The organism is Peribacillus sp. BM1, assembly GCF_056679975.1.
In genome coordinates, this window is record NZ_CM155259.1 from 2,191,521 (window position 1) to 2,422,206 (window position 230,686).

Annotated in this window: 218 protein-coding genes, 1 tRNA gene, 2 pseudogenes and 2 riboswitches (2 of these 223 only partly in view); of the genes and pseudogenes, 145 read left to right on the plus strand and 76 right to left on the minus strand. The window is 37.6% G+C overall.

Annotated features, from left to right (window positions below; genetic code table 11):
• Positions 1-529: the 3' portion of a 3'-5' exoribonuclease YhaM gene (yhaM, locus tag AC1MGI_RS10555; protein WP_480349654.1), read on the plus strand. Its footprint begins 416 nt before the window's first position; the window shows 529 of its 945 coding nt (coding positions 417-945); its start codon lies off the left edge, out of view; its stop codon occupies positions 527-529.
• Positions 530-774: 245 nt separating this feature from the next.
• Complete coding sequence (locus AC1MGI_RS10560) at positions 775-1,074, plus strand: sporulation YhaL family protein (RefSeq protein ID WP_480349655.1); 300 nt, start codon at positions 775-777, stop codon at positions 1,072-1,074.
• Here the strand turns inward: AC1MGI_RS10560 and AC1MGI_RS10565 are convergent.
• A complete protein-coding gene (locus AC1MGI_RS10565; protein ID WP_480349656.1) occupies positions 1,064-1,936 on the minus strand; it encodes a peptidylprolyl isomerase in 873 nt (290 codons plus the stop codon). The two genes, AC1MGI_RS10560 and AC1MGI_RS10565, sit on opposite strands and share 11 nt — an antisense overlap.
• 254 nt (positions 1,937-2,190) lie before the next feature.
• Here AC1MGI_RS10565 and AC1MGI_RS10570 point away from each other — a divergent pair, with 254 nt between their 5' ends.
• Both AC1MGI_RS10570 and AC1MGI_RS10575 read left to right on the plus strand, forming a co-directional pair.
• Complete coding sequence (locus AC1MGI_RS10570) at positions 2,191-2,277, plus strand: YjcZ family sporulation protein (RefSeq protein ID WP_082675063.1); 87 nt, start codon at positions 2,191-2,193, stop codon at positions 2,275-2,277.
• Between the two features lie 154 nt (positions 2,278-2,431).
• Entirely contained in the window at positions 2,432-2,515 is an 84-nt protein-coding gene (locus AC1MGI_RS10575) for a YjcZ family sporulation protein (protein WP_082190951.1), read from the plus strand.
• 167 nt (positions 2,516-2,682) lie between these two features.
• Here AC1MGI_RS10575 and AC1MGI_RS10580 read toward each other — a convergent pair whose 3' ends face one another.
• Positions 2,683-2,862 carry a hypothetical protein gene (locus tag AC1MGI_RS10580; protein ID WP_082191243.1) on the minus strand — a complete coding sequence of 60 codons (180 nt, stop codon included), beginning with the start codon at positions 2,860-2,862 and terminating at the stop codon, positions 2,683-2,685.
• A 116-nt stretch (positions 2,863-2,978) separates the two neighbouring features.
• On the minus strand, positions 2,979-3,521 hold the full coding sequence (locus tag AC1MGI_RS10585) for a DUF3267 domain-containing protein (RefSeq protein ID WP_480349657.1): 543 nt from the start codon (positions 3,519-3,521) through the stop codon (positions 2,979-2,981).
• A gap of 215 nt (positions 3,522-3,736) precedes the next feature.
• On the opposite strand from AC1MGI_RS10585, the gene AC1MGI_RS10590 reads away from it, so the two are divergent.
• Positions 3,737-4,072 carry a DUF1878 family protein gene (locus tag AC1MGI_RS10590; RefSeq protein ID WP_480349658.1) on the plus strand — a complete coding sequence of 112 codons (336 nt, stop codon included), beginning with the start codon at positions 3,737-3,739 and terminating at the stop codon, positions 4,070-4,072.
• On the opposite strand, the gene AC1MGI_RS10595 is transcribed toward AC1MGI_RS10590, so the two are convergent.
• Positions 4,069-4,647: an HTH-type transcriptional regulator Hpr gene (locus tag AC1MGI_RS10595; RefSeq protein ID WP_480349659.1), complete on the minus strand. Its 579-nt coding sequence runs from the start codon at positions 4,645-4,647 to the stop codon at positions 4,069-4,071. The two genes, AC1MGI_RS10590 and AC1MGI_RS10595, sit on opposite strands and share 4 nt — an antisense overlap.
• Before the next feature lie 247 nt (positions 4,648-4,894).
• Complete coding sequence (locus AC1MGI_RS10600; protein ID WP_480349660.1) at positions 4,895-5,260, minus strand: YtxH domain-containing protein; 366 nt, start codon at positions 5,258-5,260, stop codon at positions 4,895-4,897.
• A 275-nt stretch (positions 5,261-5,535) separates the two neighbouring features.
• Here AC1MGI_RS10600 and yhzF point away from each other — a divergent pair, with 275 nt between their 5' ends.
• Complete coding sequence (gene yhzF, locus AC1MGI_RS10605) at positions 5,536-5,712, plus strand: membrane protein YhzF (protein ID WP_480349661.1); 177 nt, start codon at positions 5,536-5,538, stop codon at positions 5,710-5,712.
• A gap of 214 nt (positions 5,713-5,926) precedes the next feature.
• Here yhzF and AC1MGI_RS10610 read toward each other — a convergent pair whose 3' ends face one another.
• The 3 genes from AC1MGI_RS10610 to AC1MGI_RS10620 form a co-directional block, all read right to left on the minus strand.
• Positions 5,927-6,448, minus strand: a complete 522-nt coding sequence (locus tag AC1MGI_RS10610; RefSeq protein WP_403072624.1) for a tryptophan transporter — start codon at positions 6,446-6,448, stop codon at positions 5,927-5,929.
• A 102-nt stretch (positions 6,449-6,550) separates the two neighbouring features.
• Positions 6,551-7,657, minus strand: a complete 1,107-nt coding sequence (gene serC / locus AC1MGI_RS10615) for a 3-phosphoserine/phosphohydroxythreonine transaminase (RefSeq protein WP_480349662.1) — start codon at positions 7,655-7,657, stop codon at positions 6,551-6,553.
• Between the two features lie 177 nt (positions 7,658-7,834).
• Positions 7,835-8,260 carry an HIT family protein gene (locus tag AC1MGI_RS10620; protein WP_480345241.1) on the minus strand — a complete coding sequence of 142 codons (426 nt, stop codon included), beginning with the start codon at positions 8,258-8,260 and terminating at the stop codon, positions 7,835-7,837.
• A gap of 1,343 nt (positions 8,261-9,603) precedes the next feature.
• On the opposite strand from AC1MGI_RS10620, the gene AC1MGI_RS10625 reads away from it, so the two are divergent.
• The 3 genes from AC1MGI_RS10625 (at position 9,604) to AC1MGI_RS10635 (ending at position 12,463) form a co-directional block, all read left to right on the plus strand.
• Positions 9,604-10,347 carry an ABC transporter ATP-binding protein gene (locus AC1MGI_RS10625; protein WP_480345242.1) on the plus strand — a complete coding sequence of 248 codons (744 nt, stop codon included), beginning with the start codon at positions 9,604-9,606 and terminating at the stop codon, positions 10,345-10,347.
• On the plus strand, positions 10,340-11,545 hold the full coding sequence (locus AC1MGI_RS10630; protein ID WP_480345243.1) for an ABC transporter permease: 1,206 nt from the start codon (positions 10,340-10,342) through the stop codon (positions 11,543-11,545). Before AC1MGI_RS10625 ends, AC1MGI_RS10630 begins: the two co-directional genes overlap by 8 nt.
• Before the next feature lie 204 nt (positions 11,546-11,749).
• Positions 11,750-12,463 carry an EcsC family protein gene (locus AC1MGI_RS10635; protein WP_480349766.1) on the plus strand — a complete coding sequence of 238 codons (714 nt, stop codon included), beginning with the start codon at positions 11,750-11,752 and terminating at the stop codon, positions 12,461-12,463.
• 133 nt (positions 12,464-12,596) lie between these two features.
• Here the strand turns inward: AC1MGI_RS10635 and AC1MGI_RS10640 are convergent, their stop codons facing one another.
• Both AC1MGI_RS10640 and AC1MGI_RS10645 read right to left on the minus strand, forming a co-directional pair.
• A complete protein-coding gene (locus AC1MGI_RS10640; RefSeq protein ID WP_480345244.1) occupies positions 12,597-13,412 on the minus strand; it encodes an ABC transporter ATP-binding protein in 816 nt (271 codons plus the stop codon).
• A gap of 110 nt (positions 13,413-13,522) precedes the next feature.
• Positions 13,523-14,707: a M20 family metallopeptidase gene (locus AC1MGI_RS10645; protein WP_480345245.1), complete on the minus strand. Its 1,185-nt coding sequence runs from the start codon at positions 14,705-14,707 to the stop codon at positions 13,523-13,525.
• Positions 14,708-14,824: 117 nt separating this feature from the next.
• Here AC1MGI_RS10645 and AC1MGI_RS10650 point away from each other — a divergent pair, with 117 nt between their 5' ends.
• The 4 genes from AC1MGI_RS10650 (at position 14,825) to AC1MGI_RS10665 (ending at position 18,417) form a co-directional block, all read left to right on the plus strand.
• On the plus strand, positions 14,825-15,487 hold the full coding sequence (locus AC1MGI_RS10650) for a phosphatase PAP2 family protein (protein WP_480345246.1): 663 nt from the start codon (positions 14,825-14,827) through the stop codon (positions 15,485-15,487).
• A gap of 283 nt (positions 15,488-15,770) precedes the next feature.
• Positions 15,771-16,946: an IS200/IS605 family element RNA-guided endonuclease TnpB gene (gene tnpB, locus AC1MGI_RS10655; RefSeq protein WP_480345247.1), complete on the plus strand. Its 1,176-nt coding sequence runs from the start codon at positions 15,771-15,773 to the stop codon at positions 16,944-16,946.
• 240 nt (positions 16,947-17,186) lie between these two features.
• Positions 17,187-17,441 carry a hypothetical protein gene (locus AC1MGI_RS10660; protein WP_480345248.1) on the plus strand — a complete coding sequence of 85 codons (255 nt, stop codon included), beginning with the start codon at positions 17,187-17,189 and terminating at the stop codon, positions 17,439-17,441.
• A gap of 298 nt (positions 17,442-17,739) precedes the next feature.
• Positions 17,740-18,417, plus strand: coding sequence for a superoxide dismutase family protein (locus tag AC1MGI_RS10665; protein ID WP_480345249.1), 678 nt, complete (start codon positions 17,740-17,742; stop codon positions 18,415-18,417).
• Between the two features lie 139 nt (positions 18,418-18,556).
• On the opposite strand, the gene AC1MGI_RS10670 is transcribed toward AC1MGI_RS10665, so the two are convergent.
• Together AC1MGI_RS10670 and AC1MGI_RS10675 are read right to left on the minus strand one after the other, a co-directional pair.
• A complete protein-coding gene (locus AC1MGI_RS10670; RefSeq protein WP_480345250.1) occupies positions 18,557-19,948 on the minus strand; it encodes a hypothetical protein in 1,392 nt (463 codons plus the stop codon).
• Between the two features lie 219 nt (positions 19,949-20,167).
• Positions 20,168-20,686: an antibiotic biosynthesis monooxygenase family protein gene (locus tag AC1MGI_RS10675; protein WP_480345251.1), complete on the minus strand. Its 519-nt coding sequence runs from the start codon at positions 20,684-20,686 to the stop codon at positions 20,168-20,170.
• Between the two features lie 299 nt (positions 20,687-20,985).
• On the opposite strand from AC1MGI_RS10675, the gene hemE reads away from it, so the two are divergent.
• The 9 genes from hemE (at position 20,986) to AC1MGI_RS10720 (ending at position 32,133) form a co-directional block, all read left to right on the plus strand.
• Positions 20,986-22,023, plus strand: coding sequence for a uroporphyrinogen decarboxylase (hemE, locus tag AC1MGI_RS10680; RefSeq protein WP_480345252.1), 1,038 nt, complete (start codon positions 20,986-20,988; stop codon positions 22,021-22,023).
• A gap of 116 nt (positions 22,024-22,139) precedes the next feature.
• Positions 22,140-23,075, plus strand: a complete 936-nt coding sequence (hemH, locus tag AC1MGI_RS10685; protein ID WP_480345253.1) for a ferrochelatase — start codon at positions 22,140-22,142, stop codon at positions 23,073-23,075.
• Positions 23,076-23,592: 517 nt separating this feature from the next.
• A complete protein-coding gene (locus AC1MGI_RS10690) occupies positions 23,593-24,165 on the plus strand; it encodes a TetR/AcrR family transcriptional regulator (protein ID WP_480345254.1) in 573 nt (190 codons plus the stop codon).
• A gap of 75 nt (positions 24,166-24,240) precedes the next feature.
• Positions 24,241-26,445, plus strand: a complete 2,205-nt coding sequence (locus AC1MGI_RS10695) for a YhgE/Pip family protein (protein WP_480345255.1) — start codon at positions 24,241-24,243, stop codon at positions 26,443-26,445.
• A 297-nt stretch (positions 26,446-26,742) separates the two neighbouring features.
• Positions 26,743-27,477 carry an MBL fold metallo-hydrolase gene (locus AC1MGI_RS10700; RefSeq protein ID WP_480345257.1) on the plus strand — a complete coding sequence of 245 codons (735 nt, stop codon included), beginning with the start codon at positions 26,743-26,745 and terminating at the stop codon, positions 27,475-27,477.
• 31 nt (positions 27,478-27,508) lie between these two features.
• Positions 27,509-28,498, plus strand: coding sequence for a lipoate--protein ligase (gene lplA / locus AC1MGI_RS10705; RefSeq protein WP_480345258.1), 990 nt, complete (start codon positions 27,509-27,511; stop codon positions 28,496-28,498).
• Between the two features lie 437 nt (positions 28,499-28,935).
• Complete coding sequence (locus tag AC1MGI_RS10710) at positions 28,936-29,460, plus strand: HD domain-containing protein (RefSeq protein WP_480345259.1); 525 nt, start codon at positions 28,936-28,938, stop codon at positions 29,458-29,460.
• 141 nt (positions 29,461-29,601) lie between these two features.
• Positions 29,602-30,873, plus strand: a complete 1,272-nt coding sequence (locus AC1MGI_RS10715) for a M48 family metallopeptidase (RefSeq protein WP_480345260.1) — start codon at positions 29,602-29,604, stop codon at positions 30,871-30,873.
• 447 nt (positions 30,874-31,320) lie between these two features.
• Entirely contained in the window at positions 31,321-32,133 is an 813-nt protein-coding gene (locus tag AC1MGI_RS10720) for a YitT family protein (RefSeq protein ID WP_480345261.1), read from the plus strand.
• 252 nt (positions 32,134-32,385) lie between these two features.
• Here AC1MGI_RS10720 and AC1MGI_RS10725 read toward each other — a convergent pair whose 3' ends face one another.
• A complete protein-coding gene (locus tag AC1MGI_RS10725) occupies positions 32,386-32,622 on the minus strand; it encodes an IDEAL domain-containing protein (protein ID WP_480345262.1) in 237 nt (78 codons plus the stop codon).
• Between the two features lie 218 nt (positions 32,623-32,840).
• On the opposite strand from AC1MGI_RS10725, the gene AC1MGI_RS10730 reads away from it, so the two are divergent.
• Entirely contained in the window at positions 32,841-33,416 is a 576-nt protein-coding gene (locus AC1MGI_RS10730; protein ID WP_480345263.1) for a competence protein ComK, read from the plus strand.
• A gap of 70 nt (positions 33,417-33,486) precedes the next feature.
• Here the strand turns inward: AC1MGI_RS10730 and AC1MGI_RS10735 are convergent, their stop codons facing one another.
• Positions 33,487-33,846 carry a YhjD family protein gene (locus AC1MGI_RS10735; RefSeq protein WP_062182220.1) on the minus strand — a complete coding sequence of 120 codons (360 nt, stop codon included), beginning with the start codon at positions 33,844-33,846 and terminating at the stop codon, positions 33,487-33,489.
• A 493-nt stretch (positions 33,847-34,339) separates the two neighbouring features.
• On the opposite strand from AC1MGI_RS10735, the gene AC1MGI_RS10740 reads away from it, so the two are divergent.
• The 3 genes from AC1MGI_RS10740 (at position 34,340) to addA (ending at position 42,435) form a co-directional block, all read left to right on the plus strand.
• Positions 34,340-34,951, plus strand: a complete 612-nt coding sequence (locus tag AC1MGI_RS10740; RefSeq protein WP_480345264.1) for a TVP38/TMEM64 family protein — start codon at positions 34,340-34,342, stop codon at positions 34,949-34,951.
• Between the two features lie 229 nt (positions 34,952-35,180).
• A complete protein-coding gene (gene addB, locus AC1MGI_RS10745) occupies positions 35,181-38,681 on the plus strand; it encodes a helicase-exonuclease AddAB subunit AddB (protein WP_480345265.1) in 3,501 nt (1,166 codons plus the stop codon).
• The gene (gene addA / locus AC1MGI_RS10750; RefSeq protein WP_480345266.1) at positions 38,674-42,435 is read left to right on the plus strand and encodes a helicase-exonuclease AddAB subunit AddA; all 3,762 of its coding nucleotides are present in this window, start codon (positions 38,674-38,676) and stop codon (positions 42,433-42,435) included. The genes addB and addA overlap by 8 nt, the downstream gene beginning before the upstream one ends.
• A 107-nt stretch (positions 42,436-42,542) precedes the next feature.
• Here addA and AC1MGI_RS10755 read toward each other — a convergent pair whose 3' ends face one another.
• From AC1MGI_RS10755 to AC1MGI_RS10780, 6 genes are all read right to left on the minus strand, one after another.
• Positions 42,543-42,764, minus strand: coding sequence for a spore germination protein (locus AC1MGI_RS10755; RefSeq protein ID WP_028393186.1), 222 nt, complete (start codon positions 42,762-42,764; stop codon positions 42,543-42,545).
• 188 nt (positions 42,765-42,952) lie between these two features.
• Positions 42,953-43,390: a spore germination protein GerPE gene (locus AC1MGI_RS10760; RefSeq protein ID WP_480345267.1), complete on the minus strand. Its 438-nt coding sequence runs from the start codon at positions 43,388-43,390 to the stop codon at positions 42,953-42,955.
• Positions 43,391-43,394: 4 nt separating this feature from the next.
• Complete coding sequence (locus tag AC1MGI_RS10765) at positions 43,395-43,577, minus strand: spore gernimation protein GerPD (protein WP_480345268.1); 183 nt, start codon at positions 43,575-43,577, stop codon at positions 43,395-43,397.
• A complete protein-coding gene (gene gerPC, locus AC1MGI_RS10770) occupies positions 43,567-44,181 on the minus strand; it encodes a spore germination protein GerPC (protein ID WP_480345269.1) in 615 nt (204 codons plus the stop codon). Before gerPC ends, AC1MGI_RS10765 begins: the two co-directional genes overlap by 11 nt.
• A gap of 69 nt (positions 44,182-44,250) precedes the next feature.
• Positions 44,251-44,484 (minus strand): spore germination protein GerPB, encoded by a 234-nt coding sequence (locus AC1MGI_RS10775; RefSeq protein WP_480345270.1) that lies wholly within the window; start codon positions 44,482-44,484, stop codon positions 44,251-44,253.
• A gap of 24 nt (positions 44,485-44,508) precedes the next feature.
• The gene (locus tag AC1MGI_RS10780) at positions 44,509-44,730 is read right to left on the minus strand and encodes a spore germination protein (protein WP_480345271.1); all 222 of its coding nucleotides are present in this window, start codon (positions 44,728-44,730) and stop codon (positions 44,509-44,511) included.
• Positions 44,731-44,923: 193 nt separating this feature from the next.
• Here AC1MGI_RS10780 and AC1MGI_RS10785 point away from each other — a divergent pair, with 193 nt between their 5' ends.
• The 3 genes from AC1MGI_RS10785 to AC1MGI_RS10795 all read left to right on the plus strand — a co-directional run bounded on the left by AC1MGI_RS10785 (position 44,924) and on the right by AC1MGI_RS10795 (position 47,477).
• Positions 44,924-46,114: a DUF418 domain-containing protein gene (locus tag AC1MGI_RS10785; protein WP_480345272.1), complete on the plus strand. Its 1,191-nt coding sequence runs from the start codon at positions 44,924-44,926 to the stop codon at positions 46,112-46,114.
• A 23-nt stretch (positions 46,115-46,137) separates the two neighbouring features.
• Positions 46,138-47,031, plus strand: a complete 894-nt coding sequence (locus AC1MGI_RS10790; RefSeq protein WP_480345273.1) for a fumarylacetoacetate hydrolase family protein — start codon at positions 46,138-46,140, stop codon at positions 47,029-47,031.
• A gap of 95 nt (positions 47,032-47,126) precedes the next feature.
• Positions 47,127-47,477, plus strand: a complete 351-nt coding sequence (locus AC1MGI_RS10795; protein ID WP_480345274.1) for a YisL family protein — start codon at positions 47,127-47,129, stop codon at positions 47,475-47,477.
• Between the two features lie 247 nt (positions 47,478-47,724).
• Here AC1MGI_RS10795 and AC1MGI_RS10800 read toward each other — a convergent pair whose 3' ends face one another.
• Positions 47,725-48,297, minus strand: a complete 573-nt coding sequence (locus AC1MGI_RS10800) for a DUF2777 family protein (protein ID WP_480345275.1) — start codon at positions 48,295-48,297, stop codon at positions 47,725-47,727.
• A gap of 417 nt (positions 48,298-48,714) precedes the next feature.
• Between AC1MGI_RS10800 and asnB the strand changes: the two genes are divergently transcribed.
• From asnB to AC1MGI_RS10835, 7 genes are all read left to right on the plus strand, one after another.
• Positions 48,715-50,565 carry an asparagine synthase (glutamine-hydrolyzing) gene (gene asnB, locus AC1MGI_RS10805; protein WP_480349767.1) on the plus strand — a complete coding sequence of 617 codons (1,851 nt, stop codon included), beginning with the start codon at positions 48,715-48,717 and terminating at the stop codon, positions 50,563-50,565.
• A gap of 655 nt (positions 50,566-51,220) precedes the next feature.
• Entirely contained in the window at positions 51,221-52,513 is a 1,293-nt protein-coding gene (locus AC1MGI_RS10810; protein WP_480345276.1) for an extracellular solute-binding protein, read from the plus strand.
• 297 nt (positions 52,514-52,810) lie between these two features.
• Positions 52,811-54,094 (plus strand): carbohydrate ABC transporter permease, encoded by a 1,284-nt coding sequence (locus AC1MGI_RS10815; RefSeq protein WP_480345277.1) that lies wholly within the window; start codon positions 52,811-52,813, stop codon positions 54,092-54,094.
• Positions 54,095-54,096: 2 nt separating this feature from the next.
• A complete protein-coding gene (locus AC1MGI_RS10820; RefSeq protein ID WP_062182177.1) occupies positions 54,097-54,939 on the plus strand; it encodes a sugar ABC transporter permease in 843 nt (280 codons plus the stop codon).
• 40 nt (positions 54,940-54,979) lie between these two features.
• Positions 54,980-56,521, plus strand: coding sequence for an alpha-amylase family glycosyl hydrolase (locus tag AC1MGI_RS10825; RefSeq protein ID WP_480345278.1), 1,542 nt, complete (start codon positions 54,980-54,982; stop codon positions 56,519-56,521).
• A 210-nt stretch (positions 56,522-56,731) separates the two neighbouring features.
• Positions 56,732-58,393 (plus strand): glycoside hydrolase family 13 protein, encoded by a 1,662-nt coding sequence (locus AC1MGI_RS10830; protein WP_480345279.1) that lies wholly within the window; start codon positions 56,732-56,734, stop codon positions 58,391-58,393.
• Between the two features lie 155 nt (positions 58,394-58,548).
• On the plus strand, positions 58,549-59,568 hold the full coding sequence (locus tag AC1MGI_RS10835; RefSeq protein WP_480345280.1) for a LacI family DNA-binding transcriptional regulator: 1,020 nt from the start codon (positions 58,549-58,551) through the stop codon (positions 59,566-59,568).
• Positions 59,569-59,847: 279 nt separating this feature from the next.
• On the opposite strand, the gene AC1MGI_RS10840 is transcribed toward AC1MGI_RS10835, so the two are convergent.
• From AC1MGI_RS10840 to AC1MGI_RS10850, 3 genes are all read right to left on the minus strand, one after another.
• Positions 59,848-60,720 (minus strand): SDR family oxidoreductase, encoded by an 873-nt coding sequence (locus AC1MGI_RS10840; RefSeq protein ID WP_480345281.1) that lies wholly within the window; start codon positions 60,718-60,720, stop codon positions 59,848-59,850.
• A gap of 373 nt (positions 60,721-61,093) precedes the next feature.
• On the minus strand, positions 61,094-61,585 hold the full coding sequence (locus AC1MGI_RS10845) for a YajQ family cyclic di-GMP-binding protein (protein ID WP_480345282.1): 492 nt from the start codon (positions 61,583-61,585) through the stop codon (positions 61,094-61,096).
• A 108-nt stretch (positions 61,586-61,693) separates the two neighbouring features.
• Positions 61,694-62,563 carry a DegV family protein gene (locus AC1MGI_RS10850; protein WP_480345283.1) on the minus strand — a complete coding sequence of 290 codons (870 nt, stop codon included), beginning with the start codon at positions 62,561-62,563 and terminating at the stop codon, positions 61,694-61,696.
• Between the two features lie 138 nt (positions 62,564-62,701).
• Between AC1MGI_RS10850 and AC1MGI_RS10855 the strand changes: the two genes are divergently transcribed.
• The gene (locus AC1MGI_RS10855) at positions 62,702-63,544 is read left to right on the plus strand and encodes a YitT family protein (RefSeq protein ID WP_480345284.1); all 843 of its coding nucleotides are present in this window, start codon (positions 62,702-62,704) and stop codon (positions 63,542-63,544) included.
• A gap of 162 nt (positions 63,545-63,706) precedes the next feature.
• Here AC1MGI_RS10855 and AC1MGI_RS10860 read toward each other — a convergent pair whose 3' ends face one another.
• From AC1MGI_RS10860 to AC1MGI_RS10870, 3 genes are all read right to left on the minus strand, one after another.
• Positions 63,707-63,889 (minus strand): DUF3813 domain-containing protein, encoded by a 183-nt coding sequence (locus AC1MGI_RS10860; protein WP_480345285.1) that lies wholly within the window; start codon positions 63,887-63,889, stop codon positions 63,707-63,709.
• A complete protein-coding gene (locus AC1MGI_RS10865) occupies positions 63,889-64,041 on the minus strand; it encodes a hypothetical protein (protein WP_403072736.1) in 153 nt (50 codons plus the stop codon). The genes AC1MGI_RS10860 and AC1MGI_RS10865 overlap by 1 nt, the downstream gene beginning before the upstream one ends.
• 139 nt (positions 64,042-64,180) lie before the next feature.
• Entirely contained in the window at positions 64,181-64,996 is an 816-nt protein-coding gene (locus AC1MGI_RS10870; protein ID WP_480345286.1) for a Cof-type HAD-IIB family hydrolase, read from the minus strand.
• Positions 64,997-65,200: 204 nt separating this feature from the next.
• On the opposite strand from AC1MGI_RS10870, the gene AC1MGI_RS10875 reads away from it, so the two are divergent.
• From AC1MGI_RS10875 to clpB, 10 genes are all read left to right on the plus strand, one after another.
• Positions 65,201-65,509, plus strand: a complete 309-nt coding sequence (locus tag AC1MGI_RS10875) for a metal-sulfur cluster assembly factor (protein ID WP_062182145.1) — start codon at positions 65,201-65,203, stop codon at positions 65,507-65,509.
• A 412-nt stretch (positions 65,510-65,921) separates the two neighbouring features.
• Positions 65,922-66,953 (plus strand): N-acetyl-gamma-glutamyl-phosphate reductase, encoded by a 1,032-nt coding sequence (gene argC, locus AC1MGI_RS10880; protein ID WP_480345287.1) that lies wholly within the window; start codon positions 65,922-65,924, stop codon positions 66,951-66,953.
• Between the two features lie 17 nt (positions 66,954-66,970).
• Positions 66,971-68,203 carry a bifunctional ornithine acetyltransferase/N-acetylglutamate synthase gene (gene argJ, locus AC1MGI_RS10885; protein ID WP_480345288.1) on the plus strand — a complete coding sequence of 411 codons (1,233 nt, stop codon included), beginning with the start codon at positions 66,971-66,973 and terminating at the stop codon, positions 68,201-68,203.
• A 12-nt stretch (positions 68,204-68,215) separates the two neighbouring features.
• Positions 68,216-68,989 carry an acetylglutamate kinase gene (gene argB, locus AC1MGI_RS10890; protein ID WP_480345289.1) on the plus strand — a complete coding sequence of 258 codons (774 nt, stop codon included), beginning with the start codon at positions 68,216-68,218 and terminating at the stop codon, positions 68,987-68,989.
• On the plus strand, positions 68,986-70,137 hold the full coding sequence (locus AC1MGI_RS10895) for an acetylornithine transaminase (protein WP_480345290.1): 1,152 nt from the start codon (positions 68,986-68,988) through the stop codon (positions 70,135-70,137). The genes argB and AC1MGI_RS10895 overlap by 4 nt, the downstream gene beginning before the upstream one ends.
• An 82-nt stretch (positions 70,138-70,219) precedes the next feature.
• Positions 70,220-71,302, plus strand: coding sequence for a carbamoyl phosphate synthase small subunit (locus AC1MGI_RS10900; protein WP_480345291.1), 1,083 nt, complete (start codon positions 70,220-70,222; stop codon positions 71,300-71,302).
• Complete coding sequence (locus AC1MGI_RS10905) at positions 71,295-74,414, plus strand: carbamoyl phosphate synthase large subunit (protein ID WP_480345292.1); 3,120 nt, start codon at positions 71,295-71,297, stop codon at positions 74,412-74,414. The genes AC1MGI_RS10900 and AC1MGI_RS10905 overlap by 8 nt, the downstream gene beginning before the upstream one ends.
• Positions 74,411-75,364: an ornithine carbamoyltransferase gene (gene argF, locus AC1MGI_RS10910; RefSeq protein ID WP_480345293.1), complete on the plus strand. Its 954-nt coding sequence runs from the start codon at positions 74,411-74,413 to the stop codon at positions 75,362-75,364. Before AC1MGI_RS10905 ends, argF begins: the two co-directional genes overlap by 4 nt.
• 152 nt (positions 75,365-75,516) lie before the next feature.
• Positions 75,517-75,696: a YjzC family protein gene (locus AC1MGI_RS10915; protein WP_062182126.1), complete on the plus strand. Its 180-nt coding sequence runs from the start codon at positions 75,517-75,519 to the stop codon at positions 75,694-75,696.
• A gap of 221 nt (positions 75,697-75,917) precedes the next feature.
• Positions 75,918-78,512, plus strand: a complete 2,595-nt coding sequence (gene clpB, locus AC1MGI_RS10920) for an ATP-dependent chaperone ClpB (protein WP_480345294.1) — start codon at positions 75,918-75,920, stop codon at positions 78,510-78,512.
• A gap of 90 nt (positions 78,513-78,602) precedes the next feature.
• Here the strand turns inward: clpB and AC1MGI_RS10925 are convergent, their stop codons facing one another.
• Positions 78,603-78,791, minus strand: a complete 189-nt coding sequence (locus AC1MGI_RS10925) for a YjzD family protein (protein ID WP_062182120.1) — start codon at positions 78,789-78,791, stop codon at positions 78,603-78,605.
• 212 nt (positions 78,792-79,003) lie between these two features.
• Between AC1MGI_RS10925 and AC1MGI_RS10930 the strand changes: the two genes are divergently transcribed.
• The 3 genes from AC1MGI_RS10930 (at position 79,004) to AC1MGI_RS10940 (ending at position 81,011) form a co-directional block, all read left to right on the plus strand.
• Positions 79,004-79,726, plus strand: a complete 723-nt coding sequence (locus AC1MGI_RS10930) for a hydrolase (protein ID WP_480345295.1) — start codon at positions 79,004-79,006, stop codon at positions 79,724-79,726.
• An 88-nt stretch (positions 79,727-79,814) separates the two neighbouring features.
• Positions 79,815-80,591, plus strand: coding sequence for a hypothetical protein (locus AC1MGI_RS10935; protein WP_480345296.1), 777 nt, complete (start codon positions 79,815-79,817; stop codon positions 80,589-80,591).
• A 234-nt stretch (positions 80,592-80,825) separates the two neighbouring features.
• A complete protein-coding gene (locus AC1MGI_RS10940) occupies positions 80,826-81,011 on the plus strand; it encodes a ComZ family protein (RefSeq protein ID WP_480345297.1) in 186 nt (61 codons plus the stop codon).
• 33 nt (positions 81,012-81,044) lie between these two features.
• Here AC1MGI_RS10940 and AC1MGI_RS10945 read toward each other — a convergent pair whose 3' ends face one another.
• Entirely contained in the window at positions 81,045-81,284 is a 240-nt protein-coding gene (locus AC1MGI_RS10945; protein ID WP_480345298.1) for a hypothetical protein, read from the minus strand.
• A gap of 229 nt (positions 81,285-81,513) precedes the next feature.
• On the opposite strand from AC1MGI_RS10945, the gene AC1MGI_RS10950 reads away from it, so the two are divergent.
• The 4 genes from AC1MGI_RS10950 (at position 81,514) to AC1MGI_RS10965 (ending at position 86,018) form a co-directional block, all read left to right on the plus strand.
• Positions 81,514-82,452, plus strand: coding sequence for a beta-ketoacyl-ACP synthase III (locus tag AC1MGI_RS10950; protein WP_480345299.1), 939 nt, complete (start codon positions 81,514-81,516; stop codon positions 82,450-82,452).
• 49 nt (positions 82,453-82,501) lie between these two features.
• Positions 82,502-83,743 carry a beta-ketoacyl-ACP synthase II gene (gene fabF / locus AC1MGI_RS10955; RefSeq protein WP_480345300.1) on the plus strand — a complete coding sequence of 414 codons (1,242 nt, stop codon included), beginning with the start codon at positions 82,502-82,504 and terminating at the stop codon, positions 83,741-83,743.
• 396 nt (positions 83,744-84,139) lie between these two features.
• The gene (locus AC1MGI_RS10960; RefSeq protein WP_480345301.1) at positions 84,140-84,919 is read left to right on the plus strand and encodes a DUF2268 domain-containing putative Zn-dependent protease; all 780 of its coding nucleotides are present in this window, start codon (positions 84,140-84,142) and stop codon (positions 84,917-84,919) included.
• A gap of 343 nt (positions 84,920-85,262) precedes the next feature.
• The gene (locus tag AC1MGI_RS10965) at positions 85,263-86,018 is read left to right on the plus strand and encodes a DUF3603 family protein (RefSeq protein ID WP_480349768.1); all 756 of its coding nucleotides are present in this window, start codon (positions 85,263-85,265) and stop codon (positions 86,016-86,018) included.
• 229 nt (positions 86,019-86,247) lie between these two features.
• On the opposite strand, the gene trpS is transcribed toward AC1MGI_RS10965, so the two are convergent.
• Together trpS and AC1MGI_RS10975 are read right to left on the minus strand one after the other, a co-directional pair.
• Positions 86,248-87,237, minus strand: a complete 990-nt coding sequence (gene trpS / locus AC1MGI_RS10970) for a tryptophan--tRNA ligase (protein WP_480345302.1) — start codon at positions 87,235-87,237, stop codon at positions 86,248-86,250.
• 119 nt (positions 87,238-87,356) lie between these two features.
• A complete protein-coding gene (locus AC1MGI_RS10975) occupies positions 87,357-87,704 on the minus strand; it encodes a DUF3899 domain-containing protein (protein ID WP_480345303.1) in 348 nt (115 codons plus the stop codon).
• Positions 87,705-88,042: 338 nt separating this feature from the next.
• Here AC1MGI_RS10975 and AC1MGI_RS10980 point away from each other — a divergent pair, with 338 nt between their 5' ends.
• The 9 genes from AC1MGI_RS10980 to pepF all read left to right on the plus strand — a co-directional run bounded on the left by AC1MGI_RS10980 (position 88,043) and on the right by pepF (position 99,151).
• The gene (locus AC1MGI_RS10980; RefSeq protein WP_480345304.1) at positions 88,043-89,725 is read left to right on the plus strand and encodes a peptide ABC transporter substrate-binding protein; all 1,683 of its coding nucleotides are present in this window, start codon (positions 88,043-88,045) and stop codon (positions 89,723-89,725) included.
• A gap of 127 nt (positions 89,726-89,852) precedes the next feature.
• Positions 89,853-90,782 (plus strand): oligopeptide ABC transporter permease, encoded by a 930-nt coding sequence (opp3b, locus tag AC1MGI_RS10985; protein WP_480345305.1) that lies wholly within the window; start codon positions 89,853-89,855, stop codon positions 90,780-90,782.
• Positions 90,782-91,810 carry an oligopeptide ABC transporter permease gene (gene opp3C, locus AC1MGI_RS10990; protein ID WP_480345306.1) on the plus strand — a complete coding sequence of 343 codons (1,029 nt, stop codon included), beginning with the start codon at positions 90,782-90,784 and terminating at the stop codon, positions 91,808-91,810. The genes opp3b and opp3C overlap by 1 nt, the downstream gene beginning before the upstream one ends.
• A gap of 16 nt (positions 91,811-91,826) precedes the next feature.
• The gene (locus AC1MGI_RS10995; RefSeq protein WP_480345307.1) at positions 91,827-92,870 is read left to right on the plus strand and encodes an ABC transporter ATP-binding protein; all 1,044 of its coding nucleotides are present in this window, start codon (positions 91,827-91,829) and stop codon (positions 92,868-92,870) included.
• Complete coding sequence (locus tag AC1MGI_RS11000) at positions 92,870-93,811, plus strand: ABC transporter ATP-binding protein (RefSeq protein WP_480345308.1); 942 nt, start codon at positions 92,870-92,872, stop codon at positions 93,809-93,811. The genes AC1MGI_RS10995 and AC1MGI_RS11000 overlap by 1 nt, the downstream gene beginning before the upstream one ends.
• 423 nt (positions 93,812-94,234) lie before the next feature.
• A complete protein-coding gene (gene spxA / locus AC1MGI_RS11005; RefSeq protein ID WP_049680428.1) occupies positions 94,235-94,630 on the plus strand; it encodes a transcriptional regulator SpxA in 396 nt (131 codons plus the stop codon).
• 486 nt (positions 94,631-95,116) lie between these two features.
• Positions 95,117-95,788, plus strand: a complete 672-nt coding sequence (mecA, locus tag AC1MGI_RS11010) for an adaptor protein MecA (RefSeq protein ID WP_480345309.1) — start codon at positions 95,117-95,119, stop codon at positions 95,786-95,788.
• Positions 95,789-95,931: 143 nt separating this feature from the next.
• Entirely contained in the window at positions 95,932-97,116 is a 1,185-nt protein-coding gene (locus tag AC1MGI_RS11015) for a competence protein CoiA (RefSeq protein ID WP_480345310.1), read from the plus strand.
• 220 nt (positions 97,117-97,336) lie between these two features.
• Entirely contained in the window at positions 97,337-99,151 is a 1,815-nt protein-coding gene (gene pepF, locus AC1MGI_RS11020) for an oligoendopeptidase F (RefSeq protein ID WP_480345311.1), read from the plus strand.
• 1,165 nt (positions 99,152-100,316) lie between these two features.
• On the opposite strand, the gene AC1MGI_RS11025 is transcribed toward pepF, so the two are convergent.
• The 4 genes from AC1MGI_RS11025 to AC1MGI_RS11040 form a co-directional block, all read right to left on the minus strand.
• Positions 100,317-101,222, minus strand: coding sequence for a ClpXP adapter SpxH family protein (locus AC1MGI_RS11025; RefSeq protein WP_480345312.1), 906 nt, complete (start codon positions 101,220-101,222; stop codon positions 100,317-100,319).
• A complete protein-coding gene (locus AC1MGI_RS11030) occupies positions 101,219-101,623 on the minus strand; it encodes a globin domain-containing protein (protein WP_480345313.1) in 405 nt (134 codons plus the stop codon). The genes AC1MGI_RS11025 and AC1MGI_RS11030 overlap by 4 nt, the downstream gene beginning before the upstream one ends.
• A gap of 231 nt (positions 101,624-101,854) precedes the next feature.
• Positions 101,855-102,520, minus strand: coding sequence for a lytic transglycosylase domain-containing protein (locus tag AC1MGI_RS11035; RefSeq protein WP_480345314.1), 666 nt, complete (start codon positions 102,518-102,520; stop codon positions 101,855-101,857).
• A 27-nt stretch (positions 102,521-102,547) separates the two neighbouring features.
• On the minus strand, positions 102,548-103,126 hold the full coding sequence (locus AC1MGI_RS11040; RefSeq protein WP_480345315.1) for a CYTH domain-containing protein: 579 nt from the start codon (positions 103,124-103,126) through the stop codon (positions 102,548-102,550).
• A gap of 285 nt (positions 103,127-103,411) precedes the next feature.
• Here AC1MGI_RS11040 and AC1MGI_RS11045 point away from each other — a divergent pair, with 285 nt between their 5' ends.
• The 4 genes from AC1MGI_RS11045 (at position 103,412) to AC1MGI_RS11060 (ending at position 106,531) form a co-directional block, all read left to right on the plus strand.
• Entirely contained in the window at positions 103,412-103,786 is a 375-nt protein-coding gene (locus tag AC1MGI_RS11045) for a UPF0738 family protein (RefSeq protein WP_480345316.1), read from the plus strand.
• Positions 103,787-104,154: 368 nt separating this feature from the next.
• Positions 104,155-104,784: a GTP diphosphokinase gene (gene yjbM, locus AC1MGI_RS11050; protein ID WP_480345317.1), complete on the plus strand. Its 630-nt coding sequence runs from the start codon at positions 104,155-104,157 to the stop codon at positions 104,782-104,784.
• 28 nt (positions 104,785-104,812) lie between these two features.
• Positions 104,813-105,607, plus strand: a complete 795-nt coding sequence (locus AC1MGI_RS11055) for an NAD kinase (RefSeq protein WP_480345318.1) — start codon at positions 104,813-104,815, stop codon at positions 105,605-105,607.
• Positions 105,608-105,622: 15 nt separating this feature from the next.
• Entirely contained in the window at positions 105,623-106,531 is a 909-nt protein-coding gene (locus AC1MGI_RS11060; RefSeq protein WP_480345319.1) for an RluA family pseudouridine synthase, read from the plus strand.
• A 140-nt stretch (positions 106,532-106,671) separates the two neighbouring features.
• Here AC1MGI_RS11060 and prpE read toward each other — a convergent pair whose 3' ends face one another.
• The gene (prpE, locus tag AC1MGI_RS11065; protein WP_480345320.1) at positions 106,672-107,421 is read right to left on the minus strand and encodes a bis(5'-nucleosyl)-tetraphosphatase PrpE; all 750 of its coding nucleotides are present in this window, start codon (positions 107,419-107,421) and stop codon (positions 106,672-106,674) included.
• Between the two features lie 179 nt (positions 107,422-107,600).
• Between prpE and mgtE the strand changes: the two genes are divergently transcribed.
• Positions 107,601-108,980: a magnesium transporter gene (gene mgtE, locus AC1MGI_RS11070; protein ID WP_480345321.1), complete on the plus strand. Its 1,380-nt coding sequence runs from the start codon at positions 107,601-107,603 to the stop codon at positions 108,978-108,980.
• A 248-nt stretch (positions 108,981-109,228) separates the two neighbouring features.
• Here the strand turns inward: mgtE and AC1MGI_RS11075 are convergent, their stop codons facing one another.
• Positions 109,229-110,122, minus strand: coding sequence for a cation diffusion facilitator family transporter (locus AC1MGI_RS11075; RefSeq protein ID WP_480349769.1), 894 nt, complete (start codon positions 110,120-110,122; stop codon positions 109,229-109,231).
• A 323-nt stretch (positions 110,123-110,445) separates the two neighbouring features.
• Between AC1MGI_RS11075 and fabI the strand changes: the two genes are divergently transcribed.
• From fabI to spoVIF, 10 genes are all read left to right on the plus strand, one after another.
• Positions 110,446-111,219: an enoyl-ACP reductase FabI gene (gene fabI / locus AC1MGI_RS11080; protein ID WP_480345322.1), complete on the plus strand. Its 774-nt coding sequence runs from the start codon at positions 110,446-110,448 to the stop codon at positions 111,217-111,219.
• Positions 111,220-111,756: 537 nt separating this feature from the next.
• Entirely contained in the window at positions 111,757-112,044 is a 288-nt protein-coding gene (locus tag AC1MGI_RS11085; RefSeq protein WP_480345323.1) for a hypothetical protein, read from the plus strand.
• A gap of 14 nt (positions 112,045-112,058) precedes the next feature.
• Positions 112,059-112,628 carry a hypothetical protein gene (locus tag AC1MGI_RS11090; RefSeq protein ID WP_480345324.1) on the plus strand — a complete coding sequence of 190 codons (570 nt, stop codon included), beginning with the start codon at positions 112,059-112,061 and terminating at the stop codon, positions 112,626-112,628.
• Between the two features lie 16 nt (positions 112,629-112,644).
• Complete coding sequence (locus AC1MGI_RS11095; protein WP_480345325.1) at positions 112,645-113,010, plus strand: DUF1360 domain-containing protein; 366 nt, start codon at positions 112,645-112,647, stop codon at positions 113,008-113,010.
• Positions 113,011-113,405: 395 nt separating this feature from the next.
• Positions 113,406-113,885, plus strand: coding sequence for a sporulation protein (locus tag AC1MGI_RS11100; RefSeq protein ID WP_480345326.1), 480 nt, complete (start codon positions 113,406-113,408; stop codon positions 113,883-113,885).
• Positions 113,886-113,901: 16 nt separating this feature from the next.
• A complete protein-coding gene (spoVAC, locus tag AC1MGI_RS11105; RefSeq protein WP_480345327.1) occupies positions 113,902-114,378 on the plus strand; it encodes a stage V sporulation protein AC in 477 nt (158 codons plus the stop codon).
• A gap of 2 nt (positions 114,379-114,380) precedes the next feature.
• The gene (gene spoVAD, locus AC1MGI_RS11110) at positions 114,381-115,409 is read left to right on the plus strand and encodes a stage V sporulation protein AD (RefSeq protein ID WP_480345328.1); all 1,029 of its coding nucleotides are present in this window, start codon (positions 114,381-114,383) and stop codon (positions 115,407-115,409) included.
• Positions 115,410-115,444: 35 nt separating this feature from the next.
• Entirely contained in the window at positions 115,445-115,801 is a 357-nt protein-coding gene (gene spoVAE, locus AC1MGI_RS11115) for a stage V sporulation protein AE (protein ID WP_049680448.1), read from the plus strand.
• A 114-nt stretch (positions 115,802-115,915) separates the two neighbouring features.
• Positions 115,916-116,065: a YjcZ family sporulation protein gene (locus AC1MGI_RS11120; protein ID WP_480345329.1), complete on the plus strand. Its 150-nt coding sequence runs from the start codon at positions 115,916-115,918 to the stop codon at positions 116,063-116,065.
• Between the two features lie 281 nt (positions 116,066-116,346).
• The gene (gene spoVIF, locus AC1MGI_RS11125) at positions 116,347-116,604 is read left to right on the plus strand and encodes a sporulation-specific transcription regulator SpoVIF (RefSeq protein WP_062182011.1); all 258 of its coding nucleotides are present in this window, start codon (positions 116,347-116,349) and stop codon (positions 116,602-116,604) included.
• A 91-nt stretch (positions 116,605-116,695) separates the two neighbouring features.
• Here the strand turns inward: spoVIF and AC1MGI_RS11130 are convergent, their stop codons facing one another.
• Positions 116,696-118,978: a UvrD-helicase domain-containing protein gene (locus tag AC1MGI_RS11130; protein ID WP_480345330.1), complete on the minus strand. Its 2,283-nt coding sequence runs from the start codon at positions 118,976-118,978 to the stop codon at positions 116,696-116,698.
• A 236-nt stretch (positions 118,979-119,214) separates the two neighbouring features.
• Between AC1MGI_RS11130 and AC1MGI_RS11135 the strand changes: the two genes are divergently transcribed.
• Positions 119,215-119,526, plus strand: a complete 312-nt coding sequence (locus AC1MGI_RS11135; RefSeq protein ID WP_480345331.1) for a hypothetical protein — start codon at positions 119,215-119,217, stop codon at positions 119,524-119,526.
• 55 nt (positions 119,527-119,581) lie between these two features.
• Here AC1MGI_RS11135 and AC1MGI_RS11140 read toward each other — a convergent pair whose 3' ends face one another.
• The 5 genes from AC1MGI_RS11140 to AC1MGI_RS11160 form a co-directional block, all read right to left on the minus strand.
• Entirely contained in the window at positions 119,582-120,067 is a 486-nt protein-coding gene (locus AC1MGI_RS11140) for a spore coat protein (protein WP_480345332.1), read from the minus strand.
• A gap of 138 nt (positions 120,068-120,205) precedes the next feature.
• Positions 120,206-120,451: a hypothetical protein gene (locus AC1MGI_RS11145; RefSeq protein ID WP_480345333.1), complete on the minus strand. Its 246-nt coding sequence runs from the start codon at positions 120,449-120,451 to the stop codon at positions 120,206-120,208.
• A gap of 157 nt (positions 120,452-120,608) precedes the next feature.
• Entirely contained in the window at positions 120,609-121,034 is a 426-nt protein-coding gene (locus AC1MGI_RS11150) for a GNAT family N-acetyltransferase (protein ID WP_480345334.1), read from the minus strand.
• Between the two features lie 5 nt (positions 121,035-121,039).
• Positions 121,040-121,558 (minus strand): YjcG family protein, encoded by a 519-nt coding sequence (locus tag AC1MGI_RS11155; protein ID WP_480345335.1) that lies wholly within the window; start codon positions 121,556-121,558, stop codon positions 121,040-121,042.
• 104 nt (positions 121,559-121,662) lie between these two features.
• Positions 121,663-122,388, minus strand: a complete 726-nt coding sequence (locus AC1MGI_RS11160; RefSeq protein WP_062181987.1) for an alpha/beta hydrolase — start codon at positions 122,386-122,388, stop codon at positions 121,663-121,665.
• A 741-nt stretch (positions 122,389-123,129) separates the two neighbouring features.
• On the opposite strand from AC1MGI_RS11160, the gene AC1MGI_RS11165 reads away from it, so the two are divergent.
• Positions 123,130-123,201: transfer RNA gene (locus tag AC1MGI_RS11165), tRNA-Val, on the plus strand.
• Positions 123,202-123,386: 185 nt separating this feature from the next.
• Here the strand turns inward: AC1MGI_RS11165 and AC1MGI_RS11170 are convergent.
• From AC1MGI_RS11170 to nagA, 3 genes are read right to left on the minus strand one after another with little or no spacing between them, the layout of a single operon-like run.
• Positions 123,387-124,112: a GntR family transcriptional regulator gene (locus AC1MGI_RS11170; protein WP_480345336.1), complete on the minus strand. Its 726-nt coding sequence runs from the start codon at positions 124,110-124,112 to the stop codon at positions 123,387-123,389.
• A complete protein-coding gene (gene nagB / locus AC1MGI_RS11175; protein ID WP_480345337.1) occupies positions 124,105-124,860 on the minus strand; it encodes a glucosamine-6-phosphate deaminase in 756 nt (251 codons plus the stop codon). Before nagB ends, AC1MGI_RS11170 begins: the two co-directional genes overlap by 8 nt.
• Entirely contained in the window at positions 124,857-126,047 is a 1,191-nt protein-coding gene (gene nagA / locus AC1MGI_RS11180) for an N-acetylglucosamine-6-phosphate deacetylase (RefSeq protein WP_480345338.1), read from the minus strand. The genes nagB and nagA overlap by 4 nt, the downstream gene beginning before the upstream one ends.
• 260 nt (positions 126,048-126,307) lie before the next feature.
• On the opposite strand from nagA, the gene AC1MGI_RS11185 reads away from it, so the two are divergent.
• The 3 genes from AC1MGI_RS11185 to glpK all read left to right on the plus strand — a co-directional run bounded on the left by AC1MGI_RS11185 (position 126,308) and on the right by glpK (position 130,123).
• Positions 126,308-126,664, plus strand: coding sequence for a hypothetical protein (locus AC1MGI_RS11185; protein WP_480345339.1), 357 nt, complete (start codon positions 126,308-126,310; stop codon positions 126,662-126,664).
• A gap of 430 nt (positions 126,665-127,094) precedes the next feature.
• The gene (locus tag AC1MGI_RS11190) at positions 127,095-128,429 is read left to right on the plus strand and encodes an FAD-dependent oxidoreductase (RefSeq protein WP_480345340.1); all 1,335 of its coding nucleotides are present in this window, start codon (positions 127,095-127,097) and stop codon (positions 128,427-128,429) included.
• Between the two features lie 203 nt (positions 128,430-128,632).
• Positions 128,633-130,123 (plus strand): glycerol kinase GlpK, encoded by a 1,491-nt coding sequence (glpK, locus tag AC1MGI_RS11195; protein WP_480345341.1) that lies wholly within the window; start codon positions 128,633-128,635, stop codon positions 130,121-130,123.
• A gap of 416 nt (positions 130,124-130,539) precedes the next feature.
• Here the strand turns inward: glpK and AC1MGI_RS11200 are convergent, their stop codons facing one another.
• Together AC1MGI_RS11200 and AC1MGI_RS11205 are read right to left on the minus strand one after the other, a co-directional pair.
• A complete protein-coding gene (locus tag AC1MGI_RS11200) occupies positions 130,540-131,502 on the minus strand; it encodes a DMT family transporter (RefSeq protein WP_480345342.1) in 963 nt (320 codons plus the stop codon).
• Positions 131,503-131,722: 220 nt separating this feature from the next.
• The gene (locus AC1MGI_RS11205; RefSeq protein ID WP_480345343.1) at positions 131,723-132,175 is read right to left on the minus strand and encodes an RrF2 family transcriptional regulator; all 453 of its coding nucleotides are present in this window, start codon (positions 132,173-132,175) and stop codon (positions 131,723-131,725) included.
• 172 nt (positions 132,176-132,347) lie between these two features.
• Between AC1MGI_RS11205 and hmpA the strand changes: the two genes are divergently transcribed.
• From hmpA to AC1MGI_RS11220, 3 genes are all read left to right on the plus strand, one after another.
• Positions 132,348-133,562, plus strand: coding sequence for an NO-inducible flavohemoprotein (gene hmpA / locus AC1MGI_RS11210; protein ID WP_480345344.1), 1,215 nt, complete (start codon positions 132,348-132,350; stop codon positions 133,560-133,562).
• A 409-nt stretch (positions 133,563-133,971) separates the two neighbouring features.
• Positions 133,972-135,537 carry an L-glutamate gamma-semialdehyde dehydrogenase gene (pruA, locus tag AC1MGI_RS11215; protein ID WP_480345345.1) on the plus strand — a complete coding sequence of 522 codons (1,566 nt, stop codon included), beginning with the start codon at positions 133,972-133,974 and terminating at the stop codon, positions 135,535-135,537.
• Between the two features lie 222 nt (positions 135,538-135,759).
• Positions 135,760-136,674: a proline dehydrogenase family protein gene (locus tag AC1MGI_RS11220; protein WP_480345346.1), complete on the plus strand. Its 915-nt coding sequence runs from the start codon at positions 135,760-135,762 to the stop codon at positions 136,672-136,674.
• A gap of 101 nt (positions 136,675-136,775) precedes the next feature.
• On the opposite strand, the gene AC1MGI_RS11225 is transcribed toward AC1MGI_RS11220, so the two are convergent.
• Positions 136,776-137,561, minus strand: a complete 786-nt coding sequence (locus AC1MGI_RS11225) for an SDR family oxidoreductase (RefSeq protein ID WP_480345347.1) — start codon at positions 137,559-137,561, stop codon at positions 136,776-136,778.
• A gap of 262 nt (positions 137,562-137,823) precedes the next feature.
• On the opposite strand from AC1MGI_RS11225, the gene AC1MGI_RS11230 reads away from it, so the two are divergent.
• The 5 genes from AC1MGI_RS11230 to AC1MGI_RS11250 all read left to right on the plus strand — a co-directional run bounded on the left by AC1MGI_RS11230 (position 137,824) and on the right by AC1MGI_RS11250 (position 142,363).
• The gene (locus tag AC1MGI_RS11230; protein ID WP_480345348.1) at positions 137,824-138,816 is read left to right on the plus strand and encodes a Gfo/Idh/MocA family protein; all 993 of its coding nucleotides are present in this window, start codon (positions 137,824-137,826) and stop codon (positions 138,814-138,816) included.
• 66 nt (positions 138,817-138,882) lie between these two features.
• Positions 138,883-139,185, plus strand: a complete 303-nt coding sequence (locus AC1MGI_RS11235) for an iron-sulfur cluster assembly accessory protein (RefSeq protein WP_480345349.1) — start codon at positions 138,883-138,885, stop codon at positions 139,183-139,185.
• Between the two features lie 485 nt (positions 139,186-139,670).
• Positions 139,671-141,116, plus strand: a complete 1,446-nt coding sequence (locus tag AC1MGI_RS11240; RefSeq protein ID WP_480345350.1) for a C40 family peptidase — start codon at positions 139,671-139,673, stop codon at positions 141,114-141,116.
• A gap of 528 nt (positions 141,117-141,644) precedes the next feature.
• Positions 141,645-142,085 (plus strand): hypothetical protein, encoded by a 441-nt coding sequence (locus tag AC1MGI_RS11245; RefSeq protein WP_062181943.1) that lies wholly within the window; start codon positions 141,645-141,647, stop codon positions 142,083-142,085.
• On the plus strand, positions 142,073-142,363 hold the full coding sequence (locus tag AC1MGI_RS11250; protein WP_062181941.1) for a YxcD family protein: 291 nt from the start codon (positions 142,073-142,075) through the stop codon (positions 142,361-142,363). Before AC1MGI_RS11245 ends, AC1MGI_RS11250 begins: the two co-directional genes overlap by 13 nt.
• Positions 142,364-142,441: 78 nt before the next feature.
• Here the strand turns inward: AC1MGI_RS11250 and AC1MGI_RS11255 are convergent, their stop codons facing one another.
• Both AC1MGI_RS11255 and AC1MGI_RS11260 read right to left on the minus strand, forming a co-directional pair.
• Positions 142,442-144,118 (minus strand): ABC1 kinase family protein, encoded by a 1,677-nt coding sequence (locus AC1MGI_RS11255; RefSeq protein WP_480345351.1) that lies wholly within the window; start codon positions 144,116-144,118, stop codon positions 142,442-142,444.
• A 21-nt stretch (positions 144,119-144,139) separates the two neighbouring features.
• Positions 144,140-144,409, minus strand: coding sequence for a phasin family protein (locus AC1MGI_RS11260; RefSeq protein ID WP_480345352.1), 270 nt, complete (start codon positions 144,407-144,409; stop codon positions 144,140-144,142).
• 328 nt (positions 144,410-144,737) lie between these two features.
• Between AC1MGI_RS11260 and AC1MGI_RS11265 the strand changes: the two genes are divergently transcribed.
• From AC1MGI_RS11265 to AC1MGI_RS11280, 4 genes are all read left to right on the plus strand, one after another.
• The gene (locus AC1MGI_RS11265; RefSeq protein ID WP_480345353.1) at positions 144,738-146,657 is read left to right on the plus strand and encodes a heavy metal translocating P-type ATPase; all 1,920 of its coding nucleotides are present in this window, start codon (positions 144,738-144,740) and stop codon (positions 146,655-146,657) included.
• A gap of 275 nt (positions 146,658-146,932) precedes the next feature.
• Positions 146,933-148,321 carry a penicillin binding protein PBP4B gene (gene pbp4b, locus AC1MGI_RS11270; RefSeq protein ID WP_480345354.1) on the plus strand — a complete coding sequence of 463 codons (1,389 nt, stop codon included), beginning with the start codon at positions 146,933-146,935 and terminating at the stop codon, positions 148,319-148,321.
• A gap of 173 nt (positions 148,322-148,494) precedes the next feature.
• Entirely contained in the window at positions 148,495-149,967 is a 1,473-nt protein-coding gene (locus AC1MGI_RS11275) for a nicotinate phosphoribosyltransferase (RefSeq protein WP_480345355.1), read from the plus strand.
• A gap of 111 nt (positions 149,968-150,078) precedes the next feature.
• Complete coding sequence (locus AC1MGI_RS11280; protein ID WP_082675057.1) at positions 150,079-150,231, plus strand: YpzG family protein; 153 nt, start codon at positions 150,079-150,081, stop codon at positions 150,229-150,231.
• A 146-nt stretch (positions 150,232-150,377) separates the two neighbouring features.
• On the opposite strand, the gene AC1MGI_RS11285 is transcribed toward AC1MGI_RS11280, so the two are convergent.
• Positions 150,378-150,914, minus strand: a complete 537-nt coding sequence (locus AC1MGI_RS11285) for a hypothetical protein (protein ID WP_480345356.1) — start codon at positions 150,912-150,914, stop codon at positions 150,378-150,380.
• 460 nt (positions 150,915-151,374) lie between these two features.
• Here AC1MGI_RS11285 and AC1MGI_RS11290 point away from each other — a divergent pair, with 460 nt between their 5' ends.
• From AC1MGI_RS11290 to AC1MGI_RS11320, 7 genes are all read left to right on the plus strand, one after another.
• Entirely contained in the window at positions 151,375-151,728 is a 354-nt protein-coding gene (locus AC1MGI_RS11290) for a DUF2294 domain-containing protein (RefSeq protein WP_480345357.1), read from the plus strand.
• 177 nt (positions 151,729-151,905) lie between these two features.
• Positions 151,906-152,949, plus strand: coding sequence for an ABC transporter substrate-binding protein (locus AC1MGI_RS11295; protein WP_480345358.1), 1,044 nt, complete (start codon positions 151,906-151,908; stop codon positions 152,947-152,949).
• An 18-nt stretch (positions 152,950-152,967) separates the two neighbouring features.
• A complete protein-coding gene (locus tag AC1MGI_RS11300) occupies positions 152,968-153,894 on the plus strand; it encodes a nucleoside hydrolase (protein ID WP_480345359.1) in 927 nt (308 codons plus the stop codon).
• Between the two features lie 23 nt (positions 153,895-153,917).
• Positions 153,918-154,739 (plus strand): ABC transporter permease, encoded by an 822-nt coding sequence (locus AC1MGI_RS11305; protein ID WP_480345360.1) that lies wholly within the window; start codon positions 153,918-153,920, stop codon positions 154,737-154,739.
• 7 nt (positions 154,740-154,746) lie between these two features.
• A complete protein-coding gene (locus tag AC1MGI_RS11310) occupies positions 154,747-155,535 on the plus strand; it encodes an ABC transporter permease (RefSeq protein WP_480345361.1) in 789 nt (262 codons plus the stop codon).
• Between the two features lie 15 nt (positions 155,536-155,550).
• The gene (locus AC1MGI_RS11315; RefSeq protein ID WP_480345362.1) at positions 155,551-156,615 is read left to right on the plus strand and encodes an ABC transporter ATP-binding protein; all 1,065 of its coding nucleotides are present in this window, start codon (positions 155,551-155,553) and stop codon (positions 156,613-156,615) included.
• A 17-nt stretch (positions 156,616-156,632) separates the two neighbouring features.
• Positions 156,633-158,345, plus strand: a complete 1,713-nt coding sequence (locus AC1MGI_RS11320) for an adenine deaminase C-terminal domain-containing protein (RefSeq protein WP_480345363.1) — start codon at positions 156,633-156,635, stop codon at positions 158,343-158,345.
• A gap of 471 nt (positions 158,346-158,816) precedes the next feature.
• Here the strand turns inward: AC1MGI_RS11320 and AC1MGI_RS11325 are convergent, their stop codons facing one another.
• A complete protein-coding gene (locus tag AC1MGI_RS11325) occupies positions 158,817-160,208 on the minus strand; it encodes an amino acid permease (protein WP_480345364.1) in 1,392 nt (463 codons plus the stop codon).
• A gap of 456 nt (positions 160,209-160,664) precedes the next feature.
• On the opposite strand from AC1MGI_RS11325, the gene AC1MGI_RS11330 reads away from it, so the two are divergent.
• The 12 genes and pseudogenes from AC1MGI_RS11330 to AC1MGI_RS11385 all read left to right on the plus strand — a co-directional run bounded on the left by AC1MGI_RS11330 (position 160,665) and on the right by AC1MGI_RS11385 (position 171,933).
• Positions 160,665-161,195 (plus strand): GNAT family N-acetyltransferase, encoded by a 531-nt coding sequence (locus AC1MGI_RS11330; protein WP_480345365.1) that lies wholly within the window; start codon positions 160,665-160,667, stop codon positions 161,193-161,195.
• 47 nt (positions 161,196-161,242) lie between these two features.
• A complete protein-coding gene (locus tag AC1MGI_RS11335; protein ID WP_480345366.1) occupies positions 161,243-162,058 on the plus strand; it encodes a transporter substrate-binding domain-containing protein in 816 nt (271 codons plus the stop codon).
• A 29-nt stretch (positions 162,059-162,087) separates the two neighbouring features.
• A complete protein-coding gene (locus tag AC1MGI_RS11340) occupies positions 162,088-162,783 on the plus strand; it encodes an amino acid ABC transporter permease (protein WP_480345367.1) in 696 nt (231 codons plus the stop codon).
• A gap of 17 nt (positions 162,784-162,800) precedes the next feature.
• Positions 162,801-163,511 carry an amino acid ABC transporter permease gene (locus AC1MGI_RS11345; protein ID WP_454215000.1) on the plus strand — a complete coding sequence of 237 codons (711 nt, stop codon included), beginning with the start codon at positions 162,801-162,803 and terminating at the stop codon, positions 163,509-163,511.
• Positions 163,508-164,281, plus strand: a complete 774-nt coding sequence (locus AC1MGI_RS11350; protein WP_480345368.1) for an amino acid ABC transporter ATP-binding protein — start codon at positions 163,508-163,510, stop codon at positions 164,279-164,281. The genes AC1MGI_RS11345 and AC1MGI_RS11350 overlap by 4 nt, the downstream gene beginning before the upstream one ends.
• A gap of 303 nt (positions 164,282-164,584) precedes the next feature.
• A riboswitch (SAM riboswitch) is annotated at positions 164,585-164,684 on the plus strand.
• Between the two features lie 84 nt (positions 164,685-164,768).
• Positions 164,769-164,945 (plus strand): YezD family protein, encoded by a 177-nt coding sequence (locus tag AC1MGI_RS11355; protein WP_172796842.1) that lies wholly within the window; start codon positions 164,769-164,771, stop codon positions 164,943-164,945.
• A gap of 509 nt (positions 164,946-165,454) precedes the next feature.
• The gene (locus tag AC1MGI_RS11360; protein ID WP_480345369.1) at positions 165,455-166,528 is read left to right on the plus strand and encodes a DUF5105 domain-containing protein; all 1,074 of its coding nucleotides are present in this window, start codon (positions 165,455-165,457) and stop codon (positions 166,526-166,528) included.
• A gap of 15 nt (positions 166,529-166,543) precedes the next feature.
• Positions 166,544-167,689: a TcaA second domain-containing protein gene (locus AC1MGI_RS11365; protein ID WP_480345370.1), complete on the plus strand. Its 1,146-nt coding sequence runs from the start codon at positions 166,544-166,546 to the stop codon at positions 167,687-167,689.
• 233 nt (positions 167,690-167,922) lie between these two features.
• On the plus strand, positions 167,923-168,846 hold the full coding sequence (locus AC1MGI_RS11370) for a S66 peptidase family protein (RefSeq protein ID WP_480345371.1): 924 nt from the start codon (positions 167,923-167,925) through the stop codon (positions 168,844-168,846).
• 65 nt (positions 168,847-168,911) lie between these two features.
• Positions 168,912-169,508 (plus strand): YdcF family protein, encoded by a 597-nt coding sequence (locus tag AC1MGI_RS11375; RefSeq protein WP_480345372.1) that lies wholly within the window; start codon positions 168,912-168,914, stop codon positions 169,506-169,508.
• Between the two features lie 130 nt (positions 169,509-169,638).
• Positions 169,639-170,081: pseudogene (locus AC1MGI_RS11380) on the plus strand (IS66 family transposase); the annotation flags it as partial.
• A 295-nt stretch (positions 170,082-170,376) separates the two neighbouring features.
• Positions 170,377-171,933, plus strand: coding sequence for an ABC-F family ATP-binding cassette domain-containing protein (locus AC1MGI_RS11385; RefSeq protein ID WP_480345373.1), 1,557 nt, complete (start codon positions 170,377-170,379; stop codon positions 171,931-171,933).
• 145 nt (positions 171,934-172,078) lie between these two features.
• Here AC1MGI_RS11385 and AC1MGI_RS11390 read toward each other — a convergent pair whose 3' ends face one another.
• The 3 genes from AC1MGI_RS11390 to AC1MGI_RS11400 form a co-directional block, all read right to left on the minus strand.
• Complete coding sequence (locus AC1MGI_RS11390; protein ID WP_480349770.1) at positions 172,079-173,311, minus strand: aminopeptidase; 1,233 nt, start codon at positions 173,309-173,311, stop codon at positions 172,079-172,081.
• Between the two features lie 578 nt (positions 173,312-173,889).
• Positions 173,890-175,383 (minus strand): peptide MFS transporter, encoded by a 1,494-nt coding sequence (locus tag AC1MGI_RS11395; protein WP_480345374.1) that lies wholly within the window; start codon positions 175,381-175,383, stop codon positions 173,890-173,892.
• A 488-nt stretch (positions 175,384-175,871) separates the two neighbouring features.
• The gene (locus AC1MGI_RS11400) at positions 175,872-177,359 is read right to left on the minus strand and encodes an aldehyde dehydrogenase family protein (protein WP_480345375.1); all 1,488 of its coding nucleotides are present in this window, start codon (positions 177,357-177,359) and stop codon (positions 175,872-175,874) included.
• A gap of 523 nt (positions 177,360-177,882) precedes the next feature.
• Between AC1MGI_RS11400 and helD the strand changes: the two genes are divergently transcribed.
• From helD to AC1MGI_RS11420, 4 genes are all read left to right on the plus strand, one after another.
• A complete protein-coding gene (gene helD / locus AC1MGI_RS11405; RefSeq protein ID WP_480345376.1) occupies positions 177,883-180,213 on the plus strand; it encodes an RNA polymerase recycling motor HelD in 2,331 nt (776 codons plus the stop codon).
• A gap of 59 nt (positions 180,214-180,272) precedes the next feature.
• Positions 180,273-181,484: an MFS transporter gene (locus tag AC1MGI_RS11410; RefSeq protein ID WP_480345377.1), complete on the plus strand. Its 1,212-nt coding sequence runs from the start codon at positions 180,273-180,275 to the stop codon at positions 181,482-181,484.
• A gap of 66 nt (positions 181,485-181,550) precedes the next feature.
• A riboswitch (SAM riboswitch) is annotated at positions 181,551-181,656 on the plus strand.
• 299 nt (positions 181,657-181,955) lie between these two features.
• A complete protein-coding gene (fbpA, locus tag AC1MGI_RS11415; protein WP_480345378.1) occupies positions 181,956-182,141 on the plus strand; it encodes a Fur-regulated basic protein FbpA in 186 nt (61 codons plus the stop codon).
• 368 nt (positions 182,142-182,509) lie between these two features.
• Positions 182,510-182,692, plus strand: a complete 183-nt coding sequence (locus AC1MGI_RS11420) for a Spo0E family sporulation regulatory protein-aspartic acid phosphatase (protein WP_403073989.1) — start codon at positions 182,510-182,512, stop codon at positions 182,690-182,692.
• A gap of 156 nt (positions 182,693-182,848) precedes the next feature.
• Here the strand turns inward: AC1MGI_RS11420 and AC1MGI_RS11425 are convergent, their stop codons facing one another.
• Positions 182,849-183,364: an N-acetyltransferase family protein gene (locus tag AC1MGI_RS11425; RefSeq protein ID WP_480345379.1), complete on the minus strand. Its 516-nt coding sequence runs from the start codon at positions 183,362-183,364 to the stop codon at positions 182,849-182,851.
• Positions 183,365-183,761: 397 nt separating this feature from the next.
• On the opposite strand from AC1MGI_RS11425, the gene AC1MGI_RS11430 reads away from it, so the two are divergent.
• From AC1MGI_RS11430 to AC1MGI_RS11450, 5 genes are all read left to right on the plus strand, one after another.
• Positions 183,762-184,271: an acyl-CoA thioesterase gene (locus tag AC1MGI_RS11430; RefSeq protein WP_062181794.1), complete on the plus strand. Its 510-nt coding sequence runs from the start codon at positions 183,762-183,764 to the stop codon at positions 184,269-184,271.
• 446 nt (positions 184,272-184,717) lie between these two features.
• Positions 184,718-185,737, plus strand: a complete 1,020-nt coding sequence (locus AC1MGI_RS11435; RefSeq protein WP_480345380.1) for an ABC transporter ATP-binding protein — start codon at positions 184,718-184,720, stop codon at positions 185,735-185,737.
• A complete protein-coding gene (locus AC1MGI_RS11440; protein WP_480345381.1) occupies positions 185,724-186,650 on the plus strand; it encodes an ABC transporter ATP-binding protein in 927 nt (308 codons plus the stop codon). Before AC1MGI_RS11435 ends, AC1MGI_RS11440 begins: the two co-directional genes overlap by 14 nt.
• 14 nt (positions 186,651-186,664) lie before the next feature.
• Positions 186,665-187,630, plus strand: a complete 966-nt coding sequence (gene opp4B / locus AC1MGI_RS11445) for an oligopeptide ABC transporter permease (protein ID WP_480345382.1) — start codon at positions 186,665-186,667, stop codon at positions 187,628-187,630.
• Between the two features lie 20 nt (positions 187,631-187,650).
• On the plus strand, positions 187,651-188,550 hold the full coding sequence (locus AC1MGI_RS11450; protein ID WP_480349771.1) for an ABC transporter permease: 900 nt from the start codon (positions 187,651-187,653) through the stop codon (positions 188,548-188,550).
• Between the two features lie 181 nt (positions 188,551-188,731).
• On the opposite strand, the gene AC1MGI_RS11455 is transcribed toward AC1MGI_RS11450, so the two are convergent.
• Together AC1MGI_RS11455 and opp4A are read right to left on the minus strand one after the other, a co-directional pair.
• On the minus strand, positions 188,732-189,781 hold the full coding sequence (locus AC1MGI_RS11455; protein WP_480345383.1) for a M42 family metallopeptidase: 1,050 nt from the start codon (positions 189,779-189,781) through the stop codon (positions 188,732-188,734).
• 48 nt (positions 189,782-189,829) lie between these two features.
• A complete protein-coding gene (opp4A, locus tag AC1MGI_RS11460) occupies positions 189,830-191,569 on the minus strand; it encodes an oligopeptide ABC transporter substrate-binding protein (protein ID WP_480349772.1) in 1,740 nt (579 codons plus the stop codon).
• 317 nt (positions 191,570-191,886) lie between these two features.
• Here opp4A and AC1MGI_RS11465 point away from each other — a divergent pair, with 317 nt between their 5' ends.
• A complete protein-coding gene (locus AC1MGI_RS11465) occupies positions 191,887-192,696 on the plus strand; it encodes a cyanophycinase (RefSeq protein WP_480345384.1) in 810 nt (269 codons plus the stop codon).
• A complete protein-coding gene (cphA, locus tag AC1MGI_RS11470) occupies positions 192,693-195,308 on the plus strand; it encodes a cyanophycin synthetase (RefSeq protein ID WP_480345385.1) in 2,616 nt (871 codons plus the stop codon). Before AC1MGI_RS11465 ends, cphA begins: the two co-directional genes overlap by 4 nt.
• A gap of 90 nt (positions 195,309-195,398) precedes the next feature.
• Here the strand turns inward: cphA and yidC are convergent, their stop codons facing one another.
• Both yidC and AC1MGI_RS11480 read right to left on the minus strand, forming a co-directional pair.
• Positions 195,399-196,181: a membrane protein insertase YidC gene (gene yidC / locus AC1MGI_RS11475; RefSeq protein ID WP_480345386.1), complete on the minus strand. Its 783-nt coding sequence runs from the start codon at positions 196,179-196,181 to the stop codon at positions 195,399-195,401.
• A 30-nt stretch (positions 196,182-196,211) separates the two neighbouring features.
• Positions 196,212-196,499, minus strand: a complete 288-nt coding sequence (locus AC1MGI_RS11480) for a hypothetical protein (RefSeq protein WP_480345387.1) — start codon at positions 196,497-196,499, stop codon at positions 196,212-196,214.
• 500 nt (positions 196,500-196,999) lie between these two features.
• Here AC1MGI_RS11480 and AC1MGI_RS11485 point away from each other — a divergent pair, with 500 nt between their 5' ends.
• Positions 197,000-197,413, plus strand: a complete 414-nt coding sequence (locus AC1MGI_RS11485) for a hypothetical protein (protein ID WP_480345388.1) — start codon at positions 197,000-197,002, stop codon at positions 197,411-197,413.
• 11 nt (positions 197,414-197,424) lie between these two features.
• On the plus strand, positions 197,425-197,628 hold the full coding sequence (locus tag AC1MGI_RS11490; protein WP_480345389.1) for a hypothetical protein: 204 nt from the start codon (positions 197,425-197,427) through the stop codon (positions 197,626-197,628).
• Positions 197,629-197,900: 272 nt separating this feature from the next.
• Here the strand turns inward: AC1MGI_RS11490 and AC1MGI_RS11495 are convergent, their stop codons facing one another.
• Positions 197,901-198,722 (minus strand): glycerophosphodiester phosphodiesterase, encoded by an 822-nt coding sequence (locus tag AC1MGI_RS11495; RefSeq protein ID WP_480345390.1) that lies wholly within the window; start codon positions 198,720-198,722, stop codon positions 197,901-197,903.
• Positions 198,723-198,958: 236 nt separating this feature from the next.
• On the opposite strand from AC1MGI_RS11495, the gene AC1MGI_RS11500 reads away from it, so the two are divergent.
• Positions 198,959-199,126 (plus strand): YvrJ family protein, encoded by a 168-nt coding sequence (locus AC1MGI_RS11500; protein WP_062181767.1) that lies wholly within the window; start codon positions 198,959-198,961, stop codon positions 199,124-199,126.
• Between the two features lie 111 nt (positions 199,127-199,237).
• Here AC1MGI_RS11500 and cspD read toward each other — a convergent pair whose 3' ends face one another.
• The gene (gene cspD / locus AC1MGI_RS11505; RefSeq protein WP_480345391.1) at positions 199,238-199,441 is read right to left on the minus strand and encodes a cold-shock protein CspD; all 204 of its coding nucleotides are present in this window, start codon (positions 199,439-199,441) and stop codon (positions 199,238-199,240) included.
• A 999-nt stretch (positions 199,442-200,440) separates the two neighbouring features.
• Here cspD and AC1MGI_RS11510 point away from each other — a divergent pair.
• On the plus strand, positions 200,441-202,018 hold the full coding sequence (locus tag AC1MGI_RS11510; RefSeq protein WP_480345392.1) for a peptide chain release factor 3: 1,578 nt from the start codon (positions 200,441-200,443) through the stop codon (positions 202,016-202,018).
• Between the two features lie 562 nt (positions 202,019-202,580).
• On the plus strand, positions 202,581-203,927 hold the full coding sequence (nhaC, locus tag AC1MGI_RS11515) for a Na+/H+ antiporter NhaC (RefSeq protein WP_480349773.1): 1,347 nt from the start codon (positions 202,581-202,583) through the stop codon (positions 203,925-203,927).
• Positions 203,928-203,965: 38 nt separating this feature from the next.
• Here the strand turns inward: nhaC and AC1MGI_RS11520 are convergent, their stop codons facing one another.
• Together AC1MGI_RS11520 and AC1MGI_RS11525 are read right to left on the minus strand one after the other, a co-directional pair.
• Positions 203,966-205,156 carry an FtsW/RodA/SpoVE family cell cycle protein gene (locus AC1MGI_RS11520; protein WP_480345393.1) on the minus strand — a complete coding sequence of 397 codons (1,191 nt, stop codon included), beginning with the start codon at positions 205,154-205,156 and terminating at the stop codon, positions 203,966-203,968.
• A gap of 435 nt (positions 205,157-205,591) precedes the next feature.
• Positions 205,592-205,783: an alpha/beta-type small acid-soluble spore protein gene (locus tag AC1MGI_RS11525; RefSeq protein ID WP_049680522.1), complete on the minus strand. Its 192-nt coding sequence runs from the start codon at positions 205,781-205,783 to the stop codon at positions 205,592-205,594.
• Positions 205,784-206,328: 545 nt separating this feature from the next.
• Between AC1MGI_RS11525 and AC1MGI_RS11530 the strand changes: the two genes are divergently transcribed.
• The gene (locus AC1MGI_RS11530; protein ID WP_062181754.1) at positions 206,329-206,493 is read left to right on the plus strand and encodes a hypothetical protein; all 165 of its coding nucleotides are present in this window, start codon (positions 206,329-206,331) and stop codon (positions 206,491-206,493) included.
• Positions 206,486-206,629: a hypothetical protein gene (locus AC1MGI_RS11535; protein WP_480345394.1), complete on the plus strand. Its 144-nt coding sequence runs from the start codon at positions 206,486-206,488 to the stop codon at positions 206,627-206,629. The genes AC1MGI_RS11530 and AC1MGI_RS11535 overlap by 8 nt, the downstream gene beginning before the upstream one ends.
• Before the next feature lie 103 nt (positions 206,630-206,732).
• Here the strand turns inward: AC1MGI_RS11535 and AC1MGI_RS11540 are convergent, their stop codons facing one another.
• Entirely contained in the window at positions 206,733-207,776 is a 1,044-nt protein-coding gene (locus AC1MGI_RS11540; RefSeq protein ID WP_480345395.1) for an acyltransferase family protein, read from the minus strand.
• Positions 207,777-208,322: 546 nt separating this feature from the next.
• Between AC1MGI_RS11540 and AC1MGI_RS11545 the strand changes: the two are divergent.
• A pseudogene (locus tag AC1MGI_RS11545) lies at positions 208,323-208,424 on the plus strand (hypothetical protein); the annotation flags it as partial.
• Positions 208,425-208,494: 70 nt separating this feature from the next.
• On the opposite strand, the gene AC1MGI_RS11550 reads toward AC1MGI_RS11545, so the two are convergent.
• On the minus strand, positions 208,495-208,890 hold the full coding sequence (locus AC1MGI_RS11550; protein WP_480345396.1) for a YkvA family protein: 396 nt from the start codon (positions 208,888-208,890) through the stop codon (positions 208,495-208,497).
• Between the two features lie 377 nt (positions 208,891-209,267).
• On the opposite strand from AC1MGI_RS11550, the gene AC1MGI_RS11555 reads away from it, so the two are divergent.
• Positions 209,268-209,531, plus strand: a complete 264-nt coding sequence (locus tag AC1MGI_RS11555; RefSeq protein ID WP_480345397.1) for a Spo0E family sporulation regulatory protein-aspartic acid phosphatase — start codon at positions 209,268-209,270, stop codon at positions 209,529-209,531.
• A gap of 207 nt (positions 209,532-209,738) precedes the next feature.
• Here AC1MGI_RS11555 and AC1MGI_RS11560 read toward each other — a convergent pair whose 3' ends face one another.
• Together AC1MGI_RS11560 and AC1MGI_RS11565 are read right to left on the minus strand one after the other, a co-directional pair.
• On the minus strand, positions 209,739-210,467 hold the full coding sequence (locus tag AC1MGI_RS11560) for a ZIP family metal transporter (protein WP_480345398.1): 729 nt from the start codon (positions 210,465-210,467) through the stop codon (positions 209,739-209,741).
• Between the two features lie 245 nt (positions 210,468-210,712).
• Positions 210,713-211,927, minus strand: coding sequence for an MFS transporter (locus tag AC1MGI_RS11565; RefSeq protein ID WP_480345399.1), 1,215 nt, complete (start codon positions 211,925-211,927; stop codon positions 210,713-210,715).
• Between the two features lie 442 nt (positions 211,928-212,369).
• Between AC1MGI_RS11565 and AC1MGI_RS11570 the strand changes: the two genes are divergently transcribed.
• The 3 genes from AC1MGI_RS11570 (at position 212,370) to AC1MGI_RS11580 (ending at position 216,077) form a co-directional block, all read left to right on the plus strand.
• Entirely contained in the window at positions 212,370-212,807 is a 438-nt protein-coding gene (locus AC1MGI_RS11570; protein WP_480345400.1) for a MarR family winged helix-turn-helix transcriptional regulator, read from the plus strand.
• Between the two features lie 256 nt (positions 212,808-213,063).
• Complete coding sequence (locus tag AC1MGI_RS11575) at positions 213,064-214,758, plus strand: M3 family oligoendopeptidase (RefSeq protein WP_480345401.1); 1,695 nt, start codon at positions 213,064-213,066, stop codon at positions 214,756-214,758.
• A 272-nt stretch (positions 214,759-215,030) separates the two neighbouring features.
• Positions 215,031-216,077, plus strand: a complete 1,047-nt coding sequence (locus tag AC1MGI_RS11580) for a YkvI family membrane protein (protein WP_480345402.1) — start codon at positions 215,031-215,033, stop codon at positions 216,075-216,077.
• A gap of 31 nt (positions 216,078-216,108) precedes the next feature.
• On the opposite strand, the gene AC1MGI_RS11585 is transcribed toward AC1MGI_RS11580, so the two are convergent.
• Both AC1MGI_RS11585 and AC1MGI_RS11590 read right to left on the minus strand, forming a co-directional pair.
• On the minus strand, positions 216,109-216,861 hold the full coding sequence (locus tag AC1MGI_RS11585; protein ID WP_480345403.1) for a hypothetical protein: 753 nt from the start codon (positions 216,859-216,861) through the stop codon (positions 216,109-216,111).
• Between the two features lie 368 nt (positions 216,862-217,229).
• Positions 217,230-217,406, minus strand: coding sequence for a YkvS family protein (locus tag AC1MGI_RS11590; protein ID WP_082190976.1), 177 nt, complete (start codon positions 217,404-217,406; stop codon positions 217,230-217,232).
• Positions 217,407-218,039: 633 nt separating this feature from the next.
• Between AC1MGI_RS11590 and AC1MGI_RS11595 the strand changes: the two genes are divergently transcribed.
• Positions 218,040-218,234, plus strand: coding sequence for a hypothetical protein (locus tag AC1MGI_RS11595; RefSeq protein WP_480345404.1), 195 nt, complete (start codon positions 218,040-218,042; stop codon positions 218,232-218,234).
• Positions 218,235-218,853: 619 nt separating this feature from the next.
• On the opposite strand, the gene AC1MGI_RS11600 is transcribed toward AC1MGI_RS11595, so the two are convergent.
• Positions 218,854-219,603 (minus strand): thermonuclease family protein, encoded by a 750-nt coding sequence (locus AC1MGI_RS11600; RefSeq protein WP_480345405.1) that lies wholly within the window; start codon positions 219,601-219,603, stop codon positions 218,854-218,856.
• Positions 219,604-220,515: 912 nt separating this feature from the next.
• On the opposite strand from AC1MGI_RS11600, the gene AC1MGI_RS11605 reads away from it, so the two are divergent.
• The 5 genes from AC1MGI_RS11605 to AC1MGI_RS11625 all read left to right on the plus strand — a co-directional run bounded on the left by AC1MGI_RS11605 (position 220,516) and on the right by AC1MGI_RS11625 (position 224,950).
• The gene (locus AC1MGI_RS11605; protein ID WP_062181715.1) at positions 220,516-220,782 is read left to right on the plus strand and encodes a phosphocarrier protein HPr; all 267 of its coding nucleotides are present in this window, start codon (positions 220,516-220,518) and stop codon (positions 220,780-220,782) included.
• Positions 220,782-222,503, plus strand: coding sequence for a phosphoenolpyruvate--protein phosphotransferase (gene ptsP / locus AC1MGI_RS11610; protein ID WP_480345406.1), 1,722 nt, complete (start codon positions 220,782-220,784; stop codon positions 222,501-222,503). Before AC1MGI_RS11605 ends, ptsP begins: the two co-directional genes overlap by 1 nt.
• A 293-nt stretch (positions 222,504-222,796) precedes the next feature.
• Complete coding sequence (locus AC1MGI_RS11615) at positions 222,797-223,582, plus strand: SDR family oxidoreductase (RefSeq protein WP_480345407.1); 786 nt, start codon at positions 222,797-222,799, stop codon at positions 223,580-223,582.
• A gap of 45 nt (positions 223,583-223,627) precedes the next feature.
• Positions 223,628-224,503: an NAD(P)-dependent oxidoreductase gene (locus AC1MGI_RS11620; protein WP_480345408.1), complete on the plus strand. Its 876-nt coding sequence runs from the start codon at positions 223,628-223,630 to the stop codon at positions 224,501-224,503.
• Positions 224,504-224,584: 81 nt separating this feature from the next.
• Positions 224,585-224,950 (plus strand): hypothetical protein, encoded by a 366-nt coding sequence (locus AC1MGI_RS11625; protein ID WP_480345409.1) that lies wholly within the window; start codon positions 224,585-224,587, stop codon positions 224,948-224,950.
• 114 nt (positions 224,951-225,064) lie between these two features.
• Here the strand turns inward: AC1MGI_RS11625 and AC1MGI_RS11630 are convergent, their stop codons facing one another.
• Positions 225,065-226,231, minus strand: coding sequence for an aminotransferase A (locus AC1MGI_RS11630; protein WP_480345410.1), 1,167 nt, complete (start codon positions 226,229-226,231; stop codon positions 225,065-225,067).
• A gap of 323 nt (positions 226,232-226,554) precedes the next feature.
• On the opposite strand from AC1MGI_RS11630, the gene corA reads away from it, so the two are divergent.
• Positions 226,555-227,556: a magnesium/cobalt transporter CorA gene (gene corA, locus AC1MGI_RS11635; protein ID WP_480345411.1), complete on the plus strand. Its 1,002-nt coding sequence runs from the start codon at positions 226,555-226,557 to the stop codon at positions 227,554-227,556.
• A gap of 308 nt (positions 227,557-227,864) precedes the next feature.
• Positions 227,865-228,770 carry a chemotaxis protein gene (locus AC1MGI_RS11640; RefSeq protein WP_480345412.1) on the plus strand — a complete coding sequence of 302 codons (906 nt, stop codon included), beginning with the start codon at positions 227,865-227,867 and terminating at the stop codon, positions 228,768-228,770.
• A gap of 133 nt (positions 228,771-228,903) precedes the next feature.
• Here the strand turns inward: AC1MGI_RS11640 and AC1MGI_RS11645 are convergent, their stop codons facing one another.
• From AC1MGI_RS11645 to AC1MGI_RS11655, 3 genes are all read right to left on the minus strand, one after another.
• Positions 228,904-229,407: a YkyB family protein gene (locus AC1MGI_RS11645; protein WP_480345413.1), complete on the minus strand. Its 504-nt coding sequence runs from the start codon at positions 229,405-229,407 to the stop codon at positions 228,904-228,906.
• Between the two features lie 203 nt (positions 229,408-229,610).
• Positions 229,611-229,931, minus strand: a complete 321-nt coding sequence (locus AC1MGI_RS11650) for a hypothetical protein (protein ID WP_454215068.1) — start codon at positions 229,929-229,931, stop codon at positions 229,611-229,613.
• 284 nt (positions 229,932-230,215) lie between these two features.
• Positions 230,216-230,686 carry the 3' portion of a metallophosphoesterase gene (locus AC1MGI_RS11655; protein WP_480345414.1) on the minus strand. Its footprint extends 396 nt past the window's final position, so only the last 471 of its 867 coding nucleotides appear in the window; its start codon lies beyond the right edge, outside the window; the stop codon is at positions 230,216-230,218.

Consider the following 230,686-nt stretch of genomic DNA (forward strand, 5'->3'; position numbering starts at 1 on the left):
CCAAAGTGATTTCTTAACATTTCCGGCTGCAACAAAAAACCATCATGAATTTTATTCAGGACTTGCTTATCATGTGGTTTCCATGCTTGACCTAGCGAAAGGGATCACTGCTTTATATCCGACACTTGATAAAGACCTTTTATATGCAGGAATTATTCTGCATGATCTTGGTAAAGTGAAAGAGCTATCAGGTCCAGTATCAACTGTTTATACAACTGAAGGCAATCTACTAGGCCATATTACGATTATGGTCAATGAGATAGGCAAAGCCGCTGATGAATTGAATATCCAAAGTGAAGAAATCATGATTCTACAACATCTTGTCTTGAGCCATCATGGCAAAGCAGAGTGGGGGAGTGCCAAACCACCTCTAGTTCGTGAAGCAGAGGTTCTTCACTATATTGATAACTTAGATGCGAAGATTAATATGATGAACCGTGCTCTTGAAAAGGCTAAACCAGGCGAATTTACTGAAAAAGTATTTGCTCTTGAAAATCGTTCATTTTACAAACCGACATTTTCTGAATAATGATACATGCACCGTGCGAAGATTTTGCATTGGTGCTTTTTTGTATTCATCAGAAACGGGTCAGAGCTTACACTTTATAGACCGTTAATGTGCCATCTTCACGTCATATCAATGATGTATAGCAGATAGGAGGTTTGACTTTTTCGTTATGGGACAGCTCCAATGAAAAATATGACATATATCTTCACTCCATGCATATTCATTAGTAATACGAGTGGGACAAGATCCCCGAGAGGAGTAAGAGCATGCCGATATGGATCTGGTTTATATTTGCAGGGATTTTAGTCAGTGCTTGGATGAGTGTTTATACGGCGAGGCAGGACCGAAAAAAAGAGCAAGAGTGGATTGAACAGGAAGGGCAGAAGTATATAGAGAGAATGAAGGAAGAACAAGAAGGCCGAGAAAAAGAGCAGGCCAGGAATGGAACATTAGAAAAGGCAGGTCATCAGACCTGCCTTTTTGTTTGCTTAAGATTTGGGAGTTGTGAAGGTTGCTTGTATACATCCAGCTCTTACTCCAAAACGTGTTTCTATTTTATTTCTTAGCCGGTTCTGCAGGTTCTTCTGTTTTAAATGCGTCTTTCAAATCTTTATCGCTCACTTTTACATCTGCATCTTTCACTTCTTTATTAAGGGCTTTTTGAACTGAAGTAGCATCAAGTTTAGAAAGTTTTAATTCTTTTTCTATCTCAGCCTTTGACTCTTCAAAAGCTTTTTTTTCTTTTTTATCTAGAAGTTGAATGATATGGTAACCATACTGGCTTTTAACAGGTTCGCTGATTTCATCTTTTTTCAAAGCATAAGCAGCGTTTTCAAATTCAGGAAGCATTGCTCCTTGACCAAACCATCCAAGGTCTCCGCCATTTTCGGCACTTCCAGTATCTTTTGAAGATTCTTTCGCTAACTTAGCAAAGTCTTCGCCTTTGTTCAGCTTTTCTTTTATTTCTTTAGCAGTCGCTTCATCTTCAACAAGGATGTGTCTTGCGTGAATTTCAGGTTTTTGTTGATCGTAGTATTCTTTCACTTCTTTTTCAGTTACTTTAACACTAGCAAGTGCTGCTTTTTCTTGAAGCATTTGAACTTTAATAGAATCTTTCAAAGCAGCTTCATCCATACCAGACTGAGCAAGTGCCATCTCATAGTTTTCGCCTAGTTGTGTCTTAAGCTCGTCCAATTTTTTGTCTAGCTCTTTATCGGTTACTTTATATTTATCTGAAAGAATCTTTTCGTATACGAGCTCTTGTAAGACTGCATCGCCGTACCTTTCTTTCATTACATCATAAAGTTCTACTTTCGTGATATCTCCAGCTTTGGAAGTTGCCACCGCTTCAGAATCGCCGCCATTGCTACAAGCAGCTAGTCCAAGAAGACCTGCAATTACCGTTATGGATAAAGCCCATTTTTTCATTTAGAACAACTCCTGTTATCTAGATTCGTGGCTGTTGTGTGAATCCACAAATCTTACTATACCATATTTGGAAGTTTTTCGAAAATTAAAGTGCGAATTTTGCATCTTAATTTATAGAAAGTAGGCAAACGCCCATCCGTCTACATGACCAATACATATGATGTAAGGATCGTTCACTCATATCGGTTCTATGCAGATTAGGCAGCTCGTACTTAAACAAAAGGCTGTCAATCAATATAAAGGAGGTAATATATATGGGCAATGGATTTGGCGGAGGGTTTGCTTTGTTGGTGGTTTTGTTTATTTTATTGATCATCGTTGGTGCTTCTTTTTGCAGGTAAACACCACTTCTAATTAAAAACACAAAAAGCCCACGCTTCTTAAAGCTAAGCTGAATAGAATATCGTAGCCGTTAAAGGGGTGGTTGTAAAAAAAGAGCAACTAGTTTTCTGAAAACGGGATTGAATGTATGTACCATTGAGAGGAGGATACACAATGTCTGGAGGAGTCGGCGGAGGTTTCGCTTTGATTGTTGTACTTTTTATCCTTTTGATTATCATCGGAGCTTCATGGTTATAAAATTGGATACTAAAAAAGGTGAACCGTTAATGGGTTCACCTTTTTTCGCTTCGTTTTGATGTCTGACCTTACACTTGCTACCTTGGGTTCAGAAGGCACTCGTGGGTAGCCTTTTTTGCTGTATCAAGGATCGATAACGGTTATTCTGACCGCCGCCTATACATTACTTATGTAAAGGATATTTCAACATACGAGGACAATAGTAAAATCGTAATTAAGATATTAATAGTCCGAAATACTTTCGTCTGGCGGTCTTCAGGAATTTCTTTTTGGATACATAATGAGTTTGTCATTCTGTTAATATTATATAGAATTAAGGCCGAGAAGATGATAAACACGATTATTATCACTCCTGAATCCCTCCCTCTAGAACAAGTCTGTATCATTACGATACCAAATAATTTCATAAAAAGATACTTAAAACTTTGTAATTCGTTGTATTCATCATTTTTAAATTACCTAATTAATCTTTAAAAATAAGAATATCATAACCTTGCTCTGTTTCTTCTACGAAGCTTTGTTCAGGTGATCCGGCCATACATTTAAGCGCAATAAAATCAGAAACGCATAATCCGGTGTGAATGGAAAGCAGTATGGTAAAATAATGCGCGTAATGTGGGAAAGCGTATGCGCCACCGATAAAAACGCTCGTTAATACAAGAAAAGGAAAGAGTAAGGTTAATCTGTACAGTTGTTTTGGAATGGGGTCATCTACCTTAAATGAAATAAGTGGAAGAACACTCCATTTTACATGCAACGCCGGTTTAATTTTTGGATATTCCAAAATACATGGACAGTAGTGCATTAGTTTATGAATCGGATATAAGAGAAGCACTGAAGAAAGTAACACCCAGCCATAGTCATCAGACATGGAGACATTAGGAAAAAACGCGCTCATACTTAAATAAATAACAATAAAAGAAAATAACGTGGTCATCATGGATAGAAATAAGATAAATTGATTCCCAAATTGTCTATCCAAGTTGATCGACTTCCAGCTATTCAAAAAATTCGCCTCCACAAGCGGGATAGTATAGTTAATAAGATAAAGCCCATATGCTTTTCTTATAAAATCCTTCCCATACTTTACGATGATTAAGCAAAAAAATCAATAGAATATTACATGAAATAATCCGTATGCGTTTTCAATCGTGGAGAAGTAAAAGAAATCATGTATAATGGAGAAAAGCGGTAATTGAACAAGATTGGTGGAGGCAGGAAATGCGAGACTTAGAGAGGGAAATTAATAGACTGAAATTTCATCAAACACTCTTATTAAAAGTTATTCGGAACCCGAAAGCGGAATTGGATGTGATCTTTTTTGAAAAAAATCTTTCGGAAACAGAAGCTCATGAGATTTTGAGACTATGTGATACATTGAGCAAGCAATATGAAATAGAAAAAGCGGAAGGGTATATACATTTTCAACCGCTTTTTAACCGCCTTACAATGGAATTGAATCTAAAAGTAACAGTAAAAGAACTTATTGAAGCTTGTTTAAAGCAAGGATTATATGTTTCTTTCATGAAGGATATGGAGAAAATTGCAAAGAATTAAACAGCTTCAGTTTCTTTCTCTGATTTTTTTTTTGCAATTTTACCTTCTTCTTCGGTAAATTCTTGATTGATGCTATCAAATGAACGTTCAAATATCCCCATGAAATCCTCGCCATAAATATTTCGGATAATCGCCATCATCTCCATCATATCAGGGAATTTCCCATAAAGCTCTCGTAGCGGAAGGGTTCCTGAAAGAACAGAATTGCTAGCGGGGTCATACTGTTCCATTAAATCTAATAAAATGCTTTCACCCTCTAAGGTAATTTGAATATACGTATTACGTTTGTCATTTTCTTTCTTTGAAAAACTTAATAAGCCGCGTTCCTCTAACTTTTTGGAGAAGTTAAATGCAGTTGAAACATGCATAACTCCGAATTTAGCTACATCTGAAATGGAGGCACCGTTTAAATGATAAGCAATCCACAAGATGTGATGTTCGTTAATGTTTAAATCAAAGGGCTTAATCCATTGTTGCCAATCCTTTTCCGCAGCCTTCCAAAGTGCTTTACTTAATTGAGCAATTCTCTGGCTGAAGATCATAGCATCTTTCATAGTATAATTTTTTTCCTGCATGAATACACTCACCTACTTATCAGAATTCTCTAGTTTTATTATGACAATAAAGTAAAGATTAATAAAGCTAAATTTGCGAAATTTTTAGAATTTTTCATATAAAAATTTTGTATAAGCTTATACTGCTACGAAAAGGTGAAAGTGCCGGCAATGCTTAATGTTAAAAAAACCTGTTTTTTACTAAAGAAATATGTACACTCTGTCTAAAAAAAGTTATTAGGCAAGCCGGCAGTTGTTTTTTAGTTATTCATGATTCAATTTTAGGAGAAGCAATCATTTCGAGTTCTTGAATCGTAGCCTCGATTTCTTTTATGTTTTTCGATAATTCTTCTGAATTTGGTTCAATATCTTTTTTCCAGCCTTCAATCAATATTTTCACATCTTCTATAAAAGCTTTGATGGTCTCTTTGCTTATTTTTGAAGCGTGTACGGCATCTTCTTTTACATTCATCAACTGGATCTTCAGCTCTTTAATGGAGTTAGAAATTTCAGTTGTATTTGCTTTCACACGGCTGCGAAGCTCTGTTCCAGAACTTGGTGCGGTGAGAAGAGCTGCTGCTGCACCAACAATAGTTCCTGTTATTACTCCAAGAATGACTGATTTTGCCTTCATATGATCACCTCATTTTTCTTCTATATTGATTTCGCCTTATAGTTAAAAAAACCTGCTAGGTAAGAAAATAATAGTTGGTAAACTTTTTATTAAAATATCATAATTTTCTTATTAGTGAAAGAGTTAATTCATATATTCTTTATATCACAAAAATGTTTTTTTAAACATCTTTATTTTTTTCAATATATAAAAATAATTTAAAGATTGAGAATTCATAAAACGTAGAGGCTTGACATATACATGACAAAAAGATTTCGAAAAGGAGGAGATGCGTCTTGTTTTTTTTTATTTTATCGCTCGTGTTTTTAATCGCGGCATTCTTTTATTTGGCTATTTTACAAAGACCAGGCATGTTTCCACCCAAAAAAACTATAAAACAAAGAGTACTGATCTTAGGTGTAGCAAGTATCGCTTTCTTTCTAATTGGCATTCTAATCCAGCTTGTCATATAAGAGGATGTTCAAAAAGTCCGGTAAAAATAGCTGTCGAATTTCTTCGTCGCTCTGTCTCTTCGGTCCTCACGTATTACTCCATACGCTCCGGTCCTCGAGACGATCGCTCCTCGAACTTCTCGGCTCTTTTTATCCTCCTTTTTGAACACTCACTATATATAGATGATTTTAAAAAAACACCGGAAAAACATCCGGTGTTTTGAAAAGTTTAAGGTTATATATTTGCAGGAATGTTTGATCGCTTGACAAGCCCAGTCACAATTGGATAAATGATAGCAACTGCGATTACGTTCAATACGATTGCCGGAAGTACAGCGCCAGCAAACATTAAAAGGAATGCTTCTGGCAGACCCACAATGTAATGAGCTGAAGCAAGGAATACCGTACCGGAAATTAGGGTTCCAATCGCCGTTAGAAATCCAATGCTGATAAACGATTTAGTGAATTTTCGAATAGCCAAAAACATGAAATAAAATAGAAAGGCAGTGATAAATTTATCGATAATGTTCGGGATGAAACCTCCACCTGGGAAGGTTGATGTAAGTCCGGAAATGACTCCGGCTGTTACTGCTACTAAAAAGACATTTTTCTTTTCTGGAAATAAGATAATGGCTAAAAACATCATAGTTAGCATCATATCGGGCTTAACTCCAAAAGCAATTCCAGGGACAACTAGATGCAGAACAGCACCTAACCCCATTAATAAGGATAAGGACACTAGTACTTTCGTATTCATTTCTCATCTCTCCTATTCTCATCTCGTCTAAAGTTTCTCCCCAACAGTGCACTATTGCCTATTGCGAGAGGTTTAAAATAGTATATCATGACTATCCTTTTTTTAGAAGGAGTTTTTTTCTTGATGCTGGTAAGTATCTTTAAATGTATTCATAAAATCAGCAAGTTCTTGGCAATGTTCAAGTGGAACGGCATTATAAATGGATGCACGGCAGCCACCGACAGATCTGTGGCCGTTCAAGCCGATAAACCCAGTTTCTTTCGCTTTTTGCAAAAATTCCTGCTCAATTTCTTTGTTCGGAAGGGTAAACGTAACATTCATATAAGAACGGCTGTTAAGCTCAGCATGTCCTTTATAAAACCCATCGCTTGAATCAATGGCATGATAAAGTAATTCTGCCTTCTTCGCGTTCATTTCTTCAATCTTGGTAATACCACCTAAATCTTTTGCCCAATCAAGTACAAGTGAGAGGAGGTAAATAGCTAAAGTTGGTGGCGTATTATATAGTGAATTGCTAGCTTGATGTGTATGGTAATTCAACATAGTTGGAATTTCAGCCAAAGAATCAGAAATAAGGTCTTTACGAATGATGACAACGGTAATACCAGATGGACCAAGGTTTTTTTGCGCGCCGGCATAGATTAAACCGAATTTGCTGACATCTATTTTTTTACTCAAAATATCACTGGACATATCCGCAACTAAAGGAACATTTTTTGAATCCGGAAATTCATTCCATTGCGTTCCGTAAATGGTATTGTTTGAAGTGATATGTAAATAAGCTGCATCTTGATTGTAGACGATATCAGAAAGTTTCGGGATGAATGTATAATTTGACTCTTTTGTAGAAGCTACAACTCTAGTTGTTCCGATTTTCTTTGCTTCTTGTAAAGCCTTTTCCGACCAACTTCCAGTTAGAACGTAGTCCGCTTGACTATCGGCTTTTAATAAGTTCATTGGAATCATCGAGAATTGAAGGCTAGCACCGCCTTGCAGGAAGAGAACATCATAATTCTCTGGAATATTCATTAGTTCTTTAAGCGTTTGAATGGCGTGATTATGGATCGTTTCAAACGTATCACTGCGATGGCTTAATTCCATCACCGACATCCCTGTGTTATCGATATTTAACCATTCAGATTGCGCTCTTTTTAAAACATCTTCGGGTAAAGCAGCAGGACCTGCATTAAAATTACGTGCTCTTTTCATATTTATTCCTCCTTGTATGTGTGAAAGGACTTGATTGTTTCTATCCTATCAGAAAATGTTTACGAGTTGAAAGAAAAAAAAGAATGTTTAGTGAAATAATCATGGTTTGATCGAAATTTCCTTTAAATCATAAAAAAATTCACCATGAGCTAGGCTCCAAGGTGAATTTTTTTATGGTTAATTTTCCATGTTTTCTGAAATGGATTGTGCCATAGCTTGCAAGTCTTCAGGTGTGTATTGACTCGTATGCGTTTTCCAAACGGCTCCGAATCCGTCACCTTCACCATAGCGTGGAATTAAATGAAGATGGTAATGGAAAACGGACTGTCCTGCAGCTTCACCGTTATTGTTAATCGTATTCAAGCCAATTGGATTGAACGCCTTTTTTAGAGCACGAGCAATTTCTGGCACTACTTCGAAAATGTTTTTTGCCATGTCAGGTGTTAATTCATAGACATTTTCTTTATGTACTTTTGGGATGACTAATGTATGACCTTTCGTTACTTGACTAATGTCAAGAAAGGCAAGTACATGCTCATTTTCAAATACTTTTGTACTCGGGATCTCTCCAGTAATAATTTTACAAAAAATACAATCGCTCATCTTTGACATCCTTTCCTGGTTAATGTTTAGGTAATCTTATCCTATCATAGCTACATGAAAGTCGGAAAGAAAAAGAAACAGGATGCAGCTGATTGCTGCACCCTGCGACTTGAAAAAGGGGCCATACTTCAATACGTTTCATTACATAGACTTTCTTTAACAAACACCTCATTTACTAAAAGTAAGTTTTAGCGTTTAAAAAAGTTTTTGCATACAAAGCAACCATCTCCTATATCTCTAAAGCATTATAACAGTAAAGTATATTGGATCGTGCATGAATGTTTTCTTCGTCTAATGTGTGCAAAGCAACCATCTCCTTGCATAAAACGTTTGGTTCATTGAAGTTTCTGGTTTATTGCAGTTAGTTGTCTTTAACTGACACCTCATTTGACAAAATGATGAAATCATAAGTTTAATGAAGAACCCCTTCTTCACTACTTATGATAGCCACGATTTACATTTTATATACAAGATCCTTTTAAAAAAATGTGTCTATAAAAACAACGAAACTTTTTAAATTGAAACAAATGTATATAGAAGTGCGTACTCAAAAAGGAGGATAAAAGAGCCGAGAAATTCGAGGAGCGCATCTCGAGAACCTTTCACGTATGTAGTAATACGTGAGGACCGGACTTGCACAGAATGTGCTGACTTCTGTGTTGCGCACAGGACGTGCGCGGTTTTAACAGAAGGTCATTCATGAGCTTTGAGGCAATTCGCAAGTTTTTTTACCGGACTTTTTGAACAACCTCTAGAAGGGAAGTAGTGGTGGAAATATTTATATTCTTATGTTAAAAAGAAACAGGATGCAGCTGATCGCTGCACCCTGCCTATGAAAAAGGGGTCACACTTCAAATACGTTTATTTACATAGACTGTCTCCGATAAACACCTCATTTACTAAAAGTAAGTTTTAGCGTTTAAAAAAAGTTTTTGCATTCAAAGCAACCATCTCCTATAACTCTAAAGTTTTGCAACAATAAAGCGTATTGGATCGTGCATGAATGTTTCTTTCGTCTAATGTTTGCAAAGCAACCATCTCCTTGCATAAACGTTTGGTTCATTGAAGTTTCTGGTATATTGCAGTTAGTTGTCTTTAACTGACACCTCATTTGACAAGATGATAAAATCAAAAGTCTAATGAAGAACCCCTTCTTCACTACTTATGATAGCCACGATTTAAGTATTATATACACGGGGATTCCAAATGTTTTTTTCACCATTAAAAAAAGCGCTGTAGTTGGAAAGGAAAATCTGTAAAAAAACTAAAGCTTTCTTAACTCGATAAACAAAACGGAATTTGTTAAAATAGAACTAACGTACATTATGGAAGGGATCGTTGATATGTCCTTATTAGAAATAAACAACTTAGTCGGAGGTTATACAAGAATTCCTGTATTAAAAGGAATCAGCTTTGACATTCGGCCCAATGAGCTTGTTGGACTTATAGGTTTGAATGGTGCGGGGAAGAGTACAACGATTAAGCATATCATTGGATTGATGGAAGAGAAAAGTGGTTCGATTACAATAAATGGAAAAAAATTTACTGAGAACCCAGATGAATATCGAAAGCAGTATACCTATATTCCCGAAACACCTATTCTTTATGATGAGCTTACACTAGAGGAGCATTTAAGGCTTACTGCGATGGCATACGGTCTAGAGGAATCCGTGTTTAAAGATAGGATGGGGAAATTATTAAAGGAATTCCATATGGAGAAACGTTTATCTTGGTTTCCAGCCCATTTTTCAAAAGGGATGCGGCAAAAGGTGATGATTATGTGTGCATTTCTCGTTCAACCATCTTTGTATATTGTGGATGAACCGTTTGTAGGACTAGACCCGCTCGGGATCCAGTCGTTGCTTGACCTTATGCAAAATATGAAAGAAAGTGGTGCAGGGATCTTAATGTCTACTCATATCCTTGCGACAGCAGAAAGATATTGTGATTCTTTCGTCATTCTTCACAATGGAGAAATTCGTGCAAAAGGTGATTTGGAACAGCTTCGAAGTCAATTTGATATGCCAGGGGCAACACTTGATGACTTATATATTCAATTGACAAAGGAAGAAACTAAACATGAATAGCCGAGGGTTATGGAAAGAGCGATTCCTCGGCTACAGCCAAGAAATGCAAAAGTATTTACGATATATTTTTAACGGACATTTAATGTTTGTTATGGTGATTGGTTTAGGTGGACTCGGCTTTTATTACAGCGAATGGGTGAAGACCTTGACCGCTGATTTTCCAGCAGCTTGGATCATGGCTGTCGTTCTTGGTTTTTTCCTAACAAGAAGCCCGATCATGACGTTTTTGAAAGAAGCGGATGTGGTGTTCCTATTGCCGCTAGAAACGAAGCTTAGAATGTATTTTAAAAATTCTATTCTGTTGAGTGCGGTGATGCAGGGCATTATGCTGATAATTGTGTACATTGTCTTCCTGCCGATGTATACAAAGGTAGCAGATTTGAATTCCACTTATCGTCTTATGAATATCATCTTGTTGCTTGCTTTGAAATTTATCAACATACATATTCATTGGTATATGCTGAAGTATACGGAGCCGTCTGCGATCAAAATTGACTTCTTTATCCGTTTATTAGTGAATATTGTTTTACTCTATTTAGTTTTTGCCGATGCGAGTCATTTAGGTGTAATACTACTCGTACTTTTGGGTGGTTTATTCTTTTACTATAGGCATACAACGACGAAGAAGGGCATTAAGTGGGAGCGATTAATCGAACTAGAGGGCAAGCGGATGATGTCGTTTTACCGGATTGCGAACCTATTCACCGATGTACCTAAGCTGAGAGGAAAAGTGGCCAGACGAAAATGGTTAGACTGGTTACTCACTTTAATACCTTATCGTCAAAAATCAACGTACACGTTCTTGTATGCTCGGACGATGCTCCGGGCCAATGACTATGTAGGCTTACTAGTAAGGCTGACTGTTATCGGATCGTTTGTATTACTTACTTTTCCTTCAATGGTTGCGAGTATACTCGTCACGATTTTGTTTCTTTATATGACAGGAATTCAAATTCTTCCTGTTTGGAAACAGCATGAGTTGAAAATATGGGTATCATTATATCCACTGCCTGCTAAGTTACGAGAAACAGCAGTCATACAACTTGTATCTTGCTTTTTACTTTTTGAAGCAATCGTGTTTGCTCTCGTATTACTTATTGCGGGAAATTGGTGGGGTGCTGGGGTGTCATTCTTAGCAGCAATTGTATTTATTTTACTATTTAGAGGCTATTCTGCAAAAAAAGTGAAGAGTTTCTAACATACAAAACGAATATGGCGTTAAACGCCACCATTTACCACATGTAGCACGCGACACTCGCCTAATCACAATTGGTGGCGATGCAGAGCCGGAGTTTTGGATGCTTTCTAAGGTAAAATGGGTATACCTGCTAAGTAGCGGGCTTATTAGTAAGTCGCGAAGTCCCGTCCCCATATCCTTCATACAAAAATGGAGATGATTGCAATCGACACGTATGAACAAATCACCAACCGTGAGCTTATGGCATGGAAAAAGAAAATTTTGCGGAAATCAGGTACCTTTGAGCGGATTTCCAAAACCGCACAAAATAAAATAAATACCTTCATTCCTAAAAAGGTACATGGCGTCATTACCGAGAGCATCCGGAATCTTGTTGAAGCTGTTTTAAAAGGATCCAAATTTGTTTCAAAGGAAAGAGATGTTTCTTGCCTAAGTTTGCAGCAAAAGGATCAATGGGTGAAGGAAACGATTGTAACCTATCGAAAAACGGCGGTAATTGAAGGGGCAGGTACAGGTGCAGGGGGTATTTTACTAGGTCTTGCTGATTTTCCGTTATTATTGACGATTAAAATGAAACTTCTCTTTGAAATTGCTGGATTGTATGGCTTCGACGCGAAGAAATACGAAGAACGACTATTCATCCTTCATATTTTTCAGCTTGCTTTTTCTAGTGAAGACAAGCGACGAGAAACACTGGATATTATTGAGAATTGGGATCATATTGAACATGCTAAGGAATTAGACTGGCAACAGTTTCAGCAAGAGTACAGAGATCAAATTGATTTCGTCAAAATGTTTCAGCTCGTTCCGGGAATTGGTGCAGCGGTAGGGGCCTACGCCAATCATCAATTGTTGGATCAACTAGGGGAAACGGCGATGAATGGGTATCGTCTGCGAATTCTTTCTGAAAAAGCATAATAAATGAGCCGCTTGTGTCAATCTCATCAGATGATGCAAGCGGCTCTTATATATTTTAAAATCTCATTTAATTTATCCCGCATTAACAGGCGGTAATCCACCCACTGAGTGAAGTTTCACTCTATTAAGGAATTTATCCTTTATTCATTGATTTAATTCGAATCCAAGGGCGTTCATCTTCCCATCCCAATGAAATGGGAAGATCAAAAGTCTTTTCTAATAACTTCTCGGTCAAGACTGACTTTTTTTGTCCATTCGCAATAACATTTCCTTTATTTAATAATAAAGCGTGCGAAATAGATGGAACGAGTTCTTCGATATGATGGGTTACATATAATAGAGTAGGACCTTCAGCTGATTGGGTCAACTTCTCGATCGTTGAAAGAAGCTCTTCTTTTGAATAGAGATCTAGACCATTGCATGGTTCATCCAGGATAAGTAAGCTCGGTGAAGACATGAGCGCTCGAGCGATCATTACTTTCCTTTTTTCTCCTTGAGAGAGGGACGAGAAAGCTTGGTCAGTTAAATCACTAATTTTGAACTGTTGAAGAAGCTCACTAGCTTTTTCAACATCATTTTCCGTTATTTCTTCATACAATCCAACCGAAGCGTTTTTTCCACTTAATACGACTTCTATAGCTGTATCACTTGGACGGGAGTGAAATTTTTCATCTAATGAAGTGCTTACCCATCCAATTTTTTTTCGAAGCTCAGGGATATTTGTCTTTCCAAATATGTTTCCCAAAACGGAAACATTCCCTTTAGTTGGCCATTGATAGCCCGTTATGATTTTTAGGAGAGAAGTTTTCCCGGATCCATTTAACCCTAAAATTGCCCAGTGTTCTCCTTTGTTCACCTTCCAGGAAATACAATTCAATATCTTCTTATTATCTCGGTTCCAGATAATTTCGTTCAGTTGAATCACAAGACTATCCATCTCTTGAATCATCTAGACTCCTCCAGTAGTTAAGTTACGAAAGTGTATACTTGCTTATATGAAATTTCAGAGTGATTCGGGAAAATCTTATTAACTTATCCAATAATGGTAGTAGAGTGGCTTTATTTGATTTCACTACTTTGGTGATAGGAAGTCGCCGCACTACCCAATGTTTTAGCTGCAATGAGCATTGCTTTTTCGTCAATATCAAATTTCGGATGGTGATGACCGTAGGGGAAATCAGGATACGGCTTAGCGCCAGTGAAAAAGAATGTTCCCTTCACATTTTGTAAATAATACGAAAAGTCTTCTCCTGTCATATCAGGTAGCGTTTCTTCAATCGTATCTACTTCTGCTACTGTAGCAGCTGCTTCTACGAGTAAATGTGTTTCTGTTTCATGGTTGACAACAGCAGGGTACCCATAATCATACATATATTCATACGTACAATTTCCAGAAAGACAGGTTCCTTTAACAATGCGTTCAATTTCTTCTGCAATAAAGGCACGTACATCTTCATTAAATGTCCGTACAGTGCCGCCAATTGTTGCTTTGTCGGCTATCACATTAAAGGCGTTTTCAGCCACAAAGGATGCAATAGTAACGACAGCAGAATCGAGTGGACTAACACGTCTACTGACAATTTGCTGTAGGTTTGATACGAGTTGAGCGCCAATCACAATGGCATCTTTCGTTTTATGTGGCTGTGCACCGTGTCCACCTTGACCAAAAAGAGTTATTTCGAAGCGGTCAGCTGCCGCCATAAAAGGACCGACTCGATGTTGGATCGTTCCAGTAGGTACAGTTGCCCAAAGATGAGTACCGAAAATGACATCTACCCCATCTAAACAGCCATCTTCAATCATTGGCTTAGCACCGCCTGGGGCGTATTCCTCGGCATGTTGATGAATAAGTACATAATCACCTTCTAGTTCATCTTTCATCGTATGGAGCGCTTTTGCTAGAATCAACAGAGTCGCTGTATGTCCATCATGACCACATGCGTGCATGACACCAGGCACGGTAGACTTATAAGGAACATCCTTTTCATCTTGTATCGGTAATGCATCGAAATCAGCTCGTAGTGCGACGGTTTTACCAGGTTTAGCACCTGATATTCTTGCCACAACTCCATTACCACCGATACCTGATTTTACTTCAATCCCAAGCTGTTGATAAAAATCAGTAATATAGGCAGCCGTTTTCGTTTCCTGAAAAGAAAGCTCAGGGTGTTGGTGTAAATAGCGACGAATGGCGACCATTTCTTCATAAGAATTTTCCAAAAGGGTATGTAACTTAGCAATCATAATTTACCTCCGTAATTAAGTGAATAGTTGTTATATAGGGAATAGTATAGCATACAATGTTTGGAAAGGAGGCCAAGCTGTTTTGGTATGCTCTTAGTCAAATAACTGGAGGGGAAAATGAGAAAAGAGTATAAAAAGAATGTACCGATTATTCTAATTGGTTTTTTTATGTGTTTAGCTGTTTACTTGATTATTACAAAAGCTGTTCAAAGTGGCCAGCCATTGAAGCTGGATCAAGCCTTTTTACCTTTCATTTCAAGTGTCGCAGGTACATGGATGTATGGTTTTTTTTATAAGCTTACAGAAATGGGTTCAACCATTATACTTGGAGTTTGCGCGTTGATTGTAGTTCTTTGGCTGTGGATCAAGAAAAAAGATTATCTCGCGATGGCTGTCGTTTCGATTGGCGTTGCCGGTTCCGATCAGCTGAATCGATTTGTGAAAGGAATCATCGAACGTGAGCGACCGAGTATTAATGCAGCAATTGATGCGGTAGGGTACAGCTTCCCGAGCGGACATGCAATGGTGAGCATTACTTGTTACGGTTTGGCAGTTTATTTTATTGGGAAGCATATAAAGTCCACTTTTTTGAAAAATTTGTTTAGAATCGTTCTCTGTTTACTCGTTCTACTAATCGGTTTAAGCAGAATTGTCTTAAAGGCACATTACCCGACAGATGTATTGGCGGGATATTCACTTGGGGGAGCGATTGTGATCGTATGCGTTCTGTTCTACTCATGGTTTACGAATAAAGGTCGAGGGTATCCCAAAAGGGTTTAATCTACATGCTCTTTAACGGTTATTGTGACATTAGACGTCATTTCAACGTTAAAGTAGATGTGGATCTAACCCTTTCTTTTTTTGCTTTTATCATTTTCCGAAAGAAGACTCCTTCTTCAATCGTGTGAAGGGTGTAACCCAACGATAAGGGGGAGATGAATTTCGGTTAGGCGTTAGCCTAAAGGCTCTTATATTTGCTGTTTTTTCGACTTGAATAGAACAAACGTTTGCATCTGTGTGTGAATAATGGTAAAATGTAAATAGAATATAGGAGGTGAATCGTATGTTGGTGAATAAGGCCTATAAATTTCGCATCTATCCAAACAAAGATCAAGCCATACTCATCAATAAAACGATAGGTTGTTCACGTTTCGTGTTTAACTTCTTTCTTGGTAAACAAAAAGAAACAGATCTCTATTGGTATGTCACAGAAGAAATGAAACAAAATGGCCAACTTCCTTCTAATGATTGGAAAGGTACATACTTGAATAAATACGAAACGGTTAAATACTTTCCTCAATTAAAGCAACACTATCCTTTTTTAAAAGAAGTAGACAGTATTGCCTTGCAAAAATCTGTTGAAAATCTAGGTGATGCCTATGATCGTTATTACAAAAAGCAGAATAAACAACCTCGCTTTAAGTCGAAAAAGAATCAGGTTCAATCTTATACAACCAAGCATACGAACGGAAATATTGTTGTTATTGAAAACAAAATTAAGGTACCTAAACTAGGGCTTGTTCGTTTTGCTAAAAGTCGTGAGGTAGAAGGACGCATTCTTAGTGCTACCATTAGACGAAACCCTTCTGGTAAATACTTTGTGTCTATAGCAACCGAATCAGAAGTATCAGAGTTACCTAAAACAGAGTCAGCAGTAGGGATCGATTTGGGGATCAAAGATTTTGCGATTCTTTCAAATGGAACGATCTATTCGAATCTAAAGTTTTTCCGTACCTTAGAAGAAAAGCTAGCCAAAGCACAAAGAATCATGAGTAGACGTACAATAGGTGGTTCGAATTGGTACAAAGCTAAAATCAACGTAGCACGAATCCACGAAAAAATCACGAATGCAAGAAAAGATTACGTAGATAAAATCTCCACTGAAATTGTCAAAAACCACGACATGATCGGTATGGAAAATTTGTCTGTAAGTAACATGCTTAAAAATGGTAATCTTGCCAAAGCCATTAGTGAAGTATCGTGGTCACAATTCAAAACCATGATTGAATACAAAGCGAAATGGTACGGGAAACAAGTCGTAACGGTTGCAAAAAACTTCCCTTCCAGTCAGCTTTGTTCATGTTGTGGCTATAAAAATGAAGACGTTAAACATCTTGGATTACGTGAATGGGACTGTCCAGAGTGCCATACCGATCATGATCGAGATATAAACGCAGGGAAAAATCTTAAAAATGAAGCTATAAGACTTCGAACCGTAGGGACCACGGGGATCGCCTAACTCATAACTGATCGATAGATTGGTGTTCCTAGGAATCCCCCACTTCAAATTTTCGTTAGAAAATTAAGTGGTGGGTAGTTCAAGAATATGACAGTTGAAGTAACAAAGGTAAATTTTCTATACGTAGATTTTTATCCAATCTTTAACAGGCAGTAAGACTCCCCATTGATTGAAGTTTCACTTTCTCTTGAATAGTGTATTCATTAAATGTCGAATACTTAAAACAAGGAGCGATTATCTATGGAAAATCATGCATTTTCGGAATTGAGGTTATTAAATCCATTACTTCTAGGGGTATTATTAGCTGCTAATTTAGGCTATTATTTACCTCTATCTACAGCTCAGTTTCCTTGGTTAGCGTATATAGGAGCAGCTGTTGGATTGGCAATCATATTGATATTGTGGATTGGTAAGCGTTTGACCTTGTTTATTTTCGGTTTTTTTGTAGCGCCAATTCTTAATACATTACATTATGAGTGGCATCATTTATTTTAATAAATTTAGATGTTTAGCGAAAGAGATACACTTCAAGCAGTATGAAAAGAATCGGAATATTTATCAATTTTTGAGAAAACTACCTTTTCCTAGAGTGTAATAGGGAAGGTAGTTTTTGTTTTAGTTATATAAGTGTATATTCATTTTTTCATGTTCTATTATGTTACTACTGAAAATGTTATGAAGAAAAGAGCAATACAACCTTGTATAGTGTTAAGACTTAGAAATGTTTAAAGATGTTCAATTTTGTAAAGAGTGTATGTAGAAGTAACATAAATAGAGAAAGGATAGATAAAATATGAGGCGTTTCCTTTTTTTAAAGATTTTTATAGGCATAATGTTTGTGCTAGGGGCTTGCGGAAGCGGCAATGACAATAGTGATAATAATGGTAATAGCACTAGTGGTAGCAATACTGAAAAAAGTGACGAGCGGTCAATCTCAGATGAAGGGATGAATCAAGAAGGGAATCCAGCTAATGCAGGTGTAGGGCAAAATAACCCTCAAGAAAAGGTTAAAGGTGGGGGTGAATTGGTAACTGTTGACTTACAGAATACGGAAGGTGTGAAAATTGGGACAGTCAACCTGGAAGAAATTGATACAGGTGTACGCATCAGTTTAGAGGCGTCAAATTTGCCACCAGGAATACATGGTTTTCATATTCATGAAACAGCGTCATGTGTTGCTCCTACTTTTAAAACAGCAGGCGGGCATTTTAATCCTACAAATGCGAGTCACGGTATAGATCATGAAGAGGGACCACATGCAGGTGACCTTCCCAATATTGAAGTTGGAAAAGATGGCATGATTAAAGAAGAAGTTATAGCTAAACACGTTACATTAAAGACCCATCAAGAATATTCATTGTTCGATTCGGATGGCTCGGCACTTGTGATACATGCAAAAGCAGACGACAATAAATCCCAGCCAGCCGGTGATGCAGGAGATCGCATCGCATGCGGTGTGATTGGTGAATGATAATGAAGCTGGATAAGAATGAAGGATGCCTAAAAGAGTGTGACCCTTTTAGGCATCCTTCTTCTAGTTCGTGAGAAAATAGTTATTAATGATTCTGGATATTTTTTCATACTAAGGGAAAATACGAAAGTAACGGTTCTTACATTAAAAACATTGCAACAATGGTCGTAACAACTAATCCAATTGCCACTGGAAATAGATTTCGTCGTGCTAGTTCAAATGGATCTACATTACATATCGCTGCTGCTGGGATTAAAGCCCAAGGAATTAGCGTACCGCCACCGACCCAAATAGCCGAAATTTGACCAAGTGCCGTTAAAGTAGCTGCGCCACCTCCAATTGCTGTAGCAAATAAATTGGCTACTGAACCTGCTAATGAAATGCCAGAAAAACCTGAACCGTCTAAGCCAGTTATTGCACCAGTAATTGTTAATGTAATGGCTGCAACTTCTTTTGATAAAGGCACAAGAGCCGCCAACCCAATCCCAAGATCATTAACAATCCCATGTGATGTTGCTGGCAGGTGACCTCCTAAAATTTTCTGAAAGCCGGAATCTCCTAAATAAAAGAAAGCGGCTATAGGGATGACTGGGCCGAATACTTTAAAACCGAATTGAAAACCTTGAATTAGATACGCCGTAATTTTTTCCAAACCTTGCTGTTTATGTGCAAAAAGTGAAAGAATGATCAAAATGAATACAGCTGTCCCACCTACTAAAGCTGTAGCATCCCCGCCCTGAAGCTTCAGAACACTCATGGCGACAACATCAAGAATAAAGGCGATAGGAATGAAAACGGCAAAGAACTTTTTCTGACTTGAAGATAAAAAATCTTCTGATCGAATATTTTCATTTTCTACATGAATATTGGTGCTGACAGGCAATGATCCACGCATCATGTCTCTGCGAAGAAAAAAATATGCCGTTATCGTAGTGACAAGTCCCATTGTGATAACGAGAGGAATACTTGCACTAATTACTTCTCCAACAGGAAGAGACGCAGCATCAGCTGTTAATTTAGGTGCTGCCTGAATGATAAAATCGCTTGATAGAGCAATGCCGTGACCGAACAAATTCATTGCCATGGCAACGCCGAGAGCTGGTAAGCCCGCACGAATGGCTACTGGTAATAAAACAGCACCAAGTAATGCTACGGCTGGTGATGGCCAGAAAAACCATGAAATGACCATCATTAAGATACCAATTATCCAATAGGCAAGTGCAGGTGATGTAATAAAGCGTGTAAACGGTGAAATCATCGCATCATTAATTCCTGTTTTCGTTAAAACTTGACTCATAGCTACAATGATAGAAATGACAAGAATGGTTGACATTAGCTCGGTAATTGCAAAGATGAAGCTATTAAATATCCCGCTGACTGAAGCAGAGAGACTGCCTGTTGCAATGAGAGCGAGAGAAAATATTCCAAGTATACAGATAAGTGTCGTATCCCGCCTCTTTACCATAAAACCTATAATCAATACGATGAATACAATATAAATCCAATGCAGCGCTGTCCATTCTACGCCCATAAAGAATCCTCCCCTGTATTGGTAAAGAAAGTGATTTTCATACAGAATATGATGGGCGATTAGATTGGTGTTTGACCTGCCTGGATTTTAAGGGTGATGATTTTGGCGGTTAGAAACCTTGCGGAGTTGATACCAAATCGAAAGTAATCTGAGGTTTATCGGTGGATTGGTTCAACTAACCATCAGTAGGAGATACCCCCCACTGATGGAAACTTTACTTTATTGTCCTTCCTCATTTATTAAGGAATATTGTGTCACATAAGCTGGTCCTGAGAAAATCTTTTTATTCAAATCGGGATTATCAAGAGATTTACTATCTTTATTATGAGCGGATTGGAAGGAATTTGAGTTTTTCCAATTCGTGAATGCTTCTTGATCTTCCCACATCGTCAAAATAACATACGTATCTGAGTTCAAAGGTCTGAGAATTCGAAGTGCGGTGAATCCAGGTTCCTTTTCAATCAAGCCTGCTCGATTTTTAAACCGGAATTCAAATCCTGGTCGGCCCTCTTCTGTAACCGGGATGTTATTCATCACGACATACCCTATCTCCTTTAGTTCACCACGTTCATCCACTACTTCAAATTTTCTTGGGGACGAAAAGATGGTTTTACCAGTTGTCTCATGTAGTAAAAGTGCATGTTCCGCGTTTCCCATAAAATAAAGTTTTTCATTTACGTGCTTTTCTTTTACCTTTTGTAGAAATTCTCGTGTTCCAGTCGTTATAAATATGTTCATTAGTTTCCCACCTTTTTTATTTTGGTAACCTTTTCAAGCTTCTTTGGTTAAATCATAGCAAGAATAAACTATCAATACAAAACAATACATGTTTGTTTATTCAGTTTTCTTTTTTATTCAGGTCATTCCTTCAAATAAAAAAGTCGAATTAGTGACAATGTCAGAGGAGTTCTATACTTCTATAAAGGAATAGCATAAAGTAGTAAGCAGTTGCATTTGAAAATAATCTGACTTCTGTTATTCTAATATTAGGAAGACGATGAGCGATAAAATTCGTCATGTTCGAAAGGTGGATATGAATGGTTAAGATTACGAATGATACTTTTTTAAAGGCTGCAAGAGGGGAAAAGACGAGCCATGTTCCAGTTTGGTATATGCGCCAAGCTGGTAGGTCACAGCCGGAGTATCGTAAAATTAAAGAAAAATATTCCTTGTTTGAAATTACTCATCAACCGGAATTATGCGCTTATGTTACACGGCTACCGGTTGAGCAGTATGACGTAGATGCTGCTGTTCTTTATAAAGATATTATGACACCACTGCCAGCACTTGGCGTTAATGTAGAAATTAAATCTGGAATCGGTCCAGTGATTGATAATCCTATTCGTTCGATTGAAGATGTAGGTAGACTGGGTGAATTAAATCCTGAAAAAGATATTGCTTATGTGTTGGATACGATTAAGTTGTTAACGAAAGAACAGTTAACTGTTCCATTAATTGGTTTCTCAGGTGCGCCATTTACGATTGCGTCGTATATGATTGAAGGTGGCCCTTCGAAAAATTACCATAAAACGAAAGCATTTATGTATACGGAGCCTCAAGCTTGGTTTGCTTTAATGGATAAGTTAGGTGAGATGGTCATTACATATGTTAAAGCGCAAATAAATGCGGGTGTAAGCGCAATCCAAATCTTTGATTCCTGGGTAGGTACGTTAAATGTTGAGGACTACCGAAAGTATATTAAACCAGTTATGAATCGAATATTCTCTGCTTTACGTGAAGAAAATGTTCCATTAATCATGCATGGAGTAGGTGCAAGGCACTTGGCATTGGAGTGGAATGACCTTCCGGTTGATGTAGTTGGCTTAGATTGGAGACTACCTATCAGAGAAGCAAGAGAAATGGGCATTAAAAAGGCTGTACAAGGAAATCTTGATCCTTCTTATCTTTTAGCACCATGGGAAGTGATTGAAGATAAAGCGAAACAGATCCTAGATCAAGGCATGGAGCAACCTGGTTTCATCTTTAATCTTGGACATGGTGTTTTCCCAGAAGTTAATCCGGAAACACTGAAGAAGTTGACTGCTTTTATACATGAATATTCTTCATGGAAATAAGAAAAGAGTAAGCTGCTATTAAGGAACTTCGACTAAGGTCCGCTACTGCTTTGTAGTACGTTAAAAATGTAGATTGTGAAGTTAGATAGTTTATTCTAAATGAGGTGTTAACAACAATGGTAAGAAAGAAAATGGGTCTTTTAGTAATGGCTTACGGGACTCCGTACAAAGAGGAAGACATAGAACGGTATTATACGCATATACGTCATGGAAGAAAGCCTTCTGTGGAAGCACTTGAAGACCTTCGCAGGCGTTATAAAGCAATTGGCGGGATATCTCCACTTGCCAAAATTACAGAAGGTCAAGCAATAGGGCTACAAAATATGTTGAACGAATCGCAAAAAGAAATTGAATTTAAAGCATATATCGGCTTAAAACATATTGAACCGTTCATCGAAGATGCAGTCCAACAAATGCATGAAGACGGGATTACAGAAGCTGTAAGCCTTGTTCTTGCTCCTCATTTTTCTACGTTCAGTGTTAAATCTTATAATGAACGTGCGAAGAAAGCAGCCGAGACGCTTGGTGATCTAAAGATTACATGTGTTGAAAGTTGGTATAAAGAACCTAAATTTATTCAATATTGGGTTGATCAATTAAATGAAACATTTGCAAAAATGACACCAGAAGAAAGAGATCATTATATCTTAATCGTATCGGCGCATAGCCTGCCAGAAAAGATCTTGCAAAATGGCGATCCTTATCCAAAACAGCTGGAAGAAACAGCTAAGCTAATTGCAGAAGCAGCGAATGTTAAAAATTACGAAATAGGCTGGCAAAGTGCTGGGCAAACACCAGAGCCTTGGCTAGGGCCAGATGTTCAGGACTTAACGAGAGAACTGTACGCTAAAAATGGCTATAAAGCTTTTATTTACATACCAGTCGGATTCATTGCCGAACACCTGGAAGTTCTTTATGACAATGATTATGAGTGCAAGGTTGTAACCGACGAGGTTGGAGCAAACTACTATCGCCCTAATATGCCGAATGTACATCCTGCGTTTATTGACGCATTGAAAACGATTATTATGAAAAAATTAGATCTACAATAGAAAACAAAACAAGAGGATAATTCCATAGAATTCGATTTCCAAAGAGGCTGTCTTATAACAAAAGGCTTAGATATCACAGCTACTATACACCTTTTAAGACGTGAACATGACACAATAAACGGTGTATAGAGTGTGAGAAGGTTAGACCCTTTTGGGACAACCTCTGTAAAGGGAAGAACGACTTCGTGGAGTGTCCTCTTTTTGTTCGGAAAAACGGTAGGAAAATTATAAGTGCGTGTTAAAAAGGAGGATAAAAAGAGCTGAGAAGTTCGAGGAAAGACAGAGCGAAGAAGAAATTCTACAGCTATTATTACTGGACTTTATGAACAACCTCTATAAGTAGAAAATCTAAGCAAGCTATCTCAAAGAACGTGGAGATTTACTGTTAAATATTATTTTTCTCCTGTAGTAATGATTGATCTTTTGTATTAGGTGTTTGCAATTTCAAAACCAATTTGTTAATATGTTACTGAACTTGATGACCGAAATGTTCATTTGGTCAATTATGAGGTGGAAGATGTCAGTTAATCGAAAAAAATTAATTATCGAGGCCGCCACAAAGTCTTTTTCATTATTTGGGTATAAAGCAACAACGATGGATCAGGTTGCCAAGATTGCGAATGTTGGTAAGGGGACTATTTATACGTTTTATGCAAATAAGGAGGAATTATTTAAAGAAATTGTTGATAACATGATTGTAGAGATGGAGCAAGAAGCGAACGATGCTATTAATCCTGAGCTAACCTTTACGGAGAATCTTCATCTTACACTCTATCGTCTATTAGAATTTAGGCGTGAGCATCAATTGATGATCAAACTATTTCAAGAAGAACAAGAAATAAGAACACCAACTGTATTGGAAATGGTCGAGGAAATTGAAAATGCAATTATTTCTTTTATCGCACAGAAGATTAAGATAGCAATCCAGAAGAAGTATATTAAAGATTGTGACCCTGAATTGACGGCATTTCTTATGCTGAAAATGTATATCACACTTATTGTAGATTGGGAGAGAATAAGGAAGCCTCTAAATAAAGAAGAGATAGCAGAATTGTTCGACCTATATTTATTTAAGGGATTATCACTTTAAAACGGGTAATCCTCATTTTTTGCAGATTAATGACCAAATGAACAAAATGGTCATTGTGAATCAAGGAGGTAGTTTATGTTGAAAAGTGAATGGAAGTCTATTTTTACAAATCGAAAATTGCTTGTTTCTATAGTAGCTATATTATTTATACCAATTATGTACGGTGGCATGTTATTATGGGCATTTTGGGATCCATATAAGCAATTGTACGATTTACCCGTAGCTATCGTTAATAATGATCAGGGCGCAGTGCTTGATGGTAAAACCTATGAAATTGGTGAGGAATTTGTCAAGAATTTAAAGGAAAGTAAGGATTTTAACTTTAAATTTGTCGATCATGAAACCGGATATAAAAATTTAAAAGATCAAAAGTATTATTTGCTTGTTGAGATTCCTAAAAATTTCTCTAAAAATGCAACAACCTTGCTCGATGATACACCGAAAAAGTTGGAATTGAAATATGTACCGAATGAAAGTTTTAACTTTTTATCGGCACAAATCGGTGAAACAGCGATACAAAAAATTCAAATGAATCTTCAAGAAAAAGTGACCGAAACCTATGCCGAAACGATGTTCGACAGCTTAACAAAAATGGCAGGTGGCTACCAAACGGCTGATGAAGCGGCGGGGAAACTGTTAACTGGTGTAGCAGATTTAAATAGTGGTGCTAAAACACTTGAAGAAAAATTAGCGCTATTAGCTGAGAAACAAGTTGAATTTACTGGTGGTGCGAATAAATTGGAAAGCGGCACTAAAGAGCTGCAAACTGGGGTTGAAATCCTTACTAATGGATTAGGTCAGCTTTCCAAAGCTCAAATTCAGCTAGTTGATGGCGCTAAGAAAGCGGAAGATGGAACAAGAAGCTTACAAGTTGGAATTCACCAAGCACATCAAGGAATTAGCACCATTGTGCAGAAAATGGATGAGGCTATTACGGGTACAAGTAAGCTAAATGAAGGCTCTAATCAAGTAACAGATGGACTTAAGCAGCTTCAAGATGGAGCGAATTCGGCTTATCAAGGCGCGACGGACGTTAAGAATGGATTAGCCGTCCTGCAAACTCAATTAGCACCAGTACTTGCATCTCTTCCAGAAGAAGATCAAGTGGGAATTAATCAGCTTTTGGAACAGTTATCTCAAGGAACAGTTGCACTCCAAGCTGGTAACGAGAATATCACTGCTGCAGCAGGGAAACTTGCCGCTGGTTCAGCCAATGTCACTAGCAATCTATCAGCGTTAACCGAAGGACAAAAGGCTCTTCAAAACGGGTTGCAGGATCTAAATAATGGAACAGCTAAATTAGATACGGGTGCAGATCAGTTGCTTAGTGGTCAAAAGCAGTTAAGTTCTGGACTAACGACGTTCTCAAGTAAATTGAATGAAGCCAAAGCAGGCGGAGATAAGCTTGTAGTAGGAGTCAGTAGCTTAACGAGCGGAGTTAGACAATTGGAGGAAGGTTCGAAAGCATTAGCTGACGGATCTACGCAATTAGTAGATGGATCAAAGCAACTTGCTAATGGCACAACAGATCTTAAAGAAGGTTCCCAAACATTTAAAGATGAACTAAATAAAGCAGCGAATGAATCAGAAGGATTGCATCCTACCGAAGATACGTATAACATGGTTGCCAAACCAGTAACGGTAGATAAAGAAGGGATCAACAAAGTGCCGAACTATGGAACAGGTATTGCTCCATATTTCTTATCTCTAGGTTTATTTGTAGGAGCATTAATGCTTTCCATTGTCTTTCCATTAAGAGAACCTGTTGGTATTCCGAAAAATGGATTTACATGGTTCTTTAGTAAATTTGGTGTTATTGCAGCTGTTGGAATTACCCAGGCAATACTTGTTTCTGGATTACTAATCATTCTTTTAGATCTCAAAGTCCAAAGTGTTCCATTATTCATCTTATTTTCAATCATTACAAGCTTAACATTTATGGCACTTATCCAATTATTAGTTACAACAATGGATAACCCAGGCCGTTTTTTAGCAGTTATCATTTTGATTTTGCAATTGACAACAAGTGCTGGTACATTCCCAGTGGAGTTAATCCCGTCACAGCTACAATGGTTAAATCATGTATTGCCTATGGCGTATTCTGTACGAGGGTTTAAGGAAGTCATTTCAAGTGGGAATTTCAGTCTAATGTGGTCGGATAGCTTGGTACTATTAGCATTTATGGTTAGCTTTCTTGTGCTTACCATTCTTTATTTTGTAGTGAAATATAAAAAAAGCTACTCAGAAATGAACGACGCAGTTCAAGAATTAGAAGCGTAAATAAAAGGGTCTAACTTCACACTCTATACATGGTTTAATTGTGTCATTACACTGCATATTAACCGTATATAGTTGGTGTGGGGTTTAGACCTTTTCGTTATGGGACAGCCCATTTGTGTAAAGGTTTAACTTGAATAGGTAAAAGATGAAAAGAACAGGATAATACGATATATTTAATATATAAGTATAGGTTTTGATGTCTAATGTAAGCGACTAATTACGCTAAGGCCTAACCATTGGGGTGAAAAAAGCGTATGCGTTTCTCTTATCGAAATCACCACAGGAGGAGATTGTTGTATGAAAATTACTGTAATAGGTTGCTGGGGCGGCTATCCTGCAAAGAATGAAGCGTCTTCAGGTTATCTTGTGGAATATGGAGATTACAGGGTGCTGCTCGATTGTGGTAGCGGTGTTTTGGCCCAGCTGCAGAACCATATGCAACCGGAAAAATTAGATGCTGTTGTATTAACTCACTATCATCCAGATCATATTGCAGATATCGGTGTACTTCAGCACGCATTGCTAATTGGTAGCTTTTTAGGGAAGCCGAAAAAAACACTGCCAATCTATGGCCATCATTTAAACGAAGGCGAATTTAAAAAGCTAACTTATAAAGATATTACAAAGGGGATTGCATATAAAGAGGACGAGCCTCTTTTAATTGGCCCATTTACTTTTACTTTTTTAAGAACAAAGCATCCTGTTCCTTGCTTTGCCATGAAAATTGAGGTAAATGGCGAATCCATTGTCTATACAGGAGATAGTTCGTATATGGAAGAGCTGTCGATTTTTGCAAAAGATGCGAAAGTGTTATTATGTGAGAGTAGTCTTTACGGACATACAGATGGCTCATCAGCAGGTCATATGACAGCAAGAGAAGCGGGGATGATTGCGCATCTTGCGGATGCCCACTTGCTCATGCTTACTCACTTACCACATTATGGAGATTTACAACAGTTAAAAAAAGAAGCAGGAGAAGTATTTAAACGTGAAACTGCCCTTGCTAGAAGTGGCATGGAATTTCAATTGTGATTTTTTAGGTAAAATAAAGGAGGAAACACGAATGATCTTTGTAGATAATAAAGGGATTCACGATCCGCAAATGAATCTTGCTATTGAAGAATACATATTAAAAAACCTTGACATAAATGAAACGTATTTATTATTTTACATCAATGGTCCGTCCATCATTATCGGTAAAAACCAAAATACGATTGAAGAGATCAATACAGAATATGTCGAGAATAATGGAATTAAAGTGGTTCGAAGACTTTCGGGTGGTGGTGCTGTGTATCATGACCTTGGAAACTTAAACTTTAGTTTCATTACTAAGGATGACGGTCAAAGCTTCCATGACTTTAAGAAATTCACGGAGCCTGTTGTTAAGGCGCTTAGTAAGCTGGGGATTAACGCAGAAATAAGCGGGAGGAATGATATTCTAGCTGAAGGCAGAAAGATCTCCGGTATCGCCCAATTCAGTACGAGAGGCCGCATGTTCACGCATGGTACGCTTTTGTTTAATTCCGAAATGGATCATATTGTCTCAAGTTTAAAAGTGAAAAAGGACAAGATCGAATCGAAAGGAATTAAATCGGTCAGAAGTCGTGTAGCCAATATCGCAGAGTTCCTTGAAGAACCCATGACTATTGAAGAATTCCGTTCTTTGATTCTTAAATATATCTACGAAGAAAACGAAACCATTCCCGAGTATGTTTTAACGGAAGAGGATTGGGCAAAAATCAATGAAATTTCTAAAGAACGTTACCAAAACTGGGATTGGAACTATGGTAAATCACCGAAGTTCAACTTACAGCATTCACACCGCTTTCCAGTCGGGTCAATTGATATTCGCTTAGAAGTGAATAAAGGAAAAATTGAAAACTGTAAAGTATACGGAGATTTCTTTGGTGTCGGCGATGTGAGCGAAATTGAAGAGAAACTTACGGGGATTCGTTATGAACGTACTGAAATTGAGCGCGTCTTAGCAAATGTTGATGTGAAGCATTACTTTGGGAATGTGACAAAAGAAGAAGTTATTAACCTTATTTACTGATAGAAAATTTAAAAGGCCGCCATCTATCGTTTGTTCGATAGATGGGGCTTTTAGTTTTCTTTTATGAAATAGCCGAGAACACTTGTGACTTTAGTCATGAGAGGTTCAGAGATAAATCACTGGCGATTACAAGAACTCTGTCGTGAACTTGTGATTATTAGGCTGAATAGAATAATAAGGCCATATTTTTATAATACTCTTTAAAGTACATGTTCAAAAGGGAGGATAAAAGAGCCGAAAAGTTCGAGGAGCGCATTTCAAGAGGACCGGGAAGACAGAGCTTCGATGCGATTCGCAATCTTTTTACCGGACTTTTTGAACAACCTCTTAAAAAGCATTATGATGTTCCACTTGAAAAATTTCTGCATATTCGATATGATAACATTTAAAAAATTCAGGCTTGATAATAAGCTTACTATAATAGAGGAGGGGATTGAATGAGAGACGTGACCCTACTTGATATATTTCAACATCATATTACACAGAAATATTTAAACCGTTCTGGATTAGTGCACGCTATTGCTGTTGCATACCATGCCTTTCACTTGGCTAAAGAGCAGAATGTGGACGTCGATATAGCTGCCAAAGCCGGTTTGCTTCATGATATGGGACATTTTACATGGTATAAAAATGGGAAGTGGGATTATGACCTTTATAAACAAAATGATATACATGCAATAAAAGGAGCAGAAAGAGCTCATAAGCTACTTATTCGACTTGGAGAAAATCCAATCCAAGCCAAAACCATATCTCTCGCGATTCTATTCCATACTGATTCATTTCTACCTACAAATGACATTATTCGCACGCCACTTCAACAAATTGTAAAATGGGCCGATGAGAAAGACGAAGAAGAAGGTGGTCTCCATCATTATCGAAAGATTGATTTCGAGCGTGCAAAAAAAAGCATTATCCGTCTTGATGAAATGATTGAAAAAGTAAGAAATCAGCTATCATCCTAAAGAGAAAGGGTGATGGCTGATTTGGTTGAAATCATGAAGGATAGTTGCACAAAACTTACAATTTCAATATTAGGAAATGGTTCTAACTTGTCCGTTATGTACTACACTTAAAGTAGGAAGTGATAAGGAAGGGGTTGGATTATGGTAAGGAAATCGGTCTTAACTGCAATCGTTTTATTTGGTTTATATATAGCTGGTATGTATGTGTATATATTTCACGGAGCCCAATCTATTATACCTGAAGCTTTAAAAGGAACGGTTGCAGATCCAGCTGTTTTTTTGAGTGAAAGGGAATGGGTATTGAGTGAAGAGTATTCGAAAATCAGGAATTTTCTGTTTTTTGCGGCGGTTCCATTTGATTGGTTATTTTATTTTCTTATTTTAGCATTTGGCATTTCCCGAGGGTTTGAAAAGTGGTCTTTATCGCAAACGAAGTGGAAAATTGTTCAAAATTCTATTTATTTATTTTGGTTATCTTTGTTGAGTTATGTTGTTGTGTTCCCGCTTAATTATTATCGCTACACCTTAGGCAAGAGCTATGGAATCAGTACTCAATCTTTTACTTCATGGATGAAGGATGGAGTGATTGAGTTTTGGGTCGATTTCGGAACGATGATTCTTATTGTCTCTGTTTTATATTGGCTAATGAAAAAAAGTGCGAAGAAATGGTGGCTGTATGCCTGGATTTTGACGATTCCTTTTTCATTATTTATCATGTTCGTTCAGCCGGTAGTTATTGATCCACTTTATAATGATTTTTATCCGCTTAAAAACAAGGAATTAGAAACAAAGATATTAGATATGGCAGATAAAGCGAATATTCCATCTGAGCATGTATATGAAGTGAATATGGCGGAAAAAACGAATGCCTTGAATGCATATGTCACGGGAATCGGCTCCAATTCCCGAATTGTTTTATGGGATACGACTTTGAGTCGGCTTAATGATCAAGAAATTCTCTTTATCATGGCGCACGAGATGGGGCACTATGTGGAAAAACATATTTATTTTGGAATTGCAGGTTATTTAGTCTTAACGCTTGTTGGCTTATGGTTCACTGCGAAATTGATGAATTATACCATTAGGCGCTGGGGGAAAGTTCTAAACATATCAGAAGTTAGCAGCATTCGTTCATTCCCATTATTTTTATTGATTACATCTATTTTATTGTTCGCTTCCAGTCCTTTATCTAATTATGTGTCAAGGTATCAGGAAAGCCGAGCTGACCACTATGCGATTGAAATGACTCAAGATAAAGATGCTGCAATTAGTTCCTTTCAGGAGTTGACAAGAGCTGGGTTAAGTCAAGTGAATCCTCCTTTGCTTGTGAAATGGTTTCGCTACACACACCCCTCCATGCTCGAGAGAATTTCAACGCTTGATCAATATAATACGAGTAATCAGAATGAATAAGCTGGCTTCGGTCAGTTTATTTTTTTGTAAGAAAAAAAGAATGTATTCTGCATTAATGGGTAATAAAACTTCCGCTTAAAGACTTAGATAGATCGAAGAAGCGTAGGGGGATGAAGAAAACCCCGTTGATTGAAGTTTCATTTTATACATTTTGCAATGAGTTTTAGTGTCTATTCATACACCTGTCATATTCGAGCATAGAATATATATTAGAATAATTATTTTTGTGACCTATAGTAGGTGACAGTTTTTCTTATCGTGTATCCTCTAAGGAATTTCCTATATAATCTGAAAAGACTATTAAATTATTTTTCCTTTATTTCTCTACTATAATAATAATCATTAGTAGAAAAAATATCTAAACCGAACAATTATTTCTGTGGACAGAGAAGTCTTTTGTGGCTTTAAATGATCAGGAAATATCACTGGTTTAAAGGGAGAGTAGTTATGCGTAATATTTTGGTCATAATAATTGGCTCCATCATTGTTGGGGTTGCTTATAATTTATTTTTGATTCCCCATCAAATTTTAAGCAGCGGACTTAGCGGGATTGCGATTATGCTTGGAATCATTACACCCTTCAATACCGGAATCTTGAACTTTCTGCTTAATTTACCTTTATTAATATTCGGAGTTATGAAATTAGGAAAACGTTTTATTGGATATACAATTTTGTCTGTAGTCGTGCTTTCAGTTACTTTGTATGTGATTCCTGTTCAAGCAATCTCAAATGAAGCGATCCTGTCATCGCTATTCGGCGGTGTTATTACGGGAATTGGGATCGGGATTATTTTTCGGGCATCCGGATCTTCGGGTGGCTTTGATATAATTGCGATGCTGCTTACTAAGAAGAGAGACTTTCCGCTGGGAGCGTTAATTTCGGCAATGAATGCTATTGTTGTTATCATCTCTGGCTTTGTGTTTGATTGGGATGCGGCTCTTCATACACTCGTTGCAATTTATGCAACAGGAAAGATCATCGATACGATTCATACGAACCATATTAAATTAACATTAATGATCATTACAAATAAGGGTGATGAGATGAAGGAGAAGCTACTTGCTAACCTTTATCGAGGGATTACAGTAATGGATGGAGAGGGCGCATATACAGGGGAAAGTCGAAAAATTCTTATGACAGTTATTACTCGCTATCAGTTAACGGATGTTAAATTGATGATTAATGAAATCGATTCGAATGCATTTGTTAATATTACGGAAACGACCGAGGTAATGGGGATGTTTGATAGAGGAAAATAGTGGAGAAAGTAAGAGTTTCATAAGGGTCTGACCGCACACTCTTCATACAGCTATCGTGTTATACACGTATTTTATTCTGTGTGAAGAATGGTGGGGTCAGACCTTTTTCTTTTGTAGACAACCGTATTTATTGGGGGCAAGTTGCCTACCTCCTCTTGTCACATCACACTAGCTTAAGAAGTAAAAGAACGATCTCAACCGAATGGACTGCGAGTATTTTCAAGGTTGAACAAGGCGCTTGCGCTTTTGTTCTTAAGTACCAAACATTTTTATCAATTGGTACATTTCGCTGCTTAACTTTAGAAATAAAGGCTTATTCCTCTCATCGAGTGCTTGGTCGATTTGCTGTTCAAGCTGTGTTCTTTTGTTAATGAGTATAGATTCGTGAATAATCATCTCAATGAATGTATCCTGCAGTGAAGCGTCCTGGTTTTTCTTATTGGCCAAATACGACTTTACTAACTCTGAAGGTAATTTTTCATTTTTCATGAAGATCCACTCCTGACCTTTTTTTTATTATATGGAATCATTAGAGGAAAAATCAATAAAAATTTTAAATTTTCAAAAAATATTTTAATTTTTGTGGAAATGTTTAGACTTTGTAAATTTGTTACAGAATTGCTAAATGTACACAAAGTGGGTATATATAACTATTTTATGTGATATTATTGATCCCGAATGATGTGAAAAGGAAGGGGAAAAGAAAAGTGAAAAAATCCAAAAGGTCATTAATTGAAAATTATGAAATTACTCCATTTACGTGTTTCATTAAGTCGATTGTATACGGCAGCAAAATCTATTCGCAAGTTGTTGAAATAAATGATGAATTTATCTCGCCATTCAAGCCCAAGGTAATTATCAATCAAAGCTGTGAATACTTTGGAAGTAGCTATGAGGGAAGAAAAGGTGGAACACGGCGATTAATTGGCGTTACTCATAAAGCGCCAATTATTATCGATCAGACAAACCCTATTTTCTTTTTTCCAACTACTTCACCCATAAACGATGATTGCATTTGGATTGCGCATCATCATGTTATAGAGTATAAACAGAAAGATAATAGAATGGTTCAAGTTTATTTTCGTAACAACATCACGTTAGAGGTGAATATATCAATTGGTTCATTCACAAATCAAATGCAAAGAACTGCAGAACTTGAGTCTAAAATTAGTAAAATAAATAAAGAGACAGGAAAGATGGCTTATGGATTGCACAGAATGCATAACAGTATGGAAGCTTCAGAGACCCCTCGCAATTATTCAGCTAAAAAAACTGAAGAATAAGAAGAGGAACGGAGACATGATGAATTTGTGTGTTTCTTATGTCTCCTCAGATAAGGTATGAAAGGGCCATTTAGGTAAATACTTCTTTGAAATAACTTCGCAATAATTCTTCTACCTTATTTTTTAATCGTGGATTGAAATAATTATGGTGCTCTTCATATCCTTTGTATAAAAAGCAATACATTGTAAATTCCTGGTCTCTCTTTAGTTCGCTAACCTTAATATTTTCTTTTTTTAAGTATTTTCTAACTTGAACCAAATCGGATTGAACTAATTTCAACGCTGCTTCTACCATTTCTAAGTAAGGCCTCTTCATCTTGAAAGAACTGCCCTCAATTATATGTAAATCGCGATTGAAAATTGTAACGATCATAGGAAGATAGAGTGCTTTTTCAATGATATTGCGGTCGTGTTCTGGAATTCGAGTCATTATCATCCCTCTTTCTGACAATATCCAACTGAAATTACAACAAGAACATTTGTTCCTTGTTGTAATAATAATGGAAAATGTATCACTAATCAAGTTAAAATTAAATGAAAATGTGATTATCGGTTGTCGAGTGAGGGAAGTATGAAAATAAGACTAAATTCTAGATAAGTCATAAATTATTTATTTATTTCAAAAAATAGCTTATGATTTTAGTTAAAAGATAGGCGTATAATCGGGAGGCTTTACATTGTTCAAATATAAGGCTGTCCCAAAACGAAAGGGTCAGGATCATATCTACTTTATCTCGTTTATAAACATGCAAATAGCGCAATAAACGGTGTAAAGAGTATGGGGTCAGATGCTTTGGGACACGCCTATGTTTCATATATTGTAAGTGGATCAAAGGGCATAAATGATATACATCTAAGCTGACTACTTCAGAAAATAAGCAAGAGAAGGAGCATTAGATTTTTTTGACATTGAGGAGATTGAAATGGATTTGGAGCATATTCGTGATTGGTTTACATTAGAAAATATATTGGAGTTAATTGAACAGTATCGTTCGTTCGGACCATTACCAGGGATTTTTTTACCAATGTTTGAGTCGTTCCTTCCTTTTCTGCCGCTCTTTGTATTTGTATTTGCAAATGCGAGTGCTTTTGGCCTATGGCTGGGGTTTATGTATTCATGGATTGGGACCGTTACGGGATCTTTGCTTGTCTTCTTCTTATTTCGCCATTATGGGCATCGAAGGCTATTAAAGTTTCTTCAAAAAAATAAACAGATTAAAAAACTTATGAATTGGGTAGAGAGACATGGATTCGGTCCGCTTTTTCTTCTACTTTGTTTTCCGTTTACTCCTTCTGCTCTTGTGAATATTGTAGCTGGTCTTTCGAATATAAGACCGATGCCATATGCACTTGCATTACTAGGTGGGAAGCTGGTCATGATTTTTACGATTAGTTTTATAGGATACGACATAACTTCATTGTTCCATCAGCCGTTACGCACAGTAATCGTTATCATTATAATCTTTGTATTATGGCTTGTTGGGAAACAAATAGAGGCAAGGCTAAATAGAAACACGAGTAGGGAAAATGAGTAATGGCAGTGGGGAAAATGAAACGTAAATAATGATGACATTCTGGTCGGTGTTATATGTATGATGAAAGTTTAACAGGCCACCCTTACCAATCATTGAACAAGAAAAATTATCGATTTAAGAGTATAATAAGTAAAAAAGGCATTGGAGATCCAATGTCTTTTTTTGATTAAATACTTGATATGATGAACGAATAGATAAAGAAGAAAAAGCTAGAAAAGGGGGCAGGGTAATGGCGTTGAGATTTATTACTGGACGATCGGGGTCAGGAAAGACGGCCAAGGTGCTTGATGAGATACGTGCTAGGCTTGTTGAAGACCCAGCTGGAAAACCGATTATTTATTTAGTTCCGGATCAAATGACATTTCTGTCTGAATATAAATTAATTAAAACACCAGGTCTAGAGGGAATGATGCGAGCGCAGGTGTTCAGCTTTAGTCGTTTAGCATGGCGAATCCTTCAAGAAACAGGCGGGGGCAATAGGCGCCATCTTGACAGTGTCGGAGTGAACATGCTCATCCGTAAAATCATGGAAGACAAAAAGAATGAGTTAAAAATGTTTCGTCGTTCAGCGGACAAACCTGGCTTCATCATGCAAATGGAAGAAATGTTATCTGAGTTTAAACGCTATTGTCTTGATCCTAAAGATATCAATGAATTTCGAGAACGTTCTATACAATATTCATCAGATGCCGTTCGTGATAAACTACATGATTTAGAGTTAATTTATCAAGCGTTTGAGGATGAATTGGTAGGCAAGTATTTGGATTCAGAGGATTACTTCCGTTTATTGATTGAAAAATTGGCTCAATCAAGTTATATAACAGAAGCTTCGATTTATTTAGACGGTTTCTATAGCTTAACGCCTCAGGAACTGCAAATTGTAGAAGAATTATTGAAACAATGTAAGGATGTAACTGTTGTATTAACACTTGATCAGCCGTATAGGATATCCCCACCTGATGGGTTAAATCTTTTCAGACAAACGGGTTCGACCTACTTCAATATTTATCAACGAGCATTGGCTTTAGGCGTTAGTGTTGAAAATGATGAACATTTAGAAAGTGCGCCGCGCTTTAAAGGAAATCCAGGAATGTCGCATCTCGAAGCTAATCTTACTGTGCGGCCAGCGCATGAGCTTAATGGGGAAACGAGTGTTACAGTCGTACAGGCGATGAATCGAAGAGCAGAAGTAGAAGGAGTTGCTCGGACAATCTTGCGGTTTGTTCGCGATGGCAATTACCGCTTTCGGGATTTGGCTATATTGGTCCGAAATGGCGAATCCTATCATGATCTGATCAACACGGTTTTTTTGGATTATCAGATCCCTGTTTTTATCGATACAAAAAGAACCATGTTGAATCATCCGGTAATTGAACTCATTCGCTCTACCTTAGAGATTTTGAACACGAATTGGCGTTATGAACCGGTGTTTAGAGCTATAAAAACAGAACTCCTACATCCAATCAACCTGAATTCCGATATCATGCGTGAAAAGGTCGACCGATTGGAGAACTATGTACTTTCTCGTGGAATAAAAGGGAATAGATGGTATCAAAAAGAACCATGGACTTATAGAAGAATAAGAGGATTGGAGCTTTTTGATAGGCGTCAGACTAATCAGGAAAAGCAATTGGAAGATGAACTTAACGAACTGAAGGAACTTTTTAATTCAGCCATTTTACGTTTGTCCAAACGCTTGAAGCGTGCACAAACAGGGCGAGAAATGTGCGAGGCGCTGTATTTATATTTGGAAGAGCTAAACATTCCGGAGAAGTTGGAAAAATTGAAGGTTGAAGCAGAAGAGCGAGATGATCTGATCAGTGCAAGAGAACATGAACAGGCGTGGAATTCAGTTGTTAATTTGCTTGATCAATTCGTAGAATTACTCAGCGAAGAAAAAATGACGTTAAAACAGTTCTCAACCGTAATGGAAAGTGGTTTTGAAACATTAAAGTTCTCCCTCGTTCCACCGGCAATTGACCAAGTGCTTGTCGCAAACCTTGATTTATCAAGGCTAGATGACATTCGTGCCGCATTTGTTATAGGTCTAAATGAAGGTGTTTTACCAGGTAAGGCTGGCAAGGATGGGATTTTATCAGATCAGGACCGTGAAAACCTAGCCGCTAACGGATTTGAGGTTGCACTAAGCTCAAAGCTCCGTTTATTAGATGAAGAGTTTGTCGCTTATAAAGCTTTTACAACACCATCTGAATCCTTGTATTTGACGTATCCGCTCGCAGATGAAGAAGGGAAAGCACTGCTTCCTTCTTCCTATATTAAGCGGGTAAAGGACGTACTTCCGCAAGTGAAAGAAGTAGTGTTCATGAATGACCCGTCTGACTTAGATGCAAGTGAACAGGCAGAATATGCTGCGAATTACGATGTTGCTTTGTCTTATTTAACAGCGCAGCTTCAGCTTAAAAAAAGGAATTATCCAGTTCATCCTGTATGGTGGGATGTTTATAATGCCTATATGGATCATGAATGGATGAGGCCAGAAGCCGTTCGGGTGCTGTCGAGCTTATTTTATCGAAATAAGACGAAAAGAATATCTGAGGAGACTAGTAGAAAAATCTATGGAGAAACCATTTTGGCCAGTGTCTCTCGGATGGAAATGTTCAATAGCTGCGCGTTTGCTCATTATGCTGCCCATGGTTTGAAGCTACAGGAGCGTAAGATTTTTCGTCTGGATGCTCCTGATATTGGTGAAATGTTTCATGGTGCGTTAAAAATCATCTCGGATTATTTATATGAACGGAACATAGCCTGGTCCTCTTTAACAAAGGAACAATGTTTGATGCTTGCAAGAAAGGCTGTTGAACGACTCGCACCGAAGCTACAAAACCAAATTTTATTGAGTAGCAATCGACACCACTATTTAAAGCGAAAGTTAGAGCAGGTAATTGGACGAGCTTCCATCGTCCTAAGCGAACAAGCAAGGCAAAGCGGCTTTGTACCAGTAGGATTAGAGCTAGGCTTTGGGAAAAATGGTCAGTTACCACCGCTTTCATTTGAGTTGAGAGATGGAACAAAGATGGAGTTAGTCGGCCGGATTGACCGCATTGATAAAGCGGAAGAAAACGACAGTGTTTATTTACGGGTCCTAGACTATAAATCCAGTGAAAAGGATTTGAATTTAAGTGAAGTGTATTACGGACTGGCCCTGCAGATGCTCACATATTTAGATATCGTGATTACTCATTCAAGCTCCTTGGTTGGAAAAGAAGCATTGCCTGCCGGTGTACTTTATTTCCATGTCCATAACCCGGTTGTCAAAAGCAAGGGTATGGTCGATCTTTCGGAACTTGAACAAGAAATATTTAAAAGTTTTAAAATGAAGGGTCTGCTATTAGGTGATCCAGACGTTGTTCAATTAATGGATCAATCATTAGAACAAGGGGTTCTTAGTAACTCAAATATGATTCCAGCAGGTTTAAAAAAAGATGGAACATTGCAGGCTAAATCTAAGATTGCAAGTCAGGAAGAGTTTTCGCTCTTGCAAAATCACATCCGTCATTTATATCAAGAAGCGGGTAATGAAATTGTTGGCGGCAACGTAGAGATTAATCCTTATAAACTTAAGGATAAAATTCCTTGTACGTTTTGTGCATTTAAGTCCGTGTGTCAATTTGACCAATCCACGGAGGAAAACGAGTATCGATTATTATCTTCTACTAAACAAGATGAAGTATTGAATGTATTAAGAGGGGAGGCTGCAACACATGAGTAAGACAATCATCCCGGTAAAGCCTGATCATGTTACATGGACTGAAGACCAGTGGAAAGCGATCTGGGCAAAAGATCAGGATATACTCGTGGCGGCGGCGGCTGGATCAGGGAAAACAGCTGTACTTGTGACACGGATTATTGAAAAAATTCTATCAGAAAAAGAGCCAATTAACGTAGATGAGCTATTAGTTGTTACCTTTACGAACGCCTCTGCCGCAGAAATGAAGCATCGAATTGGTGAAGCGCTGGAAAAGGCGATTTCAGACAATCCGAAATCACAGCACTTACGAAAGCAAGTGAGTTTAATCAATCGTGCTTCGATCTCGACCCTCCATTCTTTTTGTTTAGAAGTAATTCGGAAGTATTATTATTTAACAGATATTGATCCTGGATTTCGGATTGCCGATTCAACAGAAGCGGAACTGCTTCGCGATGAAGTGATGGAAGAACTGCTTGAGGAACATTATGGTCAAAGCGATGAGGAATTTTTTAGATTGGTGGATGCATTTACTAGTGATCGAAACGATGCAGCTCTTCAGCAGATTATCCGTTCTCTTCATAATTTTTCCCAATCGTACCCAGACCCTGAATCATGGTTACATCAAGCAGCAGCCATGTATAGTATTGCAGACGATGCAGAGATTGAAGATCTGCCTTTTTGGGATTCATTAAAATTCGATATCTCTATGCAGCTTCAATCGGCTCGGGATTTACTGGAACAAGCGCTTGAGCTGACAAAATTGCCAAGCGGTCCCGCACCAAGGGCGGAGAATTTGTTGGATGATTTATTGATTGTCGAACGATTAGAAAAAGCCAATGCAGATTCATGGAAGAAAATGTATGGAAGTATGCAAACTTGGAAGTTTACAACGGCGAAGAGATGCTCGGGGGATGCCTTCGATAAAGAGCTTATTGAGCTAGCTACAAAGCATCGGAATAAGGCAAAGAAAATTCTTGAAACAGTCAAGAGTGAGTTGTTTTTGCGAAAGCCTGAGCATTATATGCAAGACATCCGAGAATTAAAGGGCTATGTTGAAACATTAGTCATGCTTGTCAATCAGTTTGATGCAAGGTTCAAAACAGCGAAGGCGGAAAAGAACATCGTTGATTTTTCCGATTTGGAGCATTATTGCTTAGCCATTTTAACGGAAAATGTGGAAGGTTATAACCGCACTCCATCACAAGCGGCACTGGAGTACCGTCAGCAGTTTAAGGAAGTATTAGTCGATGAGTACCAGGATGTCAATTTTGTACAGGAATCGATTTTGAAACTGGTTACAGCTGATGGGGAGAATACGGGGAATATGTTCATGGTGGGTGACGTTAAGCAGTCCATCTATCGTTTCCGCTTAGCAGAGCCGAATCTTTTTCTTGGTAAATACAAGCGTTTTGCCCAAGATGGGGATGAATCAGGATTACGAATTGACTTGAATCGTAATTTCAGGAGCCGTAAAGAAGTACTAGATGGAACTAATTACTTATTCAAGCAGCTGATGGGTGTACTCGTTGGTGAAATTGAATATGATGAACAAGCTGAATTGAAAAAAGGGGCAGATTATCCTGAGGATTCCGAATATCCGATTGAATTATATTTAATTGATGGTGCTATGTCAGAGGAATCGAGCTTTAAAGGGGAAGACGGAGATAATGTCGAAGGCTTTGAAGCGGATGAATTGGAAAATGCACAGCTTGAGGCAAGAATGATGGCAAAGCTTATTCAAAAAGCCATTTCTGAAAAACAGCAAATTTACGATAGCAAAACTGGATTATATCGTTCTGCAACGTATCGTGATATTGTTGTCCTGCTGCGTTCTATGCCATGGGCACCGCAAATTATGGAAGAATTTAAGAAACAAGGAATTCCGGTATATGCAAATTTATCAAGTGGTTATTTCGAAGCAACTGAAGTGGCCATTATGCTTTCACTGCTGAAAACGATTGATAATCCACAGCAAGATATTCCGCTCGTATCTGTATTACGCTCGCCAATCGTCGGCTTAAATGAAGAAGAGCTTGCACAGGTGAGACTATTTAATCCAGGCAGCTATTATGATGCATTGGCAGATTTCTACCGGAAAGCCGATCATGATCAATATCCGGATGCATATGAAAAAGTTTCTATGTTTTATCGAAACCTAACCAAATGGCGGAAAATGGCTCAGCAAGTATCTTTGTCAGATTTAATATGGCAGCTTTATGGTGAAACGAGATTTTATGACTTTGTTGGCGGAATGCCGGGCGGGAAGCAGCGTCAGGCAAATTTACGTGCTTTATATGACCGTGCAAGACAATATGAGACTAGTTCCTTTAGGGGATTATTCCGCTTTTTACGATTCATTGATCGAATGCAGGAGCGCGGCGATGATCTCGGGGCAGCTCGTGCACTTGGGGAGCAGGAAGATGTGGTTCGCTTGATGACGATTCATTCATCAAAGGGGCTGGAGTTTCCGCTCGTCTTTATTGCGGGGCTTTCCAAACAATTCAATATGATGGATCTTCGGAAGTCTTATTTGTTAGATAAAGAGTATGGCTTTGCAGCTGACTATGTGAATCCAGAGCTACGTATCACCTATCCATCGCTTCCGCAGATTGCGTTTAAGAAAAAGAAACAACTTGAATTGATCGCAGAGGAAATGCGTGTATTATATGTAGCAATGACTCGCGCTAAAGAAAAGTTATATCTAATCGGAACATTGAAGGATGTCTTGAAAAGTGTTTCTAAATGGATTGGCGATGCAACTGGTTCAGAGTGGTTGCTGAAAGACTATGTTCGTGCAAATGCACGTAGTTATATAGATTGGATAGGACCTGCGTTAATTCGCCACCCTAGCAGTACCGCATTCTTGGAGAGTGTGGGTCTTACAGTCAACTATGATGACAATAAGCTTAAGCATTCATCACAATGGGTCATTAAAACGGTACAAAGAGAACAGCTTCAAATGCAGGAAGATGAAACGGTGAACGAAGCGGAAAGCTGGCTTGAGCATGTTAAGAACGCTGAGAAAATCGATCTAGAGTCTGAGTTTCGTGACAAAATTATGTCTCAACTTGCATGGGCATATCCGGAAAGAGATGCTAGTGTAAACCGTTCGAAACAATCTGTTTCGGAGTTGAAACGTCAGCTTGAATTTCGGGATGAGCAAAGTTCTACGGAACTGTTACGTAAATATAAACGTCCGATATCTAATCGACCTGCTTTTATGCAGGAGAAATCATTAACACCTGCTGAAAAAGGGACAATCACCCACCTTGTGATGCAGCATATTAGCGTAAACGAGCCGATAACGATCGAATCCGTTCGGCAATTACTGAACGAGCTAATCATAAGGGAGCTGTTAACGGAAGAACAGAAGAATGCTGTTAACATCGAGGTAATTGCATCATTCTTTGATTCTGAAATTGGCCAAAGAATGCAAAGAGCGTCAGTGATCCGCAGAGAAGTTCCATTTACATTGGCGGTACCGGCAAGTGAAGCATACTCTCATTGGCATGGAGAAGAAGAAACCGTTCTTGTTCAAGGTGTAATCGACTGTATATTTGAAGATGGAGACGGGCTTGTTTTATTAGACTATAAAACAGATGGTATTACCGGTCGTTTCCATAATGGATTTGAAGGTGCTAAAGAAATATTAGCTGACCGTTATCGAATTCAACTGCAATGGTATACGCGGGCAATTGAAGGGATATTAAAGAAGAAAGTGCATCATCGCTATTTATTTTTCTTTGATGGCGGACATTTGTTAGAAATAGAATAGAGTATTGATTAGAAAAAGGGTCGGACCTCGAACTCTATACACAGTTGTTAAGTTCACGCACTTAATTTGAACTGTATGTAGTAGTTACGAGGTCTGACCCTTCTATTTTAGTTATTCCCGGCAATTGGCTGATCAACACCAGCCAAATCAAGAATATTACTTCCACTTAGTCCATTTGCGTTAAAAATAAAGAGTCCTGTGTTACCAGAACCAGAACCTGTTACGGACTTTGACGAGCTTTTCGGAGAGATGGCAAGCGAGTCGCCAAATTGTACAATTCCCCCGCCGTCAATACTAGTTACTTGAACAGGACCAACAATAGCTGGCATGTGAATCATCCTTTTAAGAAAGTTTAGTATGCAAATATAGATAAAATCTCATAGACTTGTTTTAACAGTTCAATAGAAATGGAAAAAGGTTTAGAAAAAAAGAATTTTTGCCGCCCGCGGACTAATCTGATTAAATCTTTAGTTCATTAAAGTAATCAGGTGAGTTTATGACGGCATTTTTAATTTTTTCATGAACCTACTTGTAGATCTTCGTTTTGGAGCCGAATGGTTCCTTCAGGTGGAGTATTTACACCTGATTGTTTCTTTGGAATATGGCGAATATGCATCACTCGGTCCTGCATTCTAATATGGTCAGTATTCCCGACGCTAGCCACGGATGAAGATGAAATACCCTTAATCTTAATCGACCCTACAGAGATAAACGGTTGAAGCTGGTTCGTATTCATAACCACTGGCTCCACTACAGGTAAAAAGGAAGGATAAGATTGGAACAGCGGATAATCCTTGAAAGCTTCGTCGTCAGCGTGCAAAATATCTGAACGGCGTTGAATGGCTAATACATCATTCCCTCCATCAATAAATTGACAGTCCCCAATCTGAAAAAATGAACTAAAGGAAACGATTTGAATATTAATCTTATCGACCTTTGAAATTCTAGAAAACATCCTATTATCCTTTTGGAGTTAAAGGGGCGAATGAAGTATCGATAATTAATGATTCGGGTGGTGTATCAAAAGCAGAAGAAAGTTGGATCGTTTGCACATCTCCGATCAGTAATAAAGAAGAGCTGGCTACTATACTCACTTCGATATGCCCAACGCATAATTCACCATTGGTAATGTTAAACTCCATGATTTGAATTCCCTCCTGGCTGTTTGTTTGAAGCAATGATAAAATTCCGAATAGCGATGTGAATATCTGTATTGAGTTTTTCAATAATTTTTTGTTTAATTTGTTCGTGAAGATGTGGTGAACGTTCAGTAGATGACGTTTGGTCTAAATATTGTTCAATTCGCGACTGTAGCTGCCTTTCGAGATCATTTCTAATAAATTCATGATATGATGGGTCAACATTAAAGCCAAGTTCACTTTCGGTATCTGTAACCAGAGTATCAAGATTGGTAAGAATGTGATTGTGAATATCACGAATAAGTTCATTTCTTGCTGGAAACATGTACGGCTCAAAAGTTGGAGGATTCGATGAAGGTATCGCTAACTCTTCAATATTACTCAGGTCATTTGGATTTAATCCGATGTTTAAAGTACCTTCAAGTGTTTCCACTTTCAATTGATCAAATTTATATTCAATTCGTTCAACATTGACAGCTGGTTTTGTTTTTAATTGTTCCAACTGTTCCATCAAGGATTGAACCGTGGACTCGAGGTTTTCGATACGCTTATTTTGGCTGGAAAGATATTTTTGCATTTGTATAGTGTAAGAGTAGAATTCATTCATCGTTCCAATCACCTCGCTTTATTCGCCAAATGATACAGGATGCAACTTGCATATAACAATATGCATCAACTAATTTCTATGATGAGTAGGTTGAACGACCGGTGGTATACTTGAAACAGACGAAACGGGTTCGAAAGGCTCTAATTTTAATTCCGGTGCTGGTTCTGTAAATCCCCCCGTATTACTGAGCTGAGAAAGTGGTTTAATAACACCAGCACTGCCAATTTGAAAAACAGAGGAATTCCCAATACTGGTTATTTTAATGCTTTGAATGTGAATGTTTTGCTGAATATTAAAAATCATCAAGATTCCCCTTTCTAAAACGGTTTAAATATTGAATAAGATTGGTTGATCTGTCACATCGGAGTCATACGTATTTGTCGTACTGTTTCCGTTATATAATGAAATGTTATCTCCAGTATTGAATGAACCAGCACCAGCATAAGTTTTCGAAGTAGAAAATGGGACTATTTTATATACATCTCCAATATTGAAAACGCCACTGCTTCCAAGGCTGATGACCTGAACGACCCCAACGATGGCGGGCATAAATAACTCCTCCTAAAAAATTTTACCTGCCATATACTATGTAATTTGTGCAACGTTGTGATTCAATCGCCTAATCAATGCTTTAGAAAATCTTTGAATGAAAGAAGAGGTGTGGCTGAATTTGAAAGAAATATATCGTTATCAACCAATAGAGTGTAAAATATTGGAAAAAAGAAGAAAAATGGGGAGCTGAATGCAAAGAATGATACAAAATAGACAAATCAGCGATGGAAGGCAAAGAATTCAAAGTATTGATAGTTTAAGAGGATTAGCTATATTGGGGATCCTACTCGTAAATATGCCTGATTTCCATTCGCCATTTTTACATGTAAATCCACTTGAGTGGTGGAAGGATAACCCAGATCATACAATCTACATATTGGTTGACTTATTTGCGCAGGCAAGTTTTTATCCGATGTTTGCGTTTTTATTTGGTTTTGGCGCGTGTATTCTTGCCGAGCGGGTCCAAGGTAGAAATCAGTCATTTCCACTTGTATTTTCTAGAAGATTGTTCGTTCTGTTGGTCATTGGTTGTGGTCATGCCTTTCTTATTTGGCATGGAGATATATTAATCAATTATGCGTTGATCGGTTTTTTCTTTCTGTTATTTTATAAAATGAGAGGGACAACTCTCCTATGGATAGGATCCCTTCTCTTTGTCATTCCGGCGTTAATGCTTTGTTTATTGATGATGTTGGTTTCCATTACTATGCCGGAAGAAGCTACTATTATAACCGATTTTGATATGGTTCGGGCGTCTATTGAAGCGTATCAATCAGGTACTTTTACGGAGATCTTTCAGCAACGCTTTGCGGAGTGGTATATGGTTAATCATTTAGGAAATGGCATCATTCTCTTCTTCTCCATATTTCCCTTATTTTTGATTGGTGCAGGATTTGCAAAGCTTAAGTGGTTGGAGAAAACGAAAGACCATCAGCGAAAACTGGCGATTATTGCAATTGTAAGTTTAGTTAGTGGTGGTTTGCTTAAAGCAAGTCCATACATAGCAGACTACAATTATTTTACCGTATCCCTGCAAGACATGATTGGTGGTCCAGTGATATCGATTTTTTATATTACTGCAATTGTATTCCTCCTGCAAAACAAATCTATTGAAAAAATATTATCACCACTAGCCAATGTCGGTAGATTATCGATGAGCAATTATTTGCTACAGTCCATCATTGGCACATTATTATTCTATTCATATGGCTTTGGGTTATATGGTAAAATTTCTTTTACAACAGGAGTCGTATTAGTTGTTGTTATTTACTTCTTACAACTTATACTCAGTACAATTTGGTTGAAGTATTATCATATGGGACCTGTTGAGTATATCTGGCGGTTTGCTACTTATGGCACTCGTCCAATGATGAAAAAATAATCATAGCAAAGGGGACATTGATTATGAAATTTGGAACGGTAAAAGTGAAAGGGAAGAGTCAAGTTGTACTCGTAGAAGCGAATCGTACAAATATATTGCTACTGCAAGCTGCAGCAATACAAATGGGCGAAGTGATACCGGCAACACTACTCGAATGTATTGCAAAGGGTGAGGTCTTTTTACAAAAGGTAAAGGAAATTGAACAATGGGTATCATCAAAAGAGAACAAATCAGAATTTTATGTGGATGAATTCGTTTGGGAAGCTCCAATTCCGCGGCCAACGAAAAATATCTTTTGTGTGGGGAAGAATTATGCCGAACATGCTGTTGAGATGGGAAGTGAAGCAGACATTCCTGAGCATATTATTCTATTTTCAAAAGCACCAACTGCTGTGATTGGCCATGAAGCAGACATTCTCCGTCACGAAGACATAACAGACGAACTAGATTATGAAGGTGAGCTTGCTGTTGTCATTGGCAAAAAGGGTAAAGAGATTAAACGGGAAGAGGCGTTGGATTACGTGTTCGGCTATACGATTGTAAATGATATCACAGCAAGAGACTTGCAAGTAAATCATAAGCAATATTTGCTTGGAAAAAGCTTGGATGGTTCATGCCCAATTGGTCCGGTTATTGTAGAGAAGTCAGTAATCGAAAATCCTAATCAGCTGGACATTGAAACCCGAGTCAACGGTGAAATCAGACAGCAATCCAATACCGAACAATTTATTTTTCCAGTTGAAGAAATCATCGCGATTCTTTCGAAAGGTATGACACTTGAACCAGGTGATATTATTGCCACAGGGACACCAGCTGGAGTTGGCAAAGGATTTAAACCGCCCAAATTTTTGCGAAAAGGGGACGAAATAGCGATAAAAGTCAAGGGAATCGGAACACTTATAAATACTGTTCACTAAATGTTCATTATTTCCTGCAACTGAGGGTATAGTTTTGTTTTTAGATATTTGTCTATGATATGATGAAGGAGAAACTGTTAAGAGGGGGATTTGAAATGACTCATATGCACATTACAACTTGGCTTGTCGCTATTATTCTATTTTTTGTAGCGTTTACTATGTACAAGAAAGGTAATGCGAAAAAAGCCAAAATTCTACATATGATTACAAGACTGTTTTACATCTTAATTTTACTTACTGGTGGAATGTTGATGGGGTCTCAGGTTGGTTACTATATGTGGAAAATGATCGTTGGTCTGATTGTCATTGCTATGATGGAAATGGTCTTGGTTAAAGCGAAAAAAGGCAAGGGTACGGGTTTATACTGGGCTATTTTCATTGTCTCATTTGTTGTTGTATTGTACCTAGGACTAAAACTTCCTCAAGGCTTCCATCCGTTCTTATAAAGTGAAACTAACATCAGTGAGGTTTTTTCATCCCTACTGATGTTAGTTAAACCGGGATAAATCACTTCATAACACTCATAGTTAAAGAGGATGACCGAATTAGAGTTTGCCCAGCTACCAACACACAGTTTATCGTGTTACTTTCATTCCACTTAAACTGGATGTAGGAATTTCGGGTCAGACCCTTATCTATAGGACATTCTCTTTTCTATTTTTATATTCTAGGTCTTCCTTTTAGGTGAAGGTGCTAGGAGTGTTTAGAATTTATTTTTTCAATGATAATCCGTTTTCCCGTATTTATTGTAAATTCAAAGCGGTCATGATTTGTTGAAGTGTAAAAGAAATGATGCTGTACAGAGCATATGGAAACTTCGTTGTCGAAAACTAGGAAATTCACTCCTGTTTTTGGAGATGCTCCTTCTGAGAAGTCAAGCTGATTATAACAGTAAATGCAATCATGAATCGAGAAATCTAGTGAATTTAAACTCGTGATAAACTGGACGAATGACTCAGTCTCTATTTTTTTCAATAATCTTTCTAATGAGCTTAACAATGGTTTGCGAATTTTTACTGTTTCCCCGTCATATAAATGGATCATGTCTTTATGGACTTTTACAAAACCATTTTCTTCAACGATTCCTCTGTACCAATTTTTTCTCCGATAGATATCTATTTCTAATTGTGAATATTCTTCTAAAGAAGTAGCTTCGTCGGTTTCGTTATCAAAGAAAACCCATTGTTGATTAATATTCTCAACTGTTCCTTCTAAAAACGCGCGATTTTGATGATTAATAAGGTTCATTCGTTGCTGATCATTCATAATTTACCTCCAAAAATGGATTACCTCCCCTTCTTTTTAGACAAAATGACTCTATTTTATAACCATTTAAGCGTAGATTTATTCCCCAATTTTAATCTGAAGAAACATAAATACATAAAATGAACAAGAAAGTGATAAGAAATTTAGATTGAAATCATTTATCTTTCATAAACCCCATCTTTATAAACCGCATCCTGTGAGGCTAACTATCACTTATGGAAATTTTACTTTAGCGGACAAATAACCATTTATCACCTTATGCATAGGCTATCTTATATTCTCGCTGCATGGCTCATTTGAAAATGTGTCAATGTAGGGCTTAAATAAGGAGACAGCAGTTGAATCAGAATGATAGCTGGATATAATGCGGCTATAAGAATGGTGAATTCTGGGATGCTGATTGAAAGGATGAAGGCTATGTGCGGTATTACAGGTTGGGTTCACTTTCAACGAGATCTGCGCAAGGAAAGAACGGTTATAGAACAGATGACGAATACACTGGTGAAAAGGGGTCCAGATGAACACAACATTTGGCATGATACCCATGTGTCGTTTGGTCATCGCCGATTGACTGTCGTCGATTCAGAAGGTGGTAAACAGCCAATGGCAAAAGAGAAAGACGGAAATTCTTATATCCTTTGCTACAACGGTGAACTTTATAATACCGAAGATCTTCGCAAAGAACTACTATTAAAAGGATATTCCTTCAAAGGTCATTCTGATACAGAAGTTTTACTAACTTCTTATATAGAATGGAAAGAAAAGTGCGTGGATTTTTTTAATGGCATTTTTGCCTTTGCGATCTGGGATGTGAACGAGCAGAAGCTATTTATTGCGAGAGATCGTTTGGGCGTGAAGCCGCTGTTTTACTTAGAAACAGATGGCGGTTTCGTGTTCGCTTCAGAGCTTAAAGCCATTCTGGCGCATCCTGAAGTGAAGGCTGAAGTAACAAGAGAAGGTTTGGCCGAAATATTTGGGCTAGGGCCATCGCGAACGCCTGGATCAGGGGTATTTCGTGGCATAAAGGAACTGCGGCCTGCACATGCATTAACTTTATCACAGCAAGGTCTTAGAATATGGCGTTATTGGAATGTGTTAAGCATGGAACATCAAGATTCGCTTGAAGAAACATCAGAGAAGGTGAAGTTTCTTGTTTGTGATGCTGTGACTCGCCAGCTCGTTTCCGATGTACCATTATGTACGTTTCTATCAGGTGGTGTTGATTCTAGTGCCATTACAGCAATCGCTGCTGATTCCTATAAAAAGACTGGAAAAGGGAGGCTGCATACTTATTCGATTGATTACGAAGACAATGACAAGTTTTTTCAATCGAATGAATTTCAACCAAACTCTGATACCAAATGGATCAAGCTGATGTCTGATCAATTCGACACAGTGCATCATAACTCAGTCATCACTCAGGAGACATTAATTGATTATTTAACCGAAGCTGTCACAGTTAGAGACCTTCCCGGAATGGCAGATGTAGATTCTTCCCTATTGTGGTTTTGTAAGGAAATCAAACAAGACTTTACAGTGGGTCTATCAGGCGAATGTGCGGACGAAATATTCGGTGGATATCCGTGGTTTCATCGCAGTGAAGATTTGAAACGCTCAGGGTTTCCATGGATGCGTTCCACAACTGAACGAGTTTCTTTGCTAAAAGAAAATTGGCGAAGCAAACTAAGGTTAGAAGAATATGCTGAAGCGAAATACTTGGAGACGATAGCGGAGATGCCAAGACTTGATGGAGAGACAGGAGTAGAAGCAAAAAGGAGAGAGCTATTTTACTTGAATATAGTATGGTTTATGACCACGCTACTTGATCGGAAAGATAGAATGAGTATGGGGGCAAGTCTCGAAGTTAGGGTGCCATTTGCCGATCATCGTCTAGTGGAATATGCATGGAATATCCCTTGGGAATTGAAAATGACAGGAAATCGGGAAAAAGGAATCTTGCGTAAAGCGTTAGAAGGCATGTTACCAGAAGAAATCTTATATCGTAAAAAAAGTCCCTATCCGAAAACACATAATCCGGTATACACAGATGGAGTCCAAAACTGGCTAAAGCATGTACTAGAGGATCGAAACTCGGTTCTTCATGAGTTCTTCGATAAGCAAAAACTTCACGATATTATCGAATCAAAAGGAGCGGCGTTTAAAGAACCATGGTTTGGTCAGCTTATGTCAGGTCCACAGCTTTTAGCGCATCTTGCTCAAATCGATGTGTGGTTTAAGGCATATGGAATTCAAGTTATTGAATCATAAAAGATCTAGAATTTGCCCCGGTTTAACAGGCTGTAATACCCCCACCGCAATTTTTGCAAGAGAATCAAGAAATAAATAGGTGGGGTTCAACAGCCTGTAAATCCCCGATTGGTGAGATACAGTGAAACTTACCTCAAAGGTTTAGTTGAACCAATCGGGTTCGTAGTGTCGCTTTATCGAAGATTTAGCGACAGTAGAACAGGACTAACCATCAGAGGGGATGAAAAAAAACCCTCTGACGGAAGTTTCACTTTATGTGTCACCTTTTAGCGATAAAATTATCTGTTAAGTAGGGTATCATTACCAAGTAGAAATAAATTCTTCTTGGTAATGATTGTTTTTTTGGATGTAATACTCCAGTATTTAAAGCATTTTTTAGTCTGATTTATCAATCAAAATAATAAAATTCTAAAAATTAACTTGTCAAAATCAAGAATAATTGTATAATTAAGTTTATAAAGTAGTGCAATCGGTTTCGCAAATTATTCCTAAACCTTAGAAATCTAGAAGTCTTTATTTTTGAGGAATTTTTAAAGATAAGATGCATAATTTTATTATTAGGATAATTTGGTAGCGTTTACATATTGGGTTTCCAGCAACAAGTGCGCAAACGATTGCTGACTTGTAAAATCAAAACACAAATGGGGGTTAATTCATGAAGAAGCCATTGTCTATTTTTATGATGCTTATGTTGGTACTCGGTATACTTGCTGCATGTGGAGCTCCTGAACGAGAAACAGGAACAAAATCCACGAATGAAACTAAAGATAAAGATAAGGCAGCAGAGGAAGCAAAACCAGAAAAACTAATTGTATGGGAAGACATTGATAAAGCAGTAGCCCTTAAGCCAGCAATTGAATCATTTGAAAAAGAATACGGCATTAAAGTTGAGTTTCAAGAGTTGAATATGGCTGATAAAATGCGCGATCAATTGCGACTAGATGGACCAGCTGGAAACGCTCCAGATGTCGTGACATTGCCTCATGATCAAATCGGTCAAGTGGTAATAGAAGGTTTGATTCAAGAAATCAATGTATCAGATGATGTTCTTCAAACATTTACTGAATCATCTGTAAACGCTCAAATGTATGATGGGAAATTATTTGGTCTGCCAAAAGCGACAGAAACACCTGTATTCATTTATAACAAAGCATTAATGAGCGAAGCGCCGAAAACGATGGATGAATTATATACTCAAGCAAAAGGGCTAACAAAAGGTGACCAATACGGATTCTTAGCGCTATGGGATAACTTCTACTTTGCACATGGTGTAATCGCAGGGATGGGCGGTTATGTATTTAATCAAACGGACAAAGGTCTTGATCCAAAAGATCTAGGTTTGAATAACATCGGTGCGATCAAAGGCGCAGAATACATCCAAAAATGGTACAAAGAAGGACTATTCCCTAAAGGAATCATCGGAGATAACGGGGGTTCAACGAAAGATGGTTTATTCAACCAAGGTAAAGTTGCATCTGTTATGGATGGGCCGTGGGTATTCCAAGGAATGAAGGACGCTGGAATTGATATCGGTATCTCTGAAATGCCTACACTGCCAAATGGAGAGCATATGAAAACATTCATGGGTGTTAAAGGCTGGAATGTCACAGCATTTACGAAAAATCCATACTGGTCAACAAAATTAGTCGAATGGTTGACAAATGAAGAAAACGCGAAAATTCGGTTTGAATTAACACAAGAAATTCCACCGGTGAAAACATTGATTGAAGATCCGATTATTACAGAAAATGAAGGTGCTAAAGCTGTGGCCGTTCAATCACAATACGCAGTTCCAATGCCTAATATTCCAGAAATGGCAGAGGTTTGGGAGCCAGCAGCTTCGGCCCTACAAACGATTGCAACAGGAAAGGCTGAGCCAAAGGCAGCGATGGATGATGCAGTAAAAACAATCGAAACAAACATTACAACAAACCATCCTTCAAAATAACGGATGGAAAAAATAATAAATACAACTAAATAATAGGAAACGTATTAGGTCAGACCTCTACAGACTAAGCTAGCCTGTAGAGGCAGACCCTTATGGGTGATTGATTTGTTTGTGAACATCCTCTAATAGAATAGATACCGGCATTAGGCCGTTTTTTAAACACTCATAAGGCAAGCGATTGCACATTAAAGTAAGCAAAAAGTAAAATTTCTATCCGTAAGGGTTCTCGTGCCCTCATAAATGGGTGGTTAAACCGGGATGAAATTCTATGCTCCTATGAAAGGGAGGTTGATTAAGGTGGATGTTACAATTCCAGCAACTAAACATGGCAGAAATGCTGCACTATTATCCATAATTCCTGGATTTGGGCAGTTTTATAATAAACAATTTGTAAAAGGATTTATCTTCCTTATTCTAACAATCGCCTTTTTCGCCAGTTTCTTAGATACATTGAACTGGGGCTTTTGGGGGTTGTTCACATTAGGAACGATTGCTGGACTTGATCATTCGATTTTCTTGCTGATTGATGGAATTATTGCCTTAATTATTACGGTGATTGGTCTAGCTATCTATGTATTCAATATGTACGATGCGTACAGTACGGGAAAAAAACGGGACCTTGGATTAGCGGCTTCTTCAGTAAAGGAACAATATCATAATTTACTAGATAGTGGCTTTCCTTATTTAATGGTTTCACCAGGTTTTCTGCTATTAATTTTTGTCGTTATTTTTCCATTACTATTCGTTATTTTATTATCATTTACCAACTACGATTTATATCATTCACCACCAGCAAAGCTTGTAGACTGGGTCGGAATCCAAAACTATATTGATATTTTTAAGTTGGATTTATGGCGCAAAACATTTTTCGGTGTACTTGGATGGACGCTTGTTTGGACATTTGTGGCAACAACACTTCAGGTGGCACTTGGTATTTTCCTAGCGATCCTTGTGAATCAAAAGGATTTAAAAGGAAAAGCAATTATTCGTACAGTCTTTATTTTACCTTGGGCAGTTCCAGCTTTTGTTTCGATCCTAATTTTCTCAGGAATGTTTAATGAATCATTCGGTGTTATTAATACAGGTATCCTTCATGCGTTTGGAATTGATCCGGTTCCTTGGATGACAGAAGAAAACTGGACTAGACTTGCATTGATTTTCATTCAAACATGGTTAGGATTTCCGTTTATCTTCGCCATGACGACAGGTGTGCTTCAATCGATTCCAGATGAGTTATATGAAGCAGCAAATGTGGACGGAGCGACCATTTGGCAGAAATTCACCAAGATTACCTTGCCGATGATTTTATTTGCGACAGCACCGATCTTAATCACCCAATATACCTTCAACTTTAATAATTTTAACGTAATCTTCTTATTTAACGGTGGTGGTCCAGCGATTCCAGGCCAAAACGCCGGTGGTTCAGATATATTGATTTCTTGGATTTATAGTCTGACTATGACTTCTGCGCAATATGGGAAAGCGGCTGCCATTACAATGCTTCTTTCAATCGTTGTTGTGACAGTTGCCCTATGGCAATTTAAACGGTCAAAATCGTTTAAAGAGGAGGATATGAACTAATCATGAGTATGAAAAAAAACAAAATCATTCGCTTAACTATTTCGTATCTGATCATCCTTCTGATGTGTGTAGTCGTCATTTATCCATTGCTATGGGTTATTGGCTCCTCCTTTAACCCTGGTCAAAGTTTATCAGGTGCATCAATGTTCCCGAAAAATCCAACAACTGCACATTATACGTATTTATTTGACTCGGAAAAATCAAATTATATTAGTTGGTACATGAATTCTCTAAAGATTAGTATTATCACGATGATCTCGACAGTCATTTTAGTATCATTTACAGCGTATTCATTTTCTAGATATCGTTTTATTGGACGGAAAAATGGACTGCTTACATTTCTAGTTTTACAAATGATTCCTAACTTTGCTGCATTAATCGCAATTTTTGTATTAGCGAACCGCACAGGCTTAATCGATACGCATCTAGGGTTAATCTTGATTTATGTCGGTGGCCAAATTCCGATGAACACATGGTTAATGAAAGGTTATTTAGATACGATCCCTAAAGAGCTTGATGAGTCTGCAAAAATGGACGGAGCAAGTCATATGAGAATATTCGTACAAATCATTATGCCTCTTGCTAAACCAATCATTGCAGTTGTTGCTTTGTTCGCATTTATTGCTCCATTCGGTGATTTTATCCTAGCGAGAATTATGCTACGGAGTAATGAGAAATTTACAATGGGGGTTGGGCTATATGAAATGGTAGCGAAACAATTCGGAAAAGAATTTACAACCTTTGCAGCTGGTTCAGTCTTAATAGCAATTCCGATTGCAATCTTATTCCTCTGTTTCCAAAAATACTTCGTTTCAGGTTTGACGGCAGGTGGCACGAAAGGCTAATCTTAAAGGCGTGAAGAAGTTACATAAGGGGGAAGCAGAAATGAGAAAAAAAGCATTTTCACTCATTTTGCTTTCGTTCTTACTTATTTACGCCCTACCCGCAGGTGCTGTTGAAAAGGAAGAACGAAAATGGCAGAATGAAATCGTTTATTCATTAATGATTGACCGTTTTAATAATGGGGATCCAAAAAATGACAAAGATGTGGATGTGAACGATCCACTTGCTTATCAAGGTGGTGATTTTGCCGGCATAACAGATAAACTTGACTATATTAAAGATATGGGATTTACAGCCATTATGCTGACACCTGTTTTTGATAATGAAGATGGTGGCTACCACGGTTATTGGATCAATGATTTCTATACTACAGATGAGCATTTCGGGACCATTGATGAATTCAAGCAGCTTGTAGCAGAGGCTCATAAGCGTGATATGAAAATTATCCTTGATTTTGTGGTCAATCATGTAGGACCGAATCACCCATGGGTAAACGATCCAGAAAAGAAGGATTGGTTCCATGAAAAGAAAGGAATCACAAACTGGAGTGATCAGAATGAAGTAGAAACAGGCTGGATATATGACCTCCCTGATTTAAATCAAGATAACCCAGAAACACGGAAGTATTTATTGGATGCTGCTAGATGGTGGATTCAAGAAACCGATATTGATGGATATCGCTTAGATACAGTCAAGCATGTGGATAAAGGTTTTTGGAGTGATTTTTCTAAAGTAGTCAAAGAAGAGAAGGAAGATTTCTATTTAGTTGGTGAGATTTGGCTGGATGATCCTACTGCTATTGCCAGCTATCAAGATACAGGCATTGATGGCTTTATGGACTTTCCACAAAATGCAAGTATGCGTGATGCTTTTTCTAAACCTGATCAATCATTGAATTTTCTATTCTCTGCACTGACCCGAAACGAAAAGATGTTCACCCACCCTGAATTGCTTGGGAAATTTATTGATAACCATGATATGACAAGGTTTACCCACGAAGTTGTTGCAAATAAGGAAAATCCGGAAACACGCTGGAAGCTTGCTTTAACGTATATGTATACAACACCGGGAATACCAATCATCTACTATGGTTCAGAAATAGCGATGAACGGTGGAAGTGATCCAGATAACAGACGACTTATGGGATTTAAGGCAGACCCTGTATTAATTGATTATATTACGAAAATAAGTGAAATAAGGCAGCAACATCCGGCGCTAATGAAGGGTGACCTTGAAGTGCTTCATGCTAATGATAGTTCGGCTGTTTTTAAACGAACTTTTAAAGATGAAACGATTGTTGTCGTGATTAACAATTCATCGAAGTCACAAACGTTTGACCTAGACGCTGATAAATTTGGTAATGATAAGGAATTAAGAGGAGTGGTTGAGTATGATTTAGTACGCAATAATGATGGGAAATATTCGATTATTATTGATCGTGAAAAGGCTGAGATATATATGTTATCAGATAAATCAGGCCTGAATATTCCGTATATGGTTGCGATGGGAGTTGTCATTTTTGCATTTGTTATTTTCATTGTCTTCATTTTGAAAAGATCAAAGCGTAATCGATCTTTCAAATAGAAAATAGTAAATTGCCCTCCCTCGCATTCTATTTAAAGGCCAATCACAAGTACATTCTAAATTGGAAGTGGTACTTATAGTGCGAGTTCAAAAAGGAGGATAAAAAGAGCCGAGAAATTCGACAGCTATTTTTACCGGACTTTTTGAACATCCTCTTATAAAAATTCCAACTGAAACAAGCCGATACAATAAGAATCGGGAGGGGATTTAATGAAAAAGCAATGGTGGAAAGAGGCAGTTAGCTATCAGATTTATCCGAGAAGTTTTATGGATAGCAATGGCGATGGTATTGGGGATATTAAGGGGATTATTTCTAAGCTCGATTATCTTAAGGATCTGGGAATCGATGTGATTTGGATTTGTCCATTTTTCAAATCCCCCAATGCGGATAACGGCTATGATATTAGTGATTATCAAGATATATCCGGACAATTCGGTACGATGGAGGAATTCGACGAGTTGTTGGCAGAAATTCATGCACGTGGGATGAAATTAATTCTAGACTTAGTTCTTAATCATACAAGTGATGAGCACTCATGGTTTATCGAGTCAAGGTCTTCGAAAGATCATCCTAAACGTGATTGGTATATATGGAAAGAAGGAAAAGGGGATTCACCGCCAAATAATTGGGAAAGTATCTTCTCTGGAAGCTCGTGGGAATACGATCCTGTCACAGATGAATATTATTTGCATATTTTCGCAACGAAACAGCCTGATTTAAATTGGGAAAACCAAGAGGTTCGTTCGGCTTTGTATACAATGGTAAATTGGTGGCTTGATAAAGGGATTGATGGTTTCCGTGTTGACGCGATTAGTCATATAAAAAAACGGGAAGGATTCCCTGATATGCCTAATCCATACGGGCTTAATTATGTGCCGGCATTTGACATGCATACAAATCAAGAAGGGATTCAAGGTTTTCTCAAAGAATTAAAAGAAGAAACTTTTGCAAAATATGATATTATGACGGTCGGAGAGGCGAATGGGGTCGGAATTCACCAAGCAGATGATTGGGTAGGTGAACAAAATGGCAAGTTCGATATGATTTTCCAATTTGAGCACCTAGGTCTTTGGCGAAAAGGGATTGAAAAAGATGTTGATGTTGTCAATCTAAAGGAAACTCTTTCAAAATGGCAAACAAGTCTACATGAAAAAGGCTGGAATGCTTTGTTCTGGGAAAATCATGATCAGCCCAGAAGCGTGTCAAGCTGGGGGAATGATACCGAATATTGGAAAGAAAGTGCGAAAATGCTCGCAGCGTGTTATTTCTTCATGCAAGGAACACCGTTTATTTACCAAGGGCAGGAAATTGGCATGACGAATGTCCAATTTGAATCGATTCAGGATTATGATGATGTAGGTATGATCAACTTTTATAACATTGAAGTGGCTAAAGGCACTCCACATGATAACGTGATGGAAGTGATCTGGAACAGTGGAAGAGATAACTCAAGAACGCCGATGCAATGGAGTGATCATGAAAATGCTGGATTCACGGATGGAACCCCTTGGATGAAAGTAAATCCAAACTATGAAACGATAAACGTTGAACAACAGAAAAAAGATTCCGATTCGATTTATCATTTTTATAAAAAAATGATTCAGCTTAGAAAGAAGCATGAAGTGTTTGTGTATGGTGAATATAGACTACTTCTGAGGGAACATCCTGCTGTATATGCATATACCAGAACGTTAGAAAGTCAATCGGCGGTTGTGCTTAGCAATTTCAAAAATGCGGAACAAACAATTAGCTTACCTGAAATCAAAGCCGAAGCATCGGAACTCCTGCTAGCGAATTATCCGGATGGTGATAGAAGGATTGCAAAAGAGGTTACCCTTCGTCCTTATGAAACAAGAGTGTACTTGTATTAAAAGAAACGGCGGAGCCGATTAATATGTAGCGCTCCGCTTATTTTTTTAATAAAAAATAGAAATAATGTAGATTCAAGGTGTATGATAGGTACATAATTTTTTTTTGTTTTGTATAACAATACGAATGTAAGCGCTTAGAGAGGAGTAGGTGAATCATGGCAATTACAATAAAAGACGTTGCAAAATTGGCGAGTGTTGCTCCTTCGACAGTTTCGCGCGTCATCGCAAATAATCCTCGAATAAGCGAGAAAACAAAGGTTCGCGTCCGAGAAGCCATGGTAGAGTTAGGGTACCATCCAAATTTTATTGCACGAAGTCTTGCTAGTCAATCTACTCAAGTCATTGGTCTAGTTTTACCGAGCTCATCCGATGTATTTTTTCAAAATCCATTCTTTTCAACGGTCCTTCGCGGATTAAGTGAGGGGGCTCATGAAAAGCAATATGCATTGCAAATGAGTACAGGAAAAACGGAAGAACAAATTTATCAGGATGTTGTCAACATGGTTCAAGGAGGAAGGGTAGATGGCATTATTCTGCTTTATTCCCGAATAGATGATAAAATCTTAAAATATTTGCGTGATCGTCAATTTCCGTTTGTCGTCATTGGCAGACCATACGAGTGGGAAGAAGAAATTACTCATGTGGATAATGATAATTACCGAGCTTCACGGGAAGCAACGGAATATTTAATAAGACTAGGCCACGATAAGATTAGTTTTATCGGGGGTAACATAAACCTAGTTATGACAATGGAGCGCCTGCAAGGATATCAAGAGGCTCTGAAAGGAGCAGGTATTCCAATTGTTCCTCAGTATATTAGACACGATGAATTCTTGCTTGAACGTGGTCAAGAGGCAATCCAGGGATTACTATTGCTAGAAACTCCGCCAACCGCTCTACTTGTAACAGATGAATTGATGGCAATAGGTGTCGTTAACACGTTAACGAAACTAAAAGTAGCCGTACCAGAGAATATGTCCATAGTTAGTTTTAATAACGTCTTTTTTTCTGAATTAGCTAGACCGCAATTGACTTCAATTGATATTAATATTTTTGACTTAGGCTACCAGGCAGCGAAAAGTTTAATACAACTGCTTCTAAATCCTAAAGAACCAGTGAAGCGAATTATCGTTCCTCATCAGCTGATTGAACGGGTTTCCTGTACAAACATATAAAACCTATTAACATGAAGGATCGATCATGAAGCACGCTACACTCGCTAAAATCACAATGGTGGCGGTGCGGAGCCAAAATTTCGGAAGTTTTCTCGATCATATAAGTTTAGCTGCTAAGTAGCGGGCTTACTAGTAAGTCGCGAAGCCCCGTCCCCATATCCTTCAAACGGGAGGTCTCAAGTCAGACATCGCAATAATTACATACAAGATAGATTAGTGTAAAAACAAAATTTACTGTATGTTAAAACGATGTCAGACCGTTTGAGACACCCCTTTTATTCATCCATTTATGACAGTTCCGCCATTTACATGTATCGTTTGCCCGCTAATATAGCTTGCATCATCACTTGCTAGAAACACATAGGCACCTGCAAGCTCTTTGGGCTGTCCAGCTCTGCCCATTGGGGTATCCGCTCCAAAATTGGCGACATCTTTTTCATTGAATGATGCAGGAATTAAAGGTGTCCAAATCGGACCCGGAGCCACATTATTGACACGAATTCCATCTTTGGAAATGGAATTGGATAGTGCTCGAGTAAAGGAAACAATAGCTCCTTTTGTAGAAGAGTAATCAATCAATTTGGGATTCCCTTCGTATGCAGTGATGGAAGCTGTATTGATAATGCTACTGCCTTTCTTTAAATGTGGTATTGCTGCTTTTGTGAGATGAAACATAGAGAAGATATTCGTTCTGAATGTTTTCTCAAGTTGCTCAGCTGTAATATCAAGGAAGTTTTCCTGGACATGCTGCTCGCCAGCATTATTTACGAGGATATCCAATGCACCGAACTCTCCAATTGTTTGCTCAATAACTCCTTTACAAAAAGATTCATCTCCTACATCTCCTGAAAGCAGAAGACATTTCTGTCCTTCCTTTTCGACAAGCTCCTTTGTCGTTTCTGCATCACTTTGTTCATTTAGATAAACAATCACAACATTTGCGCCTTCTTTTGCATAGTAAATCGCGACTGATTTACCAATTCCACTATCGCCCCCTGTAATAACCGCCGTTTTTCCTTGTAATTTACCGCTTCCTTGATACTTTGAACAGACGGATTCTGGCTTTGGATGCATTTCTGATTCAACACCAGGTTGATGATTTTGATGCTGTGGTGGAAATGTTTGCTTATTCTGCTTGTTATTGTTTGCCATATAGAAACCTCCTATTTCGTAATATCTACATCATTCATATTCCTTCGAATTGAAAAATAAAAACGTGGGAAAATATGGGTTAAGCGTGAAAACTAAGGTAGGGAAGGTTTACGAGGAAATAAAGAGAAAGATGCCAAAAAAAGAAAGGGGGAAAACCCACATCTACTACATATCCTTTCGATAATGTGTAAATGGCACGATAAACGGTGTATAGGTGTGAGGACTTACCCTTTTGTGACGTACTCTTATTATTCTACTTTGTTAAAATCGCACATTTTCTTTAATTACAGCCATTCTGAGAACTACCGCTTATATAAGAAAAAAAGAAAGCCTAAGAAGTCAAAGTACGGACTTCCTAGGCTTTCTTTTCACATTAGCGATAATTCATAAATTGTACCTCAATTGATAAGTCTGCGCCACGTATGGCAGAGATAATGCCTTGGAGATCATCGCGGTTCTTACCCGTTACGCGAATTTGATCATCTTGAATTTGGCTTTTCACTTTAAGACCACTATTTTTAATAATGGTATTGATTTTCTTGGCATGTTCCTTATCAATCCCTTGAATCAGCTTTGCACGCTGACGAACGGTACCACCTGAAGCCCCTTCGATTTTGCCGTAATCCAAGTTTTTGATGGGGACATTTCGTTTTACCAATTTGCTGATCAATACGTCTTTTAGCTGATCAAGCTTGTATTCATCATCGGAAACTAAAACAAGCTCTTCCTTGTCAAGTGTAACCGTGCTAGAGCTTCCTTTAAAATCATAGCGAGTTTGAATTTCTTTCATTGCCATTGTTACAGCATTTGTTACTTCTGAAAAATCAACTTGTGAAACAATATCAAATGAACTATCTTTAGCCATTTTTACCTCCCGGAGTACATTGATTTCTATATATTATAGTGAATGTGGCTATGTAACACAACTGAAATGCATGCATGTAGTTGTGTTACATAGATAAAAGGCAACAAATTATGATGACGTTTCTGGTAATTTATTTAAGAAAAATAATGCAATTGTTCCTGGTCCGGCATGAGAACCAATAACTGCCCCTATCGAATTAATTACAAAACTTTCTGTTCCAAATTCTTCTTGTATAGCTTGCTTCCATTCGAGTGCAGTCTCCTCATTATCCGCATGGCTGATTGCGATGGTTTGTTTGTCTAAATTTACCCCACGTTCATGCATAATTTCAATAACACGTTTCAATAATTTTTTCTTACCACGAATTTTTTCAAGGGGAATCAGCTTACCATCTTCAACATGAAGCAGTGGCTTAATATTTAAAAGGCCACCGACTATCGCAGAAGCTTTTGAAATTCGCCCGCCGCGTGCAAGGTATTCAAGATTGTCGACTGTAAATAAATGCTCCATATGTTGGGCTTGGAACGTGATATTTGCTACTAGTTCTTCCTTTGAAGCACCATCATTAGCAGCATTGACCGCAGATTTCACGACAAGTCCATACCCTAGGGAGGCACATTTTGTATCGATAATCTCTAAATCAAGATCGGGGAAATCTTCTTTTACTTGATTTCGGGCCATTACGGCTGTTTGGTATGTACCTGATAACTCAGATGAAAAGGCAATATAAACCCCTTGCTTTTTTTCTTTAGCCAACTCCGTAAATATTTCAAACAAATCTTCGGGAGAAGCCTGAGAGGTTTTAGGCGATTTTCCGTTACGCATGGCTTCATAGACTATATTTGGCTCGATCGTTTGTAGATCTTGATAATTTTGTCCATCAAGTAGAACTTGTAACGGAATAAAACGAAGGTTGTTTTCTTTATAGTAAGACAGTGGCAAATCGCTTGCACTGTCAGCTAGGATGGTGATTGTCATAATTACACCTGCTTTCTAGACTTGAATATATACGACTAATAATAGTGTAGCATGTCAATGAAAAAAAACAATCCACTTAAGCATGGAATAACAGCTAAAGGGTAGTAGGATACTATAGGTAAAGATTGGGGGCAGAATATGTATCTTTTAGAAGGTAAGAAAATCATTATTGTTATTATCGGTGCACTTTTTAATGCGGTCGCTATGAATCTGTTCCTGATACCCGCCAATATTTATGCAAGCGGGTTTACTGGAGTTGCTCAACTAATATCCACATTACTTAGAACGTATGCACCGTTTACCATTTCAACAGGAATTATTTTATTTATTTTAAACGTTCCGATTACGATCATTGCATGGAAAAAAATCGGTCGCGCATTTACTGTATATAGCTTTATTAGTGTCGGATTAATGACTGTATTTATGGAGGTAATTCCTGTTTACAAAATGTCGCCTGATATATTATTAAATGCAGTATTTGGTGGAGTTATAGCGGCAGTTGGGGTTGGAATTACACTGAAATTTGGAGCATCGACTGGAGGGATGGATATCATCGCTATGCTCCTTTCCCGTGTAAAGGATAAGCCGGTAGGTACATACTTATTTCTACTAAATGGAGTGATTATCGTCACTGCTGGAGCGATTTATGGACCAGAAAAGGCGCTTTATACGCTTGTCACTCTCTACACTTCAACAAGAGTCATTGATGCTATCCACACGCGTCATGAGAAGCTTACAGCGATGATCATAACGAAGAAGGGGAATGAGCTTAAGTATGCCATTCACTCAAAGCTTGTCCGTGGCCTAACCACAGTCCCAGTAAAAGGGGGATATACAAATGAAAACAAAGAAATGATATTGATCGTGGTTACTCGGTATGAGCAATATGATTTAGAAAAAATCATCAATGAAGTGGATCCTGAAGCGTTTACGAACATTCTACAGACAACGGGCATAGTAGGGTTGTTTAGAAAGGAATAAAAAAAGAGTCAGACCCCACAACTCCTATATACAGTTCAATTAAGGTGTGTGTAACTTGATAAACTGTATATAGAGTGTGGTGTCAGACCCTTTAAGGATTTAAAATAAGCAAAAATCTCAGACCTAGTTTTAGCTTCTAGTTCTTTGGTGCTTGTCCTTTGCTTATTTTGACTCTAGCTTATTCTGTAGCTCTCGCAACTGAACTTGTTCTGCTTCAGTTGAATTGGCGTAAGCAGAAGAAAGTGCATTTTTGGCGATCTCCATTGTTTCCTCTTGTTGGTTATGATCTCCATTTACTGCTTCTCCGACAAATTTTCTAGCTTGCTGAAATAATTTGTTTGCCATTATAATCCACCATAGCTTTGTTCAGACATAAGTTGAGTTCTTTTTTCTTCAGCTTCAGCGTACGTAGAATGATAAGGGATTCGTTCAGCATGTTGCAAGACCGTATTCTTCCCTTGCTGTACAAAACGTTTGGCTTTGCTACTTTTACCCATTCTTATCGCCTCCGTATTCTAAAGCGTCTAGAGATTGGTTTAGAGGAATTTGTCTCCTTCTTAATCAACCTCACTACTAGTTTGGCTTACGCAGCTAGAATTAAAAGCGGGAATAAATAGAAAATTTCATATGAGTTACTTAAAACTTCAGATTGAACTTATCCTCAAGGAAAACAGCGATTCCATCTTCTTCATTCGTTAGTGTGGTGGCATAGGCAACTGTTTTCAATTCCTTAATGGCATTGCCCATTGCCACACCAGTCCCAGCATATTTAATCATCTCGAAATCATTGTCTTCATCACCGAAAGCAATGATCCGCTCCTTTGGTATATCTAAAGATTTGGAAACGCGGTCAAGACCAACCGCCTTATTTAATCCGGTTCGGACAATTTCAATTACATGGAATGGATCTGCCCAGCGGCGATGGTCGATAACCTCAGCATGAACATCAGACAAATGTTTTCTGATATCATCTACATATTGTTGCTCAGTATGGATTAACATACTTGTGGGAGGCGCGTTAAGAAAATTACGCAAATCACCAGTCGTAATATTCGTACTCCCCATTTGTAAGAGATCAATTAGTTTTTCATCATGATAATGAAAGAACACATCATCACGTACTTCAGCAATAATGTTATGATAAGTAAAATTCTGAACAGCTTGTACGATATCTTTCGCAACTTCAATATCAAGTGGTGAGTGAAAAGCTCCCCAAGCACTGTTTTTAGGATGGTGTACGAATGCTCCGTTGAAATTTACGATTGGGGTGTTTAAATCGAGCTCACGATAATATGGTTCACTGGAACGGTAGGGTCTGCCTGTTGCAATCATAACCTCATGACCGTCATCTTTTAACTTTGCTAATGTTCTTTTTGTCCGATTGGTGATGTTTTTTTCATTTGTAAGTAATGTACCATCAAGGTCTAAGACAATCAGATGTTTTTCAGTCATTTAGTCACCTTCTATTTCTATTTTTTTGATATGCTACTAATATTACCCTTAATTGTAGGCAATGTTAAATCTTTTTAATTTTCGTATTGTTCCTGTATAGTGAAAAGTAATCTTGAAAAAACTTATGCTAAAAAGTATTTGCTTAATTAATGGCATAAGTTTGATAAGATGTAGGTATCGATGCAGATAAAGGAGTGAATAGAAATGGACCAAGATTTAAAAGATAATTTAATGGGTGCATTAGAACAGGTCATTGATCCTGAACTTGGAGTAGATATAGTGAATTTAGGTCTCGTATATGATGTTGATATGGACGAAAACGGGATGGCTACTGTTACAATGACGCTAACAGCTATGGGTTGTCCCCTCGCTGGAACGATTGTGGATAATGTGAAATATGTCCTAGAAGATATTCCGGAAGTAAAGGACTCAGATGTAAACATTGTTTGGAGTCCACCTTGGTCAAAAGACCGTATGTCAAGATATGCGAAAATCGCATTAGGTATTAAATAAATATTTAAGCTAGAAGGAAAGTAAAGCCGTCAGTCAATCTGGCGGCTTTATTTCGTGAGATCTCGGTGTATTATCGAGGAATTTTCCAATAAGACATCCATAAGAGATTGCTCTAAAACTAAAGCGATAAAAAAGGTTCAGGTTCTAAAAGCCGTCTCACTTTATGAAGGTGGCGGTGTGGAGCCGAATTATCGGATGCTTTCTCGATCATAAGTATACCCGCTAAGTAGATTAGCTATATGAGTAAGTCGCGAAGCCCCCTCCTCATGTCCACCATACAAAAATGACAATATTTAAAAATAGTTTAAAAAATTCGCTCATTTTATAAAAATACATTTGATTTTATTTTTATTCAGTCATATAATACTATTATTATAGAATCGTAGGGAAGAATACAATGGAGATGATAAACTTGAACGTTTCAATTGTTGGTGCTACAGGCTATGGCGGATTAGAACTTATTCGTCTTTTGAAAAATCATCCAAACATGAAAATTGCCTCTTTGCATACATCATCTAAATTTGATAGGAAAATAAGTGAAAGTCATACACATTTATTGCATGAAGATTTTGTGTTAGAAGAAATTAATCCTGAAAAAATTGCCGATAAATCGGATATTGTTTTTCTAGCTACACCATCAGGGGTCTCAGCAGAACTTGTCTCCGCTTTTTCTCAGGTGAATGTTAAGGTTATTGATTTATCCGGTGACTTACGCTTAAAAACACCAGGTGAATATGAAAAATGGTATAAAAAAACGGCTGCACCGCAGAAAATCATTGATTCAGCTGTGTACGGTCTTACGGAATGGAATGCCAAGCAAATTAAAGAAGCAAACGTGATCGCAAATCCGGGCTGTTATCCAACTGCAACATTACTTGGCTTAGCGCCATTATTTAAAGAAGGCTTAGTTGCGGGAGACGTTATTGTTGATGCAAAATCAGGCGTATCTGGAGCAGGAAAGTCACCATCAGATATGACCCATTTTAGCGATATGAATGAAAATTTCAAAATATATAAAGTACATGAGCATCAGCATATCCCGGAAATTGAGCAGCAGCTATCTGCGTGGTCACAGAAAATAGAGCCCATTACCTTTACGACGCATCTTGTCCCAATGACGCGAGGAATCATGGCGACCATGTATGTAAAGGTAAACAAACGAATTTCTACACAAGAGCTTTATGATCTATATCAAACGAATTACAATTCACATCCTTTCGTAAGAATCCAAAGAACTGGTCAGTTCCCGGTCACGAAACAAGTATATGGCTCTAATTTCTGCGATATTGGGATGGCGTATGATGAACGAACTGGGAAAGTAACGATTGTATCGGTAATCGACAACCTTGTGAAAGGTGCAGCCGGGCAAGCGATTCAAAATGCAAATATTATGATGGGCTTGGAAGAAACAGCAGGTTTATCCACAATTCCCATTTATCCATAACTATTCGGAGGTAAATCATGAAAACACTACAGCGTGTTGCATCTATAAAGAAAATTGAACAAGGTAATATCGTTACACCACAGGGGTTTAAAACAGCAGGTGTTCACGCTGGATTACGCTATTCGAAGAAAGATCTTGGGATCATCTTATCGGATATTCCTGCGTCAGTTGCGGCTGTTTACACACAAAGTGTGATCCAAGCAGCTCCCCTTGAAGTGACAAAGCAAAGCATTCAAGAGGAAGGGAAGGTACAAGGAATCGTCGTTAATAGCGCTTGCGCCAATGCCTGCACTGGCAAACAAGGACTAAAAGACGCCTATGAAATGAGGGATCTGGCTGCTTCGAAATTCGAATTACCATCACATTATCTTGCGGTTGCTTCAACAGGTGTTATTGGTGAATACATGAAAATGGATAAAATTAAGCGTGGGATTGAACTGTTAGAACCATCATCTGCGGATAAGGATGCTATAGATTTCGAACAAGCAATCTTAACAACAGATACCGTAACGAAGAATTGTGCGTACTCAGTCGAAATAGATGGGGTAACGGTTACGATGGGTGGAGCAGCGAAAGGATCGGGAATGATTCACCCGAATATGGCTACGATGCTCGGATTTATTACGACAGATGCAGCCATTGAGTCTAGCGATTTACAGCTTGCACTTTCAGCCATAACTGATCAGACGTTTAATCAAATTACAGTAGATGGCGATACCTCAACAAATGATATGGTGCTTGTATTAGCAAACGGCAAAGCGGGCAATCAATCTTTATCACCTTCACATCCTGAATGGGATATATTCATTCAATTGTTGAAACAAACAAGTGAAAGCCTGGCTAAACAAATCGCAAAAGATGGCGAAGGAGCAACTAAACTAATCGAGTGCAATGTTTTCGGAATGGCTACGAAGCGTGCGGCACAAATCATTGCTAAAACGATCATTGGTTCTAATTTAGTAAAAACAGCGGCTTATGGAGCGGATGCGAACTGGGGGAGAATCATTGCAGCGATGGGACGTAGTGGAATCGATTTTAACCCGCAACAAGTCACGATTGCCTTTGGAGATATCGTTGTATTAGAAAATGGTGAGCCGGTAGATTTTTCGGAAGAAATCGCTAAAGCTTATTTGGAGCAAGATTTACTCGTGATAAATGTTACGCTTAAAGAAGGATCTGAAACAGGAACAGCGTGGGGATGCGACTTAACCTATGATTATGTGAAAATCAATGCGAGCTATCGATCATAAGGAGTGTGCACAATGAAAACCCTAGTTATTAAATGCGGCGGTAGTATTATTGATGAACTGTCAGAAACTTTTTTTGAAAGCATAAAAGAACTGCAAAGCCATGGCTGGCGAATGGTCTTTGTTCATGGCGGCGGTCCGGATATTAACGCCATGCTTGAACAAAGCAATATCACACCAATCTTTGAAAATGGACTACGTAAGACAACGGCTGAGGTCATGGAAATTGTCGAATTGATGCTTTCAGGTAAATCGAACAGAAGCCTTGTTCATAAGCTTGAATCACATAATATTAAAGCGATTGGCTTAAATGGCTCTGATGGCAAGATGTTGATTGGGAGCTATATTGATGAATCGGCCTTGGGCGCTGTTGGCGAGATTGAGAAAATTGATACAGACCTATTGGAAGTGCTTCTTCAAAAAGGAATATGTCCTGTGCTAACTCCCATCTCAATTACGGAATCAGGACAGAAGCTGAACGTGAATGCTGATATGGCAGCAGGTGCAGTGGCAAAAGCACTTGGTGCACAAATGTGTTTATTTGTTACTGATGTTAAGGGAGTTCTAAAAGAAGGCAGCTTACTCTCACAGCTTACAGCAACGGAAACGAAAGAAATGATTAAAGAAGGTACCATTTATGGCGGAATGATACCTAAGGTTACCACTGCGCTTTCCGTTTTGGAAAAAAGTATACCAGAAGTGATGATTGTCAGCGGAAAGTCTTGTTTCTATGAAAATAATGATTTTATTGGAACGAAATTTGTTACACAGAAAGGGGTATATCAATGAGTTCATTATTTCCAACCTATGAAAGATGGCAGATTGAACCAGATCAGGCGTTAGGATCTTGGTTAACAAGCAAGGATGGCAAGAAATATTTGGATTATACGTCTGGAATCGGTGTGTTGAATCTTGGACATTGTCATGAAAAAGTAAAAACAGCCGTTGAAAAACAATTAGCTTCATTTTGGCACACATCGAATATGTTCGAAAATTCAAAGCAGGAAAAAACCGCTTCACTCATTACGGAAGCATCTGGTCTAGGGTCTGTCTTCTTTTGTAACAGTGGTGCCGAAGCAAATGAAGCCGCGATAAAACTCGCACGGAAAGCATCAGGGAAAAATAAAATTATTACTTGCATTCAATCGTTTCATGGACGTACTTTTGCGACCATGGCAGCAACAGGGCAGGAAAAGGTCAAAGTTGGTTTTGGGAAAATGCTTGAAGAGTTTGCCTATATTCCATTCAATGATGTAGATGCATTGGTAAACAGTGTGGATGTAGACACCGCTGCAATTATGATTGAAATCGTTCAAGGCGAAGGTGGGATTCATAAAATTGAACAGGAATTCCTGGATGCAATAAAATCTGTAAGTGAAAAATTCGGAATCCTATTAATTATCGATGAAATTCAAACGGGAATTGGCCGTACTGGTAAGCCATTTGCTTTTCAACACTATCAGGTTGATCCGGATATCATCACAATCGCTAAAGGGCTAGGAAATGGTCTTCCTATCGGTGCAATGGTAGGAAAGAAAGAGCTTGCCAAGTACTTTGGACCAGGTAGCCATGGATCGACGTTTGGCGGAAATCCAGTCAGTATCGCAGCAGCAGAAGCGACGGTTCAAGAAGTGTTCAAAGATGACTTTCTTTTAGGAGTAGTTGAAAAAGGAAACTATCTTTTCGATCAATTGAACGAAAAACTAAAGGATCTAGAAAACGTGAAAGAGATACGCGGGATGGGGCTGATGATTGGGGTTGAATTAGTGAATGCTGGTCAACCGATTTTACTAGAGCTTCAAAAGCAAGGGATACTTGTCTTGACAGCAGGTCCGAATGTAATTAGACTACTGCCACCATTAACAACGAATAAACATGAATTGGATATGTGCATTGAAAAGATTGCAAATGTAATAGGAAGTAAGCAGCCAGTCTAAAAATGACTGTATTTTTTACAAATCGAATGAATAAAAATACTTTATGATATATAAAAATACAGTCTTTCATAGGAGTGAAATCATGAAAAGCTATTTACATTTATCAAATGGTCAATCTTTTGAGGGGAAATTATTAACTAAAGATATGAACGATGCCATGCAAGGTGAAATTGTCTTTTTTACAGGAATGACAGGCTACCAAGAAGTGTTGACAGACCCTTCATATAAAAATCAAATTGTCGTATTTACGTATCCGTTAATTGGGAATTATGGGATTAACGATGAAGACTTTGAAAGCAGAAAGCCGCATGTGGCTGGTGTAATTGTTTATCAAGGAGATATGAGTTATTCTCATTTTCAAGCTCGTCATTCGCTAAAAGATTATCTCGATAAATGGAATATTCCATTGCTTAGTCAGATCGATACGAGAGCAGTTGTGAAGACGATTCGAAAATTAGGTTCTATGGAAGCTGCGATTACACCTGATCCGAATTATCAAGTGCAAACCAGCTATAATGGAAATACTCAAATAGTATCAGAAGTTTCTTCTAAGGAAATTGCGAGTTATGGAAACGGTACAAAGCATATTGTTCTTCTTGACTTTGGTTACAAGAAATCGATTTTGGACAGTTTAATCAATCAAAATTGTAAAGTAACGACAGTACCTTTCAATACGGATCTTCAAACGATTCAGACCCTGAATCCGGATGGTGTAGTCCTATCTAATGGGCCAGGTGATCCGAAGCAACTAAATCATTTACTTGAAAATATCAAAAGCATACTTACTCATTATCCGACGATGGGCATATGTCTTGGTCACCAACTTACAGCTCTTGCATTTGGTGGAAATACGAAGAAAATGCTTTTCGGTCATCGAGGTGCCAATCAGCCAATTGTTGATTTGAAAACGAAACGGGTGTACATGAGCTCGCAAAATCACAGCTATGAAGTGGCGGAAGAGAGTTTAATGAACACAGGATTACAGGTACGATTCCGCAATGTGAATGATGGCACAGTTGAAGGTTTGGTCCATACTGAACTACCAATTGTCACGACACAATACCATCCGGAAGCTAATCCAGGCCCAGCGGAAAGTGGGGAACACTTTTCAGAGTTTTTACAGATGATAAATGACTATAGCGGGAGAGAAAAAGCATATGCCTAAGAATCATTCCATACAAACTATCCTAGTAATCGGATCAGGTCCGATTATCATCGGGCAAGCAGCAGAATTTGATTATGCCGGCACTCAAGCATGTTTAGCGCTTAAAGAGGAAGGCTATCGGGTCATTTTAGTGAATAACAACCCAGCGACAATTATGACCGACGACATGAATGCAGATGCAGTATATTTTGAGCCATTAACCTGTGATGTACTTGAAAAAATCATCGCAAAGGAAAAACCAGATGGCTTGCTCGCTACATTAGGCGGTCAAACAGGATTAAATCTTGCGTATCAGCTTCATGAAGCAGGAATTTTAGAAAAGTATGGCGTTACATTGCTCGGAACTCCAATTGACTCCATTAAAAAAGGAGAGGACAGGGAGCTTTTTCGACAATTGATGTTTGAAATCAACGAACCAGTTCCTGAAAGCATGATTGTTCATACCTATGATGAAGCGGTTGCTTTTGCAGAAAAAATTGGGTTTCCGATCATTGTTCGGCCAGCGTATACGTTAGGCGGTACTGGTGGCGGTATTGCAGAAGAGATGGACGTATTCAAGGAGCTTGTCAGAGGCGGGCTACAGGAAAGTCCAATTACTCAATGTCTCATTGAGCGAAGCATTGCAGGTTTTAAAGAAATTGAATATGAAGTAATGCGAGACAGCAATCAAACCTGTATCACGATTTGTAATATGGAAAATATTGATCCAGTTGGCATTCATACAGGAGATTCAATTGTCGTGGCTCCATCTCAGACCCTTTCTGATGAAGAATATCAAATGTTGCGCTCGGCATCGATTAAAATTATTTCAGCATTAGGGATTATTGGCGGCTGCAATATCCAATTTGCTCTTGATCCGAATAGTAAAAGCTATTATTTAATTGAGGTGAATCCTCGGGTCAGCCGTTCTTCAGCACTTGCCTCAAAAGCGACGGGCTATCCGATTGCCCGCATTGCAGCAAAATTGGCAGTTGGTTATCATTTGTCAGAACTGATCAATCCCGTTACGAAGAGCACGTATGCAAGCTTTGAACCTGCACTTGATTATGTAGCTGTGAAATTTCCTAGATGGCCATTTGATAAATTTCCAACAGCAATGCGTAAGCTTGGAACACAAATGAAGGCGACCGGTGAAGTAATGGCCTTGCATCGAAGTTTTGAAGGAGCTCTTCAAAAAGCCGTTGACTCACTTGAACTAAAGACATTGGGTTTTCAGCTAAAGTCATTAAAAGAAAAATCTTTATCAGACTTGTGGGATATGCTTTATGCGCAAACAGATGAACGAATTTTTGTGATTTTCGAATTACTTCGCAAAAATGTTACAATAGAGGCGATTCATGAAGCAACTCAAATGGACTATTTTTTCTTAGCGAGTTTTTCAACCATAATAGAAATGGAAAAGAATCTTGCTGACAAAAATCTTTATGATCTAACGAAGGAAGAATTCGTGTTCATAAAGGAAAATGGCTTTTCTGATCGTTACTTGGCATCTATATGGGGCGCATCAGAACTTGACGTGAGAAAGCAGCGGATAACGCTAGGGGTCACAGCGGCGTATAAAACGGTTGATACATGTGCAGCCGAATTCGAATCTCATACGAATTATTATTACTCGACGTATTTCGGTGAAAATGAGCAGAAAAAGTCAGCTAAACAAAAGGTCTTGATTATCGGCAGTGGACCGATCCGAATTGGGCAAGGGATTGAATTTGATTATTGTTCTGTACACAGTGTTTACGCCCTACAACAAGAACATGTAGAAACCATCATGATTAATAATAATCCTGAAACAGTGAGCACAGATTTTGCCACAGCTGATCGCCTTTACTTTGAACCTTTGACACTTGAATATGTTTTAAATGTAATAGAGGCAGAAGGAATTCAAGATGTAATCGTTCAATTTGGCGGTCAAACTGCGATTAATCTTGCACAAGGTCTTGAAGAGCAAGGCATTAATTTATTGGGAACATCCTTTGATATCGTCGACCAATTAGAAGATCGTGATCGTTTCTATACGTTGCTACAAAAGCTTGATATTCCTCATGTTCCTGGTGAGATGGCGAATAACGCACAAGAATTACTGAAGCAAGCTGAACAGATTGGCTTTCCCGTTTTATTACGTCCTTCCTATGTAATTGGCGGTCAGGGAATGGAAATCATTCAAGATCGTAAAAGTCTAAATAATCGTTTGAACAATGGCGAATCTCTTGTTTACCCTGTACTTCTTGACTCTTATATACCTGGTCAAGAAGCTGAGATTGATTTAATTGCCGATGGTAGTGATGTCTATATACCTTTAGTTGCCGAACATATTGAAAAGGCAGGCGTCCATTCTGGAGACAGCCTAGCTATTTTTCCAAGCACAACTATTTCCAATGAAATGAAAGAAAAAATGGTCGAATATGCGAAGGAAATTGTCGCGGAACTTGGATATAAAGGATTAATGAATATCCAATTCGTTATCCAAGGTCAAAAGATTTATGTGCTTGAAGTAAATCCACGTGCAAGTCGAACGATTCCTTTAATCAGTAAAATTAGCGGTGTTCCACTTGTCCAAGTTGCGACAAAAATATTGCTTGGGAAATATACTTTGTCGAATTTACTAGGAAAAACAGGGTTAGAAGATGATTTCTCGTATTCTGCCATTAAATACCCAGTCTTTTCAACATTTGCTTTAAGTGGTCTTGATTCGAAAGTTGGACCAGAAATGAAATCGACTGGAGAAGGTATTGCCATTGCGAATACAATCAATGAAGCATTAGCGAAAGTTTATCATGGTCAAAGAGACGTGCATAAAAACGGTTTATTCATTTCCCCTACGATCCATTTAAGTGAGGGAACGTTAAATCGAGTGCTTGATGCAGGAATGGTTATTGCGGATGGTGATTTTGAATCATGGCTTAAACAAGGAAACGGTGCGGCAGTATTGTCATATGGAAAATCAGAGGAAGATCAACATTTGCGATTATTAGCAGCGAAATATCGTATCCTCGCTTTTTCAGAAGAAGAAACTTTCCTTGCATACTTACAATCGCTTTCTGAAAAAGAGATAAAAATTGCTTCACTACAAACTTGGCTTAGTTTAGATAAAAAGGGAGTGACACAAGTATGAGTACAATAATCAAGAACGGAAAAATCATTCAGCAAAAGGATTTACTTACACTAGCTGATGTTTCTCCTGACTCAATTTTGGAGTTGCTAAAATTAGCTAGTGATATTAAGTCGAAATGGGCAGCTAATGAAGAGTATGCACCATTAAAAGGAAAAACGTTAGGGATGATTTTTGAAAAATCATCAACAAGAACGAGAGTGTCGTTTGAAGTTGGCATGCTGCAACTTGGCGGGCATGGCTTGTTTTTAAGCAGCAATGATATCCAGATTGGTCGTGGAGAAACGGTAGCGGATACGGCAAAAGTCTTATCTCAATTTGTTGACGGAATTATGATTCGAACATTTGGGCATGAAAAGATTGAAGAGTTGGCTGCATCGGCAACCATTCCTGTTATTAATGGCTTAACAGATATGTTCCACCCATGTCAGGCACTAGCCGATTTATTGACGATTCAGGAAGTGAAAGGGAAGCTTGCAGGTCTGAAAATGGCATATATTGGCGATGGGAATAATGTCGTACATTCTTTAATGATTGCCTGTGCAAAAACGGGAATTGACTTTTCCATTGCGTGTCCAGCTGGATATGAGCCGAATAAGGAAATTATTGAATACGCGAAAAAAGAGGCTAAGCAACAGGGATGCGAAATTGTCGTGACAGATTCTCCTACTGAAGCCATAGAAGGTGCTGATATCGTTTATGCAGATGTCTGGACATCAATGGGACAAGAAGCAGAGAATGCCGTTCGATTAGAAGTATTTAAAGAGTATCAAATTAATGCAGAGCTAGTAAAGCATGCGAAAGAAGACTATATTTTCATGCATTGTCTTCCAGCTCACCGTGAGGAAGAGGTAACAGCTGAAATTATTGACGGACCAAATTCTGTCGTTTTTCATCAAGCAGGAAATAGGCTGCATGCTCAAAAAGCGATTTTGGTCGACTTGCTTCAATAAAAATGATTAATGATAATCAAGCTAGTGAGAAAAAAGCATGTTTGTTTAAAAACTCCGCCTGAAAATTGCTGATTTTCGCGAACATACCAGTGATAATCGCACTCGTCTTTGGAAAGACTAAAAGTACAGTCAGCAAAAGGAGAGTGATGATCATGGGTCAAAATCATCAATTTAAATTTGGACAAAAAGCGCCGAATAATGGGGTTTATGTTGAAATAGGTGAAACAGGAAGCACAGTGAATAATCCGAAAAAAGTAAAGCTGAAAGCAGGAGAAGCTTTTCCTGAAAATTCGAATCACAATCGCGTTTGGATGTATCAACGTAAACCATAATCATCAATTCAAATAGAGAACATCAATTGGGTCTGATTTCGTACTCTACATACAGTATCTATATACTGTAGTTCGTAGAGGCGAGATCTGACCCTTTACTTTTGCCCTTATGTAAGCCTTCTTTCTTTAAATTTAGTGAGTTTTATTGTACAATAGATTTAAAGGTCAAAGAAGGTCAAAGTATAGATCATGCCATCTGGCTTAATGTTGGAGGGATACTTATGGATATGGAAAAAATGACAGAAAAATTGCAGGATGCCTTTATAACAAGTCAGGATTATGCTCTTTCCCGAAACAACCAGGAATTGAATGAACTGCATGTTTTACAGGCTCTGTTTGATCAAGATGAAAGCATGTTAATGAGAATTCTTTCAGAAAGTGATCAGCCGATAAATCCATTTGAAGCAATGCTTGAAGAAGAACTAAACAAACTACCGCAAGTAACAGGGAGTACAGAAGGAAAAGGTGTTTATTTAGCAGCATCGCTACGAAACATAATGGAAGTAGCAGAGTCTGAAATGAAACGTTTTTCTGATGAATATTTGTCTGTAGAACACATCCTACTTGCGATGCTTAAAGTGAACAAAACTTATATTAAGAAACTATTTTCACCATTCAATGTAAACTATCAGACCGCGTTAAATATTATCAAGGAGATTAGGGGGAATCAGAGAGTGACTAGCCAAAATCCTGAAAGCACATATGAAGTACTAAAGAAATATGGCAGAGATCTTGTGGCAGAAGTAAGGTCTGGGAAAGTCGATCCTATTATTGGAAGAGATTCAGAAATCCGAAATGTCATTCGAATACTTTCGAGAAAAACAAAAAACAACCCTGTGCTTATCGGGGAACCGGGTGTAGGGAAAACCGCTATAGTGGAAGGTCTTGCACAAAGAATTGTACGAAAAGATGTGCCAGAAGGATTGAAAGACAAAACGATATTCTCGCTCGATATGAGTGCTTTGGTTGCTGGGGCTAAATTCCGCGGCGAATTTGAAGAGCGCTTAAAAGCAGTTCTAAATGAAGTCAAAAAAAGCGATGGGGGAATTTTATTATTTATTGATGAAATCCACACCATTGTAGGTGCAGGCAGAACCGATGGTGCTCTTGATGCGGGGAATATGTTAAAACCAATGCTTGCCCGCGGCGAATTGCATTGTATTGGTGCAACGACGCTTGATGAGTACCGAAAGTATATTGAAAAAGACCCGGCTCTTGAAAGAAGGTTCCAACAGGTCCTTGTATCAGAACCAGACGTTGAGGATACGATATCCATTCTTAGAGGATTGAAAGAACGGTTTGAAATCCATCATGGTGTCAGAATTCATGATCGTGCCATTGTAGCGGCGTCTGTATTGTCTAATCGCTATATTACAGACCGATTTTTACCTGATAAGGCGATTGATCTAGTAGATGAAGCCTGTGCCATGATTCGGACTGAAATCGATTCAATGCCAACTGAACTAGATGAAATTACCCGGAAGGTCATGCAGCTTGAAATTGAAGAAGCGGCACTTCGGAAAGAAAGTGATGAACCGAGCAAAAATAGATTAGCCATTTTGCAAAAAGAACTATCCGAGCAACGTGATCAGGCAAACGCAATGAAGGCACAATGGCAAATGGAGAAATCATCCTTACAGCATGTGTCTGAACAGCGGGAACAATTGGAAAAGCTTCGCCGTGATTTAGAACAGGCGGAAAATGAATATGATTTAAATCGGGCTGCAGAATTGCGACATGGATTAATTCCACAAAAGGAAAAAGAACTAGAAAATCTTGTTGCGAATTTAGAAGAGGATAAACAAGACAACCGTCTATTACGTGAAGAAGTAACGGAAGAGGAAATTGCGTCGATTGTAGCACGCTGGACAGGAATTCCTGTTACAAAGCTAGTGGAAGGAGAAAGAGAAAAGCTTCTCCGGCTCCCTACAATCCTAAGCGAGCGGGTAATTGGTCAAGATGAAGCAATCGAACTTGTTTCAGATGCGGTCCTCAGAGCAAGAGCAGGCATTAAGGACCCGAATAGACCGATTGGTTCTTTTATCTTTTTAGGACCAACAGGTGTAGGGAAAACAGAGCTAGTAAAGGCACTTGCAGAAACTTTATTTGATAGTGAAAACCAAATGATTCGAATCGATATGTCAGAGTATATGGAGAAACATTCAGTTTCCCGGTTAATCGGGGCACCTCCAGGTTATGTGGGATTTGAAGAAGGAGGACAGCTTACCGAAGCGATCCGCCGTAAGCCATACTCCGTTATTTTGCTTGATGAAATTGAAAAAGCACACCCAGACGTATTCAACATCCTCTTGCAAATGCTTGATGATGGTAGAATTACAGATTCCCAAGGCAGAACCATTGATTGTAAAAACACAGTCATCATTATGACATCAAATATCGGCTCCCATTATTTATTACAGTCCGATTATCGTCAGGATGAAATAGAAGAAGCGGTGAAAGAACAAGTGATGAGTGAGTTGCGCAGCCATTTCCGTCCTGAATTCTTAAATCGTGTCGATGATATTATTTTGTTTAAGCCTTTATCGAAATCTGATATTGGAAAAATTGTTGATAAAATGGTCTTTCAACTCCAGGAACGTATTTGGGATCAGCATTTAACACTCACGATCACAGATGAAGCGAAGGAATTCATTGCCGATCAAGGATATGATCCTGTATATGGAGCACGACCGCTTAAACGATTTATCCAAAAGCAAATTGAAACAAAGCTTGCCAGAGAAATTATTGCGGGGAAAGTATCAGATCAACAACAAATTGTATTTGACTATGACGGAGAGAAGATTTTTCTTGTATAAAAACTAACAAGGACTTAACTTTCGCCGGAAAGATGTAGTTTGAAAAGAGGCTGACAATAGTCGGCCTCTTTTACATGCTTCATGATTAAATTAGTGGCTTGTCTTTTCAACCGAATCATTAGGAAGGATTGTAGGCACAATCAGAATTAAGATAGTGCTTACTACTCCTAAAATAGAAGCAGTTGTAAAATTATATGCTACACCAATCATGGAACCGGCAACATATGTTAGCATATGCATCAATATGAATGCCCAGAAAAAAGTCATAAAATAACGCATGGATATTCACCTCATTCTATTGCATTATGTTTATCTTATCATATTTACTATTGCGATAAAATGGGTTTTTATCAATTTTCGAGTAAACTAAAGCTTTTGCCAATAAATATATGACACAACAAGATTTACACGGTATCATAGGTATATAACGTTTCCATTTGAAGGGAAAAAGCATAATATATAACAAGTATTAATTAAAAGGAGTAAGACAAATGGACCAACGTACTTTTCAAATGGACGGACAGTGGAGTATTGTTTATTATCCATTTAGACCGAGTGGGTTTTCCATTCTTCTTATTGGTGACAGCGGTCACTTCGTTTGTGAAGGGGATAGTTATTGGCTGCAACACCCTGGCAGACGAGGTATCCTGAATCACTTAAAAGATTCTGGCTACACGCTTTATTCCTCGCATCTATATGGAGCAAACTGGGGTAGCAAGAAGGCAGTTGAATTAGCGGAAAAACTGTATTTCATGATGATGAAAAGTGAAATCCTCAATGATAAAATCCATATACTAGCAGAAGGGGCTGGTAGCTTAGTAGCATTAAAGCTTCTTGAGTTTATGGATGACAAAATTCGTTCTGTCGTTTTAATTGATCCTTGGTTATCGATAAAGTCACCGTTATTGAGAGAAAGGGAAAACAAGCTGTACTATAAAAAATGGCTTCGAGAGGTAGCGTTCGCCTATGATAGAGGCCTAAATGAGATTGAAGAATATATTGAAACTATGCCGGATCATCCAATTCCAACACATACTCCTCTGAAAATTATTCGCGTTCTGGGCAACAATGATACGGCTCAGGCAAATCATTATAAACAACTCAATGAACAAAAGAGAAAAAATCTAGAAATGGTTTATTTACTCCCAGAAAAAAGATACAAGATTCCTTATCAAATCCAGCAGTTTTTCAAGAAAAATGAAGATACAATTTGAATTTAGAACTATTTACAATAGATTAGGCATACGATACAGCATGTAGTGGAAGGTTCTAGTCATAACCTAGTCCTAGATTAGGGGGGACATGATGGATCAAACGATAATCGTAGGCATGTATCAATTTGTCGGGTTTCACTTAACCAAATATCTGCTAGAACAAGGTAATGATGTAATAGGAGTAGATTGGGAATTAAATGAGGAAAAAGAGCTCGAAATCGGTAGAAACGCAAATTTTTCTTTCCAGAAGCCTAGTAGTTTATCATACATGAACGTATCAAATGAGACGACCATTTATATTTCTTGGTATGACTTCAATAAACGGAGAAGTGTTTTTTCAGTTGAGGAGACAGAGGAAATCCTTCTTGCTCTTCACAGTTGGAGTATGGTCCCAAATGAAAATCGGCCGGCGGTAGTTCTTCTCTATCCACTGGGAGTAGAAAATCAGCAGATTCTTACGATCGTTGAACAAGCCGAATGGATGAAGGTGGTTTATCTACCAACGATTTATGGACCAGGTCAGTCTGAGGAGTCGGCATTTGAGGTAAGTATTCAGAAAAAAAGTAGATCAAAAATTGAAAAGGCGTTAGCATGTGAATACAAAAATGATGCCATCTTTATCGATGATTTATTGGCCAGTTTACCTCAAATTACAACATTGAATGAAAGAATAATTACTGTTAAAAGTAAACAAGAAAATCAATGGTCGCTATGTGCTCAGCTAGTATTTCATCCGGAATTATTAGAAGGACGTAGAGAAAATTCTGAAATTGATTCAAAACATCAAACCTTTGTGTTTGAAATAGAAAACCATACTACACCTGAAGATGGCATTGCATTACAGGTACAGCATCGCAATCATTGATTGGTGAATGAGTTATCTAGTCATTCATAAATAGAATAGGTAAATTCCTTTTCATTTCTCTTATGTATGGGTATTATATTCAATATGAATATCTAATACAGTTTTAAGAATGTAAGTCATCCTTGATACAGACCTTGTTTTCAAAATTTGCTCAAATTGAATGGTTAGATAGGATTTCGAGATGAGGATACTACGATGGTCAAGGAACTTGCTTTTTTTAGAGGAGGATTAATCATGCAAAATGATAAAACAATGGAATTCATGGCGATTGCGATGAAGTATTTTCCAGAAGCTAAAGCAAAGCTTGAAGAATCAGGTGTAGAGGTTTCTATGGAAATGGCAATGCCGTTTCTTGAAATTTTCAAAAGTGTCATGTATGAAGCATATGAATTAGGAAAAAAAGATGCTACAAATCAATAATAAATAAAACAGGGTGGAAAAATCCACCCTGTTTTATTTACCTTTAACTTGGGACAATAGTTGAGCGAAAAGCGGATTGAATTTCTGGAGGGAAGGCTTCGTTTTCTCGTAGAGAGATAGTAAAGTATCGACATTTTCCATCAATTGAATGTAATCGATATCAGATGTAGTTTCTTTCGCAATAGCTTCTTTTTCTGTTTCAGGTTCCTTTCTCTTTGAAAACATCATCCTTGAGAAAAGATCAGTATTAGGGGACTGTTTATGATCCGTCATGTATGAATTCCTCCTTTTTATTTGAGTTGATGATATTAATCTATCATTTAGTGTATTGTATGGGAATGGTTGGCTCCTTGCTTAGGCTCTTGTCCAACTTTTTCCTGAGGTGAATCTTTTACTCTTTTTATTCATGCTCTTGCAACATGAGCTTCTTTAATATAAAATTAGCACCAGGTAATAATAATTGATGATAATAACGGATTAATAATAGATAGGGGATAGCAAAATGAATGCAGGAATAATTGGAATTGGACGCTATTTGCCGGAGAGAGTGTTAACGAATTTAGATTTGGAAAAAATGGTAGAAACGTCAGATGAATGGATTAAGACTAGAACTGGTATTGAGGAACGAAGAATCGCTAATGATGATATGGATACATCAGATATGGCATATGAAGCGGCTTTAGAAGCAATTAAAAATGCGGATATAGATGCAAAAGATATTGACTTGATTTTAGTTGCGACTGTGACACCAGATCGGCCGTTTCCCACTGTAGCATGTATGTTACAAGACAAGCTTGGCGCATCAAAGGCTGCCGCGATGGATATAAGTGCTGCATGTGCCGGCTTCATGTATGGCATGGTAACTGCAGAGCAATTCGTTAAAACGGGGACATACAAACATGTGTTGGTTGTCGGAGTTGAAAAGCTTTCAAAAGTTACTGACTGGGAAGATCGTAATACGGCCGTTTTGTTTGGTGACGGTGCAGGTGCGGCTGTGATTAGTCAGGTTTCAGATAATCGAGGTATTCTTTCATTCGAGTTAGGCGCAAATGGTGCAGGTGGAGATCATTTGTATCAAGATACTGGAAGTAACATTATCATGAATGGTCGCGAAGTATTTAAGTTCGCTGTACGTCAAATGGGAGAATCATGTATAACGGTTCTTGATAAGGCTGGACTATCAAAAGAAGATGTAGATTTCCTTATCCCTCATCAAGCGAATATTCGAATTATGGAAGCGGCGAGGGAAAGACTTGGGCTGCCAATTGAAAAAATGTCTACTACAATTAGAAAATATGGAAACACTTCTTCAGCCTCAATTCCAGTTGCATTGTTTGAAGAACTTGAAGCAGGAAAAATCAAAGATGGTGATCTAGTTGTGATGGTCGGCTTTGGCGGCGGATTAACTTGGGGAGCCATAGCTATGCGCTGGGGGAAATAATATAGAACCTTGCGACGGTTATTTCTAAATAGAGAAGGGAGAATACTATATGACGAAACGAAGAGTTGTTGTAACGGGAATTGGTGCTGTTACACCCCTTGGGAATGATGCTAAGACAACCTGGGAGAACATACTTGAAGGTAAATCAGGCATAGGTCCATTAACGCGATTAAATGCAGATGAGTATCCTGCTAAGGTAGCAGCAGAATTAAAAGAATTTAACATCGAAGAATATGTGGATCGTAAAGAAGCCCGAAAAATGGACCGATTCACACATTATGCTGTAGCAGCTTCCACAATGGCGGTAAAAGACGCTAATTTAGAAATTAATGATACGAATGCAGATCGAATCGGTGTATGGATTGGTTCAGGGATTGGTGGAATGGAAACGTTCGAAAACCAACATGAAAACTTTTTAAATCGAGGCTATAAGAGAGTAAGCCCATTCTTTGTTCCGATGATGATTCCTGATATGGCCTCTGGTCAAGTTTCGATTGCCTTAGGAGCAAAAGGAATCAACTCATGTACAGTTACAGCATGTGCATCTGGTACGAACTCAATCGGTGATGCATTTAAGGCGATTCAACGTGGTGATGCTGATGCAATGATTACGGGTGGAGCAGAAGCCCCAATTACAAAAATGGCTGTTGCTGGATTTTGCGCAAATACTGCCTTATCGACAAACCCTGATCCGAATACAGCGAGCCGTCCTTTTGATGTAAAACGTGATGGCTTTGTTATTGGAGAAGGTGCTGGCATTATCATTTTGGAAGACCTAGATTTTGCACGAAAACGCGGTGCCACCATTTACTGTGAAATCGTCGGATACGGTTCAACTGGTGATGCTTACCATATTACCGCACCAGCTCCAGGCGGTGAAGGTGGGGCAAGAGCAATGAAGCAAGCAGTGAGTGATGCGGACCTCAAACCGGAAGATATTCAGTATATAAATGCGCATGGAACGAGCACAGCTTATAATGACAAATATGAAACAATGGCGATAAAAGAAATTTTTGGCCAACATGCAAATAAATTGGCGGTAAGCTCGACTAAATCGATGACAGGACATTTGCTAGGAGCAGCTGGTGGTGTTGAAGCTATTTTTACTGCACTAGCTATTCGTGATCAAATCTTGCCACCGACGATTAATTTGGAGAATGCTGATCCAGATTGTGACTTAGACTACGTTGCCAATACTGCTCGTAAAGCAGAGGTTAGCGCTGCCTTAAGCAACTCATTGGGCTTCGGTGGTCATAATGCAACAATCGTCTTAAAAAAATATGAAGACTAAAAAATAATTGATAGATTCTCTACTACATTTTAGGATGTCCTATGAGGGTCAGATTGCACACTACATCTAGTTCATAGTGTTACATACACTTCATTTGAACGTTATAGTTGTTATGTTGTCTGATCCTTTAGTGTGCGATGTCCAAATGGGAAGAGAATCTTTTTTTTGATTATAAACTGAAAGGCTATGTTAAATGCCGATGTATGAGCCACAGGTAAAAAGTGAAGTAATCCTTCAGCTAAACCAGAAAATCTTGTATAGCGATACACAGAATAAATTGTATTCATATTGGATTAGAGAATCTATTAAATTATTTCGGGAAAATACCATTCATTGACTGTATCATCATTGGCTGCCCAACATATGATGGGATAAAACACAGTCGGGGTGAGGGTGATGGGAATTATTGAAACGAATGTTTGGCTTCAAAATAATAGTAGCCCAAAAGAAATATGTAAACACTTAGAAGGCGAATTCCCCAAAATGAGACCGAATAATATGTATCGGTTGTTACAGCAACATGGGATGTATCGAGATTCACGCCAAACAAAAAGAGACATAGAATCTTTAGTTTCAGAGAGCATCTGGAGTAAAGTAACGGCTATTTTTCAGCGGTTCCAAAGATTATGGAAAGGCCCAGATATCCCTGTTTATATTTTCCCAATGAATGCAGGGGGCTTATTCAATCAATCACTAGATACAAAATCTGGTTTAGCTTTTCGGGATAAATTATTCCTTTTTGTCCGTCCTGGTATTAGTTTGAAAGAACTTACCGCTGTGTTTATTCATGAATACCATCACGTATGTAGGTTAGCTTGCGTTAAGCAAAATGAAAATGATTTCACGTTGCTTGATCGAATGGTCATGGAGGGCTTAGCAGAACATGCTGTCATGACCTACCTTGGGAAGGAGTACTTAGCAAAATGGACCAGCTTATATTCGGATGAGCAGTCGAAACATTATTGGGAGAAATACCTTAAAGAAGATATTCAGTTGAAGCGTAACGAGAGAAAACATGACCAACTATTACTTGGAAAATCACCTTATCCGAACATGCTCGGTTATAGCACTGGCTATTTCTTGGTGAAACAGAAAAACGATCTTACAGTGAAAAAAACATTCGTGGTCTCATCTGAAGATTTTATTTTGGGGGAAAAGGGAACGGATTTAGGTTAAATGTAATTAAGAGGTTGTATCTAATGGTAACGTCTTATATAGAGGAGTCGCATTTTTTGGTTCCGGCGCGCAATGGTTAGAAAGGGAGGTTGAAACACGCACCAAGATGGGGGGATTGCTTAAAATTGCCCTCTTGCATCATCAGGCAAGGATTTTATGAAAACGGTATCAAAAATATGTAGATCAATAAGTTTTTTGAGGTAAAACCTGTAATATAGTGAAGTGCACCTCCCCCTTGTTTCTTAGAAAAGAAAAATAATCATCTGCCTATAAAAGGAATAAATTCTCTCACAACTGCCTATACTGATGGACAAATAGAACTAAGTAAGCGAGGGGTCAAATGATGTTATATCTTCATGATGTTTGGGTGAATTGGTTTGAAGGAGAAGAAAACGGCTACAATATTTGCCATTTTCATGAATGGAGAAAAGATGACGGAATTGAACTACTCGATCAAGTTCCGCTTTTGAAAATTTCGTCAACCCTTTTTCATTACATAGAAAATGATTTGTCTGAATTACCGAAAGCACTACTCAATGATATTTATCAAAAAGCCTATGCAAGAAAGAACCATGAAAGAATTCAATTGGATTATTGCTTTGTCATTACAGATGGAAGTGGGATACTAGCAATTGATACAATTGGCTATCACATTCCCATTCGGAAAAGCAGGCTAATTCCACGCCAAGAGCAAATTGTATACGACATGATTGAAAACAATCCTGCCTTAGAGTACACATTTACTGATAATGTTGCAACGGAAAAAGAATATCATATATTATCACCATCACCGCAATATATGGAAGGTCTTACCCGGAAAGAACGACAATTAAAACAGCTTTTATTTATGGCTATGGATCAACTATTTACAGCCAAACACACAGCTGAAATTCGCTACTGGTTTACAGAGTGGTCACCAGAAAAATATGAAAGTATACAGGAGATGAATTTCGAAGAAGCTTGGGTTGGATTATATGAAGAAATGAAAACAGGCTGGTCAGATAAACATCTTCACATGTGTGAGCACTTGGTAAAAGGCCAACCATTTTTTGAAAAGCTATGGGAAATGGAAGTCGGCGACAGTCAGTCTATGTTATAAAGTGAAACTTCAATCAGTGGGGGGGTTCTCCATCCCCCGCTGATTGTTAGTTGAACCAATCGGGCTTTTACGGGCAGTTGTCCCCCACCTACGCTTCTTCGATTCCTCTAAGCCTTGAGGTGGGGGTCTTGACTGCCCGTTAATGCGGGATAAAATAGACGCAGAAAAAGACGTACTCAGAAACGAGACGTCTTTTTCTATTGGCTAATCAATCATCATTGCAATTTAGTTACTTTCTTTTACGCCCTAATCCCATGCCATTAGACATTTTGCGGAGCATTTTATTTGCTTCGATATTTGCTTTTTGGGCACCTCGATCTAAAATTTCATCCAGTTCAGTAGACTCAAGTAGACGATAGTAGCGATCCTGAATCGGTTGGATTTCTGCGAGAACGACATCTACTAATCCCGATTTAAAGTCGCCATATCCTTTACCTTCATACATCGCTTCGATTTCAGCAATCGCTTTACCACTAAAGATGCTATAAATGGAAAGAAGATTAGAGACACCAGGTTTATTTTCTTTGTCGTACTTGACAATACCTTCTGAATCGGTAACTGCACTCTTAATTTTCTTTTCAATTTGTTTTGGATCATCTAATAAGGCAATGGTCGCTTTTTTGTTTGGATCAGATTTACTCATTTTCTTTTCAGGTTCTTGCAGAGACATAATCCTTGCGCCAGCTTTTGGTAGGCTGATTTCAGGAATCGTAAAGATCTCGCCATATTTCCGATTGAAACGTTCAGCCAAATCCCGAGTTAATTCAATATGCTGCTTTTGATCTTCACCAACAGGTACAAGATCTGAATTATATAGAAGGATGTCGGCGACCATCAATGGTGGGTATGTAAGTAAACCAGCTGAAACGCCATCTTTCCCAGCAGATTTGTCTTTAAATTGAGTCATTCTTTCCAACTCGCCAATATAAACATTGCATGTCATCATCCAGCCTGCTTGGGCATGTGCTGGCACTTCAGATTGGATAAAGATCGTATTCTTTTCTGGATCTAAGCCAATTGCCAGATATAACGCTGCAAGATTACGGATATTTTTTCTTAATTCTAATCGATCTTGTGGAACAGTAATTGCGTGCTGATCAACAACACAAAAGTAGCAGTCATATTCATGTTGAAGTTCGACGAATTGCTTCATCGCGCCAATATAGTTGCCTAATGTTATTGAACCGGTAGGCTGTATGCCTGAAAAAATCCTTTTCACCTATTGTCACTCCCTGTATAAGCTTAAAAAATAATAGTAAGTTTACTTCTTTCATTGTAGAGATATTTACTGTTGAAATCTACTTATTTTCCTTACAGCATAGCCATTATTGCAAAAAATCATAAGTAATAAATATATAATCCAATAATTAAAATGAGTAACAGAATGAATCCAGTTGAGAAAGGGATACTAAGGTTCAACGTTATTAATTCAGAAAGGCGACGTATTTCGCCTTCTTCTTCCGTTTCTGTACTTTTACTTGGCACTACTTTACGAAAGCTATAATGGATGACATCAAAAAAACCTTTTTGTAGTACCAACGTAAATAAAGAGAAGATTAATAAGCATCCAGTTATATAAAAGATCATATCAAGGAAAGAACGCAAGGTTATCTCATGATACAAGACTAGAGATAAAATTAAAGAAAGCAGAACCATTGCAACTGTCCAAATCATCGTTTTTTTCATTTTCACTACCCTCTCTACATGTTACTAAAAAAAGTATACCAAAACATAATGAGGTACATGTAATAAGTTGTTGTTATTTAAATATAATAATTAATTTTTAAAAAAGGTGATTACAAAAAAATGAAAAAAGTAATTAGGTACTATTTTAAAAATGAAAAGGCTTAATTTTGTGAAAATTACAATTAAATTTACGATTTGTAGGTAAAAAAAGTAAGTATACTTATTTTTTAAAAAATGATTACGAGACATTAAATTATTTTTAAATATTTATGTACAAATTCTTAATTTTTTGTATAATAGTAAATGTTACATAAAAATAAGGGAAGGGTGTATCGATTTTGAAAAAATCTAAATATTCACTGCTTTTGGTACTAACATTGGTGTTAAGTGTATTCTTGGCAGCATGTGGTGGAAAAAGTGCAGATAATGGTAATGAAAAGTCTGAAGGTGCAAAAACATCTAATGCAGCACAAGAAATTAAAGTCCTAAGTAAATCTGAGATCCCAACATTGGATTCTGTTAAGACGACAGACGAAATTGGCTTTAACGTATTAAATAGTATTAACGAAGGTCTTTACACACAAGATAAAGATGGTAGTTCTGTTCCTGCTTTAGTAGACGGAGAGCCAGAAGTGAGTGAAGACGGGAAAACTGTAACATTTAAGCTTATCGATGCAAAATGGTCTAATGGAGATCCTGTGACTGCACAAGATTTCGTATTCGCTTGGCAGCGTGCGATTGATCCTGCTACTGCTTCAGAGTATGGTCCATATATGATGAATGGAAAAATTGCAGGCGCTCAAGAAATTACTGATGCTGCAGTTGCCAAAAAAGATTTTGATTTAAATACTTTAGGTATTAAAGCAATAGACGAAAAAACACTAGAAGTTAAATTTGAGAAAGTTCTTCCTTACTGGAAAGACTTAATGGCATTCCCAACATTCTATCCACAAAACGAAAAGTTTGTGAAAGAAAAAGGCAATGCATATGCTAGTAATGCAGAAAACCTAATATCAAATGGGGCTTTCAAATTAACAGCTTGGAAAGGTCCTACTGCTATGGAGTGGACTCTTGAAAAGAACGACACTTACCGAGATGCAGATGCAATTACACTTAAGAAGATTACATTTAATGTTGTTAAAGATAATAATGCACAAGTGAATGCATTTGAAGGTGGAGAAGCAGATATCACTGATATCTTATCATCCGATCTTGTTCCACAATATCAAGGTGATGAAAGAATGGTTAGTGCCCTTCAACCATCTGTTTACTGGATTAAAATGAACTATAAAAATGAAGCACTTGCAAATGTAAACATTCGTGAAGCACTTGCAAAAGCTTTCAATAAAGAGGATCTTGCAGCAAGCATTTTGAACAACGGTTCAATTGCAGCAAACTATTTCGTACCAGACAAGTTTGTAACAACTTCAGACGGTAAAGATTTCCGTGAGAAAAACGGCGATTTGATTGTGTTTAATGCTGATGAAGCAAAAGCAGCATGGGAAAAAGGTTTGGCTGAACTAGGACTAGACAAGCTTGAGCTTAGCTACCTAGGTGGAGACACAGATTCAGCTAAGAAACAAGATGAGTACATTGTAAACCAATTGGAAACGAACCTACCTGGATTAAAAGTTAATCTTGAGAGTGTTCCATTTGCAATTCGTCTTGATCGTGCAAAAGCTGGAAACTATGATTTACTTCACTCTGGTTGGGGTCCTGACTATCCAGATGCAATGACATTCGCTGATCTTTGGTTAACAGACAGCCCGAATAATGAAATGTCATATTCAAGCGCTAAATATGACGGGTTAATTACAAAAGCTGAAGAAGTGGCTGCGAATCAAGAAGAGTATGTTGCAACACTTCAAGAAGCTGAACGCGTATTCTTAGCTGAAGACTATGGTGTGGCACCAACTTACCAAAGAGCAGATAACATCCTAATTAGTCCTAAGGTTAAAGGATTAGTTGCTTTACCATTTGGTCCAAACTATTCTTATAAATGGATTACAGTTGAAGAATAGGATGCCAAAACATATAAAAATGATTTGAAAGCAGAAAAGAGAGTATATGTACTTGATATACTCTCTTTTCCCTATTATAAAAATTGTCGAATTATAGAGAAAATTCGAATATGTAGGAGGTGTGCAAATGGCTCGATATATTATAAAAAGGTTTATTTATATGTTAATTACCTTATTTGTTATTGCCAGCCTAACCTTCTTCTTGATGAAATTGATTCCAGGTACGCCTTTTTCCACGGCGGGAAAATTATCACCTGAACAATTACAAATCATGAAGGAAAATTACGGATTAGATCAACCTGTAGCGGTACAATACGCACAATATATTGTTGGTTTACTTAAAGGTGATTTAGGAATTTCGTTTCAGTTTAATAATGTTCCAGTCACACAATTATTACTTGAGCGGATTCAACCATCACTAGTGTTAGGGTTCCAAGCCATCTTTTTCGGTACGATTATCGGAATTGTGCTAGGAGTTATTAGCGCATTAAAACAAAATACTTGGATCGATTATAGTTCAACGTTCATAGCTGTTCTTGGTAAATCGATCCCTAACTTCGTGTTTGCGGGTGTCATGCAATATTATATTGGCGTTAAGCTAGGCTGGTTACCAGTATTGTTCTGGAAGGGTTGGGACTACACCATTATGCCTACGATTGCACTAGCTATGTTCCCTATCGCCATTACGGCTCGATTTATGAGAACAGAAATGATTGATGTATTAGGCTCAGATTATATTACCCTTGCAAGAGCGAAGGGTGCAAGTAGCTTCGAGGTCGCCTTTAAACATGGATTACGAAATGCGTTAATCCCAGTAATAACAGTATTAGGACCTCTAACGGTTTCCTTAATGACGGGTTCTCTCGTTATTGAGCAGATATTTGCCATCCCGGGAATCGGGGAACAATTCGTTAAAGCGATAACAGTAAATGATTATTCCGTTATTATGGGAACGACTCTGTTATTCTCATTTATGTTTGTTGTCATTATCCTTATAGTGGATATTCTTTATGGAGTTATTGATCCGCGGATTAGGTTGTCAGGAGGTAAAAAGTAATGGCGAAAGAAGATATGAAAATAAGTAAAGACAAGTTTGCTCCTGCCATTCTGGATGCTTCCTTAGGTGAGGTAATTGGCAAGCCTAGCTTAAATTTCTGGCAAGATTCATGGCTAAGAATAAGAAAAAATAAAGCAGCTCTCGTTAGTATGATTGTGATGCTTTTGGTCATTATCCTAGCCTTTGTAGGTCCACTAATTAGCGGACATGGAACAAATGATCAAGATTTAAAACGGACAAATTTGCCTGCTAAAATCCCGGTATTGGAAAGTGTAAGCTGGTTACCCTTTGACGGAACAATGGTCCGTAATGATGGTACGGTTGTCGATGTATATGAACAGAAGAATATTGATGAATACTTCTGGTTTGGGACAGATTCTTTAGGTCGTGATTTATTCACGCGTGTGGCAAAAGGAATTCAAATTTCCCTCTATATCGCTTTCTTGGCAGCATTATTAGACATGTTAATCGGCGTCACCTATGGAGCAATAGCAGGATACTTTGGTGGCAGACTGGATAGTATGATGCAGCGTGTAATTGAAGTGATTTCTGGAATACCAAACCTTGTTGTCGTGATATTAATGATCCTCGTTTTCAAACCAGGAATTATGTCGATTACGATTGCACTTGCTATTACAGGATGGACAACAATGGCGCGAGTTGTGCGAGCTCAAGTGCTAAAATTGAAAGAACAAGAATATGTACTTGCTTCAAGAACGTTAGGAAACTCTCATAGCAAAATCATTTTCAAACATTTACTGCCAAATTTAGCGGGTGTTATCATTATTAACACAATGTTTACCATTCCGAATGCAATATTCTTTGAAGCATTCTTAAGTTTCATTGGTTTGGGACTTTCATCGCCACTAGCTTCATTAGGTACGTTAATTGATGATGGATTTAAAACATTGAGATTGTATCCACACTTAATGATTTTCCCAGCAGTCTTTATCAGCATCATTATGGTTTGCTTTAACATGATTGCAGATGGTATCCGTGATGCATTGGATCCAAAAATGCGCGATTAATAGGTAGGTGAAAAAGTTGGAAAACATATTAGAAGTTAAAGATTTGAATATATCGTTTCATACGTTCTCGGGAGAAGTTCAAGCGATTCGAGGTGTGAACTTTGAATTGAAAAAAGGTGAAACACTTGCAATAGTGGGAGAATCAGGATCAGGTAAATCAGTAACGACTAAAGCAATTATGCGCCTTTTACCGCCGCAAAACTCGGAAATAAAAAGTGGCGAAATCCTTTTCAATGGTAAAGACTTAGCTAAGTTAAGTGAAAAAAAGATGCAAAAAGTACGTGGAAAAGACATTTCACTAATTTTTCAAGATCCAATGACATCTTTAAATCCAACAATTAAAGTCGGTAAGCAAATCATGGAACCGATTCTTAAGCATCAGAATGTTAGTAAAAATGAAGCGAAAAAACGGACGCTTGAATTGCTTAGTATGGTTGGGATTCCGAATCCTGAGCAACGCTTTGAACAATACCCACACCAATTTTCTGGTGGAATGAGACAACGTGTCGTTATCGCAATCGCTCTTGCTTGTAATCCGAAGGTCTTGATTGCAGACGAGCCAACAACAGCGCTTGATGTAACGATCCAGGCTCAAATTCTTGAATTAATGAAAGAATTGCAGAAGAAAATTGATACGTCAATTATCTTCATTACGCATGACCTTGGTGTTGTTGCCAATGTAGCGGATCGTGTAGCGGTTATGTATGCCGGAAAAATTGTTGAAATTGGCACGGTAGACGAAATTTTCTATAATCCTAAACACCCGTATACATGGGGATTAATCAGCTCGATGCCGAGTCTAGATTCCGCAGAGGAAGAATTATATGCAATCCCGGGAACTCCTCCAAATTTATTACATCCGCCAATTGGTGACGCATTTGCGCCACGTAATGAATATGCGATGCAGATTGATTTAGAAGAGCAACCCCCAATGTTTAAAGTCTCTGACACACATTATGCGGCAACTTGGTTATTGCACCCTGATGCACCGAAAGTAGAACCGCCAGCAGCTGTAGTTAAACGGATGAAACAATTCCAAGCTGGACAGGAGGGGCAATAATGGTTGAACGTGAAAAGTTACTCGAAATTAAAAATCTAAAGCAATACTTCAATGTCGGCAAGCCAAACATGGTTAAAGCAATTGATGGTATTTCTTTTGATATTTACAAAGGTGAAACATTAGGATTAGTCGGTGAATCAGGTTGTGGTAAATCAACTACTGGTCGAACGATCATCCGCCTTTACGATGCAACGGATGGCGAAGTTATTTTTGATGGCGAAAATGTCCATGGCTCGAAAAGTAAAAAACAATTAAAAGATTTTAACCGAAAAATGCAAATGATTTTCCAAGATCCGTACGCGTCCTTAAACCCGAGGATGAAGGTCATAGATATTATCGCTGAAGGAATTGACATTCACGGCTTAGCGAAAACTCCTAAAGAGAGAGCAGAACGTGTATACAGTCTACTTGAAACGGTAGGTTTAAATCGTGAACACGCCAATCGATACCCGCATGAATTTTCCGGCGGTCAGCGCCAACGTATCGGAATTGCCCGTGCGTTAGCTGTTAAACCTGAATTCATCATTGCGGATGAACCGATTTCAGCATTGGATGTTTCCATTCAGGCACAAGTTGTTAATCTATTGAAAAAACTACAAATTGAACATGGTTTAACGTATCTTTTCATTGCACACGATCTCTCCATGGTTAAGTACATCAGTGATCGAATCGGAGTTATGTATTTCGGTAAATTAGTGGAGCTTGCACCAAGTGATGACTTGTATAACAATCCAATTCACCCTTATACACAATCTCTGCTTTCGGCAATCCCTCTTCCGGATCCTGCAAGTGAACGTACAAGGAAACGAATTATTTACAAACCAAACATTCACAACTATAGTGAAAGTGATGATGTGAAGATGCGCGAAGTAAGACCAGGGCACTATGTGAATTGCTCTGATAAGGAATTTAAACAATATCAACAAATGTATAAGCAATAACCCAAAAACGATCTCAATACAGAGATCGTTTTTTTTATTATCAAATCTATGAAAGTAGGAACAAAAATTGAGTATAGGAAAAAATGAAAGATACAAACTAAAATGTTTAGAACAAAATAAATTGGGTACTTTAAATAGTGTTAAGAAAAAAGTAATTGAGAATCATTTATGCTAATTTTCAATTAGAATACCCATTCGTAATCTAAAATGACAAAGAGAGATGGCTTGATTATGAAATAAAGCTTGGACTTTGAAAGCGTATCAAACTTTGTGAAAAGAGTATGCAATTTGCTGGTTTTAGTGTATAATATTAATATGAATTACTATTTTATAGTTATTTCAATCTAGACCTGAAACTGAAATGAATGATAAGTTTCCCATCATAGATCGTCGATTCTATACTTAGGGAGTGTGAGTATTAACATGGTAACTTTATATACATCACCTAGCTGTACTTCTTGCCGTAAAGCAAAAGCATGGCTCGAAGAACATGATATTGCTTATTCTGAAAGAAACATTTTTTCTGAACCGCTTACAATTGAAGAGATTAAAGAGATTCTTCGTATGACAGAAGATGGAACAGATGAGATTATTTCGACAAGATCGAAAACTTTCCAGAAACTAAATGTAAATGTGGAATCTCTTCCACTTCAAGAACTGTATAGAATAATCAAAGATAATCCAGGTCTATTAAGAAGACCGATTATCCTTGATGAAAAAAGATTACAGGTTGGATATAACGAAGATGAGATTCGCAGATTCCTACCACGTAAAGTCCGTTCGTTCCAACTACGTGAAGCTCAGCGAATGGTCAACTAATTATAAGCAGAGGCCCTGTCTAAATTATTGACAGGGTTTTTTAATATATCTCTTTTTTAGAGAGTAGATACAAATGCGTGCGAAGCAAGATGCTGATGGAAGAAAGTAGTGTCCTACAATATTAATCTGTTCATCGTTTACTTTACATAAGAATATCCACTATAGATGAAGTTATCCCGCATTAACGGAAAGTCAAGATCCCACTGATTGAAGTTTCATTTTATTCCAAAAATATTTCCTGTTTTACAGTTGCATATCCTGTGGGAATTTTGTAGAATATATGGAACATTAGGCAATCGTTTGTTTTTAACCGATTGAAGCTTTTTTATTTCCATTATGAAGAGTTTTATCATAAAATAAATTATGACAACATATTTCCTTATCTACCGGTAATGCAAAAGGGTATGGTGGGTAACGATAAAAAAAAGAGCAAAATTTTTCGGGGGTAAATCCCTTCAAAACATGAACAGAAGGGAGAGGATTTACGTGGAGATCGAACGTATAAATGAAGATACAGTGAAGTTTTACATTTCTTATATAGATATTGAAGATCGCGGCTTCAATAGGGAAGATATTTGGTATAGCCGAGAACGAAGTGAGGAACTTTTCTGGGAGATGATGGATGAAGTACATCAAGAAGAAGAGTTTATGATTGAAGGTCCATTATGGATTCAAGTTCAAGCTATGGAAAAAGGTCTTGAGATATTGGTTACGAAGGCTCAATTGACGAAGGATGGTCAGAAGCTAGAACTGCCGATTACTGATGAAAGATTTGGCGAACTACATGTCGATGATAAGCTTGAATCCTTGTTAGATGAACAATACCAAGGGAAAGACGATGGCCATGAGCCCATTCAGTTTGAGGACGGTATCATTGAGTTTATCACGGAGTTCAATGACTTTGAAGATGTCATTTCACTAAGTAAGCGCAGTGGTCTTGATCACTTTAAGACACAATTATATGCCTATAATAATAGATATTTTCTCTATATCGAATTTGAGGAAGAGGAAATTGAAGAAGAAGAAATTGATGATGTTTTAAGCCTTTTACTTGAATATAGTCAAGAATCTTCAATCACAATCCATATGCTTGAAGAATATGGAAGAGTGGTAATGGATGAACATGTTTTTGAAACCGTCCATAAATATTTTTCATAATTAACAGCCGATTTCATTATGAACGATAATGATGTCGGCTTTTTTTGTATGATAATATGTCTGATCTTTTTTAAAAATATCCTCGAAAAAGAGGAATGGCTGTCTTCATGTAGAATATGTTGTAAAGAAAGGGGGAGAATTGTATGCTCACTGCCAGAGATGTTCAAGGAAATATCATTACACTTCCTGAAAATATCCCGAAAGAACAGCTAGCTGAATGGCAAACAGATCCTTATTATTGCCCTTGTTGTGAAGCAGAGCTAATCCTAAAGGCAGGCCAAATCAAGATTCCGCATTTTGCTCACAAAAAAGCATCCGCTTGTACAGCCTCGTCTGAGCCAGAATCAGAATATCACCTTTTAGGAAAGCGAAAATTATTCCAATGGTTTGTTAACAATCGTATTGAAGCAGAAATGGAACCATATCTTCCTGAAATAAGACAGCGGCCCGATATCCTCATCTACTATAAAAAACAATCCTATGCGATTGAATTTCAATGCTCTTCCATATTAGAGGAAGTATTTCTCTCCCGTACAAAATCCTATCAAGAGGCTGGAATTAAACCGATTTGGATATTAGCAGAGAAGCGAATTAAACGTAAAAAAACTAGGCAGTATTCACTTTCTGCTTTTCAATGGCTATTTGCCATGAATACTGTTCATTCCCCGATGATCCTAACGTATTGTCCAGATCAACATAAGCTGTATATGTTAGATCCTTTAACTCCATTTTCCCCACGTACAACCTTTTCAGAGTTAACAGTATTACCTCTTAGCAACACTCATCCGAACATCCTTTTTTTCGCTAATAAAACTTGGGAATTTCACTTTGTTGAAGAATGGCAAGCACAAAGAAAAGCGTGGGCTATCCACAAAGTAAAAACAGCAAAGCATACTAATCCGTTTTTCAATGAATTATATAAAAATGGTTTGTCCCCGGCATGGATTCCGAGCGAAATTGGACTCCCTATGGAAGGAATGGTGATCATTGAAACAGCTGCAGTTGAATGGCAAGGGTGGATTTTCATGGATTGTTTGCAACATAAGAAAATTGGCAGTCGCATTTATCGTAGTCAAATTTATCAATCTTTTCAGCGGCGGATTACAAACGGTCAGATTCGATTAAGAACATTGCCAATGCTTCCTGTGAAAAACGCCTTTTTAGCAGTGGATGCCTATTTATTTTTATTGGCTAAGCTTGAGATTTTGGAATTTGGAGGAAAAGGGATTTATATAATAAAAAATAAGCTTGCTTCACCTACAAGCAGTGTTGAATGTATGCAATTAGAAAATGATCTCTATTCCAAGCTTTCGGAAATGATTTTATGATAATAGGTAAAGTACAATAGAATATGTATGATCTATTGTTTCTTAATTGAATCGAAGCGGAAGGATTTTTTCGAACAATAGAGAAATAATATGGTAACGAGAAATTTTCATCAATCGAGGTTGGACCACGTGACTTAGAATCATACATTGTTACCACGAGTTTTTTTAGTTGTGTTAATAAATCGGGATTAAGTTGTTTTTAGAATGGAGGAATATATGTATGGGACAAGAAAATGTAGTAAAAGCATTACCTGCTAGAAGTGAAGTGGCAGTTGAGGATACGTGGAGATTAGAGGATATCTACGCAAATGAAGAAGATTGGGAAGCTGCTTTTCAAGAAGTGAAAGAAGACTTATTAAAGGCAGATGCATATAAGGGCACCTTAGGTGAAAGTGCCGAAAAGCTTTTTGCAGTATTGCAATATCAAAATCAAGTATGGGAAAAGTTAGGGAAAGCCTATACATATTCACATATGCGTTATGATCAAGATACGACAAATTCATTTTACCAAGGAATGGATTCACGGATAAAAAGCTTGGTTGCCCAAGCGAGCAGTGCGTTTTCTTATATTGTTCCAGAAATTCTAAGTATTGAAGAAAGCAAAATTAGCGAATTTCTTAATGAAAAGGAAGAGCTTAGATTATATGCTCATGCTCTTGAACAAATTAATCTTCAACGACCACATATTTTGTCAGCAGAAAAGGAAGCATTACTTGCACAGGCATCTGAGGTTTTTGATGCTTCAAGCAATACATTTGGTATGCTCAACAATGCAGATCTCGTTTTCCCAGCTATTAAAGATGAAAACGGTGAAGAAGTAGAAATCACCCATGGCCGCTATATTCGATTTCTTGAGAGCGAGGATCGTCGCGTGCGTGAGGATGCATTTAAAGGTGTATATGAGACGTATGGCAAGTTCCGTAATACTTTTGCAAGCACACTTGCAGGTCAAGTTAAGAGTGATAATTTCAATGCTTCTGTGCACAACTATGAATCTGCCCGTCATGCTGCATTAAGTGATAATAATATTCCTGAAATGGTATATGACAATCTTGTTCAGACAGTAAACGAGAACTTGCATTTGATTCATCGTTATATTGACTTGCGTAAAAAAGTACTTGGCTTAGAAGAGCTTCATATGTATGATCTCTTCACACCGCTCGTTAAAGAAGTGAAAATGGATGTAACATATGATGAAGCGAAAGAATATATTCTAAAAGGACTAGCTCCTCTAGGAGAAGACTATCTAAACGTATTAAAAGAAGGCTTTGAAAATCGTTGGGTGGACATTCATGAAAACAAAGGGAAACGTAGTGGAGCTTATTCATCTGGTGCCTACGGAACGAATCCTTACATTCTGATGAATTGGCAGGATAATGTCAATAATTTGTTTACTCTTGCCCATGAATTTGGTCATTCCGTTCATAGCTATTACACAAGAAAGCATCAGCCATATTCATATGGAAATTATTCGATTTTCGTTGCGGAAGTTGCTTCAACTTGTAACGAAAACCTGTTGAATGATTATCTTCTTGATACAATTGAAGATGAGAAGAAGCGAATTTATTTATTAAATCATCAATTGGAAGGATTCCGCGGCACGCTTTTCCGTCAAACCATGTTTGCTGAATTTGAGCATACGATCCATAAAAAGGCACAAGATGGAGAAGCGTTAACGGCTGAAGTATTAACACAAGAGTATTATGAGTTGAATAAAAAATACTTTGGGCCAAACATTACTATCGATGAGGAAATTGGCCTTGAATGGGCTAGAATTCCGCATTTTTACTATAATTACTATGTGTATCAGTATGCTACTGGAATCAGCGCGGCAACAGCTTTAAGTAAACAGATCCTTGAAGAAGGAGAACCGGCCGTTCGTCGTTACCTAGAATTCCTGAAATCAGGAAGTTCGGATTACCCTATTGAGGTTTTGAAAAAAGCAGGCGTCGATATGACGAAGGCAGAGCCGATTCAAGAAGCTTTAAAAGTGTTTGAAGCAAAGCTAACTGAATTGGAATCTTTATTAGCGTAAAGAAGAGAGGATGACTTTAAGACGTATTGCTCTTAAAGATCATCCTTTTAGGACATGGGGCAGGGCTTCGCGACTTACTAATAGTGCGTGTTCAAAAAGGAGGATAAAAAGAGCCGAGAAATTCGACAGCTATTTTTATCCTCCTTTTTGAGTAACCTTTAATATAGCCAATCTACATAGAAGGAATCCTTCTTTTATTATAGAAAGAACTCCAAAATCCAGCTTCGCACCGCCACCATTGTGATGAGATGAGCGTGGCGTGTTACAGGGTTAATCCTTCATAGTAAATGGTGGCGTTATAGCGTCATACAGTTTTGTATGATGAAAACGTAAAGGTACTAATAATCGATAAAGCGCTCTCTAATAACCTTTGAACCGATTTTTCTGACTGAAAGTAAAGACAATGATAAATAGGGTAAGAAAAAGAATAGGTGAACTGATGTATAGAGGGAATAGTCCTAGAAAAGCTAAAAAATGCAGGGAAAGTGAGATCAGAATCAATAATAAGAATAAGATAGTTTTCATGTTACTTACCTCCAGAAGTATTCTCTCTATAAACTATGCATCTACATTCTAAAAATATGACAATTTTGTGAAGAAAGTCATATTATGTTGAAAAATGTCGTATATATTGTTATATTATTGTTGTGAAGTTAATCACAAACAAACTTATACCCCTTTGTTTGACCGTGAAGAATTTCTCCCATCCCCTTTGTTCGTATATTATAGATAGGAAATCCCAGCAAATTCGCGATTTGCTGGGATTTTCTCATGTTGGAATGAGAAACGCGTTTTGGGCTGGAAAATGCCCATTTAGGCCTGGAAATCTCGGTTCCTGCTGGCAATCCCGATCTTGGTAGAATCTTATGCTTGTCAACCATTATTGGGAGCTTTGCTTTTATACCCCACATTAACGGACAGTAAAACCGCTACTCCAAGGCATTACCAAATCTTTCTTGTGAATTAAATCACATAGTTGTTGCTTAGAAGTGTGAATCATGTTATATTATTGTTGTGAAGTTAATCACAAACAAACTTATACCCCTTTGTTTGATCGTGAAAAATTTCTCCCATCCCCTTTGTTCGTATAAATAGATAAAAAAACCTAGCAAATTCGCGATTTGCTAGGTTTTTTGCATAATAGGAGACCTGTCAAGACAGGCTCTTATTTAAATGAATCGTGTTTATTTTCGATATATCTCCAGAAGGTTCCGTATTTGGCAGGGATTTTTTCTACAAATTGCTTGAGGATAAGTTTTTTCATTTCTTTTTCGACTTCTTGTTTATTCATATTATAAACTACTTCAATTTCTTTCGTTGCGACAAATTTATAGCAACGTATAAATGCCTCGAGGGAAGGCGGAGTTGCGGGAGTAGGAAGATTTTCAAGCATTTCTTCAAGAATATTTACATACACCTCATATGCATACAAGCCGGATACTTTAATTCCTTCTTCTTCAATATTTTCATTAAAGAAGACGAGGGAAGGTATTTCATTCACTTCCATCTCAGATGTAATCTTCAGATCGCATTGAAATCCCTTTGCTGCACTTGTAGAAGTGATGTCATTAAGGAATTCCTCCACATCTAATCCAATTTCACGTGCGCATTTTGTTAGGACTTCGAGATTGGAGATGTCCTGCTTGTCAAGGAACAGCAACTCTTGTAATCTTCTAATGAAACGGGCTGACAGCTTTCTACTTTGTAATTCAGCTGCCTTAATTGCAATGGAAGCAGCATATGGTGAAGAAATTGGATTCTCAAGCCACAAGTTTCCATCACACGACATACCAGAGCGGCTGGCTGTCCTTTCCCAAGTTTGTGCCATATTTTCATAATACTTGGTTTTTGTGTTATGAAGGGTAGACAGTTTCCCGCTTACAACATGCTTGATACTAAATAATTGACCATACTCGATATGGAGTTTCTTAATAATAGGCTCAAGCGCCCAGCATTCAGGACATATTGGGTCGATAAACACATAGATTTCAATCGGCTTTTTTCCAATTCCATAGCAATGCTGCGATTTAATCCAATTAGATATGTTGAAAATTGGTTTCTGAGCGCTCAATTTCCTTCTCCTTTCATGTCTTGTTCGGAAGTATTAATCATATGTTGTGCTGTCAAATAAAGACGATGGTAATAAAACTCTCTTATATCTCCAGCGAGTCCGACTGTATCCATTGCTTGCCTCATGCAGGATAGCCATGCTTCGGCACGACTGGGAGTGATCTCAAACGGAAGATGACGGGCCCTTAGCATGGGATGACCGTGTTCCTCTGTATAGAGAGAGGGGCCTCCTAGATATTGAGTCATGAATTGTTTTTGTTTACGGACTGTTTCCGATAATTCCTCAGGAAAAATGGGCTTTAATTCCGGATGTTGACTCACATTATCATAAAAGACATCGATTAATTTATATAGAAGCGCCTCTCCAATTACTTCGAATGGTGTAGGGTTCGCTTGTGTCATGATGATTACTCCCTTTAAAAAGAATAAGTATATTCTCATTTTAACAACGCCATTGCAATATAACAAATATCTAGCTTAAGGAAATTAGATATTCTGTACTACTACACAAAGTCATAGAACATTTCTTATTGAAATTTGCTCTTTGGACAAAGTAAAAAGCACCTGAAAGGATTTGTTCTCCTTTGGGTGCTTCTTACACATATCGCTTCAATTCTGATTTTAGGATCGTTCTTAGCTTAAATACGTTTTCATGACTTTTTGCACGTAATTTTGTGTTTCTTTAAATGGTGGAATTCCATTATGCTTGTCGACATTTCCTGGTCCGGCATTATAGGCAGCAAGTGCAAGTTCTGTATCTCCGTTATAACGGTTTAGCATCTTGCTTAGGTATTTACTTCCAGCCATTATATTTTGAATAGGGTCTGAGATATCTGTTACGCCAAGACCTTTTGCTGTTGCGGGCATAAGTTGCATAAGACCTGAAGCCCCTGCATGACTTTTGGCAGCAACATTAAAGTTAGACTCTTGCAAAATGACGGACTTAATCAACTTTTCAGGGATATTGTATTGCAAAGCTGCTTGCCAAATAACATGATCATAATCTGTTTTTTTATCAGTACCTTTGCTAATGGAGTTTAGGATGGTTGGCGGTAAACTTGGCGAAATACTGATTGGTAGTTGACTTGATAAGCGAATATTGGGAGTTGCCTCGCTGATTTTGTCATATACAGTTCCTAGTGTCTGCATAGTAGTTTGTTCACTTGGATTTTTTGTCATGTATTCCGATAAGAGCTTTTGAAACATGTCATTAGTAGATGTTTCTCCTGTACTTGTCGTTGTATTTAAACCTTGAAGGGCTTGAAGTTCTATTAAAGTTCTAAAATCTTCTATTTTCAATATTTACACCTCTGAATATGCTAGTGATTATAATTGCTGCTTCTTAGTTTTGTAAAATCGTCTAACCTTATTTTCGGTTTTTCGAATTGGAATTTGAAGGCTATCTAACAATTGCTCGAAAATTTCTTTTCCTGCCAATTTATTGGTCACTTCATATTCTACCTCAAAATCCTCTGTATTTAAATAAAGACTATGATCAAGGACGAGCAAACCACCTTGATAAGCGAACTCTGCTCGATTTGTCCCGAGTGTGCCGAAAAATTGTATATCCGAATCAATGCCCATTTCAGCAATTAAAGTGGTGATATAACCTTGGGGAATGCGATTTCCTTGAAGCAGAGATTCGGCTTCTTCTTTTGAGAGCGACTGATTCGTTTCAAGTAGACCCTCTTTTGCGGGTTGCTTTAATGTTAACTCATAATGTCCTTTTTTATGACGGATTCTTAGTGCTGATTCGTTATCCTTTAATGAAAATTGAGGTGTGTCAAAATAGTGATTTTCCTGATAGATAAAATCGATGTCTTTAACAGAAAAACTCTGTTTTAATCGCTGGAATTCTGCTTTTGTTAGTAGATTTTTAAATTCAATTTCAAGATGCTGGTTCATTAGGTACTTCCTTTCTAGCTATTTTTTATCCCGTATTAACAGGTAGTAAATCCCCAATTCAAGGCTTGAGGAATCGAAGAAGCGTAGCTGGGGTCCACACTGATTGAAGTTTCACTTTATTCGTATCATATACGTTTGTATAGGAACTCTACAAGTAAAACTCTGTTTAATAAAGAGGGAAAAGTGTCATGAATTTGAAAATTTGCTAAGACAACCCTGAATATTTAGGAATACCTTGTAGGATGTGATAAAATATAATCGTTAAAATGGGAGGGGGAATGATTTATGAGAGAGAAAATACATATTGTAGAAGCGGTTATTGAATCAGGAAATCTTGTTTTGATTCCTAATCAAGAAGTGGAAATTGCTCATCTATTACCGAAGGAACAAGTAATTGTAGATTCAGATAATATTTCCTTCATTTATTTAGCAGAAAATGTTGAAAGTTATACATATATTTTCTTACCTGAAGCGATATGGGCATCATTGAAACAGGCTATGGAAGAAAGGTTGCCAGTTATGCTGAAGTCTGGGGATAAAAAACTAGAATTACCGAGTATCTATGAAGAACTTACTTATTTAATTGATAATATTGAGGGAAATGGAAATTACGGGGAAGAGTTTGTTGCAAAAGTTGAACAGATGTTTATCCCGGTTTAACAGGCTGTACCCATCTTAAATAAATCGAGAAAGTTTAAAAGTGTGAATCGGTGTGATAAACAGCCTGTAAAACCCCGATTGGTTCAACTAACCATCAGTGAGGAACTACACCTCACTGATTGAAGTTTCACTTTATCCCGGTTTAACAGTCTGTAAGATCCCCACTGATTGAAGTTTCACTTTATCCAGTCGCATTTCGGATAATTAAGTTATATGGCGTGAAGTCTACTGCGTCCTTCTTGCTTGACTTATGAATGACGGACTGGCAAAGGATGTGTTGACTTCGGCGTTCGCAACAGGACTTGGCAAACCTTAGTCGAAGTTCTTTAATAGGCGCTTTCGCTTTTCTATGAACAGGTGGTGTGGCAATGGAACATTGGGATGACTTTTTGGCTCCGTATAAGCAAGCAGTTGAAGAACTGAAGGTAAAACTTAAAGGATTACGCAATGAATTTGAGCGTGATCATGTACATTCACCAATTGAATTTGTGACAGGTCGAGTAAAACCGATTGTAAGTATTTTAGATAAAGCAGCAGAGAAAAATATTTCGCTAAATAAATTGGCAACTGAAATGCAGGATATTGCAGGATTACGAATGATGTGCCAATTTGTGGATGATATAACAAAAGTAGTTGCGCTACTAAGGGCCCGAAATGATTTTGAAATCGTAGAGGAACGGAATTATATCTCTCATAAAAAAGTGAGTGGCTATCGTTCCTATCACGTTGTTCTTCGGTATCCTGTCCAAACGATCCATGGTGAAAAAAAGATTCTTATTGAAATACAGATCCGGACACTCGCCATGAATTTTTGGGCAACGATTGAGCATTCTCTAAATTATAAATATCGCGGAGATTTTCCAGAAGATATTCGAATACGCCTACAGCGGGCAGCTGAAGCAGCTTTTTTGCTGGATGAGGAAATGTCGCAAATACGGCTTGAAATACAGGAAGCCCAGCGCGTTTTTTCACGAAAGAAAGATAAAGCAAAAGAATGAGCAGCAGAAAACATGAAGGTGGGATTGTATGAAATTTGCCATAACCTCAAAAGGTGATTCGAAGTCAAATACTTTAATGCATCGAATGAGGACGTATCTCCAAGATTTTAATTTAGAGTATGACGAAGACAAGCCAGATATAGTCATTTCTATTGGGGGAGACGGTACCTTACTATATGCCTTTCATCGTTATAAAAACCGCCTTGATAAAACCGCCTTCGTTGGCGTTCATACTGGCCATCTTGGTTTTTATGCGGATTGGATTCCAGAGGAAATCGAGAAGTTAGTGATTGCATTGGCAAAAACTCCATTTCAGGTCGTTGAATATCCGCTACTTGAAGTGATTGTCAAGTATCAGCATGGCGGGAGGGAGTCGCGCTTTTTAGCATTGAATGAATCAACGGTTAAAAGTGTGGAAGGTACACTTGTGATGGATGTGGAAATGCGCGGTGAGCATTTTGAAACATTCAGGGGAGATGGGCTTTGTGTATCAACCCCTTCAGGGAGTACGGCATACAATAAAGCTTTGGGTGGCGCGCTTATTCATCCGTCAATTCCGTCGATTCAACTTGCAGAAATGGCTTCCATTAATAACCGAGTATTTCGGACGGTAGGATCGCCGCTAGTCTTGCCTGCTCATCATACATGTATGTTGAAGCCTGTTAACAATGTTGATTTTCAAATTACTATTGATCACCTTTCATTGCTTCATGAAGATGTAAAATCGATACAATTTAGAGTAGCGGATGAGAAAATTCGATTTGCGCGGTTTAGACCGTTTCCTTTTTGGAAGCGAGTGCATGATTCGTTTATTGCGAATTAAGGAGTTACGGTATTTATGTCAGACAAAATTGGATCCCCATTTCGATTAAATTGGAATGTAGAGAAGAAAGATGCGGGAAAGCTTTTAAGAATTTTTCTTTTCGAACAAGGTATTTCAAAACGCGCATTAACAGCAATTAAGTTTGATGGAGGGAAGTTGACCGTCAATAAAGAGGAAGTGACTGTTCGTCATGTACTTAAGACGGGAGATACTGTAACAGCAGAATTCCCGCTTGAAACTGGGAGTATTGGGTTGCTTCCAGAAAAGTTGCCCCTTCATATTTGTTATGAAGATGATTATGTAATGGTATTGGTTAAACCTGCTAATATGAATACCATTCCTTCGAGAGAGCATCCAACAGGGAGTCTCGCGAATGCAATACTTTCGTATTATCAGGAACACAGCATTACTGCGACTGTTCATATTGTTACAAGATTGGATCGTGATACTTCGGGGTTAGTGTTAGTAGCGAAACATCGCCATATCCATCACCTCCTAAGTGAACAGCAGAAGGCAGGAAAGGTTCGCAGAAGGTATGAAGCGGTTGTTGAAGGGAATTTGGAGGAGCAAGGGAAGATAGAAGCTCCGATTGGGAGGAAAGAGACGAGTATTATCGAGCGTGAGGTAAGAGCAGATGGTCAATATGCCTGTACGAAATTTAAGGTATTGCAGTCTGGAGTGAATCATACTTATCTATCGTTGCAACTGTTAACAGGGAGAACGCATCAAATCCGTGTTCACCTTGCTTATATCGGTCATCCTCTTTGTGGAGATGATTTGTATGGCGGACAGCTTGATCGAATATCGAGACAAGCTTTGCATTGCTGTCAAATAACATTTATTCATCCAATTACAGGAACTATTCTTACTTTTCAGGAGAAACCACCTGCGGATTTTCTACAACTTCTTACACTTATTTACTAAGGTTAAACAAAGAATGTCTATGGGTCAGACCATTCACTCTATATACAGTTTAAAGTGTTACATACACATCAATGGACTGTATCTAGGAATTGTGAGGTCTGGCCCTTTGATTTTTTAGACAGGCTTTTTAAAAAGAATCTTCATGATTCATCAAAACTTGTCTTGAATTTTTCTGCAAAAAAAGGCAGAGTAGATGGTACAGAAATCATTTCTAATTCGGGATAACGAAGTGCAGTCAGTTTTCCACCGAATACACAGCCTGTATCGATATTATAAGTTCTGTTTACTTTTCTTGGTTCTAATACCGGGGTATGACCATAAATGATTGTAGCATGACCGTGATAGAATAGAGCCCAATCCCGCCTAACAGGGGAGCCATCAGGATGCTTTGCACCGGAAACATCACCATATAGGACAAATGACTTCACTTTATCATTCATTTTTCCAATATAATCGGACCGGATACCTGCGTGAGCAATTATAAGTTTTTCATTATCAATGACTTGGTAGAGTGGAGATTGTTCGTATAAGTCCATGAATTTCTTGCGGATTATTTTTTGCTCGCGTACAGGTAGCTCTTTATATTCAGCTACTGTCGTTTCAAGTCCGTGCGTAATCTGTACCTTGTTTCCAGAAAAATAGCGATACAGCTTATTGCAATGATTGCCTGGAGCATATAGGGCCAATTTATGAACGATCGTTAGTTCATATACGGATTCAATGACTTTTAATGATTGAGGACCTCTATCCGTAAGATCACCTACGAAACCTAGGATTCTACCGTCAGGATGAACGGGATACCCTGTTTTCCAAGAGTAGCCTAATTCTTCGGTTAATTGGATAAATTCGTTGTAACAACCATGAATATCACCAATAATGTCAATTTTCATTGTTTCACCTGCAAACTTGTTGGAATAGTATTAAATGAGATATACTTATATGTTATCACTAAGGTGTACGAATAATGAAAAGAATATGTATGATATTTTTATTTCGCATTAACAGACAGTAACCCTCAATGATTGAAGTTTCACTTTATAAGGAAGTATTTATGAAAGGAGGAAGTATAATGGGAACAGCGGATTCTCAAAAAAGGCAAAATAGCCAAATTAATGAAGAATTGCTTATTCAAGCTTTAATAGATGACCAAATTGACATATTCAGATCTGAGTTCATTGAGTCACACCCATACGATCAAGCGAACTTTTTTACGAGTCTGAATGAAGAACTGCGTCCGAAGGTCTATCATTATTTATCACCAAAAGAAATGGCTACATTGTTTGAAATCATGAAAATTGACGAAACAGAATACGAAGGTCTCCTAGCTGAAATGGATCCTGTTTACGCGGCTGAAATGCTTTCACTTATGTACGCCGATGATGCTGCCGATGTTCTAAATGAAATAGATTCAGAACAAGCTGGCAGTTATTTAACCATCATGAATGATGAATCTGCGCGTGAGCTTAAAGAATTGTTAAGTTATAAGGAATATACAGCTGGTAGTATCATGACGACAGAATTCGTGGCGATTGAGGCTAACCAAACCGTTCGATCTGCCATGTATATATTGAAAAAAGAAGCTCCAAAAGCTGAAACGATTTACTATATATTTGTTGTTGACGTGAATAAAAAACTAGTAGGTGTTCTCTCGTTACGGACATTGATTGTCAGTGATGATGATACGATGATTTCTGAAATTTTGGATGACCGGGTAGTCTCTGTTTCTGTCACAGAGGATCAGGAGGAAGTGGCACGGCAGATACGTGATTATAATTTTCTAGCGATGCCAGTTGTTGATTTTCAGAATCATTTATTAGGTATTATTACAGTCGATGATATTATTGATGTTATGGATGAAGAAGCATCAGATGATTATTCTAAGCTTGCTGGTGTATCTGATCTTGATACTGTCGATAAGAGCCCAATATCTGCGGCAAGGAAGCGTCTGCCATGGCTTGTTATTCTGTTATTTCTCGGGATGATGACAGCAAGCTTAATCGGCCGATTTGAGGAGACACTAAGTCAAAAGGCAATTCTTGCCGTGTTTATTCCGTTAATCGGCGGAATGGCTGGAAATACGGGTACCCAAGCACTTGCCGTGGCCGTTCGCGGGATTGCAACGGGTGATTTAGAGCATGAGAGTAAATGGAAGCTAGTCATGAGAGAAGCAGGAACAGGGCTTATTACGGGATTCGTTTGTGGAGTCATTGTTACGCTCGTCGTTTATATTTGGCAACGTGATCTAATTCTTGGAAGCTTGGTTGGAATTTCTATTTTTACAACATTAATTTTTGCTACACTTGCAGGATCACTCGTCCCACTTATTATGCATAAACTGAAAATAGACCCTGCAGTAGCTTCAGGGCCATTTATTACAACGATCAATGACATTATCAGTATTTTTGTTTATTTTGGTATGGCTACCATGTTCATGAACTATTTACTTTAAGGAAAAGGGACGGGGCTTCGCAACTTATTAATATAGCCAAGTTTATTTAGCAGGTATACTACTTTTAGTATAGAAAGTACCCCGAAATCTGGATTCGCACCGCCACCATTGGGATTAGGTGAGTGTAGCGTGTATATGATTTAACCTTCATGGTCAATGGTGGCGTTTTAACGCCATACAGGTTTAGTATGAAAAAATGACGGGAAATATTCCGTCATTTTTTTGATTTCTTTTTGTCTAGATCTTTTCTATTCGGAAAAATAGGGATTCAGGTGAATGAGTACTTCTTGAACATTGTCAAATTTCGTCATTATTGCATATTTAATTTCTCTAGAAAGGTCATGGCCTTCTTTGATTGTTTTTGTATGATCAACTGAAATTCTTAAATCGACAATAATATAATGTCCAAGTTCTCTAGCACGAATTTTATCGATTCTTTTTACTTCTTGGAATTCTGAAATGATTGAAATATAAGCATTAATAGTTTCCGTATCTACGCTTCGTTCAAGAAGGATATCGAAGGCTTCAGTAAGCATTTCCTTGGCTATTTTGAAAATTAAATAAGCGACGAACAAACTCGCTACTTTATCGGCATACATTAAATAAAAGATCTGAAGATGATCCCCTATAATAGATAGCAATACCCCCACTGCAGCAGCAATAGATGCCACTATGTCTGCTTTGTGATCTAAGGCGATTGCTTCGATTGCCTTGCTTTTTTGTTGTTTTGCAATCCTAAGTGAGTATCTGTATAAATATTCTTTTAGTCCGTATGAAAGAAGGGCAATCCATAAAGCAAGAATATTTGGAGCTTCAATTGGGTGGAAAAATCCACTAATCGATTCGAAGACTATGTAAATTGAAACGAGTGTTAATAAAATCCCAATGATTCCTGATACAATAATTTCCGCTTTTCCATGGCCGTATGGATGTTCTTTATCGGCTGGTTTATTCGAAATTTTAAGGACTAATAGCACAATAACAGATGCAAAAACATCTGCAGCTGAATGAATCCCATCTGCAAAAACAGCATCACTATTTGCTGTCCATCCGATTAGCATTTTTCCTAAAGTTAAAGCAATATTACTCCATAAACTGATCCAAGCAACTTTTTTTGCAATGGCTTCTCTTTTTCCCAATATTCATCCACCTCAATTCTAAAAAGCCTCTTGAAATAGTATCAAACGTAAAGCGGGTGGGTCTACAGCAATCTTCTTTTATTCAGTCATGTTAATGGTAGCTAACAAAGAATGTTGGGATAGGGAAAATACATGATTTATATAGTATTGCGTAAAATACGAGCAGCAATACTAAACAAAATATGCCGATATTTGTTAATTGTATTGTTTTACGTTTGCAACAACTATTGCTTACTGTAGGTGAAATTTGAGTTATTGATTATTCTTTGCTATACTAATTTATTATCTGGTACTAATAACTTGTATCAATTCAGGGGGATTTTACTATGACTTTTTCTTTAAAAGGAAAAACATTTATGATTATGGGTGTAGCGAATAAGCGAAGTATCGCTTGGGGAGTGGCTAGATCTCTCCATGGAGCTGGCGCAAAGTTGATTTTTACATATGGTCGGGACCGAACGGAAAGAAGCGTTAGAGAGCTTGCAGGTACATTAGAAGGTGAACCATCGCTCATTCTTCAATGTGACGTTACAAATGATGAACAGATTACAGCATGCTTTGCAAAAATTAAAGAAAAAGTTGGTCTCATACATGGAATTGCTCATTGTATTGCCTTTGCGAATAAAGAGGAATTGGATGGAGAGTTTGTGGATACGACACGCGATGGTTTCTTACTAGCGCATAATATTAGTTCTTTCTCTCTAACAGCCGTTGCAAAAGCAGCTAAAGATTTAATGGCTGAAGGCGGAAGTATCGTAACAATGTCTTACCTAGGTGGGGAAAGAGTTATGCCGAATTATAACATCATGGGTGTTGCTAAAGCATCTCTTGAAGCAAATGTCCGCTATCTCGCTTACGATCTTGGTAAATATGGCATTCGTGTCAATAGTATTTCAGCAGGTCCGATTCGTACACTCTCTGCAAAAGGAGTTAGCGACTTCAACTCAATTTTGAGAAAAATTGAAGAAGAATCACCATTGAAGAGAACGACAACTCCTGAAGAAGTTGGTGACACAGCGACCTTCTTGTTTAGCGATATGTCTCGTGGTATTACAGGAGAAAACATCCATGTAGATTCTGGCTATCATATAATGGGATAAATAATTAGGTGTCTGCCTCATTAAGGTCTGACCTCATACTATATACACAGAATTTTGTAGGACAAACTGATTCTGAATTGTAGATAGTTTTCGAGGGCAGGCCTCTTTTTAATGAACAACAGTGTTTATCCCGCTTTAACGGGCAGTAAAACCCTACCTCAAGGCTCAGAGGAACCGAGGAAGCGTAGGTGGGGGATAACTGCCCGTAAAAGCCCGATTGGTTCAACTAACAATCAGTGGGGGATGAAGAAAACCCCCACTGATTGAAGTTTCACTTTATGACAGATGAGCACTGACTAGGTACAGAAGAATGTACGCGAATTAAAGACTAAGTATAGCTAGTTTTCACAAGAGGGGTCATTTTAGACACCCTCTTGTTTTTGTCTTATAAGAGGAAGTACTTATTTTAGAAAAATCAAATGTCATAAATAGAAAAAGAAACCGTATAAATGATACATAGACGGAAAAATTTCTTGATTATTTTCAGCAAGAGTGTTAACTCGATCCCCTGTTTTCACGTATACGAGGAGGTTCTTTATGAATGGAAAATTAAAGAGTAAAGAGGCAACTTTGTCTGTGAAACAGATCCGTATAAAAACGCAGAATAGTCGATATAAAGAAGCTATCGTAAATCTTGAAATATTAGCTAGACTCCCTATTTACGGTCCGAAACCACTTTGCCGTTTTACACATAATGGAATGACCTTCATTGGCAGGTTTGAAAGTAAGACAAATGATTTTGTTTATATCAGGCATAAATATGGAAAGAGAGTAGTCCCATATACGATTAAAGAGCTTGAATCATTATCGGTTATTTCTATTTGAAGGAGGTATTGGGAATGTCTGATGAAAAAAACTCTAAACCACTTTTCTATATTGTGCAACCGAAAATCACAGAACCCGAAAGGCCGGAAATGCAAGAAGTATACCGAACGAAAACGAAAAAAAAGAAGGAAAATGATCATGATAAAGGATCAGAAGAAGTCCTTACCGCAGAAAATGAAGAAGAACGTATAAAAAAGGAAGCTGGAGATGCTAAGTTAGATCAAATTAAACGAGAATTTGGTGTGTACGATGCATTAGGCGAAATCGAAACAGAACTTGACTCTATTCAAAAAATTAAGAAAGATCTTCATGAACCACAAGGAAATGTTCGAGTTATTTCCGGTGCCAATCAGGAGAATCAAGTTCAAGAACAGCAAAAAGATTCACCAGAAGTAAAAAAAATGAGAAGTGTTCTCACAGACTTAATTAAAAAGGATCCTAAACCATTTTGTGAAGCTTCAATTGGCGGTCAAACCGTTCGTTTTCAAGTGATAAGTAAACGAAATGACATCATTAAAATTAAAGTAGGCAGTCATATCCAAAGCATCCCCCTTCATGAACTTTCTGATTTAAGAATTCTCTAATTTCTGGAGGCGTTAAATGATAGTTCAGGAAATATCATTTGTAACTATTCTTATTCTTGGCCTTGCATCTTTTAGATTGACGAGGCTGATTGTATACGACAAAATTACTGAATTTCTCAGAAGCCCTTTTTTTAATGAGGTAGAAGAAACGAATGAGGATGGTACCAAAGACATTTATCTTTTACCAAAAGAAAAAGGGTTGAAAAAATGGATTGGCGAATTATTAAGCTGTTTTTGGTGTACTGGGATTTGGGTCAGCGTTGGAATAACCCTTTTATTTCTTGCAGGTGCTAAAACAGGGAGCTTTATCATTCTTATTTTAGCTGTAGCTGCAATTGGTTCCATTATTGAGGTAATAATTAGCAAATGGATAGGCAACTAATATATACAACTGACAAACCTAATCATATACTGTCTTATATTCCTTTTACAGGAAGAAGGTGTATTATGAATAAAAAGATAATTAATGTACCATATGCACAGCCAATTAAAAAAAGTTCGCAAAATAAGCTGAAAAAAGGTTGTGGCTGTAATCAAAAGAAAAATTGAATGGAGTTTGCATAATGCCTGATCCGAGTTTTAGGGATCGGGTTATTTTTTTTAGTATATGCTATTTCAATTTGCTTTGGTGTCTGACTAACGTAATCTTACATATTTAGGTACAAGAAACCTTAATATATGGAGTTAGGATTTGTTTGTGTGCTTCCTTATCCTACCATTCATAAAATGATTAATGATTAAAGATAATAATAGATAAACCTAAAAGTAGGAAGTGAAATGATGACGATACGTTTATACTTACAGTTCCTTGTTATTTTTATTCTTTTTCTAAGTGGATGTGCATCGAATGGTGACGGCAAAACAGAAAGGCTCGCTCTGTTAAAACAAACGAATCCAAAGCCAATGGATATAATTGATGCAACAGATAGTAAGATTGGTAACGAAGAAGCTGTGAAGAAGGTAGTTACGAAGAATGACCATATTTATGATGTTGTCATTGTAAAAAATGGAAAAGAGATGCTTGTTGCTTATAAAATAAAACATCTACACAGATTTCGAATGAAGCAGATTGAGAAAAAACTAACAAAAGATCTCAATAAAAAATTTGAAGGAATACATTTCGTTGTTTCAAGTGATTATAAAATTTTTCTTGAAGCAGTGAGATTAAATAAATTATTGCGTGAGAATGATATTCCTAGGGAAAAAGCCAAAAAGGAATTTAAACAAATTATCGAATTGAAGGAAGAAAAAACATAAAAAAGAGGGGTCATGAATGCCGAAACAACAAGAGAAAAACAAAACCATTGAACAAAAGAATTACGAAAAACTACAAGCAAAGCATGAACTAAAGCGACCAATTGCGAAAAATTGTGTCAAAGCATTTTTAGTTGGTGGTCTCTTTTGTACAGTCGGACAGGCGATTTCATACTTCTATATTTATTTTTTTAATTTTACTGAACAAACGGTTGGGAATCCTACAAGTGCAACTATGGTCTTCATTGCTTTACTACTCACAGGTTTTGGTATTTATGATCGAATCGGACAATTTGCAGGTGCAGGCAGTGCAGTTCCAGTTACTGGATTTGGAAATGCGATTATTTCAGCTGCGATCGAGCACAGAACAGAAGGCTTTGTACTTGGAGTAGGAGGCAATATGTTCAAGCTTGCAGGATCTGTCATTGTATTCGGTGTTTTTTCCGCTTTCGTTGTCGCACTTATAAAAACACTCTTTAGTATGCTAGGAGGGTAAAGATGCTAATAGGAAAGCAATCATGGACATTTGCCAACAAACCTGTCATAACTTCCACAGGTGTAACAGGGGGGCCTTTTGAAGCGAACGGTCATTTGGCAAAAGATTTTGATCTTCTGCATGAAGATTTATGGATGGGAAAAGATTCCTATGAAAAGGCGCATCGGCTTTTGCTTGAAGAAGCTGTACAAATTGCACTTGAAAAAGGAACGGTAAAAAAAGAAGATGTGCAATTTTTTCTGGCTGGTGACCTAGTTAACCAAATTACACCGACGAGCTTTGCAGCTAGAACAAATGCTATTCCTTATTTTGGCTTGTTTGGAGCTTGCTCGACATCGATGGAGGGGCTGGCTCTTGCTGCATATATTGTGAATTATTCGGGCGCATATCATGTGCTTACAGGAGCTTCTAGCCATAATGCAGCCATTGAAAAGCAATTTCGATATCCGACTGAATATGGAGGGCAGAAGCCGCCAACTGCACAATGGACCATTACAGGAGCAGGAGTTGCACTTGTTTCCCAGGCTAAAAACGGGGATAGCCCTGCTGCGCATATTCTATCTGCTACAATTGGCAAGGTTATTGATATGGGGATAAATGATCCATTCAATATGGGCGGTGCAATGGCTCCAGCTGCTGTGGACACAATATTGGCCCATTTCCGCGATTTTAAGCGTACAAGTGATTATTATGATGCAATCATCACGGGGGATCTTGGCTATGTTGGCCGGGAAACAGCGTATGATTTATTAAGTCAAAAAGGGTTCGATATGCCCAAAGACAAGTTTCGGGATTGTGGTTTGATGATATACAAAAGCAATCAACCTGTTTTATCAGGAGGTAGTGGAGCTGGTTGCTCAGCAACCGTTCTCTATGGCCACATATTAAATCAAATGAAGGTAGGGAAATTGAAACGGATATTGTTTGTCGCAACGGGAGCCTTATTATCGCCGCTTACTGTACAACAAAATGAAAGTATTCCATGTATAGCACATGCGGTGGCAATTGAGTATGGAGCAGGTACTCTCTAATTTTTTAGAAACTTAATGAAAGGAAGGGAAGATTCATGCTGCCAATGTTTTTTTGGGCGTTCGTCATAGGTGGGCTGATTTGTGTAATCGGCCAACTATTATTTGATGTTGCAAAGTTAACGCCAGGCCATACTTTGAGCGTACTCGTTGTTACAGGCGCAATATTAAGCGGATTTGGACTTTATGATTACTTAATTGATTTTGCTGGAGCAGGGGCAAGTATACCAATCACTTCCTTTGGGAATTCTCTCGTCCATGGAGCCATGCAGGAAGCCGAACAACACGGAGTTATTGGTGTATTAACAGGGATGTTTGAAATTACGAGCTCAGGTATTTCAGCTGCAATTATCTTTGGATTTATCGGAGCTCTTGTTTTCAAACCAAAGGGGTGACTATGATTCCTACTTTTCGAATTAGGTAGCAAAGAATTAGGAGAAGGCCTATACACACTTGTCATCTTCTACATATGTTAAAAGTGAGCTATTCGAAAAGTGAGGTGAAGCTATATGTTCGGTTTCGGTTATGGTGGTGGCTACGGCGGTGGTTGCTGTAGTGGCTACGGCTACGGCGGCAATACGGGCGGTTATGGTTCTGGGTTTGTATTAATCGTCGTTTTGTTTATTTTATTAATTATTGTCGGAGCTTCTTTCTGCTAATGAATATACTAAAGATGGAATAGGCAGTATAGGCCTGTTCCGTTTTTAATGGAATAGAGGGTTTCTTAAAAAAGCTAATTAAATTCGTATTGGTTAGAATTGATTTGATAACAAAGATAATTACCTGACAAGGGAACAAATTACACCACATTTCCTGCTTACATAGTCTTTAGGTACTTTGAATGATCGATCATTGTTATTTGTTTTTTGCATGCCATCCTTTTTAGGCACATAACTCTTTTAGACTGCATAGAATAGTTGCAGAGAAGGAGGGCTTTTTAATGGAAAACCAATTTTTTAAAAACATTGAAAGCAAAACGGGTGTAAGTATGAAGGATGTATTTGAATTAGCAAATTCGCTGCAAGGTGCAAATTTTAAGGATGAAGCAACAGTGCGCAATGTGATTAAACGCGTTTCCCAAATTGCTAATAAGCCAGTTAATCAAGAAACGGAAAATAAAATTGTCGAGTCAATTGTTAAAGATGGAAAAAGTCTGGATTTTAGTACATTAGCGAATATGTTAAATGGTAAAAAATAATATGTAAATGAAAAAGACAGCGGTGTAATGACCGCTGTCTTTATTCATACTATCATCATGTAGAAAATAATAATTTCCCTAATTATCCGGTTCAAAATCTCAGGAATCTAGAAGGGTATGCTGTTTTACCTCTTCGTGTTTGTGGTATGGATAGGAATAGACCGTCTTTTGCTCTTGTCATCGCAACATATAGCAGTCTGCGCTCCTCTTCCAGTGGTTCAGTGTCACCTTTACGATGTGACTCAAGTGCGAAGTCATGAGGGAGGCTGCCATCAACAGCACTAAGTACATACACATATTTATATTCGAGACCTTTTGAACGATGTATGGTTGTTAACTGGATTGCATCATGGAAATGCTTTGATAGCTGTTTCACTTCATGTACCATAGCAGACATATGTTCCACATGTTCAAGGAATTCAGCTACTGAATGGAACCGTTTAGCTGCTACCTTCAAGTCACGAATATCATCAGAGCCTTTCTCTATATTGCCTTCGTTCCCGCGTTTCTTCACAAAGTCTGCAAACCCAATTTCCTTTTCAATGACTAAAAGAGCAACGGAAGGTGTCATCCCTTTTAAACTGCGGATTATTTTAGGTAACGATTTAAGTTTACGTTCTTGAAAAGGATGAGCTGTTTTGACGAAAGCAAGAGCATCAATAAAGTCACAATCCTGTAGAATCGTTTGAGCCTTCATATCCTGCAGCACACTTTGTTTTAAAAATAAAGATGATAAAATGTCCCCGACTGGATTGACATCCTCAGGTTGGCTGCTTAATCGTAAATAAGCAAGCATACTGTTAATGATTCTTCGTTGATAAAAACTATCCGCATCTTTTTCAATAACAAAAGGAAGATTGGATGTGGCTAGTCTCTCGAAAATCGCTCGTGACATTGCATGAGTCCGATAAAGAATTGCAAAATCACTTGGGTTCGCGCCTTCTAGAATTCTTTCCTGGATATCATGAACAATCATCGTTGCTTCTGTTTCCTCGTCAAAAGGATAAAAGAGTAGTGCAGGTTTGCCATTATTATGCTGAGCTTTCATCGTTTTCGGATGCCTGTTCTGATTTTTTTTGATCATCCGGTTGGCGGTGGCAACAATTTCATGTGATGAGCGAAAATTTTCTGTCAGTTTTACGACTTTAGCTCCTGGGAAATCTCGTTCAAAATGCAAGATAAATGATGGGTCACTGCCACGAAATGCGTAGATTGCTTGATCGTCATCACCGACTACACAGACATTTTTTGTTCGAGCAGACAGGAGTTGGATCAATGCGTATTGAACTTTATTAATATCCTGAAATTCATCAATGAGGAAATAGTCAAAACGCTTCTGATATTTTGCTAGAACATCTGGATTATTTTTGAAAAATGAATAACAGCCAATCAACATATCATCAAAGTCATAGCTACCTGTCTGTGATTTATAATCTTCATAGCTTTTATAAAGAGACAAACAAGATGTTTCCCATTCATCTTTTGCCTTGATTTCATTTGGAAATAACAAGGAATTTTTCCAAAGACCAATTTGTTGAAGTGCTTGATCATACGCAAATTCCTTTTCATCCAGCCCAATTTCTTTGCCAGCTAGTTTAAGAATTCTTGTACGTTCCCATTCCCATTTCATTAGTAAATCACGACGCCACTTATCTGGTTCATGAAAGAGGAGGATTTTATAAAAAATACTATGAAAAGTGCCGGTTACTAATTGATTGACGAGCATGGGATTCATTTCAGGATAGGAGAGCAGTCGTTCCTTCATTTCTTTGGCAGCCTTGGCTGTAAAAGTAACAAGCATTATGGACTTAGGATCGATGTTTTTTGCCGAAAGCATATAAGCTGTTCGGACAGTTAACACTCTAGTTTTTCCGCTACCAGCTCCAGAAAGAACAAGGAGGGGGCCATCAATTGTGGTTATTGCGGCTGCTTGTTCCTTGTCCAAACTCACTCCATGATTGCAAAGTTTGTCAAAGTATGGATCATCAACAAGAAGCTGACTTTGCTTTACATTTGTGAATTCGGGATTACCTGTGATACATGTACTGCTTTTAACCGGTACACATTCAGGTTGATCTTTTGTAATGGTGCGACCTTTTGGAATCTTAAATCCGTTTTCTTCTTTATAGTCGATCGAAATAGGATTATTTTGTTTAACTGAAACGTCAAGTAAAGGGAACGAGCAATCCGTAATTCCAGGTGAAATGTGACTGAAATGAGGTGGATTACTTATGCCTAAGAATAACTTCACGGGAAGACCACATGATGGACAAGTCAGTTCCCCGCGCTTGCCTTTATCATATACTTCCTGAAGCTGTTCGGCAGATGTAGTGGCTAAATGGATCATTTCATTTTTTATTTTTGCTGCTTGCATATAAAAAAAACCTCAAATCTCATTCAATAGTTGTTATATGATTGTTCCTTCATGGTAAATGGTGGCGTTTTAACATCATAGTTGTTTGTATGATTCATGATACCAGAACATAGGGTAAAGTGAAACTAACATACTATAGACTTGAAATAGTAAAATGTACATCATAAAACGATGGTAATGTTGTTTGCCTTTTCATGGTGGAAAAGGGAAAATAAAAAATTCTAGAGGTGAGGAGAATGGGATACATCATACCAATTACACAATTTGAATATATTCAATATGCAAACAGAACGGTCGCTGCAAAGAAATGTTCTGTAAAATCAATTGGTAGTATGTCGCCAATCTTTCCACTTCCTTCATTTCAGCACCTTAATCAAGATAAAGACAAGCAGATTGAGAACATGATTTCGCCTAAACCAGAAACAAAGAAAGCATTAGTTAATCCACAAAATTCAACACCCTATAAAATGCAAGTACCTGCATATGTAGTAGAGAAAATAACAGCAGATTTAACGGGGAAAGGAGGACTATTTAATCAAAGAATCTAGTGAACACATAAAAGGACACGAATGTGTCCTTTTGTGTATTTCAATTATTTGATTCTTATAAAACGTCTACTTCAACGATTAGAGCAAGCAATAATTGAAGCAATAGCTGAATGTTAACGGCAACCTGAGCATCCGTAGTTACTACCTCAACGTCACGAGAGTTCTCGATAATTGTTTTTTGGCGTGAAATTTGGCTGATTTTAGAAGACTGAAGCAATTCTTGAGTAATTCTTTCAGCACTTTCGCTGCTGCCAACGGTGATACTAACAATTACAGCAATGGCAGCTTGTAAGGCGGCTTGGAGAGATAGAGCTGCTTTTACATCTGTTGAAGTTACTCGAACATCACATGAGTCTTTGATATATACTAGCTCTTCGGATAGTTGGTACTCCACATTCTCTTGTCTTGCTTCTTGCTCGATGCCTCCACGACGATTATCGCAAAATTCTGCTAATGGATGATCAGAACGAGAATCTAAAGCTGACCATCTGTTCTCGCTATGTTCGCAAGAATTGCCTGTGCGAAATTCATTTTGATTCATTACTTTATCCTCCTTTTATTTGGGTCCCTATTAAAATATGCGGTTCGAGAAACGATGTTTGGACGATTATATCAATGCAAACGTCTATTTTTTTTGAATTTTTGTTTATGAAATTTGCAAGAACTTAAGGGAGGTAGGTTACTTTTCCCCGTCGTATACATTAGTGATTGGATTAACGTCTTGTTCAGTAATGTTATTCTGCTGGTCAATAAAAGACTGTGACTGTTTCTGAAGCAATTCGACGGTTTCCTTTAGATTTTTCTTTTCTCTTTCAGAAAGATCAATGGATTCTTTTTTAAAACCGTTTTTACGCAAAGTCCGCGATACTAATAATTCCATCAATTTTTTATGAGAATCACCCAAATTAAGTTCTTTTTCACTCACAAAAATCCCCTCCTTATCGTTTCTTACAATACAATATGAAAAAAAGGGCGAAGTGGCAGTGTTAAATGTGGAATTTTTATAAAAAAGTTTTTTTGGGGGGGGAATGCTGGACTTCTGAAATATAAAAAACCCCGGAAATTTGTCTCCGGGGGCTCGTTTATATATCTTTAATCATTGTTCGATGGGGAATGCCTGCATCCATAAATTCCTCAGATGCCTCGCGGTATCCTAATCGTTCATAAAAGGGAATGGCTTGCGTCTGTGCGTCTAGTTTTAATTTAGAAAGATCTTGCTTTTTTGCATAGTCTTCAATCGCATTCATAATCGTTTGTCCAGCGCCGTTCCCTCTAAACTCAGAGAGAACACAGATCCTTTGTACCTTGCCAATTCCGTCTAAAATACGGAAGCGACCGTTGCCGATAGGGGCATCCTCGTCATTAAAGAGGAGGAAATGGGCACATTCATCTTCATATTGATCAATTTCCTCTTCAAGTGGAACATTTTGTTCCTCGACAAAAACCTTTTTACGTATAGAATAAGCAAGTTCTCTCTCTTCGGTGCTTGTAACCATTTTTACGTTCATTAATATTATTCCTCTTCTCCAAGTCTAAATGTCTCATAAACAGTCCATGAACCATTCTCTAATTGATAAAGAAGGTGAAATCTGTCTACTTCTTCTTCGTGTGTAACGTCAAGCATTCTAATCTGACCTAATACATCGGAATGTTCATCATCTGAAAGTTTTTGGCCGATTGTAATATGTGGAACAAATGCATATGGAGATGGACCACCGAAGAAATCAGCATGGTTCATTTCTTTATGCAAACTTTCAAGTTCAGGATTTAATTCAACTTTAAAAAAAATCGTGTTGTTTACGGGTTGAAAGGTACTCGGTTTCACTACATTTAACTTAAATGGCTTATGGGATTGGGCGATGTTTTTTAATTGTTCCGCTACTGTTTCAATTTCTGATTCAGTTGCAAAAAAAGTGTACTTAAGCGTAATATGAGGTGAGATTAGCGCATAATTTGGGTCGTAGCGTTTACGGTACGAATTTACTTTATCTTGAAGCTGTTTAGATGGAAAAATAGCGACGCCATAGTTCATAAAGTTCCCTCCCAGATTGACACTGAATTTTTAAAAAATAAAAATATGAAATTATTATAACAAATTTTAATAAACTTCGTCATCTTCAAAAAAGATGATTAGGATTAAAGCATTTCCGTAAATGCCCGTTTTAAATCTGCTTGCCAATACTTCCACGTATGCTTACCATCAAATTCGTCATAGAAGTAAGCAAATCCTTTTTTCTTAATAAGGGTACTTAACTTGCGGTTCGGTTCAATGAAGTTGCTTATGCCTCCATCAGTTGTTGGAACTTCTGTTTCGCCTTTGCCGATTACATGGTAAAGCTCAACTAAATGTGGTTCTTCGAAATCCCTAACAGCATTCATCACTTCATTGTTCACAAGTGGTGATTGGAGAATACACTTTCCAAATGTGTGAGGATACTTTAATGCTGTAAGCAGGGAAACAGTAGCTCCAAGGGAATCGCCAATCAAAACTCTCCCAGTACCTATTTGATAAGTAGGGAACTCCTCATCCAAATACGGAACCAGCTCATGGGCGAGAAAACGTATGTAAGCCGCATGCTGTTCGCCATCAGGATGATATTTCTTTCTCCGGTCATGTACATCACGATACGGGATCCCTACAATAATGAGATCTTCGATTTCATCTTTACGAAGTAGTTCATCTGCTATTCGTCCAATTCGCCCCATTTGAAAATAATCGCGGCCATCTTGGGCAATGACAACGGTATATTTATATAGAGGAGAATAGTTGGGCGGAAAATAAACGAGCAGCTCAAGCTCTTCATCTAATTCCTTGCTTGTAAACTTTCTATCCTTAATCGTTCCTTTTGGCTGATCGACCAAAATAACACCCCCTAAAGAAAATGATTGAAAGGGTTTACGGGAATATTTTATCACAATTATTGATCAATATCTTCATTGATGATATAAAAATGAGAGTAAAAAGTTTTTAGTGATCTTGATTGGAGAAATCAAACGAACCTAATCAATTAAAGGAGAACAGGGGAGGAGTGTTCATAATTGTTTATAAAGTGAAACTTCAATCAGTGGGGGGTCTTCATCCCCCACTGATTGTTAGTTGAACCAATCGGGATTTTACGGGCAGTTGTCCCCCACCTACGCTACTTCGATTCTCCTAAGGCTTGAAGGGGGTCTTACTGCCCGTTAATGCGGGATAAAAGCAAGATACATAGAAGTTATCCCAAATCGTTGAATGTTCGAATTGAACGTAAAGAGAGAATATTACTGGTTTTAAGGGATCGGTTCATTTTACGAAGGGTGCAATAAGCTCGGATTGTATCATTTTTCATCTCAAGAATTTGCATTTAGCTTTGCGTAAAGCTACCACTATTTGAAAGGTAAATAATCTCTACAAACATTTGCTGTTCTAGATATTTTTGAAGTGAAGAATTCATATAATCCCCCTTAACTAACAGTATATAAGAACAAAATTTTTTTTATTCAACAAAAACAACAAAAGTTATGTAATCGCTAAAATTTAATCGTTGACTTTTTCACGTAGAAACGTATAATTAAATATATACTTTAGTAAGAACTTTTTTGTAAAAAAATTATTTCAAATACGATCTGATAGTTCAGCGGGAGAATACGTCCTTGACAGGGACGGGGTCGGGGGTTCGAATCCCTCTCAGGTCATCAAAACGGCAGGAGTGTTGCATTGACAACGCTCTTGTCGTTTTTTGTTTAGATGAAAAAAATAAGGGGGAGTCCCAAAAGGATCAGACCCCGCAACTATATACAGTATAAACTAAGTGAATGAAACACTACATTCTGATTTCGAGTGCGAGATCAGATCCAAACTCCCTACTTAGTGAAGAATATCAGTGTCTATTAATTGTACATGTGAATGTATACCGATCGGCTCGATAAGATGATTTTACGAATTCAAGCGGTCTTCCATCTTCTAAATAAGTAGTACGTTGTATTAATAAAATAGGCGAATGTTTGGCAATCGATAAAGAAGCCATTTCTACCTCTGATGCAACAGTAGATTCTAAAGATTGCTTTGCGTAACCGATTTTAAGTCCAATATGTTTCTCGACGTATTGATAGATGGAATGGTTAAGAATCTCAGCTGTTAATCCTTTTAGTAAATCGGCAGACATATAGGCAGTTTCAAGAGCCATAGGCACGTTGTCTGCCAAACGAATTCGGATAATCTCATAAATGAGTGTGTTGGTTGTTACGTGTAATTGTTTAGCGATCTTCTCACTTGATGGGATGATATTGAGACTGATCAGTTTACTACTTGGTGTCATGCCACGAGCGATCATCTCTTCAGTAAAACTGGTTAAGCCAAGAAGTTGTTGCTCCAGTTTTTTTTTTGCGACATAGGTTCCGCGTCCCTTTTGGCGATATAAGTATCCAGCATTAACTAAATTATTAATAGCCTGACGAACAGTCATCCGACTAATTTCCAATAGCTCGGCATATTCACGTTCAGATGGAAGTACATCGTGTGGGTGTAATTCACCTTCTTCAATTTGCCGTTTTATGCTTTCTGCAATTTGGTAATAAATCGGAAGTGGAGAGCTTTTATCAATCACGAAAAGTTGATTCACTTTTGGATGCGTACTCAGATAATGCTTCTTGATCGGCAATAATGGTAACGTTGTGATGTTTTTTCAGGATAGAAGCTGGAAACTCTTCTGTTATTTCTCCGTCCATTAACTGTTTCAAAGCCTTTGATTTTGCTACACCAGATACTAAGAGGATGATTTCCTTACTTTTCATAATCGACGCAATTCCCATTGTTACTGCCTGTGTTGGTACTTCATCAATGGAGTCGAAATAGCGGGCGTTTGCTTCAATTGTCGATTGTGCAAGGTCAACAACTTGTGTTTTTGATGCAAAGGAAGTACCTGGTTCATTGAAGCCGATATGCCCGTTTTGCCCAATGCCAAGGATTTGTAAATCGATTCCGCCCATTTTATCAATCATTTCATCATAACGACTACATTCTTCTTGAATGTTTTCTGCAGTACCATTTGGAAGGTTCGTGTCTTCTTGATTAATATCAATATGATTAAAGAACGTATCGGCCATGTAATAATGATAGCTATTTGGATTAGTAGCGCTTAAACCGATATATTCATCTAAATTAAATGATTTTACTTGTTTATAAGATGTATGACTTTCTTTATGATCTTTAATTAATCGATCGTATAGTCCTTCAGGTGTCCCTCCAGTTGCAAGTCCAAGCTGGATTTGTGGATTCTCTTTTATTTTTTCGATGACGATTTCTGCTGCTTTTTGACTCATTTCATGATAGTCCTGTACTTGGATAAGTTTCATTGTGTATTCTCCTTTGTGAATGCTATTTTTCCTCTGCAAAAAGTCATTTCTACATCTAAATCTTCATTCAAAATAACAAGATCCGCATCTTTTCCAACGGTAATGCTCCCTTTTCTATCGAATAGGTTTAGCTGTTTCGCTGGATTTGCTGACGTCATTTTAATAATATCTTCCATCGTACATTCGGTGTACATTATCATATTTTTGATCGCATCATTCATTTTTAGAATACTTCCTGCAAGCGTTCCGTCTGCAAGGGTTGCGGTTGTTTTGTTCACGTTTACGGGTTGACCACCTAAATCATAAGTTCCTTCTTTAAGCCATTTTGCACGAAGTGAATCAGTAATTAAAATCATGCGATCACTTGTAATTTGATTATAAGCAAGTTTCACCATTTCAGGGCGGCTATGGATACCATCTACAATAATCTCAACAAATAGCTCATCACGTAAATAGGCAGCACCTAACACACCTGGCTCGCGATGATGCAGGCCACGCATCCCGTTATAAAGATGGGTAATATGTGATGAACCAGCTTGAATGGCTTGGTCAACTTGTTCGTACGTTGCATCTGAATGACCAATTGAAGCCACCACACCCGTTTCTTTTAAAGCAGCGGTTAGTTCTAAGCCATTTGGCTGCTCAGGTGCTAATGTGACAAGCTTTATTTGATTCTGTGCGATTTCTTGCCACTTTTTAAAAAAGGCAACGTCAGGATCAATAATATGAGAAAGTGGCTGAGCTCCTTTTCGAATTGGGGCAATGAAAGGTCCTTCTAAATGAATGCCTACGACTTCAGCCAAATTATTCTTTTGGTTTGTCATGTATTCGCCAGCATTACGCAATGCTTCTTCAATGGCCTCTGTTGATTGCGTCATCGTTGTTGCTAGGAAGCTTGTTGTTCCCTCTTTCGGAAGTGTCTGTGCCATCGTTGTTAAAGCAGTGCTCGTTGCATCCATTGCATCTGCATTCGCAGCACCGTGAATATGTACATCAATAGCTCCAGGAATAACTTGATAAGTGGGGGAAAGCTCGATTACTTCAGTAGTGTCACCTTGTTTGTATTGACTGAAAGGACCTACTTCTGCTATTTTTCCATCAACCACTTTTATATAACCATTTTTATACGTTTCGTTTTCACTATAAACAGTTAAATTTACTATGGTGAATGTTGGATTTTCCTTCATACCTAATCTCCTTTGTAAAAGTCATTTAAGTAAGGTTTGATTCAGAATTTCTATCTGTCTTAGTGTATCGTTAATGATTATAGTTGTCTATACCAATTAAAGGTGACTCTTTTTTATGAATCTTCGTACTGATAAACTTGAATAGAATATTTGAATATAAAGCAACAGCTAATCGATCAATAAGTTTGATATATGTATGGAGAAACAAAAAAACTGCCTGTCTCGAAGGAAACAGGCAGCATGAAGCAGTTGTTTCTAGATTGAGTAAATTAGAAGAAGAAACATCTTCTGCATCTGTTGTGACATCTATTGTCACATCTATTGTCACATCTATTGTCACATCTATTGTCACATCTGTTGTGGTGATGATGATGATGTTCATGCTGATGTTGTCGATTATTCTCATCTTCAATACCACGTACATCATCTCGATCACGTCTCTGGCAGCGACGTACAGCGCGACAGAAATCATCACCATCAATAAAAGCATTTACCCTTACATCACGATTACGGTCACGATTACGGTCATGATCACGGTCACGGTCATGATCACGGTCACGATCAAAATCACCGCGAACATCGTTGTCATGCCAATTATTATTATTACAACCCATTAAGTTTCACTCCTTTGTTTGTAGTACATGGTATCTTATGAACGCATCGGACATGATGTATAGGTTAGTTCCTATTTTTACAATAAATGGACATGTGTCGAGATGGGAAGTAATCAATTATTGCAGGACACTGAATGGTTCGCGATATATCCAGTTCCTTTGTGGAAAAGGGGCGGGGCTTCGCAAAATCAGTTCCGCACCGCCACCTTCATTAGGTGTTACAATTTGAGAACCTTAATCTTGATCATCGTTGTTCTTTAGAACGGATGCTCATGAATGCTTTTATCATTTCATAGGTTTGAAATATATTAATTTCTTTGTTGATTTTTTTAAATATATTTTATATAATCGATTTATAAAATTTGTGAAATATTTCACAATATATGTGATTTGTTTCATAAATTAATTGTTCATGATCTTAGGAGGCGTTTTTATGAAAGTAGCAGTGGTTGGATGTACTCATGCAGGAACAGCGGCAGTTAAAAATATAGTAGCACTATACCCTGAAGTGGAAATTACGGTGTATGAGAAAAATGATAATGTATCTTTTTTATCTTGTGGCATTGCTCTTTATGTCGGTGGAGTAGCGAAAGATCCAAACGGCTTATTCTATTCTTCTCCAAATGAACTTACAAAGCTCGGAGCCAATATGAAGATGAAGCATGAAGTGTTAACTATTGATACAGATAAAAATATCGTAATAGCTAAAAATCTAGAAACAGAAGAAGTATTCGAAGACACATTTGATAAATTAATTATGACTACGGGTTCTTGGCCGGTTATCCCGAACATTCAAGGAATCAAGCAAGACAATATTGTATTATGTAAAAATTTTTATCATGCCAATCAAATTATTGAAAAAGCAAAGCAAGCAAAGAAAATTGCGGTAATCGGCGCTGGGTATATTGGTGTCGAACTTGTCGAAGCATTTGAAGTATATGGGAAAGAAGTAACCTTTATCGATGGGGAAGAACGCATTTTAAGTAAATATTTAGACGCGGAATATACTGATATGATTGAAGCGGAATTAATCAAACATGGTGTAAACATGGCATTGAATCAAACTGTTACTCGTTTCGAAGGAGAAAACGGAAAAGTAGCAAAAGTAGTTACTACAAAAGGAGAATATGATGCTGATCTTGTGATTCTTTGCGTAGGTTTCCGTCCAAATACTGATCTTTTAAAAGGGCAAGTGGATATGCTTCCAAACGGGGCAATTAAAGTCAATGAATACATGCAATCAAGTAAAGAGCAAGTGTTTGCTGCTGGAGACAGCTGTGCAATTATGTATAATCCAACTAAACAGCATGTTTATATCCCACTTGCAACCAATGCTGTCCGTATGGGAACTTTAGTGGCGAAAAATCTATTGGAACCAACTAGCAAATATATCGGTACTCAAGGAACTTCTGGCTTGCATATTTATGGCTATAATATGGCCTCAACAGGGCTTACTGAAACAGCTGCAAAACATGTAAATATGAATGTGAAAAGTATCACAATCAAAGAAAACAATCGTCCTGAATTTATGCCGACTTACGAAGAAGTGATGTTAAAAGTAGTTTATGAAGTTGAAACAAACCGTATCGTCGGTGCCCAGGTCATTTCAAAAGCCGATATGACACAATCGATCAACACGATGTCTGTTTGTATTCAAAATGAAATGACAATGGAAGAACTGGCCTATGTAGATTTCTTTTTCCAACCGCATTTTAATAAACCGATGAACATCCTGAATCAAGCTGGCTTACAAGCGATGGAAAAGTAATGATTTTTGTAAAAATTGCATTCATGTGATAAATGATAAATAGGAGCTTATGGGGAATGTAATTTCTCTATAGGCTTTTTTTGAGGTGTGAAAGTTACATGCTTGGTATTATTAAGATTAGCATATGCTTTTAAGTATGAAACAAGTTATTGAAACAGATACATTCAAAATAGTTGTAAGAACAATTAAGGGGGAAATTGTATTTGGAAAAGTTCATATTATCTTTAGACCAAGGTACAACCAGTTCAAGAGCGATGTTATTTAATAAAAAAGGCGAAATCATTCACATTGCACAACAAGAATTTAAGCAGTATTTCCCGAAACCAGGCTGGGTTTTGCATGATGCCAATGAAATCTGGGGATCCGTTCTCGCAGTCATTGCGAGCGTTTTATCGGAATCAGGTGTTAAACCAGAGCAAATTGCAGGGATTGGGATTACAAACCAAAGAGAAACAACGGTAGTATGGGATGAAGAAACTGGAAAACCCGTCTATCATGCAATTGTGTGGCAATCACGCCAAACAAGCGATATTTGTGATGAATTGAAGGTACAGGGACATGACGATCTATTTAGAGAAAGAACTGGATTATTAATCGATGCTTATTTCTCTGGCACAAAAGTAAAGTGGATTCTTGATCATGTAGAGGGTACTAGAGAAAAAGCGGAAAAAGGAAAATTATTATTCGGGACAATCGACACATGGTTGATTTGGAAATTGTCAGGTGGTCAGGCTCATGTGACCGATTATACGAACGCTTCTCGTACTCTAATGTTCAATATTTACGATTTGAAGTGGGATGATGATCTCCTTGAAATCTTAACCGTTCCTAAATCCATGCTTCCAGAAGTGAAGTCATCTTCAGAGGTGTATGCCTATACATTGGATCATCATTTTTTCGGTCAGGAAATTCCGATTGCGGGTGTAGCTGGTGACCAACAGGCCGCTTTATTCGGTCAGGCTTGTTTTGACCAGGGAATGGCAAAAAATACTTACGGAACCGGGTGTTTTATGCTGATGAATACGGGTGAAAAAGCGGTTCAATCAGAAACCGGACTCCTTACAACTATTGCTTGGGGACTAGATGGAAAAATCAACTATGCCCTAGAAGGCAGTATATTTATAGCTGGATCTGCCATTCAATGGCTACGAGATGGCTTGAGAATGTTAAAACATGCACAGGACAGTGAGAGTTATGCAAAAAGAGTAGAGAGCACAGATGGCGTGTATGTTGTTCCGGCATTTGTCGGTTTAGGGACGCCGTATTGGGACAGCGATGTTCGTGGTGCTGTATTTGGGATTACTAGAGGAACATCGAAGGAGCATTTTATCAGAGCAACTCTAGAGTCATTGGCCTATCAAACGAAGGATGTCCTTGATGCGATGAAAGAAGATTCAGGCATTGAATTAAAGACACTTCGCGTAGATGGAGGTGTTGTGAAAAATAACTTCCTCATGGAGTTTCAAAGCGACTTGCTAAATGTTCCAGTTGAACGTTCTGTCATTAATGAAACAACGGCGCTTGGAGCTGCCTACTTGGCTGGTTTGGCTGTTGGGTATTGGAAAAACCAAGAAGAAATTTCAAGTCTGCGGGGGATAGATAAAACATTTTTGCCGTCAATGGACCATAAAAAAAGAGGAGAATTATACGAAGGCTGGAAAAAGGCCGTTCATGCTACAATGGCGTTTAAATAATTTTCACCAAGAACATCTATAAGAGGATGTTCAAAAAGTCCGGTAAAAAAGCTTGCGAATTGCATCAAAGCTCATGAATGACCTTCTGTTAAAACCGCGCACGTGTCCTGTGCGCAACACAGAAGTCAACACACCCTGTGCAAGTCCGGTCCTCTCGAGATGCGCTCCTCGAACTTCTTGGCTCTTTTTATCTTCCTTTTTGAACACGCACTATAAGGTGTCTGCTCTAAAACTAAAACGATGAACAAGGATCAGGTTCTAAAAATTGTTTAACCTTATGAAGGTAGTGGCTCAGAGCTGATTTTTTAGAAGCCCCACCCCTTTGCCACAAAAAGAAGAGCCCTATTGAACTTGTTATTCTAGTTTAGGGCTCTTCTTTGAACGGGAGTATCCATTTAATTATAATGCACTTCTTGTTAAATGCTGACTGGCTTGCGCTGTTTTTTAGTATGTGATGCATAGCTATGTAGGACCATTCCAAACACAACAATACCAATACCAATCCAAGATAAGTGGGATGGCAGTGCAATGGATAAGAAGATTACTTCTCCGACAAGTGTAAAGAGCACTTCCATGGATTGTGTAGCTTCGACGGCTGCCAGCTTCTGCATATTACCTCTGACTAAATCGGTTGCATAAAAAAAGAGTACTGTTGCGATTACACCAGATGTAAGCGCAACTATGACAGATTGACTAGTTTGTTCTCTGCTTGGAACCCCGACAGTAAATAATCCGTAAATGGAAAGCAAAAGCCAAAATGGAAGACTGGCTAGCGTCATGCCTAAGACTCTCTGATAGGCATCAAGACGATCTTGACAAACATCCATCATTTTTCTGTTTCCGAGTGGATAGGCAAATGATGCAACTAATACTGGAATGATACCTAGAATAAGCGTAGGTACTGAAATTGTACTCGCCTGTTCTAGTTGAATAAGAATGATTCCTAGTAAAATAATAAAGGAAAGCATTAACCCTTTTAATGGGATTTTCCCCCGTGTTTGTACAATTCTATTCTTTGTTTGAATCGTTTCTAAAAATAGGGGGCCAAGCAGCATTCCGGAAATGATTGTCATTTGCCAGGTTGCTGCGATTAACCAGCCTGGCGAATAGGCAGCAGCAAAGCATAATGGCGCATAAAATAATCCAAAGCCGACAAAACTCCACAACAGCCATGTTTTGGGCTGTTCTTGCATTGCCTTAAGAAGCGGGCGAAGATTTTTTCTAGCGACAACTATGATTAGAAGAAAGGGAACCATAAAGATATAGCGCAGCGATGCACTCCAAATCCAGCTTCCTCCTGACAATTCCATCGCATGGTTTAGGACAAAAGTAAAGGCAAAAAAGAATGCCGCAAAAATTCCTAATAAAATCGGCTTCATGTAACGCACCTCATTTCAATTCAAAGTGATATACGTATGATAGATTGCGTGGCTCTCATTATCATAGAATAAATATATTGAATTTTGAGTTAATTTTCAATGCTATATATGTAGAGGAGAGCGAATAAACATCAGTAAATTTGCATGTTCACACACTTTACAAAAAAAGCAACACTTCTCTTTGAAATATAAGAAGTGTTGCTTTGAAGCTTCGATAATATCAATCATTATGACTTAGTGACTGGTCAAAGTAATCTTTAAGAACTGTTTTATTCATGATCATGTCGGAAAGTGTATACTGATCAAGCACAGAAAAGAAGGCTTGCAGTGCTTCATTAAGCATGTGCTTAAGTGAACAAACAGGTGAGATTACGCAGTTATTTCCCTCTCCATTAAAACATTCTACGATATAAAAATCTTCCTCGGTTTTTCGGACAAGCGTCCCAATATTAATATCTGCGGGACTTTTTGCAAGCCGAATTCCCCCATTTCGCCCCCGTACTGTTTCAAGGTATCCCATTTTACCAAGATTAAAGGTAATCTTCATTAAGTGGTTACTAGAAATAGAGTAGGCTTCCGAAATCTCTTTAATGGTTACTAATTGATCTGGTTTGTTAATGGCTAAATATAATAATACCCGTAACGAATAGTCAGAATAACTGGTTAATCGCATGTTGGTAATCCCTCACTAAAATATGATGTCTACATCTTAGCATAATTGTGACAGCTTTATAAACATTTGTATTGTGGAAGCTAAAAGATGTATGTAAAGTATTGCTTTAAATAGTTCCTCATTTTATTATAAAGATGTATTTTAAATAATGGTTTTGAGAGGGGAACAAAATATGTTATCTCAACAGACAAAAGACATCGTAAAAGCAACAATCCCTGCATTAGAAATGAAAGGTATCGAGATTACGACGATTTTTTATAAACACTTATTTGAAGATTATCCGCAATTATTAAATATTTTTAATCAAACGAATCAGACAAGAGGTCGCCAACAAACCGCATTAGCGAATACCGTGCTTGCAGCAGCCAAACATATTGACAATCTTGGCGCGATTATTCCAGTTGTCAAACAAATCGCACAAAAACATCGCAGCTTAACTGTAAAGCCTGAACATTATCCGATTGTAGGAAAATACTTATTAGCAGCAATTAAAGAAGTGTTAGGTGATGCTGCAACTGAAGAAATTTTACAAGCTTGGGGCGAAGCGTATGGCGTCATTGCCCAAGTCTTTATCGACATTGAAAAAGAAATGTATGAAGAAGCGACAAACCAAGAAGGCGGTTGGCTTGATTTCAAAGATTTTATAATTGCTGATAAAGTAAAAGAAAGTTCGGTTATTACTTCATTTTATTTGAAGGCTGCTGATGGGAAAGTTCTACCAGATTTTCAACCGGGACAATATATTACAGTTAGAATCAAAATCCCAGGAGAAGAATATTTGATGAATCGTCAATACAGCCTATCTGCTGCACCAGGCCAAGATAGCTATAGAATTTCTGTCAAAAGAGAGGCTATACCAAACACCCCAGAAGGAAAAGCATCGAACTTCTTGCATGATCACAAGAATGTAGGAGATTTGATTGAACTTACAGCACCAGCGGGAGATTTCACTCTTAATCTTGAACAAAATACACCCGTTGTTTTCTTAGGTGGCGGCGTTGGAATCACACCGCTAATGAGTATGGTTCAAGCCATTGCTGATAAACAGCCTGAGCGAAATGTCACATTTGTCCAAGCGGCACAAAATGGTACAGCTCAAGCATTTAAGAATGAATTAACAGTGATAAAAGACGCTATTATCGACTATCGTTTATCTTTCGCTTATTCTAATCCGAGTGATGATGATCGGAACGAAGCCTATTTTGAAAAAGCAGGCTATATAGACACTGAGATGTTAAACCGTCTTGAAGTGAACGAAAAAGCAGATTATTATGTTTGTGGACCGGTTCCGTTTATTCAGGCGATGTTAGGCTTACTGAAGGATCGTGGAATTGCACAAGAACAAATCCATTTTGAATTTTTTGGACCAGCTATACAGTTGGGATAATATATGTTGGGACAGGCCTCGCACTACTGTATGTAGTAGTGACGGGGTTTGACCCTTTTTTTGTTACCTGAAAATACAAACCCAATTAATGTGAAGTAAGAACTTTCTGTCTGAAATTCTTTTACATTTCTTCTCTTACTAAACTAGACTTTGACCGTATTCTATAAAAGTTTTTAAAATGGCAACAAGTTATTCGAGTGTGCATGCATGTTTGTATGAACGATGTTTGGATTATATACATATTGTATTCATTTTTGTAGCTATCACCTCGTACATATATAGAGTAAGGGCTTGTAATTAGAAGAAAGAATAGAGCTGATTTTCTTGATATGACGAAGTTAGCACGGAACTTGCAAGTATATAGAATATGGAAAATGGAAGATTGAGTACATTATGGAGGGAATTAACCATGACAACCATATATAAGCATGAACCATTCACTGATTTCTCGATTGAAAAAAATAAACAAGCCTTTGAAAAAGCATTAGCATTTGTCCAATCAGAACTAGGGAAAGAATATCCGGTGATTATTGGCGGAGAACGATTTAAGACAGAAGAGCAAATTATATCCTATAATCCTGCTGTTAAAGAAGAAGTAATTGGTAGTGTTTCAAAAGCCAATCAAGAGTTAGCGGAAAAAGCCATGCAGAAGGCGCTTTCCTCTTTTAAATCATGGAGCAATCAAGATCCCAAAGAACGTGCTACCGTATTATTCCGTGCAGCAGCGATTATCCGCCGCCGCAAGCATGAATTTTCTAGCTATCTTGTAAAAGAGGCCGGTAAACCTTGGCATGAGGCGGATGCCGATACAGCAGAAGCGATTGATTTTCTCGAATATTATGCACGGCAAATGATTGAGCTTAGCAGTGGCAAAGAAGTCCAAAGTCGCACAGGAGAAATTAATCAGTACACGTATATTCCATTAGGGGTCGGTGTGATTATTTCACCATTTAACTTTCCATTAGCCATTATGGCTGGAACCGCAGCAGCTGCAATTGTCGCAGGAAATACCATTTTATTAAAGCCAGCAAATACTACACCAGTTATTGCTGCGAAATTCGTGGAAGTGTTAGAAGAAGCAGGTTTGCCTGCTGGTGTTATCAACTATATTCCGGGAAGCGGTAGTGAAATTGGAGATTATTTAGTTGATCATCCAAAAACACGCTTTATAAGCTTTACTGGTTCACGTGAAGTAGGCTGCCGAATTTATGAGCGTGCCGCTAAGGTTCAACCGGGACAAATTTGGTTGAAACGTGTAATCGCAGAAATGGGGGGGAAAGACACGGTAGTTGTAGATTGTGATGCAGACTTAGATCTTGCCGCTGCTTCCGTTGTCAAATCTGCATTCGGGTACTCAGGCCAAAAGTGCTCTGCTGGTTCTCGCGCAGTTGTTCATCAAGATGTATATGATGAAGTATTAGAAAAAGCAGTGGCATTAACGAAAGAATTAACAGTAGGCAATCCAGTAAAATTGAGCCATTATATGGGGCCGGTCATTGATCAGGCTTCCTATAATAAAATTATGAATTATATTGAAATTGGAAAGCACGAAGGGAAGTTAAGGCTTGGCGGTGTAGGAGACAGTTCTAAGGGATACTTCATTCAACCGACGATTATTGCTGATTTAGATGAAAAATCGCGTTTAATGCAGGAAGAAATCTTCGGACCTGTTGTCGGCTTTTGCAAAGCGCGTGATTTCGATCATATGATGGAGATTGCTAATAAAACAGATTATGGCTTAACTGGTGCATTAATCTCTAATAATCGTCATCATATCCAAAGAGCAAAAAAAGAATTTCACGTCGGAAATTTGTATTTTAACAGAGTTTGTACAGGAGCTATTGTTGGCTACCAGCCATTTGGTGGCTTCAATATGTCAGGAACGGATTCAAAAGCTGGTGGTCCGGATTATTTGACATTGCATATGCAAGCAAAAACAACGAGCGAAACTTTATCCCGCATTAACGGGCAGTAAAACCCTCACCTCAAGGCTTGAGGAATCGAAGAGGTGTAGGTGAGAGATAAACTGCCCGTAAAAGCCCGATTGGTTCAACTAACAATCAGTGAGGGATAAAGAACCCCCCACTGATTGAAGTTTCACTTTATAAAATAATAGATGAATCAGATGGGTGGTAATTTTCACTACTTGCCACCCATTAGTACTTCTATCACCCATAATGATTCAGGGGGAATCAATATGCTGGCTAACCTTTCGAAAAATTTCTTCTTAAGAATTTCTCGAAATATACTATTAAACAAGGCGGCGAAGAAATGGGGGCTCAGGTTCGGTGCATCACAAGTAGTTGCAGGTGTGACAATTGAGAGTGCCCTGAAAACAGCTCAAGAACTTAATGAAAAAGGTTTAGTATGCACACTTGATCATTTAGGTGAATTCGTTTCAAGTAAAGAAGAGGCCATTGAAGCCACAGAGTATAATGTAAAAACATTGGAATCTATCGCACAAACTGGAGTGAGCAGTCATTTATCCGTTAAGCTGACACAGCTGGGCTTGGATATTGATCGGGATTTTTGCATTCAAAATATGAAACGAATTTTGGAAACTGCAAAGCAAACTAATAATTTTGTTCGAATCGATATGGAGGATTATGCACATTGCCAAATTACACTGGATATTTTTAAGGAACTCCGTGAACTATACGATAATGTTGGAACAGTTATCCAAGCTTATTTATTTCGTGCGAATCAGGATGTATTGGATTTAACAGGCGTCCGTCTTCGGTTAGTAAAAGGTGCGTATAAAGAATCTTCTGAAGTGGCTTACCAGACTAAGAAAGATGTAGATGATAATTATTTGAAAATCATTAAAACCCATTTATTAAGCGGAAGTTATACGGCAATTGCTTCACATGATCATGAGATTATTGCGAAAGTAAAACAATTTGCCAAAGAAAATAACATACCGAAAGATCAATTTGAATTTCAAATGCTTTTTGGATTTAGACAAGATATGCAAGTGAGTTTGGCGCAGGAAGGCTATACGATGCGTGTTTATATTCCGTTTGGCGATGATTGGTTTGCATACTTTATGCGGAGAATGGCTGAGAGACCACAGAATGTACTATTTGGGATTAAGGGTTTATTTTCAAAATAACAGGACCTAAGCCTGTTAAAGATATTCCTCTTTAAAAACAGGCTTGATTTTAAATGGAAGATATTGTGAAAATATTCAAGAGTTTGTCATTATTACGGCGATTATAATAATGATTCTGCACCGTCAATATAAATTTCTGTCCCGGTAATATGTGAAGATAGGTCGGATGCCAAGAAAAGAACGAGTTCGCCAACTTGTTCTACAGTTCCTGATTTTTGTTCTAATGGTTGTGCTCCTTCTGGATATTCAATAGGAATTATGATTTTCTTCAAGTTTTCCTCATCGGGGTATGTATTGTCATCGATGTTCGTGTCAATGGCACCAGGGCAGATCATGTTAACCCGGATTTTATATTGTGCAAGCTCTAGTGCCGCCATTTTTCCGAATGCTACTTGTCCGGCTTTTGTTGTGCTATATGCTGAGAAGCCGAAGTTTTTGAATGTCCGATTCCCGTTAATAGAGCTTGTTATGATAATGCTACCGCCATTTTCTTTAAGATAAGGAATAGCATATTTCACGGTTAAGAAGGTTCCCCGCAAATTCGTATGAATTGTGTCATCCCAATCTTCAGGTGTAATATTTTCAATTGGTGCCTTCACACCATTAATACCTGCATTTGCAAACACAATATTAATTTTACCCCATTTTTCCATTATCTCATTGAAAGCATTCCCGACTTGTTTAGGTTGTGATACATCTGTTTTGACAATGATGACTTCATTTCCTATTGCTTCGATTTCTTTTTTTACTTTGAGAGCATTTCCGTAGGTTCGATCAATCAGTGCAATCTTTGCTCCTTGTTCTGCTAGCTTTAAGGCTGCCCCTCTTCCGATCCCAGAGCTCCCGCCTGTAATAACGGCCACTTGATTCTTCATTAACTTTTCCACTACTACTCAACTCCTTTTTATTTTCAAAAATTACAGTAGACAATTTAAGAATTTTTATTAATGAATATTTTGAATTAGTTACTAGTTATATTTTCCCCATTTCTCTGAAGGTGAAAACATCTCATCGATAAAAGTTATTTCAAGTGCTTTAGATAAAAAAATTTCATCTGACGTATCTGAATAAATAGCGTCATTGAAGGTTTGAAGGTACTATTAAGTAGAAATGATGCATTTACAAATTCAAAATTAAAGGAGTGCGAATATGATTAGATTCGGTATTGTAGGAACAAACTGGATTACAGAACGATTATTAGGAGCAGCAGGTAATCATAAAGATTTCAGCTTAAAGGCCGTATTTTCACGTACGGAAGATCGTGCACGTGAATTTGCCGCTAAATATGAGGTAGAGTTAACGTTTACAGATTTAAACGAAATGGCAGCAAGTGAGGAAATTGATGCGGTGTATATCGCCAGCCCCAACTCATACCACGCTGAGCAGGCGATCCTATTTATGAAGCATGGCAAGCATGTCCTATGTGAAAAACCACTTGCAGCGAATGCTAAGGAAGTAAAAGCGATGATGGAAGCAGCTAAATCTAATCATGTTGTATTAATGGAAGCAATGAAGTCAACCGTTATGCCTAACTACCAAGTGATTCAAGATCATTTGGTCAAACTTGGAAAGATTCGCACGTATTTTGCGAATTATTGCCAGTATTCATCGCGGTATGATGCCTATAAAAAAGGAACAGTCTTAAATGCATTTAACCCTGAATATGCAACAGGAGCCTTGATGGATCTAGGAGTATATACAATCTATCCGCTTGTCGCGTTGTTTGGAAAACCGAATACAGTTAAAGCTTCAGGATATTTACTAGACACTGGGGCTGACGCACAAGGTAGCATTGTACTAGATTATGATGAGATGCAGGCAAACGTTATGTATTCGAAAATTACTGATTCAACTCTTCCTTCAGAAATACATGGGGAAGATGCTACGATGGTTATCCATCATATCTCGAGCCCTGAGAAGATTGAAATTCGTTATCGAGACGGTTCAATCGAAGATGTCAGTATCCAACAAGAAATGGAGCCGATGTACTACGAAGTGGCTGAATTTATTCAGTTGATTCAATCTAGGAAAATTGAATCAAGTCTGAATTCATGGGACACTTCATTACATGTAATGGAGATTATGGATGAAGCACGTAAACAAATTGGTGTAAGATTTCCAAATGACAACCAGATGAACTAATTAAGAGACTTCAAATCCCTAGTTACAATAATCTATAAGTGCGTGTTCAAACAGGAGGATTATATAATGAATGTAAAAATTAACAGAAATGCTGCAAAAGTTTTAAAAACAATGTTAAGCAAAGAAGAAGCTGAAGGAAAAATGATTCGTGTTATCATTACACATATGCACGGCAACCATGCTCATTATGATATTACCCTTGATACCCAAACAGAACATGATGAAATTGTAAAAACGGACAAAGAAATAGATATATTACTGGATGCTCGTGAAGTATTCTTAGACGGGGTATGGATTAAATACTTCTATGTACCGCAAGAAGGCTTTGAAATTACAAATCCTTCAAAAGACCATGCACATCATCATTAACAGGAAGTGGAAGCTAGTGTCCTAAAAAAGGATACTGGCTTTTTTTAGGTAGTTCATCCATATAATAAAAAGAACCCCTCCGTCTTGATTCCCCAAAACTCTTATAAATAGTCCTAGGTAAATAGAGTGTTATTCAGCCTTAAGAAGAATTGCAAAATTATTTCACAATTTAGTTGAAACGTCCTATCAGTAACAAATAAAGGAAAATCCTCCTATAATCCTCCAATTTTTTCGAAAAAGCGCAAAAAAAGTTGTTTTTTGTAACAATTGAAATATAACTGTAATGAGTTTATTACCATACTGACCAATTATGATGCTATACTCTCTATAGGATAAAAGTCGAAACAACTTATTTAACTTATATATAAATAACCATTAACGAAAAATAATACATAGATTTCTAGTTCCATATATATTCACGATTATGATAGGGAGATAGATTAATTGGCGAATTTGGCTAGAGAAGAAAGCAGGGAAATATGATTTTGAGAAAGAAATTACTTGTGTTAAGTACTACTGCTATGCTTGGTTTGGGAAGTATCTTTGCCGTTCCAGCTGTTCATGCAGAATCCATTAGCGACTTGCAAAACCAACAACAAACCATTCAAGGGCAACGAAGTGGAGTTCAATCTGAAATAAATGCCGCACTTGCAAAGATTAAAGCACTTCAAATCGAACAAGCTACATTAACAGAGCAAATTCTACGAATCGAACAAGCGATTAAAGACAATAATGCGAAAATTGACGAAACAAAGGTGCAAATTGACGAAACAAATGCAGAAATCAAGAAGCTTAAAGAAGATATTGTAGCCCTTCAAAAACGCATTGAACAGCGTAATGAGGTTTTGAAAGAACGTGCAGTTTCTTATCAAGAGAGCGGCGGTAATGTGAGCTATATTGAAGTATTGCTCGGAGCTACGAGCTTTGGTAACTTCATCGATCGTGTTGGTGCAGTTGCGACTATGGTAGAAGCTGACCAAGATATTTTAACGCAACACGAAGCAGATAAGAAAGAGTTGGAAGAAAAGCAAACGGCCGTTGAAACAAAACTAGCAGACCTTACTTCTATGAAATTAGAGCTTGAAGGCATGCGTGCTCAAATTGAAGAGCAAAAATCTCAGAGCTTACAACTTAGTGCAAGTTTGAAAGGGAAAGAAAAAGAAACAGCTACTCTAGTTGCTGACTTGAAAAAACGTGATGCAAACTTAGCGGCACAAGTTGTAAAAATCCAAGGGGATATTACTGCAGAACTAAATCGTCAAGCAGAAATTGCAGCAGCGCAAAAACGTGCTGAAGAATTAGCAGAAAAAGCAGCTCGTGAAGCAGCTAAAAATGCACCGAAAGAATCTAGCACAGAACCATCTGCAACAAAATCATCATCAAATAGTTCAAGTAAAAATAGTTCAACTACAAATAGTTCAAGTAAAAATAGTTCAACTACAAATAGTTCAAGTAAAAACAGTTCAACTACAAATAGTTCAAGTAAAAACTATGACAATAATGATGATGATACAAAAACAAGTGTGAGCATTCCATCAAGCCGTAACCTTAGCGCGGCAATTACTGCTGGTAATAAATATATCGGTAACTCCGTTTATGTATTTGGCGGTGGTAGATCGCAATCGGATATTAACAACGGAAGATTTGACTGCTCTGCATTTGTTTACTGGGCATATGCTCAGGCTGGAATCAATCTTGGTTCGGTTGGTAACACTGATACATTGTTAAATTATGGAACTAAAGTATCTGCAAGCAGTATGCAACCTGGTGATATGGTATTCTTTGATACTTATAAGAAAAATGGACATGTCGGAATTTATGTTGGTGGCGGTAAATTTATCGGTTCTCAAAGTTCAACCGGCGTTGCGATTGCAAATATGTCAAGCGGCTATTGGGCAAAACACTTCAATGGAAGAGTTCATCGTTTTTAATAGAATAAGTAGATAGGAGACAGGGGCCCCTGTCTCCTATTAATTTATCCTCACTACTAGAAAATTAAACATGAAATTATTAATATTCCATTTAAAAATTTTGAATCACTATTTCAATAAAATGAAACCTTTTATTTTTTAAGCCGTATATAGTAATGTATATAGAGTGAAACTTCCATCAGTGGGCTTTTTCATCCCCACTAATGGTTAGTCCCATTCTAGTGTCGCCAAATCTTCGATAAAGTGACACTAGGAACTAAGGTTTAATGAATCACAGACTAAGTACGCTGCGTCCTGCGGCAACGTCTGTGTGAGACCCACATCCTGTGGGCCTCAACTAAACCTCTGCGTAATTCTCGGTAAGTTTCACTGTATCTCATCAATCGGGGATTTGCAGCCTGTTTATCCCTCATCTACTTTTTTTATATTTCCAATGTGAAAAATGGGTGGGGATATTACAGCCTGTTAAACCGGGATAAAAGTGAGAAGTAAAACTTCTTCACAACAATTTTGAATGGAGGGCTATACATGCTAAAGAAAGCAATGACTGCATTTTTGACACTTACACTGATCTTTGCTCCGGTCGGAGGTCATTTTCTTCTTGGACAAGAAGATACAGTAAGCGCTAAGTCATATAAATCAGGAAAAAGATCGTTCGATACGAATCGGAGTACAACCAACAATAATTCTAATATCCAGAGCAACAAGAAATCTGACGCTACAACTAAATCAAATACAAAAGCAAAGAGTAATCCTATAACTAAAGGGGGATTAATGAAAGGAATTCTTTATGGTGGTATTGCCGGTCTCTTATTTGGTAGCTTATTTGCTAACATGGGAGGGCTTGGAGCGATTTTAGGATTTATGGTGAATTTGATTGCTATTATCATTCTCATCTCAATTATCCGACGCATCTATACTTTCTTTAAAAATAAGAAGAAAGATGATCCTAATCCATGGAGAGGTTAAAAATTTCTGAACAAGATATCATTAATGCCATTTGCATATATATTGCTGATAAGAAACAAGTTACCCCAAAAGAAGTCGAAGTGGAATTAATGTATGACGATGATTACGGATTCTCTGCAGAAGTTTATGTGAATGGTAGGCAGCAAATCTTAATTATGTTAAATATTATTGAAGCACTAAGACTTTGGCTTGACCATATGCTTAATCGTGATCCATATGCAGGTATTGAACTTGTACTAGATGATAATGAAGGCATTATCGCCTATGTAAAAGAATAAGAAAAAGCTTAAGGGACTCCCTTAAGCTTTTTCTTATGGAAAATGAGCCTTTTAAAATGGATAAACTTCTTGAATTAATCAAAATTTACCCGATTTAAAGATGGAATAAAGTAACCAAAAGAGCATAAGAAGTGCAATGCCAAAACCGATTTCGATCGCTGGTAATCTCCACAATAGCGTAGATTGCCCACTGATAGATGAACCTACAATCAGACCAACCATAATAATACTAAATGCGAGAAGAACAATACTAAAAGATAAACGATTACTGATTCGATCTAACTTTTCTAAAAATAAATGACTATCTGGCATGGTGATTTCTAACCGGAATTTACCTTTTTTCAATGTATCTGAAAAGTCTTTTATATTTTTGGGAAGTTCAGTAATGATCTCTGTATACTCAATCAGTTGGTTCCACGTGTTTTTAACGATTTTCTTTGGGTGGTAGCGGTCTAATAGTAGCCGTTGTCCAAATGGTTCGGCAGCTTGCACCATATTAAAATCAGGATCCAAATCAGCCACAACTCCTTCAACAGTCAAAAGGGCTTTACCAAGCATAGTCATGTCGGCTGGAATTTGTATTTGATGATGAAAAGAAACTGTAAACAGGTCATTCACTGCCTCGCCAAGATTAATTTGGCCTAACGGCAAGTGATAATATTTATCTTTAAGTTCATCCACATCGGATCGAAGTAACGACATGTTTATCTGATCAGGGAGAATCCCCATTTTTGAAATTGCTTTTATGATTCCTGAGGTATCACCACGTTTTAAAGAAATGACGAGTGATGCCAACTGATATTTCATGTCTGAAGTAAGCCGGCCGACCATTCCAAAATCCATGAATACGACTACTTCATCGGGTAAGACCATCATATTTCCTGGATGTGGATCTCCGTGAAAAAAGCCTTCTATTAAAATTTGATGCAACATAGAATTTGTGACTCGTTTTGCAATGGTTTTGCGATCATATCCGAGAAGATCCAATTCTTTGAGCTGACTAATTTTTGTACCTTTAATATATTCCATTGTTAAGACTTTTTTTGTTGAGAAATCCCAATAAATATCTGGAATGCGAATTTTTGCTTGATTATTGAATTGATTAGCTATTTTTTCTGAATTGCTTCCTTCAACATGATAATCAAGTTCTGCCTGCAAAGCTTTCGAAAACTCTTCAATCATTTCATATAGACGATATCTTTTTGCCCAAGAGAGCCTTGATTCCATCAGACGTGCCAAATCTTCAAGGATTTCGATATCTGTCTCGATAATAGGACGTATGTTTGGCCGCTGCACTTTAATCGCAATTTCTTCGCCAGTATGAAGTCTTGCCCAATGGACTTGTCCAATTGAAGCAGTAGCCAAAGGGGTTTCATTAAATTCAGCAAACAGTTGATCAAGTGGATCGCCAAGTTCATTTTCAATGATGCTATGTACTTGTTCAAAAGGAAAGGGTGGCACACGATCCTGAAGCTTTTCTAATTCAACAATAATATGCTCAGGAATGATATCTCTCCGTGTGCTGGCAATTTGCCCGAGTTTGATGAAGGTAGGACCAAGATCTTCTAGAAAGGTACGAATTCGCTGGCCGATTGTACGGCTAGATACATCATTATTCAAGCCGGCCATTTTTCTAGGTATACTCAACATCTCCGTTAACCCGAGCTCTTTCACAATATAGCCAAAGCCATTTCTTAGGAAAGCACTAATAATTTCTTGATATCGATGTGCATGTTTCATTCTCTTGCCAAGCATAAGGGACCCTCCTAAAAACAATCACTCTCTTCGTTCCAATTCTTCAATTCTCTGTTCTAATTTCTTCAATTCATCTTTAGAAACTAGATGAAGTTGATCTAGCGTTTGACTAACTTTTGAGGAGATGATTGAATCCATTTCTTCACGCATTTTCGATCCTTTTTCAATTAGGCGTTCAATAAGTTCTCTCGATTCCCCTTTACTAATTTCCCCTTTTTTAACAAGGTCCTCAACTGATCTTTCAATTTGTTCTTTACTAAAAACGGCTGCCCCTATACCTAATGAGATCAATTGATTAAGTAGATTTTTGATAATAGATCCCTCCGATATTTGAAAAAAACATTATTTTCTACATCATACAACATGGATCATTTAAAGGAAAAGAATAACAGTTATAAGTTTTTTGTAATTTATCTTAAATTAGAATTATTATTGTTTATTTTTCTAAAAGTCTATGATATTATATAAATAAACCTAAAGATATTCATAAAAAGATACGCAAATACACTGTTTATAATAAATTATGAGACAAATGATGCTGATTATCTTTCTCAATTGAATCTCAGTTAAATGAGAATTGGTATCATTGAGAATTACGAAATTAAGAGGAGGAAAAAAGATGCTTGCCGAAACGAAACACTTACAAAAATCTGCACAATACCAAACTTCATGGCTTGACAAAGTAACACCACATATCGAATTAATTGCTGCTTTATTTAGTGGGGTTCTTATATTAGTTGGATGGATTCTTTCTTCCATTGGATTATCAACTGCTTCAATCGTTATTTATTTGGCAGCCTTTGTTATTGGGGGATATGCGAAGGCCAAAGAGGGTATTGAAGATACCATTGCCGATAAAGAATTGAATGTAGAAATGTTAATGATTCTTGCTGCAATTGGTTCTGCAATCATTGGCTATTGGACAGAAGGGGCTATCTTAATTTTTATCTTTGCACTAAGCGGTGCCTTGGAAACTTATACGATGAATAAAAGCCATAAAGAAATATCTGCACTCATGGATTTACAGCCAGAAGAAGCACTAAGAATTACAGATGGAATTGAAATGAAAGTCGCTGTATCACAGCTTCGTGTCGGTGATCTAATCTTAATCAAGCCGGGTGAACGAGTACCGTCAGATGGGAAAATTAATGACGGGAAGACGAATTTGGATGAAGCTGCGATAACGGGTGAATCCTTTCCAGTTAGTAAAACAGTACATGATGAGGTTTTTGCAGGGACGGTTAATCTTCGTGGGACGATAACTGTTGAAATTACTAAACCAAGTAGTGAAACTCTTTTTCAAAAAATCATTACACTTGTACAATCAGCACAAAGTGAAAAATCACCTTCACAGCTATTTATTGAGCGATTCGAAGGTACCTATGTGAAAGTAGTCTTATCCGTTGTGGCATTGATGATGTTTGCACCTCATTTCCTGCTAGGGTGGAGTTGGACGGAAACATTTTATCGAGCGATGATATTATTAGTAGTCGCATCCCCATGTGCCCTGGTTGCATCGATTATGCCAGCTACATTATCAGCTATTTCAAACGGTGCACGCCATGGTATCTTATTTAAAGGCGGTGTCCATCTAGAGAATTTAGGTAATTTACAAGCGATTGCTCTTGATAAAACAGGTACTTTAACAAAAGGAAAACCTGAGGTAACGGATATTGTACTTCGTGATGACGTGACAGAAGTGGATTTCCTACAACATGTAGCTTCTATTGAAAATTATTCAAACCATCCGTTAGCGTCGGCAATTGTTCGCTTTACAAAAGACAGGATTTCTAAAGAATTAATAAAGCCAGAGAACATGGAAGATATTTCTGGATATGGCGTGCAAGCTTATTTTGGCGGGGTACAGTGGAAAGTAGGTAGATCGGAATTTGTTGGTCATGAGGAAGCGGAACAATTCCAAAACGGCATTGCACAAGAACTTGCTGAACAAGGAAAAACAATCGTGTTTGCCAGAGATGATAAAGGAATTGCCGGGATTATGACACTTAAAGATGTTGTCCGATCAGAAACGATTGCGGCGATCGAAGCCCTCAAACAAGAAGGTATTCATACGATTATGCTTACAGGAGACGGAGAGAAAACGGCAAATGCGATTGCCTCAGAAAGTCATGTGGATGCCTATATCGCTGAGTGTCTACCTGAAACAAAAGTAGATGAAGTGAAACGGCTGAAAGAGCAATTTGGTACAGTTGCGATGGTCGGTGACGGAATTAATGATGCACCAGCGCTTGCTACAGCATCAGTCGGAATTGCGATGGGTGAAGGAACGGATGTTGCTTTAGAAACAGCTGATGTTGTTCTGATGAAAAATGATCTTCCGAGGATTGCTGAAGCGGTCAAATTATCAAAAAAAATGAACCGAATCATTAAGCAGAATGTGATTTTCTCCATTACTGTTATCACGCTTTTAATTGCTTCGAACTTCATGCAGTTCCTTGATCTACCGTTTGGCGTGATCGGTCATGAAGGAAGTACAATTTTAGTTATATTAAATAGTTTACGATTACTGAAGAATTAATCATATCATGGCGGTTGTCCCAAATCGAAAGGATTAAACCTCACACTTAATATATCGTTTCTACGTATAAATGACACAAGAAACGATGTATGGAGCGTGAGGTCAGACTCTTTTGGGACAACCGCTTTTTATTATTAAAAAGGATAAATAAAAATGATACGTAAAACACAGGCTATGATGATAAAGGGTATGAATAGGATGTTACTTATATTATCAATCGGTGATCGTTAATTTGTAGATTAGTTATTTTGAATGTGGAGATGGGGATGAAGAATATGAAACATAACATGTATAAAAAAGGACTAGTACTATTGGTTCTTCTATTCGTGTTAAGGAGTACACCAGCTTTTTCCTCAACCATTCATCAGGAAAATGTCGATTATACAAAACAGACTGACGATAATCAATGTCAGAATAAAAGTAAATATCCTACACTCTCTTCCATAAAAACACCTGAGGATGTAGGCTTTTCTACGAAAGAATTGTCTGAAGTTGATTCATTTATCGAGACTGAAATTACGAATGGCTTCCCTGGAGCAGCACTTATCATTATTAAAAATGGGAAAGTCGTGAAAAATACGTCATATGGATACGCAAAGAAATACAATAGCTTTACCTTTCTAAAGCAGCCACAAAAGATGAAACAGGATACGATGTTTGACTTGGCTTCTAATACGAAGATGTACGCGGTTAACTATGCTCTTCAAAAACTAGTCAGTGAAGGTAAAATCAATTTAAACCATCCTATTTCGCATTATATCCCAGAGTTTAAGGATTTGCCGAATGATGTGATTCATGCAAAGGAAACATTGCGTATTGTCGATCTGCTCCATCATATTGCGGGTTTCCCTTCGAGTGTTCATTACTATAATCCTGAACAGGCAGGCGCATTATTCACACAAGACCGTAAAGAGATGTTGGATAAGATCATTAAAACGCCATTACAATCTATCCCTGGTACAACTCAAATATATAGTGATATTGATTATATACTCCTAGGTTTTATTATTGAAAGAGTAACTGGTCAAAAACTAGACCAGTATGTCGAAAACACAATATATAAGCCGCTTGGATTGAAGCACACAGTCTTTACGCCATTAAAAAAGGGCTTCAAAGAACAAGATTTTGCAGCGACCGAGCTAAACGGTAATACCCGTGACGGATATCTAATGTTTCCTAATATGAGAACGTATACTCTGCAAGGTGAAGTACATGATGAAAATGCATACTATTCAATGGGTGGAGTTTCGGGACATGCAGGATTGTTTAGTAATACGCACGATCTTGCAGTACTTCTTCAGGTAATGCTGAATGATGGGGGATACGATAACACGAAGCTATTCGATAAAGAAACGATTGACGTATTTACAACACCATCTGAGCTGAATCCGACATTCGGTCTTGGGTGGAGGCTTAATGGGGATGAAAGCATGAACTGGATGTTTGGCGAGTATGCAGGTGATAAGGTAATTGGTCATACAGGGTGGACAGGTACAATAACTGTCATTGATCGGGAAAATAATCTGGCGATCGCTCTTTTAACGAATAAGAAGCATTCGGCTGTTATTGATCATCTTGTAGATTCAAATTGGTTTTATGGGGACATGTTCAGCATTAGTACGTATGGTAGTGTTATAGGCAAGATTTATGAAGCATTGAAATGATGAATCTCGATTATTCCCAATTTTTGAGGACTTTCTATATTTGACATAAACTTGTAGAAAGTAAGTATCTGTATAATCTGTATATTTAAAAGGACATCGATAATCCTGTATTGAATATGTAAGTAGACGCCAACAATAGTGGTAAGAAACTAAAAAGCTGGAGGGTCGATAAGATGAAAAAAATCTATGAGGATGACGGTTTAGCATTACATACTGATTTATATCAGATTAATATGATTCAAACGTATTGGCAGGATCAGATTCATAATCGAAAAGCAGTGTTTGAATTATTTTTTCGAAAAATGCCTTTCGGAAATGGCTATGCTGTTTTTGCAGGATTGGAGAAGGCTCTCAGCTATTTAGAAAGCTTTGCCTTTACTTCGAGTGATATTGAGTATTTGCGTCATGAAATGAACTACCCAGAAGAGTTTCTCAGCTATTTAGAAAGCTTGAAATTTACTGGTACGGTAAAATCAATGGAAGAAGGGGAATTAGCTTTCGGTAATGAACCGCTCATTCGTATTGAAGCTCCTTTAGCTGAAGCGCAGCTTGTGGAAACCGCATTACTAAACATCGTGAATTACCAAACATTGATTGCGACAAAAGCATCTAGAATCAAGCAAGTGATTGGTGAGGAACAGGCATTGGAGTTCGGTTCTCGTCGAGCTCAGGAAATGGATGCCGCAATCTGGGGAACACGTGCAGCCTTTATTGGTGGTTTTGATGCAACGAGTAATGTCAGAGCAGGTAAAATATTTGGCATTCCAGTAGCTGGCACTCATGCACATGCGATGGTTCAAGCCTATAAAGATGACTATATCGCTTTTCATAAATATGCACAGAGCCATAAAGACTGTGTTTTTCTTGTTGATACGTATGACACGCTTAAATCTGGTGTACCAAACGCGATTCGAGTAGCTAAGGAACTTGGAGACAAAATAAACTTTAAAGGGATTCGCCTAGATAGTGGCGATCTTGCTTATTTGTCGAAAGAAGCGAGAAGAATGCTGGATGATGCTGGGTTCACTGAGGCAAAAATTACAGCTTCTAGTGATTTAGATGAATATACAATCATGAACTTAAAAGCACAGGGGGCCAGGATTGATACGTGGGGAATTGGAACTAAATTAATCACGGCATATGAACAACCAGCTTTAGGTGCTGTTTATAAACTTGTCGCAATCGAAGACGAATCAGGAGAGTTGATGGAGACAATAAAAATATCTGCAAACCCTGAGAAAGTCACAACACCAGGCTTAAAAAGGGTATATCGAATCATCAATACAATGAATGGGAAAGCAGAGGGGGAATACATCGCAATGGATGATGAAAACCCTGGAGCAGAGGAACGTCTTAAAATGTTTGATCCGATTCACACATACATTAGTAAATTTATTACGTGCTTCGAAGCGAGAGAACTGCACATTCCGGTCATGATGAATGGGGAAGTAGTTTATGAACTTCCAGAACTACCAGATATTCAAAAAAAACTGGAGCGAAATTTAGATGAATTATGGTCTGAGTATAAGCGTTCCCTCCATCCAGAGAAGTATCCAGTTGATTTAAGTCAAAAATGCTGGAATACAAAGATGCGCTGCATTGAAGAAGTCAAAACAAAAGTGACAGAAAGATTCAAAGATAAATAAAGGGTAAAAACTTTGTATGATTTCATGGGAAGTAGCACATACTTTAAAAGATATTCTCGTAATATCACACAGCTTCAGGATAACCTATACTAATGATGAGGTGATTTTTGAATGAGTTATAAAGATCAGCTTGATGCCCATTCGAAACAGTTTCACCATAATTGGACAAGACCTAAGCGTTCAAAATCTCAAGTTAATGGTCATACCGAAGTGACGCAAAACACCTTTATCTTAAGAACTAATGCAAAGGCTCACAGATGGTAAAGGAATTCTGAAGAAAGAGAAAGAAGACCTGAGAATGGTCTTCTTTCTTTTTGGACAGTTAAGAAAACTTTGTCTCTCGATTTTTGCGCAAGCAACCACCTCATCTAGTCAGATGCTTTTAGGTTGATTATGGCGCTTGCGCTTTTTTACATAGACGTCGGATATTTATTATTTTTGCAAAAATTCTTGATGTATTTATTCCGTCGTGAAAATCTTTTACATGCTTGTGTGAGACCATTTTTGTATAATTCGTGTAAGAATTGTTGGGCAATTCCTGCTAATCCTAAAGCGGTCATAATGGCTATCAGTTCACTTAGGTCAATAGGGATGAGTGGTATGTCGACAGGTTTAGCTTGTGTTTGTTCGTTTATATAGGCAACTTCTTCCGGTGTAAATGATTCGAATGCTGCAGTTAATTGGTTGACTTGATCCTCAGTATAGCCAAGTAATAGGGCTTGTTCATGATTGAGTGTAAAAGTCGCGCTTTCATTCACAGTCAAAGCTTTCGCGACAAGAGCTTTTGCTTGTTCGACGTCAGAAAGGCTGGCTAGCTCCAAGGCGGATTCGATCGGTTCGGAAGTCATTAAATCATTTGAATAAACAGCGGATGAAGGAAAGTTCAATACGACTAACAAGACAAAGGACGACGAGAGAATGACAAGATTTTTTTTCCCATTGTGCATTTTCCATCATACTCCTCTACTATTCGTAGCCTGAAATGAACTACCTTGCATGAAAAGGAAACGGCTCTTTTTTTATATTTCCCTTAAAATTCCTCCTTTCTTCTATTATAATACAAGAATAATCCAATTTACATAATATCCCTAAATAAAATGTAAAAATGAGGAAATTTTACTGTGCTATTTCATGGGCTTAGCGCTAAGGGAGGATATTTAAAAAGGTGATAAATAGTTAATTAGTAATTGAATTACGATATATTAAAATAATATATAAAATGGATTTATTTGATAATGAATGGTTTTATCAATCCAGAATTTTGAAAAAATTGGCTATTTATTCGTATTTGACTGTATAATTTAAAAAAAGTAGTATAGATTAAAAAAAAATAACAAATAATACGAACATTATATTGAAAATATTCTAGATAGTATGTATAATCATCAATAATGAAGAACTGCAGGGGTGATAAATATTTTCCCAAGCGACAATAATGAAACAAAGAAATTAATTTCTCATGCTTATAATGAAGTTTCAAAGGAATTATTCGGTATTGGTACGATTTCCATGAAGGTATCAATTGAAGCTAATGTACTTACACTGCAGGCTAAGCATCGTAGAGCACCACGATCGATTGTGCTGGAGGGAGAAGTACCTAGCCTAAAGCAAGAAGTCGATTTTCATTTATCTCTACTCTATAAGAAGAAATTAAGGAAGAAATTAGAAGAAAGAACGGATTGGGATATTGAAGCTGTACTGAGAGATTATGATGCAGCCACCCAAAAGTCCTTTACAAATATTGTTTTACGAGAAATTTGATAATATTGGATTTTCAACCGGATTTATCTGGGCGAAACGCCACAATAATAAACCAAATGATTATTTATCTCTTTGTTTACAAAGGAAAGACAATCTTGGGTAGAATAACATTATTCTATTTAAGGGTGTCTTTTTTATTGCGTAAAAAAATATCAGAATATGATGGGAGTTTTTATTATGAAGAAAATTATTAAAAATCTAACTATGGTATCTGCATTAGCTTTGACATTAAGTGCTTGTTCTTCATCAGATTCATCGGCGAAAAAAGAAAAATTAGTCATTTCTACTTGGGGATTTTCGGAAGATTTCTTTCGAGAAGAAGTGTATAAACCCTTTGAGAAAGAACATAATGTTGAAATTGTTTTGGATTCAGGGAATAATGCCGATCGTTTAAACAAAGTCCGCCAAGGAAATTCGGATGTCGATGTCATTTATTTATCTGACTACTATGCTGAGCAAGGTATTCAGGATGGTTTGTTCGAAAAAATTGATCATAGCGTTATTCCTAATATTGAAAATATCTATGAGATGGCCAAAGCCCCATTAGGTAAAGAATATGGACCAGCTTATACAATCGCTCAATTTGGAATTGCGTATAATCCTGACGAGGTAAAAAAACCAATTACTTCATGGGCTGATTTATGGAATAAGGATCTAGGTGGAGTAATAACGATCCCTGGAATTACATCGACGACTGGACCGATGTTTTTAGATGCTGCTTCTAAAGTAAGTGGAAATACAAAATTTAATGAAGATGCTGCGTTTACAAAATTAAAAGAGCTTATGCCAAATGTGCTTAAGGAATATGGGCAAACTTCTGAATTCGTAAACATGTTTGCACAAGGTGAAATCGCAGCTGGACCGATTATGGAAATGTACTTTGCACAATTACAGGAAGCTGTTCCAAATGCTAAATTTGTTTCACCTAAAGAAGGTGGATATGCGGTCATGAATACAGTGAATATTGTAAAAGACAGTGAACAAAAAGAACTAGCAGAAGAATTTATTAATTATCTTTTAAGTAAAGAAGTTCAAGAAAAATCAGCAAAAGCAAAAATTGATTCCCCAGTTAATACGAAAGTTCAATTATCAGAAGAGGAATCTAAAGGACTAACGTATGGGGAAGATGTTATTAAGAGTTTGAATATCCTTGATATGAAATTCGTAAATAAAAACTCAAAACAATGGATTGATCGTTGGAATAAGGAATTAGCTCAATAAGAATTTGAGGTGCTAACTATGATTAAAAAAGTCATTCTTGATGTTGATACTGGAGTAGACGATGCCATTGGAATCTTACTTGCGTTGAAGAGCAAGCAGATGGATGTCCTCGGTATTACAACTGTAAATGGAAATGTATCGTTAGAAGCTGCAACGGTTAATACATGTAAGGTTGTTGAATTAGCAGGAGTGGATGTCCCCGTTATCATGGGGGCTTCTGCGCCATTAGTAAGAACCCCTTATTTTGAACACCGCATACATGGTGAAGATGGAATTGGTGGAGCATTAAAGGATATGGTTCCTAAAAAACAACCCGATGAAGGGTTTGGTCCTGACTTCATTATTAACTCGATATTGAGCTTTCCAGGTGAGGTAACCCTTGTCATGACTGCTCCTCTTACAAATTTAGCACTTGCAGTAAAGAAGTGTCCTGAGATTACGAGATTTGTAAAAGAGGTCATCTTCATGGGCGGTGTTGTAAAGGACTTTGGCAATGTCACACCGACAGCTGAGTATAATATGTTTACTGATCCAGAAGCGGCCAAAATTGTGTTTCATGCGGGCTTTCCTTCATTGACTTTAGTTGGTTTAGATGTGACCAGAAAAGTGCTCTTAACTGAAAAGCATATGGATGCCATTCAAAATCCGGTTCTTGCTTCCTATATTAAAGAAAGCACGAAGGATTATCGGCAAAGATATTTTGAACGAAATCATATTCATGGTGCTGTTATGCATGATCCTCTTGCAGTCGCCGTTGCCATAGACACTAATATTGTGTCAAAAAAGAAATATTATGTAGATGTAGAAACAAACAGTGAATTATGTGATGGACAAACGGTTTGTGATTTTCAAAATCGTTTAGGGAGAGCAGCTAATCTTGATGTTTGTTTAGATGTAGATGAAAAAGCTTTTATTGCACTATTTCATGGGGTCATAAATTCTTAAAGTGTGCAAACTGGGAGGATAAAATGAGAAACCGTACGATTTACCTGTTGTTATTACCAGGAGCATTATTTTTAACAATCTTTATGGTGATTCCGATTTTGTTAACGATTGGATCAACATTTTTTAATGAGGGCAGCTTTAGCTTTGAAGGTTATCTGCACTACTTTCAAGATAAGTATTTCATCGGTATTTTATTAACAACGCTTAGAGTTAGTCTTGTAACAACGTTTATTTGTATTTTATTAGGCTTTCCAGTTGCTTATTATATTTCTAAGGTTGGGACAAGAACCAAGGTACTCTTATTATTACTTTCCATCTTCCCACTTCTTACTAGCTCAGTTGTCCGCTCATTCAGCTGGATGATTATTATTGGGAAGAATGGTGTACTCAATAAGCTTTTACTTAGTATCGGTTTTATAAATGAACCGTTAAATATTTTGTACACCCCTACTGCGATTATTATTGGTCTCGTTCATTTATTCTTGCCATTAATTATTATTACGTTAGTCGGTGTATTGGAAAATATGGATGAAGATTTGTTAACGGCAGCAGAAAGCTTAGGTGCATCTAGACTAGGGGTTTTTGCGAAAGTCGTTCTGCCACTGTCCATGCCAGGACTTGTCATCGGAAGTATTCTCGTTTTTGTCGGTAGCTTTACGGCTTATACAACTCCAGCTTTATTGGGAGGGAAACAACGGGTAATATCTACATTTCTTTATCAAAATGCAACAACATTAAATGACTGGCATACAGCAGCGATCGTTGCCACAATCATGATTGTCATCACGTTACTAGTGACTATAATAATGAACCAAATTGCATATAAAATAAATCCAAAGGGGTAAGGTTAATATGAAGCAAAAAAATCGGGGATTGGCTGTATTTACGTTCCTTGTATTTGTTTTTTTACTAGGGCCTTTGCTCATCATTTCCGTTACATCTTTTGAAGGCGGAAGTGTCCTGAAATTTCCTATTGAGACGTTTTCGTTTAAATGGTATGAAAATATTTTTAAAGTAAGCATGTTTTTAACATCTTTCAAGACATCCATCATTGTCTCATTAGCAGGAAACCTTTTGGCATTGATATTAGGAATTCCAGCGGCTTATGCTTTATCCAGATTCGACTTTAAGGGAAAATCTGTCTTGAATGCCGTGTTTATTTCACCGATCTTGATTCCAGGTATCGTTTTGGGTTTTACGTTTTTGCGTTATATTGTTACAACCTATCATTTCCCAATTTATACAGGCTTGTTTATCGGTCATACAATTATTATGCTTCCATTTGTTATCCGCGTAATATCTTCAAGTTTGTCAACCTTCGATTTCTCTATTGAAGAAGCAGCACATAGCTTGGGTGCAAGCAAGATTGGAACATTCTTTCAGGTTGTTCTGCCTAATATCAAGTCAGGAATCATCGCAGCCGTTATGATTGCATTTCTAGAATCATTCAATAATGTTGATATTTCCGTATTCATGACTGGACCAGGTGTCAGTACTTTTCCAATACAAATGCTAACATATGTTGAAACGTACTTTGATCCCACAATTGCAGCCATTTCAGTAATGCTGATGATTATTACGGCGTTCTTTATGTTCATAGTTGAGCGATTAATGGGCTTATCATATTTCACTAAACGATAACGGAGGCAACAAGTAATGGCTTTATTTACATTAGAAAACATATCAGTTGCATACAACAAACAAAATATATTGCAGGATTTTAATTTAGAAATTGAAGAAGGGAAGTTTGTTTCTCTGCTTGGTCCAAGTGGCTGTGGAAAAACGACAACCCTTCGATTAATTGCAGGCTTTCTTGAATCAAATAATGGCAAGTTCTTATATAAAGGCAAGGATTATACAAAGGTCCCGGTTAACAAAAGAAATTTTGGCTTCGTATTTCAAAACTATGCACTATTTCCTCATTTAACGATTTTTGATAATGTAGCTTTCGGACTTCGGCTTAGAAAGGCTTCCAAAAGTGAAATAGAAAAACGAGTGGCAAGTGTGTTAGAAATCGTTAATCTTAGAGGGTTTGAAAAACGATATCCAAAAGAACTTTCGGGTGGTCAGAGACAGCGTGTTGCGATCGCGAGGGCACTAGTAATTGAGCCTGATTTATTACTTTTCGATGAGCCTCTTAGTAATCTTGATGCCAATCTCCGTGAAAATATGCGGATTGAAATTCGCCGTATTCAACAGGAGCTTGGCATCACAACGGTTTACGTATCTCATGATCAAGAAGAATGCTTCGCGATTTCAGATCAAGTGGCAATTATGAATAAAGGAATTATTGAGCAATTAAGTGATCCCGCTACGATCTATAATTATCCGAAGACGAAATTTGTCGCAGACTTTATCGGTTTTAAAAACTTTATCGACTTTGAAGACCAAACCATGCATGAAAATGAAATTGAACTGACAAAGTCGGGATATACATTTATCGTTCAAAAAAATAAAGCAAATACAGATACTGATAGAAAAGTCGGTGCGATTCGTCCAGATAATTTAGTGATCCGTCCAATTCAAGGACCTGTAACTTCGGCGAAAAATGCACTGCCTGGAAAAGTGAAGATAAGAACGTATTTAGGAAGAAGCTATCAATATATCGTAGAAACGCCAATTGGAGATTTTACAGTCAATCAAGAAATGCTTGTACCTTATCAAGTTGGCGAGGAAATCATACTCGAATTTCCGGCGAACAACATGGTACTTGTTAAGTAAAACAGGAGGCGAACAGAATGAAAATAGATATGCTAATTACGAATGCCAACGTTTATAATAGTTATTTGAAAAAATTTATGAAAAGTAATGTAGCAGTAGTCGATGGGAAATTCTATTATGTTGGCGAACGTGGACAAGATTTCTTTTTTGCTGACAAAGTAATGGAAGCTAAAGAAAAATATATGATCCCGGGTTTAATTGATATTCATCTACACATTGAAAGCACGATGGTTACACCAGCTACTTTTTCATATGGAATAATCAAAAATGGGGTAACGACGATTGTACCAGAACCGCATGAAATAGCGAATGTTTTTGGTGTTTCTGGTGTAAAGGAAATGATGAAAGCGAGCCGTGACTGTGTAGCGGATATGTTCTATGCAATTCCAAGTTCAGTGCCCGCGACCACAATGGAGACTACAGGTGGGAGTATCGAAATTGCAGATATCGATGAACTGCTACAAACGGGTGAAATGAAGTGTTTAGGTGAAATCATGAATTTCCATGATGTGATTAGTGACCCAGCATGTAAAACGAATCAGATTTTGAATCATATCAAATCGAATTATCCTGAATTAATTATCGAGGGTCATGTCCCTAAACTACTTGATTTGGAATTGCAGCAAATTTTATTTGCAGGTGTCAATTCAGATCATACACATCAAACGATTGAAGGGATGCAGCAACGCATCGCAGCTGGGATGTTTTTAGAAATTCAAGAAAAATCTATGACCGAAGAAATCATTGCGTTCTTAATGAATGAAGCGGTGGATGAGCATTTTTGCTTTGTAACCGATGATGTGATGCCGGATTATTTTAGAGAATATGGACAATTGAACCATTTATTAAAGAAAGCAATTCAAATGGGCATGTCTTCAGAGCAAGCTATATATGCTTGTACATATACGCCTGCGAAAAGAATGCAGATGCATGATCGAGGAATCATTGCAGCCGGAAAAATTGCCGACTTTTTATTAGTTTCAGATCTTGAATCATTTGTTATAGAAGAAGTTTATAAAGATGGAGAACAAGTTTATCATCACAAGCAGCCATATCAGCAAGCGGTAAGTGAAAAGTGCTTCCCGGAAAGTTTTTATCGTAGTATCGTGCTGAATGAGTTAACTGCGAAAGATTTTGAAGTATCAGTGGAAGTAGAAGATGGTAGTTATCCTTGTCGAATCATTGAAGTGAGTGACGGCTCCACTTTTACAAAAGAAATTCACGATACTCTATCTATTTCCAATGGTAAGCTAGATTGGCAGGAAAGTGAGTATGGGTTAATTGCAACGTTTGAGCGATATGGGAAAAATGGAAACCGAGCACATGGATTGATAAGCGGAGACATCATCAAGCGAGGGGCTATCGCTACAACCTATTCTCACGATAATCATAATTTATTAGTCATCGGCCATAACGTAGAAGATATGGTACTTGCAGCGAATGAAATAATCCGGAGCCAAGGTGGTATTTGCTGTGTTTTGAATGGTGAAGTATTATCGAGTGTACCGCTTCCGGTTGGAGGCATTCTTTCTGAGGAGCCATTAGAAATCGTTGCCGAACAGGTGGATCATCTGACGCTTACTCTGAAATCATTAGGCTATAAGCATTATAATGTCATCATGTCTATAAGTACCTTATCACTACCTGTGAGCCCGGCATTAAAAATAACAGATCGTGGTTTAATTTCAGTCAATGAAGGGAAATTTGTACCGCTTGTTGTTAAGCCATAAGAGATAAAAAATCCAACAGCTGTTTAAATAGCGTTGGATTTTTTTGATGTTGGAAATCGACCGATCTAAGCAAGATGGACCACGTTATAACAGAATCATTTAGGACTATTCCTTTAGGTAGGAAAATTAATAGAAAATACGTGAAATAATGTAGTTAACCGTGGGAATATATACAATGAATTTAAGGTAAATTTCCTATCTAAGTTTATTACGAGCCGGAAATTAAATTTACGTGCCGGATCGGTTTCTTTTCGTGCCAGTTTCGACGGTTTACGTGCCGGAATCCGTACTTTTCGAGCGAGAATTGAAATTTGCGAGCCGGAGCCGACTTTACACAATAGTTCATCTCACTGTCTTTTCATATTTTAAAAGATAACCGTATTTATGGAAAAATGCGAAAACAAGGTTTATGGCTCTACTCAATTAATTGGGTGATGAAAAAAGAGGTTGTCCCAAAGGGCAACCTCACACTTAAATCTTTCGCTTTTTCATCACAAATGGATAAAGCAATAAACCTATGACAAACAAGCCAATACCTAACATAAAGGTGAACATATTTGCTGTTCCTGTTTTAATTACCCATATTGAATAAACTAAGGCAAGGGCAGTGATTATTCCATCGCGAACCCTTGAGCCTTTGATGATATCATATGTTTCCCCAGTAATGACTAGTTTCAATTGATAGATGGCTGAAACAAGATAGGGAATTAAATAGGCAAGTGTTGCTACAACCATGGCGAAACTGTAGGCTTCCGTAATGGTTCCTGAAACGGTTGAAAATAAGAACAACTGAGTCATCAGGTTTGTTATCGTTAATGACCGTACGGGACTTCCTTTTTGATTTGTTTTTGCAAAGTAAGCAGGAAACAAATCCACTTTGGCTGCTTGATAAGGCACCTCAGAGCTAACCATGACCCATCCAATCGTCGAACCTAGAAGGGAAATGATGGCAAGTGCTGCCATTAAATAGACACCTTCATTCCCAATCGCTCCTGATAGAGCGTCGACAAGGGGACGGAAAGATTCACGCAATGCGGATTGCGGAAGTGCGCCCATTGTTAAAAGGGTTATGCCCATATAAATCACAACTGCAATAATGAGACCTAGTATTGTAGCTTTCTTTACGTCTCTTTGTGATTTTGCTCGATTAGATAGCATCACTGCAGCTTCAACACCAATGAATGCCCATAGAGTAGAGATGGCTGCTGCGTTAATTTGGCTGCCTAAAGATAGAGCCGTTCCTTTTGAATCTTGGAATCCACCACCGCTTGCTAAATTGCTTGAATCAAAGATGAATAGGGTGACAAAGATGAAAAAAGCAAATCCAAGAACTTTTGTAAGTGTAGCAATAAAGTTAATTTTACCAGCTCCGTTATAGCTACTGACTGTTATTGTATGGATCCCCCAAAGGGCCAATGAGCAGATTGCAAACGTTAGGGCTTTGCCAAGTTCAAGGTTAAAACTGTCCGTGGAGTAGATAATTTTAGTGCTTTGTAAAACAGGGAAAAAGGTAGATAAGTACCCTGCAAATGCAATGATTACAGAAGCGGTTGCCGCCCAGTTAGCTGCCCAATATCCCCAAGCCATACTATAGCCAGCAACTCTTCCTTTGCTAGGAGAAGAAAAAATAGCTTGTGCATAGCTTTGTGGTCCGGCCTTAAGATCAGGCTTTCTGACGGCTAAATTACCGAACACAAGAGCAATCATTAATACACCAATTCCGGTGATTCCCCATGCAAGTGTTGCCCCCAGTGCACTTGATACTTGCGCAAGGTTGGCAGGAAGCATGAAGATTCCACCACCTACCATATTTCCAATTACAAAAGCTGTTAATATAAACAGTCCCCATTTTTTTTGATTCATAATAAAACGACCTCTCCGTTGTTTTGATTCCTGATATTATATTGAAAATCACATGTAGTTATCTTTTGTTTCATATTTCATCCTTAATCAATATCATTCTGTATTTAAATTATACTTAAATAATTTAGTTTGGTAAAGTGATAAACTGATAAAGGTTATAAAACAAATTTTTCAGAAAATTATACGTTTTATATTGACATAGTGTGAAACCTGAATTATATTAAGTATTATTATAAAACCAAGTTTTCTTATACGAATTAATAGGTTTAACTAAAGGCGCCGATTAGACAACTAAAGGCACCCACTATTCCGTTCGCTGAATAGTGGGTGCCTTTTCGTTTTAAAGAAGGAGGATTATAAGTTGAGTATTTTATCACTATGAGGTCATCTAGAATTGAAAGGAAAGAGCAGAAGTAACAAATAAATAACAATGGGGAATTAGGAAGGGTGGATCATATGACGGAAATTATTCGTTTAGCAAATTTAGATGATGCAGAAAGATTATTGTATGTAACTTTGAGAGCGTACGAACCGATTCGAGAGCTGGATATAAAATGGCCTGCAGCAACAGCGGATATTGAGTTAGTAAAACAAAACATTACGGACTTTTCCTGCTACGTCTTAGAAAAGGATGGCGTGATTATAGCTACAGTAACTGTTAGAACATTTGCTGAAGTTTCTGATTTAACCTGTGTCTGGTGGTTTGCAGTTGATCCTGATTATAAAGGATTGGGGTATGGGAAGAAAATATTGGATTGGGTAGAAGAAGTGGTTATTCGTGATCAGCTGAATCAGCCGGCTGTTGGTTTGGGAACGTCACCGAAACATCCATGGCTTGTTTCGATGTATGAGCGCAGAGGGTATGAAAAAATTTTCGAAACAAATCATGGTGACGGACAAAATGGTGTATTTATGAGGAAAAAATTGATACCTGAGTACACAGATAACAAAACGAAAATACAGGAAGATGTTCGAGCAACGAATTAATCTTATGGCTCTCTAAATAAATGGTTTAAGGAGAAGGAGATTACGAGATGAAAAAACGATTGTTGGTTTTATTAGGCGTACTACTAGTTATCGTAACGGCAGGTTGTGGTTCAAATAGTAATCAATCTACGGGGGAAGTAAAAAGTTCTGATCCAAAGGTGAAAAAAATAATCGTTGGAACAGGTACACAATTTCCTAATATTTGCTTCATAGATAATGATGGTAAATTGACAGGATATGATGTAGAACTTGTCAAAGAAATCGATAAACGTATTCAAGAGTATGAATTTGAATTTAAGACGATGGAATTTTCATCTCTATTATTAAGTCTAGAAACAAACAAAATCGATTTCATCGCTCACCAAATGGAAGTAAATGAAGAAAGACAGCAGAAGTTCCTATTTAATGATGAGCCATATAACGTGTTCCCACTTCAAGTAGTTGTACACGAAGATAATCAATCGATTAAGTCAATTGAAGATTTAAAAGGCAAGAAAGCGATTGTAAGTGCTACTAGTAATTCAGCAATATTGCTTGATAAATATAACAAAGAACATGGCAATGAAATCGAAATTGTCTACAGCGGAAGTGGCAGTACAGATACAATCACACAACTTAAGAATGGTCGTGCAGATGCGACAATAAGTACTCCGTTTGCAGTAGATTTCGAAAATGAGCAAGCAGATGCAGAACAAAAAGTAATCGGCGATGTGCTTTCAAACTCTAAGGTTTACTTTATGTTAAGAAAAGATGAATCAGATTTGAAAAAAGAAATCGATCGTGCGCTAAAAGAGATCAAAGCTGATGGAACATTAAAGGAATTAAGTACAAAATGGCTTGGAGCAGATTACACGGATCAATAACAATCTCATGAAAGGTACAGGATGCTTAGATGGATATAACCCTGATCGTAGATTTTTTTCCGAAATTAATTTCGTACCTTCATATTACTTTGTTGATTTTAGTTGCTGCAGTAGCAATTGGACTGGTAATGGGTGTAGTGATAGCTTTAATTCGTATTTATAAAGTGCCAGGCTTAAATCAATTAGCTCTCATTTATATTTCCTTTATGAGGGGCACGCCAATCTTAATTCAGCTTTTCTTAATTTACTTTGGACTACCGACACTTTTAGCACTTGTTCATATTGATGTATCTCGTGCAAATCCATTATTATTTGTAGCTATCACATATGGACTCAGCTGTGGTGCATCATTGGCAGAAATTATTCGTGGAGCCGTTAACGGAATTGAAAAAGGTCAGACTGAAGCCGCATATTCAATCGGCATGAATGAAAAACAAATGATGGTGCGAATTATCTTGCCTCAGGCATTGGTTATAGCTTTTCCAAATTTCGCAAATTCAGTGATAGGCTCTTTAAAAGATACCTCGCTTGCTTTTACAATTGGTGTGATGGATATGGTAGGAAGAGGAAATACGCTCATTGCTTCTTCTCTGCACGCACTCGAAGTATATATTACATTGTCAATTATCTATTATGGTGTTGTTATATGCTTGGAAAAAGGGTTTTCACTTTCAGAGAAAAAACTACAAAGGTTTGAAGGAAGCTTGGCGGTAGATACAAAATAATTAGGAGATCTGAAATTATGCAAATTGATATTCCATTTATTTTTACGGCATTAACCGAAATATTCAAAGCACTACCATTGACGATGATTATTACCCTGGTCCCGTTAATGATTGGTTTTCTTATTGGGATTGGAATTACGTTAATTAGGATTCGGAAAGTAAAAGGAATATATCGTTTGGCCAATTTCTATGTGTCATTTTTAAGAGGGACGCCGGCATTGATGCATATTATGCTGATCTATTTGGGCTTGCCACTTCTTATTGACAAAATGGCTGAAACGTTTCACTGGTCCATTCAATCCACTTCCATTCCGATTCTGTTATTTGTTTTAATGGCATTATCCTTGACAGCTGGCGCTTATATGTCAGAAATTATTCGAGCAGGTATATTGGCGGTTGATCAAGGACAGTTAGAAGCAGCTGAATCAATTGGAATGACGGGCTTTCAGGCGATGAGAAGAATTGTCTTCCCACAAGCTATTGCAGTTTCTCTTCCTAATTTATGTAATATCTTTATCGGATTTTTGCATACATCGTCCATTGCTTTTATCGTTTCGCAAAAAGAATTAACGGGTGCTGCCAACATCGTTGCTTCAAATAACTTGAAATTTCTTGAAGCCTATATCGCAGCGGCCTTGATCTATTGGGGCTTAACAATTATCTCAGAAAAAGTTACTGCATTATTAGAAAAAAGAGTAACGGTTTATAATCGAGGGGGTGTAGCATGATACAGCTAAGAAATATCCAGAAATCATTCGGAAGTCAACTCGTGTTAAAAGGAATTGATCTTACAGTAAATAAGGGAGAGGTTGTCTCGATACTTGGACCTAGCGGATCTGGGAAGACAACGTTACTTCGTTGCATCAACTTTCTAGAAAGACCTAATGAGGGTGAAGTAATGGTTGATGATTTTAAGGTAAACAGTAAACAGGTCAATAAAAAAGAAATTCTTACACTTCGGAAAAAAACCGCTATGGTGTTCCAACAATATAACCTATTTAAACATAAAACCGTCATTGAAAATGTGATGGAAGGATTGGTCATTGTTCAGAAACAGCCAAAAGAAACAGCAAGGAAATTGGCAATGGAAGTAATAGAAAAAGTTGGGTTAACGGAGAAAGCAAATGCCTATCCAGTTCAGCTTTCTGGAGGTCAACAGCAGCGGGTAGGTATTGCAAGGGCACTTGCGCTTAATCCAGAGGTGATTTTACTAGATGAACCAACATCAGCACTTGATCCAGAACTTGTCGGAGAGGTGCTTGAGGTAATTAAGCGGATTGCGGATGAAGGGATTGCGATGATTATTGTGACACATGAAGTAAGTTTTGCTAAAGATGTCTCAGATTATATCGTGTTTATGGATCAAGGTGAAGTTGTCGAGGAAGGAATCCCGACAGTTATTTTTAATAATCCTAAAGAAGAAAGAACGAAGAGATTCTTGAAGAGAATAAACAGAGAAGAAGATAATCTTGAATCAAATTTAACTAATGCCATCTAATTACAAGGGAAAATGAAGGAGAAGTGGTGATTTAAAGAGGATGAAAAATACAAGTATAATTCATACTTATTATCTAGGAAAAGTAGGTGAAATGATTGACAAAAACTGTCTGGGAATTTACACTATATTTAACTTAAAGTGCGTGTTCAAAAAGGAGGATAAAAAGAGCCGAGAAGTTCGAGGAGCGCATCTTGAGAGGACCGGAGCGTATGCAGGAATACGTGAGGACCGGAGAGACAGAGCTTTGATGCAATTCGACAGCTATTTTTACCGGACTTTTTGAACATCCTCTCATAATCAACTTTCTTATCAAGAGAGGTGGAGGGACTGGCCCTAAGATACCTCGGCAGCAGACTTGCAATACTGTGCCAATTCCAGCAAGCGAATGCTTGACAGATAAGAAGAGTAAAGTACAGTTTTGTTGCTTAACCTCTTCTTATTTTTGGGAAGGGGTTTTTTCATATCCAAAAACCAGGAGGAGATTCGAATGGGGAGCATTGATGAATTAAAATTAAAGTATATTATATCAAGTCTCAAGGATCTTGAGTTCGGTTCTCTTAACATTACCGTTCATGAAGGTGAAATTACCCAAATTGATGTCACGGAGAAGAAAAGATTCCCAATCTTGAAAAACCAAAAAATTAGGGAACAAGGAAGAGCGTGAATTTAACATAAACAAGATTTGAGCATCTCTAAGAGGTGTTCTTTTTTTATACGGCTAAAACACGGCAATATTAGATTTGTAGGGCTATATAGAATCCGTAAAAGGGCGAGGGGAAAATGCGAACTAAAAATCAATTAGTGGCTGATGGAATTAAATTCTTGATACCAGCTAATCGGAGGATGGATGCTTTTTCATTGATCGTAATCTATGAGACATGGAGAAAGACATAGGTAAATTAGTTGGAATGTAATTTTATGTAAAGTGATAGGTGGTTTTTCTCTTTCAAACATTCCTATAATTGAGCAAAAATTCCTAGATTAATGAATCGGAAATTTGGAAAAGACAGGATAAACGATCGATTTTTTAAAAAAGGCATTTTAATAAAATGAACTTATGGTAGGATAAAAAATAGTGGATAAATGAACAAAAAATTCCAGATTTTTTAATTAAGATTCAATGATTTACAGATACCATGTTAGTAGAAGACAATTTTGAGAGGAGATAAAACCATGAAAAAAAAAGGAACCATTTTATTGATTTTAATAGGTCTCATTTTTGTTTTAGGAGCATGCTCAGGTACAGATGAAAAGGCATCTGCGGACAAAAATCAGGGGAAGAACAAAAATAAGCAATTAGAAGCATCAATTGAGGAAGCATCTTACATCGTTCCAGATATTGAGCATGGCATGCCTGAAAATCAGGATCAAGGAATAATTGCCGTAAAATTAAAGGTAAAGAATCTATCGGATTCATCGATGCTTCTTTCAGAATATGAAGGGGTTAAATTGTATGATGGAGACCAACAGATCAATATAAAGCCAGAATTGTATAATCGAAAAATAGATTTAAATATCGGCACTAGCGGGAATCTCGGTGCTGGAAAGGCAAAATCAATTCTTGCTATTTTCGAAGTGGAAAAGGATAAGGAATATGAAATCGGATTGAATCCGATTTCTAGTGACTTTGAAGAAGATAATCATGAGCTGGTACTCAAGCTTGATACGAAGAAATATGCAGATAGTTATGAAACACTTCAAGATCCTGCGAAAGCCTTCACAGCCTATGTCGATCAAATCTATTACGAAAAGGAAAACAATGATTACGAACAATTCGTATCTGCCGATAAACCAGCTATGCAGGAAGCTGCGAAAAATACGTTCAAAACCGAAGTGAAGGAATTATTTAAAAAGGACTTAACGGATGAGGAAATCGACAAACTATACATTAGCTATCGTGATATTTTGGCAGAAAAAGCAGTGGTCACGTCATCAACTGCAGCATATGCCAATGATAAAGCTATCGTTGCGTTTGATATAACGACACTTCCGTTACAGGAACTATATCAAGACGTGTATGAATATCAAAAAGAATTCCGAGATAAAACAGGTAATTATGATGAAAAGGCAATCGATGAGTACGTTCTATCTAAATTTGACATAATCTTAGATTCAATGGACATGAAGTCCAGTAGCAGAAAAATTGAAGTTTCTCTTGTGAAAAAGAATGGGAAATGGACAATCGACCCGGTTAATAAATATGGGGATAGCTTAGATAAGATTTTTGTAAAAGGATCAATTTACTAAGGAGCCGTGAACAATGTGAATAAAAAGTGGTTATATGCAATTCCGGCAGCCTTTGTTCTAATGATTGCCATCATGGCCACAGTCCTTTTTATCCAGCAAAGTAACAAACCGAAACAAGCTGTGGAGGCCTTTGAACAAGCTGTTGAGCAGAAGAAGCCCAAACAGCTTAAGGAATGGATGATCGCTGATGATAAAAGGGCTGTTATAAATGATGCATCCTTGAAAGCGCTGGTTGCTTATCTAAATGCTAATAATAATAGCTACCAGGTGATCACAGAAAGCTTGGATAAACAAGTGGAAAAGAAAGAATTCAAGACAACCAACCAGCAAATTAGTTTGGTTGAGGCCGGAAAGAAATGGGGTTTGTTTCCGGAGTATAAGTTTAAAGTTAAGACAGCTTACATCAAGGTAACCGGTCAGCATAAAGACGATGAGATTCATCTTACCATCCAAAAATCCAATGATACGCTTAAAAAAGACAAAGAAGAGAAATTATATGGCCCGGTTCTTCCAGGTGCTTATCAAATTAATGTGACCGTGAAAAATAAGCTGGGTACTTTTATAGACAAAAGAAAAGTAGATGTCTGGGGAGGCAGCAATCAAGTAAGCTTGCTTATCGATGACGAAAAAATAGCCCAAAGTGATCAGCGAATTCAAAAAGATGTCATTTCCGCAGTAGAAACCTTCAATAAAGATTTTGTCGTGTATTATACAAACGAATTTGAGGCAAAACATTTTACCAATGTTTCGGACTCGGTTCTAGAAGGTCTTGAATTAGTCAACGTTGAATCAGAATTTGCTGAATTAGAAGAATACGTGGATGAAATTCAAATGCAGCATTTGGGAACAGTTGTGAATCTTGACGATTTGGATATCAATCAAATTCATGATGAATGGACTGCAGATGTCGAAGCTTTTGTTGCATATAATAATAAGTTCAAAATCCGAGGCATCGATAGGTATGAAGATATGTCCTATAAAGAGATTCGCACATATAGCTTGAAGTATGATGTTAAAAGAAAAAAATGGCTCATTGATGAAGCGGATCGGGTCCCTGCGGATGGCTCGGAAAAAGATAGTTGGGATAAGCAGACGGAATTGAGTGGAAAGGATTCACCTGTAATGAAATGGAAAAGGAAGGAGAACGTGGAACAGCTTTAATTGAACGATTTAGTCATGTTTGCCTAATAGACTTTATGTTTATTAGGTTTTTTCATTTGATCTAAGAAAAAACTAATGAGTTACGGAATCTGTTATTTTTTCTCTGATCCAACTTAGATTTCATGTTATTTGATGACAGACCTAAAGTTAACAAAGCTTCGTCTTCTTAATCTTCATACAAAGGGTAATGGTGTAATACGTATAGTAATAGAAGAATGTGAAGGAGGATCAACATGAATATAATAAAACCGGCACGCCTTCAAAAAGGGGATACAGTAGGAGTCATTGCTCCAGCAAGTCCTCCAGATCAAGAGAAAGTCAAACAAGCTCTTTCTTTTTTTACTGAGTTGGGCTTAAATTGTAAGCTTGGGAAAAACATAGAATGCCAATATGGTTATTTAGCAGGCAGTGATGACGAAAGAGTGGAAGATGTGCACAGTATGTTTTCTGATCCTAGTATAAAAGCCATTTTTTCAGCGCGTGGCGGGTATGGAACACCAAGAATGGCTGCTCAAATCGATTATGAAATCATTAGAAATAACCCGAAAATCTTCTGGGGATATAGTGATCTTACTTTTTTGCATAACGCATTTTTTCAAAAAACAGGACTTGTTACTTTTCATGGTCCGATGCTAAGCTCTGATTTGGCTGGTGTAACAATTGATCCTGTAACTAAATCACGATTCTTGCAATTGTTTGAATCACAGCCATTTGTATATGATGAGACAATCTCACCACTTGTAACTGAAATTCCAGGTGAAGCAAGTGGACTACTAATCGGTGGAAACTTAACATTGCTAGTCAGTACACTTGGTACTGAATTTGAATTAGATACAAAAGGTAAACTGCTATTTATTGAAGAGATTCACGAAGAACCCCGTTCAATAGATAGAATGCTGAACCAGTTGTACATGAGCGGTAAATTATCTGATGCAGCGGGGATATTAGTAGGTGACTTTAAAGAATGTGAGACGACACGTACCTTAACACTTACATTGACTGAAGTTCTACAGCATTATATTAAACTAGCTAATAAACCAACGGTATCAGGTTTTCAGATTGGTCATTGCACCCCACATGTGGCTATTCCACTTGGAACGTTTGCAAAACTTGATGCAAATAATCGGAAAGTGATCATTGAAAGTGGTGTTAAGTGATAGGAGTGAATTGAGGGTAGGGATCAAAAGTGAAAATTGTTTTCTGGAAAAACAGAAGAGACAGGATGAAAAAAATTAGTTATTTTATTTTTATCTCTGCTGCGCTGGGTATCGTATATATTGGGTGTTTACACATAAATATTCATCAAGCCATTCAAAAAGAAGCACCCAATCATGCTGACTATTTAATCGTGTTAGGTGCAAGAGTGAAGGGTACTGTTCCGTCTCTTGCTTTACAATATCGAATAAATACGGCGGCAGAATATTTAACTAGAAACAAGTCTACGATTGCGATTGTATCTGGTGGTCAAGGAAGTGGTGAAGATATTAGCGAAGCAGAAGCGATGAAGCGAGGGTTGCTGAAATATGGAATTGATGAATCAAGAATCATTTTGGAGGACCGTTCGACAAGTACGTATGAAAATATAAAATATTCAAAACAGCGTATTCCAGAAGGTGTCTTGAAAGGTTTTCTTGTCACAAATGACTTTCATGTTTACAGAGCTGAGAAAATTGCTGCGAGTCAAGGATTGAAACTTTCGGGAATTGCCGCAGACACACCAAAAGTTGTTCTAGTAAAATCGTATGTACGTGAATATTTAGCGATTACGAAATTCTACGGTACAGAGTTGCTGCGAAGAATTAAAATAATAGATGGATAATGCGGCCGCTTCTATTTTACAGATTATTCCTTGTGTGACCATAAAAAAAGAGGGATCTCAAACCTAAGGATCAGACCTTTTTTGAGAAACCCTCCTAATCATTAAAACGCCCAATCCCCATTACGGAAGGGAAAAAAGCAGGCCCATTCTGGACTTTTTTCAGCATGGCTTTATGAACAAAAAGACCAAAACCTACCCAAAAGCGCTCTAGGAAAAGCCATCACTTATTGTTTGAAACAATGTAATCACCTTGAAGCTTTTTTATTAGATGGCCATTTAGAAATCGATAATAATAGAAGTGAACGTTCCATTAAACCGTTTGTGAGTGGGAGAAAAAATTGGATGTTCTCCAATACATCGCGAGGTGCTAGAGGGAGCGCCATCATGTATAGTGTCGTTGAAACGGCAAAAGAGAACGGTTTAAGTCCGTATCATTATCTTCGCTATTTATTTGAAACGCTACCAAATATGGATGTAACGAATAAAGAGGAAATAGATCAAGTCTTACCTTGGTCAACGGATTTACCTTCCATATGCAAAGTGCCGATAAAAAGGGAATTAAACAAAAAGTAGTCCCGAAAACACAATTTTCATCGTGTATTTGGGCTACTTGACGTTTACGTAAACTCAAGAATAGGGAAAGGCACAATAAGCAGCTAAAAACCGCTTATCGTGCCTTTTTGCGCGTAAAACTTCCGATTGTCCCCTGTAAGAACCGTCCCTTCGTTTCCAAATTTTTTCCATTCAACTATTCCATTTTCTGTGTTATAGTTCAATATTGAACTATAACAATCAGATGAACGATTTTATAGTTATTTCCTAAACTAAACGAAACAAAATAAAATGAAATTTAAATGAGGTTAAATATATGAGTGTATTAACGGTTACAGACCTAAACCACGGATTTGGCGATCGTACGATCTTTGATAATGTTTCCTTCCGCTTGTTAAAAGGTGAACATATAGCTTTAATTGGGGCAAACGGCGAAGGTAAATCGACGTTTATGAATATCATTACAGGGCAACTTCAGCCTGACGATGGAAAAATAGAGTGGTCAAAGCATCAACGAGTCGGTTATCTTGATCAACATACGGTTTTACAAAAGGGAATGTCAATCCGTGACGTATTAAAAATGGCTTTTCAATATCTCTTTGACGTTGAAACGAATATTAATACCATTTATGAAAAGATTTCAGACGTTACACCTGAAGAAATAGAAAAGTTGTTAGAGGAAGTTGGTACATTACAAGACATATTAACAAATAATGATTTCTATATGATTGATTCTAAGGTAGAAGAAGTGGCACGTGGTCTTGGACTTGATGGTATAGGATTAGAAAAAGATGTTCATGATTTAAGCGGTGGGCAACGAACAAAGGTTTTATTAGCCAAGCTTTTACTTGAGAAACCAGACATTCTTCTTTTAGATGAGCCTACAAACTATTTAGACGAACAACACATTGAGTGGTTAAGACGTTACCTGCAAGAATACGATAATGCTTTTTTATTAATTTCTCATGATATTCCATTTCTTAATAGCGTTGCAAATGTGATCTACCATTTAGAAAATCAGAAATTAAATCGCTACGTGGGTGATTACAACCATTTCCTTATTGCCTATGAAGCTAAAAAAATACAAGTTGAAGCTGCCTTTAAGAGACAACAATCAGAAATTTCTAGTTTAAAAGATTTTGTAGCCCGTAATAAGGCAAGGGCATCTACCAGCAGCCTTGCCATGTCGAGACAGAAAAAACTCGATAAAATGGATGTTATTGAAATAGCACAGGAACGACCAAAACCTGATTTCAACTTTAAAGAAGCAAGAACCTCAGGTAAATTAATTGTTGAGACGAAAGAATTTGTCATTGGGTACGATGAGCCACTATCAAAGCCGTTAAATCTTTATATAGAGCGTGGACAAAAAGTGGCATTAGTTGGAGCGAATGGGATTGGTAAGACTACACTCCTTCGTAGCATGCTCGGAGAAATAAGATCTCTTGCTGGTTCACTTGAACGCGGTGAACATCAGTATATTGGGTATTTTGAACAAGAAGTGAAAACGGAAAATCAAAACACGTGCATCGAAGAAATATCGAATACGTTTCCTCAGTTAAGCCAAGGACAGGTACGCGCTGCTCTTGCGAGATGTGGGTTAACTAGAAAACATATTGAAAGTAAAATATCCGTATTAAGTGGTGGAGAGCAAGCGAAAGTCCGGTTATGTAAGCTCCTTAACCAAGAAAGCAATATCCTTGTTTTTGATGAGCCAACCAACCATTTGGATAAAGATGCAAAAGCTGAGCTAAAACGAGCTTTGAAATCGTATAAGGGAAGCGTGGTCCTTATCTCACATGAACCTGATTTTTACCAAGACGTGGTAACAGATATTTGGGACGTAGAATCATGGACAACGAAAGCCATCTAAACTTGAACGTTCCGAGTAAGAGTCGCCAATTCTGACTACCCATATGAATAGTAAAAAAGGAGAGCCGATCATGATTACTCTCCTTTTTTCTTATATTCCATTCAAGGTTTTAGACCTTAGAAAAGCCTCTATATCAACGTTTCAATTAAAACGCCCAATCCCCATTACGGAAGACAGGTTCGCTTGTTCCATCTGGTTTGATGCCGTCGATATTCATTTTGTCAGAGCCAATCATGAAGTCGACATGGGTAAGGCTGTGGTTCAATCCGTTCTCGGCAAGTTCTTCTTGAGACATTTGTTTGCCACCTTCGATACAAAATGCATAGGAGCTTCCAATTGCTAAATGGTTAGAAGCATTTTCATCGAATAGTGTGTTGAAGAAAAGAACATTTGATTGAGAAATCGGTGAATTGAAAGGGACAAGAGCGACTTCACCGAGATAATGAGATCCTTCGTCTGTTTCTACTAATTTCTTTAAGATTTCTTCACCTTGTTCCGCTTTTACTTCAACAATCCGGCCTTCTTTGAACGTAACGCTGAAGTTATCGATGATATTGCCACCGTAGCTTAGTGGTTTCGTACTTGCGACGGTTCCATTAACTCCTGTTTTAAAAGGGACCGTAAACACTTCTTCAGTCGGCATATTCGCCATGAATTCATGGCCTTTTTCGTTTGTGCTACCAGCACCTACCCAAAGGTGAGTTTTAGGTAGTTCAATCGTAAGGTCTGTACCAGGTGCAGTGTAATGTAGTTTTTGGTATCGTTTTTCGTTTAAATAATCGACTTTTTCATGAAGAGTTCCATCATGAGTTTTCCAAGCTTCGATTGGGTTTTCGACATCAGCACGCGTTGCTTTAAAGATCGCATCCCATAGTTTATGTATCCGGTTTTCCTCTGCAACATCCGGAAATACTTTATCTGCCCAAGCTTGTGAAGGTACAGCGACAATGGACCAGCTTACTTTATCGGATTGCATGTATTGACGCCATTTTTGTAAAGCTGTACCTGAAGCTTTTTGAGCATTGGCAATTCGCTCAGGATCAATGCCTTTTAATAGATCAGGGCTTGAAGAAATGACGGAAAGGTAAGCAGCGCCGTTTTCGGCAAGTTCAATCGTTTCCTGTGCTCGCCGATGTGGATATTCCGTGAACACTTTATCTGGTGCTAACTCATACTTCGTGCGATTAACAGAATCGTCATGCCAGTTTACGATCACGTTGTATGCTCCTGCTTCATAGGCTTTTTTTACAATAAGACGTACTAGCTCAGCACCTTCTAATGTTGTATTCACAACAAGAGTTTGATCAGGTTGGACATTGACACCAACTTTAACAGCTAGCTCTGCATAGTTATCTAACTTTAATTGAAAATCGTTCATCATCATACACTCCTTATTAAAGATTCTTTAAAGAAATTTTTATCCCATTTTAACAGGCGATAATACGCTCACTCTAAATATTGTGACGGATCAAGAAAAAAACGAAGGGGATAAAAAAACGCTGATGGAAATTTCAGTTTATCCCGCTTTAACGGGCAGTAAAACCCCCACCTCAAGGCTTAGAGGAACCGAGGAAGCGTATGGGGGTTAACTGCCCATAAAAGCCCGATTGGTTCAACTAACAATCAGTGGGGGATGAAGAAAACCCCCACTGATTGAAGTTTCACTTTATCAAAATCTTCCTTTATATTGTATCGATAGTTAATAAAAAAAGAAACTTTTTGCAATCTATTCCTCAAGAAAACTGAATGAAAAACAAAATGCCTGCTCCGTCTAGTAGATGGAGCAGGCATTTTGCATAGGAAGGCTACTCCTACTTTGTTATTTATCCCGGTTTAACAGGCTGTAATACCCCCACCTCAATTTTTGCGAGAGAATCAAGAAATTAATAGGTGGGGGATAAACAGCCTGTAAATCCCCGATTGGTTCAACTAACCCTCACTGAGGGAAGTTTCACTTTATCGAACACCTTTCATTTGTCGTTGAATGACAGGTGAGATGAGGAATAAAATAATTCCTAATGCAATGGAAATACCGCCGATAACGCCGAAATAAAGAATTTCAGTTTTCTCTGTATATAATTTAACAACTTGAGCATTAATGGCCTGTGCTGAAGCATTTGTCAGGAACCAGAGGCTCATTGTTTGAGCTGAGAAAGCGGATGGCGCTAATTTAGTAGTAGCTGACATTCCTACTGGTGATAAGCATAATTCTCCAAGTACAACTAGAAAAAAGCTAAGTACGAGCCATAGTGGGCTCGCAAGACTTTCTGTACCGTTTAAGTATGCAGGAAAAATCATGACAATAAAGGATAAACCAGCGAAAAGCAATCCGAGTGAAAATTTCTTCGGTGTAGAAGGCTGACGATCACCTAAACGAACCCAAATCCAAGCGAATACTGGCGCAAGGAAAACAATGAATAATGGATTAAGCGATTGGAACCAAGATGATTGCAGTGTGATTCCTGCAAATTCCAGTTGTGTTCGATCGTTTGCATATGTGGCTAATATATTTGAACCTTGTTCCTGAATAGCCCAAAACATCATCGCTGCAATAAATAAAGGGATATAGGCAAGCAAACGGGAACGTTCATCTGCGTTCGTTTTCGGACTGCGGTACATGAAAGTGAAAAACGCAGCTGGAATAATGATTCCAAATATACTTACAAGGAAAATAAAGCGGTCAATGGTTAAGTACCCCGTATTAATACCAATGGCACCAAGTATCACGATGATAACTACTCCGAGCCCAATTGAACCAAATACCTTGAATCGATCTTCTTTCGCAAGTGGGTTCGGTACATATTGCCCAGCAAGACCAAGATTTTTCTTCTTAGTAACGAGATACACGATAAGTCCGATAAACATCCCAACCGCTGCAATACCGAAACCGAGATGGAAATTATATGTTTGTCCAATTGTTCCGACAATTAATGGTGCAAGAAAACCACCAAGGTTAATCCCCATATAATAAATGCTAAAACCTGAATCCCGGCGAATATCATTATCGCTGTATAAATCGCCAACAACACTAGATACATTCGGTTTTAGGAGACCAGTTCCGATAATGATAAAGGCCATCGACACAAATAATGCTGTAGCACTACCAGGGAATGATAGGATAATATGGCCGATCATAATTAAAACTCCGCCATAAAAAACCGTTCTTGCAGTCCCTAATAAACGATCGGCAATCCATCCGCCAATAATGCCAGACATATACACCAATGAACCGTAGATGGCCATGATAGAGTTGGCAGTAGTACGATCAAGACCAAGTCCACCTTGGGTTACTTCATAGTACATGTAGAAAATTAGGATGGCTCTCATGCCATAGTAAGAAAATCGTTCCCAAAACTCTGTGAAAAAGAGAGTGAATAACCCTCGAGGATGTCCAAAGAAACCGGTTTGGGGAACACTCCGGATTACCTCATCCTTGTCTTTACTATTCATAAATAAACTCCCCCCAATATGGGTTTACTGCATGTTAACAGCTTGAAAACAAAATAAGTAGCTTCCGATCATTAATTAATGGAGCATTTTTAACATACAGTTATTTTTTTGACTAAAAATAGTCTACGTATTAATATACACTTTTTTTAAAAAAATTAAACACTTTCTCTGATATTTCTATATTAAAATAATATCATTCGTATTTTGTAATAGATGGATGAATGTGTTTTAGTCTACTGAATAACAATGATTTTATGTGATAAAATGGATTGTTTTAAAAAGAATGAGGTGTTTTGAGATTTTTTAAGAATTATATTAGTGGTATTGAAAACATAAAGAATTATTTTGATATTGCATAAATCGAAGAAAAGAGAATGAAATAAATGGATTAAACTTTGTTCATCCATCGATATAAAGGTTACAAATCCTTATCGATGAATGAACGAAGAATTATTTCCTTTTACTCATTCTCACTTAGAGGCGCTTATTTACTTATCGAGGTTTACCCATACACTCTTTACTTCTGTATAATTATTTAGTGCATAGGAGCCCATTTCACGTCCTGAGCCGGATTGCTTGTAGCCACCAAATGGAGAAGCAGCATCAAATGCATTGTAACAGTTGACCCATACAGTTCCAGCGCGTAACTTACTTGCTACGTAATGAGCGTTGGCAATATCACGAGTCCAAAGTCCTGCTGCTAGTCCGTATTCACTAGCATTTGCCCGGTTAATTACATCATCCAAATCTTCATAAGGCATGGCTGCGATAACTGGGCCGAAGATTTCCTCTTTTGCAATGGACATGTCGTCTTGAACGGAAGCGAAGATGGTTGGGGATACAAAATACCCATCATCCTGGGGCTTATCGCCACCAACAAGTACCTCTGCTCCTTCACTTAACCCTTGTTCAATATATCCAAGAACACGATCTTGTTGTACTTGAGAAACAAGAGGTCCGATTTGGGTATTTGGATCCATACCTATACCTTGTTTTATGTTTTTAGCATGAGAAACCATGTCAGCAACGACATTATCATAATGTTTCTTTTGGATGAATACTCTGGAACCTGCACAGCAAACTTGGCCTTGATTAAACATGACGCCATTCAGCGCACCTGGAATTGCTTTTGAAAAATCGGCGTCTGGAAGAATAATATTTGGTGATTTTCCTCCAAGCTCAAGTGTAACGCGTTTTAATGAATAGGAAGCAGACCTCATGATTGATTTACCAACCGCAGTCGATCCTGTGAAAGCAATTTTATCAACAAGAGGATGATCAACTAGTGCTTGTCCAGCTGTTTCACCGAATCCAGGTACAATATTGATGACTCCATCTGGGAACCCTGCTTCATCAATTAACTCTGCTAAATAGATAGCTGAAAGTGGAGTTTGTTCGGCAGGTTTTAATATGATTGTGCATCCGGTAGCTAGTGCTGCACCTAGTTTCCACATTGCCATAAGCAAAGGGAAGTTCCAAGGAATAATCTGACCTACGACCCCGACTGCTTCGTGGCGGGTGTAGTTAAAAAAATTTCCGTTAACTGGAATAGTTTGTCCAACGATCTTCGTTGACCAGCCAGCATAATAGCGCATATGTTCAATGGCGAGAGGGATGTCTGCGTTTGTTGTCTCATTTATTGGTTTCCCGTTATCTAACGTTTCTAATTGTGCTAATTCAAGTTTGTTTTCTTCCATTAAATCAGCTAGCTTGTACATTAGTCTGCTTCTATTAGCTGCACTCATACGTGACCAAGGTCCGCTATCAAATGCATTACGTGCTGCGTTGACAGCTAGGTTAATATCCTCATTGTCTGCTTCGTACACATCGGCCAATTTCTCGCCAGTAGCAGGGTTTGGGGTTGAAAATGTTTTTTTGGATACACTTTCAACGAATTCCCCATTAATATAAAGCTTTTTGGGACTTTGTAAAAACTTTTGCAATTTCTCACTGATTTCTAGCGTAAGATTTGTCATGAATACCCTCCTCGAATGATTGTTTGGTATTTTGCAAATCATGATGTAATGGAAAATGTATATTTTAAAAAACTTCTTCAAAAACCCGCCCACACAATCATACTGTAAATTATTTGGTTTTTAAATCAGGAAATTGCGATAAAAAATTATAGAATGACCGATTAAATGACAAATTAATGGAAGGATAATGTTGAATTGTGTAATCGTTCGATGGTTTTTGTTAGAATATCAATTTAAAATATGGAAAGGTATGATTGTGAGTTATTAAAATATGCGGAAAGATGAGGGGGAAAACATAAAAAACAGCTGTTGTATACGTGGACAGCTGATGTTATACTAATAAAGTCTATTGATTAAATAGATAATAGATTATAAATATCCTTATTTAATCATACATAAGATATAGCGGTTTGTCAATAGCTATTTTGAGATTTAAAGCTTATTGCGAAAGCAGGCTAACTACAAACAATGCTATGCCTTAAGTTGAGAAGGTGCAGGCTTTTCTAAATTGGAGGGGTGCTTTATGACGAACTGGGAAAATGAAAGAGAATATGAGCAAGAGCGGATAGAGGTTGTGATTGACAAAGTAACTAAGTTGGAACAGCATTTGAGACAATCTGCAGGTGAAGCAACTACAGATATAGTATCAATTCGCAAACGTTTTTGGGAAGATGTTACAGTTAATGTGGAAAATGAAGATGAAACAATTGAAACGGTTGCGAGCATTAATCAGCAAGCAGAATTGCTTTCTGAAAGAGAGCGGAGACAAAATCATTCAATGAAGCAAATAGCTATTTTGAATCGTCTTCAATCATCTCCTTATTTCGCGAGGATTGATTTTCATGAAAAAGACATGGAAGAAAGTGAGCAGATTTATATCGGAATCGGCACTTTTTATGATGAAGAGCATGAAGAATTCTTGATCTATGATTGGCGTGCTCCAATCTCCAGTGTATATTATGATTTTTCACCTGGCCCTGCCACATATACGGCACCTAGTGAAAAGGTAAGTGGAGAGTTACTTTTAAAACGTCAATACATTATACGTAATGGTGTTTTAGAGGGAATGTTTGATACGGGTGAAGCAATCCGAGATGATTTGCTTCAAGAAGTTCTTGGTAAGCAGGCGGACACACAAATGAAAAGCATTGTCGCAACTATTCAAAGAGAACAAAATATTATTATTCGTAATGAAAAGAGTCGTCTCTTACTTGTCCAAGGTGCAGCCGGGAGTGGGAAAACATCTGCGGCTATGCAAAGGATTGCCTATTTATTGTACAGATATCGCGCGGGAATGAGCGCTGAGAATATATTATTGTTTTCGCCAAATCCCCTTTTCAATAGTTATGTAGCCAATGTGTTGCCAGAGCTCGGTGAAGACAATATGCAGCAGACGACCTTTCAACAATATTTGCTTGCGATGCTCGGAGAAAATCTTGAAGTTGAAGATGTATTCGATCAACTAGAATTCGTGCTGAATAATGACGGGAATCTGAAGTATTCAAATAGATTGAATAGTATTCAATATAAATCATCACTCAATTATTTACAGGGTATAAATGAATATTTGGAAGCGTTGAAGTGTGAAGGATTAGTATTCAAAAATATTAAAATCCGAGGAAAACTCCTTGTGTCAGCGATGGAAATTTCAAAGTACTTTTATGAACTAGGTAATGAAAAACCGATCCCTAATCGTTTACAGCTTGTTTCTGAATGGTTGTTGAAAAAAATCAAGAAGCTTGAAAAAGTAGAGAGAAAAGATGCGTGGGTTGAAGAAGAAATACAATACTTAGAAAAAGAAGATTATCTCAGAAGCTATCGGATCGCAAATAATCACGAAGAACATGAACGAGATTCGTTTGATGAAGGAGAACGCGAGCAAAGAATCCTTAGCGAATATGTCGTGAAAAAGCGATTTAAGCCTCTGTACAAGAAAATAAAGTCTCTTGCCTTTCTTGATGTTCGTTCCATTTATAAAAAAATGTTAGAAACAGAATGGCCAGTTACCGATTGGGAAAATATCAAAAGTTTAACAATGAATGAACTTGATCAAGGAAGATTATTATATGAAGATGCGACACCTTTTTTATATATGAAAAAAAAATTGGAAGGTTTCGTGACCAATTCACAAATTCGGTTCCTTTTCATTGATGAGGCTCAGGATTATTCGCCATTTCAGTTTGCTTTTTTAAAGAATTTATTTCCAAAAAGTAAACTGACAGTTTTGGGTGACTTTAACCAAACGATCTATGCGCATGGAAACAATGCAGGTTTGGACATTTTGACTTTTTTGTTTGAGAAAAACGAAACTGAAAAGGTAATTTTGAATAGAAGCTATCGTTCAACGAAGGAAATTGTTACATTCACAAAAAGTCTGCTTTTGGATGGTAGCCAAATTGAACCTTTTAATCGAGAAGGGAAAAAGCCTGTCATCGTACATTGTCAAAACCAGGAGTATCTTCTATCGAAGATTTTGAAGAAAACAAAGGAATTTATAGAATCTGGGCATAAAACGATTGCGATTATTTGTAAAACACAAGCAGAAACAAGTTTTGCATATGAAGCATTAAAGGGGAAAATGAAACTTAACAGAATTGGTGTAGGGAAAACTACATTCACTGATGGAGTTATGATTATCCCTTCTTATTTGGCAAAAGGAATAGAATTTGACGCGGTCATTATTTATGATGCATCGAAGGATCAATACGGTCTGGAAAGTGAACGAAAACTGCTATACACATCGTGTACTCGTGCTATGCATGAATTATGTATATGTTTCACTAGTGAGATAAGTCCATTCATTAAATTGCTTCCAGAGGATCTTTATGAAAAAGAAAATAAAGACAATGGTTGATCAATTTATGGTAAAATAACGAAGTATTTATAGTTAAGAGGTTGTTCAGGAGGACTGTCATGGAGGGGAATACAAAAACGATTTCTAATCGTAGGTTACTTGGCGTTGCTGGACTCGGTTGGATGTTTGATGCAATGGACGTAGGTATGCTGTCATTTATTGTGGTGGCATTACAAGCAGAATGGGGTTTGACAACTCAACAAGTAGGGTGGATCGGTAGTATTAATTCGATAGGAATGGTATTTGGTGCCTTTCTTTTCGGAATTATGGCTGACCGTATTGGAAGGAAGAAAGTTTTTATCATTACCTTGCTGCTTTTTTCAATTGGCAGTGGCTTATCGGCTCTAGTTACATCTTTGGCTTTATTTTTAGTACTTCGTTTTCTTATCGGTATGGGACTAGGTGGAGAGCTTCCGGTAGCTTCGACGCTTGTTTCAGAAAGCGTACCTGCCAAAAATCGAGGAAAAGTGGTCGTTCTACTCGAAAGTTTTTGGGCATTAGGTTGGCTTATTGCTGCTTTAATTTCCTATTTCGTTATTCCAGGGTACGGGTGGAGAATCGCTTTGATTTTAAGTGCTCTCCCAGCGTTTTATGCCCTTTATTTACGTTTACATCTACCGGATTCACCGAAGTATGTCGGACTTGAAATTAAAGCTAAGCCAACGATTATGCAAAATATTAAAAGTGTGTGGGCAAGAGAACATAGAAAACAAACGCTTGTATTATGGATTCTATGGTTTTGTGTCGTGTTTTCTTATTATGGGATGTTCTTGTGGCTTCCAAGTGTTATGGTGATGAAAGGATTTAGTTTAATCAAGAGCTTTGAATATGTATTGATTATGACCTTAGCTCAGCTCCCTGGATATTTTACTGCAGCGTGGTTTATCGAGAGAATGGGCCGCAAGTTCGTTCTTGTCACGTATTTAACTGGAACAGCTGTAAGTGCGTATTTCTTTGGCGCGGCAGAGGGACTACCGATGCTCATCACGTCAGGTATGCTATTGTCATTCTTTAACTTAGGAGCTTGGGGGGCACTTTATGCATATACCCCTGAGCAATATCCGACAACGATTCGTGGTACCGGCGCTGGTATGGCGGCGGCTGCTGGAAGAGTTGGGGGAGTTTTGGGACCGCTTCTCATCGGATATTTTGTTGCAGCGGGTACTGCGCTTAGTGTGGTTTTTACAATTTTTACAATTGCGATTTTAATTGGAGCAATTGTCGTGTTAATTTGGGGGAAAGAAACGAAGAACACTGTTTTGCAAGATTAGCAAAACATGACCATTGACTTTATTTGGAATAAAACGTATAATGGCATTAACATCAATTATATATCATTCTTATCCAGAGAGGTGGAGGGATTTGGCCCTGCGATACCTCGGCAACAGACTCAACTTTGAGCACTGTGCCACATCCAACAAGCGAAGGCTTGGAAGATAAGAAGAGTCGAACGGACGTAAACTTCAGCCTCTTCTTGTTTAAGAAGAGGCTTTTTATTGTTTGGATTTGTTGGTTGTAATCTTAACTGTACAGTGTGGGCTATCGTTTGCCGCATTTATCTCGCATTAACGGGTAGTAAACTCCAACTGATTGAAGATTCACTTTATGAATAAGCACGTAGGAATGAAAATTTTAATTTACTGAAATAATGTTTGAAGTACACTTAGGAATGGTATATAAAGTTTGTTGAAGAAATTCATATTGAAATAATTGTCTAATAAATAAAGCAAGAGGTGTATAGAATGGCAAAGTTACTGCAGATAGTTGAGGAAAAAAAGGCGTTTTTAATCGAACAATTATTATCCCGTGGCGTGTATAAAACATCCGAACAAAAACATTTTTATGATGTTTCCTTGAATATTCTAGAGAGAGAATTTGAACAAATTCAAAATAAAGAGCATTCTTCAACTAAAAATATTGTCACTTAGCAGAGGAGAAATTACCAAATATAACCTGATAGTAATCTTAATAAAAGAGGATGTCCGAAAGAAGTCTGCCCCCGTAACTCCTACTTACACTTCGTTTAAACTGTAAGTAGGAGTTACGGGGGCAGATCTTTTACTTTTGGGATATCCTTTTTGCTATTTTGGTTGAATGCTTCATTTCGGGAATGTACTACAGAATTTGTTTAGATTAAATTGAAAAAAATAATATACGAGTTGTATAAAATGTGTCTAATTTGCGAATTCTAGATTAATGAAGTAAAACTTTGATTGTAAAATATTGCTTTTATTTGATGATAACTCTAGACTTATTTTACAATAAGTCAAAATAGCTGATGGAGTGTGAGGTAGTGATGAAATCTTTCGTTCAATTATCCAATGAAATTGAACAAAAGCGTGAAGAAATGATTAAACTAGCAAAGGGATTTGGACTTTCGAATAAACAAACAATTAGAGCGAGCCAAGAGCTTGACATATTAATAAATATCTTCAATATTACGCCTCTCACGGATGCGCAATATAGTGAAGAGTATTAGATGATGTTTCGAGGTAGGCTAAATAGAGAAGAGGATGTCTCGGAAGGGTCAGACCTCGTACTTCAACACACAGTATTATGTGAAAATAACACGTATATAGACTGTATGTCGCAGTTTGCGGGGATGAAGATTCCTTTGAACATCCTTTGTTTAATTTTATCCTTTTTCGTGTAGCACTCTTTTTCCTAAAATGATTAAATCTCGTTCAATATCGTCTAGCAAGGCAATTTTTTGAAGATTTCCCCATCTTTCAAACCCGAATTTCTCAAATAATTTAATGCTTGGTGTATTGTGACCGAATACGAATCCGAGGATTGTAGCGATGTCTAAAGAAGGACATAGCTCAATGGCTTTCTGGATAGCAAGTCCACCAAGACCTTTCCCACGAAACGAATCGTCCAAATAGATACTTATTTCAGCAGTTGTGTTATAGGCAGGTCTCCCATAAAACGATTGAAAGCTTAGCCAACCAGCAGTCCGATCATCTATTTTTATTACATATAATGGTCTTTTATCAGGAATGTGATCATGAAACCAAGCGAGTCTTGATTGAACAGATACCGGCGAAGTGTCAGCCGTTACCATTCTCGAAGCGATGGTTGAATTATAAATTTCCACTATTCTTGGCAAATCCTCTAATGAAGCAAGTCGAAATTGTAATGAATGATCCATGTGCAATACCCCTTATTGATGAATGAAAAATATTTTTTGTAAGCATATCATACTTGAACTATAAAATGAATGGTAGTGTAATATTTCTTTTTTAGTTTGGATATATATTTAGATTATTGATAAATCGAATATCTAGTTTCTTAAAAAATCCTCTAAGAAAATGAATCCCCCAGTGTTCTGTCGTACAAAATAATTATCTTTACGTAGTTCGGGTATTTATGATAGATGTAAAGTAAAATAAGAGAGTGGAAGTGAGTATGTTCACGAGAAAATTGTTTGGTTTAAAACGAGTTTCTTTACTTTTAAATGAACGTCTTGCTACTATTTGAAAGAATTATACCGAGGAAAATGGCTACGCTTGTAAAAAGAGATTTAATTGGACAGGAGAGTTTGGATAATGGAAGAACAGAAATATTGCAGTGATTCTCTTGTGGTAAAAACAAGCCTTGTTTTACCGCCTGATACGAATAATAATGGAACGATGTTTGGTGGGAAATTAATGGCTTATATTGATGATGTAGCGGCTATTTCAGCTATGCGGCATTCAAGAAGATCGGTTGTAACGGCATCAACCGATTCTGTAGACTTTCTCCATCCAATCTACGAAGGCAATGCGGTCTGTTTAGAAGCATTTGTCACTTATACAGGAAGAACATCGATGGAGGTAGTGGTCAAAGTAATTGCAGAAGATTTACTATCAGGGACTCGAAATTTATGCGTAATTTCATTTTTGACATTTGTTGCTCTTGATGAAAACGAAAAGCCAACTCTTGTGCCTAGTATTATTCCACAGTCTGAGATGGAGATAAAACTATATGAATCAGCTGTGATTAGAGCAGAAGCGAGGAAGAAACGAAGAGTAGGTACAAAAGAAATTGCTGCTATCTTTGGGACAAACCAACTATAAAAACAAAAGCGACCTAAAATGAACTGCCCCATAAATGTTAGACAACAATCTAACATTTATGGGGTTTTTTATGGAGAATGAATCGTTTGCGAGAAAATATCTTTCGAGTCCATAGAGTATCTCTACTAAAGGTGCATTAATTCATAATTCTAGTGTGCATGATTAGGTTTTTAATGAGTACACAACAGAAGAGTCTGTATTGAAGTCTTGTTTTACTAGAGAATTAAAATTATGAGAATGTTCTATATTAAAGCTGTATACATAAAGATAAGAATAGGAAATTGATTGATCTCCTTTTATAAAATAATAATGAAGCATAGAAATCGTGTTTTAAGAGTTTGCAAATCCAATCTAGTTTGTAATAAAGAAAGGGATTTACAAACGCTCCTTGATGAGCAGAGCTTGTGTTCATACTGAATATTGACAATGAAGGTGGGGCAATGTCAATGGAGAAACCAATCTTGCAAATAGAGAATCTAACCACATCGTTTAAAATAAAAGATAAGTATTATATGGCGGTGGATCATGTTTCATTTTCAGTAAGTGAAAATGAAATCGTGGCAGTCGTTGGCGAATCAGGATGTGGAAAGAGTGCATTAGCTCTATCGATTATGAGATTGCATAATAATCAACGGACGAAGATCGCAGGAGAAATCAAATATAGAGAAAGAAATGTCGTTACAATTTCAGAAGGGCAAATGAATCAAATACGTGGAAAAGAGATAGGGATCATCTTTCAGGAACCTTTAACTGCTTTGAACCCTTTAATGACAGTTGGAGATCAAATTGAAGAAAACTTGACTTTTCACACAAAACTATCAAAAGAAAAGAAAAGATTAAGAACGATAGAGCTATTAACACAAGTAGGCATTCCGTCTCCAACGCGTACTTATGATCAATTTCCTCACGAATTATCAGGTGGAATGAGGCAAAGGGTGATGATTTCTATTGCCATTGCCTGTAACCCATCGCTAGTAATAGCCGATGAGCCTACTACTGCATTAGATGTAACGATACAAGCACAAATTTTGGAATTGCTTAAATCTATTCAGAAAGAAACGAAAATGGGAATTATCCTGATTACTCATGATTTGAGTGTTGTTGCAGAAGTAGCAGACAGAGTCATTGTAATGTATGCTGGACAAGTTGTTGAGATGGGTACTGTCAAACAAATATTTACCAAACCTTTGCACCCATACACGAGGTCATTATTGAAATCCATTCCATCACAAGTAACAAACAAAAAGCGGTTACATGTGATCGATGGAATTGTACCGTCGATTGTAAATATGAATCGAGAGAGTTGTAGGTTTAGTCCCCGGATTCCATGGATTCCTTGCGATGCTCACGAGGAATCCCCCGAATTACATGAAGTTGCTCCTGATCATTGGGTACGCTGCACATGCTATAAACATTTTTACTTTAAAGGATTGCAGAGGGGGGAGATAACTAATGGGATTACTTAAAATAGACGATTTAAAAGTTCATTTCCCAATCCGTGGTGGCTTTTTTAGAACAATCGTTGATTATGTAAAGGCAGTTGATGGTGTTAGTTTTGAACTGAATGAGGGGGAAACATACGGTCTTGTTGGTGAATCTGGAAGTGGAAAATCAACGACCGGGAAAGCGGTTGTGAAACTAAACGATGCTACGTCAGGTCGGATATTATTTGAAGGACAGGATCTCTCGAAGTTGTCTTTTGGGCAAATGAAGCCATTTCGAAAAGATATTCAAATGATTTTTCAAGATCCATATTCATCACTCAACCCGAAAAAGCGGGTCGTTGATATTATTGCTGAACCACTGCGGAATTACGAGCGTTTGTCTGTAGGAGAAGAAAAGAAAATGATTCAGAAGTATTTGGATAAGGTAGGTTTAAGTCCAGATTCAATGTATAAATACCCGCATGAATTTTCTGGTGGACAGCGTCAAAGAATCGGAATCGCAAGAGCTCTTACTCTAAAGCCTAAATTAATTATTGCTGACGAACCAGTTTCTGCCTTGGATGTTTCTGTACAAGCCCAAGTGTTAAACTTCCTCCAAGATCTTCAAGAAGAGTTTAAATTAACGTATTTATTTATAGGACATGACTTAGGTGTGATTCGACATATATGTGACAGAATGGGAGTAATGTATCGTGGTCGTTTAGTAGAAGAAGGAATTAATGAAGAGATATACGAAAATCCACAGCATATTTATACGAAACGATTGATTGCTTCTATACCAGATTTAAATCATGAAATGCGAGAGAAAAAGACGAACCTAAGGAAAAGGGTTGCCAAAGAGTATAAGCAAAACCATTCTAAATATTTTGATGATGTGGGGAGGGCTTACGACTTAAAATCAATCTCCAACACGCATAGAGTCGCGTTACGATAGGAGGTGGAGGGATCATGTGGAAGTTTATTCTTAGACGTTTTTTCGTGATGATTCCTCAGTTATTTATCCTAAGCTTAATTGTTTTTGCATTGGCAAAACAAATGCCTGGGGATGCTTTAACAGGAATATCTATGGATCCAAGAATAAGTCCAGAACGGGTTTACGAATTAAGGGAAAAAGCAGGATTGAATGATCCTTGGTATGAACAATATGGGAGATGGATTTCTGGTATTGTCCACGGTGATTTTGGTAAATCGTATACTCACAAAATACCAGTAACAGAGGTGATTACAGAAAGAATCTGGAATACTGTATTTTTAGCACTAATAACACTACTCCTTACCTACTTATTTGCTATTCCGATGGGAATTCTCAGTGGTCGCTACAATGACACATGGATTGATAAAATAGTGACTGGCTATAATTATTTAGGATTTGCGACACCCCTTTTTATCTTTGCCCTTATCATGTTATTCGTTTTTGGCTTTTCATTTGGTTGGTTTCCAACTGGAGGTAGTGTGAGCTCTAAAGTTGATGCTCAGACATTTGCGTATTATGTAAGTAAACTCCATCACGTCATCCTCCCGGCATTGAGTACAGCTCTGATTGCCACTGTTGGCACCGTTCAGTATTTAAGAAATGAAATTATTGATAACAAGTTCAAAGATTATACACGTACTGCAAGATCAAAAGGAATTTCAGATAATAAAATTTATACACGCCACATTCTAAGAAACTCCTTATTACCAATTGCGGCCTTTTTAGGATATGAAATTACTGGATTAGTCGGTGGCACTGTCATTATTGAAACAATTTTTAGTTATCCTGGAGTTGGCCAATTATTTGTCAGTTCTATTGGGCTAAGGGATTTCAGTGTTGTCACCGCGATTGTTATAATGTTAGGGTTTGCAACTTTACTTGGTACTCTTCTCTCAGACATCATATTAAGTTTAGTTGATCCTCGTATACGGATGGAATAGGGAGGAGAAAGCTGTTGGAGATGAAGGGAGAATCAGTAAATAATATTCAACTAGCAAAAAGGAGTCCATCAGGAATTAAGATTATATGGCAGGAATTAAAAAAAGATAGACTTGCTTTCGGTTCCCTGTTCTTTCTCCTTATATTGTTGGTAAGTGTCTATATAGCATCCTTTATGATGGATCAAAAGGCGATCGCCCGAGTGGATATTTACTCCATTTATCTCTCGCCTTCTGAAAGAAATTTGTTAGGAACGGATTATGCTGGACGGGATATATTAGGACAACTTATTTTTGGTACAAGTAACTCGTTCACAATTAGTTTGTGCATTACATTTTTAACAGCATTCATAGGTTTAAGTGCCGGGCTAATAGCTGGTTATTTTGGGGGAGTTGTTGATAACGTAATCATGCGTGCGATCGACTTTATCATGTCACTTCCTTCAACGATGATGATTATTGTATTTGTTACAGTTGTACCGAAGTTTACTGTCACAAATTTTATCTTGATTATGTCCATCTTTTTATGGACAGGGAAAGCCAGGCTAATCCGTTCGAAAACTTTGGCTGAGCGGGAATTAGAGTATGTACAAGCATCACAAACTTTAGGGACACCACATTGGAAAATTATCCTTTCGCATATCTTACCTAATATAAGTTCTATTATTATTGTGAACTTCACATTAAATTTAGCGGGTAATATAGGTCTTGAAACCGCATTGACTTTCTTAGGTTTCGGTTTACCTGAAAGTACACCAAGTCTAGGGACTTTAATTAGTTATGCAAGAAACCCAGATGTTCTTGAAAACAAATGGTGGATTTGGTTACCTGCTGCAATGATGATTCTAGTGTTAATGCTAAGTATAAATTTTATGGGACAAGCCTTAAAACGTGCAGCTGACGCAAGACAAAGAAGAGGTTGAAATATGGGGTGTTCCAAATAAAGTGAATAGCGATTGTATCTGAAAGTATGAAGGATAACGTATTAAAAGAAATTTCCTTTACACGTCGTCCTTCAAATCCTGCCAAAAAATTAAGAAAAAAACCTTTAATACAACCGCCGCTGTCATATTAAAGGTGAAAACTCGTTATTTGCAACTTTCTTTAAATTAATTCAGATTGCAAATAGCGATAAAGTAAAGTTGCTGTATGGTTCAATGAAGAAATATGCGTTCTTTCAAATGCGTGTGATGCATCAATGCCAGGGCCAATTAATCCATGGGCAATATCAAAACCAGCACGTACTGCCGCTGATGCATCTGAACCGTAATAAGGGTAAATATCGACCCGGTAATCCACATTATTATTCTTTGCTACCTCAATTAGATGCTGCCGAAGTTTGTAATGGTATGGTCCTGAAGAATCTTTAGCACAGATAGAAACACTGTATTCATCCGTTGCCTGACCGTCTCCGATTGCCCCCATATCAACAGCAATATACTCAACCGTTTCAGGAGGAATATTGGAGTTCCCACCATATCCAATCTCTTCATTATTTGAAATAAGGAAATGAGTTGTAAAGGGAAGGGTAATTTTTTCTTTTTGAATGATATCGATCAAATGTAACAAGATGCCAACGCTTGCTTTGTCATCTAAGTGTCTAGATTTCAAAAAGCCGCTTTCTGTTTCTTCTACACGTGGTTCAAATGACACGAAATCGCCAACTGAGATGCCAATTGCTTCTGTTTCAGCCTTTGTTTTGACTACTTCATCGATTCGCACTTCAATTGTCGTTTCGTCTCGTTTTGCATCACCTGCATTTTTGTACACATGAACCGATGTTTGATTGATTAAGATTGTACCTGTGATAATTTTTCCATCTGCTGTGTGGATTTTACAGTATTCTCCTTCAACAGAATTCCAGCGAAATCCACCAATCATACTTAAAGCTAGACGCCCGCTACTCTTAATTTCTTTCACCATTGCTCCAAGTGTATCCACATGTGCAGTTAATAGTCGATGCTTACTATCATTTACTCCCTTAATTGTTGCGATCAAGGCACCTTTGTTTGAAATAATATAGGGAATGTTCCTATTATTCATGAACTTTTCTACATATGAGATTGCTGCTTCTGTATAACCTGAAGGACTTGGAATGGAAACAAGATCCTTTATGTATTGTACAATTTCTTGATTATTTATTACTTTGGCCATTTAAAAAACACCTTTCTTTACGTTACACTATTATTATGAAGTATCATTTTATCTTACAGCATTTTCAGCAGTTACAGCAACTTTAGACCAGTCAGTAAATTTGAAGTCAAAATCTTTAATACGTAGATTTACAGCGGCAAGATTATAACGGTATAAAGTGGGGATCATTGGTACTTCATCATGAACAAGTTGCTGCCATTCATCATAAATATCTTTACGGTATTTTTCATCGAAGGCCTCAGGAGACAATCCTTTTGCCAGTAATTCTTGACTTTTATCATTCACCCAACGTGTATAGTTATAATCTGAGTTTTTATCCCAGATTCCAGATGGGTCTGGATCAGAACCTGTTTGCCATGCTGCTTGGTAAATATCAATTTTCGGATCGTCCAATTTTACCATATCATAAAATGAGTTAAACTCTTGAAGGCGTCCATCAACGAGTTGAACATCCAAACCAATATCACCCCATTGTTGAATGTAATAGCGTGCAAGTAGCTCTGAATTCGCATCTCCATTCATAGAAGCAAAATGGATCGTAAATTTCTTTCCTTTTAAATCTTCACGTATCCCATCCCCATCTATATCCAGATAACCTGCATCATCCAATAGTTGTTTTGATTTTTCTTGATGTAGTGAATATCCTGTAATATCGGAGTTATGATAGTGAGAGATCGCTGGAATTACAGTGTTGGCAGGGGAACGAAGCCCCTTATAAACTTTTTCTCCAACAGATTTATTATCGATCGCATAGGCCATTGCTTGACGAAGTTTTATGTTAGCCATTTTGGGATTGTCCATTTTTGTTGTTTTAGTCAGTGTGTCAAAGTGCCCTAATTTAAAGCCGATATATGAATAGGAAAATCCAATATATCCTAGCGTTTCAATGTTTTGCAATTTTTTAGCTTGGTCATATTGATCAGCTGAAATTTCAACAATATCTAATTCGCCTGTTTCAATAGCTTTAACCGCTAAGTCAGGGTTAATCACTTTAAGTGTAATACTTCCGAGTTGAGGTCTTCCTTGCCAATATTCATTATTCGCAACAAACTCGACTGCTTCACCGGGAATAATTTTTTTTACTTGAAATGGTCCGAAACCAATCGGAGTTTTCCGAATTTTATCAGAAGCTTCCAAGTCAGCGATGGCTACATCTTTCAAATATTCTTTATGCATCGGATATGTCCAAACACCGCCTGTAAGTAAGGATGGATTCGCTTCTTTATATGTAATGGAGATTTTTTGGCCGTCTACTTTAATGCCAGAAATATAATCTACTTTTCCTGCATGGTATGCCTCCATACCTGCAACCATTTGCATTTGTTTATCATATCTGACACCTGTATAGTCCGGATTACCGATTACAAGAAATGCATATTCTAAATCCGCACCTGTGACAGGTGCTCCGTCATGCCACTTTACATGATCTTTAATCGTTAATGTGATCGTTTTATTATCTTCAGACATTTCGTATGTTGCAGCACCTTCATTATTAAACGTATAGTTCTCATCTGTTTGTAATAAACTTTCATCAAAGAATTGTAATATTAATGAATCTGGATTACCCGAATATAATAAATAGCTTAGAATACCTGTAAAAGGAGTATCAGATGACAGTCCGTAATTTAAGTGGCCATTCCTGATAGTAGGTTTAGAATTAGCTGTAACTGTCGGAAATGAGTTTGCAGTATTTTCCTTTGTTTTATTTAGTTTTTCATGACTCATGCCAACAACTACAGTATGATTTGTGTTAAACGCGGTTAATGATAGAACAGAAATCAATATCATACATAGCCATTTATAACTCAGCCGTACTTCTTTTTTTATTTTGGAATGATTTGTTACCTCTTTATCTTTAGCCAAAGCGGTCTTCTCCTTTATTTTGATTTTCGAAATGATGCTGACAATTTTCCCTGTCCTTATAACCTTTTTAAACGTATTCTTCCTCATAAATAAAATTCCAAACCAATTGATTTATTAAATTTCTGTTTCTACATGCATACTTTTCATACGAAAAATCATAATAAAATAGGTATGATTTTTTCAAAAGAAGTAGATGATGGGTATTTGGAAAACAAATTAATCTATAAAGGTGATCAAAATCGATGAGTGTTGGTGAGCTATTAATAATAGGTGGAGCTGAAAAAAAGTGTCCGCAAGGAGACGTATTAAATTTGTTTGTCGATTTGGCTAAGGGAAGATCAGGAGCAATTGGAATTATCCCAACTGCAAGTGAGATTCCAGAAGAGGTGTGCGAAGACTATATACACACCTTTCATCAATTGGGTGTTAATGATATTGAAATCTTGTCCATTAAAAATAGAGCAGAAGCTGATTCTCCTGAAATTCGGAAACGAATATCATCACTTGCGGCTGTATTTATTACAGGTGGAGATCAAAGTCGACTAGCAGACATTATAAGAGGTACAGTTCTTCATGATGCGTTAATGGACACGTGGAGAGATGGATTGATTTTGGGTGGAACGAGTGCTGGAGCATCCATTATGGCACATCAAATGATTGTTGCTGCGGATACGAAACTTGACGATGATAAATTGAAAGTTGAACTCGGAGCGGGATTTGGATTTCTCGACAAGTTCATCATTGATCAACATTTTTCTCAAAGAGGAAGATTCGATCGCTTGCTGAGCGTCATTGCGGAAAATAGGGAAGTTATCGGGATTGGGATAGATGAAAATACAGCTATCCTTGTCAAAGACGATCAATTTAAAGTGTTTGGCGAGCATCAGGTATTAGTCATTGATGGCAGAAATAGTGATTTTGTAGATATCATAGTTTCAGAAAACGGAAGTGAGGAATTAACGATTTCTAACTTCGCACTTCATACACTTACAAAAGGATATCAATTTGATTTATTAAAAAGACAACTCATAAAAAAGGGGAAGAAGAAATGAAGATTAATCGAGTTAGATATTTAAAGGGGCCAAATTACTTTTCATATTCGCCTACCTTACTTATTGAGTTGGATATTGAAGAATTGGAATATCAGCCTTCAGATATCATACCAGGATTCAACGAAGCATTGATGGAATCGATCCCTTCACTTCTTTCTCATACATGTTCTAAAGGATATACTGGTGGTTTCTTTGATCGTCTCAAGCGAGGTACTTGGATGGGACATATCTTAGAGCATATAGCCATTGAACTACAAAATTTAGCAGGAATTGAAGTAAGACGCGGGAAAACCATTGCAGGGGAAAATCCAGGTATTTATTATGTTACGTATAGCTATAAAGAGAAGAAATCAGGTCTTTGTGCATTTAATTCTGCAGTGAAAATCGTCGAGAGCATCCTCTCGAATTCAAAACCTGTAAAAATTGAATCTTACGTGGATGAAATTGCGGAACTATACTATTCAAATAAATTAGGTCCAAGTACCGAAGCTATTTATCAAGCAGCTCTACAGGAAGAGATACCTGTTCAACAAATAGGGGACGATAGTTTATTGAGACTTGGCACTGGTTCGAGGCAAAAGTTTGTCCAAGCTACGATTACGAGCCAAACATCAAATTTAGCTGTTGAACAATCCTGTGATAAACAAATGACAAAGGATATTTTAACAAATTGCGGTTTGCCAGTGCCGATTGGGGTGGTCGCCCAGACGCTCGAGGAAATCTTCCAGAAGGCCGATTTAATTGGCTATCCCCTTGTCCTTAAACCATTAAAAGGGCGACAAGGACAAGGAGTAATGACGAATATTAAGAATCGTGAACAATTGTTCAATGTTGTCAATTGTCTTGAACCGCAAGGAGAATCATATATTATCGAGCGCTATTACGAAGGGAATGATTACCGGCTTCTTGTGGTAAATGGTCAACTTGTTGCGGCAAGTATGAGAATTCCCCCTTTTATTATAGGAAATGGTACTGATACAATCCAAGCGCTTATTGAATTGGAAAATAAAAACCCGATTCGAGGCGACGATCATGAAAAACCAATGACAAAAATCCCTTTAGATCACACTGTTACATGTTATTTAGAAAAAATGAATTTGTCTTTGCAATCGATTCCAGAAAAAGGTGACATTATTCAAGTAGTGGGGAACGCAAATTTGTCAACTGGTGGAAAAGCAATTGATGTAACAGATCAAGTACACGCTACTATTAAAGAGATAGCCGTGTCGGCAGCAAAAGCAATTAATCTAGATATAGCAGGGATAGATTTGATTTGTCCAGATATTTCAAAACCTCTAAATCAAGATGAAGTAGCTATTATTGAGGTCAATGCAGCACCCGGCATTAGAATGCATCATTATCCAAGTGAAGGGAAAAAGCGAGATGTTGGGGCAGCCATTGTGAATTACCTTTTTAAAGAAAGAACTGAAGCCGCGATCCCGATTATTGCGATAACCGGTACGAATGGCAAAACAACAACAGCAAGGCTCGTATCTCATTTCTTATCTGAAGAAGGACGAACAGTAGGAATGGCGAATTCAGATGGCGTCTACATTGGCAGTCAATGCATAGATGAAGGAGATTGCAGTGGTCCAATAAGCGCGAGAAAAGTGTTAGCAAATCCGAATGTTGATTATGCGGTTCTTGAAACTGCACGAGGCGGTATTTTACGGGAGGGACTTGCCTTTAGGCATTGTGATGTTGGCATCATAACAAATGTAGCTGAAGATCATCTTGGCAGTGATGGCATCGTTACATTTGAACAATTAGTAAAGCTGAAGCGACTAATTGCTGAAGTGGTGCATGAGACAGGATATTGCATATTAAATGCTGAAGATTCGAATGTTGCCAAAATGAGTTCACATAGTAAAGGACAAATTATTTATACATCACTGACTGAACATAATCGTTTTGTAAAAAAAGCGCTGCAAGAAGGAGAGCCAGTGTGGTATGTAAATGATTCTGGCTGGATTATGTATGCGAGTGAAGGAAAAAAAGACCGCTTTCTGTTAGGAAGCGACATACCAATTACAATTAATGGGACAGCTAAACATAATCTATCAAATCTGCTTCAAGCATTAGCTGCTGCATATTCACAAGGCGTCTTGATGGATCAGTTACGAGAAAGAGCGGTATGTTTTCATCCTAATAGTAAACTTTCAAAGGGTCGATTTAATATGATGGAATTAAATGGTAGAAAAATTATTATTGACTATGCGCATAATGTAAGTGGCCTTGCTGCAATATTTGATACCGTTAAAAACCTCGCTAAACGGAGGGTGGTGTCTGTGATTGCTGGCCCTGGTGATCGGAAAGATGAGGATTTAAGAAAAATGGCAGTGTTACTAAGCAAGCATTCAGATATTATCTTGTTGAAGGAGGATGATGATCTTCGAGGAAGAGAGCCATTGGAAGTTGCGAATTTAATGAAAGAAACTGTGATCGAAAAGCATATGAATAAGCAAAATGTACTTATTGTTCCAAAAGAACCTGATGCGTACCGTGAAGCATGGGAACTTTCAAAGCCTGATGATCTTCTGTTGTTTTTTTATACAGACTTTGATTATGTAACGGCGTTCTTTTCGAAAATTGCCAAACCGACTCTTAACTAAACGATATGACGAAAACCCGACTTGAGATAAAGTCGGGTTTTTTAGCTGAGTAAATATCAGTGGGTGAATCGATATAACATGCTCATTTCATTAGTCTTTTAACGTTTCAGGAGAAATGAGTACTTCTTGTTTCGGTTCACGTTTATATAATTTTTGTAACGTGTACGTTTGAATGATCATGAATAGTCCTCCAACTGACCAATAGAGAGGCAAAGCTGCAGGTGCTGAAAACGAAACAAAGAGAATCATAACGGGTGAAAGTAAGCCCATGAACTTCATGTTCGTTTGTTGTTCAGTAGGCATTTGTTTTAGGGAAACTCTGAATTGTAGGTAATAAATCACACCTGCAATTACGGCCATGATCATATCTGCCTGTCCAAGGTTATACCATAGGAAGCTATGTGTTGCAATCTCGTGTGATGCTTTAATGGCATAATAAAAACCCATCAAAATCGGCATTTGAATTAACATTGGCAGACAGCCCATATTTAAAGGGTTGACTCCATGTTTTTGGTACAATGCCATCATTTCTTTTTGAAGCTCTTGTTTTTTTACTGGATCTTTTGTTTGTTTGATTTTTTCTTGAATGGCCGCCATTTCAGGTTTTAAGTTGTCCATTTTACCTTTCATATGAAGCTGTGTTTTGTACTGCTTCATTGTTAAAGGAAGAATGAGAATGCGAATGAGCAGTGTTACTAAGATGATGCTTAACCCATAATTTCCATGGAATAGTTGAGCATTGAATTCAAGCAGCCAAATCAACGGATTAATCAGGAATGTTTGGAAAAATCCATCCCCTGATCCAGAAGTGGCTTGGCACCCAGTTAACATAAGTGTAAGCATTGAAACAATTACAATCATATTTTTCTTCAATATATTTCCTCCTCGTTTTGTTTAATTGATCTAAACAACGAGAAGGGAAGCTGGTTCATCTGAGTCATCAGGAGACTCTTTTCTGTGAATCACTATAAAAAAACGTTGAATTCCTCTGCGTTCAAAAAATTCTGCAGATATATATGCATGCTTCAGTTGCAGGATTTGATGAGCATCCTGCCCTTTGCCTTGCGTAAAAAAGTCATTTTTATGAATAAAGTAAATGGCTGAAACAGGAATAAAGAGGGCGAGAATACATCCAGCCATCATTGCGTTAAGAACGGTTTGATAATCAAAGTCAAGCAATAATTCCCACATAGGAACCCCTCATTTTCTAGTTAAAAGCTCTACCTACACTATAACAAATTATATTAAATATACAAGTTTTTTTAGTAAGGAAGAAGGTTCCTCCTTACGGAAATTGTGGATACATCGTTCCTGAGGAATTGTTTTATTCCCTTTTAACAGACTGTAACACCATCACCATTTAAAGAAAGAATAGATATGAAACAAGGTACGGTAGGGTAGATGCCTACATAGTGTAAAGGGTAATGATAAAGTAAATTCGAGGTGAAGGTAAATGAATCCATTCAACCCAAATTCCGGTTTTAATTTTGAAGGCAATCAGTATGTTAATGAGCAGAATAATGATCCTTACTTTAATGAATATGATAATTATGGGGAGTATGCCGAGGTGTTAGCTAGACAGGCAATGGATAATCCAGAGCAGTTGCCAAGTCCTCAGTGGGAAGATTTGAATCAACCTTCATTCGATGGAGGATTTAGGTATCCCAACCAATCACTACAAGGAGGTGGATATGGACAGTACCCTGGATCACCCCCACAAGGAGGAGGCCCCGGACAGTATCCAGGACCACCGCCACAAGGAGGAGGCCCCGGACAGTATCCGGGACCACCCCCACAAGGAGGAGGACTCCGACAATATCCGGGACCGCCCCCACAAGGAGGAGGCCCCGGACAATATCCAGGACCACCTCCACAAGGAGGAGGCCATGGACAGTATCCAGGACCACCTCCACAAGGAGGAGGCCATGGACAGTATCCGGGACCCCCACCGCACGGAGGAGGCCATGGGCAATATCCGGGACCACCTCCACAAGGAGGAGGCCATGGGCAATATCCTGGGCCACCACCACACGGAGGGGGGCATGGCCATGATCATCATGATGGACCGCCAACAGCGGCACCTCCATTATTTGTTCCGCAATTAAGTGGCGGGCTTTTGAAAGCTGTAGATCCAGATAGTTTAAGAGGTTGTTTGTACCGAAATACCTATATTTGGCTCGAAAGCGGCAGAGGCTTTTGGTTTTATCCGACTTATGTCGGCAGATATTCTGTTGCAGGATACCGTTGGAGAAGAAATTTGCAACGGTGGGTTTACTTTGGTGTAGACGCGGATCAAATTCGTTCATTCCAATGTTATTAAAATAGTACACGATTTAATTTAACTATCCAGGAACAAAGAGGAGGTATTAGAAGTATCCGTTATGATGCTTTTAATACCTCTGTTGTCTATAGAGGATGTTCAAAAAGTCCGGTAAAAATAGCTGTCGAATTGCTTCAAAGCTCTGTCTCTCCGGTCCTCACGTATTAACTGCATACGCTTCGGTCCTCTCGAGATGCGCTTCTCGGCTCTTTTTATCCTCCTTTTTGAACACGCACTTATTGAGAATTGGGAATCGCTTATATTAAAGGAAATCAAGTAACAGGTCCGCTATTCTTTTCGTTTAAACTGAAATATTCAGGGAAATCAGTCGCGATTCCATCAAGCTTCATTTTCTCAAATGAATGGACATGCTTTCGATTATTGACCGTCCAAGTGAATGCCATCATTCCACATGCATGTATTCTTTGTTTTAGCTTTTCGTTCATCATCGTTCTTTTGGGATTGATAAATGAAGCAAATTGTGAATATTTCAGTAAAGCTTTGTTTGATATTCCTTTTGGATTATGTTTGATTAGGATCCCGACTGGGACTTCTGGTAAAAGCTCGTGGAATTTTTTAATTGAAGTGATATTGAAAGATTGGACCATCACTTTTGGAGGCTCGATGCCTACTTGCAATCTATTCTTAAGCTCATGAGCTAGTGCCGATTCAATATCAGGATAGTGTTCGGGATGCTTTATTTCAATTAAAATCCCAGCAAAGGGTAAGATTTCATCCAATACAGTGCTTAATAGGGGAATTCTCTCTCCTTTAAACTGCTCGCCATACCAACCACCAGCATCTAATTTAGCCAACTCCTCATATGTAAAATCCTGAACCCTTCCCTTTCCATTTGTTGTCCTCTCCAAGGTTGAATCATGAAAGACAACAATCTTTCTATCAAGGCTCATTTGAATATCAATTTCAATGTAATCAACATGATATTCTAAAGCTTTTTTAAAGGAAGCGATTGTATTTTCAGGGCAATGCCCACCAGCACCTCGATGACCAATCTTGAAAGAAGCATGTGTTGAGGGAAGTGACTGATCTTTTTTGTTAAACCAGCTGTGGAATAAAAGAAAGATTGATTTCATTCGGTTACCTCACTTTCTAAGAACTCTATCTATGACTAAAGGCTGTTCAAAAAGTCTGGTTCACATTTATTTACAACATGCAAAACTATAAAAACTATTTCTCTTCGAACATCTAAGCATATTTTATCCTACTTATTGGTTAGTGCCTAATCGTATTTCAATAGTACATAATTTATAATACGCTGCTACTTTTTCAAAGTTTGGAGGTATAACGAGAGTGAGGGGAGGTGAACGATATGAATGAACTTCTAACATTTGTCAGTGATGTTGGATTTCCAATTATTGTAACATTGTATTTGCTTCATCGATTTGAAGCAAAGCTTGATGTGCTTAATCAAACCATTGTTGAGTTGCCCGATCGTTTGAAGGATCACTTCAATTTGAAAAATAGAAAAGATTGTTGAACGGGACTAACAATCAGTGGGATGAAGAAACCCCGATGATTGAATATTCACTTTGTTTCTGACGTTACAATAAAAAAGATGCGGCCAAGTGGCAGCATCTTTTAAGGTAGATTATAGTTTTACAACATTTGTAGCTTGAGGTCCGCGGTTGCCTTCTTCAATTTCGAATTCGACGTCTTGACCTTCGTCAAGATTTTTGAAACCTTCTCCTTGAATTGCAGAGAAATGTACAAATACATCGTCGCCGCCTTCTACTTCAATAAATCCAAATCCTTTTTCACCATTAAACCATTTAACTTTACCAGTAACTGTCATTCGATAAATCCTCCTAAAAATTAAGCAAATATTAATATATGGTAAAGCTTATTAGTAAAAATAAGCCATTCATATATTAGCAAAATTCCACTAGTTGTGGATGCTTGCTAATATGTGAATTCGTTTCATTTTTCTAAATATTATCTAATCAAATTGTAAAACAAATCAATTTAAATCTCAATCACTATCTTTCATCAAAATGACATTTTCTATCGTATCCTAAAAAGTAATTTCTTATACCCGGATTATCAGCTGTTAAAACATACATAAATAAAGCAAGTATGTTTTAAATTTTCCTTCTTAGGTTAAACAGGAGGATAGAGAGTGGAGATTTATTAACGCTTAATTCGAAAGAAAGCAGGGTGCTAGTATGAAGAAAAAGATGCTAAAACGTGTTGCCGTATTAGTTGCTCCTTTGTTGATAAAAGAAGCAAAAAAATATTGGCAAAAGAAGCAGCAAGCAAAACGACAAAAGCAATAGGTGCCAAACTAAAGCGACTATTCTTAAAATGAAAGCTGTGTTAAACAATATGGTTATTTAAACGGACTTTGGCTCAATTGTGTGAAACTGCGGTTTCACACGCTTTTCATTGTCCAAATGGTAGCTTTACCGCCTTCTCTCTCTTGTTTGTTGAAGTTCCTCAAAGTCGTTTGCGCTTTTATAACAAGCTAAAAAAATCTAAGTTTCTTCAATAATATTTGGTGTCTAGCGAAAGTAGCCTACCACCTCGTCTTATGCTAGGTCAGAGGTTGATCAAGCCGTTTGTACTTTTCTAATGTGCAACTCTTCTTAGGGTATAGCCAAAAAAGAAGCAGATATGATATATTTCTAAAGTGTAGAATGAGTGAACACCGTTCATAAACTATAACTATTGGTATAAATGAAGGAGATACTGACAATAAGATCTTCATTTAAAAGTGTGATGAATAAGAAAAGATGGGCGTTAGTTAACTTGATGGTGGACATTCCACTTATATAGGATAGAAGGGAATAAACATATGACTACATTAAACGATGAGGTTCAATCAAGAAGAACCTTTGCTATTATCTCCCACCCGGATGCTGGGAAAACAACTTTAACGGAAAAGCTGCTTTTATTTGGTGGTGCCATCCGTGATGCAGGAACCGTTAAAGCAAGGAAAACTGGTAAGTATGCGACAAGTGATTGGATGGAGATTGAAAAGCAACGTGGAATTTCAGTCACTTCATCTGTCATGCAATTTGATTATGATGATTTTCGTGTGAATATATTAGATACACCAGGTCACCAAGATTTCAGTGAAGACACATACCGTACACTTATGGCAGTCGATAGTGCTGTGATGATTGTGGATTCTGCCAAAGGAATTGAAGATCAAACGATCAAGCTGTTCAAGGTATGCCGGATGCGCGGGATTCCGATTTTTACGTTTATTAACAAAATGGATCGTCAAGGAAAAATGCCGCTTGAGTTACTTGCTGAGCTAGAAGAAGTACTTGGAATTGAAACGTATCCAATGAACTGGCCGATTGGAATGGGAAAAGAATTTGTCGGTGTCTATGACCGGTTTAATAATCGAATTGAGCAATTCAAAAGTGATGAGAAAGATCGGTATCTTCCTTTGAATGATGAAGGAGAATTGGCAGTTGATCATGCATTAAAGGATTCACCTCTTTATGAGCAAACGCTTGAAGAAATCATGCTGCTTTCAGAAGCTGGTAACCAGTTCTCGGAAGAAAATATACTAGCCGGAACGCTTAGTCCAGTCTTTTTCGGAAGTGCATTGACGACATTTGGCGTTCAGACTTTTTTAGATGCATACTTACAATTTGCTCCTGCACCAAAGTCACGAAATACGACAGTAGGAGAAATTCAACCAATAAACGAGGATTTTTCTGGCTTTATCTTTAAGATCCAAGCGAATATGAATCCTAAGCATCGTGATCGTATTGCGTTTTTACGCATATGTTCAGGCAAGTTTGAACGTGGTATGAGCGTATTTCTTAGTAGAACAGGAAAAGCGATAAACTTGTCATCCTCTACTCAATTTTTAGCTGATGATCGTAATACGGTAAATGAGGCAGTAGGCGGTGATATTATCGGTCTTTATGATACGGGGAATTATCAAATTGGTGATACAATTACAACAAGTAAGGAATTGTATCAATTTGACCGTTTACCACAATTCACTCCAGAATTATTTATGAGAGTAACCGCTAAAAATGTGATGAAACAAAAGCATTTTCATAAAGGGATTAATCAGCTTGTGCAAGAAGGAGCGATCCAGTTGTTCAAAACTATACGTATGGAAGAGTATTTGTTAGGGGCAGTAGGTCAGCTACAATTCGAAGTATTTGAACACCGGATGCGCAATGAATACAACGTTGAAGTTATTATGGAGAGAATGGGCAGCAAGATTACTCGTTGGGCAGAGGATGAAAAGATTGATGAAAATCTTCATAGCACACGTAGTATCCTTGTGAAAGATCGGTACGATAAATATGCGTTCCTTTTCGAAAATGATTTCGCTCTGCGCTGGTTCCAAGACAAAAACCCTGATGTAAAGTTATATAATCCAATGGATATGAGTGAATAAAAAATAAGGCTGTCCCATAATGAAAGAGTTAGACCGACATCGCCTATATATCGTTTACCCCGCTTTAACTGGCAGTAAAACCCCGATTGGTGAGATACAGTGAAACTTACCACTGTGTTCTTCAGCGGTTTAGTCTGAGTTCGTTGAATCGGGTTCGTAGTGTCGCTTTATCGAAGATTTAGCGACACTAGAACGGGACTAACAATCAGTGGGGGATGAAGAAAACCCCCACTGATTGAAGTTTCACTTTATATGAAACAATAAATGGTGTATCGAATGTGAGGACTGACCCTTTTGGGACAGCCTCATTTTTTTACTCCTATTGAATTGTTCACATTTGAAAGTCCTGAAAGAGAAGTTACAACATAGGGTATTATACCTTTATAGAAAAAAGGATTGACAAATCCAGCGTATTGGCTTAAATTTAACTTTATGCTTTATCACTTAAAAGCGTCTAAGTGAAAAAGGTAGATAATTCTCTACATTTGCAACTAAGTAGTTTTATACAACATGAAAGTGGGGAAAACAGGTGGAAGTAAAGAACGTGAAATTAAAGCTGTCAATGGGAGAAGCATTGGTCATTCTTGCCATCTCATTAACTATAATTGGAATTGGAATTATTCATTATGAAATGACGCCTCATATACCGATACTTGGTGCCATACTCGTTCTGATTATTTATGGAAGAATGAAAGGACTAACCTTCTCAATCATTGAAAAGGCTATGATAAATGGTGCAGCTCCTGGTTTAGGTGCAATTTACATTTTCTTTTTTATTGGGATGTTAATTTCGAGCTGGATGGCAAGTGGGACCATACCGACCCTTATGTTTTATGGATTTCAATATATTTCAGGCAACTCCTTTTTTGCGATTGTTTTTTTATCAACTTCATTAATTGGCTTATGTATCGGCAGCTCGTTAACAACATCTGCCACTGTAGGCGTCGCGTTTATCGGAATGGCAACTGCACTTGACTTTTCATTGGCAATTACGGCAGGTGCCATTATTTCTGGAGCATTCTTTGGTGATAAAATGTCTCCATTATCCGATACAACCAATCTCGCATCTGAAACAGTAGGAGTTCCGTTATTTGAGCATATTCGAAATATGTTATGGACAACCATTCCAGCATTTTTGATTAGTTTGGTATTGTTTTTCATACTTTCTCCAAGCACAAATGTTACAGGTGTAAAAGAAATGGACGAGATGGTATCTGCATTATCTACTCACACAACAATAAGTCTATGGAGCTTGCTACCATTTGTTATGGTTGGTGGACTAGCTTTGAAAAAGGTTTCCGCCATTCCTACATTATCCGCTGGAATTATTACGGCAATCATTATTACGTTTTTTACCTCACCTGATGTGACTGTAACCGGAATAGCTGATATTTTATACTCAGGGTTTTCTTTAAATAGTGGAGTAGAACAACTTGATTCGATTGTTTCAAGAGGAGGAATTACGAGTATGATGTTTTCCATTTCACTTGTGATTCTGGCCCTTGGGATGGGCGGCTTGCTATTCGAACTAGGTATTATTCCTGCCATTTTAGAAGCCGTTAAGAAAACGTTGACGAACGTCGGGCGTTTAGTTTCTGCCACTGTTTTGACTGGAGTTGGAGTAAATTTTCTCGCGGGTGAACAGTATTTATCGATACTTTTACCAGGGAAAACGTTTCGGCAGGAATATGAAACAATGGGCTTGAAAGCAAAATCATTGGCAAGAGTGTTAGAGGATTCAGGTACTGTCGTAAATCCGCTTGTTCCTTGGGGGGTCTGTGGAGTATTTCTCACCCAGGTACTCGGTGTTCCAACCGTTGAATATGCACCATTTGCTCTTTTTTGTATTCTTTGCCCGCTGCTAAGTTTACTTAGTGGATGGACAAAAATCGGCTTGCACTTTAAATAATCAAAAACCGCTGTTAGAATCCTAACAGCGGTTTTTGATTATTTATTGGATGCAAAGTCCTGATGAATGACGGGCTCTTCAGCTTCTTTCTGGGTTTTTAGATTCATACGCATAATAATATTTTGATACATTCCAATAGAAGTCATCAAAAGCAAGAGTGAGGATCCCCCATAACTTATAAAGGGTAATGTTATACCAGTGATCGGGATGAGACCGGTAGCACCGCCAATATTGATACAAACTTGAATCCCTATCATCGAGGAAATCCCAATAAGGAGAAGGCTACCAAATGGATCGTTGCATTTAGCAGATAGAACGAGACCCCTTAATACAATAAACCCTAAGGTAAGCAGTACGAAGGCTACTCCAAGGAATCCAAGCTCTTCAGCGATAATGGCAATGATAAAGTCGGTATGACTTTCAGGCAAATATCCATATTTCTGCGTACTTTCTCCCAAACCAACTCCTGTTAAGCCTCCATTACCAATTGCAAGCAATGAATTCGCTAACTGAAGACCAGAATCTCCTGCTTGAAAAGGATCTGCAAAGCTTGTGAAACGAGCAATTTTATTAGCAGAAAAAATCTTTGATATATTGCCTGTAACAAAGAAACCTACAATTGCGATCCCAGCGAACATTAGAAATATGGAGAATAACTTTACCAGCCCTCTAAAGGCCATTCCAGATGAAATGATGATGGATGCAGAAATTAAGAATATAATAGCTGCAGTACCATAGTCGGGCTGTATTGCGATAAGCAGACAGATTGTTACAAGAAAAATAATCGGCGGCATGACGGCCTTATCCATATTATTGATGCGGTCCTGTCTTTTACCGTAAATGGCTGCCAAGTAAATAATTAAGGCCAGTTTAGAAAATTCAGCCGGTTGGATGGAAAATCCACCGATTTTAAGCCAGCTTTGAGCATTACCAGCTGTATGTCCGAATAAAAATGTAATGAAAAGTAATCCAGATATTCCGAACATCATAATCATTAAGATTTTTTTATTTTGAAAGAACTTGTAAGGAAAGATCATCATAAAAAACATTGCGCAGAATGATAGTAGCATCGCTTTTTTTTGATTTTGATAAAAATGATCGATGTCATAATCCCATCTTGCTACTGCTGCAATCATGCTCGAGCTGTACACCATGACTAAACCAAATAAGCAGAGTAACACAATGGCGATGAAGGTGGGGTAATCATAAGCTTTTAATATTCTTTTCAATTGTGTGTTCACCTCTGATACGTTTAAGCTATCTGTTTTTATACCGATTAATTGATAACGGAAAATCAAGAAGAATGATCATATCATATCATGATTCCGCTCCTACTTGCTAATAAATATTGCTGTGTATTCGATTCAAAACATTAGTTTATACCCTTTTACATTCGCTAATAAACATGGATAATCCTTTCCATATTTATTGTTTTTTTATAATAGTTCGTTTATAATGAATGTTTTTTAGATTTTCGGAGTTTTTTGGGGGAATATAATAAAATGATGGTAAAAAGAGTGAAATAAAAAAGGGTGACTCTAGTAACAACTCTCCCTATGGTGCTTTAGAGAAATTGTTATCTTAGAGTCATCCTTTGTTTAATTCATGCTAAATTGCATGTAATTGTTTTTTAAATCCATTAGATATTCAGTTTTTTTTTATAATTATCTACCTTGTAGTTGAGATTGAGCTTGTTGAACAAGTCGTTTGGTGATTTCTCCACCAACAGACCCATTTGAACGTGATGTTGATTCTGCACCTAATTGCACTCCGAATTCTTGTGCGATTTCATATTTGATTTGGTCAAGTGCTTGTTCAATTCCCGGTACTAATAAATTATTACTGTTGTTTGCCATTTGTAATCGCCCCTAACTTTTTTTCAGTGGTGGTTAACCACTGTACTAATATTATGGGATAATCACTTGTTTTTATTAATGATTTATTTTGGGAAAGTGCATCAATAATGGTTTGAAAGGATGAAGTTGGAATACATGTAGAATTACGGATGCTATTAGTTGAAGCGAGCGTTTGATGTATGTACGACCTCTTTATCCCGCATTAACGGGCAAGTAGTAACACCCCCAAGCTTTAAATCGAAGAAGCGGTAGGTGGGGGATAACTGCCCGTAAAAGCCCGATTGGTGAGATACAGTTCAACTTAACTTTGTGGTTTTCAAAGGTTTAGTTGAACCAATCGAGTTCGTAGAGCCGCTTTATCAAAGCGTAGCGGTGATATTAGCGACTCTAGAACGGGACTAACAATCAGTGGGGATGAAGACCCCCACTGATTGAAGTATCACTTTATTTTTCCGTATTCAGGGTTGTTGAGATCTGAATAAAATAGAAAGAAATTACCCCATCCTAACAAGCAAGGTACTTTGAATAAGGATGGTGGATGAAAAGTGAAACGAAAAGCAAATGTAGATGGTGCCTTGAAAACGAGCAAGACACCAAAACGAAATCAAGCGGAAAATGAATATGCAAATGAGTTTGCAATGGATGAAAATGTGATGAAAGGTGCAAATCGTAATTCAAAACAAGGGAGAAAAGGGAAAACACATGAATAAACAAAAGATCAAAAAAAAAGAAAATGCACTTCCTAAATACCAAATTCGAGAAGAATTCGGAACGGAATTTACAAGTGATATGAACGCAGCGAAAATTTATGACGTACTTGCCTCAACAAAGCAAAAAAAGAAATAACAACCGAAAAATTAACGATGAAAAATAGATAAGCTTAAACACCCCCCTAGTCTCATTTAGTCTAGGGGGTAAATCTTAGGAAAGATGGGATCTAATCCTATTTTTATTGATCCTGCCAGCGTTTTTTATAGAGTTTGAGATACAGAAAAAATTTATTGATTAAGTTTACAAATTGTGTTGTTTGTACTTCGATGATTGGTTGGGCAAGTGATGTTACGAACTTGCTTGATAAAAGAATGGTTAGTAAAAAGGAAATTCCCGCAAGCATTACATAATTTTCTGCATCTGTAAAGAAACCTTTTATATTGCTTTCTCTAAATGTGCGTATTATAAAGCCATGAAGTAAATATACATAAAGTGTTTGCTCTCCCCATTTGGTGAAGAAGTACCTTTCACGAGGAATTAATGACAGAAAACTAAAGACCATGAGCAAGCTTAGACCATAGAATCCTAATCTTTTGAACATCGAAATGATACTTGCTGTTTCTAATTCGGAATATGGCTTAGATCCAAGAAGCCATTTATAGTTAATGTCTGGATATAAATAAAAGCCAATAAATACAATTACCATAATCATGGTTGCTCCTAAGCGAACTTTTGGATTGAACAGCTTGACCAAATGTTCTTTCTTTAGATGGTATCCAATGAGGAACAGTGGAAAAAATACAAAAGTCCTTGATAAGCTTAAGAAATTAGTGACTATGTCCACATAGCCTATGAGCAGTGTAATTCCGAATGCAACTACGATCCCAGTTAGTGGCTTCAACTTTGCAAAGCCAAGTAACATGATATTCCAGAAAAATAAGCTAATTAGAAACCAAAGTGACCAATGTGGATTGAGGAGATCCACATTTAAAGTAGTTTTATTATATAGAAAAAAGTAGAAAATCGAATAAATGATTTGGAAAATTAGGTATGGAATAATCAGTTTTTTTGTAATTTTAGAAATATATCCTTTTTGATAGAAACCTTTTGCGAAAAAACCAGAAACTAAAATAAAAGCGGGCATATGGAAGGAATAAATGGTTTTATAGAGCGCACTTATTCCCTCGCTCCCTTGAATATAACTGTTTAGGAGATGACCGAATACGACAAACGCTATCAAAATAAATTTTGCATTATCAAAGTAAAAATTTCTTTTTGTCATAAAGTGACCTCCATTCCAAATATCTCTTTTAAATGAGCAAAAAATTACTCTATTTTTATACCCAGTTTTCATGAACGAAAATCATTATATCAAAAATTTTTTAATAACAAAATATTACTAATGTTGGAATTGTCTGAATTTTAATTGAAAAAATTCTAAAATAGTCAAGGTGAATAACGAAATCATGTTAATATGTAATAGAATGTAATTGAATTAATTTTCTAGAAATTAACAAATGATAGGCGTGCTAAAAAAGATATTATTGGTGATAGCATCGAATAATAGTAGTTTCGTAATCATTAATGGATCCTATTGCTGATTTATTTGTAAAAATTCCGATTATCGATCAAGGTCCGGGGATTCCAGAAGAAAAGTTGAGAAGGCTTGGAGAACCATTTTATCCCGCTTTAATGGGCAGTAAAACCCCCAACTCAAGGCTTAGAGGAACCGAGGAAGCGTAGGTGGGGGATAACTGCCCATAAAAGCCCGATTGGTTCAACTAACAATCAGTGGGGAAGAAGAAAACCCCCACTGATTGAAGTTTCACTTTATACTACAAAAGATCGAGGGGCGGGTCTTGGACTTATGGTTAGTTATAAAATTATTGAAGAGCATAAAGGATATATCGAAGTAGAAAGTGAATTATGAAAAGGAACGGCATTCCATATCTTCCTGCCGATTTCAAGAGAGGGTTAGAGAGTGATTTATAATTATCCAATCACTCTGCTTTTTGTTTCCATGCATTAAAGGCTATTAAATCATGTTCAATTTGCTTAAAAGCAAAAGTGAGAATGGCTACATCATCGAGCAAACCGAACCCAAATAAAAAGTCTGGCATGAGATCAATGGGCGAGACAAAATAGGCAATTGTAGCGAATATGATAAGTAAAGAACGGGTTGGAATTTGCCGATAATCACCGGAAATCCACGCTTTTATCATTTGAAACAGCGTTTGAAGGTTGGTCCAAACTCCTTTAAGCATTGTTTCATTTTTATTTGCTTTTATACCCGCTTCTCCTAATAATTTATCTGCTTCTGGTTTATTGGTTGAATAATGTTTGGCATCTTTTTTAAAGAGTGAAATGCCTTTTTTGAATAGTCTTTGTCGGATCATAATTCTGCCTCCATTTATTTTACTATACCTAATCTACCCATTTTGAATGATATTGAAGCGCAAATGCTGTATAAATTGCTTCCCTCTTTTTTTGTATAGGTTGTTTAAAATGTCTGATGGGAATTATTTTAAAAAGAAACAGCTATTTTATGTCTGCTACTCTTTCTAGGGTACTGATTCCGGCACTACCATAATAATTGTACACTCTTTGATCCACTAATCATGAGTTTCTCATACTTTTCAGCCCTATTTGAATACGAATGTAAAAATTTAAAAGGTTTTGTCTATTTTTGCGAATCTATTTACATAGGATGAAAAATTTGTAATAATCCATTTGTATACAACTTATAACTTGGCAGGAGGAAGCTGAAGTAATCATGAAACCCAGTTCAGTAAAAATGTTTAATCAAATTCAAGAGAAGAGAATTGAAATGTTTCAATTAGCAGAAATGTACGGTATGACAGATGAACTTACGATTCGTTCCAGTCAAGAGCTTGATGTATTAATAAATGAATATAGTTATGTGCAAGACAGCCCTGTTTTTGAAGCAAAGTATTGTGTGAACAATATGATTATTATTGTTCAACAACCATTCACTTACCAGAATCAATCTCAGCAAATCGTTGTGAGTTCTACATAATCTAAAAAACTTCGTAAGCCCAATCATCGAGTAGTGTCAGATTAACAGAACTATCATTCAAATCATCTAAGAGACGTCCCCACCCAAATATAGATATGAAATCATCGATAAACAACGAAGATAATGAAAAAAAGCTGTTCTCAGAATTTATTCATCCTGTGAAAACAGCTTTTAAAAAAGAAACATTGCTAAAGACATCCATTTCATCTACATATTGAGAAGTAGAATCATAAATAAAAGTCCAATAATAAAGGAATAAGTCGACGTTCGCTCGTTTCCATCTCCATGGCTTTCTGGTATTAATTCTTTATAGACGATGAATAACATGGCACCAGCTGCAAAGGCCAAGCCATATGGAACAAGAAAGCCAATATAAGAGGTGAGGTAGAAGCCAAGCAATCCGGTGACAATCTCAATTGCACCAGTCAAGGTAGCTATAATAAATGCTTTCAATTTACTAATTTGTTGATTGACTAAGAATAGTGCAACAAGAAGGCCCTCTGGAGCATTTTGTAGACCAATAGCAAAGGCAATTAGATTACCTGTGCCTTCAGTATCAGAGGCATAACTTACACCAACAGAAAGACCTTCTGGAATATTATGTAATGTAATAGCTATAATAATCAATAAAGCTTTTTCATCAAACTCAATTCCTTTTTTTTTATGACCGAGATCAATATGAGGAATGTTTTTCTCCAATAATGTTAAAATTAACACTCCCAAAAAAACACCAACGACAAGCTGAATATAGCCGCCTGTTTTTAATGCTTCTGGAATTAGACTCAGCAAGGATGCGGCCATCATAATCCCTGCTGTGAACGCTAAAAGGTTATCGCGAAGTCGGTGTGTTAATGTACCAGGCATGAACAGGATAAAGAATGCCCCTGCTCCGGTAGACATGGCAGAAAGAATGCTGCCTAGTAGTACTTCACTCATAATTAACTCCTTTGCTTTAGTAAAAGTTTTCTGTTAATGATATTCTCATTATTAGATATTTTTCAAAAGATATTGTTCAAAACATCCGGTAAAAATAGCTGTCGAATTTCTTCGTCGCGAATTTTTGAACTTCTGTTAAAATAGCGCTCGTTCTGTACAATGCAGATATAAGCGCAGGACGTGCAAGTCGTTAAGACGATCGCTTGCGGAACTATCCACCTATTTTAACATCCATTAATAATCTCTTATGTTTTTCTTAGTTGAGCATCCTTCGGTAGCCACATTCCAAGTATTCCAAGAAGCGGTAGGAATCCAGCTAATTTAATGGTCGTTCCAATACTAATCGAATCTGCTAAGTACCCAAAAGCAACAGAGCCAATTGCTCCCATGCCAAAGGCGAATCCAACCGTTAAACCTGCCATAGTCCCTACCTTGCCTGGGAATAGTTCCTGAGCATAGATAACAGTTACTGAGAAACTAGTCATGATGATAAATCCGGCAATCAAAAGCAGAAAAATGGATACATATGCCGGGACAAACGGTAGAAGAATCGTCAATGGCGCGCTTCCAGCCACTGAAAACAGGATGATATTTTTTCTTCCATACTTGTCGGCTAGGGGTCCGCCGAAGAAAGTTCCAAGTGCACCAGCAGCTAAAAATGCAAAAATGAAAATTTGTGAAGATCGTATGGTAAATAAATAATCGTCTATCAGATAAAATGCATAGAAATTTGTCATACATGATATGTACCACGAACGTGCGAAAATGATAAACAAAACAATTCCAAGTGCGGCTAATACTTTTTGATGTATCTTTCCTGCACTTTTATGCGCTTTTTTCTTAGGAAGAGGAAAATCAGCTAATCTAGATTTGTACCATCTAGCAATATAGATGAGGATAAGAACTGCACAGAATGCAACAGGGACAAACCAGAGAGCACCACGCTGTCCGAATGGAAGAAATATCAATGCAGAAATCAATGGTGCAAGTGCCTGGCCTGTATTTCCTCCTACCTGATAAATGGATTGAGCAAGTCCTCTTTTCGGGCCACCAGCCATAAAAGCCACTCTTGATCCTTCTGGATGAAAGATCGCAGACCCAATTCCGATTAAGATTACTGAAAAAATGATCATCCCATATGTAGGTGAAAGAGCAAGCAAAGTAATGCCAATAAGTGTACTCGTTAAACCAATCGGCAAAGCGAAAGGAAGGGGTTTTTTATCAGCATACCAACCAATTGCAGGCTGCATTAAGGAAGCGACGATATTAAGAGCGAAGGCAATCATTCCAAGCTGTGTATAGCTTAGCTGCATAGATTTTTCCAGAGTCGGGAACATAGCTGGTACGACAGCCTGAAGTGAGTCATTTAATAAATGGCAAAACCCCATCAGAACCAATACCCAATAAGCTGTTTGGGAATTAGGTAATTGTTTGTCGACCTTGAGAGAAATTGAGGTCATGATTCCACTTCCTTATTAAGTAATTTAAATCTATATATCAAAGTTCATCATTTTGTTTATATAGAGGTTGTTCAAAAAGTCCGGTAAAAAAGCTTGCGAATTGCATCGAAGCTCATTAATGACCTTCTGTTAAAACCTCGCACGTTTTGTGCAAGTCCGATCCTCTCGAGCGCTCCTCGAACTTCTCGGCTCTTTTTATCCTCCTTTTTAAACATGCACATATAGTAAGCAGAACAAGGATTTCTATATTGTTTATTCTATTCTGAGTAAATCGTTTGGAAATATGGGACAAATCCTCGCATGGTATAAATTTTAGTATAGCCAACTTGATTTGGAAACAGTTAAATGAAATTAATATGGAAAATTGACAAAAGCATTTTTATTTTTTATAATAGCTTTAATTCGAGATATTTAAATTTTATATAATAAGGTTGTGAATAGGATGGAAAATAATAGCGTGCAGCAGTCACTCAAGCTGTTCATTGTTTTATCTAGAGCGCATCGATCCATCAATGATGTTGTGAATAAATATATCGCTGAACAAGGATTAAATCCAACTGAATTTGCAGTTTTGGAACTGCTATATCATAAAGGAGAACAGCCTTTGCAGCAAATTGGTGGGAAAATACTGCTTGCGAGTGGTAGCATTACCTATGTAGTAGACAAACTGGAGAAGAAGCAATACATAGAGCGAGTTGCCTGTAAAGAAGATCGGCGAGTTACCTATGCAAAGATTACTGAAGAAGGAAAAACGTTTATTGAAAAGGTATTTCCAGAACATGAGAAACAAATTGATGACATTATGAATATTCTTACGCCAGAAGAAAAACAAACTGCAATCGAGTTTATTAAAAAAATTGGCTATAAAGCGTATGATTGAAGAGTCTAGACGAAAAGGTATATGAAACCGCTGTTTCACACGACCTTTTTTACAAACTTATTAATAAAATAGCATATGATCGCTTGCTGTTCAGCCATCAAAGGGTGAACGGCTTTTTTTGTAAAACAGGAATGATGGTGACTCTCTTTTAGAAAAATAAATTAGAAAAGAAGGAGTTTTCATTATGTATCGAGAAAGAAAAGCAAGGTGTAGGTAGTGAAATCAATCCTTATTTTAGCAAAAGGAAGTGTTTTGTTTGACATTCGAACAATATGAGTATATCCGACCTAATTTAGAAGAAGTGAAGCTGAAATTCACAAGTCTATTGGAGAAATTTGAGGCAGCTGAAAATGTGGCTGGACAAAAAGAAGCGATTGACGAAATTAATCGTTTAAGAAATAACGTAGGAACAATGTTAACGATTTGTTCAATCCGCCATTCGATTGATACAAATGATGAATTTTATAAATCAGAGAATGAATATCTTGATGAAATATCACCGGAAATTGAAGAGTTCGTATCTCAATACTACGAAAGACTTGTGAAAACTAAATATCGTAAAGAACTCGAAGCAGAATATGGTACGCAACTGTTTGCTTTAGCGGAAGCACAATTGAAAACCTTCTCTCCGGAAATCATTCCTTTATTGCAAAAAGAAAATAAGCTATCAAGCGAGTATACGCAATTACTGGCTTCTGCAAAAATTGAATTTGATGGGGAAGAACGAACACTAGCACAGCTTCAGCCATTTACTGAATCAAGAGATCGAGAAATTAGGAAAAGTTCAAGCAAAGCGGTATTCGGTTTCTTTGAAGAAAATGAAAAGAAATTAGATGAGATTTACGACCAGCTCGTTAAAGTTCGTCATGAAATCGCAGTAAGGCTTGGCTATAAGAATTTTGTTGAGCTTGGTTATTATCGTATGGCTAGAACGGATTATAATGCTGAAATGGTCGCTAATTTCCGCAAACAAGTAGAAGAATATGTCGTTCCGCTTGTAAGTAAGTTGAAAGAACGTCAAAAGCAAAGAATCAACGTTGATGTGCTGAAGTTCTATGATGAAGGATTTGAATTCCAAACAGGAAATGCCGAACCAAAAGGGGATCCCAATTGGATTGTAGCGAACGGGAAGAAGATGTACAGTGAGTTATCTCCTGAAACAGCTGAATTCTTTAATTACATGCAAGACAATGGATTAATGGATCTTGTAGCTAAAAAAGGAAAAGCCGGTGGCGGATATTGTACAATGATTGAGGATTATCGCGCACCTTTTATTTTTTCGAACTTTAACGGGACATCAGGTGATATTGACGTTCTTACTCATGAAGCCGGACATGCTTTCCAAGTGTATAGTAGCAGAAACTCAAAACTCCCTGAGTATTACTGGCCTACATATGAAGCATGTGAAATTCATTCAATGAGTATGGAGTTCCTTACATGGCCATGGATGGAGCTGTTTTTTGAAGAAGATACAGACAAGTATAAATTCTCGCATTTGGCGGACGCGCTCACTTTCTTGCCATATGGAGTGACTGTAGATGAATTCCAGCATTTCGTTTATGAAAATCCTGGAGCAACGCCAAGTGAAAGAAAGAAAGCATGGCGTGATATTGAGAAAAAATATTTACCACATCGTAACTACGATGGCATGGAGTTTTTAGAGAACGGTGGATATTGGCAGCGTCAAGGACATATTTTCAATTCTCCGTTTTATTATATTGACTACACGTTAGCACAAATATGTGCTTTCCAATTTTGGAAACGATCAAGAGAAGATCAGGAGAAAGCGTGGGAGGATTATTTAAGCCTTTGTAAGCTTGGAGGTAGCCAATCGTTTCTCGGACTTGTGAAATCGGCACATTTAGATTCTCCGTTTACTGAAGGCACCGTCAAAAATGTTGTCTGCGTCATCGACGAATGGCTAACATCAATTGATGATACAAAACTATAAAAAACAATAAATAATGTAAGGAATTTAGTTATTGTTTTTTGATAAGTGAGGATGTCTCAAAAAGGTCTGACCTCATACTCTATAGCCCGTTTATTGTGTATTTTCGTTATAGTTGATGTGGGGTCTGAACTTTGTGATATGGGATATTCTCATTTCTTTGTTCAGAAGATTACAAAAAACAGCTGTTGGTTGTACACTAGGAAATTACTTGATCCATTGCTTGTCTTAAATCCCTTAACCTCACATATATATTGTAATGGGGAGGCGAGCGGATGGTTTCAAGATGGACAGGTGCATTCCAGATCGCAGCGGTTTATGTGGGAACAGTTGTTGGAGCGGGGTTTGCCACAGGAAGGGAAATCGCTGAATTCTTCACTCAGTATGGTATGTATGGTTTTTTTGGAGTTTTGATAGCCGGATATATTTTTATTTTTACTGGTACGAAAATCATGTTGTTATCTTCTCGAGCGGCTGTTTCGACTTACGAAGAATTCAATCAGCTTTTATTTGGGAAAAAAATTGCTGTGTTCGTCAATTTACTATTTATGATCATGTTAATTGGGGTTACAGCTGTAATGATTTCTGGTGCAGGAGCAGTTTTTGAAGAACAACTCGGTTTTTCAAAGAATGTTGGTGTTGCAGTGACGATATTATTTGCATCGATCGTACTGATGAGAGGGATGAAAGGGTTGTTTGCAGTCAATTCCTTTGTTGTTCCAATGATGATTTTTTTTAGTGTGATGTTATGTATTCTTACAATTAAGGGTGGTGGGTTTGTATCCGCTGTTACAGTGATTCCTGAAGGAGGGAAAACCCTAGATATCGTTATGTCTCCATTTGCTTATACGGCCTTTAATCTGTCCCTTTCTCTTGCTGTGCTAGTGCCAGTAGCTTATGAAATTCGTGAGGAAAAGGTATTGAAGCGGGGAGCGATGCTTGGTGGTTTCTTTTTGACCGTTATTTTGCTGACTGGGCATTTTTCGCTTGTTATGTTGCCTGACTTAATGAACTATTCGATTCCATCAGCAGAATTAATGAAAAATGCAGCAGCACATCTGCATTGGCTATTTGTATTAGTCATCTATGGTGAAATCTTCACCTCAGTTATTGGTAATATCTTTGGGCTGCAAAAACAAATTCAAACTTATATAAAAATACCTGGTTTTCTAGTAATCGTCATAATATGTCTCCTGTCTGTTCTGATAGGGAAGTTTGAATATGGCCAATTATTAGGATATTTGTACCCGCTATTTGGTTACATTACCTTAATTTTTTTAGTGCTGGTATGGTTTAGAGATCCCCTAAGAAAAAAGCCATGAAACAGGTATATACCTGTTTCATGGCTTTGTTTTAGTTTTTCATGATTGTTTTACCCATTTGAATGAAGGCATCTCTGTAATCATGGTCTTTCTTCGTAAAAATTGTGATTCTAGATTGATTCTTTTCGTCTTGGAAAAGAACAGAAGTGACGATGTCATCTCCATTTACTGCTTCATAAACGACGGCATGGTCAAGAGAATATTGGGAAGCATCAATTGATGTGACCGTTTCTGAAATGGCATTCAATTGTGTTTTGACATTTGCTTCGATTTCATCCCAATTCACTTCAGTAGGAAAGTGCTCAATTCGCATGTAAACTTCATCTTGTTCAGTTAAAAATAGGACATCCTTATTAGGTTCTTCTGCAGTTAGTTCAAATTCAGGCAGTACATACAAACTGAATGGTTGATTATCGCTATTTTTTAGGAAAGCCGTTTCTTCTTTTTCTTTACCATTGACTTTGAATTTCAAAGGTTGTTCAAGAATTCGGACTGGTTCACCTTTATCCTCGGTTGTTGAAGTTTCAGTAGCTCCATCTTCCGTAGTCGGCTTGTCTGTAGGTGAATTGGCATTATCAGTGGAGTCAGTGTTCACGGTGCTGTCTTTGTCTTCCTCACTGCTGTTCTCATTGGTATCAGTAGTATTTCCAGTGTTTTCTGTACTGACGTCTGGATTTTCTAGTTGTGGTTCCTTGGCATTATCGTCATTATTGCCAGTACCACAACCGCTCAGTACAAAAGCAGAAACTGTAAGCCCAGCTAGTACTAATTTCCATTTGTTCATTGGAATAATCTCCTTTCTTGTATGAGTTTTCCATTCTCTAAAGAATAAAAAGCAATTTCAATATACCATGAATTGTGTAGAAATGCTTTTACAATGTTAGACGAATCGATTAAAAAAGGATTACAAAATTTGTGGAATCTATTGTTTATTAATAAAGTGAAACTTCAATCAGTGAGTCTTGACTTTCCGTTAATGCGGGATAAATAGAGGTGTTGAACTGATAGGGGATTTACAGGCAGTTTATCCCCCACCTAATTTTTCTTGATTCTCTCAAAAAAAGTGAGGTGGGGGATTACGGCCTGTTAAACCGGGGTACATAATTATCGAACACTTTCCAAACTTGAATATATGTTGTGCGTAATAAACATCTATTTAATGATTTTATAGTTTTTATGATTGACTACCGTTTTCTGTTCCAAATCAAAATCTCTATAATTAGCCATATAAGTAACATCTACAATGACTGAATTTTCATTAACCTTTTCTACGATCCCTTGCAAACCATCTCGGAATTCAATGATATTACCTATTTCTGCCTTTTTCATAGCTATCAACCATCCTTTTCATCTCATAATTGTCTTTTTGTATGAAGGAAAAGGGAACGAAGCTTGTTAACTTAACACAGTTACCAATTAAACTGTAAGTTAAACTAGATTTCGAATGCAAATCTATAAAATTGTCGCTCCGCTCCGCCACCTTATTAGAGTTATTTTCCTGCCCCATAAAGTCATTCTTCAAACTAGATTATAGCGTTTAACGCCGTGTTGTTTCTTAAATTAGAAATAATAGAGGGATTATTCAGTTATTTAAAGATAATTCTGTTGACAGGTAAAAAAAACCATAGAGCGCTTTCAATATATTTTTCAATAACTCTACAAAACTTCTCATAGATTTCTTTATGATTACGAGTATACTAAAAAAATAAACCACTGAATAGTTTACTATACATTTTGCACTATATTTTCCCATCCGTAAAGAATTTGTTTACAATTATTGATATCTTGATCAATTTTTTCAAGATTAAGATTTTCTCTTGAAAATTAGACGAAGATATCTAGATGATCACAAAAAGAATTTCGTTTCTTTGTAGTATAATTGAAAAATTGCATGATGCGCAGTGATAGCGTATTATAGTACTGGATTTTGGGTTTAATTATGAGACGTGTGGAGGAATTGGATTGGATAAAGAAGAAGTAGAGACGCTGTTGAATCAGCTTGCAAACCGGGAGATTGATGAATTTACCATTACGAAGGATCGCTTTTTAGCTTTCCAACTTGTTCTTGTCAAGAGAGAAGATTTCAAACATTTTCGTGGAATAGCAAAACACGGTGGAGAAGTCACTTATCAATACACGGACGAGCCAAGAAGTTAATTTATCCTGCTTTAACGAGCAGTAAAACCCCGCCTCAAGGCTTAGAGGAACCGAGCGTAGGTGGGGGGGATAACTGCCCGTAAAATCCCGATTGGTTCAACTAACAATCAGTGGGGGATGAAGAACCCCGCACTGATTGAAGTTTCACTTTATTTAAGCCTGTCTAACTATGCGTTTTTCTCGCGTATACAAAGACAGGTATTTTTCAGTGGACAAGGGGTGGGACTTCGCAAAATCAGCACCGTCACCTTTATTAGGTGATGCAATTTTTAGAACCTGAACCTTTTTCATCGTTGGGCTTTAGTTCAGGTGCTCATGGATGGTTTTTAATAAAATGAATTTCCCTTGCGCTGGTTTTGGTCCAAGCTCTCTAGTATTTGGTGCTATAAGAGGATGTTCAAAAAGTCCGGTAAAAAAGCTGGCGACTTGCATCAAAGCTCATTAATGACGTTCTGTGCAAGTCCGGTCCTCAACGTTACTGCATACGTGAGCGGTTCTCGAGATGCGCTCCTCGAACTATCCACCTTTTTGGACACACACTATAAAAGTTCTGGTCATCTTGGTTCAAAGGAAATTCGAAATGTTTCTTCGGGACTGTATTTCAAGTATAAGTATGTCGTTAACTTTTTGCTTTTCGAAAGCCAGCCATACGTGCATCCTTTTCCGTACAAAACAACTGTTCAGGTTTCGTCTGCTCATAATGCTGTCCTCCTATTACATGATATATTTTTTCACCTTTTGAGTTAATATTTCCTTTAATCTCAGGGTTTGTACAAGCAATAGGACTTTCGTTTTCTTTTAGTCCTTTTTCAGCAAAACCTGTACTTGTTGCATAATTTTCGATGGACCAAATGCCAATTTCATTTAGTTGCGCTTTTTCTTGGATATCACGGAATTCATCGATGTATTTCGTATTCGGTGCAAATACGTAAGCCACCCTGGCATATCCTTTCTCAAGTAAAAGCTGATTCACCATTTTTCCGTCTGTATATAGATAAGCAAGCAGTCTGCCATATTTGTCCCGTTCATTTGTCCCAAGCTCTACTTCAACGTCTTTTCCAACCGGTAATAGTTTTTTTACAAAGTCGCTCGCTTCAATTGCAAACGGTTGGACTGGTTTTGTCGGATGTACGCTTTCTGGCGTATCAACGAGTAAAAGCCTTATTGTTTCTTCTTTATTGTTGTCCAGTTTGATTTTTATCGTATCGCCGTCCACGACACGAACAATGGAAGCTTGAATAGTAGAAGGATCTTCCACGGCCAAATCAGCCTGAAGGAATTGATTGCTTTCGTTTGCATTCTGGCTATTTGAACAACCTATAAGTGTCATACAGCATATAAAAGTAAAAATAGTTAAGTAAAATTTCATGTTAACCTCCGTAATAATGTTGTGAAAGTACGTGTTTAAAAAGGAAAAAATAAACAGTTGAATCTTTGGGATGCAAGTCAAAAGGAATGTTTCCAAAATAAGAGAAGTTCCGGCTGCTATGAAAAATTAACCATGCAAATATGTATATTACAGTGAGAAAAGTAAAAAACACAATTAAATAGAATTGAACAATGGTGTGTATCGCATTGATCCCGCATTAACGAGCAGTAATACTCCCCACCTCAATGTTTCGAAGAAGCGTAGGTGGGGGGGACCTGCCCGTAAAATCCCGATTAGTGAGATACAGTGAAACTTACCTTTGTGGTTTTCAAAGGTTTAGTTGAACCAATCGGGTTGGTAGAGTCGCTTTATCTAGGCTGCGCGGAGATATTAGCGATTCTAGAACGGGACTAACAATCAGTGGAGATGAAGAAGACCCCCACTGATTGAAGTTTCACTTTAACCATGAATGCTTTTGGTTGTTTTTGACCGATTTTGCTTAAAAAGGTACAATTTTTATATAGATTGATTGTTGTATTTGTAAGCGGTGTCATCTAACGTGGTGCTGGGTTTCTTGCTCTTCAAAATAAACGGGTACTTACATAAAGAATAAATTAACACTGAATAATAGTTGCTTTTATAAAGGATTTCTTGTAGGATTTTCCTTGAAAAAGCAAGGTGAAATCGTTGTTTGATATCATAAGGAGTGCTATTCTAAATATGAGTAGTACATAAGATATTTTACATGATATACATGGAAATACTTCATTTCCATTTGCATACTATCTTTGCTTTTTAACATGAAATGACCAACATTGGGCAAAATGACAATAGTTATTGCGCCATTAATGTAGTTTTATGTTAAGATATGTTAAGATTATTTATATTATTTGAAAAGGGAGATTGATTTTAATGCAACAAAAAACATTTAAAGTAATAGCTGATACTGGAATTCATGCACGCCCTGCAACATTGTTAGTTCAAGCATCAGGTAAATTCGATTCTGAGATTAATCTTGAATATAATGGAAAAAAAGTAAATCTTAAATCAATCATGGGTGTTATGTCACTTGGCGTAGGCAAAGATGCTGAAATCACGATTACAGCTGAAGGAAGCGACGAGAAAGATGCACTTAACACATTAGAAGAAACATTGAAAAAAGAGGGATTAGCTGAATAATGTCAACTTTATTATCCGGCATTGCCGCTTCAAACGGGATAGCGATCGCGAAGGCATATCGGTTAATTGAACCTGATTTAAAGGTTGAAAAGAAGTCGATTGAAAATATTGCCGAAGAGACAGCTCGTTTTAGGGCAGCGGTTGATATGTCGAAATCAGAATTACAACATATACGGGAAAAAGCAGCTAAAGATTTAGGCGAAGATAAAGCAGCCATTTTTGATGCTCATTTGCTAGTAATATCTGACCCAGAACTATTAGGTCCAATTGAAGACAAAATTAAATCCGAAAATGTCAACGCTGAAATTGCTTTAAAAGAAACAGCAGATATGTTTATCATGATGTTTGAGCAAATGGATAATGAATACATGAGAGAACGTGCAGCAGATATTCGTGACGTTACGAAAAGACTACTTGCACATCTTTTGGGTGTTCAAATTCCGAATCCGAGCATGATTGCAGAAGAAGTGATTGTGATTTCTGAAGATTTAACGCCTTCAGACACAGCGCAATTAAATCGCCAATTTGTAAAAGGCTTTACGACAGATATCGGCGGTCGAACATCACATTCTGCAATTATGGCCCGTTCTATGGAAATTCCTGCTGTTGTTGGTACGAAGGAAGCTACGAAAACGATTCAGAATGGTGATATCGTGATTGTAGATGGATTAAATGGACAAGTACATATTAATCCTACCCCTGAAATTATTGAACAGTATGAGAAAGAAGCACAAGCTTATGAAGCTCAAAAAGCGGAATGGGCAAAGCTTGTTAATGAGCAAACGATTTCCAAAGACGGTCACCATGTTGAACTGGTTGCCAATATCGGTACACCTAAAGACCTTGAAGGCGTGATTAATAATGGTGGAGAAGGTGTCGGTCTATATCGTACCGAATTTCTTTACATGGGCCGAGAACAGCTGCCAACAGAAGAAGAGCAGTTTGAGGCGTATAAAGCTGTATTAGAAGGTCTAAAAGGAAAACCTGTTGTCGTTCGTACTCTTGATATTGGTGGGGACAAAGAGCTACCGTATCTTAATTTGCCAAAAGAAATGAACCCATTCCTTGGATACCGAGCGATTCGCTTATGCTTGGATCAACAGGAAATCTTCCGTACTCAGCTTCGTGCATTACTGCGCGCAAGCCAATACGGAGATTTGAAAATTATGTTCCCGATGATTGCTACCCTTGGTGAATTCCGTCAAGCAAAAGCGATTTTGGAAGAAGAAAAACAACAACTTCTTGCAAGCGGTGTTACTGTGGCTGAAGGCATTGAAGTCGGAATTATGGTAGAAATACCTTCCACTGCTGTTATGGCTGATACATTTGCAAAAGAAGTTGATTTCTTTAGCATCGGAACAAATGATCTTATCCAATACACAATGGCTGCAGATCGAATGAATGAACGCGTTTCATACTTGTATCAACCATACAATCCGGCTATTTTACGCTTAGTAAAGATGGTCATTGATGCCGCTCATAAAGAAGGCAAATGGGCTGGTATGTGTGGGGAAATGGCTGGAGACGAAATAGCAATCCCTGTATTGCTTGGCCTAGGTCTCGATGAATTTTCAATGAGTGCCACTTCAATTTTGAGAGCACGTTCGTTAATTAGCAAACTTTCAAAAGAGGAAATGGAAGCATTGTCACTATCTGTCTTGAATCTTGAAACAAATGAAGATGTACAAGCTGCTGTTGAAGCAGCCATTTCTAAAGCATAAATAAAAAAGAGGATGTCCTAAATAAAGGGTCTAACCTCACACCTTATACACCGTTTATTATGTGATGTTCACGTCTTAAACGATATATAGTAGATGTGGGGTCTGACTTTTTCATTAAGGGTCAGCCTCTTTTTTTTGATAAGGATCATAATTACGGGGCTTGGGGACATTCGAAAAACATTCTTATCCTCGGATTTGCTGTAGCTTGTCGTTATTAACTAGTAAAAGGATTTCCACTTTAAAGCGGCTAAGCTATAATGATAGTGAAGAAAATGGATGGAGGGGAATTACATATGGAATTTGGTTTACGTAATAAGAATGCACTCATTATTGCTTCAAGTCAGGGATTAGGGAAAGCGGTTGCGAAATTGCTCGTGAAAGAAGGGGCAAACGTTATGCTTTCTGGTAGAGATGAAGACAAGCTGAAAGCTGTGCAAAGAGAGATTGAAGGTATAGAAGGAGGCAGAGTAGCCTATTGTGTAACGGATATTACAAAAAATAATGAGATTGTGAATCTTGTCAATCGAACAAATGAGGAATTCGGTGGCATAGAGCTACTTGTAAACAATGCGGGTGGTCCGAAAGCGGGAGCGTTTATTGAAATGAGTGATGATGATTGGCAACATTCATTTGAATTGAATTTACTAAGTTATATCCGAATCATTCGTGAAACACTCCCTTCCTTGCAAAAACAAGGCGGCAAGATTGTGAATATCGCTTCTTCTTCGATTAAAGAGCCTATTCCAGGATTGATCTTATCTAACACATTCCGAACGGCCATTGTTGGTCTTTCTAAAACTTTGGCGACAGAGTTAGCTTCAGATAACATTTTGATTAATACAGTGGGCCCAGGCCGTATTGCAACGGATAGAGTAGCTCATCTCGATCAAATTAATGCGGATAAGCAAGGCGTCAGTGTAAAAGAAATGGAAGCGAAAATGAAAGCAACGATTCCTTTGGGGCGTTACGGCGAGCCTGAGGAATTTGCAAAATTAGTTACATTCCTGCTTTCAGAGGCCAACTCTTATCTTACCGGGCAAACGTATTTAGTGGATGGCGGTTCAATTAAATCGATTTAAAATTAGGGAGTACCAATGTGAACGTAATACAAAGGGGGAAATGATATGGCGCATTTGATCGAAACTGCCAAAATTGGATTTATTGGTACGGGTGTAATGGGAAAAAGCATGGTAAGCAATTTATTGAAAGCAGGATTTAACGTCACGGTTTTTAATCGAACTAAGGAGAATGCGGCAGATCTTCTAAAAGCAGGAGCAGACTGGGCGGATTCACCAAAAGAGTTAGCCAAACAAACAAATGTGATTATTTCCATTGTTGGGTATCCGAGCGATGTAGAGGAAATTTACCTTGGTGAAGAAGGTATCATCCACTATGCGGGTGAAAATACGATTCTAATTGATATGACGACTTCTACACCAACTCTTGCCAAAAAGATTGCTTCTTGCGCAAAGGAAAAAGGTATATATTCACTAGATGCTCCTGTATCAGGTGGAGACATAGGAGCGCGAGATGGAAAATTAGCCATTATGGTTGGCGGTGAACAAGATATATTTAATGAAGTAATCGCAATATTTGAAGTACTGGGTACAAATATTGTATACCAAGGAGAATCAGGTTCAGGTCAGCATACGAAGATGTGTAACCAAATTGCCATTGCCTCTAATATGATTGGTGTTACTGAAGCGATTGTTTATGCAAAAAAAGCGGGTCTTAATCCGGATACTGTATTAAAGAGTATAACGAAAGGAGCAGCAGGTAGCTGGTCACTTTCTAATTTGGCTCCTAGAATGATCCAAGGCGATTACGAACCAGGTTTTTATATTAAGCATTTTTTGAAAGATATGAAGATTGCGCTAGATGAAGCAGAACGAATGAACTTAGAATTACCTGGGTTAACGCTTGCTAAATCGCTTTACGATCAATTAGCCGAAGCTGGAGAAGAGGATAGTGGTACTCAAGCACTTTATAAATATTTTTAAAACCAGCTCCATTCTCTTGAATGCAAGCATACTGTCGTGAATAGGCTAGTCATATAACAACCGAAAGGAAGTCGGTTTAGTATGGGGATATTTGATGATATTGGTCAAATGTTTCAAGAGCTTGAGGATGGACGATATATTGTAAGAATTGAAAACTATTATAGGAAAAAAACGAATCATAACTTGAATCCGCTTTGCTGGGAATTAAAACTAATGAATGAGAGCCCTCTTGTCTTACCAGTAAAATTCAGTCAGATCGAAACGAATTATGGGTTTCAAATTCTCATGCGTGAATTGAAGAATTTAGGTTGCTTAAAGCCAAAATCCGTAGCTGAATTTGAAGAGGTGCTGACTAGTTTAAAGGGAGCAATAATTGAAGTAAATATTACGACGACTAAGCAGAATGAGGGATTACGAGATATTCGTTTTCTACGCAAGCTCTATTAAGCCATCTTAAAGGGAATATGGATGTCCAAAAATGAAAGGGTTCAGACCTATATATAGTATAAGGTCAGTCCCTTTTAAGACATCCTTGCCCCTTTTTTTGATGTAGTGAATTATTTAATGTTCAGGAATATCAGGTTGTTCATTAAGAAACCATTCCATTCTATTTAAAGCTTCTTTCAATATATCTAGAGAACAGGCGTAAGAGATTCGGAAATATCCCTCGCCAAGCTGTGAAAAAGCATCGCCTGGAACAACAGCTACCTTTGTTTTTTCAACAAGTTCAAGGCAAAATGAGAGTGAAGTATGATACTTGTTTGGAAGTTTAACAAAAAAATAAAATGCTCCTTCGGGTTTTACGACGTTAAGTCCCATTTTAATTAACCGTTGATGAACATAATCACGGCGAGATCGATATTCTTCTTTCATAGGTAGAGCGTCATCGATTCCATCTGTTAAGGCAGCTAAAGCAGCTCGTTGTGATATGGAAGAGGCACAGGTTACATTATATTGGTGGACTTTCAAAATTTGACTAGAGATCGCTTCAGGTGAGAAAATGAAACCAATTCTCCAACCTGTCATTGAATGTGACTTAGATACGCCATTTAATACGATAGTTTGCTCTTTCAAAAATGAAGCAATTGAAACATGCTTCTGATCAAAAACTAGTTCACTATAGATTTCATCTGCTACAATAAAAATATCTCGTTCTCGAACAAGCTCCGCAATATCCTCGAGTTCCTTTGCAGTAAGAGTGACACCAGTTGGGTTTGAAGGATATGGTAAGACGATACATCTGGTTTTGCTGCTTATGTATTTCTGGAGGGTATCTGCAGTTAAGCGAAATCCGTTTGCTGTCGTATCCGCATAAATGGGTGTGGCGCCACACAACTTAATAATAGGTTCATACCCGGGGTAGACGGGGCCAGGAAGGATGACTTCGACTCCTTCAGTTAAAATGGTCCGAAAGGTTATATCTATCGCTTCACTCGCCCCTGTTGTGACAATGACTTCATTTGCAGGATTATAGTGAAGATTGTACTTTTTTCTAACAAATTCACTTGCAGCAGTTCTTAATTCAATAAAACCGGCATTATGAGAATAGACAGTATAATTATTCTCAATGGCATGCTTTGCAGCTTCTTTTATATGATCAGGTGTTGGGAAATCTGGCTGGCCGATCGTTAATGAAATCGTATTCTCCATATCGGCAACTAAGTTATAAAATTTTCGAATGCCAGATATCTCGATTTTTTTAACTCGTGGATTCAGTAAATGTTCCATAAATCAGTTCCCCTTTTTTGTAAGGCTTTTTATCCCACGCTTCACGCGCAGTAAGTCCCCGTTGATAGAAGTTTCACTTTATTTTATCATTATCATGTTGGGAGATTCTAGAGAAAGATATATTGTAAATAGTCTCCTTTGTGAGCTTGTTCAAAAAGTCTAAGATAGATCATTGTCAGATTGTATCAAAGCCTTTAAAATAACCTTCTCTTACATCGAGCGTAATAATTGTATACATGTTAGGTTAAAACAAAGAGATTCTTGAACGGCATGGCTTTTATTATCTTCAAATTGAACAAGCACTTAAAAAAAGATAATTAAGGATGGATAATGTGATTAGAACATGTGTCATAACGAAAGACGATGAGACGCTTTATAATGTAGAGCTTAATAGGTTAAATGAAATGGATGTAGCCTGGTATTGGGTGGATTTTGTTAATCCGACTAAAGAAGAATCGGCATTATTGTCGAGTACTTTTCAATTTCATCCATTAGCAATTGAAGATAGCTTAGATGATTTCAACCAGCGACCTAAGATTGATTTCTATGAAGATTATGAATTTCTAGTTCTCCATGCCCTAAATAAAGATAATCTAAAAGCAATCGAGCTTAATATGTTTATAAGCGAGAAGTTTATTGTTACCTTCCATAAAGAGGATGTCAGAGAGCTTGAGACGGTTTGGGATTTAATGAATAGAAATAGCTCGATGAGAAAAGGGTCATTTTTTCTTATGCATGGTTTGATTGACAAATTAGTCGATGAGTACTTCCCTCTAGTTTATCGAATTGAAGAAGAACTGAACTGGATCGAAGATAACACAAAGAAAGAAACAATTAGCGAATTAATTGAGCGGTTATTTGACTTAAGAGCTGAAATGTCAGCTTTGAGAAAAACAATTTTGCCTATGCGGGATATGCTGTATCGGATGAATTATTCGGATCGATTGAGTTATTTGAAAGAGCGGCATTTGTACTTTAATGATGTACATGATCATTTACTTAAGCTAGTGGAGATGCTTGAATCATATCGAGATTTTTCTTCCGATATCCGTGATAGTTACTTGTCCGTAAATTCTAATAGTTTAAACACGAGTATGATGACATTGGCTGTTATTACGACAATTTTTATGCCTTTGACGTTCATCGCCGGGATTTACGGAATGAATTTTGAGCATATGCCAGAGCTCCATTGGCATTATGGGTATTATGTGGTAATAGGAATCATGGCATTAATTGCTGTTTTGATGTGCGGCTTATTTATAAAAAAAGGCTGGCTGCCTATGATGAAATTTAGAAGAAAAAATAAACGTCGCCAAAATGGCTGAATGAACAAGTATATATTGAATATTTTTCTTTTCTGTGGAAAAGGGACGAGGCTTCGCGAAATCAGCTTCGCACCGCCACCTTCATAAGGAGATACAGTTTTTAGAACCTGAACCTTTTTTAACGTTTTAGTTTTAGACAAATTCTCATGAATTTTTTTATCGTTTTTTATTAAGAAATCACTATTATTGCCGAATTAGTAAGTATAAGTATTTTATTAATTGATAGGCTTAATTTACTAAAATATCTTATTAGATAAATCCAAATCATGATATATTTTAGGAAGAAAGATAAAGGAAGGACGAATAAAATGGACCAAACAAAAGGTATTCTGCTTGAGAGTGGGACAAATGAATTAGAAATCGTTGAATTCGGAATAGGAACAAATAAATTTGGCATTAATGTAATTAAAGTAAAAGAAATTATAAATCCAGTCCCCATTACATATGTACCACATGCACACAAGAATGTGGAAGGGATCATAGAGCTCAGAAGCGAAGTGCTGCCAGTCGTTGATGTAGCAAAGGCACTTGGTTTCCCACCATCGGAAAAACCGAAGGATGATAAATTTATCGTTGCTGAATTTAATCAGCAGAAGATTGTTTTTCATGTACATACGGTAACACAAATACACCGAATTTCCTGGAAGCAAATTGAAAAGCCTTCTGACATGTATCAAGGTCTTGAAGGTCAAATTATCGGGGTCATTAAACTTAACGGAGAAATGCTATTACTTCTGGATTTTGAGAAAATCGTTGTCGATATCAATCCTGAATCTGGAATTAGTATTCAACAAGTGAAAAAGCTTGGAAAGAGAGAAAGATCTAATAAGAAGCTTGTAGTTGCAGAAGATTCACCGCTCCTTAGAAAGCTTCTTCATGATACCTTATCAGAAGCAGGCTACGAATTCCTCGAATTCTTTGAAAATGGTGAAGATGCCTTAAATTATTTAGAAGGCATCATTCAATCAGGGAAAGATCTTACAGAGGAAATTCAACTTGTGATTACGGACGTAGAAATGCCACAAATGGACGGTCTCCATTTAACAAAGCGAATGAAGGCAGATCACGATCTAGGCAAGCTCCCTGTCATTATTTTTTCTTCATTAATTACGGATGATTTACGCCATAAGGGAAATATGGTTGGAGCGGATGCGCAAGTAAGTAAGCCAGAAATTGCAGAACTTATTCAATTGATTGACGAGCATATTCTTTAAAAAAGAGAGATAAGACTTTCTAAAAGTGGAAATAGGCTGACTAAACAGGTAGATGCTTGCCTGCAAGTCAGCCTATTATTTTGCGGATATATCATATCGATGGAAAGGAAAGACTTCATGATTGACGGTCTGACTATAGTTTGAAACCTTTTCCTAAAAACGAAGAAGGAAATGTATTTTGGAAAGCAGAGTTTGTTTTATTTCGCGAATGCTGATGAGACCTGCCAGCTTGTTCACGTGGTTTCGGCTCGCCTAATTTGCCGATATACGCTTGCAAAATCTTCTTCGCTCGTGATAAGGATAATGCAGTTTTAGGATTACGAACCGATGATGATCGGCTTCCTAAGTGAGGGAGTTTTTTTAAATCCTCTCTTGAAGGCGGGAGGTGGAAAATATATTCACCACATTCGACAATTACATCAGATTGTTGCGCTGAATATCTTGGATTATCGGAAAAATGGAGTCCTAACTTTTTCGCTTTCCCTTCAGTAAGTAATTTGTTTAGAGAAAGTCGTTTTAATTCGTATAAGGTTTTGGGTTCTGGGGCTGTTTTTGCGTGTTTATTCACGACAAAGATCGCTTGGGCAAGACTATTGATTGTGCTCATAGAGGAAGGATCCCCTTTCATATCATTCATAAATAAACTCCTTTCCTAATATCGTTGTGCATATGATTCTTATTATACCATTTTCAAATATGAAAGGAAGTAAAAGAGAAATAAGATGAAATTTTTTATTGGAAGTTTCGAAAGCAAAGAATAAAATTAATAATTGCTTTCTTCGAATATAGGAAATAAAAGAAAAAGAAGAGGTGTGTATTCTCCCTCTTCTCGTTTACTATTCATTTTGAGTATTGTGGAGACGTATAGATATTTATATTTTCCGATACGCCTGCCTGGGCTCCAAAACTTTGGGGATATGCTTGATAACCAGGATAACCTTGATATGAATTATATGGTGGATAAGGATACGGATAAGGAGCCGGGGGTGGATACGGAAGATAATAGGGTGGTCGATTGTTAAAAAGTAATGATCCAGTAGCAAGACCTGCAACACCGCCTACCACGAATGGCAGCAGAAATGGGAAAAATCGCTCGTCTTGACCATTTCGCGATGGAACAGCTGGATAATATTGATGTGCTGGGAAGTAATAAGGTTGCATGGTGTTCTCTCCTTTCTCTCGTTATTATATGGTTGTTTTGCAATTTTGAGCCTGTATCAGATTGTTTTTCATTGGCTTTTCGTGCGGTTAATTAGCTAACTCTATTATCGTATACATAAGAGGAGTAGGCTTGAATCAAAAGTTTATGTTCTGCTCTGAGTCTACTAATGGTATAATATTTGCAATAAGCACTTTGTTTTTTAAATAAGAAGTATCAGGCACGTTTATGGATAGAGTGCCCGATAAGTTAGTTTGCTGTTGTTTTGTAAGGAATTTCTTGGCTATTATTTTTCATTAGACTGTAATTCATATAAAGTTATTTCTGGGCGAGCAAGGAAGCGGTAAGGGAGTCTTGTAGTTCCCAGTCCTCGATTCACGTATAGAGTTAGGTTTTCTAGCTCATACATTCCTTCTGTATATTTTTTTCCGAAAGGGGGCGTCACAAGGGCGCCAGCAAAAGGAACTTGAATTTGTCCAGCGTGGCTATGTCCGCTGATTTGATATTGTACTGGGTAATCTTTTGCAAATTCAGCAAGATCAGGTGCATGTGATAAAAGGATGGTATAAGCGTGTTCTGGAATACCTAATAGAGACTTTTTTATGTTTGGAGATCCGAGCATGGCATCATCAATTCCAGCAATATATATTTTATCTCCGTTTAATAAGGAAATGGCAGCATGACTGTTTTGTAATAAAGTGAATCCTGAAAGTTCCATGATCTGGTCATACATTTTAGAACCATATCCTCCGTGATC

Excerpts from the sequence above, each read along its gene's own strand:
- AC1MGI_RS11100 (WP_480345326.1), top strand. The coding sequence starts at position 113,406 with ATGATGACGATACGTTTATACTTACAGTTCCTTGTTATTTTTATTCTT.
- AC1MGI_RS11305 (WP_480345360.1), top strand. The coding sequence starts at position 153,918 with ATGAGAAACCGTACGATTTACCTGTTGTTATTACCAGGAGCATTATTT.
- cspD (WP_480345391.1), bottom strand. The coding sequence starts at position 199,441 with ATGACAGTTACTGGTAAAGTTAAATGGTTTAATGGTGAAAAAGGATTT.
- AC1MGI_RS10915 (WP_062182126.1), top strand. The coding sequence starts at position 75,517 with ATGGGTCAAAATCATCAATTTAAATTTGGACAAAAAGCGCCGAATAAT.
- prpE (WP_480345320.1), bottom strand. The coding sequence starts at position 107,421 with ATGAAAATTGACATTATTGGTGATATTCATGGTTGTTACAACGAATTT.
- AC1MGI_RS10725 (WP_480345262.1), bottom strand. The coding sequence starts at position 32,622 with ATGAAAAATGAAAAATTACCTTCAGAGTTAGTAAAGTCGTATTTGGCC.
- AC1MGI_RS10790 (WP_480345273.1), top strand. The coding sequence starts at position 46,138 with ATGAAATTTGGAACGGTAAAAGTGAAAGGGAAGAGTCAAGTTGTACTC.
- AC1MGI_RS11420 (WP_403073989.1), top strand. The coding sequence starts at position 182,510 with ATGAAATCTTTCGTTCAATTATCCAATGAAATTGAACAAAAGCGTGAA.
- asnB (WP_480349767.1), top strand. The coding sequence starts at position 48,715 with ATGTGCGGTATTACAGGTTGGGTTCACTTTCAACGAGATCTGCGCAAG.
- AC1MGI_RS11550 (WP_480345396.1), bottom strand. The coding sequence starts at position 208,890 with ATGATCCGACAAAGACTATTCAAAAAAGGCATTTCACTCTTTAAAAAA.
- AC1MGI_RS10835 (WP_480345280.1), top strand. The coding sequence starts at position 58,549 with ATGGCAATTACAATAAAAGACGTTGCAAAATTGGCGAGTGTTGCTCCT.
- AC1MGI_RS10690 (WP_480345254.1), top strand. The coding sequence starts at position 23,593 with ATGTCAGTTAATCGAAAAAAATTAATTATCGAGGCCGCCACAAAGTCT.
- AC1MGI_RS11565 (WP_480345399.1), bottom strand. The coding sequence starts at position 211,927 with ATGACCTCAATTTCTCTCAAGGTCGACAAACAATTACCTAATTCCCAA.
- opp4A (WP_480349772.1), bottom strand. The coding sequence starts at position 191,569 with ATGATATTGATTTCTGTTCTATCATTAACCGCGTTTAACACAAATCAT.
- AC1MGI_RS11150 (WP_480345334.1), bottom strand. The coding sequence starts at position 121,034 with ATGAACGTAAAAATGGTTACAAGCACCGAAGAGAGAGAACTTGCTTAT.
- AC1MGI_RS11430 (WP_062181794.1), top strand. The coding sequence starts at position 183,762 with ATGGAAGAACAGAAATATTGCAGTGATTCTCTTGTGGTAAAAACAAGC.
- AC1MGI_RS10670 (WP_480345250.1), bottom strand. The coding sequence starts at position 19,948 with ATGGGCGTAGAATGGACAGCGCTGCATTGGATTTATATTGTATTCATC.
- opp3C (WP_480345306.1), top strand. The coding sequence starts at position 90,782 with ATGGCGAAAGAAGATATGAAAATAAGTAAAGACAAGTTTGCTCCTGCC.
- AC1MGI_RS11375 (WP_480345372.1), top strand. The coding sequence starts at position 168,912 with ATGAAAAAAATTAGTTATTTTATTTTTATCTCTGCTGCGCTGGGTATC.
- hmpA (WP_480345344.1), top strand. The coding sequence starts at position 132,348 with ATGTTATCTCAACAGACAAAAGACATCGTAAAAGCAACAATCCCTGCA.
- lplA (WP_480345258.1), top strand. The coding sequence starts at position 27,509 with ATGATCTTTGTAGATAATAAAGGGATTCACGATCCGCAAATGAATCTT.
- argB (WP_480345289.1), top strand. The coding sequence starts at position 68,216 with ATGAAAACCCTAGTTATTAAATGCGGCGGTAGTATTATTGATGAACTG.
- yjbM (WP_480345317.1), top strand. The coding sequence starts at position 104,155 with ATGGAACATTGGGATGACTTTTTGGCTCCGTATAAGCAAGCAGTTGAA.
- AC1MGI_RS11220 (WP_480345346.1), top strand. The coding sequence starts at position 135,760 with ATGCTGGCTAACCTTTCGAAAAATTTCTTCTTAAGAATTTCTCGAAAT.
- AC1MGI_RS10950 (WP_480345299.1), top strand. The coding sequence starts at position 81,514 with ATGAATGCAGGAATAATTGGAATTGGACGCTATTTGCCGGAGAGAGTG.
- AC1MGI_RS10905 (WP_480345292.1), top strand. The coding sequence starts at position 71,295 with ATGCCTAAGAATCATTCCATACAAACTATCCTAGTAATCGGATCAGGT.
- AC1MGI_RS11535 (WP_480345394.1), top strand. The coding sequence starts at position 206,486 with ATGAATAAACAAAAGATCAAAAAAAAAGAAAATGCACTTCCTAAATAC.
- AC1MGI_RS10875 (WP_062182145.1), top strand. The coding sequence starts at position 65,201 with ATGGACCAAGATTTAAAAGATAATTTAATGGGTGCATTAGAACAGGTC.
- AC1MGI_RS11540 (WP_480345395.1), bottom strand. The coding sequence starts at position 207,776 with ATGACAAAAAGAAATTTTTACTTTGATAATGCAAAATTTATTTTGATA.
- AC1MGI_RS10645 (WP_480345245.1), bottom strand. The coding sequence starts at position 14,707 with ATGATTGCTAAGTTACATACCCTTTTGGAAAATTCTTATGAAGAAATG.
- cphA (WP_480345385.1), top strand. The coding sequence starts at position 192,693 with ATGAAGATTAATCGAGTTAGATATTTAAAGGGGCCAAATTACTTTTCA.
- spoVAD (WP_480345328.1), top strand. The coding sequence starts at position 114,381 with ATGCTAATAGGAAAGCAATCATGGACATTTGCCAACAAACCTGTCATA.
- AC1MGI_RS10820 (WP_062182177.1), top strand. The coding sequence starts at position 54,097 with ATGAGTATGAAAAAAAACAAAATCATTCGCTTAACTATTTCGTATCTG.
- AC1MGI_RS10630 (WP_480345243.1), top strand. The coding sequence starts at position 10,340 with ATGAATAGCCGAGGGTTATGGAAAGAGCGATTCCTCGGCTACAGCCAA.
- AC1MGI_RS11390 (WP_480349770.1), bottom strand. The coding sequence starts at position 173,311 with ATGAACGATTTTCAATTAAAGTTAGATAACTATGCAGAGCTAGCTGTT.
- AC1MGI_RS11015 (WP_480345310.1), top strand. The coding sequence starts at position 95,932 with ATGCTCACTGCCAGAGATGTTCAAGGAAATATCATTACACTTCCTGAA.
- AC1MGI_RS11455 (WP_480345383.1), bottom strand. The coding sequence starts at position 189,781 with ATGGCCAAAGTAATAAATAATCAAGAAATTGTACAATACATAAAGGAT.
- AC1MGI_RS11465 (WP_480345384.1), top strand. The coding sequence starts at position 191,887 with ATGAGTGTTGGTGAGCTATTAATAATAGGTGGAGCTGAAAAAAAGTGT.
- fabF (WP_480345300.1), top strand. The coding sequence starts at position 82,502 with ATGACGAAACGAAGAGTTGTTGTAACGGGAATTGGTGCTGTTACACCC.
- argJ (WP_480345288.1), top strand. The coding sequence starts at position 66,971 with ATGAAAACACTACAGCGTGTTGCATCTATAAAGAAAATTGAACAAGGT.
- AC1MGI_RS11040 (WP_480345315.1), bottom strand. The coding sequence starts at position 103,126 with ATGAACCAGCATCTTGAAATTGAATTTAAAAATCTACTAACAAAAGCA.
- AC1MGI_RS10845 (WP_480345282.1), bottom strand. The coding sequence starts at position 61,585 with ATGGCTAAAGATAGTTCATTTGATATTGTTTCACAAGTTGATTTTTCA.
- AC1MGI_RS10810 (WP_480345276.1), top strand. The coding sequence starts at position 51,221 with ATGAAGAAGCCATTGTCTATTTTTATGATGCTTATGTTGGTACTCGGT.
- AC1MGI_RS10960 (WP_480345301.1), top strand. The coding sequence starts at position 84,140 with ATGGGAATTATTGAAACGAATGTTTGGCTTCAAAATAATAGTAGCCCA.
- pruA (WP_480345345.1), top strand. The coding sequence starts at position 133,972 with ATGACAACCATATATAAGCATGAACCATTCACTGATTTCTCGATTGAA.
- AC1MGI_RS10565 (WP_480349656.1), bottom strand. The coding sequence starts at position 1,936 with ATGAAAAAATGGGCTTTATCCATAACGGTAATTGCAGGTCTTCTTGGA.
- clpB (WP_480345294.1), top strand. The coding sequence starts at position 75,918 with ATGGATATGGAAAAAATGACAGAAAAATTGCAGGATGCCTTTATAACA.
- AC1MGI_RS10560 (WP_480349655.1), top strand. The coding sequence starts at position 775 with ATGCCGATATGGATCTGGTTTATATTTGCAGGGATTTTAGTCAGTGCT.
- AC1MGI_RS11190 (WP_480345340.1), top strand. The coding sequence starts at position 127,095 with ATGAAAGTAGCAGTGGTTGGATGTACTCATGCAGGAACAGCGGCAGTT.
- AC1MGI_RS11525 (WP_049680522.1), bottom strand. The coding sequence starts at position 205,783 with ATGGCAAACAACAGTAATAATTTATTAGTACCGGGAATTGAACAAGCA.
- AC1MGI_RS10865 (WP_403072736.1), bottom strand. The coding sequence starts at position 64,041 with ATGGGTAAAAGTAGCAAAGCCAAACGTTTTGTACAGCAAGGGAAGAAT.
- AC1MGI_RS11350 (WP_480345368.1), top strand. The coding sequence starts at position 163,508 with ATGATACAGCTAAGAAATATCCAGAAATCATTCGGAAGTCAACTCGTG.
- AC1MGI_RS10755 (WP_028393186.1), bottom strand. The coding sequence starts at position 42,764 with ATGCCAGCTATTGTTGGTCCTGTTCAAGTAACTAGTATTGACGGCGGG.
- AC1MGI_RS11340 (WP_480345367.1), top strand. The coding sequence starts at position 162,088 with ATGGATATAACCCTGATCGTAGATTTTTTTCCGAAATTAATTTCGTAC.
- AC1MGI_RS11370 (WP_480345371.1), top strand. The coding sequence starts at position 167,923 with ATGAATATAATAAAACCGGCACGCCTTCAAAAAGGGGATACAGTAGGA.
- AC1MGI_RS11360 (WP_480345369.1), top strand. The coding sequence starts at position 165,455 with ATGAAAAAAAAAGGAACCATTTTATTGATTTTAATAGGTCTCATTTTT.
- AC1MGI_RS11600 (WP_480345405.1), bottom strand. The coding sequence starts at position 219,603 with ATGAAATTTTACTTAACTATTTTTACTTTTATATGCTGTATGACACTT.
- AC1MGI_RS11090 (WP_480345324.1), top strand. The coding sequence starts at position 112,059 with ATGTCTGATGAAAAAAACTCTAAACCACTTTTCTATATTGTGCAACCG.
- corA (WP_480345411.1), top strand. The coding sequence starts at position 226,555 with ATGGATAATGTGATTAGAACATGTGTCATAACGAAAGACGATGAGACG.
- AC1MGI_RS10575 (WP_082190951.1), top strand. The coding sequence starts at position 2,432 with ATGTCTGGAGGAGTCGGCGGAGGTTTCGCTTTGATTGTTGTACTTTTT.
- AC1MGI_RS11395 (WP_480345374.1), bottom strand. The coding sequence starts at position 175,383 with ATGAATAGTAAAGACAAGGATGAGGTAATCCGGAGTGTTCCCCAAACC.
- AC1MGI_RS10700 (WP_480345257.1), top strand. The coding sequence starts at position 26,743 with ATGAAAATTACTGTAATAGGTTGCTGGGGCGGCTATCCTGCAAAGAAT.
- AC1MGI_RS10940 (WP_480345297.1), top strand. The coding sequence starts at position 80,826 with ATGCAAAATGATAAAACAATGGAATTCATGGCGATTGCGATGAAGTAT.
- fbpA (WP_480345378.1), top strand. The coding sequence starts at position 181,956 with ATGGCAAAGTTACTGCAGATAGTTGAGGAAAAAAAGGCGTTTTTAATC.
- AC1MGI_RS11400 (WP_480345375.1), bottom strand. The coding sequence starts at position 177,359 with ATGACAAATCTTACGCTAGAAATCAGTGAGAAATTGCAAAAGTTTTTA.
- addA (WP_480345266.1), top strand. The coding sequence starts at position 38,674 with ATGAGTAAGACAATCATCCCGGTAAAGCCTGATCATGTTACATGGACT.
- AC1MGI_RS10785 (WP_480345272.1), top strand. The coding sequence starts at position 44,924 with ATGCAAAGAATGATACAAAATAGACAAATCAGCGATGGAAGGCAAAGA.
- nhaC (WP_480349773.1), top strand. The coding sequence starts at position 202,581 with ATGGGAGAAGCATTGGTCATTCTTGCCATCTCATTAACTATAATTGGA.
- fabI (WP_480345322.1), top strand. The coding sequence starts at position 110,446 with ATGACTTTTTCTTTAAAAGGAAAAACATTTATGATTATGGGTGTAGCG.
- tnpB (WP_480345247.1), top strand. The coding sequence starts at position 15,771 with ATGTTGGTGAATAAGGCCTATAAATTTCGCATCTATCCAAACAAAGAT.
- AC1MGI_RS11485 (WP_480345388.1), top strand. The coding sequence starts at position 197,000 with ATGGACAGTACCCTGGATCACCCCCACAAGGAGGAGGCCCCGGACAGT.
- AC1MGI_RS11555 (WP_480345397.1), top strand. The coding sequence starts at position 209,268 with ATGAAACCCAGTTCAGTAAAAATGTTTAATCAAATTCAAGAGAAGAGA.
- AC1MGI_RS11605 (WP_062181715.1), top strand. The coding sequence starts at position 220,516 with ATGCAACAAAAAACATTTAAAGTAATAGCTGATACTGGAATTCATGCA.
- AC1MGI_RS10795 (WP_480345274.1), top strand. The coding sequence starts at position 47,127 with ATGACTCATATGCACATTACAACTTGGCTTGTCGCTATTATTCTATTT.
- AC1MGI_RS10640 (WP_480345244.1), bottom strand. The coding sequence starts at position 13,412 with ATGATTCAAGAGATGGATAGTCTTGTGATTCAACTGAACGAAATTATC.
- AC1MGI_RS11570 (WP_480345400.1), top strand. The coding sequence starts at position 212,370 with ATGGAAAATAATAGCGTGCAGCAGTCACTCAAGCTGTTCATTGTTTTA.
- AC1MGI_RS11425 (WP_480345379.1), bottom strand. The coding sequence starts at position 183,364 with ATGGATCATTCATTACAATTTCGACTTGCTTCATTAGAGGATTTGCCA.
- AC1MGI_RS11155 (WP_480345335.1), bottom strand. The coding sequence starts at position 121,558 with ATGAACTATGGCGTCGCTATTTTTCCATCTAAACAGCTTCAAGATAAA.
- spxA (WP_049680428.1), top strand. The coding sequence starts at position 94,235 with ATGGTAACTTTATATACATCACCTAGCTGTACTTCTTGCCGTAAAGCA.
- AC1MGI_RS11630 (WP_480345410.1), bottom strand. The coding sequence starts at position 226,231 with ATGGAACATTTACTGAATCCACGAGTTAAAAAAATCGAGATATCTGGC.
- pbp4b (WP_480345354.1), top strand. The coding sequence starts at position 146,933 with ATGAAACATAACATGTATAAAAAAGGACTAGTACTATTGGTTCTTCTA.
- AC1MGI_RS10665 (WP_480345249.1), top strand. The coding sequence starts at position 17,740 with ATGAGGCGTTTCCTTTTTTTAAAGATTTTTATAGGCATAATGTTTGTG.
- AC1MGI_RS11440 (WP_480345381.1), top strand. The coding sequence starts at position 185,724 with ATGGGATTACTTAAAATAGACGATTTAAAAGTTCATTTCCCAATCCGT.
- AC1MGI_RS10800 (WP_480345275.1), bottom strand. The coding sequence starts at position 48,297 with ATGAATGATCAGCAACGAATGAACCTTATTAATCATCAAAATCGCGCG.
- AC1MGI_RS11045 (WP_480345316.1), top strand. The coding sequence starts at position 103,412 with ATGAGAGAGAAAATACATATTGTAGAAGCGGTTATTGAATCAGGAAAT.
- AC1MGI_RS10945 (WP_480345298.1), bottom strand. The coding sequence starts at position 81,284 with ATGACGGATCATAAACAGTCCCCTAATACTGATCTTTTCTCAAGGATG.
- AC1MGI_RS10570 (WP_082675063.1), top strand. The coding sequence starts at position 2,191 with ATGGGCAATGGATTTGGCGGAGGGTTTGCTTTGTTGGTGGTTTTGTTT.
- AC1MGI_RS11135 (WP_480345331.1), top strand. The coding sequence starts at position 119,215 with ATGGGATACATCATACCAATTACACAATTTGAATATATTCAATATGCA.
- AC1MGI_RS10710 (WP_480345259.1), top strand. The coding sequence starts at position 28,936 with ATGAGAGACGTGACCCTACTTGATATATTTCAACATCATATTACACAG.
- AC1MGI_RS11235 (WP_480345349.1), top strand. The coding sequence starts at position 138,883 with ATGAATGTAAAAATTAACAGAAATGCTGCAAAAGTTTTAAAAACAATG.
- AC1MGI_RS11295 (WP_480345358.1), top strand. The coding sequence starts at position 151,906 with ATGAAGAAAATTATTAAAAATCTAACTATGGTATCTGCATTAGCTTTG.
- AC1MGI_RS11130 (WP_480345330.1), bottom strand. The coding sequence starts at position 118,978 with ATGCAAGCAGCAAAAATAAAAAATGAAATGATCCATTTAGCCACTACA.
- AC1MGI_RS11335 (WP_480345366.1), top strand. The coding sequence starts at position 161,243 with ATGAAAAAACGATTGTTGGTTTTATTAGGCGTACTACTAGTTATCGTA.
- AC1MGI_RS11280 (WP_082675057.1), top strand. The coding sequence starts at position 150,079 with ATGAGTTATAAAGATCAGCTTGATGCCCATTCGAAACAGTTTCACCAT.
- AC1MGI_RS10855 (WP_480345284.1), top strand. The coding sequence starts at position 62,702 with ATGTATCTTTTAGAAGGTAAGAAAATCATTATTGTTATTATCGGTGCA.
- AC1MGI_RS10850 (WP_480345283.1), bottom strand. The coding sequence starts at position 62,563 with ATGACAATCACCATCCTAGCTGACAGTGCAAGCGATTTGCCACTGTCT.
- nagA (WP_480345338.1), bottom strand. The coding sequence starts at position 126,047 with ATGAAGGAAAATCCAACATTCACCATAGTAAATTTAACTGTTTATAGT.
- hemE (WP_480345252.1), top strand. The coding sequence starts at position 20,986 with ATGGTTAAGATTACGAATGATACTTTTTTAAAGGCTGCAAGAGGGGAA.
- AC1MGI_RS11310 (WP_480345361.1), top strand. The coding sequence starts at position 154,747 with ATGAAGCAAAAAAATCGGGGATTGGCTGTATTTACGTTCCTTGTATTT.
- AC1MGI_RS10860 (WP_480345285.1), bottom strand. The coding sequence starts at position 63,889 with ATGGCAAACAAATTATTTCAGCAAGCTAGAAAATTTGTCGGAGAAGCA.
- mgtE (WP_480345321.1), top strand. The coding sequence starts at position 107,601 with ATGGGAACAGCGGATTCTCAAAAAAGGCAAAATAGCCAAATTAATGAA.
- AC1MGI_RS11615 (WP_480345407.1), top strand. The coding sequence starts at position 222,797 with ATGGAATTTGGTTTACGTAATAAGAATGCACTCATTATTGCTTCAAGT.
- AC1MGI_RS11275 (WP_480345355.1), top strand. The coding sequence starts at position 148,495 with ATGAAAAAAATCTATGAGGATGACGGTTTAGCATTACATACTGATTTA.
- AC1MGI_RS11320 (WP_480345363.1), top strand. The coding sequence starts at position 156,633 with ATGAAAATAGATATGCTAATTACGAATGCCAACGTTTATAATAGTTAT.
- AC1MGI_RS10965 (WP_480349768.1), top strand. The coding sequence starts at position 85,263 with ATGTTATATCTTCATGATGTTTGGGTGAATTGGTTTGAAGGAGAAGAA.
- AC1MGI_RS10870 (WP_480345286.1), bottom strand. The coding sequence starts at position 64,996 with ATGACTGAAAAACATCTGATTGTCTTAGACCTTGATGGTACATTACTT.
- ptsP (WP_480345406.1), top strand. The coding sequence starts at position 220,782 with ATGTCAACTTTATTATCCGGCATTGCCGCTTCAAACGGGATAGCGATC.
- opp3b (WP_480345305.1), top strand. The coding sequence starts at position 89,853 with ATGGCTCGATATATTATAAAAAGGTTTATTTATATGTTAATTACCTTA.
- AC1MGI_RS10975 (WP_480345303.1), bottom strand. The coding sequence starts at position 87,704 with ATGAAAAAAACGATGATTTGGACAGTTGCAATGGTTCTGCTTTCTTTA.
- pepF (WP_480345311.1), top strand. The coding sequence starts at position 97,337 with ATGGGACAAGAAAATGTAGTAAAAGCATTACCTGCTAGAAGTGAAGTG.
- AC1MGI_RS10610 (WP_403072624.1), bottom strand. The coding sequence starts at position 6,448 with ATGAATACGAAAGTACTAGTGTCCTTATCCTTATTAATGGGGTTAGGT.
- helD (WP_480345376.1), top strand. The coding sequence starts at position 177,883 with ATGACGAACTGGGAAAATGAAAGAGAATATGAGCAAGAGCGGATAGAG.
- AC1MGI_RS11625 (WP_480345409.1), top strand. The coding sequence starts at position 224,585 with ATGGGGATATTTGATGATATTGGTCAAATGTTTCAAGAGCTTGAGGAT.
- AC1MGI_RS11480 (WP_480345387.1), bottom strand. The coding sequence starts at position 196,499 with ATGTGGGAATTATTGCTTGACTTTGATTATCAAACCGTTCTTAACGCA.
- opp4B (WP_480345382.1), top strand. The coding sequence starts at position 186,665 with ATGTGGAAGTTTATTCTTAGACGTTTTTTCGTGATGATTCCTCAGTTA.
- AC1MGI_RS11205 (WP_480345343.1), bottom strand. The coding sequence starts at position 132,175 with ATGCGATTAACCAGTTATTCTGACTATTCGTTACGGGTATTATTATAT.
- AC1MGI_RS10735 (WP_062182220.1), bottom strand. The coding sequence starts at position 33,846 with ATGACTCGAATTCCAGAACACGACCGCAATATCATTGAAAAAGCACTC.
- AC1MGI_RS11330 (WP_480345365.1), top strand. The coding sequence starts at position 160,665 with ATGACGGAAATTATTCGTTTAGCAAATTTAGATGATGCAGAAAGATTA.
- AC1MGI_RS10930 (WP_480345295.1), top strand. The coding sequence starts at position 79,004 with ATGGACCAACGTACTTTTCAAATGGACGGACAGTGGAGTATTGTTTAT.
- AC1MGI_RS10695 (WP_480345255.1), top strand. The coding sequence starts at position 24,241 with ATGTTGAAAAGTGAATGGAAGTCTATTTTTACAAATCGAAAATTGCTT.
- AC1MGI_RS11200 (WP_480345342.1), bottom strand. The coding sequence starts at position 131,502 with ATGAAGCCGATTTTATTAGGAATTTTTGCGGCATTCTTTTTTGCCTTT.
- AC1MGI_RS11285 (WP_480345356.1), bottom strand. The coding sequence starts at position 150,914 with ATGCACAATGGGAAAAAAAATCTTGTCATTCTCTCGTCGTCCTTTGTC.
- AC1MGI_RS11560 (WP_480345398.1), bottom strand. The coding sequence starts at position 210,467 with ATGAGTGAAGTACTACTAGGCAGCATTCTTTCTGCCATGTCTACCGGA.
- AC1MGI_RS10675 (WP_480345251.1), bottom strand. The coding sequence starts at position 20,686 with ATGAACATATTTATAACGACTGGAACACGAGAATTTCTACAAAAGGTA.
- AC1MGI_RS11410 (WP_480345377.1), top strand. The coding sequence starts at position 180,273 with ATGGAGGGGAATACAAAAACGATTTCTAATCGTAGGTTACTTGGCGTT.
- AC1MGI_RS11645 (WP_480345413.1), bottom strand. The coding sequence starts at position 229,407 with ATGAATGATATGAAAGGGGATCCTTCCTCTATGAGCACAATCAATAGT.
- AC1MGI_RS10830 (WP_480345279.1), top strand. The coding sequence starts at position 56,732 with ATGAAAAAGCAATGGTGGAAAGAGGCAGTTAGCTATCAGATTTATCCG.
- AC1MGI_RS11495 (WP_480345390.1), bottom strand. The coding sequence starts at position 198,722 with ATGAAATCAATCTTTCTTTTATTCCACAGCTGGTTTAACAAAAAAGAT.
- AC1MGI_RS10660 (WP_480345248.1), top strand. The coding sequence starts at position 17,187 with ATGGAAAATCATGCATTTTCGGAATTGAGGTTATTAAATCCATTACTT.
- AC1MGI_RS11500 (WP_062181767.1), top strand. The coding sequence starts at position 198,959 with ATGAATGAACTTCTAACATTTGTCAGTGATGTTGGATTTCCAATTATT.
- AC1MGI_RS10895 (WP_480345290.1), top strand. The coding sequence starts at position 68,986 with ATGAGTTCATTATTTCCAACCTATGAAAGATGGCAGATTGAACCAGAT.
- AC1MGI_RS10590 (WP_480349658.1), top strand. The coding sequence starts at position 3,737 with ATGCGAGACTTAGAGAGGGAAATTAATAGACTGAAATTTCATCAAACA.
- AC1MGI_RS10600 (WP_480349660.1), bottom strand. The coding sequence starts at position 5,260 with ATGAAGGCAAAATCAGTCATTCTTGGAGTAATAACAGGAACTATTGTT.
- AC1MGI_RS11255 (WP_480345351.1), bottom strand. The coding sequence starts at position 144,118 with ATGCTTGGCAAGAGAATGAAACATGCACATCGATATCAAGAAATTATT.
- AC1MGI_RS10650 (WP_480345246.1), top strand. The coding sequence starts at position 14,825 with ATGAGAAAAGAGTATAAAAAGAATGTACCGATTATTCTAATTGGTTTT.
- AC1MGI_RS11000 (WP_480345308.1), top strand. The coding sequence starts at position 92,870 with ATGGTTGAACGTGAAAAGTTACTCGAAATTAAAAATCTAAAGCAATAC.
- AC1MGI_RS11030 (WP_480345313.1), bottom strand. The coding sequence starts at position 101,623 with ATGACACAAGCGAACCCTACACCATTCGAAGTAATTGGAGAGGCGCTT.
- serC (WP_480349662.1), bottom strand. The coding sequence starts at position 7,657 with ATGAAAAGAGCACGTAATTTTAATGCAGGTCCTGCTGCTTTACCCGAA.
- AC1MGI_RS11585 (WP_480345403.1), bottom strand. The coding sequence starts at position 216,861 with ATGAACAAATGGAAATTAGTACTAGCTGGGCTTACAGTTTCTGCTTTT.
- AC1MGI_RS11450 (WP_480349771.1), top strand. The coding sequence starts at position 187,651 with ATGAAGGGAGAATCAGTAAATAATATTCAACTAGCAAAAAGGAGTCCA.
- AC1MGI_RS11355 (WP_172796842.1), top strand. The coding sequence starts at position 164,769 with ATGGGGAGCATTGATGAATTAAAATTAAAGTATATTATATCAAGTCTC.
- AC1MGI_RS10900 (WP_480345291.1), top strand. The coding sequence starts at position 70,220 with ATGAAAAGCTATTTACATTTATCAAATGGTCAATCTTTTGAGGGGAAA.
- spoVIF (WP_062182011.1), top strand. The coding sequence starts at position 116,347 with ATGGAAAACCAATTTTTTAAAAACATTGAAAGCAAAACGGGTGTAAGT.
- AC1MGI_RS11245 (WP_062181943.1), top strand. The coding sequence starts at position 141,645 with ATGCTAAAGAAAGCAATGACTGCATTTTTGACACTTACACTGATCTTT.
- hemH (WP_480345253.1), top strand. The coding sequence starts at position 22,140 with ATGGTAAGAAAGAAAATGGGTCTTTTAGTAATGGCTTACGGGACTCCG.
- AC1MGI_RS11250 (WP_062181941.1), top strand. The coding sequence starts at position 142,073 with ATGGAGAGGTTAAAAATTTCTGAACAAGATATCATTAATGCCATTTGC.
- AC1MGI_RS11265 (WP_480345353.1), top strand. The coding sequence starts at position 144,738 with ATGCTTGCCGAAACGAAACACTTACAAAAATCTGCACAATACCAAACT.
- AC1MGI_RS11140 (WP_480345332.1), bottom strand. The coding sequence starts at position 120,067 with ATGAATCAAAATGAATTTCGCACAGGCAATTCTTGCGAACATAGCGAG.
- addB (WP_480345265.1), top strand. The coding sequence starts at position 35,181 with ATGGCGTTGAGATTTATTACTGGACGATCGGGGTCAGGAAAGACGGCC.
- AC1MGI_RS11095 (WP_480345325.1), top strand. The coding sequence starts at position 112,645 with ATGATAGTTCAGGAAATATCATTTGTAACTATTCTTATTCTTGGCCTT.
- AC1MGI_RS10840 (WP_480345281.1), bottom strand. The coding sequence starts at position 60,720 with ATGGCAAACAATAACAAGCAGAATAAGCAAACATTTCCACCACAGCAT.
- gerPC (WP_480345269.1), bottom strand. The coding sequence starts at position 44,181 with ATGAATGAATTCTACTCTTACACTATACAAATGCAAAAATATCTTTCC.
- AC1MGI_RS10595 (WP_480349659.1), bottom strand. The coding sequence starts at position 4,647 with ATGCAGGAAAAAAATTATACTATGAAAGATGCTATGATCTTCAGCCAG.
- AC1MGI_RS11120 (WP_480345329.1), top strand. The coding sequence starts at position 115,916 with ATGTTCGGTTTCGGTTATGGTGGTGGCTACGGCGGTGGTTGCTGTAGT.
- AC1MGI_RS11230 (WP_480345348.1), top strand. The coding sequence starts at position 137,824 with ATGATTAGATTCGGTATTGTAGGAACAAACTGGATTACAGAACGATTA.
- AC1MGI_RS10620 (WP_480345241.1), bottom strand. The coding sequence starts at position 8,260 with ATGAGCGATTGTATTTTTTGTAAAATTATTACTGGAGAGATCCCGAGT.
- AC1MGI_RS11055 (WP_480345318.1), top strand. The coding sequence starts at position 104,813 with ATGAAATTTGCCATAACCTCAAAAGGTGATTCGAAGTCAAATACTTTA.
- AC1MGI_RS10715 (WP_480345260.1), top strand. The coding sequence starts at position 29,602 with ATGGTAAGGAAATCGGTCTTAACTGCAATCGTTTTATTTGGTTTATAT.
- AC1MGI_RS10825 (WP_480345278.1), top strand. The coding sequence starts at position 54,980 with ATGAGAAAAAAAGCATTTTCACTCATTTTGCTTTCGTTCTTACTTATT.
- AC1MGI_RS11580 (WP_480345402.1), top strand. The coding sequence starts at position 215,031 with ATGGTTTCAAGATGGACAGGTGCATTCCAGATCGCAGCGGTTTATGTG.
- AC1MGI_RS11385 (WP_480345373.1), top strand. The coding sequence starts at position 170,377 with ATGAGTGTATTAACGGTTACAGACCTAAACCACGGATTTGGCGATCGT.
- AC1MGI_RS10720 (WP_480345261.1), top strand. The coding sequence starts at position 31,321 with ATGCGTAATATTTTGGTCATAATAATTGGCTCCATCATTGTTGGGGTT.
- AC1MGI_RS11640 (WP_480345412.1), top strand. The coding sequence starts at position 227,865 with ATGGACCAAACAAAAGGTATTCTGCTTGAGAGTGGGACAAATGAATTA.
- AC1MGI_RS11085 (WP_480345323.1), top strand. The coding sequence starts at position 111,757 with ATGAATGGAAAATTAAAGAGTAAAGAGGCAACTTTGTCTGTGAAACAG.
- AC1MGI_RS11650 (WP_454215068.1), bottom strand. The coding sequence starts at position 229,931 with ATGCAACCTTATTACTTCCCAGCACATCAATATTATCCAGCTGTTCCA.
- argF (WP_480345293.1), top strand. The coding sequence starts at position 74,411 with ATGAGTACAATAATCAAGAACGGAAAAATCATTCAGCAAAAGGATTTA.
- AC1MGI_RS11590 (WP_082190976.1), bottom strand. The coding sequence starts at position 217,406 with ATGAAAAAGGCAGAAATAGGTAATATCATTGAATTCCGAGATGGTTTG.
- AC1MGI_RS10740 (WP_480345264.1), top strand. The coding sequence starts at position 34,340 with ATGGATTTGGAGCATATTCGTGATTGGTTTACATTAGAAAATATATTG.
- AC1MGI_RS11060 (WP_480345319.1), top strand. The coding sequence starts at position 105,623 with ATGTCAGACAAAATTGGATCCCCATTTCGATTAAATTGGAATGTAGAG.
- AC1MGI_RS11300 (WP_480345359.1), top strand. The coding sequence starts at position 152,968 with ATGATTAAAAAAGTCATTCTTGATGTTGATACTGGAGTAGACGATGCC.
- AC1MGI_RS11345 (WP_454215000.1), top strand. The coding sequence starts at position 162,801 with ATGCAAATTGATATTCCATTTATTTTTACGGCATTAACCGAAATATTC.
- AC1MGI_RS11435 (WP_480345380.1), top strand. The coding sequence starts at position 184,718 with ATGGAGAAACCAATCTTGCAAATAGAGAATCTAACCACATCGTTTAAA.
- spoVAE (WP_049680448.1), top strand. The coding sequence starts at position 115,445 with ATGCTGCCAATGTTTTTTTGGGCGTTCGTCATAGGTGGGCTGATTTGT.
- AC1MGI_RS11315 (WP_480345362.1), top strand. The coding sequence starts at position 155,551 with ATGGCTTTATTTACATTAGAAAACATATCAGTTGCATACAACAAACAA.
- AC1MGI_RS10760 (WP_480345267.1), bottom strand. The coding sequence starts at position 43,390 with ATGTTTTCTAGAATTTCAAAGGTCGATAAGATTAATATTCAAATCGTT.
- AC1MGI_RS10925 (WP_062182120.1), bottom strand. The coding sequence starts at position 78,791 with ATGCGTTATTTTATGACTTTTTTCTGGGCATTCATATTGATGCATATG.
- AC1MGI_RS10775 (WP_480345270.1), bottom strand. The coding sequence starts at position 44,484 with ATGATTTTTAATATTCAGCAAAACATTCACATTCAAAGCATTAAAATA.
- nagB (WP_480345337.1), bottom strand. The coding sequence starts at position 124,860 with ATGAAACTTATCCAAGTACAGGACTATCATGAAATGAGTCAAAAAGCA.
- AC1MGI_RS11325 (WP_480345364.1), bottom strand. The coding sequence starts at position 160,208 with ATGAATCAAAAAAAATGGGGACTGTTTATATTAACAGCTTTTGTAATT.
- AC1MGI_RS11510 (WP_480345392.1), top strand. The coding sequence starts at position 200,441 with ATGACTACATTAAACGATGAGGTTCAATCAAGAAGAACCTTTGCTATT.
- AC1MGI_RS10765 (WP_480345268.1), bottom strand. The coding sequence starts at position 43,577 with ATGGAGTTTAACATTACCAATGGTGAATTATGCGTTGGGCATATCGAA.
- AC1MGI_RS11620 (WP_480345408.1), top strand. The coding sequence starts at position 223,628 with ATGGCGCATTTGATCGAAACTGCCAAAATTGGATTTATTGGTACGGGT.
- AC1MGI_RS10935 (WP_480345296.1), top strand. The coding sequence starts at position 79,815 with ATGATGGATCAAACGATAATCGTAGGCATGTATCAATTTGTCGGGTTT.
- spoVAC (WP_480345327.1), top strand. The coding sequence starts at position 113,902 with ATGCCGAAACAACAAGAGAAAAACAAAACCATTGAACAAAAGAATTAC.
- AC1MGI_RS10625 (WP_480345242.1), top strand. The coding sequence starts at position 9,604 with ATGTCCTTATTAGAAATAAACAACTTAGTCGGAGGTTATACAAGAATT.
- AC1MGI_RS10780 (WP_480345271.1), bottom strand. The coding sequence starts at position 44,730 with ATGCCCGCCATCGTTGGGGTCGTTCAGGTCATCAGCCTTGGAAGCAGT.